The 230686-nt window shown below is 37.9% G+C and carries 207 protein-coding genes, 3 tRNA genes and 5 pseudogenes (2 of these 215 running past the window's edge); 119 read left to right on the top strand and 96 right to left on the bottom strand.

From position 1 onward, the window contains the following. Positions 1–260 carry the 5' end (the start) of a chemotaxis protein gene (locus AC07M3_RS05660; protein ID WP_494566799.1) on the bottom strand. Its footprint begins 1384 nt before the window's first position, so the window shows 260 of its 1644 coding nt (coding positions 1–260); its start codon is at positions 258–260; the stop codon falls past the left edge of the window. A 130-nt stretch (positions 261–390) separates the two neighbouring features. Next, positions 391–1767, bottom strand: a complete 1377-nt coding sequence (gene dnaQ, locus AC07M3_RS05655; RefSeq protein WP_494566798.1) for a DNA polymerase III subunit epsilon — start codon at positions 1765–1767, stop codon at positions 391–393. A gap of 232 nt (positions 1768–1999) precedes the next feature. On the opposite strand from dnaQ, the gene AC07M3_RS05650 reads away from it, so the two are divergent. The 6 genes from AC07M3_RS05650 (at position 2000) to AC07M3_RS05625 (ending at position 12157) form a co-directional block, all read left to right on the top strand. After that, complete coding sequence (locus AC07M3_RS05650; protein WP_494566797.1) at positions 2000–5212, top strand: LysM peptidoglycan-binding domain-containing protein; 3213 nt, start codon at positions 2000–2002, stop codon at positions 5210–5212. Between the two features lie 15 nt (positions 5213–5227). After that, entirely contained in the window at positions 5228–7063 is a 1836-nt protein-coding gene (locus AC07M3_RS05645) for an extracellular solute-binding protein (RefSeq protein ID WP_494566796.1), read from the top strand. Positions 7064–7094: 31 nt separating this feature from the next. Then, on the top strand, positions 7095–8147 hold the full coding sequence (locus tag AC07M3_RS05640; protein WP_494566795.1) for a microcin C ABC transporter permease YejB: 1053 nt from the start codon (positions 7095–7097) through the stop codon (positions 8145–8147). Next, positions 8147–9157: an ABC transporter permease gene (locus AC07M3_RS05635; RefSeq protein ID WP_494566794.1), complete on the top strand. Its 1011-nt coding sequence runs from the start codon at positions 8147–8149 to the stop codon at positions 9155–9157. The genes AC07M3_RS05640 and AC07M3_RS05635 overlap by 1 nt, the downstream gene beginning before the upstream one ends. Further along, positions 9132–10727, top strand: a complete 1596-nt coding sequence (locus AC07M3_RS05630; protein ID WP_494566793.1) for an ABC transporter ATP-binding protein — start codon at positions 9132–9134, stop codon at positions 10725–10727. Before AC07M3_RS05635 ends, AC07M3_RS05630 begins: the two co-directional genes overlap by 26 nt. A 185-nt stretch (positions 10728–10912) precedes the next feature. Continuing rightward, entirely contained in the window at positions 10913–12157 is a 1245-nt protein-coding gene (locus tag AC07M3_RS05625; RefSeq protein ID WP_494566792.1) for an NADH:flavin oxidoreductase/NADH oxidase family protein, read from the top strand. A gap of 5 nt (positions 12158–12162) precedes the next feature. Here AC07M3_RS05625 and AC07M3_RS05620 read toward each other — a convergent pair whose 3' ends face one another. The 5 genes and pseudogenes from AC07M3_RS05620 to pyrC form a co-directional block, all read right to left on the bottom strand. Next, on the bottom strand, positions 12163–12846 hold the full coding sequence (locus AC07M3_RS05620; protein WP_494566791.1) for a glutathione binding-like protein: 684 nt from the start codon (positions 12844–12846) through the stop codon (positions 12163–12165). Positions 12847–13060: 214 nt separating this feature from the next. Continuing rightward, positions 13061–13636 (bottom strand): annotated as a pseudogene (locus tag AC07M3_RS05615) (TonB-dependent receptor domain-containing protein); the annotation flags it as partial. Between the two features lie 166 nt (positions 13637–13802). Then, positions 13803–13878: transfer RNA gene (locus AC07M3_RS05610), tRNA-Glu, on the bottom strand. An 18-nt stretch (positions 13879–13896) separates the two neighbouring features. Next, complete coding sequence (rnt, locus tag AC07M3_RS05605) at positions 13897–14559, bottom strand: ribonuclease T (protein WP_494566790.1); 663 nt, start codon at positions 14557–14559, stop codon at positions 13897–13899. Then, a complete protein-coding gene (pyrC, locus tag AC07M3_RS05600; RefSeq protein WP_092707497.1) occupies positions 14544–15578 on the bottom strand; it encodes a dihydroorotase in 1035 nt (344 codons plus the stop codon). The genes rnt and pyrC overlap by 16 nt, the downstream gene beginning before the upstream one ends. A 149-nt stretch (positions 15579–15727) precedes the next feature. Here pyrC and AC07M3_RS05595 point away from each other — a divergent pair, with 149 nt between their 5' ends. Then, on the top strand, positions 15728–16990 hold the full coding sequence (locus AC07M3_RS05595) for a GGDEF domain-containing protein (protein ID WP_092707495.1): 1263 nt from the start codon (positions 15728–15730) through the stop codon (positions 16988–16990). A gap of 62 nt (positions 16991–17052) precedes the next feature. On the opposite strand, the gene argG is transcribed toward AC07M3_RS05595, so the two are convergent. Next, positions 17053–18411: an argininosuccinate synthase gene (gene argG / locus AC07M3_RS05590; protein ID WP_080595329.1), complete on the bottom strand. Its 1359-nt coding sequence runs from the start codon at positions 18409–18411 to the stop codon at positions 17053–17055. Positions 18412–18857: 446 nt separating this feature from the next. Between argG and AC07M3_RS05585 the strand changes: the two genes are divergently transcribed. The 5 genes from AC07M3_RS05585 to AC07M3_RS05565 all read left to right on the top strand — a co-directional run bounded on the left by AC07M3_RS05585 (position 18858) and on the right by AC07M3_RS05565 (position 23205). Continuing rightward, entirely contained in the window at positions 18858–20888 is a 2031-nt protein-coding gene (locus AC07M3_RS05585) for an oxidoreductase (RefSeq protein WP_494566789.1), read from the top strand. An 86-nt stretch (positions 20889–20974) separates the two neighbouring features. Beyond that, a tRNA-Ser gene (locus AC07M3_RS05580) sits at positions 20975–21064 on the top strand. Between the two features lie 377 nt (positions 21065–21441). Beyond that, complete coding sequence (locus AC07M3_RS05575; protein WP_494566788.1) at positions 21442–21567, top strand: hypothetical protein; 126 nt, start codon at positions 21442–21444, stop codon at positions 21565–21567. Positions 21568–21576: 9 nt separating this feature from the next. Further along, on the top strand, positions 21577–21783 hold the full coding sequence (locus AC07M3_RS05570) for a DUF2147 domain-containing protein (protein WP_494566917.1): 207 nt from the start codon (positions 21577–21579) through the stop codon (positions 21781–21783). Positions 21784–21969: 186 nt separating this feature from the next. After that, the gene (locus AC07M3_RS05565) at positions 21970–23205 is read left to right on the top strand and encodes a DUF445 domain-containing protein (RefSeq protein WP_494566787.1); all 1236 of its coding nucleotides are present in this window, start codon (positions 21970–21972) and stop codon (positions 23203–23205) included. 111 nt (positions 23206–23316) lie between these two features. Here the strand turns inward: AC07M3_RS05565 and AC07M3_RS05560 are convergent, their stop codons facing one another. From AC07M3_RS05560 to AC07M3_RS05550, 3 genes and pseudogenes are all read right to left on the bottom strand, one after another. Continuing rightward, complete coding sequence (locus AC07M3_RS05560; protein WP_494566916.1) at positions 23317–24537, bottom strand: OmpP1/FadL family transporter; 1221 nt, start codon at positions 24535–24537, stop codon at positions 23317–23319. Between the two features lie 132 nt (positions 24538–24669). Beyond that, positions 24670–25737 carry an amidohydrolase family protein gene (locus tag AC07M3_RS05555; RefSeq protein WP_494566786.1) on the bottom strand — a complete coding sequence of 356 codons (1068 nt, stop codon included), beginning with the start codon at positions 25735–25737 and terminating at the stop codon, positions 24670–24672. 12 nt (positions 25738–25749) lie between these two features. Continuing rightward, a pseudogene (locus AC07M3_RS05550) lies at positions 25750–26709 on the bottom strand (fumarylacetoacetate hydrolase family protein). Between the two features lie 154 nt (positions 26710–26863). On the opposite strand from AC07M3_RS05550, the gene AC07M3_RS05545 reads away from it, so the two are divergent. The 10 genes from AC07M3_RS05545 to AC07M3_RS05500 all read left to right on the top strand — a co-directional run bounded on the left by AC07M3_RS05545 (position 26864) and on the right by AC07M3_RS05500 (position 36534). Beyond that, positions 26864–27736, top strand: a complete 873-nt coding sequence (locus AC07M3_RS05545) for an alpha/beta fold hydrolase (protein WP_494566785.1) — start codon at positions 26864–26866, stop codon at positions 27734–27736. Between the two features lie 9 nt (positions 27737–27745). Beyond that, on the top strand, positions 27746–28744 hold the full coding sequence (locus AC07M3_RS05540) for a VOC family protein (protein ID WP_494566784.1): 999 nt from the start codon (positions 27746–27748) through the stop codon (positions 28742–28744). 109 nt (positions 28745–28853) lie between these two features. Further along, a complete protein-coding gene (mhpA, locus tag AC07M3_RS05535) occupies positions 28854–30638 on the top strand; it encodes a bifunctional 3-(3-hydroxy-phenyl)propionate/3-hydroxycinnamic acid hydroxylase MhpA (RefSeq protein WP_494566783.1) in 1785 nt (594 codons plus the stop codon). A gap of 10 nt (positions 30639–30648) precedes the next feature. Next, positions 30649–31440 (top strand): 2-keto-4-pentenoate hydratase, encoded by a 792-nt coding sequence (locus AC07M3_RS05530; protein WP_494566782.1) that lies wholly within the window; start codon positions 30649–30651, stop codon positions 31438–31440. Positions 31441–31443: 3 nt separating this feature from the next. Then, positions 31444–32208, top strand: coding sequence for a hypothetical protein (locus AC07M3_RS05525; protein WP_494566781.1), 765 nt, complete (start codon positions 31444–31446; stop codon positions 32206–32208). 12 nt (positions 32209–32220) lie between these two features. Next, positions 32221–33180: an acetaldehyde dehydrogenase (acetylating) gene (locus tag AC07M3_RS05520; protein WP_494566780.1), complete on the top strand. Its 960-nt coding sequence runs from the start codon at positions 32221–32223 to the stop codon at positions 33178–33180. After that, positions 33177–34205 carry a 4-hydroxy-2-oxovalerate aldolase gene (gene dmpG, locus AC07M3_RS05515; protein ID WP_494566779.1) on the top strand — a complete coding sequence of 343 codons (1029 nt, stop codon included), beginning with the start codon at positions 33177–33179 and terminating at the stop codon, positions 34203–34205. The genes AC07M3_RS05520 and dmpG overlap by 4 nt, the downstream gene beginning before the upstream one ends. Before the next feature lie 4 nt (positions 34206–34209). Next, complete coding sequence (locus AC07M3_RS05510; protein WP_494566778.1) at positions 34210–35058, top strand: SDR family oxidoreductase; 849 nt, start codon at positions 34210–34212, stop codon at positions 35056–35058. A 91-nt stretch (positions 35059–35149) separates the two neighbouring features. Continuing rightward, positions 35150–35764, top strand: a complete 615-nt coding sequence (locus AC07M3_RS05505) for a TetR/AcrR family transcriptional regulator (protein ID WP_494566777.1) — start codon at positions 35150–35152, stop codon at positions 35762–35764. 464 nt (positions 35765–36228) lie between these two features. Next, a complete protein-coding gene (locus tag AC07M3_RS05500) occupies positions 36229–36534 on the top strand; it encodes a hypothetical protein (RefSeq protein WP_494566776.1) in 306 nt (101 codons plus the stop codon). A gap of 304 nt (positions 36535–36838) precedes the next feature. Here AC07M3_RS05500 and AC07M3_RS05495 read toward each other — a convergent pair whose 3' ends face one another. The 7 genes from AC07M3_RS05495 to AC07M3_RS05465 form a co-directional block, all read right to left on the bottom strand. Continuing rightward, positions 36839–38545 (bottom strand): subtype B tannase, encoded by a 1707-nt coding sequence (locus AC07M3_RS05495; protein ID WP_494566775.1) that lies wholly within the window; start codon positions 38543–38545, stop codon positions 36839–36841. A 282-nt stretch (positions 38546–38827) separates the two neighbouring features. Next, on the bottom strand, positions 38828–40189 hold the full coding sequence (locus AC07M3_RS05490) for a carbohydrate porin (RefSeq protein ID WP_494566774.1): 1362 nt from the start codon (positions 40187–40189) through the stop codon (positions 38828–38830). Between the two features lie 118 nt (positions 40190–40307). Further along, positions 40308–41648, bottom strand: coding sequence for an MFS transporter (locus AC07M3_RS05485; protein WP_494566773.1), 1341 nt, complete (start codon positions 41646–41648; stop codon positions 40308–40310). A gap of 148 nt (positions 41649–41796) precedes the next feature. Next, the gene (locus tag AC07M3_RS05480; RefSeq protein WP_272292688.1) at positions 41797–42156 is read right to left on the bottom strand and encodes a protocatechuate 3,4-dioxygenase; all 360 of its coding nucleotides are present in this window, start codon (positions 42154–42156) and stop codon (positions 41797–41799) included. 23 nt (positions 42157–42179) lie between these two features. Next, positions 42180–43016, bottom strand: coding sequence for a gallate dioxygenase (locus tag AC07M3_RS05475; RefSeq protein WP_000101038.1), 837 nt, complete (start codon positions 43014–43016; stop codon positions 42180–42182). Positions 43017–43270: 254 nt separating this feature from the next. Continuing rightward, positions 43271–43984: an alpha/beta fold hydrolase gene (locus AC07M3_RS05470; protein WP_494566772.1), complete on the bottom strand. Its 714-nt coding sequence runs from the start codon at positions 43982–43984 to the stop codon at positions 43271–43273. Positions 43985–44125: 141 nt separating this feature from the next. Further along, positions 44126–45355 carry a LysR family transcriptional regulator gene (locus AC07M3_RS05465; RefSeq protein WP_494566771.1) on the bottom strand — a complete coding sequence of 410 codons (1230 nt, stop codon included), beginning with the start codon at positions 45353–45355 and terminating at the stop codon, positions 44126–44128. 105 nt (positions 45356–45460) lie between these two features. On the opposite strand from AC07M3_RS05465, the gene AC07M3_RS05460 reads away from it, so the two are divergent. From AC07M3_RS05460 to AC07M3_RS05445, 4 genes are all read left to right on the top strand, one after another. Further along, positions 45461–46201 carry a PIG-L deacetylase family protein gene (locus AC07M3_RS05460; RefSeq protein ID WP_000999451.1) on the top strand — a complete coding sequence of 247 codons (741 nt, stop codon included), beginning with the start codon at positions 45461–45463 and terminating at the stop codon, positions 46199–46201. Continuing rightward, positions 46198–46911 carry a 4-carboxy-4-hydroxy-2-oxoadipate aldolase/oxaloacetate decarboxylase gene (locus AC07M3_RS05455; protein WP_494566770.1) on the top strand — a complete coding sequence of 238 codons (714 nt, stop codon included), beginning with the start codon at positions 46198–46200 and terminating at the stop codon, positions 46909–46911. Before AC07M3_RS05460 ends, AC07M3_RS05455 begins: the two co-directional genes overlap by 4 nt. After that, positions 46895–47992 carry a 4-oxalomesaconate tautomerase gene (locus AC07M3_RS05450; RefSeq protein WP_494566769.1) on the top strand — a complete coding sequence of 366 codons (1098 nt, stop codon included), beginning with the start codon at positions 46895–46897 and terminating at the stop codon, positions 47990–47992. The genes AC07M3_RS05455 and AC07M3_RS05450 overlap by 17 nt, the downstream gene beginning before the upstream one ends. Before the next feature lie 332 nt (positions 47993–48324). Then, entirely contained in the window at positions 48325–48792 is a 468-nt protein-coding gene (locus tag AC07M3_RS05445; RefSeq protein ID WP_494566768.1) for a hypothetical protein, read from the top strand. Between the two features lie 489 nt (positions 48793–49281). Here the strand turns inward: AC07M3_RS05445 and AC07M3_RS05440 are convergent, their stop codons facing one another. Next, positions 49282–49785, bottom strand: coding sequence for a hypothetical protein (locus AC07M3_RS05440; RefSeq protein WP_494566767.1), 504 nt, complete (start codon positions 49783–49785; stop codon positions 49282–49284). A 195-nt stretch (positions 49786–49980) separates the two neighbouring features. Between AC07M3_RS05440 and AC07M3_RS05435 the strand changes: the two genes are divergently transcribed. The 4 genes from AC07M3_RS05435 (at position 49981) to AC07M3_RS05420 (ending at position 55073) form a co-directional block, all read left to right on the top strand. Next, positions 49981–52320 (top strand): hypothetical protein, encoded by a 2340-nt coding sequence (locus AC07M3_RS05435; protein ID WP_494566766.1) that lies wholly within the window; start codon positions 49981–49983, stop codon positions 52318–52320. Between the two features lie 425 nt (positions 52321–52745). Next, complete coding sequence (locus AC07M3_RS05430) at positions 52746–53666, top strand: rolling circle replication-associated protein (protein ID WP_494566765.1); 921 nt, start codon at positions 52746–52748, stop codon at positions 53664–53666. A gap of 155 nt (positions 53667–53821) precedes the next feature. Then, entirely contained in the window at positions 53822–54052 is a 231-nt protein-coding gene (locus tag AC07M3_RS05425) for a helix-turn-helix transcriptional regulator (RefSeq protein ID WP_494566764.1), read from the top strand. A gap of 97 nt (positions 54053–54149) precedes the next feature. Continuing rightward, the gene (locus AC07M3_RS05420; RefSeq protein WP_494566763.1) at positions 54150–55073 is read left to right on the top strand and encodes a hypothetical protein; all 924 of its coding nucleotides are present in this window, start codon (positions 54150–54152) and stop codon (positions 55071–55073) included. A 56-nt stretch (positions 55074–55129) separates the two neighbouring features. On the opposite strand, the gene AC07M3_RS05415 is transcribed toward AC07M3_RS05420, so the two are convergent. Next, positions 55130–55339, bottom strand: a complete 210-nt coding sequence (locus AC07M3_RS05415; RefSeq protein ID WP_494566762.1) for a hypothetical protein — start codon at positions 55337–55339, stop codon at positions 55130–55132. Between the two features lie 545 nt (positions 55340–55884). Between AC07M3_RS05415 and AC07M3_RS05410 the strand changes: the two genes are divergently transcribed. From AC07M3_RS05410 to AC07M3_RS05380, 7 genes are all read left to right on the top strand, one after another. Further along, entirely contained in the window at positions 55885–56145 is a 261-nt protein-coding gene (locus AC07M3_RS05410; RefSeq protein ID WP_272382387.1) for a hypothetical protein, read from the top strand. A 103-nt stretch (positions 56146–56248) separates the two neighbouring features. Then, positions 56249–56398, top strand: a complete 150-nt coding sequence (locus AC07M3_RS05405; RefSeq protein WP_494566761.1) for a hypothetical protein — start codon at positions 56249–56251, stop codon at positions 56396–56398. Positions 56399–56413: 15 nt separating this feature from the next. Further along, on the top strand, positions 56414–57484 hold the full coding sequence (locus AC07M3_RS05400) for a J domain-containing protein (RefSeq protein WP_494566760.1): 1071 nt from the start codon (positions 56414–56416) through the stop codon (positions 57482–57484). A gap of 3 nt (positions 57485–57487) precedes the next feature. Further along, complete coding sequence (locus AC07M3_RS05395; RefSeq protein ID WP_494566759.1) at positions 57488–57736, top strand: hypothetical protein; 249 nt, start codon at positions 57488–57490, stop codon at positions 57734–57736. A 103-nt stretch (positions 57737–57839) separates the two neighbouring features. Next, positions 57840–58961: a hypothetical protein gene (locus tag AC07M3_RS05390; RefSeq protein ID WP_494566758.1), complete on the top strand. Its 1122-nt coding sequence runs from the start codon at positions 57840–57842 to the stop codon at positions 58959–58961. A 94-nt stretch (positions 58962–59055) separates the two neighbouring features. After that, positions 59056–59349 carry a hypothetical protein gene (locus AC07M3_RS05385; RefSeq protein WP_494566757.1) on the top strand — a complete coding sequence of 98 codons (294 nt, stop codon included), beginning with the start codon at positions 59056–59058 and terminating at the stop codon, positions 59347–59349. Positions 59350–59404: 55 nt separating this feature from the next. Next, positions 59405–60442 (top strand): DUF932 domain-containing protein, encoded by a 1038-nt coding sequence (locus AC07M3_RS05380; protein ID WP_494566756.1) that lies wholly within the window; start codon positions 59405–59407, stop codon positions 60440–60442. 265 nt (positions 60443–60707) lie between these two features. On the opposite strand, the gene AC07M3_RS05375 is transcribed toward AC07M3_RS05380, so the two are convergent. The 4 genes from AC07M3_RS05375 to AC07M3_RS05360 all read right to left on the bottom strand — a co-directional run bounded on the left by AC07M3_RS05375 (position 60708) and on the right by AC07M3_RS05360 (position 66840). Beyond that, positions 60708–61955, bottom strand: a complete 1248-nt coding sequence (locus tag AC07M3_RS05375) for a serine hydrolase (RefSeq protein WP_494566755.1) — start codon at positions 61953–61955, stop codon at positions 60708–60710. A 119-nt stretch (positions 61956–62074) separates the two neighbouring features. Further along, positions 62075–63439 carry a TolC family protein gene (locus AC07M3_RS05370; protein WP_494566754.1) on the bottom strand — a complete coding sequence of 455 codons (1365 nt, stop codon included), beginning with the start codon at positions 63437–63439 and terminating at the stop codon, positions 62075–62077. Then, the gene (locus tag AC07M3_RS05365; protein ID WP_494566753.1) at positions 63436–65565 is read right to left on the bottom strand and encodes a peptidase domain-containing ABC transporter; all 2130 of its coding nucleotides are present in this window, start codon (positions 65563–65565) and stop codon (positions 63436–63438) included. Before AC07M3_RS05365 ends, AC07M3_RS05370 begins: the two co-directional genes overlap by 4 nt. A gap of 3 nt (positions 65566–65568) precedes the next feature. Continuing rightward, positions 65569–66840 (bottom strand): HlyD family secretion protein, encoded by a 1272-nt coding sequence (locus tag AC07M3_RS05360; RefSeq protein WP_494566752.1) that lies wholly within the window; start codon positions 66838–66840, stop codon positions 65569–65571. A gap of 137 nt (positions 66841–66977) precedes the next feature. On the opposite strand from AC07M3_RS05360, the gene AC07M3_RS05355 reads away from it, so the two are divergent. From AC07M3_RS05355 to AC07M3_RS05340, 4 genes are read left to right on the top strand one after another with little or no spacing between them, the layout of a single operon-like run. Then, entirely contained in the window at positions 66978–68417 is a 1440-nt protein-coding gene (locus tag AC07M3_RS05355) for a radical SAM family RiPP maturation amino acid epimerase (RefSeq protein ID WP_309953671.1), read from the top strand. A 21-nt stretch (positions 68418–68438) separates the two neighbouring features. Next, complete coding sequence (locus AC07M3_RS05350; protein ID WP_309953669.1) at positions 68439–69341, top strand: LIM domain-containing protein; 903 nt, start codon at positions 68439–68441, stop codon at positions 69339–69341. 15 nt (positions 69342–69356) lie between these two features. Further along, entirely contained in the window at positions 69357–70658 is a 1302-nt protein-coding gene (locus AC07M3_RS05345; RefSeq protein WP_494566751.1) for a radical SAM protein, read from the top strand. A gap of 9 nt (positions 70659–70667) precedes the next feature. Beyond that, entirely contained in the window at positions 70668–72095 is a 1428-nt protein-coding gene (locus AC07M3_RS05340) for a hypothetical protein (protein ID WP_494566750.1), read from the top strand. Between the two features lie 7 nt (positions 72096–72102). Here AC07M3_RS05340 and AC07M3_RS05335 read toward each other — a convergent pair whose 3' ends face one another. From AC07M3_RS05335 to AC07M3_RS05325, 3 genes are all read right to left on the bottom strand, one after another. After that, positions 72103–72507 (bottom strand): PH domain-containing protein, encoded by a 405-nt coding sequence (locus AC07M3_RS05335; RefSeq protein WP_494566749.1) that lies wholly within the window; start codon positions 72505–72507, stop codon positions 72103–72105. Position 72508: 1 nt separating this feature from the next. Further along, positions 72509–72928, bottom strand: coding sequence for a PH domain-containing protein (locus AC07M3_RS05330; RefSeq protein ID WP_309953664.1), 420 nt, complete (start codon positions 72926–72928; stop codon positions 72509–72511). A 394-nt stretch (positions 72929–73322) separates the two neighbouring features. Continuing rightward, on the bottom strand, positions 73323–73568 hold the full coding sequence (locus AC07M3_RS05325; protein ID WP_494566748.1) for a hypothetical protein: 246 nt from the start codon (positions 73566–73568) through the stop codon (positions 73323–73325). Between the two features lie 99 nt (positions 73569–73667). Here AC07M3_RS05325 and AC07M3_RS05320 point away from each other — a divergent pair, with 99 nt between their 5' ends. Beyond that, positions 73668–74132 (top strand): hypothetical protein, encoded by a 465-nt coding sequence (locus AC07M3_RS05320; RefSeq protein ID WP_494566747.1) that lies wholly within the window; start codon positions 73668–73670, stop codon positions 74130–74132. Here the strand turns inward: AC07M3_RS05320 and AC07M3_RS05315 are convergent. After that, on the bottom strand, positions 74118–76853 hold the full coding sequence (locus tag AC07M3_RS05315) for a UvrD-helicase domain-containing protein (RefSeq protein ID WP_494566746.1): 2736 nt from the start codon (positions 76851–76853) through the stop codon (positions 74118–74120). The genes AC07M3_RS05320 and AC07M3_RS05315 overlap by 15 nt on opposite strands. A gap of 659 nt (positions 76854–77512) precedes the next feature. Here AC07M3_RS05315 and AC07M3_RS05310 point away from each other — a divergent pair. The 8 genes and pseudogenes from AC07M3_RS05310 to AC07M3_RS05275 all read left to right on the top strand — a co-directional run bounded on the left by AC07M3_RS05310 (position 77513) and on the right by AC07M3_RS05275 (position 87132). Further along, a complete protein-coding gene (locus AC07M3_RS05310; RefSeq protein ID WP_494566745.1) occupies positions 77513–78565 on the top strand; it encodes a ComEC/Rec2 family competence protein in 1053 nt (350 codons plus the stop codon). A gap of 1 nt (position 78566) precedes the next feature. Then, positions 78567–79862: an ABC-three component system protein gene (locus AC07M3_RS05305; RefSeq protein ID WP_228138775.1), complete on the top strand. Its 1296-nt coding sequence runs from the start codon at positions 78567–78569 to the stop codon at positions 79860–79862. Beyond that, a complete protein-coding gene (locus AC07M3_RS05300) occupies positions 79846–80385 on the top strand; it encodes an ABC-three component system middle component 1 (RefSeq protein ID WP_031978655.1) in 540 nt (179 codons plus the stop codon). The genes AC07M3_RS05305 and AC07M3_RS05300 overlap by 17 nt, the downstream gene beginning before the upstream one ends. Then, positions 80375–83515: a sbcc family protein gene (locus tag AC07M3_RS05295; RefSeq protein WP_494566744.1), complete on the top strand. Its 3141-nt coding sequence runs from the start codon at positions 80375–80377 to the stop codon at positions 83513–83515. The genes AC07M3_RS05300 and AC07M3_RS05295 overlap by 11 nt, the downstream gene beginning before the upstream one ends. 68 nt (positions 83516–83583) lie before the next feature. Beyond that, positions 83584–83697, top strand: a pseudogene (locus tag AC07M3_RS05290) (PoNe immunity protein domain-containing protein); the annotation flags it as partial. Positions 83698–83762: 65 nt separating this feature from the next. After that, positions 83763–84890, top strand: coding sequence for an exodeoxyribonuclease VII large subunit (locus AC07M3_RS05285; RefSeq protein ID WP_494566743.1), 1128 nt, complete (start codon positions 83763–83765; stop codon positions 84888–84890). After that, positions 84887–85882: a hypothetical protein gene (locus tag AC07M3_RS05280; RefSeq protein WP_494566742.1), complete on the top strand. Its 996-nt coding sequence runs from the start codon at positions 84887–84889 to the stop codon at positions 85880–85882. The genes AC07M3_RS05285 and AC07M3_RS05280 overlap by 4 nt, the downstream gene beginning before the upstream one ends. After that, positions 85879–87132 (top strand): hypothetical protein, encoded by a 1254-nt coding sequence (locus AC07M3_RS05275; RefSeq protein WP_000138813.1) that lies wholly within the window; start codon positions 85879–85881, stop codon positions 87130–87132. Before AC07M3_RS05280 ends, AC07M3_RS05275 begins: the two co-directional genes overlap by 4 nt. Positions 87133–87274: 142 nt before the next feature. Here AC07M3_RS05275 and AC07M3_RS05270 read toward each other — a convergent pair whose 3' ends face one another. The 3 genes from AC07M3_RS05270 to AC07M3_RS05260 all read right to left on the bottom strand — a co-directional run bounded on the left by AC07M3_RS05270 (position 87275) and on the right by AC07M3_RS05260 (position 90181). Next, on the bottom strand, positions 87275–88552 hold the full coding sequence (locus AC07M3_RS05270; RefSeq protein ID WP_494566741.1) for a tyrosine-type recombinase/integrase: 1278 nt from the start codon (positions 88550–88552) through the stop codon (positions 87275–87277). Between the two features lie 584 nt (positions 88553–89136). Next, positions 89137–89325 carry a glutathione S-transferase N-terminal domain-containing protein gene (locus AC07M3_RS05265; protein WP_494566740.1) on the bottom strand — a complete coding sequence of 63 codons (189 nt, stop codon included), beginning with the start codon at positions 89323–89325 and terminating at the stop codon, positions 89137–89139. 109 nt (positions 89326–89434) lie between these two features. Continuing rightward, positions 89435–90181, bottom strand: a complete 747-nt coding sequence (locus tag AC07M3_RS05260) for an SDR family oxidoreductase (protein WP_209735341.1) — start codon at positions 90179–90181, stop codon at positions 89435–89437. Positions 90182–90320: 139 nt separating this feature from the next. Between AC07M3_RS05260 and AC07M3_RS05255 the strand changes: the two genes are divergently transcribed. Together AC07M3_RS05255 and AC07M3_RS05250 are read left to right on the top strand one after the other, a co-directional pair. Further along, positions 90321–91211, top strand: a complete 891-nt coding sequence (locus AC07M3_RS05255) for a LysR family transcriptional regulator (protein ID WP_494566739.1) — start codon at positions 90321–90323, stop codon at positions 91209–91211. Positions 91212–91515: 304 nt separating this feature from the next. Next, positions 91516–91839 (top strand): hypothetical protein, encoded by a 324-nt coding sequence (locus AC07M3_RS05250; RefSeq protein ID WP_080592363.1) that lies wholly within the window; start codon positions 91516–91518, stop codon positions 91837–91839. 118 nt (positions 91840–91957) lie between these two features. Here AC07M3_RS05250 and AC07M3_RS05245 read toward each other — a convergent pair whose 3' ends face one another. Next, complete coding sequence (locus tag AC07M3_RS05245) at positions 91958–92224, bottom strand: hypothetical protein (RefSeq protein ID WP_494566915.1); 267 nt, start codon at positions 92222–92224, stop codon at positions 91958–91960. A gap of 665 nt (positions 92225–92889) precedes the next feature. On the opposite strand from AC07M3_RS05245, the gene AC07M3_RS05240 reads away from it, so the two are divergent. Next, positions 92890–93444, top strand: coding sequence for a TetR/AcrR family transcriptional regulator (locus AC07M3_RS05240; RefSeq protein ID WP_494566738.1), 555 nt, complete (start codon positions 92890–92892; stop codon positions 93442–93444). Positions 93445–93539: 95 nt separating this feature from the next. On the opposite strand, the gene AC07M3_RS05235 is transcribed toward AC07M3_RS05240, so the two are convergent. The 9 genes from AC07M3_RS05235 to AC07M3_RS05195 form a co-directional block, all read right to left on the bottom strand. Next, entirely contained in the window at positions 93540–93899 is a 360-nt protein-coding gene (locus AC07M3_RS05235) for a C1 domain-containing protein (protein ID WP_004641933.1), read from the bottom strand. Between the two features lie 378 nt (positions 93900–94277). Next, positions 94278–95636, bottom strand: a complete 1359-nt coding sequence (locus AC07M3_RS05230; protein ID WP_494566737.1) for an amino acid permease — start codon at positions 95634–95636, stop codon at positions 94278–94280. Between the two features lie 146 nt (positions 95637–95782). After that, complete coding sequence (locus AC07M3_RS05225) at positions 95783–97228, bottom strand: NAD(P)/FAD-dependent oxidoreductase (protein ID WP_494566736.1); 1446 nt, start codon at positions 97226–97228, stop codon at positions 95783–95785. An 18-nt stretch (positions 97229–97246) separates the two neighbouring features. Continuing rightward, positions 97247–98578 carry an APC family permease gene (locus AC07M3_RS05220; RefSeq protein WP_494566735.1) on the bottom strand — a complete coding sequence of 444 codons (1332 nt, stop codon included), beginning with the start codon at positions 98576–98578 and terminating at the stop codon, positions 97247–97249. Between the two features lie 197 nt (positions 98579–98775). Next, positions 98776–99483 (bottom strand): cache domain-containing protein, encoded by a 708-nt coding sequence (locus AC07M3_RS05215; protein ID WP_494566734.1) that lies wholly within the window; start codon positions 99481–99483, stop codon positions 98776–98778. A 65-nt stretch (positions 99484–99548) separates the two neighbouring features. Then, positions 99549–100268 carry a FadR/GntR family transcriptional regulator gene (locus AC07M3_RS05210; protein WP_494566733.1) on the bottom strand — a complete coding sequence of 240 codons (720 nt, stop codon included), beginning with the start codon at positions 100266–100268 and terminating at the stop codon, positions 99549–99551. A gap of 55 nt (positions 100269–100323) precedes the next feature. Beyond that, positions 100324–101094 carry a nuclear transport factor 2 family protein gene (locus AC07M3_RS05205; protein ID WP_494566732.1) on the bottom strand — a complete coding sequence of 257 codons (771 nt, stop codon included), beginning with the start codon at positions 101092–101094 and terminating at the stop codon, positions 100324–100326. Between the two features lie 28 nt (positions 101095–101122). Further along, positions 101123–102553: a gamma-aminobutyraldehyde dehydrogenase gene (locus AC07M3_RS05200; protein ID WP_199990168.1), complete on the bottom strand. Its 1431-nt coding sequence runs from the start codon at positions 102551–102553 to the stop codon at positions 101123–101125. A 329-nt stretch (positions 102554–102882) separates the two neighbouring features. Continuing rightward, a complete protein-coding gene (locus AC07M3_RS05195; RefSeq protein ID WP_002120489.1) occupies positions 102883–103305 on the bottom strand; it encodes an Lrp/AsnC family transcriptional regulator in 423 nt (140 codons plus the stop codon). A 136-nt stretch (positions 103306–103441) separates the two neighbouring features. On the opposite strand from AC07M3_RS05195, the gene AC07M3_RS05190 reads away from it, so the two are divergent. From AC07M3_RS05190 to AC07M3_RS05175, 4 genes are all read left to right on the top strand, one after another. Then, positions 103442–104677, top strand: a complete 1236-nt coding sequence (locus tag AC07M3_RS05190) for an aspartate aminotransferase family protein (protein WP_494566731.1) — start codon at positions 103442–103444, stop codon at positions 104675–104677. Beyond that, positions 104674–105768: an arginine N-succinyltransferase gene (gene astA, locus AC07M3_RS05185; RefSeq protein ID WP_494566730.1), complete on the top strand. Its 1095-nt coding sequence runs from the start codon at positions 104674–104676 to the stop codon at positions 105766–105768. Before AC07M3_RS05190 ends, astA begins: the two co-directional genes overlap by 4 nt. Before the next feature lie 400 nt (positions 105769–106168). After that, complete coding sequence (locus AC07M3_RS05180; protein WP_004641952.1) at positions 106169–107632, top strand: amino acid permease; 1464 nt, start codon at positions 106169–106171, stop codon at positions 107630–107632. 243 nt (positions 107633–107875) lie between these two features. Beyond that, on the top strand, positions 107876–108244 hold the full coding sequence (locus AC07M3_RS05175; RefSeq protein WP_494566729.1) for a hypothetical protein: 369 nt from the start codon (positions 107876–107878) through the stop codon (positions 108242–108244). Between the two features lie 47 nt (positions 108245–108291). Here AC07M3_RS05175 and AC07M3_RS05170 read toward each other — a convergent pair whose 3' ends face one another. After that, positions 108292–109752, bottom strand: coding sequence for a coniferyl aldehyde dehydrogenase (locus AC07M3_RS05170; RefSeq protein ID WP_494566728.1), 1461 nt, complete (start codon positions 109750–109752; stop codon positions 108292–108294). Between the two features lie 130 nt (positions 109753–109882). Here AC07M3_RS05170 and AC07M3_RS05165 point away from each other — a divergent pair, with 130 nt between their 5' ends. Next, positions 109883–110953, top strand: a complete 1071-nt coding sequence (locus AC07M3_RS05165) for an AraC family transcriptional regulator (protein ID WP_494566727.1) — start codon at positions 109883–109885, stop codon at positions 110951–110953. A gap of 15 nt (positions 110954–110968) precedes the next feature. On the opposite strand, the gene AC07M3_RS05160 is transcribed toward AC07M3_RS05165, so the two are convergent. The 9 genes from AC07M3_RS05160 to AC07M3_RS05120 form a co-directional block, all read right to left on the bottom strand. After that, positions 110969–111865, bottom strand: coding sequence for a DMT family transporter (locus AC07M3_RS05160; protein ID WP_494566726.1), 897 nt, complete (start codon positions 111863–111865; stop codon positions 110969–110971). Positions 111866–112012: 147 nt separating this feature from the next. Next, on the bottom strand, positions 112013–113764 hold the full coding sequence (locus tag AC07M3_RS05155; RefSeq protein ID WP_494566725.1) for a tannase/feruloyl esterase family alpha/beta hydrolase: 1752 nt from the start codon (positions 113762–113764) through the stop codon (positions 112013–112015). 33 nt (positions 113765–113797) lie between these two features. Continuing rightward, positions 113798–114187 (bottom strand): PaaI family thioesterase, encoded by a 390-nt coding sequence (locus tag AC07M3_RS05150; RefSeq protein ID WP_000372406.1) that lies wholly within the window; start codon positions 114185–114187, stop codon positions 113798–113800. A gap of 40 nt (positions 114188–114227) precedes the next feature. After that, positions 114228–114764 carry a DUF3237 domain-containing protein gene (locus AC07M3_RS05145; RefSeq protein ID WP_494566724.1) on the bottom strand — a complete coding sequence of 179 codons (537 nt, stop codon included), beginning with the start codon at positions 114762–114764 and terminating at the stop codon, positions 114228–114230. 56 nt (positions 114765–114820) lie between these two features. Next, positions 114821–116071 (bottom strand): OprD family porin, encoded by a 1251-nt coding sequence (locus tag AC07M3_RS05140; protein WP_494566723.1) that lies wholly within the window; start codon positions 116069–116071, stop codon positions 114821–114823. Positions 116072–116152: 81 nt separating this feature from the next. Next, a complete protein-coding gene (locus AC07M3_RS05135) occupies positions 116153–117292 on the bottom strand; it encodes an acyl-CoA dehydrogenase family protein (RefSeq protein ID WP_494566722.1) in 1140 nt (379 codons plus the stop codon). Positions 117293–117368: 76 nt separating this feature from the next. Next, positions 117369–119255 carry a feruloyl-CoA synthase gene (locus AC07M3_RS05130; protein ID WP_494566721.1) on the bottom strand — a complete coding sequence of 629 codons (1887 nt, stop codon included), beginning with the start codon at positions 119253–119255 and terminating at the stop codon, positions 117369–117371. Between the two features lie 82 nt (positions 119256–119337). Continuing rightward, entirely contained in the window at positions 119338–120789 is a 1452-nt protein-coding gene (locus AC07M3_RS05125; protein ID WP_494566720.1) for an aldehyde dehydrogenase, read from the bottom strand. A 37-nt stretch (positions 120790–120826) separates the two neighbouring features. Next, positions 120827–121666 carry a p-hydroxycinnamoyl CoA hydratase/lyase gene (locus AC07M3_RS05120; protein ID WP_171056761.1) on the bottom strand — a complete coding sequence of 280 codons (840 nt, stop codon included), beginning with the start codon at positions 121664–121666 and terminating at the stop codon, positions 120827–120829. Between the two features lie 248 nt (positions 121667–121914). On the opposite strand from AC07M3_RS05120, the gene mhpT reads away from it, so the two are divergent. The 3 genes from mhpT (at position 121915) to AC07M3_RS05105 (ending at position 124475) form a co-directional block, all read left to right on the top strand. After that, a complete protein-coding gene (gene mhpT / locus AC07M3_RS05115) occupies positions 121915–123147 on the top strand; it encodes a 3-(3-hydroxy-phenyl)propionate transporter MhpT (RefSeq protein WP_419295808.1) in 1233 nt (410 codons plus the stop codon). A 69-nt stretch (positions 123148–123216) separates the two neighbouring features. Next, positions 123217–123672 (top strand): MarR family winged helix-turn-helix transcriptional regulator, encoded by a 456-nt coding sequence (locus tag AC07M3_RS05110; protein WP_494566719.1) that lies wholly within the window; start codon positions 123217–123219, stop codon positions 123670–123672. Between the two features lie 110 nt (positions 123673–123782). Then, the gene (locus AC07M3_RS05105; RefSeq protein WP_494566718.1) at positions 123783–124475 is read left to right on the top strand and encodes a GntR family transcriptional regulator; all 693 of its coding nucleotides are present in this window, start codon (positions 123783–123785) and stop codon (positions 124473–124475) included. Between the two features lie 44 nt (positions 124476–124519). On the opposite strand, the gene AC07M3_RS05100 is transcribed toward AC07M3_RS05105, so the two are convergent. After that, positions 124520–125464 carry a PDR/VanB family oxidoreductase gene (locus AC07M3_RS05100; protein ID WP_494566717.1) on the bottom strand — a complete coding sequence of 315 codons (945 nt, stop codon included), beginning with the start codon at positions 125462–125464 and terminating at the stop codon, positions 124520–124522. A gap of 12 nt (positions 125465–125476) precedes the next feature. Continuing rightward, positions 125477–126553, bottom strand: coding sequence for an aromatic ring-hydroxylating dioxygenase subunit alpha (locus AC07M3_RS05095; protein ID WP_494566716.1), 1077 nt, complete (start codon positions 126551–126553; stop codon positions 125477–125479). Between the two features lie 508 nt (positions 126554–127061). On the opposite strand from AC07M3_RS05095, the gene AC07M3_RS05090 reads away from it, so the two are divergent. From AC07M3_RS05090 to AC07M3_RS05080, 3 genes are all read left to right on the top strand, one after another. Beyond that, positions 127062–128408, top strand: a complete 1347-nt coding sequence (locus tag AC07M3_RS05090) for an MFS transporter (RefSeq protein WP_494566715.1) — start codon at positions 127062–127064, stop codon at positions 128406–128408. A gap of 31 nt (positions 128409–128439) precedes the next feature. Then, the gene (locus tag AC07M3_RS05085) at positions 128440–129720 is read left to right on the top strand and encodes an OprD family outer membrane porin (RefSeq protein ID WP_494566714.1); all 1281 of its coding nucleotides are present in this window, start codon (positions 128440–128442) and stop codon (positions 129718–129720) included. Positions 129721–129972: 252 nt separating this feature from the next. Further along, entirely contained in the window at positions 129973–132171 is a 2199-nt protein-coding gene (locus tag AC07M3_RS05080; protein ID WP_494566713.1) for an OsmC domain/YcaO domain-containing protein, read from the top strand. 65 nt (positions 132172–132236) lie between these two features. Here the strand turns inward: AC07M3_RS05080 and choxAB are convergent, their stop codons facing one another. The 4 genes from choxAB to AC07M3_RS05060 all read right to left on the bottom strand — a co-directional run bounded on the left by choxAB (position 132237) and on the right by AC07M3_RS05060 (position 137292). Further along, the gene (choxAB, locus tag AC07M3_RS05075; RefSeq protein WP_494566712.1) at positions 132237–133907 is read right to left on the bottom strand and encodes a cholesterol oxidase; all 1671 of its coding nucleotides are present in this window, start codon (positions 133905–133907) and stop codon (positions 132237–132239) included. 28 nt (positions 133908–133935) lie between these two features. After that, positions 133936–134829 (bottom strand): alpha/beta hydrolase, encoded by an 894-nt coding sequence (locus tag AC07M3_RS05070; protein ID WP_494566711.1) that lies wholly within the window; start codon positions 134827–134829, stop codon positions 133936–133938. A gap of 77 nt (positions 134830–134906) precedes the next feature. Beyond that, entirely contained in the window at positions 134907–135761 is an 855-nt protein-coding gene (locus AC07M3_RS05065) for an SDR family NAD(P)-dependent oxidoreductase (protein ID WP_494566710.1), read from the bottom strand. A 43-nt stretch (positions 135762–135804) separates the two neighbouring features. Then, entirely contained in the window at positions 135805–137292 is a 1488-nt protein-coding gene (locus AC07M3_RS05060; protein ID WP_494566709.1) for a flavin-containing monooxygenase, read from the bottom strand. A gap of 136 nt (positions 137293–137428) precedes the next feature. Here AC07M3_RS05060 and AC07M3_RS05055 point away from each other — a divergent pair, with 136 nt between their 5' ends. After that, positions 137429–138451, top strand: a complete 1023-nt coding sequence (locus AC07M3_RS05055) for an AraC family transcriptional regulator (RefSeq protein WP_494566708.1) — start codon at positions 137429–137431, stop codon at positions 138449–138451. Between the two features lie 2 nt (positions 138452–138453). On the opposite strand, the gene AC07M3_RS05050 is transcribed toward AC07M3_RS05055, so the two are convergent. The 4 genes from AC07M3_RS05050 to AC07M3_RS05035 all read right to left on the bottom strand — a co-directional run bounded on the left by AC07M3_RS05050 (position 138454) and on the right by AC07M3_RS05035 (position 142848). Further along, entirely contained in the window at positions 138454–139329 is an 876-nt protein-coding gene (locus AC07M3_RS05050) for a class I SAM-dependent methyltransferase (RefSeq protein WP_494566707.1), read from the bottom strand. A gap of 114 nt (positions 139330–139443) precedes the next feature. Further along, a complete protein-coding gene (locus AC07M3_RS05045) occupies positions 139444–140967 on the bottom strand; it encodes a flavin-containing monooxygenase (protein WP_494566706.1) in 1524 nt (507 codons plus the stop codon). Positions 140968–140989: 22 nt separating this feature from the next. After that, complete coding sequence (locus AC07M3_RS05040; RefSeq protein WP_307010673.1) at positions 140990–141823, bottom strand: SDR family NAD(P)-dependent oxidoreductase; 834 nt, start codon at positions 141821–141823, stop codon at positions 140990–140992. A gap of 65 nt (positions 141824–141888) precedes the next feature. Further along, positions 141889–142848, bottom strand: coding sequence for a metal-dependent hydrolase (locus tag AC07M3_RS05035; protein ID WP_092707835.1), 960 nt, complete (start codon positions 142846–142848; stop codon positions 141889–141891). Positions 142849–143372: 524 nt separating this feature from the next. Between AC07M3_RS05035 and AC07M3_RS05030 the strand changes: the two genes are divergently transcribed. Beyond that, positions 143373–143993, top strand: a complete 621-nt coding sequence (locus AC07M3_RS05030; protein ID WP_092707837.1) for a TetR/AcrR family transcriptional regulator — start codon at positions 143373–143375, stop codon at positions 143991–143993. Positions 143994–144070: 77 nt separating this feature from the next. On the opposite strand, the gene AC07M3_RS05025 is transcribed toward AC07M3_RS05030, so the two are convergent. Then, on the bottom strand, positions 144071–144793 hold the full coding sequence (locus AC07M3_RS05025; RefSeq protein WP_209830327.1) for a pirin family protein: 723 nt from the start codon (positions 144791–144793) through the stop codon (positions 144071–144073). 572 nt (positions 144794–145365) lie between these two features. Between AC07M3_RS05025 and AC07M3_RS05020 the strand changes: the two genes are divergently transcribed. The 3 genes from AC07M3_RS05020 (at position 145366) to AC07M3_RS05010 (ending at position 148349) form a co-directional block, all read left to right on the top strand. Further along, positions 145366–145593: a hypothetical protein gene (locus AC07M3_RS05020; RefSeq protein ID WP_494566705.1), complete on the top strand. Its 228-nt coding sequence runs from the start codon at positions 145366–145368 to the stop codon at positions 145591–145593. Positions 145594–145914: 321 nt separating this feature from the next. Next, positions 145915–147234 carry an NCS2 family permease gene (locus tag AC07M3_RS05015; RefSeq protein WP_003652707.1) on the top strand — a complete coding sequence of 440 codons (1320 nt, stop codon included), beginning with the start codon at positions 145915–145917 and terminating at the stop codon, positions 147232–147234. Between the two features lie 116 nt (positions 147235–147350). Next, positions 147351–148349 carry an adenosine deaminase gene (locus AC07M3_RS05010; protein ID WP_494566704.1) on the top strand — a complete coding sequence of 333 codons (999 nt, stop codon included), beginning with the start codon at positions 147351–147353 and terminating at the stop codon, positions 148347–148349. A 42-nt stretch (positions 148350–148391) separates the two neighbouring features. On the opposite strand, the gene AC07M3_RS05005 is transcribed toward AC07M3_RS05010, so the two are convergent. Continuing rightward, entirely contained in the window at positions 148392–148949 is a 558-nt protein-coding gene (locus AC07M3_RS05005) for a cytochrome b (protein WP_045434304.1), read from the bottom strand. A 238-nt stretch (positions 148950–149187) separates the two neighbouring features. Here AC07M3_RS05005 and AC07M3_RS05000 point away from each other — a divergent pair, with 238 nt between their 5' ends. Both AC07M3_RS05000 and rnhB read left to right on the top strand, forming a co-directional pair. Continuing rightward, complete coding sequence (locus tag AC07M3_RS05000) at positions 149188–149577, top strand: hypothetical protein (protein ID WP_494566914.1); 390 nt, start codon at positions 149188–149190, stop codon at positions 149575–149577. Between the two features lie 70 nt (positions 149578–149647). Continuing rightward, positions 149648–150214: a ribonuclease HII gene (gene rnhB, locus AC07M3_RS04995; protein ID WP_004641996.1), complete on the top strand. Its 567-nt coding sequence runs from the start codon at positions 149648–149650 to the stop codon at positions 150212–150214. Positions 150215–150281: 67 nt separating this feature from the next. On the opposite strand, the gene csrA is transcribed toward rnhB, so the two are convergent. From csrA to alaS, 3 genes are all read right to left on the bottom strand, one after another. Next, complete coding sequence (gene csrA, locus AC07M3_RS04990; protein ID WP_003652701.1) at positions 150282–150536, bottom strand: carbon storage regulator CsrA; 255 nt, start codon at positions 150534–150536, stop codon at positions 150282–150284. 245 nt (positions 150537–150781) lie between these two features. Further along, on the bottom strand, positions 150782–152062 hold the full coding sequence (locus AC07M3_RS04985; protein WP_003652700.1) for an aspartate kinase: 1281 nt from the start codon (positions 152060–152062) through the stop codon (positions 150782–150784). 65 nt (positions 152063–152127) lie between these two features. Beyond that, positions 152128–154764, bottom strand: coding sequence for an alanine--tRNA ligase (alaS, locus tag AC07M3_RS04980; RefSeq protein ID WP_494566913.1), 2637 nt, complete (start codon positions 154762–154764; stop codon positions 152128–152130). 270 nt (positions 154765–155034) lie between these two features. On the opposite strand from alaS, the gene AC07M3_RS04975 reads away from it, so the two are divergent. The 6 genes from AC07M3_RS04975 to AC07M3_RS04950 all read left to right on the top strand — a co-directional run bounded on the left by AC07M3_RS04975 (position 155035) and on the right by AC07M3_RS04950 (position 161398). Beyond that, positions 155035–156054, top strand: a complete 1020-nt coding sequence (locus tag AC07M3_RS04975; protein WP_056478705.1) for a type I glyceraldehyde-3-phosphate dehydrogenase — start codon at positions 155035–155037, stop codon at positions 156052–156054. A gap of 187 nt (positions 156055–156241) precedes the next feature. Then, a complete protein-coding gene (locus AC07M3_RS04970; RefSeq protein ID WP_494566703.1) occupies positions 156242–157330 on the top strand; it encodes a hypothetical protein in 1089 nt (362 codons plus the stop codon). 183 nt (positions 157331–157513) lie between these two features. Beyond that, a complete protein-coding gene (locus tag AC07M3_RS04965) occupies positions 157514–158680 on the top strand; it encodes an ATP phosphoribosyltransferase regulatory subunit (protein ID WP_003652693.1) in 1167 nt (388 codons plus the stop codon). Between the two features lie 63 nt (positions 158681–158743). Continuing rightward, complete coding sequence (locus tag AC07M3_RS04960) at positions 158744–160063, top strand: adenylosuccinate synthase (RefSeq protein WP_003652692.1); 1320 nt, start codon at positions 158744–158746, stop codon at positions 160061–160063. 121 nt (positions 160064–160184) lie between these two features. Further along, positions 160185–160502, top strand: coding sequence for a hypothetical protein (locus tag AC07M3_RS04955; RefSeq protein ID WP_494566702.1), 318 nt, complete (start codon positions 160185–160187; stop codon positions 160500–160502). A 116-nt stretch (positions 160503–160618) separates the two neighbouring features. Continuing rightward, positions 160619–161398 carry a M48 family metallopeptidase gene (locus AC07M3_RS04950; protein WP_133746482.1) on the top strand — a complete coding sequence of 260 codons (780 nt, stop codon included), beginning with the start codon at positions 160619–160621 and terminating at the stop codon, positions 161396–161398. Between the two features lie 55 nt (positions 161399–161453). Here the strand turns inward: AC07M3_RS04950 and AC07M3_RS04945 are convergent, their stop codons facing one another. Then, the gene (locus AC07M3_RS04945) at positions 161454–162503 is read right to left on the bottom strand and encodes an NADP(H)-dependent aldo-keto reductase (RefSeq protein WP_494566701.1); all 1050 of its coding nucleotides are present in this window, start codon (positions 162501–162503) and stop codon (positions 161454–161456) included. A gap of 159 nt (positions 162504–162662) precedes the next feature. Further along, the gene (gene crp, locus AC07M3_RS04940; RefSeq protein WP_005041938.1) at positions 162663–163370 is read right to left on the bottom strand and encodes a cAMP-activated global transcriptional regulator CRP; all 708 of its coding nucleotides are present in this window, start codon (positions 163368–163370) and stop codon (positions 162663–162665) included. Positions 163371–163611: 241 nt separating this feature from the next. Between crp and AC07M3_RS04935 the strand changes: the two are divergent. The 3 genes and pseudogenes from AC07M3_RS04935 to AC07M3_RS04925 form a co-directional block, all read left to right on the top strand. After that, positions 163612–163674, top strand: a pseudogene (locus AC07M3_RS04935) (hypothetical protein); the annotation flags it as partial. 135 nt (positions 163675–163809) lie between these two features. Further along, positions 163810–164232 carry an OsmC family protein gene (locus AC07M3_RS04930; protein WP_004642007.1) on the top strand — a complete coding sequence of 141 codons (423 nt, stop codon included), beginning with the start codon at positions 163810–163812 and terminating at the stop codon, positions 164230–164232. 91 nt (positions 164233–164323) lie between these two features. Then, the gene (locus tag AC07M3_RS04925) at positions 164324–164749 is read left to right on the top strand and encodes a GNAT family N-acetyltransferase (RefSeq protein WP_494566912.1); all 426 of its coding nucleotides are present in this window, start codon (positions 164324–164326) and stop codon (positions 164747–164749) included. Here AC07M3_RS04925 and AC07M3_RS04920 read toward each other — a convergent pair. Next, entirely contained in the window at positions 164746–165555 is an 810-nt protein-coding gene (locus tag AC07M3_RS04920) for a peptidoglycan DD-metalloendopeptidase family protein (protein ID WP_494566700.1), read from the bottom strand. The genes AC07M3_RS04925 and AC07M3_RS04920 overlap by 4 nt on opposite strands. Before the next feature lie 304 nt (positions 165556–165859). Here AC07M3_RS04920 and clpB point away from each other — a divergent pair, with 304 nt between their 5' ends. Beyond that, positions 165860–168439: an ATP-dependent chaperone ClpB gene (clpB, locus tag AC07M3_RS04915; protein WP_132072471.1), complete on the top strand. Its 2580-nt coding sequence runs from the start codon at positions 165860–165862 to the stop codon at positions 168437–168439. Positions 168440–168489: 50 nt separating this feature from the next. Here clpB and AC07M3_RS04910 read toward each other — a convergent pair whose 3' ends face one another. Further along, on the bottom strand, positions 168490–168984 hold the full coding sequence (locus AC07M3_RS04910) for a CinA family protein (protein WP_494566699.1): 495 nt from the start codon (positions 168982–168984) through the stop codon (positions 168490–168492). A 269-nt stretch (positions 168985–169253) separates the two neighbouring features. On the opposite strand from AC07M3_RS04910, the gene AC07M3_RS04905 reads away from it, so the two are divergent. Continuing rightward, entirely contained in the window at positions 169254–169670 is a 417-nt protein-coding gene (locus AC07M3_RS04905; RefSeq protein WP_494566698.1) for a hypothetical protein, read from the top strand. 18 nt (positions 169671–169688) lie between these two features. Here the strand turns inward: AC07M3_RS04905 and rlmKL are convergent, their stop codons facing one another. Beyond that, the gene (gene rlmKL / locus AC07M3_RS04900; RefSeq protein ID WP_045125169.1) at positions 169689–171899 is read right to left on the bottom strand and encodes a bifunctional 23S rRNA (guanine(2069)-N(7))-methyltransferase RlmK/23S rRNA (guanine(2445)-N(2))-methyltransferase RlmL; all 2211 of its coding nucleotides are present in this window, start codon (positions 171897–171899) and stop codon (positions 169689–169691) included. Between the two features lie 239 nt (positions 171900–172138). Between rlmKL and AC07M3_RS04895 the strand changes: the two genes are divergently transcribed. From AC07M3_RS04895 to AC07M3_RS04875, 5 genes are all read left to right on the top strand, one after another. Beyond that, a complete protein-coding gene (locus AC07M3_RS04895) occupies positions 172139–172483 on the top strand; it encodes a hypothetical protein (protein ID WP_270903829.1) in 345 nt (114 codons plus the stop codon). 124 nt (positions 172484–172607) lie between these two features. Next, positions 172608–173624 (top strand): aspartate carbamoyltransferase catalytic subunit, encoded by a 1017-nt coding sequence (locus tag AC07M3_RS04890; RefSeq protein WP_494566697.1) that lies wholly within the window; start codon positions 172608–172610, stop codon positions 173622–173624. A 12-nt stretch (positions 173625–173636) separates the two neighbouring features. Further along, the gene (locus AC07M3_RS04885; protein WP_307010642.1) at positions 173637–174872 is read left to right on the top strand and encodes a dihydroorotase; all 1236 of its coding nucleotides are present in this window, start codon (positions 173637–173639) and stop codon (positions 174870–174872) included. A gap of 213 nt (positions 174873–175085) precedes the next feature. Further along, positions 175086–176507, top strand: a complete 1422-nt coding sequence (locus AC07M3_RS04880; protein ID WP_494566696.1) for an OmpA family protein — start codon at positions 175086–175088, stop codon at positions 176505–176507. A gap of 103 nt (positions 176508–176610) precedes the next feature. Beyond that, the gene (locus tag AC07M3_RS04875; RefSeq protein WP_307010639.1) at positions 176611–177390 is read left to right on the top strand and encodes a Rossmann-like and DUF2520 domain-containing protein; all 780 of its coding nucleotides are present in this window, start codon (positions 176611–176613) and stop codon (positions 177388–177390) included. A gap of 14 nt (positions 177391–177404) precedes the next feature. Here the strand turns inward: AC07M3_RS04875 and AC07M3_RS04870 are convergent, their stop codons facing one another. Further along, positions 177405–178031, bottom strand: a complete 627-nt coding sequence (locus tag AC07M3_RS04870; RefSeq protein ID WP_307010637.1) for a glutathione S-transferase family protein — start codon at positions 178029–178031, stop codon at positions 177405–177407. 382 nt (positions 178032–178413) lie between these two features. On the opposite strand from AC07M3_RS04870, the gene AC07M3_RS04865 reads away from it, so the two are divergent. After that, on the top strand, positions 178414–179127 hold the full coding sequence (locus tag AC07M3_RS04865; RefSeq protein ID WP_307010635.1) for a hypothetical protein: 714 nt from the start codon (positions 178414–178416) through the stop codon (positions 179125–179127). A gap of 5 nt (positions 179128–179132) precedes the next feature. Next, positions 179133–179978 carry an ADP-ribosylglycohydrolase family protein gene (locus AC07M3_RS04860; RefSeq protein ID WP_494566695.1) on the top strand — a complete coding sequence of 282 codons (846 nt, stop codon included), beginning with the start codon at positions 179133–179135 and terminating at the stop codon, positions 179976–179978. Between the two features lie 60 nt (positions 179979–180038). Here AC07M3_RS04860 and trmB read toward each other — a convergent pair whose 3' ends face one another. Then, positions 180039–180755 (bottom strand): tRNA (guanosine(46)-N7)-methyltransferase TrmB, encoded by a 717-nt coding sequence (gene trmB, locus AC07M3_RS04855; RefSeq protein WP_004642023.1) that lies wholly within the window; start codon positions 180753–180755, stop codon positions 180039–180041. Between the two features lie 145 nt (positions 180756–180900). Here trmB and AC07M3_RS04850 point away from each other — a divergent pair, with 145 nt between their 5' ends. After that, positions 180901–183339 (top strand): ExeM/NucH family extracellular endonuclease, encoded by a 2439-nt coding sequence (locus tag AC07M3_RS04850; RefSeq protein ID WP_494566694.1) that lies wholly within the window; start codon positions 180901–180903, stop codon positions 183337–183339. Positions 183340–183546: 207 nt separating this feature from the next. Next, complete coding sequence (locus AC07M3_RS04845) at positions 183547–184158, top strand: glutathione binding-like protein (RefSeq protein WP_004642025.1); 612 nt, start codon at positions 183547–183549, stop codon at positions 184156–184158. A 58-nt stretch (positions 184159–184216) separates the two neighbouring features. Here the strand turns inward: AC07M3_RS04845 and AC07M3_RS04840 are convergent, their stop codons facing one another. Together AC07M3_RS04840 and ahpF are read right to left on the bottom strand one after the other, a co-directional pair. Continuing rightward, positions 184217–184561 carry a hypothetical protein gene (locus AC07M3_RS04840; RefSeq protein ID WP_092707889.1) on the bottom strand — a complete coding sequence of 115 codons (345 nt, stop codon included), beginning with the start codon at positions 184559–184561 and terminating at the stop codon, positions 184217–184219. Between the two features lie 174 nt (positions 184562–184735). Beyond that, positions 184736–186301: an alkyl hydroperoxide reductase subunit F gene (ahpF, locus tag AC07M3_RS04835; RefSeq protein WP_494566693.1), complete on the bottom strand. Its 1566-nt coding sequence runs from the start codon at positions 186299–186301 to the stop codon at positions 184736–184738. Between the two features lie 268 nt (positions 186302–186569). On the opposite strand from ahpF, the gene AC07M3_RS04830 reads away from it, so the two are divergent. Next, positions 186570–186788, top strand: coding sequence for a DUF1653 domain-containing protein (locus AC07M3_RS04830; RefSeq protein WP_003652655.1), 219 nt, complete (start codon positions 186570–186572; stop codon positions 186786–186788). Positions 186789–186833: 45 nt separating this feature from the next. After that, complete coding sequence (locus tag AC07M3_RS04825) at positions 186834–187421, top strand: O-methyltransferase (protein WP_494566692.1); 588 nt, start codon at positions 186834–186836, stop codon at positions 187419–187421. Here the strand turns inward: AC07M3_RS04825 and AC07M3_RS04820 are convergent. Continuing rightward, positions 187398–188447, bottom strand: a complete 1050-nt coding sequence (locus AC07M3_RS04820) for a helix-turn-helix domain-containing protein (protein WP_494566691.1) — start codon at positions 188445–188447, stop codon at positions 187398–187400. The genes AC07M3_RS04825 and AC07M3_RS04820 overlap by 24 nt on opposite strands. A 120-nt stretch (positions 188448–188567) precedes the next feature. On the opposite strand from AC07M3_RS04820, the gene AC07M3_RS04815 reads away from it, so the two are divergent. Then, entirely contained in the window at positions 188568–189761 is a 1194-nt protein-coding gene (locus AC07M3_RS04815; protein ID WP_494566690.1) for an alkane 1-monooxygenase, read from the top strand. 51 nt (positions 189762–189812) lie between these two features. On the opposite strand, the gene AC07M3_RS04810 is transcribed toward AC07M3_RS04815, so the two are convergent. Next, positions 189813–190022, bottom strand: coding sequence for a KTSC domain-containing protein (locus AC07M3_RS04810; RefSeq protein WP_003652651.1), 210 nt, complete (start codon positions 190020–190022; stop codon positions 189813–189815). 253 nt (positions 190023–190275) lie between these two features. Next, positions 190276–190839, bottom strand: a complete 564-nt coding sequence (gene ahpC / locus AC07M3_RS04805) for an alkyl hydroperoxide reductase subunit C (RefSeq protein ID WP_003652649.1) — start codon at positions 190837–190839, stop codon at positions 190276–190278. 352 nt (positions 190840–191191) lie between these two features. Between ahpC and hrpA the strand changes: the two genes are divergently transcribed. Beyond that, positions 191192–195049, top strand: a complete 3858-nt coding sequence (hrpA, locus tag AC07M3_RS04800; protein WP_005303603.1) for an ATP-dependent RNA helicase HrpA — start codon at positions 191192–191194, stop codon at positions 195047–195049. Positions 195050–195143: 94 nt separating this feature from the next. Continuing rightward, positions 195144–196250 (top strand): beta-ketoacyl-ACP synthase III, encoded by a 1107-nt coding sequence (locus tag AC07M3_RS04795; RefSeq protein ID WP_003652647.1) that lies wholly within the window; start codon positions 195144–195146, stop codon positions 196248–196250. 101 nt (positions 196251–196351) lie between these two features. Here the strand turns inward: AC07M3_RS04795 and AC07M3_RS04790 are convergent, their stop codons facing one another. From AC07M3_RS04790 to benA, 7 genes and pseudogenes are all read right to left on the bottom strand, one after another. After that, positions 196352–197608 (bottom strand): OprD family outer membrane porin, encoded by a 1257-nt coding sequence (locus AC07M3_RS04790; protein ID WP_494566689.1) that lies wholly within the window; start codon positions 197606–197608, stop codon positions 196352–196354. A 45-nt stretch (positions 197609–197653) separates the two neighbouring features. Further along, positions 197654–199012 carry an aromatic acid/H+ symport family MFS transporter gene (locus AC07M3_RS04785; RefSeq protein ID WP_494566688.1) on the bottom strand — a complete coding sequence of 453 codons (1359 nt, stop codon included), beginning with the start codon at positions 199010–199012 and terminating at the stop codon, positions 197654–197656. 478 nt (positions 199013–199490) lie between these two features. Then, positions 199491–200684 carry a benzoate/H(+) symporter BenE gene (gene benE, locus AC07M3_RS04780; RefSeq protein WP_494566687.1) on the bottom strand — a complete coding sequence of 398 codons (1194 nt, stop codon included), beginning with the start codon at positions 200682–200684 and terminating at the stop codon, positions 199491–199493. 57 nt (positions 200685–200741) lie between these two features. Further along, positions 200742–201527 (bottom strand): 1,6-dihydroxycyclohexa-2,4-diene-1-carboxylate dehydrogenase, encoded by a 786-nt coding sequence (locus AC07M3_RS04775; RefSeq protein ID WP_494566686.1) that lies wholly within the window; start codon positions 201525–201527, stop codon positions 200742–200744. 21 nt (positions 201528–201548) lie between these two features. Next, the gene (gene benC / locus AC07M3_RS04770) at positions 201549–202565 is read right to left on the bottom strand and encodes a benzoate 1,2-dioxygenase electron transfer component BenC (protein ID WP_494566685.1); all 1017 of its coding nucleotides are present in this window, start codon (positions 202563–202565) and stop codon (positions 201549–201551) included. 52 nt (positions 202566–202617) lie between these two features. Further along, positions 202618–203137, bottom strand: a pseudogene (benB, locus tag AC07M3_RS04765) (benzoate 1,2-dioxygenase small subunit). Beyond that, entirely contained in the window at positions 203134–204516 is a 1383-nt protein-coding gene (benA, locus tag AC07M3_RS04760) for a benzoate 1,2-dioxygenase large subunit (protein ID WP_494566684.1), read from the bottom strand. Before benA ends, benB begins: the two are co-directional and overlap by 4 nt. A gap of 106 nt (positions 204517–204622) precedes the next feature. Here benA and AC07M3_RS04755 point away from each other — a divergent pair, with 106 nt between their 5' ends. Beyond that, positions 204623–204751 carry a hypothetical protein gene (locus tag AC07M3_RS04755; RefSeq protein WP_080026603.1) on the top strand — a complete coding sequence of 43 codons (129 nt, stop codon included), beginning with the start codon at positions 204623–204625 and terminating at the stop codon, positions 204749–204751. A gap of 44 nt (positions 204752–204795) precedes the next feature. Continuing rightward, complete coding sequence (locus AC07M3_RS04750) at positions 204796–205755, top strand: LysR family transcriptional regulator (RefSeq protein ID WP_003652630.1); 960 nt, start codon at positions 204796–204798, stop codon at positions 205753–205755. Between the two features lie 51 nt (positions 205756–205806). On the opposite strand, the gene AC07M3_RS04745 is transcribed toward AC07M3_RS04750, so the two are convergent. Beyond that, on the bottom strand, positions 205807–206007 hold the full coding sequence (locus tag AC07M3_RS04745; RefSeq protein WP_092707914.1) for a heavy-metal-associated domain-containing protein: 201 nt from the start codon (positions 206005–206007) through the stop codon (positions 205807–205809). A gap of 165 nt (positions 206008–206172) precedes the next feature. On the opposite strand from AC07M3_RS04745, the gene AC07M3_RS04740 reads away from it, so the two are divergent. The 3 genes from AC07M3_RS04740 (at position 206173) to AC07M3_RS04730 (ending at position 209562) form a co-directional block, all read left to right on the top strand. Next, positions 206173–208644 (top strand): heavy metal translocating P-type ATPase, encoded by a 2472-nt coding sequence (locus AC07M3_RS04740; RefSeq protein WP_494566683.1) that lies wholly within the window; start codon positions 206173–206175, stop codon positions 208642–208644. A 75-nt stretch (positions 208645–208719) separates the two neighbouring features. After that, on the top strand, positions 208720–209121 hold the full coding sequence (cueR, locus tag AC07M3_RS04735; protein WP_092707921.1) for a Cu(I)-responsive transcriptional regulator: 402 nt from the start codon (positions 208720–208722) through the stop codon (positions 209119–209121). A 27-nt stretch (positions 209122–209148) separates the two neighbouring features. Continuing rightward, positions 209149–209562, top strand: a complete 414-nt coding sequence (locus AC07M3_RS04730; RefSeq protein ID WP_494566682.1) for a GFA family protein — start codon at positions 209149–209151, stop codon at positions 209560–209562. A 659-nt stretch (positions 209563–210221) separates the two neighbouring features. On the opposite strand, the gene AC07M3_RS04725 is transcribed toward AC07M3_RS04730, so the two are convergent. Beyond that, entirely contained in the window at positions 210222–210572 is a 351-nt protein-coding gene (locus tag AC07M3_RS04725) for a four-helix bundle copper-binding protein (protein WP_209830371.1), read from the bottom strand. A gap of 487 nt (positions 210573–211059) precedes the next feature. After that, positions 211060–211392 (bottom strand): hypothetical protein, encoded by a 333-nt coding sequence (locus AC07M3_RS04720; protein WP_494566681.1) that lies wholly within the window; start codon positions 211390–211392, stop codon positions 211060–211062. 443 nt (positions 211393–211835) lie between these two features. Between AC07M3_RS04720 and AC07M3_RS04715 the strand changes: the two genes are divergently transcribed. Both AC07M3_RS04715 and AC07M3_RS04710 read left to right on the top strand, forming a co-directional pair. Beyond that, positions 211836–212429, top strand: a complete 594-nt coding sequence (locus AC07M3_RS04715) for a LysE family translocator (protein WP_213031146.1) — start codon at positions 211836–211838, stop codon at positions 212427–212429. A gap of 48 nt (positions 212430–212477) precedes the next feature. Further along, the gene (locus AC07M3_RS04710) at positions 212478–212696 is read left to right on the top strand and encodes a hypothetical protein (RefSeq protein WP_003652616.1); all 219 of its coding nucleotides are present in this window, start codon (positions 212478–212480) and stop codon (positions 212694–212696) included. A gap of 259 nt (positions 212697–212955) precedes the next feature. Here AC07M3_RS04710 and xseB read toward each other — a convergent pair whose 3' ends face one another. Both xseB and xseA read right to left on the bottom strand, forming a co-directional pair. Continuing rightward, entirely contained in the window at positions 212956–213150 is a 195-nt protein-coding gene (gene xseB, locus AC07M3_RS04705) for an exodeoxyribonuclease VII small subunit (protein ID WP_003652614.1), read from the bottom strand. Beyond that, entirely contained in the window at positions 213140–214405 is a 1266-nt protein-coding gene (gene xseA / locus AC07M3_RS04700; RefSeq protein ID WP_494566680.1) for an exodeoxyribonuclease VII large subunit, read from the bottom strand. Before xseA ends, xseB begins: the two co-directional genes overlap by 11 nt. A 254-nt stretch (positions 214406–214659) precedes the next feature. On the opposite strand from xseA, the gene AC07M3_RS04695 reads away from it, so the two are divergent. Together AC07M3_RS04695 and AC07M3_RS04690 are read left to right on the top strand one after the other, a co-directional pair. Beyond that, positions 214660–214736: transfer RNA gene (locus AC07M3_RS04695), tRNA-Met, on the top strand. A gap of 173 nt (positions 214737–214909) precedes the next feature. Further along, on the top strand, positions 214910–215143 hold the full coding sequence (locus AC07M3_RS04690) for a hypothetical protein (RefSeq protein WP_017389051.1): 234 nt from the start codon (positions 214910–214912) through the stop codon (positions 215141–215143). 150 nt (positions 215144–215293) lie between these two features. On the opposite strand, the gene AC07M3_RS04685 is transcribed toward AC07M3_RS04690, so the two are convergent. Then, complete coding sequence (locus AC07M3_RS04685; protein ID WP_092707936.1) at positions 215294–215965, bottom strand: XRE family transcriptional regulator; 672 nt, start codon at positions 215963–215965, stop codon at positions 215294–215296. A 674-nt stretch (positions 215966–216639) separates the two neighbouring features. Here AC07M3_RS04685 and AC07M3_RS04680 point away from each other — a divergent pair. The 3 genes from AC07M3_RS04680 to AC07M3_RS04670 all read left to right on the top strand — a co-directional run bounded on the left by AC07M3_RS04680 (position 216640) and on the right by AC07M3_RS04670 (position 218070). After that, positions 216640–216894, top strand: coding sequence for a hypothetical protein (locus AC07M3_RS04680; RefSeq protein ID WP_017390244.1), 255 nt, complete (start codon positions 216640–216642; stop codon positions 216892–216894). A gap of 210 nt (positions 216895–217104) precedes the next feature. Beyond that, positions 217105–217494 carry a hypothetical protein gene (locus tag AC07M3_RS04675; protein ID WP_092707939.1) on the top strand — a complete coding sequence of 130 codons (390 nt, stop codon included), beginning with the start codon at positions 217105–217107 and terminating at the stop codon, positions 217492–217494. Between the two features lie 30 nt (positions 217495–217524). Next, positions 217525–218070: a glycoside hydrolase family 108 protein gene (locus tag AC07M3_RS04670; RefSeq protein ID WP_494566679.1), complete on the top strand. Its 546-nt coding sequence runs from the start codon at positions 217525–217527 to the stop codon at positions 218068–218070. A gap of 96 nt (positions 218071–218166) precedes the next feature. On the opposite strand, the gene AC07M3_RS04665 is transcribed toward AC07M3_RS04670, so the two are convergent. Further along, complete coding sequence (locus tag AC07M3_RS04665; protein WP_494566678.1) at positions 218167–218784, bottom strand: LysE family translocator; 618 nt, start codon at positions 218782–218784, stop codon at positions 218167–218169. A 257-nt stretch (positions 218785–219041) separates the two neighbouring features. On the opposite strand from AC07M3_RS04665, the gene AC07M3_RS04660 reads away from it, so the two are divergent. The 4 genes from AC07M3_RS04660 to AC07M3_RS04645 all read left to right on the top strand — a co-directional run bounded on the left by AC07M3_RS04660 (position 219042) and on the right by AC07M3_RS04645 (position 222191). After that, positions 219042–219974, top strand: coding sequence for an LpxL/LpxP family acyltransferase (locus AC07M3_RS04660; protein ID WP_092707948.1), 933 nt, complete (start codon positions 219042–219044; stop codon positions 219972–219974). Positions 219975–220318: 344 nt separating this feature from the next. Then, positions 220319–220534: a cold-shock protein gene (locus AC07M3_RS04655; RefSeq protein ID WP_003652601.1), complete on the top strand. Its 216-nt coding sequence runs from the start codon at positions 220319–220321 to the stop codon at positions 220532–220534. 219 nt (positions 220535–220753) lie between these two features. Next, positions 220754–220978: a hypothetical protein gene (locus AC07M3_RS04650; RefSeq protein WP_494566677.1), complete on the top strand. Its 225-nt coding sequence runs from the start codon at positions 220754–220756 to the stop codon at positions 220976–220978. 397 nt (positions 220979–221375) lie between these two features. Then, positions 221376–222191: a pyrroline-5-carboxylate reductase family protein gene (locus AC07M3_RS04645; protein ID WP_494566676.1), complete on the top strand. Its 816-nt coding sequence runs from the start codon at positions 221376–221378 to the stop codon at positions 222189–222191. 15 nt (positions 222192–222206) lie between these two features. Here AC07M3_RS04645 and AC07M3_RS04640 read toward each other — a convergent pair whose 3' ends face one another. Then, a complete protein-coding gene (locus AC07M3_RS04640) occupies positions 222207–222323 on the bottom strand; it encodes a hypothetical protein (RefSeq protein ID WP_004793556.1) in 117 nt (38 codons plus the stop codon). Between the two features lie 178 nt (positions 222324–222501). Continuing rightward, positions 222502–222987 carry an Lrp/AsnC family transcriptional regulator gene (locus AC07M3_RS04635; RefSeq protein ID WP_494566675.1) on the bottom strand — a complete coding sequence of 162 codons (486 nt, stop codon included), beginning with the start codon at positions 222985–222987 and terminating at the stop codon, positions 222502–222504. A 365-nt stretch (positions 222988–223352) separates the two neighbouring features. Here AC07M3_RS04635 and AC07M3_RS04630 point away from each other — a divergent pair, with 365 nt between their 5' ends. The 3 genes from AC07M3_RS04630 (at position 223353) to AC07M3_RS04620 (ending at position 226304) form a co-directional block, all read left to right on the top strand. Continuing rightward, positions 223353–224120 carry a class I SAM-dependent methyltransferase gene (locus tag AC07M3_RS04630; RefSeq protein WP_494566674.1) on the top strand — a complete coding sequence of 256 codons (768 nt, stop codon included), beginning with the start codon at positions 223353–223355 and terminating at the stop codon, positions 224118–224120. Positions 224121–224538: 418 nt separating this feature from the next. Then, on the top strand, positions 224539–224877 hold the full coding sequence (locus AC07M3_RS04625) for a hypothetical protein (RefSeq protein WP_494566673.1): 339 nt from the start codon (positions 224539–224541) through the stop codon (positions 224875–224877). 872 nt (positions 224878–225749) lie between these two features. Continuing rightward, the gene (locus AC07M3_RS04620; RefSeq protein WP_494566672.1) at positions 225750–226304 is read left to right on the top strand and encodes a TetR/AcrR family transcriptional regulator; all 555 of its coding nucleotides are present in this window, start codon (positions 225750–225752) and stop codon (positions 226302–226304) included. A gap of 67 nt (positions 226305–226371) precedes the next feature. Here the strand turns inward: AC07M3_RS04620 and AC07M3_RS04615 are convergent, their stop codons facing one another. After that, on the bottom strand, positions 226372–227319 hold the full coding sequence (locus AC07M3_RS04615) for a metal-dependent hydrolase (protein ID WP_494566671.1): 948 nt from the start codon (positions 227317–227319) through the stop codon (positions 226372–226374). 283 nt (positions 227320–227602) lie between these two features. Next, positions 227603–227836 (bottom strand): DUF2171 domain-containing protein, encoded by a 234-nt coding sequence (locus tag AC07M3_RS04610; protein WP_092707973.1) that lies wholly within the window; start codon positions 227834–227836, stop codon positions 227603–227605. A 249-nt stretch (positions 227837–228085) separates the two neighbouring features. On the opposite strand from AC07M3_RS04610, the gene AC07M3_RS04605 reads away from it, so the two are divergent. The 4 genes in view from AC07M3_RS04605 to AC07M3_RS04590 are tightly spaced (each overlapping or abutting the next) and all read left to right on the top strand, a layout consistent with a single transcriptional unit that may run on beyond the window. After that, a complete protein-coding gene (locus tag AC07M3_RS04605; protein ID WP_494566670.1) occupies positions 228086–229099 on the top strand; it encodes an acyl-CoA dehydrogenase in 1014 nt (337 codons plus the stop codon). Next, positions 229087–229881 carry a PIG-L deacetylase family protein gene (locus AC07M3_RS04600; RefSeq protein ID WP_494566669.1) on the top strand — a complete coding sequence of 265 codons (795 nt, stop codon included), beginning with the start codon at positions 229087–229089 and terminating at the stop codon, positions 229879–229881. Before AC07M3_RS04605 ends, AC07M3_RS04600 begins: the two co-directional genes overlap by 13 nt. After that, positions 229856–230455, top strand: a complete 600-nt coding sequence (locus tag AC07M3_RS04595; RefSeq protein WP_209733161.1) for a class I SAM-dependent methyltransferase — start codon at positions 229856–229858, stop codon at positions 230453–230455. Before AC07M3_RS04600 ends, AC07M3_RS04595 begins: the two co-directional genes overlap by 26 nt. Beyond that, positions 230452–230686, top strand: partial view of a glycosyltransferase family 2 protein gene (locus AC07M3_RS04590; protein ID WP_494566668.1) — the 5' portion only. 410 nt of this gene lie beyond the right edge of the window; only the first 235 of its 645 coding nucleotides appear in the window; the start codon lies at positions 230452–230454; its stop codon lies off the right edge, out of view. Before AC07M3_RS04595 ends, AC07M3_RS04590 begins: the two co-directional genes overlap by 4 nt.

The raw sequence follows: 230686 nt of genomic DNA, 5'->3' as shown, positions 1-230686 counted from the left end.
TGCGTTGGCTTCGCAATAATTTTTTGCATCAGCTCAGTTGAATATTGAGTGATTTTGGCAAGATAGGGGATATCAATTAAGCGGAGGACTTGAGTGCATTGCTTAAATTGTTCTAATGCATCATCAATACCGAAAGGGAGTGTTTGTTCTTCAATTAAAGTACTTACTGCGCCTTCAACCAGTTTTATTGAACGATCAATTTCATGTTTAATGATGAGTAAAGCTGTTGGATCGAAATGAATCGAAGTATGCTCAGACATAAACGTTCCCCTTTGCAAAAAAATCAATTGTTATATTCGTAGTGCTCAGTAATTTGAGCTAAAAATCTATGTGACTAATATAACTTAACTTACAAAGGGGAAAAGCTAAAAACGCTAAAGAATCAAAAATTTATTTTGCAAAAAGGCAAGGTTCTCCATGCTTTTTCTCAAATTCTTTGACCCAAGTCTCATGTGTATTTAGCTCTTCTTCGGAAGGAAGAATAACTGGTAGTTCAATTTGAACTCTGGTTTTATTTGCTGTGTTCAGGCTATTTTCACTTTGAGATAAGGCATCTATATCAAAAGAAACCTGCCCACCTGTCATTGCCAAGTAAACATCTGAAAGAATTTCAGCATCGAGTAATGCACCGTGGAAAGTACGGTCACGTGCTGGAATTTCATAACGTCTTACAAGGGCATCAAGCGAGTTTTTTTGTCCTGGATGTTTGCTTTTCGCTAAAGCTAAAGTATCTGTTACCTCACATACTTCAGAAAGCGCAGGAAGGCCTGCGCGTCTAAACTCCATATCAAGGAAGTTCATATCGAAGGTCGCGTTGTGGGCAATAATCTCTGCGCCTTTTAGATAATCAAAGAGCGTATCGGCAATATCTGCATAGAGCGGTTTATCTTTTAAGAAATTATCACTGATACCATGGATGTTTTCTGAGTCGCCTACTGGTTTTTGCGGGTTAATATAAATATGAATCGAGCTACCGGTGAGTTTCCGGTTAATCATTTCAATGGCGCCGACTTCAATAATGCGATCACCATCTTGGAAATAGAAACCAGTGGTTTCTGTATCAAGAATAAGTTGTCGAGGCCCTTGTAATTGTAATTTGGCTTCGGTCACAACAACTTGAGGGTGAATGTTATTGATTGGCTGCTTAATTTCTTGCTCAGCAGTTTCAACTTCAATAACTTCTTCTTCCACAATAATCATCTCAACTTCTTCGGGCTGTTCAAGATCAATATTATCTTCTTCGGTTACTTCTGCCATATCAAACCCAAAAGGGTCATCAAGCAACCAATCCTGTTCAGGCTTTTTTATATCTTGCAGGGCAGTCGCTTGAACTGTTTTTTTTTGCAGGGCAGTTTGATCAGCTCCGATATTTGCAAGCTCATCGGCCATTTCGTTGCCTGCATGTCCAGCATGGCCTTTAATCCAATGCCATTCAATATTTCGACCGGCACAGACAGCATCTAATTTTTGCCAAAGGTCAGGATTTTTTACATCCTTCCAGTTTTTCTTTTTCCAGCCATGAATCCATTCAGTAATCCCTTGCTTCACATAATTTGAATCTGTCCAGATAATTAAATGAGCATCGGTTGGGCAAAATGAAACGCCTTCAATAGCAGCAGTGAGCTCCATGCGGTTATTGGTTGTATCCGGTTCACCGCCAAATAATTTATGTTCACCCTGCTCGGTAATGACATATGCGCCCCAACCACCTAAACCTGGATTGCCACGACATGCACCATCAACATACAGTGTGATTGTTTGAGACATAAATCGAAACCTAAACTAAAAGAAAAAGAACTGAATATGGTGTATTGTATACGCAAAAAGTTCGGTTCCATCGTAACAAAGCAAGGTTTTTTTAATTTCTTGTAACATTTCCATGCAAATGACATCAAATTATTGCCTTGTCTATCTTGCACGCTTTAATACAATGGCATCGAAGACCTAGGGTTTGTGGCCAAACCCCAAAAAATATTACGCGAGTTGTTTGGAAGTTTTTATGTATAAACCAACCACATTTGTGTGGCAGCCATCTGCGGCATCATTGTTCAAAATTACCGTACTTAGCTCTGCTTTAGCTGCGTTGGGTATTACAACAGGCTGTTCATCGACTCCGCAATCTGCAAAAACCTCTAAATCGAAACAGGTCAGTGGTGCAGGTTATTTAGATGCGAGTAGTCTTGACTCTTTGGAAGACTTACTTTCAGCAACCGATATGCGCGCTGTAGAAGGTGATCGTCTACTTATTTTGAAGCATGGTGATGTCTGGAAGCGTATGTCCGTTGGTTTCAAAATGGACTTGAATCACTGGGATTCACGTATTGAAGCTCAGCGTAGTTGGTTTATTTCTCGTCAGCCTTACCTTGATCGTTTAAGTGCTCGTGCCAGCCGTTATTTGTATCATACCGTAAAAGAAGCTGAACGCCGCGGACTGCCAACTGAACTTGCATTATTACCGGTAATTGAAAGTTCTTATGACCCAGCTGCAACAAGTAGTGCAGCAGCAGCGGGGCTATGGCAGTTTATTCCAAGTACTGGTCGTATTTATGGCTTAAAGCAAACAGGTATGTATGATGGGCGTCGCGATGTGGTTGAGTCGACTCGCGCAGCTTATGAATTTTTAGGAAGCCTCTATAATCAATTTGGTTCTTGGGAACTTGCCCTGGCGGCCTATAATGCTGGCCCGGGACGTATTCAACAGGCGATTAACCGCAACCAAGCTGCGGGTTTACCGACTGACTATTGGTCATTAAAATTACCTCAAGAAACGATGAACTATGTTCCACGTTTCTTAGCTGTTGCTCAAATTATTAAAAATCCAAAGGCTTATGGTGTAGAACTACCGCCAATTGCAAATAGACCCCATTTCCGTGAAGTGACTTTATCAGCACCTTTAACATTAAATGAAATTGCTTCTACAGCAGGATTAAGCCGTGCAGAACTTTATGCATTGAACCCGGGATATCGTGGTGAAGCAGTAGACCCTGCGAGTCCAATGCGTATTTTGATTCCAGCAGATTTAAGTCCTTCAATTGATAATAAATTAAGAGGAACAAAATCGGGTGGTGGCTCAGGTTGGTGGGCAAATGTAACTTCACCGTCTACACCGACAACTGTTAGTCCTACTACTACGGTGACAACAAGAACAACACCAACAACACAAGTTCAGCCAGTTAAACCTTCTTCACAGGTGAAGAGTAGTTCAACTGCTTCAAAATCTACACCACGTGGTTCTGATGCGTTAGCTGCATTTGCAGCATCGGCAGATGTACCGAGTGCGCCGCGTATTCCTGTAGCTGTGACGAATGCAGCTAACATTAAGCAGCCTGTGAAGATGGAGCCACCAATTTCGGCTTCTGAACGTGAAAAGATTTTAGCTGCTGTTCGCGCTGAAGGTGCAAAAGAAACTGTAGATCAAGCTTTACAACCGCAAGCAACTCAAGCCGAGAAAGATCAAGTCGTTGCTGAGTTAAAAGCAATTGCGCCGCAAGGAACTGAAATTGTCGATCCTTATGATGGCAAAATTAGGTTAACCGCAATTCAGACGAGCCAGTCAGTTGCAGAGCAACAAGGTAAAGAGGTAAGTAGAGGTTTTGCTTATCCAAAAACTTTAGCTGAAGACGCGACTGTAGCTAACTCTGAAGATGGGCAACGTAATAAAGATAAACCTTATATCAGAACTGATACTGATGTCGTAGTTGTACAGCCTAAAGGTAAGCGTAGTACTTATACAATACAACCAGGTGATACTTTAGCCGTTATTGCGATGAAGAATGGTGTGAACTGGCGTGATGTTGCTAAGTGGAACCAGATTGATCCAGAAAAGACTTTGTTTGTAGGAACTAGTCTTTATCTTTATGATGCTAGACCACAAGAAACTCAAAGTACTTCGAAAAGTACGGCTAAACCAGATGTGTATGTGGTTCAAGCCAATGATAGCTTAAGCGGTGTCGCTAACCAGTTTAATTTGTCAGTAAAGCAATTAGCTGAATATAACGATTTATCAATAACGGATGGTTTATTTGTTGGACAAAAACTACAGCTAAAAGAGCCGAAGAATAGTCGCTCAAGTGCTAAAGCAGAGCCAAAAACAGTTCAAGCAAATGCGCGACGTATTGCAACTAAGAGCTATACCGTCAAACGCGGCGAATATCTTAAATTGATTGCAGACCGTTATGCGCTCTCTAATCAAGAGCTTGCTGAATTAACACCTGGTTTAACTGCTGGTAGTAACTTGATGGTGGGCCAAAAAATTAATGTGCCTACACAAGATATTTCGGTAGATGAAGTTGCTGAAACTAAGACTTCTAGTAAATCTGAGAAAGCGACGCTAAGTGTTTCTTATAAAACAGAAGGCTATAAAGTACAGCGCGGTGATACTTTATCGAGTATTGCAACTAAATCAAAAATTAGCCTAGCTGAGTTAGCTGAGTTAAATAACTTAAAAGCGAGTAGTCATGTACAGCTTGGTCAAACTTTAAAAGTACCAGCTGGTCTAAGTGTGCCTGAACAATATGTTGTACAGTCGGGTGATAGCTTAAATGCTATTGCTGGTAAATATAATTTACAAACAGGCTATTTGGCTGACTTAAATGGTTTGTCTCGTACAGCTGGTTTACGTGCTGGTCAACGTTTAAAACTAACAGGTAATGTTGAAGAAGCACCAAGTAAGCCTTCTAAAAATACTAAAGAAGAAACACCTGAGAACTACACAGTTAAATCTGGTGATAGCTTAGGTAATATTGCTAACCGTTACCACTTACAGTTGGATTATCTTGCTGCATTGAATGGTCTTTCACGTAACAGTAGTGTTCGTGTAGGGCAACGTTTAAAGCTAACAGGTGATGTGCCTACAGTAGAAACAGCTAAAGTTGATACTAAGCCGTCAACTAAAACAGTTGCGGCTGGTAAAAACACTGAAAGATATACTGTTAAATCTGGTGAGTCTTTAAATAGTATTGCGAGTCGTGCAGGTATTTCAGTGCGTGAACTTGCTGAAATGAATGCATTAAAAGCGAGTGCTAATTTACAGCGTGGTCAAAATATTGTGATTCCAAAAACTGTTGTGGAATACAAAGTGAAGCGTGGTGATACATTAATTGGCCTTGCCAGCAAATATGGTTTAGAAACCAATTTCTTGGCTGAGCTGAATAATTTGACACCTTCTACTCAGCTTCGCATTGGCGATGTCATTAAAGTGCCTAATTTATAAAATAATTAGTAACTTATGCATAAATCATATTTTCAACTGAGCCTACTAGTCGGGCTCAGTGTCGTTTCTCATGCTGTTTTTTCTGCACAGCAAACCACCTCATATATAGCGATTCACTCCAAGCCTAAATATTTAGGAATGCTGGCTATGCCATATGCAAATCCTAATGCACCTAAAGGTGGTTTGTTAAGTCAGGCGGCTCAAGGAACTTTTGATAACCTCAATAGTATGAATGGTAAGGGGAATGCTACAGAAGGCGTTAATTATCTTTTTGATACTTTAATGACCCAATCGCTAGATGAAGTCGGGGTTTTATATCCTCTTTTGGCAGAGAAAGTTACGTATGACCCAGAAAAAACGCAGTCTGTTACTTTCTATTTAAACCCTAATGCGCGTTTTAGTAATGGACAGCCAGTCACTGCGGCAGATGTTAAATTTAGTTTTGATGCATATCAGAGTAAGTCCAATTTAGGTTTGCAGATGTACCTTGCTGATTTGGCAAAAACAGAAGTAATAAATGCCCATCAAGTAAAGTTTAGTTTTAAGTCTACACATAATCCTAAAATGCCTTTTATTTTGGCAACCTTACCGATTTATGCAAAAACAGATTGGCAAAAAAGAGACTTTAGCCGAATTACTCTACAACCTATTGTTGGCTCGGGACCTTATGTGGTTGAACGAGTTGATGCAGGTAGAAGCATTAGTTATAAAAGAAATCCGAATTACTGGGCAAAAGATTTGCCTATTAATAAGGGGCGCTATAATTTTGACCGTTTAAAATATGTTTATTATCGAAATTGGGATATTGCTTTTGAAGGGTTTAAATCTGGGCAATACACCTTGCATGAAGAAACTAACCCCAAAAAATGGGTAACAGATTATCGTTTTCCGGCAGTAAAAACAGGGTTAGTTACTCAATATAAGTTCCGTCACCATAACCCAATTGCAACTGAAAGTTATGTCTTTAACACACGACGAAAACCCTTAAATGATATTCGTTTTAGACAAGCCTTAACCTATGCCTATGACTTTGAATGGCAGAATAAAGCTTTGTTTTATGGTCAATATCAACGTCTTCAAAGTTATTTTGAAAATAGCGAATTAGCAGCAACAGGTCGACCTTCAAAAACTGAATTGGCAATATTGAAACCATTGCTGCCTAAGTTATCTCCAATAATGCAAAAGGGTGTCTTAGCAGATTGGAAATACCCAGTGTCGGATGCGAGTGGATTTAACCGTCAAAATTTATTAATTGCACGACAATTGCTTATACAGGCTGGTTATAAAGTTAAAGATGAACAGTTGTTGACGCCTGAAGGTAAAAAAGTTCAGCTTGAGTTTTTAATTCAACAAGATGGCAAACAACGAACACTCATGCCTTTTGTCCGTAATCTTAAAAAACTCGGTGTTCAGGTTAATTTACGTCAAGTCGACGCTCCTCAATATTTAGAGCGCACCCGCCGTTACGACTTTGATATGACCACTATGAATTTGCCGCAATCTCTCAATCCGGGCAATGAGCAGACTCAGTTTTGGGGGAGCATCGCAGCAGCGCAGGATGGAAATTATAATTATGCGGGTATTCGCAACTCCGTAATAGATCAGGTCATTTTAAAATTAGTGGCAAGCAAAAATCGTGAACAACAGATTATTTATACTCGTATTCTCGATCGATTACTGAGGGCTGGTTATTATCAAATTCCGACCTATGGTAAAGGTGAAAACTGGTATGCTTATTGGAATATGTATCAACAACCTAAAATTAAACCAGCACTTTCGTCTGGAATAGATTATTGGTGGAGTGATGCAAACAAAGCCAAAAAAGTTGCTAAATATTTACATCAACAATAAAAAGCACCTGCCATAAAGGAAATCCTGTTATATGGGTTCATATATTCTCAAGCGACTTCTTTTAATGATTCCCACATTGTTTTTCATTTTATTGATTAACTTTGTGGTTGTGCAAATTGCGCCAGGTGGGCCAGTTGAGCAAGCAATACATCAAGCTGAAGGTGATTTGGGAATTGGACGTGCATTAAGTGCAGAGACTTATTATCAAGGTGCTCAAGGTTTAAGCCCTGAAATGGTTGAACAAATTAAGGCACAGTATGGTTTTGATCGATCTGCTCCGGAACGCTTTTTCCTCATGTTAAAAGGCTATTTAACTTTAGATTTTGGACAGAGTTTTTTTAAAGATAAACCAGTCGTGCAATTGTTGTGGGACAAAATGCCTGTTTCTATTTCGCTTGGGCTGGTAAGTACTTTTCTGATTTATTTAATTTCTATTCCGCTGGGAATTAAAAAGGCAAGACAGCAAGGTTCATGGTTTGATCGCTCCACTTCGTTAGTACTTGTGGTGGGATATGCCGTACCAAGTTTTGTATTCGCTATTTTGCTTGTAGTTTTTTTTGCAGGTGGCTCTTATTTTCAATGGTTTCCATTACAAAATCTTGTGTCAGATAATTTTCATCAACTCAGTCTTTGGGGCAAAGTTACCGACTATTTATGGCATATGACTTTGCCACTTATTACAATGGTATTAGGCGGTTTTGCCAGTTTAACGTATTTAACCAAATATTCGTTTTTAGAAGAGCTCAATAAACCCTATGTATTAGCTGCCTATGCAAAAGGATTGAATAGCCAGCAAGTCTTATATAAACACGTATTTCGTAATGCTATTTTAGTCGTGCTCGCAGGGTTGCCAGAAGTGTTAGCGGGTATTTTCTTTGTGGGAAATCTCTTTGTAGAAATTATTTTTCATTTAGATGGTGTGGGTTTATTGGGCTTTGAAGCCATTGTCCAGCGGGACTATCCAGTTATTTTTGGCGTCTTATTTTTCTTTACTTTATTTAGTCTAATCTTACGTCTCATTTGTGATGTGTTGTACCAATGGATTGATCCTCGGATTCACTTTGACGTACAAGGAGGCAAATAATGTCTTTGATTGTGCGTACACGGTTACAACGTTTTAGACAACATAAATTAGGTTGGGCCAGCTTTATTTTATTTAGTCTAATTTTGGTTTTGTCATTAGCTGCGGAGTTGATTGCTAACGATAAGCCCTTACTAGTGAAGTATGAGGATTCTTACTATTTGCCTGTGTTTAAGACATATCCAGAAACGACGTTTGGTGGCGTGTTTGAAACAGAAGCAGATTATAAAGATCCGGCTGTGCAAGAACTTATTCATGCTCAAGGATGGGCAGTCTGGCCTCTCATTCAATTTTCATATCAAACTCCCAATTTAGATTTAGCAGTTCCTGTACCATCACCACCCTCCAAGCAGAATTGGTTAGGAACTGATGATCAGGGAAGAGATGTTTTGGCCCGTATTCTTTATGGTTTAAGAGTATCTTTACTTTTTGGTTTGGCCTTAACCTTTTGTTCTGCTTTGTTTGGAATTACGGTAGGTGCCATTCAAGGTTACTATGGCGGTTGGGTAGATTTATTGGGGCAACGTTTGGTTGAAGTCTGGAATGGCTTGCCCATGCTTTTTATGGTCATGATTTTGGTCAGCATGTTTGTACCCAATGTATATTGGCTATTTTTCATTATGTTATTTTTTGGCTGGACAGTTTTAGTGGGAATTGTCAGAGCAGAGTTTTTGAAAGCTCGCCAGCTTGATTATGTTCGTGCAGCCCAAGTTTTGGGAGTGACTGATCGCGTTATTATTTTTAAGCATATTTTGCCGAATGCAATCAGTTCGAGCTTGTCCCAATTACCATTTATTTTAACAACTAATATTAGTGCCTTAACTGCTCTTGATTTTTTAGGCTATGGCTTACCACCCGATGCAGCATCGTTAGGGGAGTTATTGCTCCAAGGTAAAAATAATTTAGATGCACCATGGCTAGCGATTTCAGGTTTTTTTAGTCTGGCTATTGTTCTTTCACTTTTAATTTATATTGGGGAGGCTGCTCGTGATGCTTTTGACCCAAGAAAATAATACAAATGTTACTCCTGCATTGTTGAAGGTTGAACATCTTTCTATTCAAACGCTAGATCAAAAGATTTTGTTAGAAGACCTTAATTTTCAGCTTAGTGAAGGGGAAACACTGGCTATTGTTGGGGAAAGTGGCTCAGGTAAATCACTTAGCTGTTTAGCAATCATGGGGTTGCTACAAGAAAAATTAGAAATAACAGGTCGCGTTTGGATTGGTTCCCAAAATATTCTTGAGCTAGATGAGAAAGCTCAATCCAATGTGCGTGGCCGACAAATTGCCATGATTTTTCAAGAACCTGCCACAGCTTTAAATCCACTACACCAGGTTGAAAAGATTGTAGGTGAAAACCTTCTTTTATTCGGTTTGAGTAAACACGAAGTTCGAAAACAAGTCATTGAGTTACTCACAGATGTCGGAATTAGTAAGCCAGAACAGATTTTACAACGCTATCCACATGAGCTTTCTGGCGGTCAAAGGCAACGTGTCATGATTGCCATGACATTGGCACTGCAACCCAAAATTTTGATTGCTGATGAGCCGACTACAGCACTTGATGTAATTTTACAGATTCAGATTTTAGAACTCTTAAAATCTTTACAATCAAAATATGGAATGGCACTTATTTTAATTAGCCATGACTTAAATTTGGTACGTCAATATGCCGATGAACTGGTTGTATTGCAAAGTGGGCGTGTTGTAGAGCAAGGTGAGCTTAGCCAGATTTTTGCAAATCCTAAATCCACTTATACACAGCAATTATTAGAACATGATTTTGGAAATGCAGCATCTCTTGAAATAGAAAAGAATATACTGTCAGTTCAACAACTCAGCGTGCAATTCCCAATTAGAAAAGGTATTTTTAATCGCGTTCAGGGCTATGTGACTGCAATAGAAAGTTTGAGCTTTGATCTTGCTCAAGGTGAGTCACTTGGGGTCGTTGGGGAGAGTGGTGCTGGAAAGTCATCTTTGGCGCTGGCTTTAGTACGGCTCATTAAAAGTGAAGGGCGGATTAATTTTTTAGGACAAGATTTGAATCAGTTGGCTCCCAAAGCTTTACGTTTGGCGAGATCTGATTTTCAACTTGTATTCCAAGATCCGTTTGGTAGTTTGAACCCTCGAATGACGGTGGGGCAGATTATTGCTGAAGGTTTAAAAGTAAAAGAAGTATTGAACACCCAAATTCAAGAACAAGTTAAATCGGTTCTTAATAAGGTTGAACTGCCTGAAGATTTTCAACATCGTTACCCACATGAACTCTCAGGAGGACAGCGTCAACGTGTTGCTTTGGCAAGAGCTTTAGTGGTTCAGCCTAAACTTTTAATTTTGGATGAACCGACTTCTGCATTAGACCGAACTACACAAAAAGCCATTATTAAGCTTTTACGACAATTACAGAAAACTGAACATTTGAGCTATATTTTTATTAGCCATGATCTAAATATAGTCAAATCGTTGTGCCATAAAGTCATGGTATTGCGCCATGCACAAGTTGTTGAATATCAGAAAACTGAACTGTTGTTTTCTAAGCCTAAAACTGAATATACAAGACAATTAATTAAAGCAAACTTTTAAATTAAATCATTAATCAATTGTTTTTAAATGGAATAATTTATTTTTGATTTTTATGCAAAAAGTTGCATATTTTTATATTCTTTAAAATTGACATATGCTATTGTCAGTTATCGATTATGACTTGACATGCCCTATAATTCATCTAAATTAGAGTAATTGCTCTAAAAACTAAAAAGAGATTAACCATGAACCAGATTGCTCAACCCATCACAATTCGCAATACCACATTCAAAAACCGAATTATTAAAGGTGCAATGAGTGAGGCGCTTGCAAATTATGAAGGTCAACCAAATGACTTACATTTAGGCTTATATGGGGCATGGGCAAAAGGTGGGCTTGGCTGTGCAATCACAGGCAACGTCATGGTCAATATGGGCGCAAAAAATGAACCCGGTGTTGTTGTTATTGAAACCGAACGGGATTTAGAGCGCTTAAAAGAGTGGGTAGCATTAGGTAAAAAATATGGGATGGTGCAGTTAATCCAACTGTCTCATCCGGGGCGTCAGTGTCCAAAAGGATTAAATAAAGAGACTGTCGCACCATCAGCAGTACCATTTAGCCCAGCTTTAGCGACTATGTTTGGAACGCCACGTGAATTAACTCATGATGAAATTCTAGATATCATTAATCGATTTGCAACCGCTGCTCGTATTTGTGAAAAAGCAGGTTTTGAAGGGGTGCAATTACACGGTGCGCATGGGTATTTGATTAGTCAGTTCTTATCGCCTTTAACGAATAAGCGTACCGACCAATGGGGTGGTTCTGTTGAAAACCGTACTCGTTTTTTATTAGAAGTTTATAAAGCTGTACGTGAAGCAACTTCCGAGAATTTTATCATTTCAGTCAAACTGAACTCTGCTGATTTCCAACGTGGAGGAATTACTGAAGAAGATGTGATTTCAGTATTTAAAGCGATAGATGAAGCTGGCATTGATTTGATTGAGATTTCAGGTGGCACATATGAAGCACCTGCAATGGCTGGGGCTAAAGCTGACAAGCGCAAGACAAGTACAATTGCGCGTGAAGCTTATTTCTTAGATTTTGCTGAAAAGATCCGCCAACATGTTAAATGTAAACTCATGGTGACAGGTGGATTCCGTACTGTAGAAGGGATGAATGCAGCACTCGCAAGTGGGGCTTGTGATTTTATTGGTATTGCGCGTCCGCTTGCAGTTGAGACTAATTTAACAGACCGTTTAATTGCAGGGCAAGACGTGCGCTATGCAGTAAAACCAATTAAAACAGGCCTACCTTTTGTCGATAAAATGGCAATTATGGAAATTATTTGGTATGCCGCTCAATTTAAGACAATTGGTAAAGGCAAAAAGCCAAATCCAAAACTTTCACCACTAGTCGTCTTTTTTAATTATGCCAAAGGCAATATTAAAGCTGTGGTAAAAGGTCGCGTGAATTCACGTAAATCTGCGTAAATTAATTACCATGCAATAGTCCAGTAAGCGTTAAATGTAGAAGCAGACCATTGACCTTTAATTAAAGCATTCTTAAAGGCAGGTCTGTTTTCTATTTGGGCAAGATAACGTTGTATATGTTTAAACTGGCTGTAATTTTGTGAGCAAGCCAGTAAGGGAAACCACATCAAAATATCAGCAATAGTAAACTGATCTCCAGCAAACCATAAGTGATGCTCTAAATATTTATCAATCATGTTCATTTGTCGTTGTAATGATTGATTGAGATAGCCTTGATTAAATCCATATTTTAAAAGTTTAGGAATGAAACGGATTGGAAAAGGTGTACGTTGTACAATTTGGTGAAAGATTTGTTTGAGTACCAAATCGGGAATGAATGTCGCCTCACAATAATTTTTCCAATAATAAAAATTTTGGAGCTGTTGGTTTAATAAATTGTTCTGTCCCAATTGGGGATGTAAATGAGATAAGTAATCTAAGAGTGCTGAGGTTTCAGCTAAGATTGAAATCTCTCCTTGTTCAATGATTTCGATAGTAGGAAATTTTGATAATTGGTGGGGTGAGTTTTTATTTTCGTCTACGTCTGAATGATATTTAATAATGAGCTCATAATTGAGTCCTAATTCTTCTAAAAACCAAATAATGCGTTGAGAGCGTGAATTTTGTAGATGAAATAATCGAATTTGCATGTCATGTTCAAATTATAGTTTTGATCTACTCTTAGTATAGGACAGAAGATAACTTAAGTATAATAAAGTATTTATAAATCAAAAGATTATATTTTTATGAGAGAAGATCAATAAAAAGCCACTGCCTTAAAAATGCAGTGGCTTTTTAGAGTTTGACATCCTTATGGGATTAGAACTTGGGTTATCGCCGTGAAAGGATTTTTATATTTTCAAGTTAGAACGTATAGCTCATGCCAAACTGAACGGTACGTGGTTCGCCCGGATAAGCATATAAATTAAAGGCACTTTCATCATAAACTTTATCAAAAATATTCTTCAAATCTAAATTAAGACGAAGTTTTGGCGTTGCTTGATAGTAAGAAACTAAATCAGTAACTGCATAACCTTTCATAGTGTAAGTACTATTGGCTGTTTGTCCTGCGCGCTTATCAATATATTTTTGATTAACCCCTAGACCTAGACCTTGTAAAGCTCCACCCTGAAATTCATAAATATTTAAAAGGTTGAAACTATTCTTTGGAATATTGGCTAAAGCGGTTCCTTTTTGCAAAGTATTGTCTTTAGTCATTTCAGCATCTGTATAGGCGTATCCACCAATAATTTTCCAAGCAGGCGTAATTTGCCCTGCAATATTTAGCTCAATACCACGACTACGAACTTCACCAGCAGAAACCTTATAGGCTGAATCAATAGGATCGATAGTTAATACATTTTCTTTTTTTGCATAAAAAATAGCAGAGTCAACTGACAACATGTTGTCTAGCGCTTGCCATTTAAAACCTGTTTGATAATAAATATCAGTATAAAAATAAGAATTATTATAATGTAACTGCGTGTAAAAGGAATACAAAAGCAGTGATAAATCTAGACAAGTGTATTTTATTTGGAAATATGAGAGGTCAAAAAACAAATAGAATGTTAAGAAAATAAAAAGAAATTTTATAAGAATAGAATAATGGCGTCCCTACGGGGATTCGAACCCCGGTTACCGCCGTGAAAGGGCGATGTCCTAGGCCTCTAGACGATAGGGACGTTGAGGATGGCGGTATCTTAAGAAGCCGCCACCAAACTGTCAAGTAGGTAAGGAGACAGTTTGTTCAAAATATAGCAAAACAGTTCAGCAGTTTTCTGAGTATCGTATAAAGCAGAGTGTGCTTCTTTACCATCGAACTCAATTCCAGCTTGAATACAGGCTTTGGCAAGGACAGTTTGTCCAAACATAACAGCACTTAAAGTAACCGTATCCATGACTGAAAAACTATGAAATGGGTTCTGGTTTTTTGTGCTTGTACGAACAATCGCTGCTTGAACAAAACCAAGATCAAAATGGGCGTTATGACCAACCAACACTGCATGGGTACAATGTTGTTGTTTACGAACGTCATTGACTGATTTAAAAATACGGCGTAATGCAGTTCGTTCATCTTCAGCCATTGCCATACGCATTGGATTGAATGGATCAATACCAATAAAGTCTAGCGAACGGCGGTCGAGGTTAGCCCCTTCGAACGGGTTAATGTGTGCATGAAATGCTGGACCAGGGACAAATTGCCCCTGAGCATCATACACAATTGGAATGCACGCAATTTCTAGCAATGCATCTGTCTGGGCATTAAAACCTGCCGTTTCAACGTCAACAACAACAGGTAAGAAGCCACGAAAACGTTGGCCAATGACCGGGACAGAGGTTTCTTGTGTCACACTTTTCTCCATTGCAGCGTTTTCCCGGCATGCAGCGGGATAATTTTTTGATCATCTAAATAATCAAAAGATTCTGGTACAAGATTATCTTCTTTTACCAAGGTAATAGTAGAAGTATTACGTGGTAGACCGTAAAAGTCTGCGCCAAAATGGCTTGCAAAGCCTTCTAAGCGTTCTAATTTGCCTACTTGGTCAAATGCTTGAGCATAAAGTTCAATTGCATTTGGTGCACTATAACAGCCCGCACAGCCACACGCATTTTCTTTTGCATCTTGCGAGTGAGGCGCACTGTCTGTACCTAAGAAAAATTTAGGATTACCACTCGTTGCAACTTCAAGCAAAGTTGTTTGGTGTGTTTGGCGCTTTAAAATTGGTAAACAATAGAAATGCGGTTTAATACCACCGACCAGCATGTCGTTACGGTTAAATAATAAATGCTGAGGCGTGATTGTTGCAGCAACATTACGGTCATGTTCTAAAACAAAATGAGCCGCATCGCTTGTGGTAATGTGCTCAAGTACCACTTTAAGTTTTGGAAACTGTTTTAAAAGCGGGTTGAGTACTTCATCAAGGAAACGTTTTTCACGGTCAAAAATATCGACATGGTTATGAGTTACTTCACCATGAAGTAATAACGGAACTTGATGTTCTTCTAATTGCTCAATAACTGCATAAACCTTACGAATGTCACTTACACCGTTATCAGAGTTGGTGGTCGCGCCAGCTGGATAAAGTTTAATTGCATTTACATGTGCAGATTCTTTAATTTTACGAACTTCGTCTGGTGAGGTGAAGTCAGTAAAATAAAGCACCATACGTGGGTCAAAATTGAGACCCTCTGGAACATGAGCAAGAATACGTTCACGGTAAGCCAATGCTTCTTCCACAGTTTTTACTGGCGGAACAAGGTTTGGCATACAGATCGCACGAGCAAACTGTTTAGCCAAATCAGGTACGGTACGTTTTAATGCTAAACCATCACGTAAATGTGCATGCCAGTCATCTGGCTGGAGCAGGGTAATAGAGTCCAAGGCAGTTCAAACTTCGAAATAAAACAAATGATAATCGATAAAGTGTGAAAATGGTAACGAGAATTACGGACAAATGGCAAAATAAAGCGCAAGAGGCGTTAAAAAATAATGTTATATTTTGTTAGTGTGTAAGAGGCAGGAAACGGGTAGTGGTAAATAGGGGAAATGTACATGAATTACTTAAAGCAAAAGAAGAAATAGAATATCTGGTAACTTTACATACCCATCGTTATGCCAATACACCTTTGCCTCATCAATTAGAAAAAAAATTCTGGTGTTTAAATCTTGAGCGAACAAAACAAAATATCTCAAAATTTTTAGCAAGTGGTGTTCTAACCTATCTCATTTTTATTTTGCTTGCGCTACCTACAGACTATTTGGTGATAGGTGTACCTTACATAACTTGGGATTTTATTTACTGCATATTAAGTGCAATTAATATTGCGGGCGCGCTACTGTTATTTTGGGTTTTTGCCAAGTTTAAAAAACTCTCTGAATATTTTTATATTGCTGCGTGTGGGATTGTATTTTTTACCATTATTGTCAATGCAATGTTGCTTCTTAGTGTAGGAAATATCGCCCTTAAAAATCAGTCGATGTTACTACTTTCTTTTTTATATATGCTTGGCTTTATCTTGAGCGGTATAAAGCCTTTACATATGCTTTATGTCGGTTTGATCGCAGCCATTTGTGTTTTTTCTCTATTGATTTTATTGCAAGCAAATTGTGACTATATTGCTTTGGGAAGAGCACTGTTTGGGAGCTGTATTTTAGGTTTTTCAATTAGCACGATGCTCACATCTAGAGAAAGAAGCCTTTTTTTAAATAATCAGCTTGCTGAGCTTAACGAACAGATTTTACGTATTGAGGCATCTGAGTTGCTTCATTTAAGTCAGCAAGATGCGCTCACTAAAATTTCTAATCGACGCACTTTCGATGAGATGTTCGACTTTTTTTACTATCGGGCAAAGCAAGAACAACGTCCATTGGCAGTTTTATTTATTGATATCGATTTTTTTAAAAACTATAACGATTTTTATGGGCACCAGATGGGGGACAAAGTTATCTCATCTATTGCCTCTGCAATTAAAAATTCGATTCGGCATGTTGATTTTGTTGCCCGTTATGGCGGAGAGGAATTTGTCGTTCTTTTACCAAAAACACCGGCTCAAGGTGCATATGCTGTGGCTGCCAATATTTATAAAGCTATAGAACGTCAAGCGATTCCTCATGCTGCATCATTGGTTTCTAAGCATGTGACCATTAGTTTAGGTTTTACTGTTTATACGGAAGGCTTAAGAGTAACTCAGGAAAATTTAATTCATGCTGCCGATCAAGCTTTATATCGGGCAAAGGAGCTTGGACGTAATCAGATTTATTATCAGCCTTTGCAGTTACCAGAAATTGCTTAAGCTTAAACGTTTAAAATAAAAAAGCCACCTTTGTAGGTGGCTTTTTTATGAGCTAAGAAAAATTATTTTTTCTTGCTATCGAGTTGTGGCACCGCAGAACCTTGACCGATTGAAAGCAAACCAGCATCTGTATAGATCTCAAGTTTTGCACGTGTATCGGTAATGTCGAGGTTACGCATAGTCAACTGACCAATACGGTCCATAGGCGAGAACATTGAATCGCCTTTTTCCATTGTTAAACGTTCAGCTTCGTACGTTAAGTTTGGAGATTCAGTGTTCATGATGGTGTAGTCATTACCACGACGAAGTTCAAGCGTAACTTCACCAGTAACAGCTTTAGCAACCCAACGCTGTGCAGTTTCACGCAACATCAGTGCTTGAGAGTCGAACCAACGACCTTGGTAAAGTAAACGACCTAAACGTAAACCGTTAATGCGGTATTGTTCGATCGTATCTTCGTTGTGAATACCAGTAACCAAACGCTCATAAGCAATATGAAGAAGGGCCATACCCGGTGCTTCATAAATACCACGAGATTTTGCTTCGATAATACGGTTTTCGATTTGGTCAGACATACCTAAACCATGACGGCCACCAATACGGTTTGCTTCAAGAATAAGCTCAACTGGATTGTCAAAAGTTTGACCGTTCAATGCAACAGGTACACCTTCTTCAAAGCGTACAGTCACTTCTTCTGGTTTGATTTCAACTTCATCTTTCCAGAAAGCAACGCCCATAATTGGGTCAACGATTTTGATACCAGCATTTAGGTATTCAAGATCTTTTGCTTCGTGAGTTGCGCCCAACATGTTTGAGTCAGTTGAATACGCTTTTTCTTTTGACATTTTGTAGTCAAAACCGTTGTCGATCAGGAACTGTGACATTTCAGCACGGCCACCGAGTTCATCGATGAAGTTTTGATCTAACCAAGGCTTGTAAATTTTAAGATTCGGGTTGGTCAACAAACCATAACGATAGAAACGTTCAATATCGTTACCTTTATAAGTTGAGCCGTCACCCCAGATGTTAACGTCATCTTCTTTCATTGCAGTAACTAACATTGTACCTGTTACTGCACGACCCAATGGAGTCGTATTGAAATAAGGAACACCACCTGTACTGATATGGAATGCACCACACTGAATTGCAGCAATACCTTCGAGCGCAAGTTGTAAGCGGCAGTCAATTAAGCGAGCTTTTACAGCGCCGTATTGTTCTGCTTTCTTTGGAATTGCATCGTAGTCATCTTCATCAGGCTGGCCTAAGTTTGCAGTGTATGCATAAGGCTCTGCGCCTTTTTGTTTCATCCACAATAGAGCAGCTGAAGTGTCTAGGCCTCCGGAGAAGGCAATCCCAACTTTTTTGCCTACTGGTACATGCTGCAAGATAGTTGCATTATCAGTCATTGCTAATCCTAACATTTATAAAAAAGACCCCGTATAGGTGGTCTCGAGAATTCTGAATGGCGGCTATTGTAGCACTATTCATGGTGCTTTTTTTGGCAAAAAAAGCATTAATTCACTTGTTCTGATTTGAAGTTTTAATTTCATAAAAAATCTAAGCGTATTTATAGAATGATAAGAGATGAACGAAGTATTGTTGTCCAAATAAGAAAAGACTTTTAATGACTTAAAAAGAAAATAGGATGAATATGAAGTGTCATCATTCTTGGCGTGATTATGTAGTTTTTATTATATAAATTGGAGAAAGAACCAGATTTCATTAGTGTAATTAAATAAAACCAATAGGATTGGTTTTGATGGATTGACCATAAGCTCCGATAAATTTCTTTACTGGGTCATCCAAAAGCGGAAAAAAAGTATTAAAGTACTATGCAACAAGTTGCAAAAAATTATTGGGACGCAGCATGACAAGTTACGCCAATCTATTAAAACCATTACATTTAGGCTTTACCACCATTAAAAACCGTGTGGTGATGGGATCCATGCATACGGGCTTAGAAGATCGTTTCTATAATTACCCAAAACTAGCTGCTTATTTTGAAGAGCGTGCCAAAGGTGGGGTTGGCCTGATTGTGACTGGTGGTATTTCACCGAACCGTCAAGGATGGTTAGCACCTGCTGGTGGAACCATGAACAGTCTATTTGATGTTCCTCAGCACCGTCTGGTAACGCATGCTGTTCATAAACATGGCTCTAAAATCTTAATGCAAATCTTGCATGCGGGCAGATATGGTTACCAACCGTTTGTTGTGTCTTCAACCGCAATTAAATCTCCAATTTCGCCATTTAAACCACGCCAGCTTTCTGAAAAAAATATTCTCAGTACAATTGAAGATTACGCTCAGTGCGCTGACATTGCCAAAAAAGCAGGCTATGACGGTGTCGAAATTATGGGTTCTGAAGGTTATTTAATTAACCAGTTTTTAAGTAGCCACGTAAACCAACGTACTGATCGTTGGGGCGGTGACATTGAAAACCGTATGCGTTTTCCGGTCGAGATTGTTAAAGCGATTCGTGCCAAAGTCGGTGAGAAATTTATTATTTGTTTCCGCTTGTCTTTACTCGACTTAGTTCATGACGGTAACACCATGCAAGAAGTCGTGATTGTTGCCAAAGCTTTAGAAAAAGCGGGTGTAACTTTATTAAATACGGGCATTGGTTGGCATGAAGCGCGTGTTCCGACCATTGTAACGTCTGTACCTCGTGCTGCTTTTGTCGATTATACGGCTCATGTAAAACAACATATTTCTATTCCGATTATTGCGTCGAACCGTATTAACATGCCTGAAACTGCTGAAGAAATTTTGGCAAGTGGTAAAGCAGATATGGTTCAAATGGCACGTCCATTATTGGCCGATGCTTTTTGGGTAAATAAAACAGCGACTAACCGCGTTGATGAAATTAATACCTGTATTGCTTGTAACCAAGCGTGTTTAGACCATGCTTTTAAAAATAAGCGCGTGTCTTGTTTAGTGAACCCGCGTGCAGGTCATGAAACAGAACTGGTGTATTTAAAAACCAAGCAGCCTAAACGTATTGCTGTTGTCGGTGGCGGGGTTGCGGGTATGTCAGCAGCAACCGTTGCGGCAAGCCGTGGTCATGCGGTCACTTTATTTGAAGCGACTTCAGATGTGGGTGGTCAGTTCAACTTTGCTAAGGTGGTGCCGGGTAAAGAAGAGTTTCACGAAACGATTCGCTACTTTAAAGTCCAACTCGAAAAAACTGGGGTGGATGTACGTTTAAATACTCGCGTGAACCGTGAGCAGCTTGAACGTGAAGGTTTTGATGAAGTCATTGTTGCAACTGGTGTAATCCCTCGTGCACTAAAAATTGAAGGAAGCAATGCACCACAAGTCCTTTCTTATGCTCAGGTTTTAAAAGGCGCAGAAGTTGGACAAAAAGTTGCAGTGATTGGTGCTGGTGGTATTGGTTTTGATGTGTCTGAGTTTTTACTTAAACCTCCACATCAACCACAGCCTCAACCTTTAGCAGATTGGCAACGTGAATGGGGGATAGACCCAAATCCTGACTATATTTCTGAGGGAGGCATACAACCTGCTCAGATTGAAGCTCCAGTTCGCCAGATTTATTTACTGCAACGTAAGACTACGCCATTAGGAATTGGTCTTGGCAAGACTTCAGGTTGGGTACACCGTGCACAGCTTAAAAAGCATGGCGTGCGTATGCTCCGTGGTGTGCAATATAAAGCAGTCACTGATGAAGGTCTTTGGATTGAGCATAATGGTCAAGACCAGCTTTTACGTGTCGATACGATTGTGGTGTGTGCGGGTCAAGAGTCTGTAAAAGACTTGATGCCAAAAGAAGGTGAGTCGACTATAGCGAACTACTACATTATTGGTGGTGCAAAGCTCGCAGCGGAGCTAGATGCGAAGCGTGCGATCAAAGAAGGAGCAGAATTGGCTGCTCGATTGTAATATTTGATGAAACAATACGCACTTGAACACAAAGAGATGATATTTTTCTTGAATAAAATGAATAAGCTTTGTATTCTTACGCACATGGAAGCGTGGCAGAGCGGTTTAATGCACCGGTCTTGAAAACCGACGAGGGTGTGAGTCCTCCGTGAGTTCGAATCTCACCGCTTCCGCCAAAATTCTAAATAAGCCCTTGTTTTTACAAGGGCTTATTTTTTATCTATTATTTTACCCCTCAACTTACCCCACATTAAAACTTGGATTGGAATAGTCAAAATAAGAATAATTCAGATGGCATTGGATCGAGGTTTAGATTTCTTTAAACATTTTCTAACTTTATTTATTAATTTTCAAAACTTATATAAGTACTTGTAATACAACTATTCTTAATGGATGAGCTATATCAATTCTACTTTACAATCTTTAGTCTCTTTAGATGAATCTAGAATAAGCACTTGAGTTCTTTACAGATATTAAGACGTCATTTGATGACGTGCTTATCTATTAATTATAGTGAGGTTGATTAAAATCCTAAGAGAAGGAGGCCAGTCATATGAATAAGGTTGTAGTGCATTTTTATAAAAATACAGATGAAAGTTATGTTGGAAAAATTTACCCGCAGTTGGATGGTTTATTACCCTACACTGAAACTTGTTTAAAGTGTAAGGGGAAATTATAGGGTGCCCCAATAATTGGTATGCAAGTTCTTTCAGGATTTATACAAAACCCAAAAAATGATATTGAATATATTAATGGAAAAATTATTGATCCTGTTTCAGGAGATACATATAAGAGCAAAATTAAAATTGCCAAAAATTATAGAAGATTGAATCTACGAGGTTATATCGGCATTTCTCAACTAGGGCTGTCGCAGACATGGATTCGAGTTGAATAAATCGTAGTTTAAGTGATCAATGCATGAGTTATTTAAAAGAGCACTTTATCTGCTCTTTTAAATAACTGTAATATTTATTTTTCTTAATGAACGATGAGTCATTTAGTGTAATTCTTACTATAAAAATAATATGATTATATTTGAACAATTGTGTTTAAAAATAGTTAGTTTTGTTGAGTTGTTAAAATGACATTCGCAGAAGTTCTCCTAGATGTGCAAGAAAACTGGCTACTCTATTTGGCGATGCCAATAGTTGCTGCCGTGATAGGTTATATAACTAAGCTTATTGCAATTAAGATGATGTTTAGCCCAATAAACTTTATAGGAATAAAACCATATTTAGGTTGGCAAGGTATCGTGCCACGAAAAGCAGAATATATGGCTGGTATTGCATGTGATACTTTAACCAAAAGTCTTATTCAACCCAAAGAGATCTGGGAAAAAATAGATCATCAGATTCTGTTAAATGAGTTAGAGCAGCCTATAGGAAAGGTAGTTGAAATAATTACTCAAGAAATTATTTCGGATTATTATCCTACTTTATGGCAAGTTCTGCCTAAAGCTGCCAAAATTAAACTGGTTTGTAGTATTCAAATGCGAATTCCCGAGCTTAGCCAAAGAATTCTCTCAGATGTTGGGCAAAACTTGGATAAGGTTTTTGATCTCAAAGCCATGATTGTGCAAACTTTAACGACTGATAAACGTGTAATTATTAAAATTTTTAAAGAAACTGGTAAAGAAGAATTTGCTTTTATTCGTAGGTCGGGGATTTATTTTGGTTTCGTCATTGGACTGGTACAAGCGGTAACATGGGCATTGACTCATTCACCTTGGGTTATGCCATTATTTGGAGGTTTTGTGGGACTGTTTTCTGATTGGCTTGCTTTAAAAATGGTTTTTAGGCCATTGGAAGAAAGAAAGTTTTTGGGGTTAGGGTCATGGCAAGGACTATTCCTAAAACGCCGTTTAGAAGTAAGTGAAATCCATGCTAAATTAATAGCTGAGGAAGTATTTACCATTCCAAATCTGGTGAATGCTGCAATTTTTGGTCCAGCATCTGATCGGTTATATAGTTTAGTATATAGTCATATTCAAGATATGGTTGATGAACAAGTTGGATATATTCGTCCAGTTATTGTTTATAGCATGGGCAGTCAAAACTATATCAATATGAAAAAACAAATTACTCAAAAAATGATAGAACAATTGCCAGATATCAGCCGACATGTTGAGCCACAATTGACCAAGCAATTAGATATTAAGAATGTATTAGAAAGTAAAATGAAGTTAATGACACTGACCCAATTTGAAGGATTATTAAGGCCTGTATTCCAACAAGACGAAAAAATATTAATTTTACTTGGCGGGGCTTTAGGTTTCTTAGTAGGGGAGTTGCAGGTTTATCTCATGCTTCATTATTAACTCTTATCTATTTTTTAGATGTTTAAAGCAACTTATGTTTATCTAAATGTTATTACTGCTCTATATTTTGAAAGAGCATATTCATATTAGAATATGCTCTTTTTTTCTGCATTAGAACTTATAACCAATTTTTAACATATAACCCAAAGCATGATTATCTTCAAAGTCAGCAACTTTTGCATTTTCTGCATTTCCAGGAATAGAGTAGTCTCCTGAGTGTGCTGTTGCATCGCCTAACCAAAAGTATTTTAATCCGCCAGCAATGAAATATTGCTGTGTGGGATTATATTGAAAGCCCAAACCTGCTGCCCAATAACCTTGAATGGGGCCTAAAATTGAAACAGGATCACCAGCTCCACTATCCCAACCTGCATAAACAATCCCAGACCATTTATCTGTGATTTTTTGTCCTAAGCCTAAATTAATAGACCATTGATCATCTGCATAATCAACTAAATTAAGCCCTTCTGTATAACCGTACATATTTGAGGTCAATGCTGTTGTAATTTTCCCAAATTGATATGGACGAACGGCAAAGTCACTCCAGTTGACCCAACGCGCATTGGCAAATAATAAAGTACGCGGCGTTACACCAGTTTGAAAATCTAAATTAACGGATTGAGGTGTAGTTAAATTTGATTCGCCTGTTCCAACAAGGGGTAAAAAACTAGAAAGTGGCGTACTAAATTGCTCTTTCGCCTGCACTGTATGCTCAATTTCAGAGCGGTAGGTTATAGCAGCTTTTAAAGCAATTTCAGGAATTTGATAGGCGATGCCTGCGAGCCACCCAATAGCATGATCCTCTTTCATCGAAACTTTATATCCACTCAAAGCATTGTAAATCTGTCCGTGAATTTCCACATCACCTTTAACTGTTTGATAAACAGGTCCAGCATAGATGTTCCAATTTTGGTTGGGTTGGTAACCAAACATCAATGCTAGATTTTGTGTATTGACATCCGCTTGAGTATTGCCATTAGGTGTGCTAAGTGTGTTGTTGGGCTGAGTGGGGTATTCTGCTGCCGCACCAAAGGGCTGATCATAAATGAGTCCAAATGAAAAGTGTGGGTGAAGCTGTAATTTTAATGCGGCATTATAAAACTGATAATCCTTAGTCATTTCTCCTGTTTCTGAATTAGTGTTTGCTGAGGTATATTTATCACGTATTATTCCTGTAACGCTAGCGTCTAATACAGAAATCGATCCTTCAAAATAGTTCCCATTTTGTAAAAAGGGGGTAATCGATTGACCTGAGCGGTCTAATGCACCTGCGTGGATTGTTGTACTAAGCATACTGAAAGCTAGAGTTGTAAATAAGAATGTCCTATTCATAGATATTTTTTGCATGAGTGTTCCTTACTCTGTGTTGAATAATGATTAATTGATAAATTGCGTTACATCGCCAATATTAATTGTCGTTGTGTATTTTATTTTCCGTACAAAATAGTCTCCCTAAATTTTCTGCTAGCGCTTGCGCATTTTCTCTGCCATGTAGAGTATAGGTTTGGCCATACTTCGCTTAAATTGTGTTCCCATTGAGGCTGTTGAATACTTTTGTAATTCAGGAATGTTTTGTTCATCACTTACACGTAAATGAGGAAGGAGAGCCAGTGCATTTGGTCGAAGTAGATTTAATTTTTCTTCATCGCTAAAAACAGTGAGTTCATCTAGATTCTTTTTCTGCAAAATTGAAAGCTGTTTTGGAGCAAACGGAAAGTCGCTACCAAATAAAATATGCGAAGGTTCAACCAATTGCTTTAAGGCAGCCATGGCATAAGGAGAGGGTGACAAAGCTGTATCGTAATAAAAGCGTTGAATGTAATGTAAAAAGCCTTGGGGTGTTTTTTCTGCAAGTTCAGGCATCAAATTACAAAGCGAAACGCGCCATGCAACATACGGTAAAAAACCACCTGCATGCGCCAAAATCCAATTGATATTGGGGTATTTTTCTATTACACCTGTAGTAATTAAATTGACAGCCGCACGTGTGGTATCGCATAAAAATTCGAGAATGAACCCTGGTGTATTGAGATTGAGTTGCTCACTGGTTTGATGCATATTGGGGTGGACGAATACGGTTGCGTTTCGTTGATTAAGTACCTGCATGAGCTCATCTAAAGAAGTATCGCCTAAGAAAACACCTTGTGTACTCCCAAGTAAAACAATACCTTCAGCTTTTAAAATATCCAATGCATATTCAGCCTCACGACATGATTCGGCTGTAAAAGGCATGGGTAGCACTGCAAATGATCCAAAACGCCCAGCATATTTTTGTTTAATTTCAGCCGAAAATTCATTACAAGATCGTGCTAAGTCACAGGCTTCTGTTAAATCACCAAAGTAAACTCCCGGTGCTGATAGTGAAGTGATTGCGGTTTGAGTCCCAATCAAATCCATTGCTTCTAATGAACGTTCTGCATTCCATGGCGGTAAGGGGGCACCAGCAACTTCGGTAATATTGTATTTTTCCATGACTTTTAAAAAAGCGGGTGGAATGAGGTGATGATGTACATCAATACTATAATTTTGCATAACGATCTCTGCTTATAAATGTTCAATGTGATGGATTTGTCTGCCTAAATTGATTTTCTGGTCTGGGCTTTGAATAGTCAGCTCAAGTAAATCACCATGATTTAAATAGCGACCATTTCGTTTCTGACTTTGAATAAATAATTTCCATTTTTTCTTTTCTGGAAGTAGTGATGTCATTTTCACAGCCAATCGAGAAGGTAATGAAAGTGCACAACCTGATGGTGTACCTGTCATGATGATATCTCCTACATTAAAGATAACAATTTCAGATGGTTATGAAATGACCTCAGTAGGTTTGAATACCATATTGGCAGTACACTCTTGCTGTCGAATTTGATGATTCACTTGTAACTTGAGTTGAAACTCGTCTAGATAATGCATTTCATCAGCTTCAAGTAAACACAACACAGGTCCTAAAGGGCAAAAGGTGCGATAGCTTTTACCTTTAAAAAATTGTGTTTGTGGGATCTGAATATCACGTGCGGATATGTCATTTCCAATACATACTCCAGCAACATATTCATGCAAATGATGTTGCGTCACTTGTACTGTTTGCTTGATTTCTTTTTTAAGAATCAAGCACAATTCAATTTCATAGTCTAATAATTGTACATGTTTAGGCGACTGAATAATGCCGACTGGGTCATGGATTGATGCACTTGATTTAGTAAAAAACATATTAAATTTCTTAGCATTTGGGTTTATCCCAGAGTCAATCATATGCTGTCGATAATTCGCCCCCTGACACACAATTTTGGCATCTGATGTAATTGGGCTGAGTAGTTGGATGACTGTGAGTCTGAAGCGTGTTGAGTATCTCTTAGCATTTTTGATTTTCTCGATACCTAAGGAAACTAACTCTTTTGTTGTTGTACATGGATGTACAAGTTCTAGCTTTAGAACCTCATTATTTTCTAGGAGCCCCCAGAAAGTCTGATTATCTCGGGTAAAGCGTAGGATATGGATAGCCATGTCGAATCAGCATTTTTGAATTAATTGAACATTAATGTAAAAAATTAAAACAGATTGGTCAATTAAATCTATTAATAAATAATTAAAATAAATATTGCAAAATTGAACATAGTTGTTCAATATGTTTTTAGGTTGATCATTGATTGGAATGAGTATGAGTCAGCAAATAGAAATTGAAGGGTTAAAAAGTACTTTCATTGAGTTTGGTCAGTGCAAAATTTTTCTCAGTGAGGCAGGAGATGGTTTTCCTGTATTGCTTTTACATGGCGGTGGTGCAGGTGCGACGGGACTTTCGAATTATTCAAAGAACATTGATGCGCTTGCGAAGCACTTTCGTGTGCTTGTTCCAGATATGAAGGGTTATGGTCAATCAAGTAAAGGGGTAAAACGGAGCGATCCTTTTGGTGATTTGGCCGATGCCATGTTTGGGTTGCTCGATCAATTAAAGATTGCCAAAGTACATATCGTTGGGAACTCTTATGGCGGTGCGTGTGGGTTGCGTATGGCGCTTGACCATCCTGAACGTGTACAGAGCTTGGTATTGATGGGACCTGGTGGTGTGAATACGACACGTGGCTTACCGACTAAAGGTTTGAATCAACTTTTAAACTACTATTCAGGTGAAGGGCCGACACGAGAAAAGTTGCGGACTTTTATTCGTGAATATTTAGTTTACGACGCTAACCAAGTGGCTGAAGACTTAATCGAGCTTCGCTATCAAGCTAGTATTGATCCCGAAGTCATTGCATCTCCACCCTTACAACGTCCAAATAGCTTAAAAGCTGCGATGCGTATGGATTTTAGTCGTGACCCACGTTTAAAACGCTGCAATACGCCAACTTTAGTGATTTGGGGTGCAGATGACAAAGTCAATCGTCCAAGTGGTGCTGAAACTTTGCAAAAAACGATGAAAAACTGTGACGTGTATTTATTTGCACAAACTGGACATTGGGTACAGTGGGAGCGTGCGGCGCATTTTAATGCCGTGACTACAAGTTTTATGCAACAGCATACACCTGCACTGTGAGGCAATGAAATGGCTAATTTTCAATATCAGGATATTTTTGGTCAGGTGAAACTGAGTTATGTTATTGCCGAATCGAATCTCTTTGATGATTGGATTCGCTTTATGCAGAAATGTCTTGGTTTACATCTAGCGGAACAGACAGACCAGCAATTGAGTTTTCGCATTGATGATTATCAAAAGCGTTTTATTGTACAACGTGGTGATGCTGAGGATGTCACAAATATCGGCTTTCAAGTGGCAAATCAACAGGTTTTAGAGCAAATTCTAGGGCGTTTTGACAGCCGGGAAATCGAATATGCGCAAGGGACACATAGCGAGGCTTTACAACGGGGTATCCAAAACTTTTGGTATTTAAAGGGCCCAAAAGGTATCCAGCTTGAATTATTTATCGAAGCGATGAAAACGGATCAACCATTAAATATGCTGACGAGTGGTTTCTATACTGCCGATAGTGGAATGGGGCATGTCGCAATCACCTCTAGAAAACCAGAGAAAATGATTCGGTTTTGGCAAGAGTTTTTTGATGCACGTCTCACAGATACGATTGAACAAAAGATTAATGGCGTGACCTTGGATGTGACTTTTTTAAGATTGAATGAACGTCACCATTCGATTGCAGTTGCTGAAACACGTGGTGTTCATCTTGATCCCATTCGCACAGCCATTCAACATATGAATTTACAAGTATTAGATCTTGAAGATGTGACGATGGCGTATCAACGCTGTAAGGATAATGGCTTCCCTGTGGCGTGGGAGGTCGGGCAGCACACTAACGACCGTGAAGTATCTTTCTATGTACCGAGTCCATCAGGCTTCGAAATTGAGTTGGGTTGGGCGCCAATTAAAATCGATGAAACAACTTGGCAACCCGTCAAACACACGTCGATTAGTGTATGGGGACACCATCCAAAACCACCGACAAAAGTGCATAAATTCATTCATGAATTTGCTCAGTTCAGTCGAGGGATGCAATCCTTACGACATGATGAATATTCACCGATAGATTAGTTCAATCTGCTGTGATCAGCCCGCTAATTTATAGCTATTAAACATCAAATTTCAAAAAGTAATCGAAAGATTGCTTAGGGTGTTGCACCCTAACAAAGGATAAATGAAGATGAAAACGTCCAAACCACAATTGATAAAGCAGCAGAATGAACAACTACCAAAACAAGCAGATGTCGTGATTGCAGGGCTTGGTCCAACAGGACTAGTGCTTGCACATGTATTAGGACGACGAGGGCATCAAGTCGTTGTACTTGAGCGTGAGCCTATCTTTTATGGGAATGCCCGAGCAGTCTATACCGATGATGAATGTATGAGAATTTTTCAGTCCATCGATATAGCAGATGAATTACAAAAGGATATGTTGCTTGAAACACCTGTGCAACTGGCTTATCCCGATGGTCGTGTGATTGCACAATATAAACCGCTTAAACGTCCATTTGGTTGGCCAATTGTCAACTTCTTCTATCAGCCTTATCTTGAAACCTCACTGACTGAAGGGCTCACACGATATCCAAATGTCAGCATTTTACGTGGGCGTGAAGTGGTGAATTTTGAGCAAGATGCCAAGGGTGTCGTTATTCATCATCAAGTGACTCAAGTCTACCGTTTTAATGACTCAAATGATGCCAAAGTAGATGCAAATACAGACGCCAATGATCTCAATTTGCAAAGTATTCGTGGACAATATTTTGTCGGTGCAGATGGCGGGCGTAGTACCGTACGCGCCAAGCTGGGTATAGAAATGACAGGGAAAAATTTCCCAGAGCCTTGGTTAGTAGTCGATTTAAAGCAGAAAGATCCGAACAAAGGCTTACGTCATTTGCCTTATTTTAATTTTGTGGTTGATCCTGAATTACCAGTCGTGAGCTGTGTACAGCCTGATGGATTTCACCGCTTTGAATTTATGTTGAAAAAAGGTCAGAGCAAAGAATATATGGAGCAAGATGATACGGTTCGTATGTTGCTCTCAAAATATGTTGATCCTGACCAGTTCGAAGTAAAACGCAAACTCGTTTATACCTTTAATGCGTTGGTGGCAAATCAGTGGCGTGATCGTCGTGTGTTATTGGCAGGTGATGCAGCTCATATGACGCCGCAATTTATGGGGCAAGGGGCAAGTTCTGGTGTACGTGATGGCGCTAATTTAGGTTGGAAACTGAGTGCAGTACTTGAAGGTCGAGCAGGCGATAAAATTTTAGATAGCTATGAATCTGAGCGTCGTGATCATGCACATTCGATGATTAAAGGTTCAGTGTTGCTAAAAGATTTAGTTTCAATGACCAATCCAGTGGGCAGTAAAATTCGTGATGGTTTGATTAAAGGGATTCTTGCGACACCAAAGATCAAAGATTGGGCACAAGAAGGTGGCTTTAAACCACAGCCTATTTATACCAAAGGGCAATATCTTGGTTTGCCACGTAAACATCGTTTGAGTCCAGAAGGTAGTCTTTCACCTCAGCCGACTGTGCGTACGATTGCTGGTAAGCGTGTCTTACTTGATGAGTTGACAGGCCCAAACTATGCTTTAGTCGGACTGTCATGTGATCCATCCACACATTTATCATCGAGTAGTCATCAAATCTTAGCGCAGCTCGGCTGTCAATTTATCACACTCTATCCTTATGGCGAACGTCCACAAGGGGCTACCCAGCAAGATTTCAATCCAGCTTTGATTGAAGTTGAAGACATTGATGGGCATATGGTGGATTGGTTCCACAAAGCTTGCCATGTCAAACAACCAATCGCTTTACTTCGTCCTGATAAGTTTAGTTTTGCTGTCGTGCCAAATGATGAAGTGGATAGTGCAATTCAGCAGTTGAAATTGCAACTTGATTTGGCCAATGCAAAAGTGATGCCTAGAAACAACAGCATGATCAAATCTCCATCCATATGAGGAGCAGAAGATGTCACAGCAGAATCATGAACGATTACTTGCGGCAGCCACAGCACTTCGACAAGCACGAAAGCAATGCCAAACCATTGGAAAAGTCTCTGAGAGCTATGGTATCAAGGGTTTAGATGAGGCGTATGCAGTCGCACAGATCAATACCGATGCCAAATCCAAAGCAGGTCACCGTATTATCGGTAAAAAAGTCGGTTTAACCTCGAAAGCTGTACAACAGCAACTTGGCGTTGATCAGCCTGATTTCGGTATTTTATTTGAAGATATGTTGGTTTTGGAAGGTGATCATGTTGTCGTTAGTCAGTTGATACAACCCAAAGCTGAAGCCGAAGTGGCGTTTATTTTATCCAGTGATATCGTCGATGACGTCCCAACATGGGGCGAGTTTTTAACTAAAGTGGCTTATGCTTTGCCTGCATTAGAAATAGTGGATAGTGCCATTCATAACTGGAAAATCACATTAGAAGATACCATTGCTGATAACGCTTCTTGTGGCTTGTTTGTACTTGGGCAACAGCCCATAGCCATTGATCAGTTTGACTTTGCGAAACTGGCAATGTGCTTGCAAAAAAATGGTGAGGTCGTGTCGATTGGTACAGGATCGGCTTGTCTTGGTCATCCACTTCGAGCGGCGTGGTGGTTAGCAAAAACTATGGTTGAGCGGGGCATTCCACTTAAAGCAGGTGAAGTCATCCTATCAGGTGCACTTGGTCCAATGGTGAATGTGGAAGCTGGAGACATCATCTATGTTGATATTGGTGCATTAGGTACATTGAGTTGTGTGATGGAGTAAAACATGAAATGGAGACCCCAAAAAGTCAGCACAGCTTGCTATCCAGTATGGCTCCGTGCTGATTTATCTAAAGCTGATGCTCAGACATATTGGCGAGGAGCACATGGTCAAATCGCCAATAAAAATCCTGTGATTTATGAATATCTACAACATCACTTCACAAATACAGGACATGGCTTTTGGGATGTGCCTAAAGGTATTGGCGGTGGTATACCGCAAGATTGGCAAATGGATGGTGTCACAGAAGTACGTTTGAATAGTATGTTGACGGCGATCTTCGCACGCCTGTTCTTGATGAAAGCCAATGTCTTAGATGAGCAAAATGTATTTGATCGTACTTTGGCGAAAAACTCAGCACTCAATGGTAGTGTATGGTGGACTGGGGCTTATCAGGCGGATACTGGCTATCGCATTGCCGTATTTTTTAGAGCACGACATGGCGCAAAAGGGCGCTTTAAAAAGTTTCTAGAACAACTTTCAACTGCATTATTAGACGCAGGCGTAAAAGAATTACGTACACATATTTTCATGTCGATGACACGTTGGACGTGGTTGACACCCAATGTTTGCCATCAAGAGCCGACACATCGCCGTTATGACGCCATGTTATTAATTGGTACTGATGACAAACAGACCTTAGAGCAGATTCTTACCTCACCACGGCTCAAACAAACTCATTATGTACAAGCCGAACATTGCGTGGCGATACATGCCTATGCCATTGAACAAACCTATCCGATGACATTGAACAATACAGCACAAATTTAAAGAGAAATGATGATGAGTAAAATCAAAGCAGCCATTATTGGTAGTGGCAATATCGGCAGTGATCTAATGATAAAAATCATTCGTAATAGTCAACAGATTGAACTGGCCGTCATGGTTGGGATTGATGAGCATTCAGATGGGCTGGCACGTGCCAAGCGATTGAATGTTGCGACGACTCACCAAGGGGTTGAAGGCTTAGCGCTCATGCCTGAATTTGCAGATATTGACATTGTATTTGACGCAACCTCAGCAGCGGCACATGTACACAATGATGCATTGTTAAGACTTCAAAAACCAAATCTTCGGATGATTGATCTTACTCCTGCGGCGATTGGAACTTATTGTGTGCCCGTGGTCAATCTTGATCAGAATATCAATGCACTCAATGTCAACATGGTGACTTGTGGCGGTCAAGCAACGATTCCGATTGTGGCTGCGGTATCGCAAGTTGCACAAGTCCATTATGCCGAGATTGTCGCATCTATCAGTAGTAAATCGGCAGGACCAGGAACACGTGCCAATATTGATGAGTTTACAGAAACAACAGCGCAGGCGATTCAATCTGTTGGTGGCGCAGCAAAAGGTAAAGCGATGATTGTACTGAATCCAGCAGAACCGCCTTTGTTGATGAGAGATACCGTCTACGTGTTGTCAACACATGTGGATCAAGTCCAAGTAAAGCAATCTATAGAAAACATGGTTAATGCTGTAAACGCATATGTTCCAGGATATCGATTAAAACAAGATATTCAGTTTGAAGTGATCGCAGATGATGCACCTTTAACCATTCCAGGGGTTGGGCAATTTTCAGGGCTTAAAACCACCGTATTTTTAGAAGTTGAAGGCGCAGCACATTATTTACCAGCCTACGCAGGCAATTTGGACATCATGACTTCAGCAGCCTTGGCAACAGCTGAAAAAATCGTCCAAGCTTTGCAAAATCACGATTCTTCAATTGGAGCATCGATATGACAATAGCCAATAAGAAACTCTATATCTCTGATGTGACATTACGTGATGGTAGTCATGCTATACGTCATCAGTACTCCATCAAAAATGTACAAGATATTGCAAGAGCACTAGATCATGCCAAGGTTGATAGTATTGAGATTGCACATGGTGATGGCTTACAAGGTTCAAGTTTTAATTATGGTTTTGCTGCACATACAGATTTAGAGTGGATTGCTGCGGCTTCAGATGTGTTAACCCATTCTAAAATTGCCACTTTAATTTTACCTGGAATTGGCACCATTCATGATTTAAAAGAGGCTCATACAGCAGGTGCACGTGTGGTTCGTGTAGCGACGCATTGTACTGAAGCGGATATTTCCAAACAGCACATTGAATATGCACGTTCGCTCGGCATGGATACAGTTGGGTTTTTAATGATGAGCCACATGACTTCACCAGAAGCATTAGCGAAGCAAGGCAAGTTGATGGAGTCTTATGGCGCAGAATGTATCTATATTGTCGACTCAGGCGGTGCGATGACCATGCAAGATATTCGGGACCGATTCCGTGCCATGAAAGCCGTACTAAAACCTGAAACACAAACAGGTATTCATGCTCATCATAACCTAAGCCTTGGTGTCGCAAATTCAATTGCTGCCGTGGAAGAAGGTTGTGATCGAATTGATGCGAGCCTAACAGGTATGGGTGCAGGGGCAGGCAATGCACCAATGGAAGTCTTTGTTGCCGCTGCAAAACGTCTAGGCTGGAATCATGGTACGGATTTATTTGCTTTAATGAATGCCGCCGATGATTTGGTTCGACCATTACAAGATCGTCCTGTACGTGTAGATCGAGAAACTTTGGCACTCGGTTATGCAGGTGTCTATTCAAGCTTTTTACGTCATGCTGAAGCAGCAGCAAAACGATTTGGCCTTAATACAGTGGATATCTTGGTTGAACTTGGCAAGCGACGTATGGTGGGCGGTCAAGAGGACATGATTGTTGATGTCGCTTTAGATCTATTGAAACAGCAAAAGGCAGGATAACAGTATGACCCAATTTAAATTAAATGGCAAAGTGGTTTTAATCACAGGAGCAAACTCAGGGATTGGAGCAGTCACAGCAAGAGAGTTAGCATTACAAGGCTATCATGTGTTTTTGGCTTGTCGTGATCGGAAGAAGGCTGATCATGTGATACAGGCGATTTCTGCGGAAAGTCATGGTCAGGCACAAGTCGAGTCTCTTGAATTAGACTTGGCAAATTTAGATTCGGTACGATCTTGTACAAAGCAATTCTTAGACAGAAATTTACCTTTGCATCTACTGATTTGCAATGCAGGCTTAGCGGGGCAAAAAGGGATGACGACTTCAGGGTTTGAACTGACTTTTGGGGTGTGTCATATCGGACATTTTCTTTTAACAGATCTTCTAAAAGAAAAACTGATGGATTCCAAACCTGCACGTGTAGTAGTGGTTGCCAGTAAAGCACATCGACATGCAAAGGGAGTTGATTTTGATACTGTACTTCAGCCAACTCAGAGTTTCGGTGGGCTTAAAGAATATGCTGTAGCTAAACTTGCAAACGTACTTTTTGCAAAAGAGTTAGGTCGTAGGCTGTATGGTACAGGTGTTACGACGTATGCTGTACATCCTGGTGTCGTCTCTACCAATGTTTGGCGGAGTTTGCCAAAGCCTCTAGTGAAAGCATTATCTCTATGGATGATCAGTCCAGAACAAGGGGCAAGAACCACATTGTTCTGTGCCACAGCCCCTCATTTGAGTGCTGAAACAGGTATGTACTACGAAGACTGCAAAGTTAAAGCGTCATCGAGTGTAGCGCAAGATATTGCTTTGGCAGAACAGCTTTGGATGCAGAGTTCGAAATGGGTACAAATATAAAATAGGAATGAATGAACAATAAGAGAGAGTTTATGTTTAAATTTAGGTATTATTGTTCAAATATATTGAATTTGTACAAAAGGTTGGAATTGTGCGTTTATCATCATCACAAAAAAGAATTCATAAAGCAGCACTCAAACTTTTTGCTGAAAGAGGGTCAACGAATATCAGTGTGAGTGAACTGGCAGAAGCTTCAGGTGTAGCTCGAGGCACTATTTATAATAATCAACTTGATCCAGATACTTTATTTGAAGACATTGCATCTCAACTTGCAGTGGAAATGAATGCGCGGGTTATTAAAACATTAGACAATGAGCCCGACACTGCTGTTCGGATTGCTAAAGGTATACGTATGTATATTCGTCGAGCACATGAGGAGCCAGATTGGGGGCGATTTATTTGTCGATTTGCTTTTAGTTCAAAATCATTGATGGCACTCTGGACGGGTGATGATTCACCTTTACCAGATGTATTGTCAGGATTAGAAAGTAAGCGCTATACGTTTCGGGAAGATCAACTTATTTCAGTGATATCATTGATAGCGGGTTCGGTATTAACTTCGATTTTTTTAGTGCTTGATGGGCATAAGACATGGAGAGAAAGTGGCTCAGACGCCGCAGAATTAGTTCTTATTGCTTTAGGTCTACCACGTGATGTGGCTTATGAAATTTCACGATATGAATTACCTATATTGAAAGAGTTGTGATCTTAAGAGAGGAAAGGTGGTGACATGTGCTGAAAATAGGGTATGTATAGGATATCTATAAAAGATTACAGCAATCGGTGAAAGTTATTTTGAAAATAAAGTTGTATGTATTAAATACGCTATTTTCATGTTGAAGTACAATCTGTTTTTAAACAGGAAAATGGCTCTTATAAGTATACTAACACCTATAAGGGGGGAGTTGGAAGATAAAAAAACCACAAGCTGAAATTGATGAAATGAAAGGCATGAATCAAAAAACTCCTATTTTAGGTATTTGCTAAGGTCATCAATTACTTGCAGATACATTTGAAGGGAAGTAGAGAGCAGACAAGATGGAGTAGAAATCGACACAGTACTCATTACCCGAGGTTTAGCTTCACAAAATGATCCATTGTTTAAGCACTTACCTATTGCTTTCCCAGTTCATACAATGCATTGGCAATCCGTTTCAAAGTTGCCGCTAAATGCTTTTATTGGCTTCTTCTCAAATAAATAAACATCATGCCTTCAGGATTGAAGAAAGAATATGGGGTGTACAATTTCATCCCGAATTTTCTGAAGTAGAGATGAATCTTTATATTGATGAATATCAAAAAGTTATCCAGAAAGAAGGGAAAGATGTTTTATCTTTACTTAACAATATAACTTTTACTAGTAGTGCTAGAACTATTTTGAAAAGGTTTGGAGAGCTTTGTATAAGCTCTTCTACATCTTTTTTGCTAATCAATTCCGAAAACAAAGCTATAAATAACCAGATAAATGGCTATTAAAAATTTTTATTCAGATACATGTTTTTCTTATAAGTATGTCCAAGTAAATTTGCTTTACAGTGATTTATATAAAATAAGCCGTAAGCTATTTGCAGTAAGAGCTTTAGCTTTTTCTAAATTTTCATCTCGTAAAGCTACGTAAAGCAAAAATCAAGTTTTATTAGATAGTGGTTATCTTTGATTTGCCTGAAAACTATATAGAAAGATTTTGAGTAAGTTTTAAGGCCTTAAGTTTTCAAACTACATCAAACAAAAAAGATTTTCCTGCCAGAATATGACAGGAAAATAATATTAAAATTTCACTTTACTGTGCTGTATTTAACTTCTCATTTATCCATTTAAAAGCTTCCTGTACATCGTAGTTACCAGCATGGCCAGTAAGATACGGGAGTTTGAAGTTTGTATCTTTAACTTTAGGATCATTGGTAACCGCATAATACAAGATCATTTGCATTGCAAAAGACGTATCTCGATCAAGCATTCCATGACGGATATACCAGTATGGAGCCGTATCAGTTGTTGTGTTCAGATAAGCAATTGGATTAACCATTTTTAACTGGTCTTTTAACAGATTTGCAGTGCTTGAATTACTATTTAAATAACTTTCCCAGCTGAGCCTTGTATCATCTTGACCTGAACCATCAGCTGTTTTGCTGTTATGATCCCATGACCATTGCGTAAAATTGTTATATTCATTTTGGCTATCACCAAAAAGATTAGTTTCTCCACTAATTGCAGTGTTGCCATTAACGCCGACGGCATCAAATGCAACTACAGTTTTGAGTGCTTGATTCGCTGCCACATAATTTAGAAATTTTTGATAATCAATTTCGGTAACTTTACTGCCATCATGTTTGAGCCAATCATTAACGAGAGTTGCTTTGCTTGAGACAAAGTTCTCACCGAAATTAGGTACAGGTGTTCCTTTCGCAAGTTGGCGCTCAATTTCAGATTTAATTTGTTCCCTAATCTGATCTGGCATATTCTCAGCTGTCAACTGCTGTCCATTGGGGAGCTTTAAATTCAATGTTTGTAAATACATTGGAAATTTCTCAGCAATTTCTTTAGATGCGGTAAGTTGTGGTCCAGCAGAGTAACTAACACCATTTAAGGTGCCAGTATTACTATCATTGCGAGAAGCATTGTATTGCCATTCATAACCAAGATCAGCGTTCGCCAAATTGTTTATTGGACAATAAGCTACTACAGCAAAAACATTGTCTTTTACAGTACTTGTAAGAGATGTACCTGAACCATGAACACCTGCTGCACCAATTTCTGCTAAATAAGATAAGTAGTCAGGGCTATTTCCACTTGCAGCAACCGTTGATATGAGACCACCGCCTCCACTTGTACCTGTAATAATTATCTTTTCAGCAGAACCAGGTAGAAGGGTGTCGTTGAGACGTAAATAACGTATCGCAGCTTTAGCATCCACAATAACAGCTGGAGCTTTTCCTGCCCATGTACCCTCATAAGAACGAATACCTCGTCCTCGTGTGCCTACATCAACAACAATATAACCAGCTTTTAACGCTGCGCCATAGTTATCAGTATCATTGGTACTAACTAAATTTGCCCCTTCATTGATATTTGTTTTTACAGCGCTTGCCCACCATCCGCTATTGTTGAATTGAAGATACATTGCTGTTTTTTGATCATTCTCTTTCCCTTCAGGAATGGAAATAATTAAAGTTTGATAAGCATATGGATCTGAAATAGTAGTTGTTCCACCACCAAGCGTTGCTTGAGTAGAAGCCATTTTTACAGGTTTGGCTACATAAACGATTCGATATTGAGTCACCTTCATTGCTTGACCATCGACCGTTAAATTGACAGTGGTCACTTGAGATTTGGAAGCATCAAATTTTAAAGAACTATCTATACTACTTTCAGTAGTTTCTGTTGATGCTAAAGTACTGCTATTGCTTTCATTATTACAGGCTGTCAAACCCGAAGCACTAAAAGCCATAATTATTGAAAATACGATGTTGTTGTATTTAAATTTCACTATTAGAAACTCCTTTTTCACTTGAAAAGTTAAGTAGTAAATCTTCCTTTTGAACTTTATTGCAGAGTTCGAGATATTATTTATTCCTTTATTGGCTTTTTAATCCTAAGAAATTTGATTTGTTAAGCTCTAGGTTTTTAAAAGAATCTTCTAGAGCTTTTAGATAGTAGGTTGAAGGTATTTTTTTATAAAATTCATTCTATTGTGAAAGCTATGTTTTTTATTTATAGGTACACATAAAAAAGTGCCCTTAATTTTTATAGAATTAAGGGCAGCTAATATTTAGAAATTTAATTTAACGCTAAGTCCAGCAACCCAAGCATCATCTACTTCTTTAACACCGCCAGGTTGATATACATATTGAATATTCGGACGGAGCATAATGCTCGGAGACCATTGGTAACTATAATTTAGTTCCACATCTATCTCATCATTTTGTAAAGGCTTATAAGCTAGGTTTGAGTAATCTTCTGTAGTAAGCGAATTAATATTATTACTATAAATTCGAAGATCTTTAATTCGATCATTCACTGTATAACGAGCAAGTCCGAACCCAATAGAGTCATTAGGTCTATTGTCTAGTAAGCCTTTATACCAAAAGGCAACTTGTTGGCTGTCTTGAATACTATTCGTCGCTTTATCATTGAAAGTTAAATTAATAGTTCCATAAAGCCCTTGTGATGGATTGCTACCTTTTTGGGTTAATTGCTGTTGTGCATTAAACCAGAAGCTATGCTTGCTATTATGAATTGTACGATCAGTAGGACTTAGAGATATTTCTCCTTCATTATTGGTTTTTACATCAGTAGCATCAGCTGTTGAGTAAAATGCACCTAATTTATATTCTCCTGCTAAGTTATTAAAAAGATTAAGTTTAGGTTTCCAAGTTAATTCAATTGGAATAAGTGCTCCTTCAGTATCGTCCATAGAAAGATTAAAACCATGTTTCTCCAAGGCATTTTCTGGATTCACTTCGTAAACTCCAATGCCCATAGTCCATGTTGGAGAAAATTGATATTTTACATTCGCACCCCATACGCTAACTGGGGAGTTGTACCAAATACTGCCTACAGCTTTACCTATTTGTCCACCACAAAGAACTAAGTTCTGAAATTCACACTGGGAAGCATTAAAATCTTCAGACATACCCATTCGGCCAATTTTAAAAGTTAAAGTATTGTCAATAAAACCTTTCTTTAACCATGCCTGACTTAGACGCCATGATTGACCACGACCATAAATTTCTTGTACAGAGCTCAGTTGTGCTGCACGTGGATCCCCAATACGTTCACTTGCTAATGACTGACCATCTCTTTTTGTAATCATTAAACTTGCTTGGGTATTCTGCCAATTCAATATTTTTTCTAAATCAAAGTTTGCCCCAAGAGTTAATTGATAGGCATTTAATAATTCTTGATCATCGTTGTAGCCACCATCGAGATTAACTGCTGATTGATTCATTACTGAAAAGTTAAATTTATAACCCTTTTGTTCTAATTGTTGTCTGTTTCCATCCCAATCACCAAAAAGCCATTTTCTATCTGATGACCATGGGTCATTTGCTTGTGTTGTTCCATTAAATAGCGTCATTAATGCAACTAGTAAAAGTTTTTTTGGGTGTTGAGATATTAATAATTTATTCATTAAGCTGATCCTTTGCTTATTTAAGGCAACAAAAGGGATAGAGAGCAGTCGATATCCCTGTTTATTGCCAATGATCTTTTGTGTTTTAAGGAGAGGAATAAAAGAACCTGATTTTTCCTTAAGACAAGCTATTTACTTGTTTTAGGTCTTTTATATGTTTCTGTTTTTTAACAGTTAAGTACATAACAAAGATAACAATGCATCCAATTGCAAATAGAATCGCATCAATATTATATAGATGAAGAGGTTTAATACCGGCATCTAGTAAATAACCTGCACCTAATGGTGAAAGTATTCCTCCTAATCGACCCATTGTGATAGCAGAACCGACTCCTGTGGCACGAATTTCAGTGTCGTAAGTACTATTTGCAAGAGCATACATTCCAGCGACGCAACCGTTGTTAAATACACCAACCAGAACAGCAATCCACATTGAATATACATAGTTCCCTGAGTTAAGAACAAAGACTGTAATAAAAATTGCAGTCAATGCAAAGAAACTAGAAAGCACAAGATTGATTTGATAACGAACTGTCAGGAAGGCCATTAAAATGGCACCAAAAATACCGCCAAAGTTTAAAATAATCCCTAAACTTACCCCTTGTTCTGGAGTCATACCTGCCATAGTTAATAACTTTGGAGTCCAAGTTAAAATAAAGTATTGGCCCGCCATAACTGAAAAGAAGGCAATCCAGACAAAAATCGTGCGTGCTTTGAAATTACCTTTAAAAAGCGTTTTTATTGATACTTTTCCATGAGTAAGCTCTTTATACGCTGGAAAGCTATGAATTGCTTGAATATTAAATTTTGCCAATGTTTTATTTATACGTTCAATCGAGTTAGGTTGTCTTTTAATGAGTTGATATTCTACAGACTCAGGTAAAACAAAATAGACTAGAACTAAAACGGTAAGAGTGAAGATCCCACCACACATAAATACACTGCGCCAACCAACAGTCCCAATAAGTCGATAAGCAATCATACCGCCTACTACAGCACCAATAGCATAACCAGTAGATAGTAATGCTACCGACAAGTTTTTCCATTTAGTGGTTGAGAACTCATTAGCCATAACCGCACCATTTGTCAGCAAGCCGCCAATTCCAATGCCTGTAATGAATCTTAAAACTCCTAACTGATATGGGTTCATTACATGGCTACTGAATAGCATCGTTAAGCCAGACAGAAGAAGGCAAGATAAAATAATTGTACGGCGGCCAACTTTATCGGCTATAGGGGCAATGAAGAGGGAACCAAAGGCCATTCCCACTAGTCCTAAGCTAATCAGGATGCCCAATACTGAACCGGATAAAGCCCACTCTTTTGATACGGAAGCTGCGGTAAATGACATCACTTGTACATCATATCCATCTACGATATTGAGTAAGATGCACAAACCAACAAGTAGCCAGCGATAGCTATTCATTGGTCGAGTCTTTAATTCATTAAAAATATCCATATATTTTTTTCCATTCATTTTTCTTCATATGTTAGGGCAAAATCTCTCCATGACTCTATGCATGCCATCTTATAGATCATGAAGCTTATTGATTTAGTAAGAGTGAATTTAGTTAAAATTCTCTCTTACTGCATGTTTTAAAATAAAATCATGTTGCCCCAGGGACTTGACGAGTTTGCATAAACTCTTCGTATGTTTTGCCGCACATCAGGGCATAAACCTCTAGGTTGGTCTTTTTTACAACTCGTGCATATTTCTCTAATACAAAAAAGTTCACACCATGCTGAATCATTCCAATCCAGTCTTGATCTGTAACTAATTTCTGCTCATATTCAGTAAGATTGGCTTCCTGCATAAGTTGTGTTGGATTTTGATAAAAACGATCACGCCATTCAGCATTGATCATTTTCCAAAAAAATCTATTAATATTCAGTCTTTTGTTGCACACTCGAACATCAAAAATATACGTGCCTGATAATTTATCAATGCCTTCCAATTGAGGATTCATTTGCTAATCTCCTTTATTCAGGCCTATGCATTTTCATATAACACCGCTGTCATGGCGGTAGTTGTAGCAAGGTAATAATTTAAGTGCGTTTGTTTAATTGAGTCTCCCAATGCACCACGCATAGCTAGCCACATAATTTGCTCAACACTTTCTGCGCCGCCACGTTCAATAAAATCTTTATGCTTTAAATCGGTAAGCTTTTCAGGATCGTTTAGCAACAAATCTAAAAATTCATGATCCCATTCAGTATTGTTATATCCAACACGTTCACCATGTACTTGATGTGATAAGCCACCAGTGCCTACGACAACAACTTTAAGGTCTTCAGGATAGCTTTCAATAGCTCGTCTTATTGCTTGTCCTAAACGATAACAGCGTCGAGCAGTAGGTAATGGAAACTGCAAAACATTGATTTCAATTGGGACAATAACGCCTGGCCAGTCTGGTTCATGGGGCCAAAGTAGGGGTAAAGGAGACAAACATCCGTGGTCGAGTGGTTTGTCGTGAAAAATAGTTAGATCAAATTCATCATTGACTAGACTTTCAGCAATATGTGCTTGTAGCTCAATATTGCCACGAACTGGCGGTAAATTTCTTAGTCCCGCACCCTCATCCGCAATTGGAAATGCTTCACTGATGCCTAAAGCAAATGTTGGGTAGAAATCGAAGAAAAAAGAAGAGCAGTGGTCGTTATAGAACATAACCATAGCATCAGGTTTTTCCTTTTCTAACCATTGCGCAATCGGTTTATAACCATCGAACATTGGTTTCCATGATGGATCTTCTTGCTTACCCTTATCGTAAGCCACACCAATTGTTGGCACGTGGGAGGTTCCGATCCCACCAATAATTCTAGCCATGATATCTATTTCCCTTCACTACAATCCTTGATCTTTTGTATATCTATATTCACTTTAGATGAGTTTAAGATAGCAATAGATCAATACTTGATTACATTTTTATGTTTCTACTTAGGAAAAGATAATTCGTTTCACTATTATAGGTATGATTTTTATTTATACTTATATTTTCTCGAAATACTGGGCTTTATTTCCAATAAAAACATATCCATTTGATATAAATTTATATTTTGAAAACATCCATAATTTTGACTTCATAGTGTGTTCAACCATTTTATTAAAGAGATATTGACTTGATGGGGAGCTTCAACGGGGGACATATGCCCACTGCATTCATAAGTATGTAACTGTGCTAATGAATTAAGCTCACATATTTTTTGATGTTGCTCTAGCGTACTCCATTGATCTTGACGGCCAACACCAATATATAGAGGTACTTGTATTGAACTAAAAATGTTCTCTGCTTGAGGGCGATTTAGAAATGCATAAATCTGATTTTTAAAGCTATTAGCTGATTGTTTAAGGACCATCTTTTGCATTGGTTCAAATCGTTGAATATTATTAATATTCTTTTCATAAATCATTGTTTTTAGCCAATGTTCGATTAGATATGCCATACCATATTTATCTACTGCATTAACTAAATTTAAGCGCTTTTCAGTTTCACCAATTTTTTTCTCATGTATTCCGAAATCAAGTAAGGCAATTGCTGAGATGTTATGGCTTGATAGGCGATACAATTCAATTGCTACACGTGCTCCCATTGAATGCCCGACGATAATACTTCCTTCTTGAATATAAGGAAGCACATACTCGGCCATATCTATAATGGAATTAAAGTCAGGAAAAGAGAAAACATGAGGAATAAAAGAGCTAGGCAATGATTGTAGTTGAGCATTCCATATCGTCTCATCACATAAAAGGCCCGATAAGAAGTAGATATGTTTTTTTAAGTTCGTTTTCATCATACTCATTCATTATTGATATACGAATGAATCAGTTTGACTGGTTTAAATATTAAACAGATATGTATTTTTAGCCAAACCCTATGATTTAAATTTATAGAGATTAGGCCCGATAACCTAAATGAGTAAAAGGTAATTTATCTTTCAGACCCTTTCTTTACATATATTTTCTAAGCTTTGGATGAGTGCTTTTGTTACAGAAGATTGAATACTGTTTTTACGAAAAATAAGTCCAATTTGACGCGTAGTTTGTGGCAAATCAAAGGGTAATTTTTTTATGAAACCCTGATCTAATTCATATTTCATTTGTTGCTCTGATACGACTGCAATCATATTCGATTCTAAAAGTAATCCTCGACTAAGAGCTAAGTCACCTGTTTCAACTGTAGGTTCGGGAGGTATTAAATTTAGGCTTTTAAAGTTGTTTTCTAACAAAATACGGGCAGGGGAATTAGTACGCGGTAAAATCCATTGTTGATCCAATAAATCGGAGAGCTGGATTTTCTTACGTAGTAACGGATGCTTATTGCGTACAACCATAAACATATTTTCATCAAATAAAATCTGTGAATATAGATCTGAAGATTGTTCTTGGGGGCGTATAGCTCCCACAATAAAATCAATATCACCTGAACGTAGTTGTGCAACCAAGCTTTCATATGCACTTTCAAATGTTAAAAAGCGGATTCTAGGATATTGATTGGCTAGAGCAGCAATTGCTTTAGGTAAAAGAAATGTTCGAATAAGCGGTAAAGCTCCTATACGAACTGTACCTTGCATATTACCAATAAAATTAGCTATTTGATTAGGTAGATCATTTATTATGTTTAAACAACGTTTTATATTTTGCTGTAGAAGTTCGCATACTTCAGTTGCCCTAATACCATTAGGGGTTCGAATAAATAATTCTATATTTAATGACTCTTCTAATAATTTAATCGCAGAACTGACGGCGGGCTGAGTAATATTGAGTAAGGACGCAGTATTTTTCATTCCTTTAGTCAGATAAAGGGTAGAGAAGATTTCTAAACGGCGCGTATTGTATAAAAAAAATGGTTCATTAATGGGCTGTGATTGTTCACTATCAAGGTTTTTATATTTTTGAACAATAAGGGGAATCTGACGAAGTTCTTCAATTGCATTTTTGACTTGAATAAGAAGAGAACTTCCAATATCGGTTAGAATGACGCCGTTGTGGTGACGCTCAAATAGTTCAATTTGAAGTTGTTTTTCTAGATCACTGATTGCACGAGTAATAGCTGATTGGGTGCGAAATAAGTGTTCAGCCGCTTTAGATATATTTTGAAATTCGGCGACAACTAAAAAGAATTTTAGTTGCATCAAATTAATAGATAATTGTGTGTTCGATCCCATAAAAATCCTTTTCAAACTATAAATAAAACTCATATCACTACGGGATAAAGTCATTATCTTTTCCATTTTGTACATGTGAACATTTGTGTACAAAGGAGAAAACTTATGAATGACAATACTTCCAAGAAAGCAGGTTTAGTAATCAGTGCTCACTCAGCAGACTTTGTATGGCGTGCAGGTGGGGCAATTGCTTTACACCAAGAGCGTGGTTATGACATGCATATTGTCTGCCTATCTTACGGTGAGCGTGGTGAATCTGCGAAGTTATGGCGTCAAACAGGGATGACCGAAGACAAAGTAAAAGAAGTTCGTGAGCAAGAAGCTCGAGCAGCAGCTGAAGCTTTAGGAGCTAGCATCGAATTTCTTAATTTAGGAGATTATCCTTTACCGAGTACTAATGACATCATTTTTAGATTAGCCGATATCTATCGAGAATTACAACCAAGCTTTGTACTGAGCCATTCTTTACATGATCCTTATAATTATGATCATCCACGAGCGACACATTTAGCTCAAGAAGCTCGAATTATTGCGCAAGCTGAAGGACACAATCCTGGTCAACAAATTATTGGAGCACCTCCATTTTATTGTTTTGAACCTCATCAACCTGAACAATGTAATTGGAAACCAGATGTTCTACTAGATATTACAAGTGTTTGGGACAAAAAATACGCTGCAATTCAATGTATGCAAGGGCAAGAACATCTTTGGGAATATTACACTCGAGTAGCTTTACAGCGTGGTGTTCAAGCGAAACGTAATATTGGAATTACCAGCTCGAAGAATATTGTCTATGCCGAAGGCTATCAGAGCATCTTTCCGCGTGTGACGGAGGATCTTTCATGAGTCTTTTAGGAAGAAAAGGAGTAGTTGTTCGAAATATTAAGCGAGCAGATCCTGAAGATATTAAAAAACTAGCTACTTATGGCGTGGCTACAGTACATGAAGCTCAAGGGCGCAAGGGGTTATTAGCACCACGTATTCGTCCTATACAGCAAGGTGTTTCGATTGCTGGTTCGGCCGTGACATTATCGGTTGCGCCAGGTGATAACTGGATGTTTCATGTAGCAGTTGAGCAATGTCAGCCCGGAGATGTCGTTGTAGTTGCTCCAACATCGCCGTGTACGGACGGCTTTTTTGGAGATTTACTAGCTACTTCAATGAAAGCGCATGGCGTGATTGGTTTAGTTGGAGACATTGGTATTCGAGACAGTCATGTATTAAGAGAGATGGGCTTTCATGTCTGGTCGCGAGCAGTGTATTCACAAGGAACAGTAAAAGAAACTTTGGGTTCAGTAAATATACCTGTTGTTTGTGCTGACCAATTCGTAAACCCTGGTGATGTCATTGTGGCAGATGATGATGGTGTTGTCGTTGTACGTTACGATGAAGTGAGTAAAGTTCAAGAACTTAGTCAGAAACGTATGGATTTAGAAGAGTCTAAACGAATTCGTATGGCTCAAGGTGAACTTGGATTAGATATTTATAATATGCGTCCACGGCTTGAGGAAAAGGGATTAATTTACGTAGATAGTCTGGATGATTTGGAGGGGTAATATGCAAACTAAAATACCTTGCATGCTCATGAGAGGAGGAACCTCAAAAGGAGCATACTTTCTCGAATCTGATTTACCCCAAGATCCAATAAAACGCGATCAAGTACTATTGGCTGTAATGGGATCACCTGATCCTCGTCAAATTGATGGGTTGGGAGGAGGTGACTCATTAACTAGTAAAGTTGCGATTGTTAGTGTTTCAGAAAACTCTCAAGCTGATGTGAACTATTTATTTGCTCAGGTTAATGTTAATCAAGCAATTGTAGATTACGGACAAAATTGTGGAAACATTTTGTCTGGTGTTGCCATGTTTGCGTTAGAGCGAGGACTAGTTAAGGCTCAAGAGGGCACAACTTCTATACGGATTTTCATGCAAAATACTGAACAATTAGCAGAAGTATCTGTTTCGACCCCCAATGCTGAAATTGCTTATGACGGTTTTACTTCAATCGATGGTGTACCAAATACAGCTTCAGAAATAATTTTAAATTTCCAGAATATTGAAGGTTCCACCTGTGGAAGTTTACTTCCAACAGGTCAAGTCCAAGATATTATTAATAACATTCCTGTAACTTGTATTGATAATGGAATGCCTGTAGTGCTTATCCGCGCTTTGGATCTAGGTATTCAAGGAAACGAAAGCAAAGAGGAGCTTGGTGGCAACGAAGTATTAAAACAGCAATTAGAAGCTATTCGTTTAATTGCTGGTCCAAAAATGAATCTTGGTGATGTAAGCCAAAAAACTATTCCTAAGATGACAATTATTTCAAAACCAAGTGCAGGCGGAGCAATAAATACGAGAAGTTTTATACCTCATACCTGTCATTCGGCAATTGGTGTTTTTGGAGCTACAAGTGTTGCAACAGCATGCTTAATCAAGGGAACTGTTGCTAACGATATTGCTGTAACAACGGATGAGCTTCAGCAACGTCTAGATATTGAACATCCTTCGGGTCGCTTTACAGTATTGTTAGAGCGCAATTCACAATATCAATTTACTAAATGTGGTTTTATACGTACTGCTAGACCGATTATGGATGGATTAGTGATGATTCCATCAAGTGTTTGGCAAAAATATTAAAGTTACAGGCAAATAATAAAATCAGTAGTAATCAATGAAAATTAGGTTACTACTTGTCTATTGTCTCTTTTAAGAAGAAAGCTTACTTATGTTACGTTATTTATTTCTTAGTTTATTCTCAGTTATTTTTTTAAATACAGTAGTGACTGTAAATGCAAAAACCAACTCTTCTAAGAATAAGTTGAATCCTATTTCACAAGATGGTCCGACATTAGTACAAGCCTAATTAGTACCTAACTATAAAGATATCTCTTATAGAAATATCTCAGCTACTCAAAAAATAGATATATATCTGTCTAAAAATAAAAAGGAATCTATTCCTGTAGTCATTTATGCTCATTCAGGTGGTTTTATGTTTGGGGATAAAACTATGGCTAGCGCAAGCGTTGTCTAGGGAATTTTTGATAGTTTTTTTGCATGTGTTAGTGTTAATTATCGATTATCGCGTGAAACTATATTCCAAGCAGCCGTACAGGATTTCTTTACAGCCGTGGAATATATTAAAGAACAATAGAAATGAATATTTTTTAGATTCGAAGAATATTGTGTTTTATGGGGAATCATCAGGAGCAAATATTGTGGCTCTGAATGGTTTTGCTTATGACCAATATTTATTCCGTTCGAATCTTAAAAATCCTAATGCTAATATCAAAACTCTTGCGGTTATTGCTCTATATCCACCAGTTGATTTTAATAAAATTGACAAATTTTATAGTCAAAGGCGGGCTCAAATAGATCTAACAGATGTATCTGGCTTTTTAAAATATATGCGTAATATTATGGTTAAAAATGTTGTATGAGTCGGATGGATGTCTACTATTATTTGGATTGGAATAGTCAAAATAAGAATAATTCAGATGGCTTTGGGTAATAGAGAAATTGAGTTTAAGTTGTTTCATAGACTATAAATTCATATGTAATTGTACTGCACACTTATTTTTTGATCTTATTCTTAGTGTTCATAGTCATGATGTTTTTTTTATTGAGGTCATTTTGATCTGTATATTGATATAGTTGCTGCATTAGAAGACCACTCGTTGTTAAAACACATGCTTTCTAGATTGCGTACATTAGGATTTTTGGAACATCATAAAAGTATCTTGATGGTGATTTCTAAATGAGTGCTCGAACTGGTAAACCAGTTGTACAAAAAACAATAACTGAAAAAATGGATGTTAATAAGAGGTAAGCATAGGTCAACTAGTCATTATTTACATCCTCTTAGCTTTGACTGGTAGATATGAAAGGTTGTAACAGGACTTAATTATCTTGAGTAACTTATATGATTTTTACTCATTTGTTTGGTTGATAATAAAACGTTTGGCAATTTCTTTAGCCATATTTAAAGTTGACTCGTTTCTATCTTCTGCTGATTTAAGCGCCATTTCATTTACCTGACTGCTCTCTAAATGAGATGGAGTACCTGCTATAGGCTGCTCGCTAATTGAGCCTGCTTTTAAGACAGTTCTCTCGATTGAACTTAGTTTTTCATTTAAAACATTACGATAATAGGTAAGTTCATCATTCAAATTTTTTTCATCCTTTTTAGCTCTCTCTAACTGCTCTTGGAGAGAGATATTTTGTGAAATAAGTAAGTTTAAAATCTGTTTAAAATTAACTTCATTATCTTTATTTGTTTTTTTATCGAGTAACTCAATAATAGCTGGCATGGCATCATTTAAATCTATTTTTCCATTGATTATATTGATTTTATTATTTTTTTCTAAATAATAAATCTGTGTTCTGGAGAGCCCAGTTCGTTTGCTTAGCTGAAGTACAGTCAATTTTTCCATGTTTAAATCTGTTTAAAATTAGCACTTACGATGCGTGATTATACTCATAAAGCGATCCAACTTTTAGCTAAAAAATATAGAAAATGTGTTTTGAAAGGCAATTTTTATAATTATAGGTCTTGAAAAAGTATGCTATTTTTTATTTGTATATTTTGAGGGCCTTATATAACAGGGCTTTTGAGGGGGAATCTTACAATGAAAGTATCGGAGATAGAGGAGGCGCAACGTCTTCAAGAGTTCAGAACATTGTTAAGTTTTTACAGGACGCAAGTTAGACCTTCTAAAATGGAATCCGGATATGGGCAGGATGAGTTTACTACTCTGGTTGCTTATTTCAGAATTATGGACAGGTTTGAAAAATTAACCTTAAGACTAGTCTATAACGGAAAATTAGAATATGACGAAGAAAAGGAGTTGATCAGCTTATTAAAAGACATATATGAAGTCGGAGTGGGAATATTTGAGTCAAAAGGAGGTGGTATATTTGCTGGAAATCAGGATGGAACTGATCAGGTTATTCTACAATTAGTTGGTCAACTTAGTGGCTATTGTCAGGTGTTATTGAATCCAGATTTTACGCAGGCACTTTTTCAGCTCAGCAAGATCATAGTTAAAAATTCTGACTTTTTTTCCGTATATAGCGAAGACGTCAATCAGAATGTGCTTGAGAGAAGGGAAAAGGATCTTGTACAGCATAGTCTGGGTATTTTACAGTATTTTCATTTTGAGCATTGGCAAGCACGTGATCAACGTATAGAGAGATTGCGAACCATTTTTGACCAAATGTTGGGAACAAAAAACAGTGTTAAAGTACTATGTGTGAATTTATTCGTATCCATGTACCCTGGGGTAAGTTCCTTCCCATTCTTAAATCGGTCCTTTGAAAAATTCAGAAAAGAAATACGAGATTGCGAACATTATTTAGGAATGTTTTATAAACTTGAATATAGTATTGATGGGCAATTTTTTTACTTTTGTGTAGTCGTTTTTGAAAATTTAAAAAGTTTATCGATTGATGAATTACATAAAAACTTGGCTATTGTTTGGGACGAAATATGTACTGGGGGGCTTGAATCTTTAGATAATTCGGTAGACCTCCTCAATCTTAAGCTGTATCGTACCGGGACCTTACAAGCCGGAGTCATTTCTAGAAGCGGACCAAGTTATGCACAATTTGTGAGAACATCACTTGCTTATATTGCCAACATACCCTATCTCCTACAAATATTTTCTGGGCAAGTCTTCTGGGTTGAAAATGAGCCATATGATTTTGTCAAAAAGACTATAGAAATTCCTAAAAAAGCTGTTACTCCGAGAAAACCAAGAAAGTTGGAACATCATCAGAAAGACTCGTCTCTACTACAAGTATTAGATTTAAAAAATGTTCTAAAGCCTTTGCAAAAAGATATTAAGGATATTGGATTGTGTTATGAATACATTCCATATATTGACCAGCCATACAGCCAGAATGTCCGAGATTTTGCGCAGGCAATGATGCGAATGGAAATTGCGGTGACTTTAGCGCCTGTCTGGAAAAGAGATCCAGTGAGGATTGAGGGACGGGAAATCAACGAAAATGCTTGGGGTAGATTAATTCAGGACCACGCACAGGAACAAAAAAATATCGAAATTTTACTTGGGTATTCTGATTTTATTGGCCCACGAGTTCTATGTTTTATTGCCGCTTTTTTAATGGTTCAAAAGCAACAATTCAATGTCTATGCTTTTAACTTATATAAAAATGAATTGCATCAGAAGATACGGGAACTCATGACTTTACCTCTTAGAATGTTTCTGGAACAAATAAAAGGGTTGGTAGATAGGGATTTGATGCCCAATGGTGCCTTTACCAAATTAAGTACGCTGCTGACTAGCCAGCAGCCTGATATAGAATCATTACAAGACTGGATAAAGGTACAGGAGCGAGTCAAAAAAAGGTCATTTCTAGCGGTTGAAAGCTATGTTAAAAAAATTGAAAAAAAGCCAAACCTCCACCGTGATGTACAATTTACAATTACCGTTTTAACGTCTCAATCTTTAAAACCAATAGATACTCTTTTGAAAAACATCATTGATTATTTTAACCAAACTCATCAAGAACTCATGGGGTATATTGGATATTGGAGTTTTCAGCAGGTCGATGAGCAAAAGATTAAATACATCGCAACCATTACATTTTATCTGGATGAAAATTATATAGAATCAACGGGACCAGAAAGCTGGTTTGACGAGCTCATGCATCAGGTAGAATTGCGTCTGGATAAAAAGAAGGATGTTATGAAGATTGATGAAATCAAGGTTGAGCAAATTTCCTTTCAGGACGGAATTATTGATTTCGCTGAGTCTTTGGGAGCAGGACCATTTCAAAAGCTTAAAACGCATCATTCTCAACGTTATGCATCAAGTCATTTATTTGCCTTGGTTCATCGTAATTTATATTGGATGCATACAGCCGTACTTCAGAAACAAATGTTGATTCGCGGGCGAACTGGCTACAAAAAAAGAACCAGAAAAAAGACAAAAAAACAGGCGTAACTTCCGCTTGAGGCTTATCGATAAAAATTCACGGTATAGAAGGGTTTTTTATCGATAGGCTTCTCGTAAATACGATGAGATTTTTTAGCCGGTTTAGTGGGTAAAAGATATTATTAATATATATCTTTGTTTTTGTACTACTACAGACTTATATCTCTTCACTACGGCAATCACTATCTCTATTGCTACAGGCACTTCCATCTCTAGATCCACCAAGCTCATGATTCATATGATAGGTGCATTACCTTGAGAGAATCAATTGTCTCTCCTATCAAGTAGTGCCAAGGCTACTTGATAGTGTGTTTATTACAGCCAAATATAAAAAATAATTGAGCTGGCTTACCTATGAAGCTTAACTGAATAGGTAGACCAGCATGTTGAATGAAACAGAAATCCTCATGGCTATAGAACGCCTGATCATAGAGGTGAGTCAGGTATTAGAGAAAGGTGATCAAACGAAACGAAGTACTATACAAAAACTTCGGGCATATGCACGGCAAGGATGTGATTTGGTTCCTGCATTTAAACAAATGTTCACCCGTAATCTTCAACTGATGTTCCCAGTCAATCGATTTATTCGAGTCATTGAGGTCGTAGATCGTCTGAACCAGCAATATGGCTGGCCACACACTGAAATTCCATATACGGATGAATATATCCAAATTTGTAGAGCTTTGTATGTATCACAAGCAGCATGGTGTCGAGATCAGAATAATTTTTACAGACAAGAATATGACAATCGTTTCAAACTAGAACAATACCTTAGAAACATTATCCAAAAGCATCGTAAAACTTTATGGGTTCGAGAAGAACTTAAATACTATACAGAGTCTCTGGATGAGCTTTCTATTGCAGATGTTGAACGTCATTTGAAGACTTTACGGAAACGGATTTCAGATAAGGATACCTGCTTTAAAGATTTGGTTGGCTATGCATGGGCTTTAGAGCAGGGCGGTGAAACGGGAGCCTACCATATCCATTTACTCCTGATTTATAACGGCTCAATAAGAGAAGATGATTGGTGGCATGCGGACTTAGTCGGTGATTTATGGGAGAAAATTACGGGTGTTTTTGGGAAGGGGTTCAACAAGCATACTGCGAAGGAGAGAAAGTCTTACAAAGAAAAGGGTTTAGATGGATTGGGAATGGTGAAACGAAAAGATATAGCGAAAGTGAACAATGCGATTCGACTCGGTTTGTATCTCGCTGATCCGACTAAGTATGAACAACGGTTACGAGTAAAAGTGTTTGGGATGAAGACGTTTAGTCATGGCCAGTTTACACCGAGTTTGTACATGCTCCGTCAATCCAGAAAGATAGATGACGATATCAAATTACCATTTTGAAGTGTTGATGTATTCGTAGAGAAGAGAACTCAATGGCTCTCTTCTTTATTTGCTTGTTTAATTTTTTGGGTTTGTTTTTGTATGCCCTATTTATTTTTTATTGGGTTGGCCCATGGTATGTGCACAAACGCACGCATCATTTAAAAGGAAACCCCATGAATGCGTCTTTCACTCAAACTACCTTTGTGATGAATAAAATCATTAACATTCATCAGGTCATCGAATTTACAGGCTTAAGCCGTGCCACGATCTACAGTTTGTTAGACCCTAAATCAGAATACTATGACCCTACTTTCCCCAAACAGGTACGCCTCACCACAAAACGAGTCGGTTGGTCCGCCTTTGAAATTAATGAATGGATTGAGTTTAAACTGGCCCAACGTTAAAGGGCCAGAAGATGATTTTTGCAGTGGTTTAAAGATCAGCACAATAAAAAAATATTGATCAGTACTTCCTATGAAATTAAATACAGGAAGTCAAAACATGCACCCAATTACTCTAACTCGATATGAACATGAGGTTGCTCCGCGTTTGGAACAGGATATTCATAAACTCTATTTGAGTATCTGCTTTAAACGCGGTGGTGAGTATGATGCCCAGTTCTGGCGCTCTCATTTATTCGACTACTTTTTAGACTGGTCCCAGATTTGCCTGATGCCTACACTAGAATGTGGACACTGGATAAATTATTTCAGAATGTGCTTCCACGCGAGTCAAAGAGAGCTAAATCTGGTTGGTTTAAATCTCACTCTTAATCAGCAAGAAGCTGAGCAGTTAATCGATCTGATTTTAGTTAAATTACGAACAATATTTTCTGCCCCATCATTTCTGGAAATGATTGAAGATAAAAATGTAAAGCATGCCAAGAGAGTAGAGCATTACCAAAAGGCATATCAACAAGCAACTAAACATCATCATGAGTTAAACAAGGTTAATCTTTTTCTAGGGTACTTGCCGGGTTATACGTCTGTAACCTCTATTTTTAATGTGGCCAAAGATATACGTCAGTTTGAACTATTGTTGGGTCAATATGGCTATTTCCCCTTTGATTATCTCTTCCAGTATCAGCGCGTTGTTCAACTTGCTGAAAGCGGGGAGTACGGGATGCTATTCTCATTAACTCTTAATGGCTATATTTATCAGGAGAATTCTGCGCTATTGATGCAAATCGCCCGATTATGGAACTTTGTAACGAAGTACCGAGGGATGGTGGTGAACTTGAATGAAGCGATTACAGAGCAAAGCCATCCGTTTACTGAAATGTTTGCAGCATTTAATGATGTAAGTGATTTTGAGAGGCTCTTGCAACAGGACTTTTTTAATGTAGATGCAGACTCAATGAATGTCAGAATCTGGCCGCATGGTTTCAAACGATTCCATGGAAAAGGATCTCGTCAACCTTATTAGGCTTCATCTGGGAATAGGGCTGTTGATCAGCCCTAATCGCGGGCTTAACTACAAAGCTACTTTTTTAACTGCAAAGCAAGATTATGGGCGAATGCATGAGAAATTGACTCTGCTACAAAAAACTCTTGTGGTGGTGCAAAATCTAAAGTCTGTTTACGATAAAGCGTCTGTTTTCCTGTCTGTTTGTCTCTAAAAATAAACTCATCCTGTGCATGAGAATATTCTTGTCCATACAGGGGACCACCAAGACACTTTAACCGAAGCACTGAAACATCCTTAAATTTGCTTAATGGTTAGTTTAATAACTTAATCTATTAAAAAACAATAATAATCACTTGACGACTTAGTCGATAGATCATTGACACCTTAAATATTGCACATTATCCTTTGCTTGCTGGCCACATTGCCAGTATGGTTTTGACAGACCATTGTGTAAGACCGCATCAGATTATTCCTTCTGAGGAGTAATTTTATGTGTACCTCTCGTTCCCTCCCGTTGCGGTAGGACGGGAGAGGGACACCTATGGTGTGCTGGAGTCTTACCCAGTCTGTCAACCCTTTCTCGTTCTGCCACCATAATTCTAAATTAATGCTTTGGCAGAACTCCAAATATAAGGAGTTGGCTATGCATATTCTTTTTATACATCCCGATTAGTTTTAATCGAGTTCGATGAACTTCTGGTTTCTCAAACTTTAGTTTTTTTCGTCTAAAAATTTAACTTAATAAATATGTCATGTGAGATACATCGTGGCAGGGCTTCTTATTGCCTAAAAAAGCCTAAGCTCCATGACTATGTCACTGGATATAACGATGAAAAATAAAATTTTGATGGGTGTGGTGAGTGTCAGTGTTCTGATTCTAAATGGTTGTTCTTCCCAATTTGAAAAGGGCGTCAAGCAGGGCTGTTACAACATGGGTGGCAGTCGTAGTTACTGTTCATGTGTCTATGAGAAGGTTGAAGAACACTATGGTCGCAAGGTTATGCGCCAGATTGAGCGTATGAGCTATCTCCCAAATGACCTAGACCGTGTGATGTATCAGTCAGGTCAACAATGCGTGGACAAACTCTAACACCAGATATTTAAAGCCTTAAGTAAATCATTGAATCACTCATTTCCTGTTGCTGATGGGCAACGGGAAAGGGGTTATGCAACTCAATTTAGGAATATTGATCATGAAACATCCATTTTTTACCTTCTATTTTACGATTGTCATTGGTTACTGGCTGTATTGCATTTGGGAATATCCGGGTTATTACTCTGGTGCTTATTTACTTGGTCGTGCGCTGGTCTGGCCGGTTATCTTTATACGTTGGTTCTTCTAGGGGGGGGGAAGTATCATGTCGACACGTATAAATGACCTGCTCCAGAAGAGCCAATGGGTGCCCTTGTTGAGGAGCAGCGATAACATTTATTTTGCGCCAGTCATTCCTAATAAAAAGTTACAAGGTGCCATGAGTTATTTACCTCATGGTGTAAACCCCAATGATGTCTTGATACTGATTGATGATACGGTATTTGGCAGTGCCAAAGTTGGGATGTGTTTAACCGCAAAGGGCCTATTTTATAAAGCCAGTTTTGAAGATGAACAGGCTTATCTATTTGAACACATCCAGAAGGTAGAGGCTGATATTGGCATCATGACCAGTTCTGTTCTGATCAATGGTCATGATGAGCTGAGCTTTAGTCAACTCGATAAAGGTGTGGTTCGTGCTTTAGTGGCATTCCTAAATGAATGTTGTCAAGGCAAACAAGCAACCAAGCAAACGAATGTAAATATTGATCCTGAGATGCAGATCATGATTGATCTGTTTGCCTATTTCATTATCTTTAGTGTAGGGCAATGGAATATCCGATCGAAAGAAGCTGTATCCGATCATTTTACTAAATTGAATGATAAGGCAGTGCATCAGTATGTCAAAAAGCTACTGAATGAACAGACGCGATTTGATTATGAAGACTTATTGCATCGTCTGGCAGACCTGAAAGATAAGCTGGCCTATAACTTCCGTAGAGAGATGATTGAGCAACTGGTCTATGCCATGGCATTAGGACAAGTTGAGCAGAATCAAGCTGATCTGTTCATGACTCATTTATGCCGTGTAACCAATGTCTCTAGGGCTGTCTTTCCAGACCTCGTCAAAATCATTTATCAATGTATGGTAGGGGAAATGAACCAGAAAAAAGCTTCTGATCTGACCGAGCAACAACGACAGGCCTGCAAACTTCTTGAGATTCAGCCCAAAGTTCTTACCGAGCAAACCCTTCAAGCTGCCTACCGAAAAAAGATGGCAGATTTCCACCCAGATAAATACCAGACCTTACCCGAGTCAGTACAGCAGCTGATTGAACAACAGGCACAGCAGATCAATCAGGCCAGAGCTGTATTAAAAGCCTATCTGGGAGTGTAGCCGATGAAGATTAATATCAAACGGCTCAAACGGCGCTGGAAATGGTATGCCGCTTATATCGTGATTTTTATCCTGTCCTTTGCTTTGTTCTATGCCTACGACCATGCTCAGGATGAACAAACCGAGCAGATGTTGAAAGACATTAAAAGTCATTCAGTCACTGTTGATGATAGCGCCCTAACCACTATGCATAGTGAACAGGAAGTGCCTGCTTTGAATCAAGCTGACCTTAATCAGGAAAACCATAAATAAAAAAAATTCAATTACACATTACCCCTGTGAAGAAGGTACTGATCATGATGGAAATCTCCCGATCAGTCTTACCAATCACGTGAATAAATTCAGAGGACTTACCATGATGAAAAAACAATTACTTTGCTGCTGTATTGCCAGTGTTTTATTTTTAGGTGGCTGTTCAAAAAAAGAGGAGCCTCAAACGGCGCAGGATGAATATAGTGATGTCTCCGGTTCAGTTGAGAGCGAGGCTGAAACCGAAACTGGCGTACTTTCACCAGTCATTCTCTCTAAAACAGCAGTTCAACCTCTACCGTTAATCGATGGTGATATTCTGGGTAACTTCCCGGATGATGATTACCGATATGCGAGTCCAGCCAGATTTCCACTCAACATTGTTGAAAGACGGGATGATCAGGATACTCATTCATTTGACCAGATTGCTGCGATATTAAAACAAAACCTGAAATTACGTGACGATCAGATTTTAGTGATGGGACGTGAAAGCGGACCTATGGAAGGGTTGGATCAGGTACTGTTTGATTTAACCAATGATCAGCTCTACCAGTTTGCCAATAATCTGGCGATCAATTATGTCCGTATGTTAAAAACACCGATCATTAAACCCAAAGGTGAATTTGAAACCACGGAACAATACCAGTTACGTGTAGAGCAGACAAAGACAGAGTTAGAAGCTTATCAGGTTGATTATGATGTTAACCTATTGCAGAACGCATTGAATAAAGCCATGCGTCGGCTTTATATCAAACAGGGATTTGCAAATCCTGATTATCAGTACGATGCCGATAAAGGGATTCTGACTTTAAAACTTGAAGAGAGTGCCTCATCCCGAAGACTGGAAACCTTATTAACCTTACCTATGGCAGCAGCAGATGCACAGGAACTGGTCAAAGGTTCAGGCTGGGCCCGAGCTTATATCATGGACTTTAAACAAAACCACTTAAAAGTATCAGGGGTGTTGTTCTTTAAGTTCCGTTCTCATATCACCCAACAGCAACGGGTAGGTGGTGAATCGCTCATCTATACCCAAGTGTATAAACCACTTAAGTTTGAACAGAAATCAAGTGATACATGGGTAGAGCCGAACATTGATTTTGCAACATTACCATTTCAGGATGTATTGAACTCACCAGCGAACCAGTTTGAATTTGGCTTAAAGCATTATCTTTCAGCAGAGACTCATACCAAACAGTGGGAAGCAAAGCGTCAACAGGCTGAATAGTAGCTATTTCACTTGATTTAAAACTTACCCATAGCAGAGGACTTGCCGATCAGGCTGGTCCTTTTTTTATGCCGTTTATTTAAGGAGGAACTACATGCATCAGTGTCCTTACTGTCATTCATTACACATCACCTTACTGCGCCAGACTGAGCCATCTTCGGGCGTATTTACAAAACTTTCATCATTCTCGCCGATGTCTCTGGCAGCCGCTTGTATGCAGTTATCAAAACGTAGTCCCGTTCATCCTTTGGTGGGGGGGGGTGTGGGCTTGGTTATCGGTGGCATGTTTCTGCTCTACGTTCAGCACCAAGACAATATGGTGACGCTGTTTTACCAGTGTGAGCAATGTCTGGAACATTTTGAAATCCAGCAATCAGGCTTCGCTTAGTTCTCATCATTTACAACATTCAAATTATTGAAATCACTTAATAGGAAAAACAATCATGGCACATCAAATAGAAACAATGGCATTCGTTGGTCAAACCCCTTGGCATGGTCTGGGTAATCAACTCACTCAAAATCAACCAATAGAAGTGTGGGCACAACAAGCAGGTATGGACTGGCGAATAGAGTCATCTAATGTCAGTTATATGGCAAAGAATGAACGTGGGCAAAATATCCTGATGCCTTATGAAGATCAGCGAGTGCTTTATCGTTCAGATACTCATGAACCGCTCTCGGTTGTGAGTCAGCGTTATCAGGAAGTTCAGCCGATGGAGATTCTAGAGTTTTACCGAGACCTGACAGAGCAATCAGGTTTTGAACTGGAAACAGCGGGTGTCCTCAAAGGTGGACGTAAGTTCTGGGCATTGGCGAGAACAGGGCAATCGGCAGCATTAAAAAGCAAAGATGTCAGTAACGGCTACATTTTGTTGGCAACAGCATGTGATGGTACGTTAGCAACCACGGCGCAATTCACTAGTGTTCGAGTGGTATGTAATAACACTTTAAGTATTGCGATAAGAGGACAAAACAGTGGAGAAGGTGTAGTGAAAGTACCCCATAGCACCAAGTTCGATGCAGAGAAGATCAAGCAACAGTTGGGTATTTCTATTAAAAACTGGGATGAGCATATGTATGAAATGAAGCAATTGAGTCAAAGGAAAGTGACCCATCAAGAAGCGGAAGCTTATTTCGATGCAGTGTTTAATAACACGACGATGAGTACTATAGATCAGGAAGAAAGTATTATTCAGTATTACCTTAAAGCAGCATCCATGGACAAAAAATCAAACTCCAAATCTGAACCAAATGGTCGAGCCATGTCGAAGGCTATGGAAATGTTTAATGGACAGGGACGGGGAGCAGAGTTAAGTTCAGCGAAAGACACAGCTTATGGTTTACTTTGTAGTATTACCGAGTTTGTTGATCATGAGCGCCGTGCGATGAGCCGGGATCATCGATTAAATTCAGCATGGTTTGGGATGGGAGCGACAATTAAGCAGAGAGGATTGGAGCAAGCTCTTACAATGGTTGGGTAGAGTGGCTAAATTAGCCTAAGTAATAGCCGTATAGTATAGAGCCTGTTTTTTAAGCAGGCTCTATATTTTTTAACTTTAATTTATTATATTTGCTCTAAATACTTCTAAGCCTTATCTATGGTTAAGAGAAAATAAGTATGGATAATTATAATAACGATATTAAGAAGAATGCTCCGTATCGAGCCTTTAAAGATAAAGATATAGTCCTCAAAATAGTTCCAAGATTCAAGCCAAATGATCACGTCTTACAATTAAATAATTGAGCTCATTTTTCTACAGTACTTAATGTTTGGAGAAGTCCGATAAATTGTAACGCCAGTTTAGATTCTGGCTGTTTGTCATCTCCATTTGCAGTAAAGACAACACAAACATCTTTTCCTTGAAGAGTTTGGCCTATAAAAGAAAAATTGAGAACTCCATTTTCTGACCCACCTTTAAAACCAATTTTTTTCCAATTTAAGTTTTTAAAAAGAGGATTATGAATATTATTCAAAGCAGGAGCATCTTTAATACTTTCGAGAGTGGCGCAGATTTCATTAGTTGTCATATACCATTCAGCTTGTTGCCATGTTGCTGTTTTAGTAATGTCATCAATATCGGGTAATGGCAATTTGTCTAGTCCTAAAAGGATCTCATTTTTCCCTTTTTGATTACTAGTACTATATTTAGCCCTAAGCTCATCATTATTAGAAGAGATCAATTGGAAAAATTCTCTAGTAGTCAAAAGAGGAGAATTTCTAGGAGAAAAAATTTCAATATTAGATTTTTTAAGTAAATGTATAAGGTTATCAGTAGCTGTATTGTCACTTGATTGAATCATTAATTGAGCAAGTATTTCTAGATTTATAGGAGTTTTAGCTGGAAGCATTTGCAAAACCCCTGATGGCAATGAGCGACTATTTTCTTCAAGTAAAATAACATCATCACGTTTAATTTTTCCTGCCTTAATAGCTTCTTCATAAGCTTTGAGAACTAACAATTTAAAAGTGGACCCGACAGCCATAGGAGTTTTATTGTTATCAGCAAAAATTGGTTTTTTATCTATAGTGATTAAAAGAGACTTGCTACCGATGGCAGAGTCTTGTAAATTTTTAATTGCTTCATCTAATTTAACATTAATGAATTTTGGTGAACCGAACCAAAGTGTACTTATTTGATTGTTATCATCAAAGCCAATCGTAACAGGTACTTGAGCTTTTTCAAAATAAGCAAAGCCTTTACCATCTACTACATCTACCGATTTTAATACACCAAATGATAACTTTAGTTCAGCAATAATTTTTTTTAGTTGCGGTGCGGGAACTTGTTCTAAAAAAATAGGACTGAATAAAGATATGTTTAAAGGTTCTTCATTAAAAATTAGTAAAATTTTATTTGATGCTAAATTATTTGTTGATTGTGTTGCTGCTAAAGAGTTAGTGGCAACAATAGGGGAAACAGACATGACCATAACTCCTATAGCAAGAAATAATGCTCTAGTAGTATACATTTTTTTTAATATCTTTCTCTTCATTTCTAGTCTTCCCAATAAAAAGTTAAGTTTATCGTAACTTTACAATAAGAACAAAGTATCAAACAGGCTCTTAGAATATACTTCACAACAGTAAATCAAATTTACTTAATTTCAAATAACTAATAAATATCCTTAGTATCAAGCATACCGATAGAAGTAAGGAGCTTGTAGCGAGTTATTATAAAATTATTTAATGAATAGTTGTAATTCTCATTGGCCTCAATGAAAACATTTTGTGAATTTAATAGTTCAATAATATTCCCAACACCATTTTTATATCGACCGGATGTAATTTCTACGTTTGCAAACGCATTGGTTTTTAAGTTTTCAAGTATTTGTAAATTTTTTTCCTCATTTTTTAATTCATAATAATAATTAATAATCTCTAAAGATAAATCTTTTTCAGTAAGTTTTTTTTCATTGAATGTTTTTTCCAGTTGGTTTTCTGCTTCAATTTTTCTATAGTGATTCTTAAATCCATTAAATAATGGGGCAGAGATTTTTATACCAAAATCAATTGTATTATCAACACTTTCGAAAGGAACAGCTCCTAAACGATTGTTATTTAAAAAGTCAGAGGTAATATATACTTTTGGGTAGTTTTCTGACTTAATTACTTGTATGTTATGTTTGGCTGAGTCTATTTTATAATCTAAACTTATTAAATCTGGATGTTTTTCTTTTGCTATATTTATTAATTCATTAATTGGTTTTATTTCTAAGTATTTATTAATTTCAATTGGTTTGAGAGAAAATTCTTTTTCGATAGGAAATCCCATTAGAAAGCCAAGAGATCTCATATTTATTTCGATTTGACTCTGAGTTTCATTTCTTTTTGAAATTATTTTTAAAACATTATTATAAGAACTCAGAACATCAGATTTATTATTTGTACCAACATCATATCTAGTTTGCGAAATTAATAAATTTTTTTTTGCGATACTTTCACTTTGAATTATAGATTTTAAATTTTCATTTAATAATAAAATTTTGTAGTATCTTTCAATAACATCCATTGAAACTTTTTGAATGCTAGAGTTGTATTGAGCAAGGGAAATATTTAAAAGATCTGTTAATAATTTATTCTTGGAGTTTTTATATCCAAAATCGTAAACTAATAGGTTAGCTTGTAAGGATACTCCATATCTCTCTGAATCAGTTTTATAACTTAATTGAGGAGCATCCTTAACTTTATAGTTCGATTTCCCTATATTGTAATTACTTGACAAGTTTAATTGAGGATAATAATTAGATTTTTCAATATCTATTTGTAAAACCTTGTTTTTAACCTCAGTCCATTGAATCTTTAAGTAAGGGTCATTGCATAAAACATTCTCAATTGCCTGAGATAAGGCTATATCAATTTCTTCTTTAGATTGACAAAAAGTACTACTTTTCATGTCTTGAAAAATTTGAGGGATTGTCTCACCATGTGAAAATGATGAAGAAACTACAAAAAGAGAAATATAAAAATAACGCATCATTTATTTGAAATATCCTTAACTAAGATGTCACTGATAATTTCTCCGTTTGATAAAGTAATAACTCTATCATTGGAATATATAGTTTCTGGACGATGAGCTATTATAATTTTAGTAATATTTAGTGATTGAATATTATTATTAACTTCTGCCTCTTTAAAAATATCTAAATGACTTGTTGCTTCATCAAGAAACAAAATTTTTGGCTTTTTATAAAGTGCTCTTGCCAAAAGTATACGTTGCTTTTGACCCCCTGATAAAACACTTCCTAGTTCACCGATCAAAGTTTGATAGCCCATTGGCATACGTTTAATATCTTCATCTATAGCTGCAATTTTTGCACATTCTTCAATTAAATTTTGATTAGGATTGGAATCAAAAAAACTAATATTTTCAATAATTGATCCAGCAAATAAAATATCATCTTGAAGGACAACGCCTATTATTTCTCGAATAGGGGCGAGGCCTACAAGATCGCTTTGTTTATCAAATATTGATATATATCCAGAGTTTTTATTTAAGATACCTATTATTAAATGCATTAAAGTTGTTTTTCCACAACCAGATGCACCTGTCAACGCAACCGATTGACCTTCAGGAACTTCAAGATTTAAATTTTTAATAATATAGGGTTCGAAATCTGAATACTTAAAACTAAGATCATTAATACTTATAGCAATATTATTTTCTACAGAAGAAGAGTAGTCTTGTAAGTATAATTTTTCTGGTTCAGAAAAGACTATATCAGCTAATCGATCAACTTCAACTCTTAATGTTTTAATTTCAATATATTTTTCAATCAAGGAAGAAAATCGAGTGATAAATTGATTTTTATAAGCAATAAATGCCATAAAAATACCGACAGTAAAAATACTGTCTATAACTAAAGAGGCTCCAAGCCAAATAATTATAATATTCTCAAGCCCAAAAATAATACCATTACAAAATCTAAAGAAAATATGAAATTTTTGTGTTTGAAGGTTAGCATTAATTTGATTTACTAGTAAATTAAGCCATGAAGTTTTTCTGGACTCTTGATTTTGAAAAAGCTTAATAGGTTTTGTTCCACGTACAGTTTCCATGAAATGACTATTTTGCTTTGCAGCATGGATAACTTCAGATGCTAAGGCATTCTTCAAAGGTAAATACGATAAAAAACGTAATAAAGAGTATACTAAAATAGCAACTAAGGATACAAAAGTTAATAAAGGACTATATAGAAACATTAAAATTAATGTTAATGTTGCCATTAAGCCATCAAGGATTGCTTCAAAAAAAGTCGAAGTCAATGTTCTTTGAATATTATCAATAGAATTAAATCTTGAAACTGCATCTCCTAAACTTCTTTTCTCAAAATATGAAACGGGGAGATTGATCAGATGATTAAAAATATTAACACGCCATTGAATATTTATGTGTGTACTCATATGCAGCATAAACCATGCTCTGACTACTATTATTAATTGTTGTAGTATCAAAAGTAGAGAAAAGCCAATAATCAACGTAATTAAAAGACTTCTATCATCTGATAAGATTACATAATCGATTACCCATTGAAGTAAAAGGGGTGAAAGTAGTGTAAGCAGCTCTAAAGTAAGTGCTAAAAATATAATTTGAGAAAGTGACTTCCAAAGACCTTGAATATTACCAACTATGTCTTTAAGTTTTAATTTGCTTAAAAATTTATCTTTCTTAAAATCAGCATTTGGCCAAATTTCTAAAGCAATACCTGTAAAACTACGGGAAAAATCATCTAAAGAAATTATTCTTCTTCCAAATGCAGGATCTATAACAATAACTGTGCTATGTTGAACTTTTTCAAGAACGATAAAATGATTAAAATTCCAGTGAATTATGCAGGGAAGTTTTAATTGAGTTAATTTATGGAGTTCTAATCGTATTGGACGCGTTGTTAAGTTAAGATTATTTGAAATATGAATTAATTGATTCAGCGTACTTCCTTTTTGAGATATATTAAATTTTCTTCTTAAGGAGACCAAATCTGTGGTGTAACCATGATAAGCTGCAATAATTGTAATGCAAGCTAAACCGCATTCTGACGATTCAGTTTGTAAAATAATCGGTAAGCTTTTCCTAAAATTTAAACTTATGTAGTCGGTAATTTTCATAGTTTATATATTTTTCTCATAGATACTTAACAGTGGTAAGAATATCCACTCATATATATTACGAGTTTCTAAAAATATATCAGCGTCTAGTGTCATACCAACTTTCAACGGCGTTTTTGTCGCATAGGTACTCATACTTTGATTTTGTATTTCAACTTTTACAATGTAAACATTTGCTGTTTTTAATTTTTCTAAATTTATTTGATTGGAATTAGGTAATTCATTGATATTCATTGTACTTTTTGAGATAGAGGAAACTCTGCCTATTGCTTGACCAAATTTTTGATAAGGAAATGCGTCATATCTTAATTTAACGATCTGGTTGGTTTTAATAAAACCAATGTTTTGAGGAGGAACATATAAAATAGCTTCTAAAATAGAGTCTTTGGGAATAATAGCAGCTACTGGTTTATTAGTTGTTACTTGTTGCCCAACTTCAGTTGTTACAGAAGTAATTGCTCCATCAGCTGTAGCTTTAATAGTAAATTCTCTTTGTGATTGATTATCAATAATTTCCTGTTCAATGTTAGTCAGTTGTTTGTCAATATTTATTAAATTATTTTCATAATTAAGATGTATGGTCCTTAGAGTAGAAATTTTGTTGTTTAACTCCATATTCTTTGAAATTAATTCACTTTCAAAATTTTTTAAGTTTTGCTGCATTTGTAAAAAGATATCTTTTTTACTCTGAAATTCTTCTTTCGAGATATAATCCTTTTTAAATAAATTTTGATATCTTTCGTAGTTTTCTTTAGCTAAATAAACTCTATCTCTTTGTTCTTTTATATTGTTTTCTATTTTAAGTAATTGATTTTTAATAGACGAGATATCATTTTTAGTTAGTAAAATATCATTTTCCAGATTACTATTAAGTTTATTCTTTTCTTCGTTATTTAATAGTTTTCTTAATTCAATTTGCTTCAGTAGTGAATGATTCTTATCTTCATTTGAATAAAAGTTAAGAGTTGAAACAGTAAATAATTGGTCACCTTTGTTTACAGCCACATCTTCAACAATAAATTTTTTTTCGACATTCCCATTATTTTTTGGGTAAATGTAAATAAGGCCTTCCTTGGGTAATAATTGTCCATGCACAGTTGCTCTTTGAGTAAATTTTCCAAAAATAACAAAACATACGATAGCAATACTAATAGAGCTAAACGCTATAGTTAATGTCTTAAAAGATGCAGGGCGAGAAAGAATAACTTTACCTAACCATTGCGATTCTTGTGCTTTGATAGCTTCTTTTCTAAAAGAAATTTTGCGGTTGCTCATTTCTATAATAGGGATTAGATGATTCAAGTATTTGGAGAATATAATACTATAATTTTCATTATAATGACTATTTATGTAGATAAATTTAAAAATAAATGTAAGATATATATGTAATGTTAGTTCTTTTTGGATTTAGGATGATAGATTCTAGCGTCATGAAGCTTGAAAGCTCATACTCTAATTTTATTTGGTCTTTAGATGAAGATGATAAAAAAAAGTATTATTTAACAAAGCGTTTTTTAGAAATTTACACTGGAAATGACCAGCTGAGAAATATCATTAATATGGGAGTACCTTTAGAAACTCTTGATAATAATTTTAAAGATACAAATCTAACTTTATCAGACTTTTTACCTATATTTGATACCTCAATAGTACCTACTGATTTAGAAAAGACAGAGATAGAAAAAAAGTGGCCATATGCTAATATTTGGTGGCGATATGTTGATACAGTACAAGACTTTAGAAAAAAAATACTTGAAACAGGATCAACTAATGGTTTGAACAATCTCTTTGATGTCTGGCGTCAACGTCAAATAAATAGAACTGCTTTTGAATTAGGTCCCAAAGGTTCTGGAATAATTCATGCACCAATTGCCTTTGAATTATCTGATGGTTGTTCAGTCGGTTGTTGGTTTTGTGGTATTTCGGCTGAAAAATTTAAGGGGCATTATTCATTAAAAGAAGATAATGGCAAAGAATGGAAGGAAATACTTCATGCAACTAAAAAAATATTAGGTAGTGGGATGAGGTCTGGTTTTTGTTATTGGGGAACAGATCCTTTAGATAATCCTGAATATTTAGATATTTTAAAAATATATGATGAAATTGTTGGTGTAGTTCCACAAACTACTACTGCAATTCCTTTAAAAAATATTGAATTAACTAAGAGTGTGCTTGAATTTTGGAAAGTTAAAAAAAATTATCCAATAAGATTTTCAATATTGACAAAAGCTATTTTGCAGAAAGTTCATGACCAATTTACTGCTGAAGAATTATTCGGTGTGGAAATGGTTTTACAGAATACTGGAGCAATGCATGAAACAAAAACAGGAGCTGGACGGGCATATTCTGCTGAAAAGGAAAAAACATTTTTTAAAAGTACAAAATCCAAGAAATCGAAAAAAGTAATGTCAGATGCGACTATTGCATGTGTTTCAGGCTTTTTAATTAATATAGTAACAAAAAAGATTCGTTTAATAACACCGACCTTACCATCAGAGGAATGGAAAGATGGTTTTAAAGTTATTTCAGAAAATACCTATTCGGACCCAGAGAATCTACATGAAATAATGATTGAAATGATAAATACGCATATGTATTCTAAAATTAATCATTTAGGAAAAATAAAATTAAATAATACAATTAGAATTACAGAAGATGAAAATGTTTATTTTGAAAGTCCAAATGTAAAAATGCAATTTTCTTATTCAAAAAAAATTTTAGATTTAATTTTATCCGGTAAATATTCAGCTTTAGATCTAGTATGTAATTTGACTGAAGATGGAACAAATCCTTTAGAGACTTTTCATTTAATAGATTTCTTATGGATGAATGGTTTTATTGAAACAGAATGATAAATCTAATTTGGAGAATTTATGAGTATTAATAATTCTGAATCTGAAAAAACTTTAGCTCTTTATGATATTAAAGAACTGAAAAAAGTTTTAGAAGATGATTTTAGCCTAAATGCTATTTTGAATATGAGTAATCATAATTTTGGTACTAATTTTTCTAATGAAGAATTAATAAAGTATATTACGGCCGAGCTAAATAAAGCAATTACTGCGCAAAAATATGCAGTTAAAGGAAATGACGATTCATGGGTTGAGATTTCATTAGATGATCCAATTTTACAAGGGGTATCTGGTGGAGATGATGATTCTAACCTGATTAATATTAATACCACTACTAACGTAAACCAATCAGTTACTTTGAATATGATGGTTTTTGCTGTTTTAATCATTATCATGGTAGTGGCATTAGCACAAAATGATGGTGGATTTTGTTGTTTCCCTAGAAAAACTTCTGTAAGAAAAGTTGATGGGACTAAGACTTCGATTAAAGATATTAAAATTGGAGATAAATTAGCCGCTTTTGGTGGAGGACAAAATACAGTTATTGAAAAAATTATTTGTCATGTTAACCCTGGTGATAAAATTTATCAAATAAATGACCAGATAGAATGTACCTGGGAACAACTATTTTTAAGTGTTGAGGGGATCTGGTTAGCAGTAAATTTAGACGGGTACAAGTTATATCGTGAGTTAAAAAGAATATCAAACCCTGATTTTGGTCTTTCTGATGAAGATATTAAACAAATATCTGTGGGAGATCAGATATATTATATGGATGAATTAAAATATATTGAGAAATTTGATTATAGGATAGTAGATCAAAAAGAAACATTATATTCATTTGTAGTTGATGGTAATAAAACCTTTTATGCGAATGACTACTTAGTTGAAAGTCAGGTAAATAAAATACCTACTAATGTATAAGAGGAGCTTGTAGTAATGAAACCTATAGTTATAGAGCTCTTGGATATAGATGGTAGCAAAAAAAATCTTATTTACGATGTTCAGAGAAATTTACTTCTATGGGAGAGTGATAATTCTGAGGTTTCATTAAGTAGAGTTGGCCGGAAATATAAAATTCCTGACGAACCGTGGGAGCATTATACACAAAAAAAAATTAGCCCAATTTTACCAGGTTTGAAAAAGGGCCCCTTTAGATTAGTTAAAATTCAACTAGGTTTAAGTTGTAATTTTAAATGTGACTATTGTGCTCAATCTCCAAAAGAAAACTCTTTAGAGGTAAGGAGAGGGGCAAATAGAGAAGAAAGGGAAAATTTTGTAAATAATCTTTTAAATTATTTACAAGTCGATGAGCATGTCATATTTGAACTTTGGGGAGGAGAGCCTTTTCTTTATTGGGAAACTTTTAAAGAAATTTCTGAGAGTCTTTTAATAAGTTTTCCTTTTTGTAAAGTTAGAACTACTACTAATGGCTCTCTCATAAATCAGGAAATTTTTGATTGGATATTAAGAAGTGAAAGAGTTGAAATTATACTAAGTCATGATGGGCCTGGAACGCATCGTGATCAAGATGTTTTAGATAATCACTATATAAGAAAATTATATACTGAGTTATTTAAGCTTAATAGACATTTAAAATTTAATTGTGTATTAACTATTGATAATTTATCAGTAGAAGAAATAAGAAAATATATCGCAGATAAACTAAATACCTCATGTGAGTATATATTACTTTTAACAGAAGGTTTGGCTATGCCCATTAAGCAGGCAGTTTCATTGCCTTCTTTGCTTGACCTGACCGGACTATATAGAGAAATGATTGATGGGAATTCTTTGTTTATTTTTGGCAATGAACTTCAGGATTTTTTTGACATAATATCCCAGCGTAAACCAAACGTCTGTGTCGAGCAAAAATGTGGGTTAGACAGAGAAGATGTAATCGTAGTCAATGTTAAAACCCAAGATATTGTTACTTGTCAGAATACCTTGCCTGAAGGAAGACATAAATTAGGCAATCTTAAGGAAATCGAATCTGTCCAACTTAATACAGCTTATCATTGGAGGTCACGACCTAACTGCGAAAACTGCCCTGTGTTGAATTTTTGTAGAGGCTGTTGTTTGTATTTAGAAGGTGAGAGTTTCAATAGAGCTTGTTTATCACAGTTTTATTATAGATTGCCATTTTTTTCTGCCGCTTTATATTGGATAACAGGGTTAACGCCTATAAAAATGAAAAGTTTTATGGGTGAAATAGATTTGTCTGAAATGACCTTGAGTTAATGAAATTATATGAAAGAAATTGATATTTTTGTAGAACGTTCTGATGGGCGAATATGGCCTGTACCTGGTGTATATGCCTCTAAAAAGGATTTTGAAAATGAAGGGTTTAAAGCTAGTGTGCATGATACTTTTTTAAATATTCCTGATAAAGTGATAATTGAATATTTAAATAAATTTCAGAATAACTCTTATAAAAAAATTATTGTTTTTATTGGTGGATTTACATATGAAAAGGTTTCACCATTAACAAAACAATGGTTTAAACTAATTAATAATAAAATGAAAGATTTAAAGAATAAAATTGATCAAATAGAAATTTCAATTATTGGTTTTTTTGCAGATTTTATTGATGTTAAAGATTTTTTTGATCAAGCTGATTATGTATATATAAATGGTTATGATTCTTTCTTTAAATTTATGTCTGATAGGGTAAAATTAAAAACTACTTTAGATCCATTGAAACGGAAAAATGCAGATTATCTTCCTGCTAATGGATTTATTTGGCGCTCTAAAAATCTTATGATAGATATGCCCTCTTTAATTTGTCCAGTAGGCTTATGTGCAAATTGTATTTATGACTTTAAAACCTGTACGACTTTTAAAAAAGCAAAAGAATATGATTTAGAGAATGACTTTAACCACCTATATGAAGAAATTATTAGTACAGATTTACCTTTAAATTTAGCGCTCACAGGAAACTCTTTAACGCTTTCTAATGAGAAAATTATTCTTACATATCAAATGCTTGAGAAGGTATCGAGGAGAGGGGGTTTTGAATTACATCTTGATGTGAATTTCCCGCAATTTTTTTCTTTCGAACAAGCATGGAAACTTGTTGAAGATAATAATATAGGATCTTTAAGGCTGGTTATTCCTGCTTTAACTAGAAAGGGGTTACAGTTATATGGACATTCAAATTTTGATATAGAGTCATCATTATTAAAATTAAGAGAAATTGTAGGGCGTACTACATTTATAATGGTTGAACTAATTATAGGTCTCCCTGGTGATACTATTGATGTTATAGAAAGTAAAATATCTTATTTAGAAAGTTTTGTTGATATTATTAATATACAAGTTATTTCTATCCATAAAGACTCTAAATTAATGGATCATTCTGATTATATAAAGATTTCTGAAAATCTAGATATGTGGGGTAACTGTGAATGGGAGCTGCCCGATGTGTCAAGGAGTGAGCTTGCTATATGGTTAGATAATTACCAAAAAGAGAAATTAAATTCTATTATTAACTTTAATTACTCTTCATTTACTGAGGTTTTACATGCTAGTAATAATAGATTTTCATCATTTGAAATTAGAGAAAATCTTGATAAGTTAGAAAATAATAAGCCGAATTGGCTTACTTCTAAACTGTTTTTGGATCGAATAGAGCTGAATAAAGATTATGTTAATGCTTATCTTGAAATTCTTAAATAGTATTATTTTATCTTTTTGAATTTAAATGGCGGATAAACTCTTGTTTGTTGGTGGGTGAAATTACAATATTTTTTATCTGTTTTTTATTTTCATAAATTATTATGATTCTATCTAGAGATAATGCCGGTGATGATGCAAGAGTATTTGTTTCTTTAATACTTTTTATATTGTTTATTGGTATTCTCCAGCTGAAAATACTGCTCCTTACTAATAATATATTTTTGTCGATTTTATAGTGTGTGGTAAACAAAGGATGCCATATTAGTAAAGTAATAATAAGTAGCTTAAAATTATTTTTAATACTTTTGTTTTTTTTAAGATAATATGTTTTAAAAATGAAAAATAGATTTATGGTTGATAGTAGTATTATTAACCATAAATCTATTTTTGAATTAAATACAAGGGTATTCATTTTATTTTAAATTTTCTTTGTTTAATGTTTTAATAAATTCATCCTTTTCTTTGGGGGAGATCATTATTGTTTTTAAATATCCAGTATCATCAAGATATTTTATTTTTAAACGATCCAGTGATAGTGCTGGAGCTGATAACGGATTATACGTTTTTTCTACACTCTGTATGGATTGAATTTTAATTTTCCATTTAAGAACCGTACATTTTATAATAAGATAATTTTTATCTATGGTGTAATTGGTGTTAATGATGGGTGTCCAAATTAACCATAATAATATACTATAAATTATAATATCAAAAAAGTTATTTTTAATATTGTGAGTGGATTGTAATTTTAAAATATCATTAAGTATATATATAGTTACACCTAAAAATATAACTAAAATCCACCAGTCTACTTTTGATTTAAACTTGTTCATTGCTCAATGTTCATGTTTTTCCTTAAAATACCATTTTTTAGAGTTTTTAGTCCATTACTATTTTTTTAATTTTTGTAAAGAAAAGGTTTTTAATTGAAATTAAGGCATTAGATATATATTAATATATAAATTGTAAAATTTTAGTAATAATTTTTTTATATTGGTAATATATTATTTTCTCAAAAAATAATTTTCTGTGAAAAATGTTATTTTAAATATTTGATGGAATAATATGACATAGATTTACTATTTTTGAATGCTCTTAATTTGATTGGTTGCCTTTATTTGAAATCTATATGAAAATTATTATCTATCTTAAATACTCGACAAAAATACAGAGGATAATCAGTCTTGTAGGGGGAACTTAAAGTTTTGAATGTAAAGGAGTGAAATTCTAGTCATAGTCAATAATAAATTTTTCATTAGTTTTCGGATGAATAAAAGTTTTTTCACCGTATGAAAAATCTATAACCTCATTTTCATCATCGATACGTAATACATCTAAAGCCCAAATAGCTTTCTTTTTTAATTCTACTTCATCAGGTCTGTATTCTGAAAAAATAGTAATGTTCACAACTTTTCCAGTTGGTGAATAGGCTTTTAAATTAAGAATATATCTAGGCGAAAAGTTTTCTTGCATTAGTAAATAGCATTAAAAAGATCAAAATAATTTTACCTAATTGAATCATAATGCTCTAATAAGTTATTGTAAGAATATTTTTTATTTGAAAATAGATTTATGTCGATCGTTAACATAAAAAATGATGTCCTCGAATTTCTACATGGATTTTATAAAATTGACAAAGACGATTTTTATTTAGAAGTATTGTCTTTATTTCCTAGAGCATGTTGTGAGTATTCTTCAAGATTGTTGGCTCGATTTCTGATAGAGGTGAAAGGTTACGATATTACAGATATTTTAATGATAAAAGGGCAGTCTATCGTAGATGTAGGTCAATTACATTTATGGCTTAGCGTGAGTGGAGTTATTGTGGATCTAACTGCAGGGCAATTTAAGGTAGCTGAAAATCCGATAATAATTGATGCACCCAGCTCTTGGCATCATAGAACTTTCTATGAATTGGAAACATATAGTCCTTCATTAGACTTCAAAGATTATGTTGATGATTTTGGTGAACTAACCTTAGAAAAGGATTATTTAATGATAGTTCAACATACTTGTCAGAATTCAACGTTGCTTTAAACTCTTAGTATAATCGCAAGCTGGATAGCGATCACAGCCCAAAAAATTACCAAATTTTCCTGTCTTTTTCCATAAACGACCTTCTTCACATTTGGGACATAACCATTCAGGTGGTATATTTCTATTGATTGGTTTATGTTCATCCTGTGGTATATAGATAAATTCTTTAAAATTCTGCTCTTTAGTGATTTCCTCAAGGAATACTGAATTACGCTCACCTATGAGAAAGACTTTTTCTTTCGCTCGAGTCAGGGCAACATAAAACAGACGGCGTTCCTCAGCAAAAGCATGTGCCTCTGGTTGTGGCAATACTATATTTAATAATGGATCATCTTCTTTTTCTGAAGGGAAGGCACTGTTACCACTGTTTAATCCGACGAGAATGACATAGTCTGCCTGTAAGCCTTTGGAAGAGTGAATTGTTTTAAACTCAATGCGACAATTTTTAAGAAATGGCAAAAGGTTATCTAAATTCAGTTTATTGTGGTTATAGCGACCTAAAATATAAATAGATTTTTTACCTTCAGAGTTTGTATTAGCATTATTGATTGCTGTAAGTGTCTTAAATAGGTATTCATGAATCTCTTGTGTCTTCGTTAAAAAGCTTATCTCAATAACTTTATTACTTGTCTTATCAATGGCATTCACTACTTTTTGAAGTTGAGATTTATTTTTTTGGATAAAACCACTGGCTACATTGGCAATACCCTGATTTGAACGGAATGTTTGGGTCAGCTGTGTCTGCTTAGTAGGGCCAAAGACTTTTTCGAATTGAGTAAAAATACTGATATCTGAGCCTGCAAAACGATATATGGCTTGCCAGTCATCTCCAACACAAAACAATTTTGCTTCAGGCACCTGATTCAATAAGGAGAGAATGAGTCTAGCTCTAGCCTGTGAAGTATCTTGGAACTCATCCACGATAATCAGCTTAAAAGGACTTTTGTATTTGTTTTCATTTATTAGTTGAGCAGATTCAATCAGTAAGTCATCAAAGTCATATTCTGTATTAGTTTTTAATAACTGGTCGTATTGTTGATAAACTTTGGAAAATAGTTCTAAAAAAAGGCTTTCCCGTAGGCTGAGTAGAGGTCTGGCTAATAAATCAGCCATATTGGTTTGATTAGACTTATAATGGTTTAAAAAACTACCATAAAGCTCATTGCTCCCATATTCAAAGATGGACTGTGCTTTAGAATCGATCTCTGCAAGACTACGAGGTCTAAATTCTTGTCCTCGTGATTTAAGCTCTTGTTCCAATTTTTCAAAAATTGAACCTGTAATAAACTCATGGAAGGTTGTAGTGATTAAATCAGTTTTATATTGTTTATGGATTTCTGATTTCCATTTCATGTCATCTAGATACTTTTGCCCAAAGTGTGCAGGTGGCTTACCATGTTGATCTATAGCGTAGTGTTCAAGATATAGATTTATTTCAGGTAGGTAAAAATCGGGTTTATATTGGCGGTGGTTTTCATCAGCTGTATCATGTTCATAATTTTTTTCATAATGATAGGGAACTCCTTGACTGTATAACCAGTTTGCTATGGCTTTTTCACCATGTGACTTAACGATTTCTCCCTGATAGGTTTCGAAGCCATTCTTGAATCTATCAAATGATCGTTTTTGTGCTTTTTCCCAATCATTTCTGGTTTTAAAAGCGAAGGGGGATAACGGTGGTCTTAAATAAGCAGTTTTAAATAAAAGATACTTTTCTTGAAATTCTAGATCAGTTTCAGTCAAATTTTGAATAATTCTATTTAATAGTGGCTGAATCCTCACTGCATCTTCAGAAACTGAAGGGCTTTTACCTGTTGCTCTACCAATTACCTTAACACCAAATTTATGAAAATTAAGGGCTTCAACACCAGTATTAAATTGAGCGAGAATATCTTTTAATCTAAGGTTAATACGTTCATTGAGTTCTTCTCCTGCATTTTTATTGAATGCGAGGACTAGAATCTCCTCAGGTTTGTAGAGCCCTGTTAATAGCGCATAGCCCACTTTCCCAACAATCGTGGAGGTTTTTCCAGAACCTGCAGCTGCAACCAATAGATTGCGATCCTCAAAGATGATAGAGGAAATGCGCTGTTCATTAGTTAGAGGGGTACTTTCCACCTGATCAAAAAAACTTTTAAATGCTTTTAACTCGCTTTCAACTAAACATTTATTTTTAGCGTCAATGGCGTAGTTTGCTTTGATTGGCAATTCAATAAATTGTCGAAGTTGTTCAAACAGATTTTGTAGATCAGCCTCAAATGCAAAAGAGCTATCTCGTTCTATGAGATTGCTAAACTTTTCTACCAAAGATTTTACTCTCTCTGTTAAGTCTGATCTAAATAGACTACATAGGCGATGAGATAAGTAAATATTTTGTTGGATAAAATTTTGATACTCTTTTAAGTATGGCTTTAGTATTTCCTTAATCGTATCCGCGTTTTTCTTATTATTTAGAAACTCAATATCATCTAGTAGATTTGATTTTAGAACTTTAGCTTGTGAATTGAAAACACCTTTAAGTACATAATTTTGTTCTGAAGTAGATAGTGTGACAGATGACCAAATCCAACCACTTTGAATATTTATATCAAGTATTTCATCCAAGGTAAGGTGAGTGGTTTGTTTATTGAGATCTAGCTTTAATTTTGGAAATGTGTAGCTTAATTCCCAGTTGGCAGAACCCGTAAAAATATAGCTAAGTAGACTGGGTTTTAAATCCATAATTATCTTTTTCAGAATTTTTAACGTTAAAAAATAGAATATATTTTAGTATATTTTTATTAACATCTCTAAACAAAGTTTTTGGTTTAGACGAACAAAAGTTCAAACTCTAAAATTGGGGAAAATGATGAATAGAGTAAACAGTCCGGATTTTACCAAGAAGAATTGGATCAGATCACGTGACAAGGTTGTGCCAATTTGTTAGTTTAATTAAAAAAGGTTTTTAATTCATGATCATATTAATAAAAGAATCTTCATGATGGAAACTTGATGAACACTATATCCAGCCTTTCTTGTGATCTCAATCTCATTAGATTAATTTATCTTTTTTTGTAGATTATTATAAACAGTAGCCAGTTAAAGGGGTTGTTTTTGGAAGTTTTTTTATATAATTTAGATAAATAATGAGTAGCGTTTATATAATTGAATGAAAGTAAGATTTATAAATTTCTTAAACAGATGTTAGTTGAAGCTCTGCAAACTAACATGTTGTTCTGCGAAATAAGTATCTTGTTATTAAGTTAAAAGCTATTTAATTATAATAAAAAACCATGAATTTAGTATTGCTATCTAATAAAACTGAACATCATGTTTAGATGATAATTCTATCGGTAAATAACAATGAGCCGATGGCGTAGAATGTTTATACAGAGAGAATTATGGCTATTATTGTTCGTATCCTCAAAGCTAATCATGGGGACTGTATATTGGTTAGTCATGAGGGGTCCTTGAGTGCTTTCAACATATTGATTGATGGTGGACCTTCGATGGCCTTTAAGCATGGCCTCAGACAACGATATAAGGGAGCACTTTGCAAAGTGCTCGATGATCTGAAAGAAAAGGGGCAACATGTAGATCTGGTTATCTTAACTCATATTGATGACGACCATATCAAAGGACTGATCAATGCTTTTGAAGATTCTGAATATTTACCTCAACTAGTGAAAGCAATCTGGTTCAATTCGTCTCGATTGATTACACAGCATTTCAAAGTCCCTGAGATTTCGGAGAATAATATTCTATTGGCCGATGATTCTCCTCTAACAAGCGTGCAACAGGGAAAAGACCTTGAAAAATTGCTTGATGAAATCCAGTGCGTACGAGCACCGCCTATAATGGCTGGGCAAGTATATAATGTAGGCCCATTCACTTTGAAAGTGTTGTCACCTGAACGAAGTCAGCTCGAGCGACTTTTACACAAGTGGCCAACTGAGGTTGAATCAGGTACGACCTCATCGCATGACAATGATTATGGTCTTTCGTTAAGCGAGATATGGGCAGAGGATAAGTTTGTATCAGACCCATCTATTTATAATGGGAGCTCTATTGCATTTCTTCTTGAATCTGATGGTAGAAAAATGCTTTTCCTTGGAGATGCACATGATCAAGTTGTTGCAGGTAATATAAGAGCATTAGGTTACAGCGACACTAATAAGCTTAAACTTGATCTCGTGAAGATTTCACACCATGGTAGCCAGTACAATACGAGTAGCGAAACTCTTTCATTGCTAGATTCACCATGTTACGTCATTTCCACTGATGGAACAAAACATGGTCTTCCTAATAAGAGGACTATTGCGAGAATCATTAAAGCAACAAATGGTAAGATTTTTTTTAATTACAGTCATGTGATTCCACCGCTACTTTTACCCGATGAAGTTGAGAGTTTTTCTTCTCGTTTAGACGTGCTTGATGAGGAGATCAAATTTTAATATGACAGCATCCGAAATCATGCAGTCTTATTGCGTTAGGGTTAATGCTGGTAGTGGCGTACTTGTCAATGCTATGACGCAGGATTACTCCTATGTGCTGACCGCAGCCCACGCAATTGAGAATATCACTGACCATGTGGTAATTGATCATCTGGGTAATAATCTTCCTGTTTTAGCAGTGCTCAAGTATCCAGAATCGCAAAATGTGGAAGCGGTCCCTTATGATTGCGCAATTTTAAAAGTTGAATATCAGGCAAGAGTTGCACAAAGATGTATTCCTGCATCAAGCTTACCTCTACGTTCCGATCTTGTATTAGTTGGATTCCCAGGGACCGAGAGAAAAAGTTCGAATCCTATAAAGCATTATGATGGGCATTTGACTAGTGTAGCCAATGAGCTGGTCATTTTTACAGTTGAAGGTACTCCTGGAAAAGCGACGATCGACGGCATGTCAGGCGGAGGAGTTTACCACGTCCAAGGTGAAAGCCCATTTCTTATAGGTATTGAGTTCCAAATGGATGGTACTGGTCAAGATCAGCAATATGGTCGAGTGCAATGCTACAGCCTAATGAGATTTGAAGAAATCATAATGGCACATGCAAGTGCATTGATGATTCCTGCTCATTTGGAATGCTTTTCTAGAATGCGGGAGATGATATTTGCATTCAATGTGATTGACCAAAACAACGTCTATCATCTTAAAGCAGCGTTAGAGAGACTTGCCGATTCGCTAATTGCAAATGGGATGCCTCCACCTTATGAAGTCATGATGCAATATAATTTACAGCTGCTAGTTGATTCCAAACGCCCTGATGAGCTCAAAAATCAAGAATTATGGACAGCTTATTTAGAGTTTTTAGTAATCTGCGCATTGATGGATAATATTGGAGTCACAAATGTTGATTATATAAAAAGTTTAGAGCGAAAGCGCAGGTTGTTATATACCAGTGACGGCACGAATTGGATTAGTCGCTTGGAAGAGCTGCTTAAAATTGCGCGAAAACTTTTAGACAAAGATGGCACGCTTATTGTTGCATCACCAGATGCGGCAGCAAAACATCTACCTCCAAGTTTTGTGCTTGATAGAGTGATAAGTGATATTGCTGTTGTACCAAATCAAGGACCATTTTCTATTGATGCGGTTGAAAGCTCTATCTATACGAGTTTCAAACTAACTCATCTGGAAGGGCTTCGTAATACTTGTGTGATCGATAGCGAATTTGAATATAAAAGTCTGCCATCTGGCATGGCACAATTACAGCTTCTTAAGGACAAGCTTAATGAAATTATTAAGTGAGGAAGTCGATCTAGGTTTCTTATCTGCTCAGTACGAGAACATTAGGTTTTATATGTTTCGCTCGGATGACCCTTTTTCGTTCATCTCCTGCATAACATGTATATGTGAAACGTCAGCAGAAGTAGTAGAAAATTGGCAAGCTATCCAAAATATTATTTCTGTTCATCATCAGCCTGCGGGCAGTTTGGCAGCGTGGAATGTATATTTGGCTTTTGTCACAACTGAGCAAGTTTCTGTATGGGAAAAATATGAAATCGAAAATAATAAGTTTGTTGCTCGTAAGATCATAATTGATGGGCTCCAAGAAATACCTAGTCTTGAACAATTGGCTATTGAACTACAAAACCAGTTATTAGGTTCAGATTTAACGCTTGATACCCGAGTCAATAATCCAAAAGAGGCTTTGCTATCTTTAGAAAGGTATGTTCGTGGCACACCATTAGATTCAAAAACCGAGTCTAGAGAAAAGCGTGCCCAGATGATCAATAGCATAATGGAATTTTTGAACAATAATGAAAATTAAAAAAGTTGAGATTGAGGCATTTCGTGCTTACAAATCAAAGTCAGACGGAACTTTTGATTTTACGAATGAAGGCGATATTCCTTCGAACTTTGTTGCGATTTATGCGCCAAATGGTTTTGGTAAAAGCTCGTTTTACGATGCAGTTGAATGGGCTGTCACCAACCATTTAGAAAGGCTTGGAGGGGAATATAATAAATCTAACTTTGAAAGTGCGGCTAAGTGTACTAAGGCCCCTAATGAAGGTCAAAAGATTCTACGTAACAAATACGCTGCTAAACAATTGATTACAAAGGTCACTGTATCTACTACTAGACTGAAGCCTTTTGAGAATAAACTACCAAAACTTCGTTCGAATGGGCGGGACTTAAGTTTTGGCGATAAGCGTCAACGGAGAAATGAGTTTTTTCGACGTGTTGTTTTGAGTCAGGATGAGATTGATAGATTTCTCAGAGAAGCAAAGCCTCAAGAGCGATATGCTAAATTTATGGAAAGTTTTGGTGGAGATATCGAGATAGTGCGCAAGGAGTTGTCAGCGCTTATCAGTGATAATAATGCAGAGCTGAGTGTTCTTAATAAGCAACGTGAGTCGTTTATCGAAGAGTTGAAGCAACCAATTAACCTTTCTGTATTTGAGCATTTCAATTCAGTTGCGGCTGAACTTAATGCAGCGGGTGAGAATATTGTATTACCTGATGAAAAATTTTCATCTCAGAGTGAATATCAACTTAACGCTAGACTTGTATCGCGACAGCATGAACTGAATACGTTGCTCCAAGCGAAAATAAAAACATCAGAAGCGCTGGCGGATAGGTTGGCGAAAATACCTGAAATAGAGCGCCATATCAACTATCAGGTAGAGCAAAAACCTCAACTTTCTAGGCTATTGAAAGGGGTTGCCGATGCCGATAAGTATCAGATGCTATTCGACTCATACAACAAGTGTGTGGAGGATCAAAAACAAGCACATGTGCGTCTGACTCGCCTGATTGAAATCGCTGAGAACACAGAGACTTTTTTAATAACTGAGTTACGTCTTCTCGAATTATCAACACTCCAAAAGACACTGACCGAAGAACACTCCAAAAGTACTATCAACCTTTCGAGTCTTGAGCAGCAATTAAGTGAATTGAACAGTGAGCTTAAGATTGCTGATGATAGAGCTTTGCTATTAAGGAACTCTGTCGACAATGCTGGACCAGTGTATGCCTCACTTTCGAACCATCGAGCTCAGATTGGTATTTTAAGACAACAAATCACCGCTAAAGAAATTACTATTCAGGTAGACAAAATCCAGTTAGATGAATTGAATCGTGAGTTAAGAGAGGTCTCCGCATTAAATATTACTTCTAATTTATTATTAACTGGAAATGTAGGGGCTTTACTTTTTGATCAAGATAAAATTAAACAGTTGACGAGATGTCAAGCTGACCTTGATTTGATCGAGGTGCATAATCAGGCTCTCTCTGCTACTCAGAAAGCCTTAACTGAGCAGATGGAACAGCACGAGCAGTTAATTGCTATAGGCTTGGATTATCTTGCTGTGCAGCCTTCAAATATTTGTCCTTTATGTACAACTCATCATTCATCTGTAGAGAGTTTACTAGATAAGGTTAAGAGCCAAAATCTGATGTCTGAATTGAGTTTAGAGAATTCTAGAAAGCTTTCACTCTCATTCATGCGTCAAAAAGAACTTAGGGAGACAATACAGGCGATTACTCAGCAAGCAGTTGAAGCACAGGTTCAGCAGCTCGGTATTCTACATAAAAAGCTCACTGAAGTTAGCGAGAGGCATGCTCAAGCAGTGTTTGAAAAATCTACTCTAGAGGCAGAATACAATACCTTAGAAGTTGGAATAACTGAACTAGAAAAGTTAGTTTGGGGGCTTTCAAATGATGAACTAGTATCTCGAGTAGAGGCAGAGCTTAGCCAACTTGCGACAAAACGCTTAAATCTGCTTGCACGGCAAGCGGAATTGTCTACTCAAGTTCAATCAGTAACTACTTGGATCAAATCTAAAGATTCTGAGTTGTATGAGTTAATTTCTGAAAGTGAGAGAAAAAGTAGCGAACTTATCTACGTTACAATAAAGACATACCTAAATGAAAATGCTATTGCTGCTTCAGACCTCAAAAAATATTGTGAGGTGAAGAAAAACGAGCTTGACGCGGAAGTACTTAAATATAAAGTTACTAGTGAATCCCTAGCTGGTCAGTGTAAAGTTTTGCAGCAGGAAATGATGGCTGATGGTACATGGGTGGATTTTGCTAATTTAAAACTGCAGAAGAATGATTTAGAAGCAAATTTTGCTCGTTCTCAAACGGCTGTGAATGCTTTTTATGAGAGCTTATCTAATATTATTATCGTTCAGCCTGAAGATACTTTGGAGAGAGTCAAAGGGCTCATAACAGCGGCGGTTGAAGATTGTCAACTTCGTGTTCTAGATATCGATAAGCTGTTAAACAGCATTAAGTTACTTCTAGAGCTTATGGCTTCGTTTAAGCCTTATATTAAACGTATCTCTCTTCAAGAGGAGCTTACCAATGTAGAGTTGCAGCTGGGTCAACGTAATCGAGTCGATGTGGCTCTGAAAGCGGAAAGAGATAAAGTTGTGGACAACTTAAAAACGCTTATTAATAACTTTTTTTATGAAGATCTTATTAATTCCATTTACAGGAAAATAGATCCGCACCCTGCTTTTAAAAAAGTAGAATTTAAAGCAGACTTTGATTCCGATAAGCCCGGTCTAAATATCGTGGTTAGCGATGGGGCTGGAGGGTTGATATCTCCTATCCTTTATTTTAGTGCTGCTCAAACAAATATTCTTAGTTTGAGTGTATTTCTAGCGAGTGCGCTTCATGCGAAGGATGATGAGGGTAATCCCGTTAACGTTATTATGATTGATGATCCAATCCAATCAATGGACTCCATTAACATACTTTCTACGATTGACCTCCTGCGAAGTATTTGCTTGCAGTTTGACAAACAAGTCATTATTTCAACGCATGATGAAAACTTCTTTAAATTACTCCAACGCAAAATTCCAACACAAATTTTGGGGTCAAAATTCTTGCAATTGGAAAAGTTTGGTGTAGCCGTGTCAGTCGAACCATTCCTCAACTATGCTTTATAATAAGCAGTGGGGAGCCTATGGTCCAAGACAGGAGCACCGAACGCTGCACCCTTTAAAAGTATAGGGTATGGGTAATCTCTGCAAAACTTGATTCACGACAGTATTTTCACCAAGGTGTAATATTGCCGATCCTTTCAGAAACGGATTGGGGTGAAGTGTATTGGTACTGGGATGGTGAATAGCCTAAGTGCTTTATCCCGAGATAAAGCTTTAGGTTGACAGATGTATATAAATTTTAAGATGTGTTATGAACCAGAATTTATTACCCACTTTTATGATCAGTGACTTACATAACTTTTTAAATGATACATTAAAAGCTTATATTGATCAGCGGAGACAAGGACAACAACTTTTTTGTGTGCGTGGCATATTAAAAAATGTTGAGCAGGCAGTTGAAAACTCAAAATGGTCATTAGTCTATGATCTGATCATTCAAGATACCACTGGGGCGATTGAAGTTGAGATTCCAAAACATCTACTATCTAGTTTCAAAAATGGTAGTTATGTTGAAATACATGGAGTGCCAACATTTAACTTTTTTAGAGAGCAATGCACTAAAAGATTAAAGGGGTACACTATACAGGCGATTGAAGATGATAGTGCAATACAAGCATTCCAGTCGAAGCTGTCAACCTTAGATGATTTAAAAAAGCATAGACCAAAGAGCCATCCTTTCCCTAATCAATTTGATCTTTCAGTCGCTGTGATTTACTCCTCAGCAAGTAAAGTTGATATACAAAAAGACTTTTACAACTATCTTAATGAATATCGTGATGAGTTCAATTTTGATGAGAAGCCTGTTAGTTTGAGCAACGTTGAAGCATCATCACAAGTAATAAGTTCCTGTAGTGATCATGATGTTGTTGTGGTTATTCGAGGTGGGGGGAGTAGTGATGCATTTGATATCTTTAATGATGAAAAAGTATTAAATGCTTTTTCTAATTTGAATGGATATCGAATTGTAGGCTTGGGTCATAATTCCGATGTAACACTTTTAGACTACTTGGCGGATCATTCTGCAATCACTCCATCAGATGCTGGAATACATTTAAAAGGGCAGTTTGATGAATTGTTTTCTAGAAATGACATCTTAGAGCAACAGAAAATTAAAATTTTTAAGCTAGAGAATGACCTTAAGGTAAAAAGCGAAGATGTGATTGCCTTGTCTGCTAATTTAAAGCAACTGTCTGATCGAACAGATATACAGACATTGATGAATGAAAATAAGAGCTTGGTTGAACTGAATCATGAACTCAAACAACAAGTGAGTAATGGAAGGAAGGACGACGCAACCAACAAAAGCGGCTCCGTTGTGATGTTTATTATTGCCGTTGTTGCTGTTATAGCAGGGGCAGTATTAGGAAGACTAATGTGAACACAGTAGATAGAGCTAGGTTGGTGATAGATGCTTTGAAAGATAAGTCATCAGTACAGGAAGTCAAAAAGCAGCTTTGTAATGATGATAATGACTGGAAGATTGTCAGTAAAGAAGCCTATGAGTTATATCTCGAAGAAGCACGTCAACAGCGAAAAGTAGATGAACAAACCCGCGATGTAATTGTCACGCCATTAAAAGAGATTGAAGATCTGATTCAAAAATTAAATAATGAGCTTGTGAAATATGCATTAAGTTTGCCATCGACAGTCACGCTTACAGATGTAGTGAATGTTCAAAAGTTAATTTCTGATATGCCAGCAAATGAACATAGAATCATAGATGCCTTTGCAAATATTATCATGAATCCTGTAATGCGAGCGCGACAGAAAAAAGGTCGATTTGAGCATTTCCCCCCTTTTAAAAGCTTTATAAACATCATTGAATCTGCTGTGATTTCTTACTATCGAGGCAATTTTATTGGTTCTTATTTGACCTTGATTCCTGTTGTTGAGGGGGTGATGTTAAGGTGGCTTGGTTATTTCGGAACGGGTAAAAAGCCTACCTTTCCTGATCTAAAGACATTCTTTAGCAGCTCTTATCAGAGACAACCATGCCCGGGGAATGTTTTGTTTTATGATGTATTCTCAAAAGCATGTGACAAGTTACTTACAGAACATCTATTTAAAAATTCCCAAGATGGAGATGCCTATTCAAACTTTAATAGGCATCTAGCAGCTCATCTACTTAATGATTCGCAATTTGCTACAAGAGAAAATTGTGTAAGACTCTTTTTGTTATTGGATTTAATGTCAGAGCTTTACTTATACGAAGCTCATTGCGGTGGTGATCCAAGATTTAAATTGAGCGGTGAAGACATATCACTTGAATTTAATGAATATCTTAAACTAATGGGGCAGTTACATAGCCCTGAAAGAGTCCTTTTAAGTGTCACAATGGACACAAAACATACTCCATCAGGTGACCTATGACAGAACCTACAACATTTGAAGAGTTTAAGTCATCTTTAGCTGAGAGAGACTTAGATGGCATAGATTCGGAACATACTTGCTCGACACTTGCGTTGGTTAAGTCATTCAATGCCAGCGGTCCACACATGAACCGTTGGTGGGTAATGACCCCTGTGAACTGGTCTTGCCCTTGTTGTAAAAGGACTAAGGCAGAAATAGTAAGGTTAAATAAAAATAATTATCTAACCTGCCAATTACATGAACATCATGACCACATGAAAGATGTGGTCAAAGGGCTTTTTGAAAAGTATTCGATTCAAAAAGATCACGTTGTAGCTGATGAACTTTCTGAAAAATTTGCTATCAAGGCTGCATTCTCTTTATCTGCTTATGACAATACGGTTATTTGCTTTGATTGTAATAAAGCAGATGCAGAAGCCAAAAAGATAGTAAAAGCGCACAAGTATTTTTCATTCTCGCCACGTGAGATTGCAGAGTTCGTCAAACCTACACCAAATCAAGAGCATGAAATTGATCCACTACTTGCACAACAAGTGTGGGAAAGGGCTAAACCCATTTTTGAAATGAGAATGGAGTTTGCTGAAAGATTTGCAAAAATTGCGGCTGAAAATCAAGATTGGTATCAACCATCAGAAAGAACTGCTAAGCAAATTGAACGACTTGCTAAATGGCATTTTGAACGTCATGGATTACACCAACTTGATAGATATGAACCGGAGAGGCTGCTTTATAATCCAGTACCATTTAAAGGTGCGAACAGTTCATGGCGGTTAAAAGATAACCCTATAGTTAAAAAGAAGCCTTCAAACAATGAGCTTGCCCATCTTGTCGCTACACGAGGGAAGTATTGGAACAGATATGAAGGTGAGTGGTTCTGTCCTTGTTGTTTTAGAGATAAATATGATTGTGTGAGGCCTTCAAAGAAAAATTCATGGATATTTGAGGTCAAAACAGCTTCTCTATTTTCCACTAAAGATATGAATTTCGATTCCAACCCTGCTCCGATGTGTGTTGATTGTGTTGATATGGCATTAAATTTTGGGCGGGAAGTGTTGGAGTTAAGCGGAAAGCGTTCGATGATCCACTTTCCTAGTTCTGTTCTTACCTTAAAAGAGCTTCGAGAAATTGTAATTGCTAGACCACATTCTCAACACAAGTTTAAGAATGAAGTCATTGATCGTATTATTCCTGAGATTGTACAAAGGGTTATAAAGTTTTGTGATGAGGTGGTAGATCAGGGTAATGATTGATAAATACACAGAGCAAAGACAAAAATTTGCTACATACTGCTAATGATCCTAAACAGCTACACCCTCTAAGAATTATGTTCCACATCAATCGATAATTACTATGCTTCTGCCATCTAAGGCAGAAGCATTCGTTTTATGCTGTCTAGTTAAAGTGTGTACTACAGAATTCGGCCCAATCAGTCATTAATCCCTTACGCTTTTCTAGATAAGCTCCTCGTAAATAAGCTGCTTCAACTTCATCTGGTAGTTTATGCGCTAATACGTGCTCACAGACCTCACGAGGGTAATCAGTTTTATCTGCTGACCAATCACGGAAAGTAGAACGGAAACCATGTGTTGTGATCACTCGATTTTGCTTAGGATCAATATAGCCTAACGCATTTTCTTTAAGTTTTTGTTCATGCATTCGCTTAATCAAAGCTGTCAGTGACATATCAGAAAGCATGCCACCACTGCGAGGTGCAGGGAAGATAAAATCCTGAGGCTGGGTATACAGTTTAATGGATTCAAGCAATGAGAGGGCTTCGGGAGATAAAGGTACACGGTGTTCCTTTTCTGCTTTCATTCGCTCTTTCGGAATGATCCAAACTTTAGATTCAAAATCAATTTCCTGCCATGTGGCACCAAAGACTTCACCAGAACGACATGCCGTTAAAATTGCAAATTCTAAAGCTTTTGGAGAAATGCCATCTTTCTGTCGAAGGTGCTGGACAAACTCAGCCACTTGTTCATAAGGTAAGGATGGGTGAGGGCGTGATTCCTGTTTTAAGTTGCCTAAAATAGGTTCAAGATTACCTTTCCATTCAGCAGGATTATCACCCTCAAAATATCCTATAGCCTTGGCATAATCAAAAATGGTTTCTAGACGACCACGGATACGTTTAGCGGTTTCATTTTTCTCAATCCAGATAGGCTTAAGTACTTCAGCAATATCAACTTTGGTAATGCTGCTAATAGTGAGATCACCCAGCGTTGGGTAAATGTAGGTTTCCAAGGTTGATGACCATTGCCCAATATGTTTTTCATTTTTAAGTTCACGAGTTTTATTGGCAATCACAACTTTGGCACATTCACGGAAAGTTTTATTCTTTAACTGCTGGATGCGGAGCTTTTCGAGTTGTTCCTGTTTATGAGCAATTGGATCAATACCACTTCGTATTTGTAATCTTAGTTCAGTGGCTTTGGCACGAGCTTCAGCTAAAGAAACTTCAGGATAGGGACCAAGACCAATATCACGGCGATGCGGTTTTTGCTTACCATCCTTATCAAGACGTTTACCAACTACTGCACGTAAAATCCAGACACGTGAATTGCCTTCGACATTTAAGCAAAGGCCATCAACACCCCCTACAGAATGGCGACCAATCTCTTTGATTTTTGCTACACTGAGAGCAGATAGTTCTTTAGCTTTCTTTGGCATGATCTTTCATTTACCCCACAACTTACCCCTCTTAAAATACTGGAAATGGATAGATTAGACAAGACGTGGTTAGACTATTATTGTTTTAAGTTCTTGAAAAATATATTTTTATAATATTGATTTGGACGGTATGAGACAAGTGTTAGACGGACACCGCTTCCGCCAAATTCGAAAAGCCTCTGTGAAAGCAGGGGCTTTTTTTATGTGTATATTTTTTAGTACTTAGAAACTCATATAAAAATTTGGATTGGAATAGTCAAAATAAGAATAATTCAGATGGCTTTGGATAATAGATAAATTGAGTTTGAGTTGAGCTCTTACAGAACAAATCCTTGTGTAAATGTACTGTACACCTACTTTTTGATCTTGTTCTTATTGTTTATAGTCATGATCATCCTTTTGATTGAGATTATCTTGATCTGTCATTGGTTGTTTTGTAGGTGATGCTGCTTTTCGCCTATTTGAGCTTGCAGTAGTTTCCTGGCTATTCTTAATGAAGATATTCTGTATCTTTTAAAGTGTATGTTTCCTCAATATATTCACAGATTGCGACACTTTCCAAAATAATATTTTCTTTTTGATTGCTATCTAACTAATACTTTTAGTAATGGAACTTTTCCCGTTGAAGATATACTCAGAAACCAGTCTGGTTTATCTTGGAGGTTAACGTTAATGCTTTGAAATGTGATATTTTTTTCAAGAAAAATGATAGCAGCATGTTGTACAAAGAGACATAAATGATGACTAATTAAAGTCAACGATGAATTATTCATTTAAAGTAACTAATAAGATTCAGCCAAGCCACTACTAAGATGTAGGGACTTGGGAAAAGAAATAGTTTGTTATTTCAACAAATAATAAAATTTTTAATCAAGAATTTGATTAAAGAGAGCGACCACCATCGACAATAATTTCAGAACCAATTGTCCATCTAGATTCGTCTGACGCTAAATATAATACTGCACTCGCAACTTCTTGTGGTGTACCGAAACGACCAAATGGAATTGTTGCAATGATATCTTTATTCAATTGTTCACGATAAGCATCAGGAATACCAAGCTTATCGTATAATGGAGTATCCACTGGACCGGGGCTGACAGCATTAATTCGAATACCACGATTAATTAGTTCACTTGAAAGTGTTTTTGACATATTCAATAAAGCTGCTTTGGTTGCACCGTAAACTGATGAGTTGGGTGCACCGAGATGCGCGCTTACTGATGTATTAAGAATTACTGAAGCTGGATTGGCAAAGACTGGTAACAATGCTTGCATTAAAAAATATGGACCTTTGACATTGATATCAAAAGAACGATTAAACATTTCTTCTGTCCACTCTTGAATTGGAAGCCATACCGATATGCCTGCATTCAGAAAGGCGACATCTAACTTTCCATAATGATTTTGAATGGTTTGTGCTAATTCCCTCTGTGCGGTGATATTAGATGAATCTGCTTTTAAGACTAAAACTTCGCTTCCAAGCTCGGACTTTGCATTTTCGATTGATTCTGGGTTTATACCAGTAACGATTACTTGTGCACCTTCAGATAAAAAGTGTTTTGCTGTTTCAAGACCAATACCACTTGTACCGCCTGTAATGAGAGTGCGTTTTCCACTTAATCTAGACATATAGGTTTCCTTTAGATTTTTTAAGATAGGTTTATATGTTGACCGATCGAATACAAACTATATATTCATGTAAAAAACTTGATAAGATATAAAAATAGAATATATTTCATGCTTAAATTGCATGAATAAAGGATGATTTATGGATAGATTACTGCTTATGACTTGTTTTGTCCGTGCTGTTGAGACAGGAAGTTTTTCAGCTGCAGGGCGTGATTTAGATTTAGGTCAACCAAACGTTAGTCGTTATGTCGCAGCACTAGAAGAGTATTTAAATACTAGGTTGCTTCAACGAACTACTCGTAAACTTTCTCTTACTCCTGAAGGAGAAAGCTATTATCTTGAAGCCAGACGTATTCTTGACGCAGTGGAAGAATCAGAATCTTCATTTAAGGGTAATATTGTTCCTTCAGGAGTTTTACGTGTTGCATGTCCTACTGCGTTAGCACATACATTTTTAGTGCCACATTTATCTAAATTTTTAGAGCTCTATCCAGAACTAACATTAGATTTACAGTTTAATGATCGTTACGTAAATTTGGTTGATGAAGGAGTTGAGTTGGCGATAAGGATTGGGCATTTACAAGATAGTTCCATGCGTGCTCGGCATCTAGGATCATTTAAGCGAGTATGTGTTGCGAGTAATCAATATTTGGCTAAACATGGTATTCCTATAATACCTGCTGATTTGAGTAAACATGATTGTTTGGTTTATACATTATTGTCGACAGGTACAACATGGCAATTCCACGATAAGGATGTATCAGTTTCAGGTAGGCTTCGAGTAAATTCTCCTGAGGCTATTCGGGAGTGTGTTAATGCTGGATTAGGAATTGCTTATGGGCCAGAATGGCTATTTGAAGATGGTCTAAAAAGTGGCAATTTACAGTTAATATTAAATGACTACGCACCGCCCCTTGTTCCCATTCAAATAGTTTATTTAGCTGGTCGATTTCTTCCTAAAAGGGCTATTGCTTTCATGGATTTTGTAGCTGAAATATTTGAAAAAATTTCTGCATTTAATACTAGATAATAAAAACACTAATACAAAATATAGATATGATTTTGCACATAATGAAATTCAGTGAATGCTGAAATTATCTCATGAAACATGTGTTGTTATTGTCATACTTTTAAAATACATATTGTAGAATATTCCGATACTAATAATTTGCTCTTAAGGCAGTATTAGTATCAACCGCATTATAAAACTAACTCCTTTACTTAACTTGCAAAGTAAAATCGATCTTGGTATGTACTGAATTTAAATTAATAGATATGGATAATTCATGAATTTAATAAATCACTGTAGTAAGTTCTTTCTTGTAGTTTTTCTTATGATGAATCTTTCAAATACATATGCAGCAAAGATACAGGCTGTAGATGCTGAAGTGCAAGAGAGTGCTGTAGACGCAATGGAGGCAGCTGGAGCAGAAGCTGTAGAGGTTGGTGAAGAAGAGGCTGCATGCCGTGCTGACGAGGCTTGTGATGTTGCATCTGCTGTTTCTGAGGATGAAATGTATGGTGGTATTCAACAGGAATATGTCGTAAAAGGCTGTAAGGTAACAATCTACAATGATGGGCCTGTGAAAATGGTTAATATAAAGACGGATCAACCATGTGATGCTCCACTTCCTAAAGACCATAAATTTTCTAGATAGAGCCTGTTAAATTATTTTTCAAAGCTAAGTCACGGTTATCGGGCTTAGCTTTTTTATTTAGAATATTGTTTTAATTTAATCATCTTATAATTTTGGGGATAAATTTTCGCTAAAAAACTCATTGATTCCAATAAGTACTAAACATTTCTTTAATGCCAATTTCATCTTCCATATATTTGTCTGGAGATATTTTTAACCCAACACCACTTAAATATATTACTGCTTTCCATAGGAGTTCCTCTTTAATAGGAGGATCGAAAGTTAAGTCTTTATTATCCAGTGCATTCATTCTTTTTCTTGCCCATTCTTCAACATCGTCTCGGCTGATTTTATGGTTTAACAGATCATTGAATACTTGTTGTACATCTAATAAAGATATTTTCATTTCATTGTTTTCCATTTTTTATATTCTAATTTTACCTGTTGAAACTAATATATCTATATAAATTTCAATCCCGTTATAAACCCCTCTTTAACAATACCTCACCCATTATTTACCCTTACTTTTTAATGATCTATTTTAAAACAAATGTCATTTTGTGTGCTTGACTGCAATAGGGTAGAGCACTATCCTTTGCCTGCTGGCCACATTGCCAGTCGGTTGTCGCAGACCGGGAAAACAAAGTCGATATGCAAAACTTTTGTTTTGTGTGTCGGGAACTCGTTCGCCCCCTTTTTCTCTACGGTAGGGCGGAAGGGGGACACCTTCGGGTGTGCTGGTTCCTTTGTTTCCAGTCTGCGAACCCCCTTTCGTTCTGCCACCATAATTTTAATGTTTTGGCAGAACTCCCTATAAAAAGGAGTTGGCTTTGCATATTCATTATTTCTTGGCAGTCATTGCCAAAGTCTATATCGACACAACTTAAAAATTTAAAGAAGTTTGATTGCCACTAAGCTTTTCAAACTTTAAATCATCTCAACCAAAAGCTTAATCAACAATAAACTTGAGATGTGCTAAGCACAGTCTTTACGGCTTTGCTATGCCTTTTATTTGCTCAAAAAAGTATCTCATTTATACACAACAAAAATTTATTTTAAAACGGTAAAACTATGCCACATTCAGATCTCCCATTTCGTGCATTAAGTGTGCTTCATACATCCCGCTATCTTTTTAACAATTATGGCTTTCATAAAGTCGGCGTAGACCGAATTATTGAGTCAGCAAAAGTTCCCAAAGCCACTTTTTATAATTACTTTCACTCAAAAGAACGCCTTATTGAAATGAGTCTATCCTTTCAAAAAGATGGTCTAAAAGAAGAGGTGCTTTCAATCATCTACGTTCAGAAAGAATTAACTGTAATTGAAAAACTTAGGAAAATTTACTTTTTACATGCCGATTTAGACGGGCTTTATCATTTGCCTTTTAAAGCTATTTTTGAAATTGCGAAAACACATCCCAAGGCATATCAGGTAGTCGTTGGTTATCGAAACTGGTTCATAAATGAAATCTATAATTTGCTTTTAACAACCAATGCAAATGCTTCAAAACATGATGCTCACATGTTCTTGTTTGTGATTGATGGGGCAATGGTTCAGCTCTTAGATCCGAACAAACCAGATGAAAGAGAAAGGTTGTTGGATTATTTTTTAATTACTTTGGGGTAGATTTGGTGAGAACAGCGGTAAGGAAAGAGATCAAAAATTGCTTACTTTCCTTACTTTTAAAAATAAATTAAACCTGAGCTTAACTTAGATAAATATTACTTCTTTTGTTTAAAACGGTATTTGCATTTTAAGCAGCGGTAGTCCTGAAAAATATTTTTGTCGATCATGACACCCGCTTTTTTACCAAAAATATTACCCACCACACCGCCAGTGATTCCTGCACTAATTGCACCGACAAAAGTTCCTACAGTTCCGCCAACAATCACCCCTAAAGGGCCAGCAATTGTACCAATGGCTGCACCAACAGAAGCGCCAGTAGCAGCACCGCCTACAGTGCCTGCTGTTGTGCCAGCAGCTGTCAGTAAAACACCGCCAGTTGTTCTAAGTAATTTGTCATGGTCACGTGCTTCAACTTCAGTAGAACCACACTTAGGACATTGCAGAGTTTTTTCCATAAAATTTCCTGTCTTTCATCATTGAGTGACACAGTTGACGGCGCTAAATCAGTAAAGTGGGTAAAGAACCTGTCTTACGATGGAGTGTCTTTTGCCTATTGAGTGATTGCAACAATAAACTGGTCTGCTTTGATTTTAGCTGAACATGAGCGCAAGTATTTATAGATCATGTAAACACTTGTACTTTAATAATTATCTCATTAAATACCAATGTTTAGAATGACTCAGGGTTACAATCATTGTGTCGAGCAGAGAACCATTCAATAATGATGAATAGAATATGAATGGCTTTTTGAGTAGATTTTCTGAAGTTACTTAGGGTGACGAGCTGTTAAATGATAAAAGGCTTATCCTGTTTGAATAAGCCTTCTTTGAATATTAGAGTGCTTTTTTCCAACTTAAAAATTTATATAGCCCAAACATGAAAGTGATCCAGATCGGAAGTAAAATCACCGATTTCTCAAATCCTTGAGTCCACATGATATATAAAATCATGCCAATGAAAATCAAAACAATATAGTTACTCAAAGGTGAAAATAGCGCAGGAAATTTGGCAACTTTATCTTCAAGTTTCATCGCACGTTTAAACTTCAAATGGGTAAAGCTAATAATTGCCCAGTTTAAAACCAGTGCAGCTACTGCCATGTACATGAGATAGCTTAAAGCTTGTTCTGGTACGAAATAGTTAAGTAGTACACAACCAAAAATTAAAATAGAAGAGAAGATAACAGCGGCTTTAGGAACGCCTTGCTTACTCACTTGTGCAAAAATTTTGGGTGCATGACCTTGTATGGCAAGCCCATATAACATACGACTGTTTGCATACATGCCGCTGTTATAAACCGAAAGTGCAGCAGTCAAAATAATAAAGTTGAGTAAATGTGCCGCCCAACCAATACCCAGTTGGCTAAAAATCATGACAAATGGGCTTTTATCTAAACCACCGAGGTCAAGCTGATTCCACGGAATAAGTGACATGATGATAGCAAGTGAAGCAACATAAAAAATTAAGATTCGAAAGATGACTTGGTTAATGGCTTGAGGAATGCTTTTTTCTGGATTTTCAGCTTCAGCAGCAGTCATCCCAATCAGTTCAATGCCGCCAAAGGCGAACATTAAAAAGGCGAGCATATAAAACAGGCCCGAGAACCCGTGCGGGAAAAATCCACCATGCTGCCATAGGTTTGCAAAGCTAGCGATAGAGTCACTACCCGCAGTAAGCAGTAAATATAGACCAAACACAATCATTGAAATGACCGCAGCAACTTTAATAATGGCTAACCAAAATTCAGATTCACCATAGAATTTAACATTGCCCAAGTTTAAACATGTGACTAGAACAAAGAAAAATAAGGCTGATATCCATGCAGGAATGTGGGGCCACCAGTAATGCACATATTTAGCAACCGCTGTCAGCTCGGTCATTGCAACCAGAATATAAACAACCCAATAGTTCCAGCCTGATAAAAACCCAGGGAATCTTCCCCAATATTTTTGTGCAAAGTAACTAAAAGAGCCAACGACTGGTTCTTCTACAATCATTTCACCCATTTGGCGCATAATTAAAAATGCAACCAAACCGACGATGGCATAACCTAAAATAATGGAAGGACCAGCGGACTGGATGACTTGTGCAGAACCTAAAAATAGTCCTGTACCTACAGCGCCACCCATAGCGATTAACTGGATATGGCGATTTTTAAGTCCACGTTTTAATTGGGAAGATGAGTTGCTCAAAATATATGCGCTGAATTAAAAAGCTGGCGCTATTGTAATAGATTGGTTAGGGATAACCTAGTTTGAAAAGGATTTTACTCAGGTAAATAAAAGGATCCGTACAAAGCTATACGAATCCTTTTTTTAGAAAAAGAGATCTTTTAAGATTAGAAAGAAACCATTTTGCCGGGGTTTAACATTGCACCGATTCCATACATGCTTTTGGCGAGTGGAATGACAACGGGTGCAAGTGTGCGGCCAAACATAATATTTTGATGGTCAATTTTAGATAACATTTCAAAGTCATTAGATTGCCCAACAAAATCACTTGCGATGGCTTTACCAATACGAACAGTCTGCGCCACACCATGACCGCTCCAGCCATGAACAGCATAAATCGGGAATTTATTGCCAAACTTACGGCTATCAACTGCACCATTTACCGTTAAATCAGTCGTTCCACTCCAGACAAAATCCATCTCTAGATTTTTAATTTGAGGGAATACTGTATGAATTCGATGCTCTAGATAATTTAAAGTTTTCTCTGGTCCCCAACATGTTCCAGTACCTTGACCACCAAATAGTAAACGGTTGTTAAACACGGGACGGTAGTAATCGATCTGGAACTGAGTGTCATAAACCGGATGTCCAAAGGGAAGAAGCTCTTTTGTATCAAGCTCTAGCGGAGCGGTGGTTGCAACATAGGTATAAAATGGAATAGTGGTATTGTTTTGCTCTGATAAAAGTTTAAACGAAGCATGGTGTACTGCTAAAACCACAGACTTTTTAGCTTTCACGACTGCATTGGCTGTATGAACATAAATACCATCTGCTTTTTCTTCTATTGAGATGACTTCTGTTTGTTCATAAACAGTACCGCCATTTTGGCAAAAGCCATAAATTAAGCCACGGTTTAAAGAGAGTGGATGAATTTGTCCACCCAACTCATCAATTAAACCACCTGTATAATAATCAGACTTAATAAAGTCCATAAGTTCGTGTTTACCCACAATGCGGGTATGGTCTTCACCTAAATATTTTCGTGCATCGGCGCCTTGTGTTAAACCTACTAAATGTCCTTCATGAACGGCGGCAGTAATGTGACCGCATTTTCGGTCAAAGTTAAGCTGGTATTTTTCCGAGATGTCATCAATAAGTTGCATGGCTTCTGTAGAGGTAAAATGCCACAGTTTTTTTGCATCTTCATAACCTAGTCGATCGGCCATTTCTTGAGCTTCCCAGCGTGCCAAACCGGGGGTAAGTTGTCCGCCATTTCTGCCAGAGGCTGCACTACCAATACGATTTTTTTCTAATAAGACAGTATCTACACCTTGTTCAGCTAAATGTAAGGCTGTCGATGAACCTAGTAAACCGCCACCAATAACAACCACATCGCATTCTAAATCGACTTTTAAACTGTCAAATGTATGCCAGTCATTTAGTGAGCTTTCATAGTAGTTCGCTGGATTATCTACCGATGCGCTTTCAAGTGTTGTTTCATCAAATTTTGCATGTTTTGGATTTAACCAGCTCCATTCTTTACCCACTTGTAGAGATTTACTTGGTTTATATTCCACGTCTTTTAAAAACTGAGGTTTAGAAATAATATTCATGATGAAGTTCCTTAAAAATTAATAAGCATTACTAATTGCAATACTTTGTTTTTTAATCGTTTTATAGATAAATAAAAGAATGCCTAAAGATAACCAGAAACATCCGAAAGTCAGTGAAGAGGAGTCAAGGTTAAGCCAGAGGCAAATAATGCTGATGACTGATATAAGCGGTAAAAATAGATTTAAAAATTTATTTTTAAACCCTGAGCGCTGTTTATCTTTAATATAAAATTTCATAAAAACTGAGAAGTTTACGGCTGTAAAAGCGACCAGAGCACCAAAGCTGATGAGGCTTACGACCTGTGCTAAATCTAGAAAAACGGCCGACATTGAAATAAGACCAACAAATAAAACCGAGAAAAATGGTGTACCTAAGGAGATATGAATTGTTCCAAAATACTTTTTAGGAAAAATATTGTCAGTGCCCATTATATACAGTAAACGTGAAGCGCTGGCATGAGAGGCAAGACCTGAGGCAACAGTGTTCATAATTTGCCCGCATAAGAATACGGATTGGAAAAAAGCCCCGCCGACATAAAGCACAATTTCAGGAAGCGCTTCAGTAGGGTGCTGGAAGCGAAGATTGTTTGGAAAATAAAGCTGAATAAACCAAGCGGCAGTAAAGAAAATGAATCCACCAGCAAGAGTGGTTAACATGACTGCACGGGGGATATTTTTGGTGGGTTGTTTGGTTTCATTTGAAAGCGTAGTAACCGCATCAAAACCTAAAAATGAAAAGCACAAAACTGAGGCACCCGCAACGAGCGGTAGTAAAGATTGGTGCTCATTCCAGAGGGGAGCCAAGGTAAGCACATGCTCATAACCTTGAGTCGAGCCAATACCCCGAATCACTAAATACACAAAAATAACCATGAGTATGATGGGTGCAAACACAAACAACAGGCTTAAATTGGCAAGTAAGCGAATGCGGAAACAGTTCACTAAAGTGATTACGCCAGTCGAAACAATCACCCAAAACCAATAAGGTAGGCTTGGAATAAGGGCAGTGAGATAGATGGCGGCAAGTAAGACATTAATGAGGGGTAATAACAGATAGTCGAGTAGAGAACACCAGCCGACAAAAAAGCCACTTTTAGGGCCTAAACTTTCAGCTGTATAACTATATGCCGAGCCTGATTTTTCTGAAGTTTTACTGAATCTTGCATAGCTCCAAGCGGTGAGTAACATAGCACCAAGTGCGAGTAAATATGCAAGTGGCACGTGACCATTGGTAATTCCAGAGACAATACCGAACGTATCAAACACTGTCATTGGCGTCATGTAGGCAATACCAATAATTGTGACTTGCCAAAGAGACAGTTTTTTTAAGGAAGACGTTTTATTTTCCATGTCATTTCAACCTCAAATTTCGTTGTTTTGCTTTTCATCCGGAAAAGCGATGCTATTTTTGAGCCAAAACTTCCCCAAGACCTGAATGAGCAAGTCTGATTGAAGAAAGTTTGAACAAAAGCCAGAAGCTTTAGGTGCTGTTTCGCCTTGGTAATGTCCTAAAGTAAGGTCAAATATTTAGTATTTTTGACTTTGCTCTAGATAACGACCAATTGAAAAGATTGACACGGTCGTGAGAGAACATGCTCGGGGCTTTGTCCTCTAAATAATGTGCCTGTCCTGATGGTGACGTCATTTGAAGTAATGACTCGAGAAGAATCGTTAATCACGATTGCTTTTTGTTTAATGTTTTTAAGCTTCGGCATAAGAAGTTTTTCGAGTGCGGAAACTAAAATGTCGGTGGCAATTACACCGATAAATTGATCACGAATCATGACCGGATGAGCAAGGGTGATGGTATATGCACCATTGCAGATATAGTCGACGTAAGGCCCATGAATGCACGGACTTTTGTTTTGAGCAGGTTTATGGAACCATTCAAAAGAGCGAAAATCTAAAAATCGCTGAGCATTTTGATAGTTTTCAAGTTTGGCTTGCTGTAACTGATCTTCTTTTTTATACCACCATTCGAGTGTCCAATAATCTTGTTCTTCTTGCGTTGCAGGGCTATAACTTGCAAAGCCAATACCTTGACTATAATGGCTTTCTTGTAAAGCCTTTTTAATTTCTTTTTGCAAAGCTGAACGCTCTGAACCTGAAAGCTTAACGTCTTTTGTTTTTTCAGGTTCATGTTTTGAGAGAATTTTGCTCGCTTTAGCCGCCAGTTTTTCTGTAATGGCTGTCGTTTCTTCAACCACCGTCTTTAACAAATTTTGAAGCTCTTCTATATCTAAATGTTGGGTCATTCCTATAACTCCTAAAATTCCGTATTTCTCACTCGATATTTGATAAGCGCTCTGTTTTATTATTTTTATTCGATAGATAACTTATATCGAAGCATTTGGTCTGTTAGCATCGAAATAATTTTTCGTGCTTGAATAACAGCATCATCTTCATTGCCTTGAACAAAAGATGATAAAAGTTGGTGGTATTGCGCGACGACCAATTGATGAAAATGATCATCTTGATAAAGCACTGCGATGAGCGGAGCCCATTCGGCTTGTATGGTTAACTCTTGATTTGCTAGTCGAGCTGATTGGGCAAAAGAGGTGAGCGTCAGCAAGCAACGTAAATCAAGCTGGGCACGAGTGTCTGCGTCAACGGCTTGTTCAAATTGTTCAATAAGCTCTTTGATTTTGCTCAGTTCATATTCAGTGGTTCTTTGTGCTGCCAAATAGGCACCATGGCTTAAAATTGCACTATGAAATTCACCTAGATCAGCAAGATATTCATTTGAAGCTTGACGCAAAGGATGTTTGTTTAAGAGTAAGTCGGAAGGTAACTCACAAACAAAACTTCCGCCGTTTCGTCCGCGTCGTGTATCAATCAGACCTTTTACCCGTAAAGTATTTAACGCTTCACGAACGGTAATCGGTGACACTCCCATTAAGCGAGCTAAATCCGCCTCGTTAGGAAGTTGTTCATTGCTTTTGAGCAATCCAGAGATAATTGCATTTTCCAAGCGTTCAACAACTTGTTCCGAGCGAGTTGCCTGAGCGATAGGTGCAAAAATTATCGTATATGCTGACATGGCGAATTCTCTAAAAGCTAAGTCAGTAACTTAGCTTAATGAAACGGATAAATGATTAAAACACGCCATATTGATGGACTGCCTGTTCATCTTCAGGCACAGCTGGTATTGCATCCCAAAGTTCAACAATTTTGCCATTATCTACACGCCACAATTCAAAATAGGCATGTCGATTTCCAGCAATATTTCCTTCAGAATGTGTCAATACAAATTGACCATCAGCAATGGAGCGATGAGTTTTGGAGTATACCAAACCTTGCCCTTCATTACGGATATTGTTCAAAAAATCAATCACTGCCTTAACGCCATCCCCAATATCTGGGCTATGCTGAATGAACTGATCGCCGTGAGTGTATTCTTTAAATGCTTCGTAATTGCCATCAATTAATGACTTCTTAAAGAAAGAGGTCACAATCTCACGATTTTCCTCTGGGTCATGGTGAGTTACGATTTCGGTTGGACCATCTAATTGTGTTCTGCCACTTACATTTGGGGCTGCTTCTGCTACCAGTCCATCCCAATGTTCCACAATTTTGCCGTCTTTCACTCGGTAAATATCAAAGCCAACTAACGGGTTTTCATCTAATCCCTGAAAGCGCCCATGAATCGCAACCAAGTCGCCATCTGCCAATACACGCACAGCTTCATGTTGCATGTCGGGGCAGTCTTCTACCAGTTGACGCAATCCTGAAATACCGTTGGCAACCAGTGGGGAGTGCTCAATAAAGTCTTCCGAAAAATAACGGTCTAGTGCAGTGGTGTCATGTAAATTAAATAACTCGTGGTGCGCCTTACTTACAAAGTCTTTCATATCTTGTTTATTCATTTTGATCTCCTTTCAAATCTGATTTTTATTATTCATTTGAACTCATTACATGTTTCACTCGTGTATATTCTTCAAAACCGTAGCCTGATAAATCTTTACCATAACCTGATTTTTTGAAGCCGCCGTGTGGCATTTCTGCAGTTAAAGGAATATGGGTGTTAATCCAAACGGTTCCGAAATCAAGTTCACGAGACAGGCGAGTTGCGCGTGCATGGTCTTTAGTCCAGACACTTGAAGCCAAGCCATATTCAATATCGTTGGCTTTTTCAATGGCATCATTTTCATCTGTAAATTTTTGAACAGTAATCACTGGTCCAAAAATTTCATTTTGAATTGCTTCGTCGTGTTGTTTTAAACCACTAATCACAGTCGGTTCAAAATAGAAGCCTGGACGATCGGCTTGCTTGCCACCAGTTTCAACTTTGGCGTGAGCAGGTAAGTTGTCAATAAAGGCTTTAACATTCTTTAATTGATTAGCATTGTTGAGTGGACCATAAAGTGCGTCTTGATCATCGGGTTCACCAAAGCGTGTATTTTTTGCCGCTTCAATTAATTTACCTAAGAATTCATCGTGAACTGCTTCAGCAACAATCACGCGCGTTGCAGCAGTACAGTCTTGTCCTGCATTGAAGTAACCCGTTAAAGCAATCATTTCAACAGCTTTATCGATGTCGGCATCTTCAAAAACAACAACAGGTGCTTTACCACCAAGCTCAAGGTGGGCTTTGGCTAAATTTGCTGCCGCAGAAGCTGCAACTTGTAAGCCTGCACGAACCGAACCTGTAATAGAAACGAGCGCAGGTGTTTTATGCGATACAACTTTTGAACCCACTTGAGCTTGGCCTAACACCACGTTAAATGCACCTTTAGGAAAAAATGGTGCAGCAATTTCTGCCAGTAAAAGTGTACTTTCTGGTGTTGTGTCACTTGGTTTAAGTACCACAGTGTTACCAGCTGCTAAAGCAGGCGCAATTTTCCAAACAGCCATCATGAGTGGATAGTTCCAAGGTGTAACTTGGCCCACTACACCGACTGGTTCACGGCGAATAGAAGAGGTTAAACCTTCTAAATATTCACCTGAAGCTGTGCCATTGAGTAAGCGGGCAGCGCCTGCAAAGAAGCGAACCTGATCTGCCGATGCACCCACTTCTTCAGATGCAATTAAGTGTTTTAATTGACCCGTATTACGACTTTGCGCCTCAATTAAACGCTCTGCATTTGCTTCGATAGCATCTGCTAAATTCAATAATGCTTTTTGACGCGTTGAAGGTGTACTGCGTCCCCAAATTTTAAATGCTTCTTTTGCAGCAGCGTAAGCAGCATCCACTTCTGCCTCTGTTGCATTAGGCGATTGACCATAGACTTCGCCAGTCACCGGACTTACCAAGTCAAAATAGTCATTTCCTTTGCTAGCAACATATTCGCCGTTAATAAAGTGTTTTAGTTGAGTTTTAGCCATTTTTTATACCTTGTCCTTAGGTTTTAACATATAACATATAATACTATATGTATTATGTTTTAAATTTTCTGTCAAATGCTTTGATGAGGGGAGTGAGCGAAAAAAGTTGGAATTTAAATCAAATTAGATTTTAAGTTTTTGATTTGATTATTTAAAAAAATTTAAAAATTTATTGAAGTTTTTTAGAGCAAGTTCATTGTCGTAATAACTTTGTTGATTTGACGAAAGACAATAGAAGAATTTTTCTAATCAAGAGCAGCTTGATGAGCCAAACCTTATGCTTAGCTCATCAATTTTTCGTTCTTATTATTTGAAATTAAAGTGAGTTATCAGGTCTTATGACTCGCAAGCAGGATGCTGGTTTCACTGTTATAAATACCTGAAATGTTCCTGATTCTTTCTAAAACTTTGTCGAAGTTTTCTAAAGTGTCAGATCGTAGCTCGACCAAGATGTCCCATTTGCCATTGGTTTTATGCAAACATTCGACCGCACTTTCTAGGCGTAGTTCTTTAATCACAGACTGCGCTTTGGTCCCTTCGACCATAATGCTCATCCATGCACGAATGACATTCCGTTCTGCATTGGGTTTAAACCGTACCGTATATCCGGTAATGATGCCCGAAGACTCTAAATATTCGATTCTCTTTTTGACCGTTGCTCTTGAAACGTGAACTTTTTCGGCTAACTCGGTAACAGACATCCGTGCGTTATCTTTAAGCAAACCTAAAATAATTTGATCAATGTTATCCATATTGTAATTGTCAATTATCAGATTGGTAAAAAATAATTCATTTTTTACTGAATTACAAATTTTGTGAATCAATTTGATTTTGAATAATAGGGTCATCAACTAACCCTAATAATTTTAATTTAATGGACTAGATAAGATGAATAATTTTGCAGTTTCTCGTAGTGACTTTAACGAGTGGATGGTTCCAGTTTTTGCACCAGCAAATTTCATTCCTGTACGTGGTGAAGGTTCACGTATCTGGGATCAAGAAAATAAAGAATATATCGATTTTGCAGGCGGGATTGCAGTAAACGCATTAGGTCATGCGCATCCAGTGGCAGTAAATGCTTTAACAGAACAAGCTACAAAACTTTGGCATGTGGGCAATGGTTATACAAATGAACCTGTTCTACGCCTTGCAAAACAGCTCACTGAAAATACATTTGCAGACAAGGTATTCTTCTGTAACTCAGGTGCAGAAGCTAACGAAGCGGCACTAAAACTTGCGCGTAAAGTCGGTCTAGACAGCGGCGTTGCTGGCAAAAGCGGCATTTTGGCATTTAAAAATGCTTTCCATGGTCGTACCTTATTTACCGTTTCAGCAGGCGGTCAACCTAAATATTCACAAGACTTTGCACCACTACCAAACGGTATCAACCATGTTGCCTTTAATGATTTAGACGCAGCAAAAGCGGTAATTAATGAGCAAACATGTGCGGTTATTGTTGAGCCGATACAAGGTGAAGGCGGCGTTATTCCGGCTGACATCGAATTTTTAAAAGGCTTACGCGCACTATGCGATGAGTTTGGTGCCTTACTTATTTTTGATGAAGTGCAAACAGGCGTAGGCCGTACAGGTTCACTTTATGCCTACATGAACACTGGTGTTATTCCAGATGTTCTCACAACTGCAAAAGCACTAGGTGGTGGTTTCCCTGTCGGTGCAATGCTAACAACAGATAAATTTGCTCCGCATTTTTCAGTCGGTACGCACGGTACGACTTATGGCGGTAACCCGTTAGCAAGTGCGGTTGCGGGCGCAGTATTTGAGTTTATTAATACACCCGAAGTACTTAACGGGGTTAAAGCGCGTCATGATTACTATAAAAAAGCTTTAAATAAATTAAACGAAAAATATAAAATCTTTGAAATAATCCGTGGTCAAGGTTTACTGATTGGCTGTGTCTTAAAATCAGAGTTCGCTGGCAAAGCAAAAGATATTAACAACCTTGCGGGTGAAGAAGGATTACTTAGCCTTATTGCTGGTCCCAATGTTATACGTTTCACGCCATCTCTGATTATTCCGCTAGCTGATATTGATGAAGGTTTAAAAAGATTTGATCGTGCACTTGCTCGCTTCGTAGCAATTCAAAAGGATGAACAAGCAGCATGATGATTATTCGTTACATCGAACCTAAAGATGTTAACGACCTTTACCTGTTGGCGCAAAAAGCAGGTTTTGGTTTGACATCCTTACAGCCCAATATAGAAAAACTTGCTGCTCGTATTGAGCGGGCTTGTAGGACTGTGGCAGGTGAGTTGCCAAAGGCAGATCAGGTTTATTTATTTGTTCTCGAAGATACTGAACTCAACAAAGTAGTAGGTGTCTGTGGCATTGAAGTCGCACTCGGTTTAAAAGAGCCTTGGTACAACTTTCATGTGGGCACTCAAGTTCATGCATCGGAGCCGTTAAGTGTTTATAAAGCTTTGCCAACATTATATTTGAGTAATGACCATACCAACTGTAGTGAGCTTTGTACTTTATTTTTAGATCCGGACTATCGCTTAAATAAAAATGGCAAATTTTTATCTAAAGTCCGTTTCTTGTTTCTGTCGGCATTTCGCCAATATTTTGAAGAAACCATTGTGGCCGAGATGCGTGGTTATTCCGATGCAAATGGACAATCACCATTTTGGAATGCGGTAGGTCATAAGTTTTTTGATATTGAATTTACCAAAGCTGATTATTTAAGTGGAGTCGGGCAAAAAGCATTTATTGCAGAGCTGATGCCAAGACATCCACTCTATGTCGATATGTTGCCAGATGATGCTAAAGCAGCGATTGGTATTGTTCATCCAAATACTCGACCAGCCTACAATCTCTTGCTAGAAGAAGGGCTGCGCTATAAAGGATATGTCGATATTTTTGATGGTGGGGCGACATTGCAGGCCGATATCGAAAATTTACGAGCGATTAAAGAGAGCCAGTCTGTAACAGTTCAAATTGAACAACCTGAAAATATTGCGGTTGGGGATGAACCTTACATTGTGGCTAATGATGACTATAAAAATTATCGCTCGATTCTCGTGTATAGCAAACCGCACCAAAACATATTGCAGTTAACGAAAGAGCAAGCAAAACAATTGAATGCCGAAAATGGTTGTTTAGTTCGTGTGCTAAGTGTTCAAGCTAAACACGTTTCGAATCCAAAAGCGGTAAACAAACTCAAAGAGACTGATCATTTGCGAATGGCTGTTAATTAAGCAGAAATACTATACATTTCACCAAATTTAAGAGGGAATACTATATTATCGCTAACGCAAGATTGGTACATGGATAAACACAATCTTGCTTGCTGAGCTGGAATTCATTAGCCTGTCGCTATTTTATAAATGACAGACAATTAAAATATTTAATTAATTCATATATTTTAATTGTCTACCGAAATTATATTGATGGAGATCAGGCTAATATAATAATGAAGGAAAGGATTTATGATTAATTTTTATTGTTATAGTTAATAGCTTTTAAAAAGGAATTTATAAGGTTTTAAATGATTTAATAATATTTTTAACATGATTTAATGGACTAAATTGATAATCATATAATTTATTTATTATTAAAACATTTACAACGATTGCTATAAATTGGAGTAAATATTACATGAGTAAGAATAACGGAAAGCAATTCCTGGAAGGAGATCTTCTTGGTAGTCAACATATGACTGAGCAAGAAGAAGAGAAATTGCAACGCTCATTAACCAATCGTCATATTCAGATGATTGCGATTGGCGGTGCAATCGGGACTGGATTATTTATGGGTTCTGGTAAAACATTAAGCATTTCAGGAACTTCAATTGTTTTAACCTATTTAATTATTGGTTTCTTCTTTTTCTTCGTAATGCGAGCAATGGGTGAGCTGCTGCTGGCGAATACTAATTTTAAAACATTCGCCGATTTTGCAACGGCTTATTTAGGTCCATGGGCAGGTTTTTTTCTGGGCTGGTCCTACTGGTGTAACTGGATTATTACTGCTATTGCAGATGTGATTGTGATTGGAGGGTACATGCAGTTTTGGTATCCTGATTTACCCGTCTGGATTCCTGCATTTACTTCATTAGCAATTTTAACCATACTCAATTTTGTAGCGGTTCGGCTATTTGGTGAACTCGAATTTTGGTTTTCCCTCATCAAAATTACAGCAATTATTCTGTTTATTCTTGCGGGTATTTATTTAATTAGTACTGGATTTACTTCACCTAATGGTGTTAAGGCTTCAATGAGCCATTTGTTTGAAACAGAGTCGATGTTTCCTTATGGTGTAACAGGTTTCTTGGCAGGTTTCCAAATTGCCATATTTGCGTTTGTGGGTATTGAGCTAGTCGGCACAACTGCTGCTGAAACTAAAGACCCGCATAAGTCACTTCCAAAAGCGATTAACTCTATTCCTTTACGTATTTTATTGTTCTATGTGGGTGCATTGGTTTGTATTATTGCGGTCACATCTTGGGCAAAAGTTTCACCAGAAAAAAGCCCATTTGTAGAAATGTTTACATTGGTCGGGTTACCAATTGCAGCAGGTTTAATCAATTTTGTTGTAGCAACTTCTGCTCTATCTTCGGCAAATAGTGGAATTTTTGCGACCAGTCGTATGTTATATGGCCTAGCGTTAGACAATGATGCACCTAAAAGCTTTAGTAAGTTATCTAAAAGTAAGGTTCCAATTAGAGGACTCGTATTTTCGATGGCTTGTGTGACGGTGGGAACTTCTATTTTATTTATTGTTCCAAATGTCATGACTGCGTTTACAATTATTTCAGCGCTCACTTCAATTTTATGTATTTTTACATTCATGTTGATTGTGCTTTCTTATATTTCCTATCGTAAAAAATTCCCTGAATTACATATTCAATCCCAATATAAAATGCCGGGTGGATTATTTATGGCATGGTTTACGATGCTATTTTTAGTTTTCACTATTGTAATTTTAGCTTTAGATCATGATACCTTAATTGCGCTTGAATGCTCACCAATATGGTTTATTGGTTTGTTTATTGCCTATAGATATAAAAAGAAAAAGATGTTGCAGCTTGATATTTTAAAAGCTCAAAAGGTTGATTATATTTAAATTGAGTGTAGTAATCTTTATATCGAAGCTAGGGAGACCTAGCTTTTTTGTTTTTAAAATAATAATTTATAATTTTGTTTAAGATAATTTGTTCATGGTTACAAGATTTAATAGCAAACTTACTCAGAAAATTTTTATAAGGTCTGAAATGAATTTCAGGATTTTAAATATGGGCATAGATATTAAAAGGAATTAAATTGATTTTAAAACTAAAGATTACAAAGTAAAAGGAATAGTAAACCCATGATACTTAAGTGTAACGATAGTAATTTGTACGATTTTACTATTGGGAATAGATACATCTGTTTTGGGGTGCAATTTAATGAATATCGAAATGAAACAAAGGTATCTGTTCGCCGTGATTCGGATGGTACCCCTGTTATTGTAGAAATTTCTAAATTTGAAATAATTAATCCTAGTATACCTGAAGGTTGGGAAATTTCATTTTATAAACAGGAAGATACTATAACTACTGCTATTGAACCTAAAGAATTTCGTGGAGCATTTTGGGATGACTATCATAATGGAAATCCTAAAATGGAAAAGTTATTTGAAGATACTTATATAAAGATCTGTAAATTTCATAATTTTCTATTACATCCCATTGATTAAGTAAAACCCAATAAAAAAGCCTCATTACGAGGCTTTTTTATAATCTGTTATTTAATATTAGGATCGCCTTTTTTCAAGAAAAAGCGGATCGCTAATTTTTGTAGGAATGTTCCATAAGGAGGGTGGAAAAGCTGAGTCGGGAAAAACCGATGGCGTGTAAATACCGTTTTTGCATGAGAAAGTTCACGGAAACCTTCTTCACCATGATATGACCCCATGCCCGAGTTGCCGATACCACCGAAAGGAGCATCATGGTTAACTACATGCCAACCCCAATCATTGATGGTTACACCACCCGAATGAGTTTCACGTAAAATACGATCACGTTCTACCGAACTATGTGTAAAGCAATAAAGCGCTAAAGGTCGTTCGTCTGATTTCACATAGGTAATTGCATCATCTAAAGAATCATATGCAACCACAGGTAAAATAGGACCAAAGAGTTCTTCTTTCATAATGCGCATGTCGGGAGTGCAATTAAGCACAATCTGTACAGGCATTCTACGACCTTGTTGGTCAAAGCTGTAAGTGCCACAAGGAATAATCCGCGCACCTTTTTCTTGTGCATCGGTCAAAATATCTTGAATACGTTTTAAATGACGGTCATTCACAATAGATGTGTAGTTATCATTGTTTGTGATGTTTTGACCAAACATTTTTATAAAGCTTGATTTTGCAGCATCCACAAATTCATCAATACTTTCTTTTGGAACCAAAGCATAGTCAGGCGCTACACAGATTTGCCCACTGTTGGTAGCCTTACCATGCGTAATACGTTTTGCGGCATCGGTAATCGGGTAGTTACGGCTCACAATTGCTGGTGATTTACCACCTAACTCGAGTGTGACTGGTGTTAAGTTCTCAGCTGCTGCTCTCATTACGACTTTGCCAATAGCTGGAGAGCCAGTAAATACAATATGGTTAAAGGGTAAAGAGGTGAATCTTGCTGGGTCTGTAATTTCTTCACCAAAGACTGCGACTTCATCTTCATTAAAGACTTCGGCGAGCATACGTCTTAGCATTGCATTGGTATTAGGTGTAATTTCAGACAATTTAATCATGACTCGGTTGCCCGCAGCTAATGCGGCAATGAGCGGACCAAGCGCTAAATAAACTGGAAAGTTCCAAGGCACAATCACACCAACCACGCCCTTAGGTTGGTATTGCACACTTAATCGGTTTGATAAAAATAAAAGTTCAGTACGGCGTTTACTTGGGCGCATCCAGCGGCGTAAATGATGAATTGCATGATCAGCCTCTAACACAGAGCCAAGCAAGTCTAATAGTTTAGATTCATCCAGTGATCTTGAACTAAAGTCAGCATTAATCGCAGTAGCTAAAGCATCTTGATAACGAATAATTTGTTTTTTGAGTTGATGCAGTTTTGTTCGGCGTGTCTCAAGACTTGGGTAAGGGTCCGCTTCAAAATTGGCACGTTGTTTGGAAAAAATAAGTTCCATATGTTCAGTGGCAGAGCCGCTATATTCTTTTAAAGTGGAGTGTTCCATTTTTATTCCTTCCCATACTTTTGCTTATCATACTTTATGCTTGAAGCGTTGTATGGTCGATGTTAAATTGAGACAACAAGAGGTAGTTTAGTGCCATTATGCACGTCACTCTAGGGATGGTGTGAGTTAAATGCCTAATAATATTTATAAAAGTACAAATGTTGTTATCGAAGGAAATTATGATAATACATCTTTCGGTTCGAATACATATTTGCTGGGGTTGACCAGTTTATTTGATGAAATGGGCTTGCAAGGCCATTCAATGTCAGATGTTCTATCTGGTACAAATATTTCACCAGATGCGATGAATCAACCCTCTTTATATATTTCTCAACTTCAAAAAATCCAGTTATTTCAAAATATTCAACGTTTATCTCATGATCCCTTAATTGGCCTCCGTGCTGGGCAAAAGCAGCGGCTGTCAGATTTTGGGGTATATGGTTATGCACTATATTCTTCGCGTAATTTTAGGCAAGCGGTAGAGCTTGGCATTCGACACATTAAGCTTGCAGGGCCTATTTTAAAGAAGTCTTTTTATATTCGAGATGATGCTGCTGTTTTTGAAGGGCAGGACATTATTGCACTTGGTAAGCTTCTGCCTTTGGTGTGCGAGTTTTGGTTTAGCTCCATGCAAACCTTAATTGAACGTGTGCTTGAAGGGCCATTTCAAGCGAAGAAGCTTTTATTACCTTATCCAGCGCCTGACTATGCAGAAGAGTATGAAAAAGTTTTTCATTGTCCTGTTCAGTTTGATGCTGGCGTAATGCAATGGCACTTTGATTTAAAGTGGCTTGATGTACCTTGTCCAAATGCCAATCCGATTACCGCGGATATGTGTAAGTCGTTTTGTGAGCGGATGTTAGGTACAGCTGAACTTGAAGAGCCTGAGTTGGTGAAAACGATTCGTTTGATCTTGTTAGATGGAACAGGACTTTTCCCATCGGCTCAAGAAATGGCTGAGCAGTTGCATATTTCAAAGCGTACCTTACATCGGCGATTAGCGGGTTTTAATTTAACCTATCAAGAATTGTTAGATGAAACTCGGCGCCGTCTTGCTGATGAATATTTGCGAGAGACGACTTTATCTATAGATGAAATTGCTGAGAGAATTGGCTTTTCAGATACTTCTAATTTTAGAAAAGCCTATCGGCACTGGACAGGCATTTCACCAAATGAGTATCGAATACAGTACCTAAATTAGAATAAGATTTGCCTGCTACTTAAAGCAAGAGAATAACTTTTTTTGCAAAAATGGATTACAGAGCAAAATCGCAAATAAAATAATAAATATGCCGATGATGCTAAACAGATCCGGTAATTCATGCCAAAAAACAAATCCCCAAATTCCTGCAAAAATAATGGCAATGTAATTCATTGGGCCAATTTGTCCTGCTGGGGCTAGGCTGTAGGCATAAGACATAAAAAGTTGACTAATGTTTGCTAAAAGTCCTGCGGCAATCAGCAATGCGAGTTCATGCCAAGTGAAAATACGCCAATGCCAGAACATTGGAATTGATGAAATTAAGCTACCAAAAATACAAAAGTAAAAAACAATACGTTCAGGCGGTTCTGTACTGGTTAAAGCTCTTACAGTTACAAAAGCCATGGCTGATAAAAAGCATGCACCCAAGCCAATAAAGGATAATGCGTTAAATAGCCCTTGGTCGGGTTTAGCGACAAATAAAACTCCAATTAATCCAATAACGGCGGCAAAAATCATCGATTTTGTGATTTTTTCTTTTAAGAAAAGCCATGCAATGAGTGGTATAAAGATTGGAGATGAGTAGCTAAAAACCATCGCATTCGATAGTTTTAAGTTCGCAATGGCATAGAAAAAACCATACATTGCAGCAAGACCGACTAGACTTCGCCACGTGTGCATCCAGAGTTTATCAGTCTTAACAAAGTCTAAGCCTTGCTTTAAAAGCATAGGAATAAAAATAAATAAACCCACTGCATTTCTAAAAAACACGACGGTGGCATTGTCTACCGTTTCTGAAGCAAAACGAATGCATACCCCCATAATGGAAAATAATAATGCTGATGTCATAAGACAAAGCAGTGCTTTTCCAAGTTGATTCGAGGGTTGGGTTGAAGCAGTCTGATTTTGCATATCGAAATGAGTTTTTGGTTTTCGGTGTTATCTTAGCAGCGATGCAGGCATTGGATGAAATATCATTTGATAATGATTCAATAGTGATACTTAGCAAAATAAAAAAAGAGAGCCTACGTGAGCTCTCTTTTTAATTTTGAATACCTGTTATTTACAGCTAAAGTTTTCAGCTTTTTCACTATCACCCTGACCATTGTAACGGGTAATCAGTGGGTAAGGACAAAGTGGACGGGTACGGTCTGGTGCCCAGTCCTGTGGAAGTTCAGTATTCACTTGACCACTTGGGTTACCTGCGCCGCGAGCGGTTGCAATGATTTTGTCAGGCGCTTGCCCATATTCAACCCAGTTAACCAAAGCGGTTAGTGCATCAAATTGGTCGGTCGCAATGCCATCACGGGTATGGTTCATGCCCGGAACTCTAAAGAAACGTGCAAATTCAGGCGCTGTACCTTTTGCATCATTTTTATAGTGTTGCAGCAGTTGATCGTACCAATTCTGAGTGTCATCTACAGAGAAAACGCCGTCTGCTGTACCTTGTACCACAATCATTTTTCCACCATGATTACGGAGTTTATCCAGATTCAATTCATCGGGTGGCATCATAAATGATATAGAGCTTTCGGTGTATACATCATTGGTCGCCGATAGTTTTAGATAATCAGTATCAAAATTATAGTTAAAGGCAAACTGTCTAGAGTTTTGAGTCACAGTTGGGTCTGGTGGAACCTGAAAAAGAATACCGACTGCAACTGGGTCACGTGCTGTTCCCACCGAAGATTCGAATTTCCAGCTTGCCCAGTTACTGCCGACTAAACCGGGGTCGAAAGGCTGGGTTGCATAAAGTGCTTGTCCGGCAGAATTTACAGGGCCGCGGTAAATGTTGGCTAATACATCAATTTGATCAGTGCTTAAACAGGTGCCATCTCTTGTGCTTGAGCAAACGGGTACGTGCTGATGAATATCAAATGCAGTACGGCAAGCCTCAACATCTTGAACCAGTCCATCTGCAACACCGTCTAACGCATCGCATCGATCTAAAATCGCTTTTGCTAATACTTTACGCTCTGAAAGAGTGAGGGCGGTACTTAAGTCATTTTCGTCTGTTGCAACTCGACGAAGCTGTTGTGCTGTATAGAGTTGAGCTGCGGCTGCGCGAGGCAAATGAAAACCCGGTGTGCTTGCCAAAATTCCATCATATTGGTCGCCCAAACGGGTTGCCGCAATCATGGCGTGGCGTCCGCCATTTGAAGTGCCGCCTGCATAGGAGCGGTCTGGCAATTTACCATACGCTGTTTTAATTAGATTTTTTGCCATAGGCGTGAGTTTGGTAATCGCACCATAACCGTAGTTTATTCTGGCTTGAGGGTCTAAACCAAACATTGGATTTTGTGATGCATTATGTCCTGCATCGGAAGAAATAACAGCGAAACCATCATGTAGGGCATTGGTAAGTGGACCACCGCTGCCGACCTGACCCGTTGCAGGAATTAAATTACCATCGGTTCCACCATTGCCTTGATAGAGAAAACGGCCGTTCCAATCAACAGGTAAGCGCATTTCAAAACCAATTTGATAGGTTTGTCCATCGACAGGGCTTACACGTTGGTCCATATAACCTTTGATCAAACAATGAGCACCAATTGGTTTGTTGGCTACCGTCAATGTACCTGCCTCTTGAAGAGTGGCCGAGCTAATCACGGTATTGTTATATTGAAATCCGAGTAAGTCTGAACAACTTCCTGTCATTTTTACGCCCACAGCAGGAGACAACTGAGGTGGTTTCGTTGTTGAGGGCGTAGTTGTGTCATCACTGTCACTTCCACAGCCTACCAAAGAACCAAGCATGGCAAGTACTAAAGCGGAGTGGGTCAAAATTCGTTTATTGTTGGTGTAATTCATTTATTCATATCCTTATTGAATGAATGGTCGCAATTAATCTAAAACCAGAAAATTAGCTGTGCTTCGTGCAATCATTTTGTTGTTTTGCCAAGCTTCACTTTCGAGATTAAGTACGGTTTTGCCTTGTTTAATGAAACGGCATTTTGTAATGACTTCGCCCACAGCACAGGGCCTTAAAAAATCCATCGTTAAGTTGATGGTGGTGGCAGGTTTACGGTCATTGGCGAGATATGCAAAAAGTCCCATCACATCGTCAAGCATGGCGCAGATCATGCCGCCTTCAACGGTGCCGCGTGGATTGGTAAAGCTTTCTAGGGCCGTGTAGTGGATGGTGAGTTCAGTGTTTTTGTCATTCCAATGGATATTGTGTCCACCCAAATGGTGATGGATGGGCGGTAAATGTTCTAAAGTTTTTTGATCCATAATGAAGGCTCCATCCTTTTTGTAGGTGTTATAAAAATTATTATTTCAGCGTATAGGCATCATAAATAACCGCTTTGCCCAAGCGCATTGCACTACCTACTGCAACGGTTTGGTTAAGCCATGAGTATTTAGGTGAGCTGGTTTCAAACTGCATGGTAATTTTGAAATAGTAATTTTTCGGGTCGACATCTTTGCCTTGGGCAAGTTGTTTTAGCGTTTCTGCTGAGCCATGTCGGTAACCTTTGGTTTGAAGATAAATGAGTGCGCCGTCATCGGTTTCTAACAAATATCGTGTATCAATAATTGCCAGTCCTTTGCTGTCGACAATTTGCCAATCTGCGCCATTATTTAAAATGCGGCCCTTAAGTGATTTCCCTTCAAATGTTCCACCTGTAATAGCAATAATTCGGCGTTTACCTGCGTCACTGGTGGCACCTAACTCCCAAACAGGCGCATTCAGATCCACACTAAATTTTGCTAAAGGCTCAAGCTGAATGGGCGGTGGACTATATTGCGTTTCGGCATGGGTCAGAGCAATAAGACTAAATCCGCAGAGTAGTGTTAGAACTTTCTTCATGATTGATTTCCCAAAATAAAAAAGAGGTTCTATGCGCAACAGAACCTCTTTCTGATTTATTTAAATTTCCATGTGTAATCAATGTTGATACGGGTTTCATTTACAGGTTTGATGTTGGCTGTAGAAAGCATGTTGTTGTCATAAATGGCATAGCGCGCGCGTAAACCTAGATTTTTTAACCAGCCACTTTGAACGGTGTAGCCTAAATCAAAGTCTGTTTCGCGTTCTTTTAGATTGGTTCCACCTAAGTTAGGTGCATAAATGTTGTGACCTGTGGTGTAACGGGTCATAAAACGTAAACCCGGCACATAATTTTTAAAGTCATATTCATAGCGGAAGCTATAGGCTTTTTCTTTTGGGTTTAAAAACTCGCCCGGCCATGTATCAATGAGTAGGCCAGTTTCACCTCCGGTTAAATACGGAAATGCAGTGTCGCCGTGATGTTGGAAGGTTCCAAAAATAAATTTATGGTTTTGATGTTTGAGTTCGAAATGCGCATGATACAGATCATTATCGACTAAACCTGCTTTTGCTTGTCCGTCATCACGGCTGCGGTAGTAGCGTAACTGCGAGCTAAGATTAGTAGTGTCATTAATTTTATGTTGATGTAAGGCACCGACCATGGTCTGGTTATAAAGATCATCAACATCCATGTAAAAAGCTGTGAGCTTGATTGTTGGATCAAGCTGATAGTTCCCACCTAAATAATAGAGTCCGTCAGTTTCGGCACTTTTAAACCGTCCATTCACCCCTGAAATTTTAATTTTTTCATAGTTGGTTGAATCACGATGATTCACTTTATCGAGATAGGCTGCCTGTAAGTCGAAGTCTTTAATATCTTTGCTGGTCAGTGAAATTCCTCGATATGTTTGAGGAAGCAAACGAGCAGGCGAAGCTACTAAAACAGGGTTCATTGGCATTAACGTACCAATGCGAAGTTCGGTCTGGCTCATTTTAGCTTTAGCTGTGACACCAATTTCTCCATAAGAGTCGGTAGGCTCGTTGGTGCGCGTGTCTCTAGGTAAGTTTCCTGTACCTCCATGCTCGGCGTCGGCATCGAGTTTAAAGCCTGCCGTTGCAAGTACATCCAACCCAAAACCGACAGTCCCTTCGGTATAACCTGAATTGGCTTTGAGAATAAACCCTTGTGTCCAGTCCTTGGCAGCAGGGTAAGCAGATTGCTCTTGGTAGTCGCGGTCAAAATAGAAATTTCGTGTGGTGAGTTCTACTGAGCTGTTGTCAATAAAATTGCCAGCCCACACTGAACCAGAGAGTATAAGGGTAGAGTACATCCATAATTTCGACATAGCATTTCTTCCTGAAATATCATTTCTTGTTTTCAACAAGGCATGGTTGTTATGTCCGCCTCGTTTGGTTTTTAAATCGAATTATTTTCCGAGTAGTTCTCGGGCGACGATTTCTTTCATAATTTCATTGGTTCCCCCATAAATTTTTTGTACCCGCGCATCCACAAAAAAACGTGAAATCGGGTATTCCTGCATGTAACCGTAGCCGCCAAAAAGTTGAAGTAATTGATCAATCACTTCACATTGGGCATCTGTGATAAAGCATTTCAGTGCGGCAACTTGAGTGACGCTTAATTGGTGTTGTTGATACAGCGCTGCACATTGCTCTACAAAAGCTTGGGCGGCTTTGGCTTTGATTTGCGCGTTTGCGAGAACAAACCGTGTGTTTTGCATTTGGCTTAAAGGTTGCCCGAAAGCTTTACGTTCGAGTACATAGTCTTTAGTAATTTCGATGGCTCCTAAAATCGATCCCAAAGCCATCATGGAAATACTTAAACGTTCGCGAGGTAACTCTTGCATTAAGTAAGCAAAGCCTTGTCCTTCTTTGCCTAAACGCTGGGTTGCAGGCACACAAACATCATCAAAAAAAAGTTCGGCTGTATCTTGGGCATGTAGTCCGATTTTTTGTAAAGAGCGGCCTTTTTTAACGCCGTCTAAAGCAGCATCAACTAAAAGAATCGAAATACCTTTTGCTTTGGCTTGAGGGTTGGTTTTAGCTACCAGAACAATCAGGTCGGCATGCAAACCATTTGAAATAAAGGTTTTTGAACCATTTACACGATAGTGATCATTTTCTAAAACGGCTTGAGTCCGTATGGCTTGTAAGTCTGAACCAGCATTGGCCTCTGTCATGGCAATTGCGGTGACCACTTCACCTGTCACCATTTTGGGTAACCAATAACGTTTTTGCTCTTCAGTTCCAATATTTTGCAAGTAAGGAGAGACCAACTCATTTTGCCCACCAATGGCAACAGCCAAAGATGCAAAGCCAGCTTGAGCAGTTTCTTGAACCAGCATGAGAGAGTAATGAACAGGAGCGCCATAGCCGCCATATTCTTCGGGCACATCTACGCACAAAAAGCCATTTTCCCCAAGACGAAGCCATAGATCACGTGGGATCAGGCCATCGTGTTCCCACTGCTCGTAATACGGAGCGACCTGTTCTTTTAAGAACCTGCGGTAACTGTCTCTAAATAGTTCAAATTCTGTATCGTGTGGCATGTTGAACCTTTTTTTAGGCAAAAGTGAGGCTATTGCCCAAACCAAAGTTTGAGCTTCCTTTTTTTAATTCAATTGCTTATTGCTTTAAGGTGGGTACCCGAATAATGAGTGGGTTGTCGCCCTGTTTTTGATAAAGCTCATCAATTAAAGCTGCACGACGTTTCGTAATATTGCTTTGATTGAGATTGCCTTTATCGGTCACTTCTCCAGCATCGAGCTGAGGTGGTTCGGTCATTAAATAAAGCATTGAGACTGTATTTGAACTGCCAGTCGCATCTTTATTAAAGGTCGTTAAAAATTGACGGAACCATTGCTGGACTTTAGGGTGTTGTAATATCTCTGTTGCAGAATGCTCACCATGCTTAAGGCTTGCATATTGAACACAAGCTTCTAATTTTGGAAAAATCAGAAAACCAACAGCATTCAGGTTTGATCCTGTAATACAGACATCTTGAACTAGTAAATTACCTTGAATCAGTACTTTGTTGCGTAGTGTGCCCACATTAACAAAAGTACCAGTATTGAGTTTAAAGTCTTCGGCAATGCGTCCGTCGTACATCAGGCCTTTAGTCGGATCATTTACATCAACCAAACGAACGGCATCACCTGTGTGAAAAAAGCCTTCATCATCAAAAACAGTACTTTGTTGGTCTGCCCTTAAACGCCAATAGCCTTTCATGACATGTTTGCCACGAACACAAAACTCAAGTTTGTCACCACATGGAACCAGCTTAATTTCGCATCCCGGAGCAGGGTAACCAATAAAGCCAGCCATCACGCGTGGACCTGTTGTAAAAGCACAAGATGGTGCAGTTTCAGTCATGCCCAATCCGCTCATAATGCGAATTTTTTCTCCGCAATGTTGCTGAGCAATTTTATCTAATCTGTTCCAACCTGCTTCTGAAAGCGCTGCACCTGCAAAGAATAAAATTTTAACTTTGGCAAAAAAGCGATCTCTTAATTCCTCATCTTTTTCTAGGGCTTCGGTCAGTTCTTCCCAACCTTTTGGCACATTTAAATAAACTGTTGGAGAAATTTCTTTGAGATTATGAATGGTTTCGTCAAATTTGCCCTGAACAGGCTTGCCGTCATCAATGTATATCGTACCGCCGTTATAGAGCGCGATACCGACATTGTGACTGCCGCCAAACGTGTGGTGCCAAGACAACCAGTCAAGAAGAACAGGAGGAGTCTCTTCAAATTCAGGGAAAGTCTGCAATAACATTTGCTGATTAACACACAACATTAAATGCGTGGTCGGTACAGCTTTAGGGAGTTTGGTTGAACCTGACGTAAATAAGAATTTGGCAATCTGGTTTTCATCAAGGGTTTGATAAAACTCTTGAACATTTGAAACGGGCGTATCTAATAGCGACTGAAAAGACGTGCAGATCTGATTGCCCACAAGACCTTTGTTGGTCACCACTTCAATGTCAGGTGTCATACATGCCTGAATGGCTTTGGCGAAGGCTTGACCATCGCTGGCATAGACCAAGCCAGGTGTGAGCACTTCAAACACATGTTTGAGTTTGCCAAAGTCTTGAGAAATAAGAGAGTAGGCAGGGGAAATTGCTGAAAAAGGTACACCCGCCAGCATAGCCCCCATAGAGAGTGTTAAATGTTCAAGATCATTACCACTTAAAATGACGAGTGGTCTTTCTTGGTTTAAATTACGTTCATGCAAAGCCTGAGCAATATGCCATGCACGTTGTAAAACTTCTGCATAACTCAGTTTGACCCATTCACCTTGAGCATTGCGTTTTGCTGCAAAAATATGGTCTGGTTTGGTTTGTGCAAAATGAATTAACCGATCTGTCAGTTTTTGTGGATACGGTTTTAATTGCTCTTTTGGGCTGATATAGAGCGTGTCATCTTTATATTGATAATGAATATCATGTTGCCCTAATTTTACGAACCGTTCGCGGTCTTGTGATTGAGTGGCATTCATTTGCATTTCTTTCACTCCATGGAAAGCGCATCACTGCGCTTTATTTTTTTGCATCATGCAATTTTTATTTAATATGTCGTTGTTCACATTAACCCGACTAAATCGGGTAATGGCGTGATTGGGTTTGAATGGTAATCCAGCGTAAATCGGTAAATTCACCAATAGAGGCTTTACTACCAAATCGTCCGTAACCACTCGATTTTGTACCACCAAATGGCATTTGAGCTTCGTCATGCACGGTTGCACCGTTGATATGACAAATACCCGAATCAATCTGTTTAGCCACTTCCAATGCCTGCGAAATATTTTGGCTAAACACTGCCGAAGAAAGACCGAACTCGCTGTCATTTGCCAGTGCTACACCTTCTTCAACGTTTGAAAAACGCTGTACGGTGCAGACAGGCCCAAACGATTCTTCACGGTAAAGCAGCATGTCAGGCTTAATGTTGAGCACCAACGTCGGTTGCATGGTGGTGTCTTCAATATGAATGCCTAAAGGTAAGTCGGCACCTTTGTTTTGGGCATCTTCAAGTAAATGCTGAATACGGTTTGCGGCACGGCGACTTTCTAAAACGCCGAGTGCATTTTCTTTCGAGGTTGGGTTGCCCGCCTGAATGGAACGTGTTTTCTCAATCAGCTTTTCAATAAACTGGTCGGCAATATTGTCTTGAACCAAAACACGTTCGGTCGACATGCAAATTTGCCCCTGATTAAAGAACGCTCCAAAAGCGACGGCATTTACTGCTTCATTAATGTCGGCCTCGTTTAAAACCACGACAGGGGCTTTGCCACCAAGTTCGAGTAAAACTGGTTTTAAATATTTAGCAGCAGTCTCGGCAATAATTTTTCCGACTTTAGTTGAACCCGTAAAATTAATGCGCTTCACGGCTGGATGAGACACTAAGCGCTCCACGATTTGTGGTGCATCTTCGGCTGCATGGGTAATCACATTGACCACACCTTCACCTAGACCCGCTTCATGTAACACTTCACCAATGAGACGATGTGTTGCTGGGCAGGCTTCCGAGGCTTTTAACACTACCGTGTTACCACAAGCCAAAGGCATAGCAAGCGCACGTGTTGCCAAAATGACAGGTGCATTCCAAGGTGCTATTCCAACAATAACGCCACAAGGAACGCGTACACCAATGGCAAGATTACCCGGCACATCTGACGGAATCAGGCTTCCGTCAATTTGCGTGGTCATTGCTGCTGCTTCACGTAACATGTTGGCAGCAAGGTGAACGTTAAACCCATACCATGTGGCAGTTGAACCTGTTTCTTGCATTCCAGTTTGAATGAATTGCTCGGTCTTTTGGTCCATTAAATCGGCTGCTTTTAACAAACGTAAACGGCGTTCAGTAGGCGAGAGCTTCGACCATACCTTAAAAGCTTGTTGCGCCGATTCGATTGCACGATCAACATCTTCCAGTGTTGCAGCAGCGGCTTTGCTTGCCACTGATCCATCAATGGGGCTAATACGCTCAAAAGTTGCCTGATTTGATGCATCAACAGATTGACCGTGAATTAGTAACTGTACATTTTGCATGGGATGCGTCCTTACATTGCCATTAGAGAATCAAAAGTTAACCAGTACGTTTATAGCTCTGTAAACCCGGTTTAATTGATTTTTCATCTAAAAATTGTTTCAAACCTTCTTGGCGACCGTTTTCAGTATCACGATGGATACATTGATCGAGCTTGGCATATAAGTAGTCTTCGTTTTGGTCCCATGTGAGCTCACGGCAACGTTTAAACCCATTTTTAGCTGTACGAAGAACCACAGGGTTTTTCTCAAGTAAACAATTTGCAAGTTCAGTGACTTCTGCTTTTAGCTGTTCAAGCGGTACGCTCTTATTCACAAGTCCCATGGTCTCGGCTTCTTTACCACTAAAGGTTTTACCCGTCATGATGTAATACAAAGCTGCACGGTGACCTACGGTATCTGCCATTGCTTTGCTTACAAGGTTGCCTGGTGGGATACCCCAGTTAATTTCAGATAAACCAAAGGTTGCTTCATCTGCTGCAATCGCAAGATCACACGCCACTAATGGTGAGAAACCGCCTCCGAAACACCAGCCGTTAACCATTGCAATAGTTGGTTTTGAATACATACGAAGAAGTTGCCACTGCCAACGACATGAGTCACGGCGAATACGTTCTTGATAAATTTCAGGCTGAGTGTCGACTTCGCGGAAATATTCTTTCAAGTCCATGCCGGCTGTCCAAGAATCACCTGCACCAGTTAATACTAAAACACGCGCATTTTGATCAAGTTCTATGGCTTCAAGCACATCAATCATTTCACGATTGAGTGTAGGACTCATGGCATTTTTCTTTTCTGGGCGATTTAGTGTGACCCAAGCAATTCCATCTTCAACTTTAACATCTACGGTTTCCCAGCGATTTTCATAAGTCATCTTCATACTCCTTGAATGATTTTGTGATGTTCTGAGATTTAATTTAATATCAGTTAAACTTACATTCAAGTCTTTTTTTTAAAATTTAATAATTATTTTATAATTGTATGTATTTTAAATAAAAATTAATTTAATAAATAATTTTACATAAAAATATGTTGATTTTTTAGTAAGTTTAACTGATATTTTTGGTGTGTTTAAACAACAATACACAAAGGGCTAAATGGAACGACTAGTCAATAAAGGACAACACAATGGAAAAGATATTAGGACAGTCTGCAAGAGCAAAGATTACGTTACTACTTTGCTTTGCAATCGCAATTTTTGAAGGTTTTGATCTTCAATCAATGGGGGTAGCCGCTCCACGAATGCGGGCTGAGTTTATGTTGGACAATGGCCAGATGGCATGGGCATTTAGTGCTGCAATTTTGGGAACACTACCGGGTGCAATATTAGGTGGCAGATTTGCAGATATTATTGGGCGTAAGAAAATTCTGATTTTTAGTATTCTACTTTTTGGAATTATGTCTTTGCTAACAGCATATGCTGCTAACTTCAGTTTGCTGTTACTCATCCGTTTTTGTACCGGTTTAGGAATGGGTGGGGCACTTCCGATGATGATTACACTTGCCTCTGAAGCTGTGCCTGACCAGCACAAGGGCAAAGCGGTAAGTATCATGTATAGTGGCATTCCTTTTGGTGGATTATTGACTTCTGTCGTTGCCATGTCGTTGGCGGGTGATGCAGAGTGGCGTCATATTTTCTATATTGGTGGTATTGCGCCTATTTTGTTAATTCCACTCATCATGCGCTTTTTACCTGAGTCAAATGATTACCTGCAACGTAAAGTTCAAGCACAAAAAACGACTCCATTCTTTGAGGTTTTATTTGCCAAAGAACGCCGCATGTCGACTATTCAGCTTTGGGTAAGTTTCTTCTGTACCTTAGTGGTGTTGTACTTCTTGTTGAACTGGTTACCGTTACTCATGGGCGCGCAAGGCTTATCGAAACTTCAGGCAAATTATGTACAGATGGGCTACAACGTTGGTGGAATTTTAGGTTCAATCTTAATGGGTGTGTTGCTTGATAAATTACGCATGAGTTTTGTGATTAAGTTGATTTATCTAGGCATTTTATTCTCACTTTGCTGCTTGGCAATTTCTCCAACGGTGGCTTTATTGGCACTTTCGGCAGTGGGTTGTGGTTTATTCATTGTGGGTGGACAATCGGCATTGTACGGTTTAGCCGCAATGTATTATCCGACTGAAATGCGTGGAACCGGAGTTGGTGCGGCGGTTGCAATTGGACGTATTGGTTCTTTTGCTGGACCTTTAATGGCTGGTTTTTTACTCTCACTTGGACAAAGCTCGACAATTGTGATTGGCTCAAGCATTCCAGTGATTTTAATTGCAGCGATCTCTGCATTACTTCTTGTCAAAAAACCTAAACAGCCTGTACATTTAGTACAAAGCTCAGGTGCTCGCTAAGTTTTAACGAAAGTATGGGGTGACTGCCTCATACTTTCCTACAGATTTTCTTATGATGAATGAAAGGTTATGGTACGTTCAAATTTAGTTCAGAAAAAAATAGAAGATGAGCCTAAGTTAAGTTATATGATTGCTCGTGTTGACCGAATTATTAGTAAACATTTAACAGAACATTTAAAAGAGCTTGAAATTACCTTGCCACAATTTACTGCACTTTCTGTTTTAGCTTCAAAAAGTAATGTATCCAATGCCAAGCTTGCTGAGCGCTCTTTCATTAAGCCGCAATCGGCCAATAAAATTTTGCAAGATTTGTTGGTTAATGGTTGGATTGAAAAGAAACCAGACCCTACGCATGGCCGCCGTATTTTAATTACACTGACCGAAAGTGGTGTTGAAAAACTGAATAAATGCAATGAAGTTGTATTAAAAGTTGAAGAGAAAATGCTTGAAGGCATTGATATCAATCTGGCTTATTTAATTCGTAATAACCTCGATATCATGGTGAATAATCTTAAAAACCTTTAAATAAATGAGCTTTTGGGGGACGAGCTAAATTCCCAAGCACTGATTCACACAGAAAATTTATTTCATTTTGCAAATGAAGTTGTTAGCATCGAAGTGACGTTTTTGACAATATGTGGCAGCAAATGTCTTCAGGGCAACAAGTTTTACTTAAATTAAGAAAAATGATTATTTCAGGGGAACTTGAAGGTGGTGCCAGAATTGCTGAGATTCCCACTGCTGAGTTACTTGGGGTTTCGAGACAGCCTGTTCGTATTGCATTTCGGCTGCTCGAACAAGAAGGTCTTCTCATCAAGAACCCAACCCGTGGCTACACCGTCCGTGAAATTTCAGAACAACTGGTTCATGATGCGCTTGAAGTGCGGGGTGTGCTGGAAGGGTTGGCTGCAAAAACTTTGGCAGAACAAGGTTTAAGCGAAGAGCAGAAAAAGACACTGCAACATTGCATTCAAGAAACCGAAAAACTCTTTAATGAAAAAGACGAGTTTGGCGACGCTGAACTGGAACGTTATCATCATTTTAATGTCATTTTTCATGACACGATTATTGAGGGCGCGCAAAATGTAGCGCTCATACAAGCTTTAGCAAAAAACAATCAATTGCCGATGGCTTCTGCTCAAGCCATTACCTATGATGAGAAGCAAGCTTTGTCGGAATATCGTCGTTTGCACTATGCACATTTACAGCATTGTTCGATTTTCGATGCGTTGACACATCGACAGGCAGGGCGCGCTGAAACTTTAATGCGTGAGCACAGTAGTGTAGTGATTTTAGGTGAAACGCTAAGAAATGTTTTAAGCACCTAAGATGAAAATAAGTTCCTTTATTTTTGAATAAAGGAACTTGGGTGTTAAAGTTCAATCACAAGATTTTTAGTTTTTGCACGAGAACAGCAGGGCGTAAACTGGTCATTTAGTGCATGTTCATCTTCAGTCATAAACATATCACGATGATCTGGCGTGCCTTCTACAACGCGGGTAATACACGTACCGCAAATACCTTGTTCACATGAAACAGGAATATCAAAACCATTTGCAATTAATGCTTCAGTGGCGGTTTGTTCTGGCAATACTTCAATTCGACGACCCGTACCTTTAACTTCAATGGTAAAAGCTTCATTGTTGGAAATATCTGCTTTTTGAGCGACAAAATGCTCTTGATGTAATTGTTCACTATGCCAACCTGCTTGTTCGGCTGAGCTCATGACAAACTTCATAAATCCTGTAGGCCCACACACATATAAGTGTTTGTCAGGTGAACTCTCGCCTAAAACCTCTGCCATATTACATTCGGTGTCTGGCTGATCTTGAATATGAAAATGAACTTGATCACCGAAGTGCTTGGTCAAATTGCCATAGAAGGCAATCATTTCATGACTACGAACAAAGTAGTGTAATTCAAAAGGAATATTGGCTGACTTAAGCCGATATGCCATCGATAAAATAGGTGTAATACCAATACCACCAGCAAATAAAATTGCTTGTTTGGTTTGAGGGTGAATCTCAAATAAATTACGTGGTTCACCAATCTTTAAATGATCACCTTCACGATATTCAGTATGGATACAACGTGAACCACCGCGTGAGTTAGCATCATGTAAAACACCAATTACATAACGATGCTTTTCACTGCAACAATTAGAAAGTGAATATTGACGGGTTAGACCATTTTTAAGATGCACATCAATATGGGCACCTGCTTCAAAATTCGGTAGCTCTGTACCATTTGCTGCAATCAGTTCAAAGGCACGAATGGTCGGGGTGAGCTGGTGAATTTTTTGAATAATAACGTCCATGTTCATGCTCCTTTAAATAATCCGAATGTTTGGAAACTTTTGTGCGGATGTTTCCGGAGGTGTTTTATTTTCTTCAGCAAGGAGTCGCTCAATCACCTTACGGGACTGTACACCGCCCGCATCGATGTTAAGCATCAGTAACTTGCGATGGGGATTGTTTAAAATATTTTGTTGTTGTTGCTCCAGTATTTCTAAATCTTCAGTAAAGATTTTGCCTTGACCTTCACGAATTTGATCGGTGAGTTCAGCATTATCTGGTTGGAAGTTGCGCGCCATTCCCCAGAAATACCAGTGTGAAGTTTCAGTTTCTGGCGTAATAAAATCGACCACGATTGAGGAAACTTTTTTGTCATTTGATGCGTCATAACCACCATGCCCAGCATGTGCCACACCGACTTCAATATGCACATTACTTGGGGCAAAGAAGTGGCAACGTTGCCAACGGTCAACAGGTACATCATCTGCCAAGTGATTACCCCGAAGGGCCATTTGCCAAAATGGAGGTGCGATCACATTTTCCATATAACGTTCGGTAATGACATGGTCGCCATCTACTTTTGTCACTGGCAATGATTCATCAATCTCTTTTTGACCAATACTGCTTGAGTGAACATAGGTCTCGTGAGTTAAATCCATCAGGTTATCGACCATGAGGCGATAGTCACATTGAATGTGAAACAGACCTCCGCCATAGCTCCATTCAGGATGATCTGCCCATTCTAAAGTTGGGAGTTTTGATTCATCTGCTAATGCCTTTTCGCCTGGCCATATCCAAATAAAGCCGAATTTTTCAACAACTGCATATGCTTTGTTGCAAGGGAAACCATTTACACGTTGAGCTGGCATTGAAACAGTTTTTCCGTCACAGCCCATGACTAAACCATGATAACCACATACGAGGTTTCCATCTTCGACATAACCTAGTGAAAGTGGGGCACCACGATGCGGACAAAAATCTTCAACGGCTGCAACTTGATTTTCTTTACCACGATAAAAAACAATTTTTTCACCACAGATGGTGCGACCTAACGGTTTGTCTTGAATTTCTTCTGGGCGGCAGGCTACATACCATGCATTTTTAATAAACATTGTGACGACTCCTTATCACTTATTGGATCCAATTTATAATAAATAAAAATAATGGTCAATTGATAAGCAGTATATTTCTTAAAAAATATTGTTCTTTAGAGTTGGTGGTTTTGTATGTTTCTAATTGCTATTAAAGACTTTTGTATTTCTTTTTAGTTTTAGAAGCGAAATCTTTTATGGTTTTAATTTGGATCCATAATTCTTCAATCCCATACAGGATTTGGATAGCTCTTGAAATTACAAATTTAAAAATATTTTATGGATCCATATTTTTTATTGATTTAATTTAATATGAATTATAAGTATATTTTTCAATAATTTAATTTATTGCTAATTAAATTTTAAAAATATTGTTGATTTTTTGGATCCAAATATTCAGTATAGAAAAAGAGCAGGATGCTCAAAAAATAAATATTCCTCTAGGTCATTATGGATACGGATGTGCATAACTACCCAATTGCTTATATAGCAATGTCGTGTGTATGTCTTATCCAAGGGAGATACACAAATGGAAAGAGACGTTCTAAGTGAGATCAATCAAAACAATATGAGCCGCTACCAATGGTTTGTTATTTTGATTTGTATCTGTCTCAATATTATTGATGGCTTTGATGTGATGGTGATGGCATTTACCGCACCGTCCGTATCAGCAGAATGGTCACTTTCAGGGGCACAAATTGGCTTGTTGCTTAGTTCAGGCCTTTTTGGAATGGCTGCTGGTTCAATCTTTCTCGCACCTCTAGCCGATAAAATCGGTCGTCGTTTACTCATCTTAGTTTGTCTTGTGATTGCAGGTCTTAGTATGTTGGGCTGTGCTTTTGTACAAAGCCACGGCATGTTGGCAGCACTTCGGTTTATTACCGGAATTGGGGTGGGCGGTATTCTTGCCAGCAGTAATGTGCTAGCAAGTGAATATGCCAATGCTCGCTGGCGTAGTCTTGCGGTTAGTTTAATGTCTACAGGTTATGGAATTGGCGCCACACTAGGTGGGGTATTGTCACTGGCATTGATTGAGCATTTAGGTTGGCGTTCAATCTTTTTGGCTGGTGGGATCACAACCATTGCAATGCTGCTGATCAGTGCATGGTTATTACCTGAATCTTTAGATTATTTATTAGCGAAAAGACCCAAACAGGCATTGGAACGAATTAATGCAACTGTAAATCGTATGGGGCTAAACGAACTACCAGTTATGCCGCGTTATGAAAAAATCAGCACGCAAAATGGCAGTGAGCTGGGTAAATTATTTGCAGGGCAACTGGGATTTCAAACACTTTGCCTTTGGTTTGCATTCTTTTTAGTGATGTTTGGCTTTTACTTTGTCATGAGCTGGACACCAAAAATTCTTATTTCAATGGGAATGTCACCAGAGCAAGGGGTAAGTACAGGTATTTTAATTAGTATTGGCGGTATTTTCGGTGCAGCCATTATTGGTTTACTCGCATCACGCATAAAAATTTTCTATGCCTTAAGCCTATTTTTAGGGCTAACGTCTGCATGTGTTTTTCTATTTGTCGCAGTCTCGTCTCAAGTGAGTGTCGCACTCATGGTGGGGTTATTACTCGGCACACTTATTAATGGCTGTGTGGCAGGTCTATATTCTATTTCTCCAACAATTTATGACGCCGAAATCCGTAGTCGCGGTGTGGGTTATGCCATTGGTTTTGGTCGTATTGGGGCAATTTTATCGCCAACGATTGCAGGTGTTTTTCTGGATAAAGGCATCGCACCAGCAACGCTTTATGCCTATTACGGTGTGGTATTTATTTTGGCTATTTTCCTGATTTTAAGTCTGGGCAGTGCATTTTACCGAAGTAAGAAAGAGCAGAACTACTCGCTTAAAACAGCACCTTAATCCATTAAAAATTAAATAGTTGAGATAAAAAATGAAAAAGACACCATTGTGGGTGGGGGTATGCTTGTGCCCATTATTTAGTCAAGTTGTGCATGCGGAGTTTATTGCGGACAGTAAAGCTGAGCTAACACTGCGTAATTTTTACTTTGACCGAGACTATAAAAAAGATCCATATCCCTATACAGCTGCCAGGGATTGGGCGCAGGGTTTAATTTTTAAAGGACATTCGGGTTATACCGAAGGGACAGTTGGATTCGGTGTTGATGTACTGGCAATGGCGGGTTTTAACCTGATGGGAAGTCGCGCTGATGACTATGCACGTAGTGGCTTATTACCCGTCAATACTGATAACTCTCGTGACGATTATTATGGAAAAATTGGTATTACAGGGAAGGCTAAATTTAGAAAAAATGAGCTTTTTGTGGGGGATTTAGTTCCACAATTACCGACCATATTTTCATCGCCAGCCCGTTTGTTCCCCCAGACTTATCGCGGTATTCGCTTTGTTTCAAATGAAATTCCAAATCTTCAACTTGAAGGATTTTATGTTGACGAAGTGCGTCAACGCGACTCAATTCGCTTTACAGATGTTGGAACGGACAATATCAACCGTCGTTTTGACAAGGCAGCAACCACTGATTCTTTTTACACGCTGGGAGGAAGTTATCAGTTAAAGGACTACCGTTTACGCGCTTACCATGCCGAACTCAAAGACATTTACCAGCAACAATTTTTGGGTTTTAACGGAAAACAGCCTTTAAATGACCAGCTTAATTTTTTAAGTGACGTGCGTTTTTTTAATAGTGAAGAAACTGGAAGCAAAAAAATAGGAGAGGTCGATAACCGCCATATGAGTGGTTTATTTGGTTTGAACTATCAAAACCATACGGTTTCTTTGGGCTATATGCAGTCGTTTGGCTCGACTGGTTTGCCGTTTTTGTCGGGAACCGAAAGTCCAGTCGTGCTTGATTTTATGAGTTCTGACTACTCAAATAAAGACGAAAAAGTCTATTCGATTCGTTATGAATATGACTTTAAAAATGCACGATTAGGTGATGTTTCATTAAATGGACTGCGCTTTATGACCCGCTATGCAAAAGGCGAAGATATTGATTTGCTGCAATATGGTGATCAGCGTTTCAAGGAAGAGTCGATGGAATTTGATTTAGGTTATAAAATTCCTGAAGGGAAATTAAAAGGCCTAGGCATGCGAGCTCGTTTTTCTCACTATCGTAACGATATGCCAAGCACTATGACATTTCACTCGGCAAATGAAACACGGTTGAATGTTGATTACACCTTTAAATTTTAATGCTCAATATTTAAGTAAATTAAAGACAAGTTAAAGCATTGTGAGCATCAATGTTTTAACTTTAGTTATCAACTTCACAAAATCACTCTATAATACCGCCAATCTTATTAAAGCCAATTGAGTCGTTCATTAAACACATGGCTTTAATCTCTCATTTTTTTAAGTCAATTTCTTCGCTGTGATTCGGCTTATTTTTCAATATTTAGAATTTTATGTGTCTGTGCTGACACATAAAAATATTTAGGTGCCAGCATGGAAATCAAGGTTAATTATCTCGACAATCTTCGACAGGAAGCTAAGTTCGATGACTTTACGGTAATTGCCGATCAACCAATTCGCTACAAGGGTGACGGTTCGGCACCGGGCCCATTTGACTATTTTTTAGCATCTTCCGCATTGTGTGCAGCGTACTTTGTAAAAGTGTATTGTGCAGCTCGAGATATCCCAACCGATAATATTCGTTTATCACAAAATAATATTGTTGATCCTGAAAACCGCTACAAGCAAACCTTTAAAATTCAGATTGAATTACCAGCCGATATTTCAGATAAAGATCGCCAAGGGATTTTACGTTCAATCGACCGTTGTACTGTTAAAAAAGTTATTCAAACTGGTCCTGAATTTATTATCGAAGAAGTTGAAAGCATTGATGCAGATGCGCAAGCACTGTTATTGCCAAGCTTAACTTCAGAAAGCCATACCTATATTCAGGGTAAAGACCTGCCATTAGAAGAAACCATTGCCAATATGTCTGCCATTTTGGCAAATTTGGGCATGAAGATTGAAATCGCATCTTGGCGTAATATTGTTCCGAATGTATGGTCTTTACATATTCGTGATGCACAGTCTCCGATGTGTTTTACCAATGGTAAAGGTGCAACTAAAGAAAGCGCTTTGGCATCTGCATTAGGCGAGTTTATTGAGCGTTTAAACTGTAACTTCTTCTATAACGACCAGTTCTGGGGTGAAGATATTGCCAATGCTGAATTTGTGCATTATCCAGATGAAAAATGGTTTAAACCGGGTCCAAATGGTGAATTACCTAAAGAAATCTTAGATGAATATTGTCTTGAGATTTATAACCCAGATGATGAATTACTCGGTACACATTTATATGACACCAATTCAGGCAATGTAGAGCGCGGCATTTGCTCGCTACCTTTTGTGCGCCAGTCTGACGATGAAGTTGTCTATTTCCCATCAAATTTAATTGAAAACTTGTACTTAAGTAATGGTATGAGTGCAGGCAACACTTTGGCGGAAGCCCAAGTTCAATGCTTGTCAGAAATTTTTGAACGTGCTGTTAAACGTGAAATTTTAGAAGGTGAAATTGCACTTCCAGATGTTCCTGAAGACGTATTAGCAAAATACCCAAGTATTGTTGCTGGTATTAAAGGCTTAGAAGAGCAAGGCTTCCCTGTATTAGTTAAAGATGCATCATTAGGTGGTCAGTTCCCTGTAATGTGTGTGACTTTAATGAACCCGCGTACGGGTGGTGTTTTTGCATCGTTTGGTGCACATCCAAGTTTTGAAGTTGCGTTAGAGCGTAGTTTGACTGAGCTGCTTCAAGGTCGTAGTTTTGAAGGCTTAAATGATTTACCACAACCGACTTTCCAAAGTAATGCGGTGACTGAACCGAATAACTTTGTTGAGCATTTTATTGACTCAAGCGGTTTGGTATCTTGGCGTTTCTTTAGTTCTAAATCTGACTATGACTTTGTTGAGTGGGATTTTTCTGGAGAAGGCGAAGAGTCGAATGCAGACGAAGCTGCAACATTGTTCGGTATTCTCGAAGAGATGGGCAAAGAAGTTTATATGGCAGTATATGAGCACCTAGGTGCGACCGCTTGCCGTATTTTAGTGCCGGATTATTCAGAAATTTATCTCGTTGAAGATTTGATTTGGGACAATACCAATAAAGCACTTTCATTCCGTGAAGATATTTTAAATCTGCATCGTTTGGATGATGAACAACTTGAAGCATTGGTTGAGCGCTTAGAAGAATGTGAGTTAGACGATTACACCGAAATCACCACACTCATTGGCATTGAATTTGATGACAATACAGTTTGGGGACAGCTCACGATTTTAGAGTTGAAGTTGTTGATTTACGTTGCTTTGCAGCAATTTGAAGAAGCAAAAGAGCTTGTCGAAACTTACTTGCAATATAACACCAACACTGTTGAGCGAGGCTTGTTCTATCAGTGCATGAACGTGGTGCTTGAAGTGATGTTAGATGAAGAACTAGAGCTTGAAGACTACCTGACTAACTTCCGTCGTATGTTTGGTGACACACGAATGGAGGCAGTATTAGGTTCTGTCGATGGTAGCGTTCGTTTCTATGGTTTAACACCAACAAGCATGAAACTAGAAGGACTTGATCGCCATTTACGTCTGATCGAGAGCTATAAAAAATTGCATGCAGCTCGTGCTAAAGCCGTAACGATGTAATTTAAAAAGCGAAATAAAAAAAGCCTATTTTAAAATAGGCTTTTTTTATAAAACAAATTTCTATGTTAAGCAGAAGCTTTCGTGATCTCTACGGTTTCTGCATCTGCTGTATCGTCCTGATGTTCGCCCAAAGTGTGTTTAGCCGGAATATAAGACATTGCACGTTCTGCTAAAGCTGTAATGGTGAGACTTGGGTTAACACCCAAATTGGCACCTAACATTGAACCATCTACAACATATAAGTTTTTATAGTTAAAAACGTGATTTTGTCCATCCACCACGCCACGTTCTGGGCTTGAGGAAATTGCACAGCCGCCCATACAGTGTGCGGTAAAAGGCACATTGAATAAAATTTCGGTAATGGTTGTCATAGGGTGGCCATTAAACATTTTGGCAACTTTTTCGGTAAAGGTATTGGCCTGTGGAATATAAACCGGTAGCTTTTTACCTTCGCTAGATAAAACCTTGCCAAAAGGCCAAAACCAGTTACGCTTCAAGCGCATGTTAATTGAGGCATCGGCAGTTTGCATCACCAAGAAAATCAAGGTTTGACGTGCAAAACCAACCGGATTGCTCATGCGTAGAAAAATAAATGGATGGCAGATTAACGCCCATAACCAAAAGAAGATACGTGTCCAACCCGGTTTTCCTTTTGCCATGTAAGTACACATGAGACCCATTGCATCGGAACCGTTTTGGTAGCGAGTCGCCTCAATATGAGTGTCATGGTCGATGTAAATACTTGAACCAATGGCAACACCTTTGCTCATGTCGACATCTTTACCAAAGAAACGAACCCCTAAAATAGATTCGGCATTGGTACGAACCCGATTACCCAAGTCATCGGAAATATTTGGCAGAGAACCAGACTGCTTTAAGCGGAACAACATCTCTTGTGTACCCAAAGAAGATGCCGAGAAAATCACGTTGCGTACTCGCCATGTACGACGCTGTTTATTAAACCATGAGGTTGAGCATTCAGTGGTTACTTCATAGCCATCACTGCCATCTGCTTTACCATTGAGTGGTTTAACATCAACAACTTTGGTTTCTTCATAAACCTTGGCACCATTTTTTTCGGCAAAGTACAAATAGTTTTTATCCAAAGTGTTTTTTGCGTTGTGTTTACAACCTGTCATACAACCGCCACATGCGGTACACGTCGCACGGTCTGGACCTTCACCATTAAAATATGGGTCGGGGTATGTTTTTCCGCCTTGTTCACCTTCGGGTGGGAAGAAAGTCGCAACACGAGTCGGTTTAAAGGTGTGGCCCACGCCGATAGCTTCACCCATTTGTTTAAGCATATGGTCGGCAGGACCAAAAATTTTATTATCCGTCACCCCAAGCATACGTTCTGCTTCTGCATAGTGCTGGGGCATTTCATTTTTCCAGTCCGCAGCATCTGCCCATGTGCCTTCGTCCCAAATATGTTCAGGTGGAACGAGTAGGGTATTGGCATAGGTAATTGAACCTCCACCTACAGCATTCCCGCAAATAATGGTGACATGGCGAAAAAAGCGCATATTGAAATAGCCGAAAAGCTTCATGCCTGGACGCCAAATCCAGCGGCGGGAATTCCAGTTATTTTTCGCAAAATCTTCGGCTTTCCAGCGACGCCCCATTTCCATTACAGCAACTGAGTAACCTTTTTCGGTTAGACGGCAAGCAGAAACACTACCACCAAAGCCTGAACCAATAATGAGATAATCATAGTCATAATTGTTTGTTGTCATGCCGAGGCTCCTCTCTGGCGATTATTTTTTATATTGACTGTGTATGTTTATCAATGAATTGCCCAATGCGCTCAATCGAGTCATTAGATTCTTTTAGTATACCCGTGTGGAACTGAAAAACATGTCCGACTTGGTCATAAATCCTAAAGTTCGTCGGAATACCGTATTTTCCAGCTTGTTCAGCGAGACGTTTTGCATCATCTAATAAAACTTCTTCAGTGCCCACATGAATCAGAACAGGTGGTAATCCAGTTAAGTCTGCATAGAGTGGGGAACAGATTGGATCGGTCAGTGTTTTTTGCGCGCAATAGTTTTTTGCACACCAAGCTAACCAGTCTTCAGACAGCATTGCATCTTGAGCTGTACGAGTTTTCATACTGTTTCCAGAGAGGCTTAAATCAACCCACGGTGAAAGTAAAACCAATGCAGCTGGTAGTGGCAATCCTGCATCCCGAATAGCAATTGCAGTGCTTAAACTCAGCCCGCCACCCGCAGAATCTCCGACAAACACGAGTTTTTTCGGGTCTTGTCCTTGGGCAAGTAAAGCTTTGTAGACAGCAATTGCATCTTCAATAGCAGCGGGGCTTGAGTGTTCTGGAGCGAGGCGATATTCAGGTAACCAGACTTGTGCTTGAGCTGCGTGTCCAATTTGAGCGGCAAGCTTAGTGTGACTTTTTGAACTGCCAACAACATAGCCACCGCCATGTAAATACAAGATACCTAGCCCTGACTTAGTCGTTTTGGGCTGAATATGAACTGTTGGCACTTGAGCAATTTTTGGCTTTTTTGTTTTATAGCCACGTGGCCCAAGCACAATAACACTGGCTGCATCGCTACAAAAACGTTGTAACTTCACTGGAGTTTTGGGTGATAAAGCTGGACGTAGCGTGGTACGGATGGTCCATGCAAGAAGCTGCTTCATAATAAGAACTCATACTAGAGCTTGTTATTTATTAATCAGCATCTCCTAAATTTAGGATGATGCTGATCAGTGATTTTTTATTTTGCTGGTTTGTTGAGTAGGCGAGTTTGAAAAGCAGTCGCGGCTCCAAAAATCTTTTGGTAGCCTTGTGGAAGAATACGCTGAATCACATCAACGACTTTCGCATCGGCTCCAATCAGTAAGCGTCGACGGTTTTTACGAACAGCCTCTAAAATTTGTTGAGCAGCCTCGTCAGCAGGGGTGCGAAGTAATTTGTCGAAAGCATCCTGACTTTTTAGAGGGTCCATGCCTAAAGACTGGACACTATTATTCATGCGGGCAGCTTTGGCAATATTGGTACGAATACCACCCGGATGAACACAGGTCGCGCTAACCCCAGCATTTTGCATATCAAGTTCTTGACGCAGAGATTCAGTAAAGCCACGAACAGCAAATTTACTCGCGTTATAAGCACTTTGGGTCGGTTGAGCTGTTAAGCCAAACATACTAGAAATATTAATAATATGCCCATCACCACTTTGCTTTAAAAATGGCAAGAATTCTTTAGTGCCATAAACTACGCCCCAAAAGTTAATACCAATGAGCCATTCAAGATCTTCATAGCTTACACCTTCAGCTGTGCTACCTATTGCTACACCAGCATTATTAAAGATCAGGTTAACTTCGCCATGCTCATTTACAACAGCTTTCGCCCAATTTGCAACCTCATCACGCTTAGCAACATCAACTTTTTGCGTAGTTACTTTGACTGAGTAAGGCGTTAACAGCTCGACTGTTTTGGCTAAGCCCGCTTCACTGATATCGGAAAGTGCCAGATGGCAGCCTTGTTTTGCCAGTTCAATTGCAATTGCTTGTCCAATTCCGGAACCCGCACCTGTCACAGCAGCGACTTTGTTCTTAAATGTTTTCATAAAATACTCCGTTTATTTTTCTGATTTCCTATCGTGAAGCTGATTAAGAAAGAGCCGAGACTTGAGTGTAGTTTTCAATATCAAAGCGGCGAGTGCGTTGACGATACTCAAGGGTAAAACCTGGCCAGTTATTGGTATTCTTGCCATCAGCAGTTTGATACCAACTTGTACAACCTTGTGCCCATACGGTTTTCTTCATTTTTTCTTGAATATTTTGGTTGAACTCGTGTTGAACTTCTGCACGAACATTGGTGAATAACAACTTGTTTTTTATCAATGTTTGAATGGCATCTAAAATATAATTCACTTGACTTTCAATCATATAGACAATTGAATTATGTCCAAGATTGGTATTTGGACCATAAAGCATAAAGAAATTAGGGAAGCCGCTAACAGTTAAGCCAAGGTATGCTTCTGCACCATCTTTCCATGTATCTTTTAAGGTACGTCCGTCCAATCCAGTAATTTGCATTGGCGCCATAAATTCAGTTGCAGCAAAACCAGTACCATAAATAATGGTATCAACTTCACGCAGATTTCCGTCCGTATCTAAAATGCCATTTTCAGTAATTTCTTGAATGCCCGTATGAATAACATCTACATGGGGTTGAGTGAGCGTTTCATACCACTGGTTGGAAATCAAAATACGCTTACAACCAATTGGGTAGTCCGGCATTAAACGATGACGTAATTTGGAGTCTTTAACGACCTTACGAATATGACGTTGGAATAAATATTCCACCAAAGGCATTTCATTTAAAGAAGTTGTAAAGGCAAGCAGACGAATTTCGTGATGACCATATTGCAAGGCACGATCTAGACTCTGCAAAATCGGTAATTTGCGGAACGCTTTTTTCTCTAAAGGTTGATAAACCCGATCTGGTTTTGGAATGACATAAGGTGCCGAACGTTGATAAACATCAAGATGAGCAACCTCTTTAGCAATTTCAGGAACAAACTGAATGGCGCTCGCACCTGTACCAATTACAGCAACACGTTTACCATTTAAATCATAATCATGATCCCAACGAGCTGAGTGAAAAGCCTTACCTTTAAAGTTTTCAATGCCTTTAAGTTTTGGGTAGGCTGGGCGGTTTAATTGACCCACAGCACCCACTAAAAACTCAGCTTCAAAATGCTCACCAGTGGTACTTTGAATGTGCCATACACCTTGTAATGCATCAAATTCGGCACTGGCAATTTCTGTATTAAATTGAACGTGTGGGCGAATGTCATATTTATCAGCGCAATGGCGTAAATATTGGTAAATCTCTTGAGATGTGCCGTAACGGTTTTTCCAACCCAGCTCTTGCTCAAAAGAAAAAGAATAAAGATGTGACGGAACATCACACGCAGCACCCGGATAAGTATTGTCGCGCCAGACACCACCGACATCAGCGGCTTTTTCATACAGGGTAAATTGTTCAAAACCGGCTTGTTTGAGACGAATCGCAAGACCCAAACCACCAAAACCCGTGCCTATAATGGCGATGCGTACATTTTTATTTGAATTAGCTGACGAATTAAACATAGGCTGCTCTAAAATCCTTAAAAACAGTGGGCGAAAGAATCGCAATTTCCTGTATGCAGCATAGACGTTTATTTGCTTGATTTAGAGGATGGATGAGGACAAAATATTGTGATTCGAGGACATTCTGGATGGTACAGTGACGTACACTTGGGCATTTGAGCGTAGCATACACAGTGTTCGACTCATGGCTGATTTTGCGGTGGAATCAGGCATTTCTTATCAGGCCATTTTAGAAGAGACTGGAATCAGTCAACAGCAATTGCTTGATCCTAATATGGTGGTGACAGGTCAGCAAGAATTGCAGGTTATTCATAACTTGGTTGAGCAGCTTGGAGACAGGCCGACATTAGGCTTAGATGTAGGTACACGCTACCACTTCACAACATTTGGGCCTTTAGGCATGGCCCTCATGAGCAGTGCCAGCATTCGTGAAGCACTTGATTTAGCTTTAACCTATTTTTCACTTACTTTTGCCTTTACCCGATTTCTAGTTTCAGATACAGATGAAGGTATTCGGATTGAGATTGAAGATGAGGGCATTCCTCTTTCAGTTCGACAGTTTATTGTTGAACGGGATGCCGCGGCGCTCATTACGGTGCAGCGTGACCTAGTACAAGATAATTTTTGTCAATATATGGCTTTCACTTTCCAGCCTAAAGCTGAGGTACAACCTTATATTGATTTGTTTGGAATTCTGCCGGAGTTTGGGGCGGCTAAGAACTTTGTTTTACTCGATCCACATAAAGTAGATCAAAAACTACAAATGGCCAATGACCTGATTTTGCATACGGCTGAAGAACAATGTCGGCAAATTTTAGATAGGCGCCAAACACAAAAGAAATTTATTAATTTAGTGCAGCAGCAGTTAATGAGGGTACGAGGGGAAATGCCCTCTATGGACATGGTTGCCGATCGTTTGCACTTAAACGCGCGTACCTTACGCCGTCATCTCGCTCAAGAAGGTATGACCTTTATTCAAATACGTGAAGAAGTCAGACAGGTTTTAGCAGAACAATATCTGACTTTACCGAAAGCCTCTATTGAGCAAATTGCCGAATGGTTGGGATATGCCGAACCTACCAGTTTTATTCATGCTTATAAAAGATGGCACGGTAAGACACCGCATGCAGTAAGGTTAAGTGGTAAATCATCAAGCTGAGTTTATTTATTCAAGCGCAAATGCAATAAACGAGTCGCCGAAGTATGGCGAATCTCATCTACTCGTGCACTAAAATAACGCTCAGTAATAGCTTCACCTGACAGATCTTCAACGACTTCAAAGCCCATTTGTTCAACTGCGTGATGTAAATCAGTAGGTTTAAATTGACCTAATAATGGTTCTTTGAGCAAATGCGTAAACTGGGCAACACCCATGCTACCAATACGTTCGATACCAGTTAATTCCTGAAAATCGGTCGAATAGTCGAGTACAACTTCGCTAGCGTTTGCTGCAAATTCAGCAATGCTTTTTAAAGTCTGCAAAGTTGTTTGCGGGTTTAAATAATGAGTCGTTCCTAACCATGAAAAAAAAGCAGGAGCGGATCGCTCATAGAGACTTCTGGCTAAGGCTTCCGAAATAGACTCTTTTTCAAAGTTAATTGCGACAAACTCAACTGTTGAAGGAATATTTCCTAGCTTTTTTAGTTTGGCTTGTTTGGCAGCTTGAGTATCAGGATGATCAACTTCAAAGATTTTTAAAGTTGGGTAATGGTGAGACTCACGTAGTACAAATGAATCTAGACCTGCACCAACTAAAACATATTGTTGAGTGTTTTGTTGAACTGCCTGATCAAGTAAATCTTCGGCATAACGAGAGCGTCCGACCACTTGCCCAGTGAGTAAACCTAAAGTGCGGTTTAAAACCGCTGAATTCATTAATTTAACAAGGAGTGGGCTTGATAGAAGTTTTTTCCAGCTTCTACTGGTCAGCTCAAAAGCATAAGGGTCTGAAAATACAGGGCTGACCGTATTTTTAAAGTGATTTGCACGTAATGCAGCGGCGGCTTCGGCGGTACGACTTGATTGACCTTCTTTCATCTTTATCCTGTTTTTTTATTTCTTGAAGATATTCAACGAAGAAGGCAGTGTATTTTCATGAAAACCTAAAATACACTGCCTATTTCTTACAACGGATTTGATCAAAATTACAAATTAATGAGTCTTTGTCGTTTGATATGTCACTTCATAATCTTTCAAATCGACGTTTTTCAAACGTTGTTTCAGCTTTTTCAATGACCATGGCCATGCAGCGAAGTTACGGCCGTTGGCATCAAGGTAGTAACTCTTACAACCACCACTATTAAATACAGTTGTTTTTAAGTGTTTTTGCACCAGATCATTATGCTTTTTAATAACTTCGGGCTTAACGTTGAACTTGCTAATACCCTTGTTCTTAATTTTCAATAAGCCATCTACAATATAGTCTAGCTGTGCCTCAGCTAAGCCAATAAAAGAGTCATAAACCAAGACATTCGGTCCTAAAATTAAAAATGCATTCGGCACATTTTCAATGTTGGTACCTAAATAAGCCTCAGGTGAACTATCTTTCCATAAATCTTGTAAACATTGACCTTTTTCATTATGAACACGTTTACCAATTGGCGGGTGAGATACCTCAAAACCTGTACCCCAGATAATCACATCAACTTCATGGCGTTCACCGTTGGCAGCAACAACCGTATTGCCTTCAACTTTAACCAAGCCATGTGGAATAAGGGACGTGTTTGGTGCTTGTAGCGCAGGGTAGTAATTGTTAGCAAACAAAATACGCTTACAGCCAATATCAAAGTTTGGCGTTACATTTTTACGTAGCACAGGGTCATTAATCTGCAATTTAAGTAATTGCTTACCTAGTACATTGACCGGTTTAAGTGCAAGCGGGTTACGTAAACCAAAGTTAATTGCATTTAGGGTTAACGCTACACTTTTACGCCAGCTTGCCTGAATGGATGGATATTTAGCAATCACTGATTTACTAAATTCGCCCAAGTCTGTGTCTGGTTTTGGTAGTACCCAAGGTGCTGTACGTTGGAACACAAAAAGCTCTTTCGCTTTTGGTTGAATTTGGGGCACAAACTGAATGGCAGATGCACCAGTACCAATCACGGCAATGCGTTTACCTGTCAAATCATAATCATGGTTCCATTTTGCTGAATGGAACATCTCACCTTTAAACGTATCTAAACCTTCAAGACGTGGAACTTGTGCTTCAGTAATTGGACCTGTAGCGAAAATAACTGTTTTAGATAAATACTGACCAGTAGTGGTATCAAGTACCCACACATGGCGTGAGTCATCCCATGCAGCATTTAGCAATTCGTTGTTAAATTCGATTTTGGATGTGACATTAAACTCATTACTCACATCTTCCAGATAACTTAAAATTTCTGGTTGGCGAGCAAATAAATGGCTCCATTTTGCACTTGGTGCAAACGAGTAAGAATAAAGCGCAGATGGTACATCACAACCACAGCCCGGATAGGTATTTTCACGCCATGTGCCACCCACACGGCCAGCTTTTTCAATAATTTTATAATTGGTATAGCCGACCTGATCTAGGCGAATGGCAGTAGCTATACCTGAAATGCCGGCACCTACAATAAAGGTGTCGAAAATGTGGTTGGGTGAATTGACAGCTTTTTTTGCCGATGCATTTGTTTTCATTTGAGCAGTCATATGCGTACTACCTATAAATTTCTTATTTCAATAATTTGTAAGACGTGCCAAGGAACTTGTTATACAAGCTTGGTGATGCACGTTTCATGAGCCAGAATAACTTCGCATCAATTTGAGGAATGGTATAAAGCTCATTCTGATCAAGGCGGTTAAGTGTTAATTTGGCTACACTATCACTGGTGGTGAGTGCGTAGTTCATAAGTGCATGGTCTGCAAGCTTTGAATACCGTCCTGGAATCCGACCATTTTTGATAATATTGGTTGGAACCAAAGTAGGGCAAAGCACATTAACTTTAATATTGAACTTATGCAGCTCGGCAGAAAGCGTTTCTGAAAGCGCGCGTACACCTGCTTTAGTCACGTTATAGGCGGTCATTTCTGGTGCAGCCGTATACGATGCAGCGGAAGCAACATTAATAATCGCGCCGTAACCCAACTTTTTAAATTTTGGTACGAATGCATGACAACCGTGAATAACACCCCAAAGGTTGATATTCATGACCCAATTCCAGTCTTCGAGCGTCATTTCATCGAATTTTCCGCCCAAACCTACACCTGCATTATTAATGACAAGGGTTACAGGGTGCCCAAGTAAGATCTCAGCAGTTTCTGCTAGATCTGTAACCTGTTCGGAGTTACCGACATCGCAACGCACAGCGAAAGCTTTCGCGCCTTGTTGTTCAAGAAGTTTTACGGTTTCTTCAGCAGCTTCTAGATTAATGTCTGCACAAACCACACTGCCACCACGTTTTGCCAGTTCAATTGCAAAACTTCGACCAATTCCACTGCCTGCACCTGTCACCACGGCATAAGCTTTTTGGCTTGGTTTAACTTTCTTTTTGCCAAATAAAATCATGATTCATCCATAAATAACTTGAAGAGAAACTAGCTATCTACGAGATAGCTAGTCATAAAGGACGATTAAGACACGCGTACAGGTGGGGTAAATTCTTTAACAAAGTAAGGAGCAATTGCACCGCCTTCGTTCAGCAATTTCTTTTTGTAGTACTCAAGATATTCAGTCGTATCATGGTCATTTGGATGAAAGTCTGGACGTAAATAGTCAAGAATCTGACCAATCGTACTTCCGAAAACACCATCTTTCGGGCCAAAGATTAAACCAACGCCACGACGGGCATCTTTCCAGAATTTTAAGGTGAACATCTCTTGCGGTTTTCTTAAAACTGGTACAAATAAGGTCGTCGCAGGAATAAGCCCTAAAATGGTAATGAGAGCAAGGACGAAACCAGATGCTCTTAATGGATAGCTGCCATTTAAGATTTGGTAGACATCATAGGCAATATCTTTATGCTCAGATTCTTCAAGCATATGCCACATCCACAATGCACGGCTCTTCGCATCATCTGAATAATAGAAATTCTTTTCATGCTTCATCATGTATTCAGCAAGTACAGCAGTAAAATGCTCAATACCCGCCATCATCGATAATTTCAGTGGTTGTGGAAATTTTAAAAAGACATATTTAAAGAAGTTCGAGCCAAGGAAACGATAGAGTGCAACAGGATATTCAGCATCTTGAAGTGCATCGTTATATTCATTGTGCAATTTTGAGTGAATTGCTTCTTGACCAATGAGCGAAGTCACTCGCTGTTTTAATATTGGATCTTTAATAAAGTCACGGTGATGACGAGCAGTTTCGATCACCAGATCTTCACCATAAGTTAAAAAAACTGAAAGTGTTGCAAAAAACAAGGTGGCAAATTGATTGTTCATATAGAACTTGACATCAATTTCCTTACCATCAAAACCAATATTTAAATGACGGATTGGAATAGTGCTTTTACTGGCAAAATCCGGCAACTCAATTTCACGTTGAAATTTAAGTTTGTTAAATGATTTTTTTACTGTGGTCGAGATCATAGCGACACCTTGAGACAAATCAGTAGTAGTGCATTTTGATGAAAATCAATAAACTTAATGTTCAACAAGGCACTGTAAATTCCATTTTCAAAGCAGAGTGTTCTCTGGATTGACTACGGTGTTGTTGCTCCGTTATTTGTTTGATTATTTGGCTGAATAACGGAAAGAAGAGTTGAGACATACAGAATTTCTCAGTGACTCTTCTTTAATTTTTTCATATTAATCTGACTTTATGTTCGGATTCAATTCGGGTAAATTTTTAAATATATAAAAGTAATTTATGAATTTCTTTTATAAGAAAAACTTTAATAGAAATTTATTTATATTTTTGAAAAATAATGAATAATTTATTTTAATTAGGGTCGTTAGAGCAAATATAAGAATGTTTCGATATCCTTAATTGCATCTATTTGGGAAGCTTTTTTTGATCAAGTTTGACAACTATTCGGATTTTGTTTTTTTATTTCTACCGAGTCTGATTACATGCTAATCTGACTTTATGTTCGGATTATTGATTAGATCGTATGACCACGCGTAAACCTCGTCAAACTCGAGCCAAAGTTACTGTCGATACTATCATTGAAGCGGGTTTTATTGCAGTGGCGCTTCATGGACCAAGTGGCACCACAACACGTCATATTGCAGAAATTGCAGGGGTGAGTGTCGGATCTTTATACGAATATTTTAAAAATAAAGAAGAAATTTACGATGCGATGAATCACTATTTTGTTCGAGAAATTCTGGACATGATTACGGAACTTGCGCCAACTATTTTACAGCTGGAGTTAGAACCAGTCATTGAAATGATTTTTTATACTTTTAGTGATTTATTAAAGAAAAATAATGACCGTTATTTAACTGTTTTACGTTATGCAGGCGAGTTACAGTACGATAAATACATTCCAAAAATTGAGCAGGCTTTAGTGGAAGTCATCATGAAATATATGATGCATAATCCTAAATATTTAAAAATTAACAACGTCGCTGTGATTACGTATATTTGTATTAATAGTGGGATTTTTAATGTGGCTCGACATCTTATTTTGCCAAACCCTTATATCAGTTTTGATGAAATGGTGCAGGGGTTAACCACTATGATCATGAGCTATATCAATGCAGAGATGTCGCGCTCAGAAGAGCATTGATCACAGTCAGACTTTTTCAATTTGTATAAACGCTAAAAAAGCCCTCACATAAAGTTTTATGTGAGGGCTTAGCTTCATTATGGCATGGTTGGAACTTCTTCCGGACGCATATCAAAAATCAGAATTTCAGCATGATCACCATTGGTAAACGATAAGTTTCCACCATCACGGATACGTGCTGCATCGCCTGTGTTAAAGGTTTTACCATTTACATCAACGCGACCTTTGGCAACATGAAGGTAAACATATCGACCATCAGGAATCGTAAATTCGGCAGTTTCTTCACCATCAAAAAGACCTGAGTAAATATTAATGTCTTGTTTGATGGATAAAGTTTTTTCACCGCCTTTTGGTGAAATAATCAAATGCAATTTACCGCGTTTGTCTTCTTCATCAATATGAATTTGTTGATAACCTGGATCTGTATTTACTTCACTTGGAACGACCCAAATTTGTAAAAAATGTACGCCTTCTTGCGCAGAATGGTTAAATTCACTATGAGCCACTCCACGACCTGCACTCATTAACTGAATGTCGCCAGGTACAATCACAGAACCTGTACCCATCGAGTCTTTATGCTCTAATGCACCTTCAAGTACATAGGAAATAATTTCCATATTATTGTGAGGGTGAGTACCAAAGCCTTTAGACGGAGCAACATTATCATCATTAATTACAAGTAGATCTGAAAAACCGACTTGTTTCGGGTCCCAATAGTTAGCAAATGAAAAGCTATGTTTTGATTGTAACCAGCCGTGATGTGCTGCGCCACGTTCATGAGATAAACGCATATCAAACATGATCTACTCTCCTAATTTAATTTTTTCTCTGAGTGCAGTTTATCGTAGCGATTATTGTAATAAATCTCTAAAAATGGAAAGCTTGGTACGATTTATAGAACGATGAAATAGAAAGCTATTTCTTAAATAAGAAAAAGGACTCTTTTAGTTAAAATTGGAATTTTACTTTTAAAGCTAAAGATGAAAAAGGGAAATGGCTAGCTAACCAAACAATTTTAAAGATAACAATTGAAAGAAAAATCGATCTTTTTATCTTATTCAGTAGATAGAAAATTTAGAGATTTTTCATGCGATATACACATTTGTCTATAGTGTATATTTAAATGAACTTAATAATGGAAATGACTAAAAAGCTAATATTAAAAATAATTAAACACAGACTGTTTTAAAATAAAGTTACTTTTCAATGGAAATGTTTTGTATTTATCAATCATTGTAAGGATAAATTTAAAATCACCTTTTTTATCAATTATTTGGATGAATGTGTGTTATTGTAAATAAATGTGAAAATATTCACAAAGCTATATTTTTTTGTTAAGATCATTAACATTAAAAACATAGAGATAATAATAATGATCAATAAAGTATTAATCATGTTGTGTGTAAGTATTGTCTTTGTATTAGGGTATTGGGCTTATTTAGATACCCAAAATAAAAGACATCAGGAATTGATGCGAATCATTCAAGAAGCAGAACAAAATTTACAAAGTATCGAACGCAATCCTAATCATGCTCATCACAGCAATTTGGCTTCTTATAATTTGCAAGGATATATAAGCGAGAAAAAAATTATTTTCTAATAATATCGCGCTTTAAATTTCTGATTTTTTGCATCGTCATTGGTCATATCTTTTCATAAATTTTGATCATGTTTCGGTTGAATCTGTTAAACTTATTGAACGTATAGTAAAAAAGCTGCATAGGGGTTATGCAGCTTTTTTGTGTTTCAAGAGGGGCTGTGGTTATTTCCTATGGATGAACTAGAAATCAAATGAGTGGCATATTTGTTGCTTCTTAAATTTGAGATTCTTGTTGATAGGCCTGAACAGAAAAACAATATTGTTCAGCGACCTACATAGAAGTAAATATTCCACAGTTCAGATTTTGCATAGAGGCTACTTATGGCGGCGCCCAATTCTTCGGCAGGCTGGTTAGAGCGTTTATTTAAGTTAAGCGACAATAAAACCACTTTCCGGACTGAAGTTCTTGCTGGTGTAACTACATTTCTAACGATGTGTTACATCATTATTGTCAATCCACTCATTTTATCTGAAACCGGCATGGATCATGGCGCCGTATTTGTTGCGACCTGTTTGGCAGCAGCAATCGGCTGTTTAGTGATGGGGATCATTGCTAATTATCCAATCGCACTGGCCCCTGGTATGGGTTTAAATGCTTATTTTACCTATTCAGTTTGTATGGGTATGGGCGTGCCATGGCAAACAGCTTTAGCTGCTGTTTTTGTTTCAGGTCTTGTCTTCCTTGCAATTAGCTTCTTTAAAATTCGTGAAGCGATTGTAAATGCTATTCCAATGTCGCTGAAGTTTGCGATTGGTGGTGGTATTGGCTTATTCCTTGCACTTATTGCTTTAAAAAATGCTGGCATCATTGTTGATAATCAAGCGACATTAGTTGGCTTGGGTGATATCAAACAACCTACAGTATTATTAGCGTTATTTGGATTTTTAATGATTGTGGTTTTACACCAATTAAAAATCCGTGGCGCAATCATTATTAGTATTTTGGTTGTTACAGCAATTGCGACTGCCTTAGGTCTAAACGAATTTAAGGGCGTAGTTGGTCAAATTCCTTCAATTGCACCAACCTTTATGCAAATGGACTTTAAAGGTCTATTTACTGCAAGTATGGTTGGCGTAATCTTCGTATTCTTTATTGTCGACTTGTTTGATAGTACGGGTACTTTGGTTGGCGTTTCACACCGTGCTGGTCTTTTGCAAGATGGTAAATTACCTCGTTTGAAAAAAGCATTATTTGCAGACTCTACTGCAATTGTTGCTGGTGCCGCATTAGGTACATCTTCAACTACGCCATATATTGAGTCAGCTTCAGGGGTGGCAGCAGGTGGACGTACTGGTTTAACTGCTGTTGTCGTTGCAGTCTTATTTATTTGCTGTTTATTTTTAGCACCTCTTGCTCAATCTGTACCAGGTTTTGCAACAGCACCAGCTTTATTGTTCATTGGTGTGTTGATGATTCAAGGGATCACTCACATTGACTGGGATGATATTACAGAAGCTGTTCCAGCCTTTTTAACTATTGTATTTATGCCATTTACCTATTCAATTGCTGATGGTATTGCAATGGGCTTTATCAGCTATGCATTAGTTAAATTATTCACAGGTAAGGCAAAAACTGTACCGTACATGGTATGGATTATTGCTGCACTTTGGGTATTTAAATTTATCGCATTTGGCGGTTAATATGATTTTTTATAATTTTCTTCTTGAGCTGTCTTAGTCATAGTTTTTAATAAGAAGAAAATTATAGAAGGGTGTGATTTTTACCACACCCTTTTTTCTTTAGACGTGGAGTTAATATGAATCAAGTCGAGCTGATTCGCGCCTTACCAAAAGCCGAATTGCATGTACATATTGAAGGGACTTTTGAACCTGAATTAATGTTTGCAATTGCCCAGCGCAATCAGATTCAGATTCCTTACAAATCTGTTGAAGAAGTAAAGCAAGCTTATAACTTTCATAATCTTCAATCATTTTTAGATATTTACTATGCTGGTGCGAATGTTCTTGTACATGAACAAGACTTTTATGATCTAGCATGGGCTTATTTTGAGAAATGTGCAGAAGATCGTGTGGTTCACACAGAAATGTTCTTCGACCCGCAAACCCACACTGATCGTGGCGTTGCTTTCTCAACAGTGATTAACGGTTTAAAACGTGCTTGTACTGATGCCAAAGCTAAGTTTGGTATCAGCTCTCAGCTTATTATGTGTTTCTTACGCCATTTAAGCGAAGAGGCAGCTTTTGAGACCTTGGAGCAGGCTTTACCATTTAAGCAAGACATTATTGCTGTAGGGCTTGATTCAAGTGAAGTGGGGCACCCACCAGCTAAATTTGAACGTGTTTTTGCTAAGGCACGTGAAGAGGGCTTCTTAATCGTTGCTCACGCAGGTGAAGAAGGCCCACCTGAATATGTATGGGAAGCTTTAGACTTGCTCAAAGTGAACCGTATTGACCATGGTGTACGTTCTGAAGAAGACAAACAATTAATGGCACGTTTAATTAACGAAAAAATGCCTTTAACTGTTTGTCCTTTAAGCAACCTAAAGCTATGTGTTGTAAAGGATATGAAAGATCATAATATCCGTCGTTTGCTACAAAAAGACGTACACGTGACTGTAAATTCAGATGATCCATCATATTTCGGTGGATATATGAATGATAACTTCTTTGCAATTCAGCAAGCTTTAGATCTAACAAATGATGAGTTGAAAAAACTCGCAATCAACTCTTTTGAAGCCTCTTTCATCTCAGATGAAGAGAAACAGAAGTGGATTGCAGAAATCCAAAAAATCTAAATAAAAAAACCGCCTAAGATAGGCGGTTTTTTATATGTGCAATTACTTAGGTTGTTTGGTCATACTATTTAAAATATTGTCTTTATCAACAAAGTGATGTTTCAAAGCTGCAAGTACATGCCCAACAATAAGAAAGCCTGCAAACCAAGAAATATAAATATGTAATGGTTTAACAACAGCTAAAAGCTCTGGGTTATCTTGTACTAAACGCGGAATTTCAAATAAATATAAAACAGGGGCAGGGTGGCCAGCACTCCAGCTAAATAAACAACCAGTGACAGGTAACGCCACCAAAATCACATAAAGGAATAGATGACCAATATGTGCCAATGTTTTCATGGTTGGTGACATCGTATCTGGTAATTTTGGAGCTGGATGTGTATAGCGCCATAAAATCCGGATAATCACCAAAAAGATAATGGTTGTCGCAATATTCTTGTGCAACGTAATGACATCGCCTTTAAAGCTGCCATCAACGTCATAACTTAAAAAATTTCCACTATAGAAGCCAATAGCCCATGCTGCGATGAAAATGATTGCCATCACCCAATGCAGGACTTGTGCGGTACGGGTGTAATACTGAGATGAAACAGCAGGCATAAAAGACCCTATTTTTTTGTCGTTTTGATTTTTAATTTTATGGGAAAGCGCTGATTTTGAGAAATGTTTTAAATGTAACAGAGCGTGCTAAAAACAGAACGTTTAAGAAAAAATGCATTTGATGAGCTGAGTTTTGCAGGGGAGAATAGTTTGCATAAATGCATCAAATTATTTGTTTCTTATAAAGTTGAGTTTAGGCACAATACGCGCTGCCAACGTTCAATCAAAGGAAAAAATGATGAAAAAATTGATGCTCGCTCTAGCGCCAGTTGCTTTAGCTTTAACAGCGTGTGCAACGACTACAGGTACGGGTACGGGCGCTACTTCTGCACAAACTACAACTCAACAGTTGGGTGTTGCTGCATTAAAAGTTGCTGTAAATGCAAAATGTATTACAGAAATTAATAATGTTTCGGCTTGGAAAACAGCAACAAAGCTTATGACTGCTGAGCAACGTGACAGCATTCAAACCAATGTTTGTGGTTGTGTGAGCGAAAAGGCACCAAATAGTGTGACAGCAGTAGAATTGGCTGCGGCTGCATTTGATGTAAATGCACGTGCTACAATTGTAAACCAAGTGGTTTCAAAAACTGTAAATGAGTGTGTGGCAGAAGCTTTACAAAAGTAATTAATGATTTTTGTATTAAAGAAGGCTGATTACTATTGATCAGCCTCTTTTGTTTAAAGGTAGAGAGTTGATGTTTATTGCTGGTGTAGATGAGGCGGGACGAGGACCTTTGGTGGGTTCTGTTGTGGCAGCGGCTGTTATTTTAGATCCGAATAATCCAATTGTGGGATTAAATGATTCTAAAAAATTAACTGAAAAGAAACGTGAAAAGTTGTTTATTGAAATACAAGAAAAAGCCTTAGCTTGGTCAATTGCAGAAGCAACGCACGGTGAAATTGATGAATTAAATATTTTACAAGCGACTTTTTTGGCTATGCAACGTGCAGTTGATGGTTTGAAAACTCAACCACAAAAAGTGATTGTAGATGGTAATCAAATTCCAAAAGGAATCATTATTCCTTGTGAAGCTATTGTTGGGGGAGATGCGAGTCATGCTGAGATCAGTGCAGCGAGTATTCTGGCAAAAGTTACGCGTGATCGACAAATGCAAGAATTAGATCAACAATATCCATTATTTGGTTTTGCCAAACATAAAGGATATCCAACTAAAGCGCATTTTGAAGCGATTGCAGCGCATGGTGTAATTGATCAGCACCGCCGTAGTTACGCACCTGTTAAACGTGCTCTAGGCCTATAAATACAACTTCCTAAAAAATTTAAAGCGACTATAAAGTCGCTTTAATTAGGGAGAGAATAACTTCATGTTAACGATTGAAGTTTTTCTGTGCAAAATTATCATCTTCAAAAGAAACTTGATAATCTTGATCAAGATGTTGAAGGTGTTCATGCATTGCACGTTCATGTTGAATACGTTGATAAATTTCTTCGCGATGAACAGAAACCTCTTTTGGTGCATTCACACCAATACGAACCTGATTTCCTTTGACGCCAAGCACAGTAACACTGACTTGATCCCCAATCATTAATGTTTCCCCGACACGGCGGGTCAGAATCAGCATGTTTATCTCCTTGCTAAACGCTTAAAACTGCAATATTGGTACCCAAATAAAAGCTCAACCTCAGTTTTCAGTCAGATTCTAACAGAAATATGAGAACAAAGTCATATTTTGATAATCACTGCCAAAAAACTTTCCGTTTAATATAACAGAGCCGCTATAAAAAAAACTATAGCGGCTCTGTGTTTTCTTTAATTATTGTCGGACAAGTAAACATTTTTTAATGAATAATTGACCGTTTGGTAAAATTAAGCGCGGGCGCTGCTTTCACCATGTTCACGATCTAAACCAAAAGCGGTGTGTAGACAACGAACAGCAAGTTCCAAGTATTTCTCATCAATAATGACAGAAACTTTAATTTCAGATGTTGAAATCATAAGGATATTAATACCTTCGTCAGCAAGGGCAGTGAACATCTTGCTCGCTACACCTGCATGTGAACGCATACCTACGCCAACAATAGACACTTTAACGATGTCATCACGTGTTGAAACTTCACGTGCACCAATATTTTTGGCAGTTTCGTTTAAGATTTTTTCAGCTTTAGCTAAATCAACACGGTTTACAGTGAAAGTGAAATCTGTTGTGCCATCTTCTTCAACATTTTGCACTATCATATCGACTTCGATATTGGCATCACTTACTGGTGATAAAATTTTAGAAGCAATACCTGGTTCATCAGGTACACCTAAAATCGTTAATTTTGCTTCGTCACGGTTAAAAGCAATACCTGCAATAATTGGCTGTTCCATATTATCTTCCGCCTCAGTAGTAATGAGTGTACCTACATTTTCTTTAAATTCATCGTCAAACACGCCGTCGTTATCATTATCAAAACTTGATAATACACGCAAAGGAACTTGATATTTTCCGGCAAATTCTACTGAGCGAATTTGTAAAACTTTTGAACCTAATGAAGCCATTTCTAGCATTTCTTCAAAAGAAATACGGTCGATTTTTTTGGCTTTAGGAGCAACACGAGGGTCAGTGGTGTAAACGCCATCTACATCAGTGTAAATTTGGCATTCATCTGCTTTTAGAGCAGCAGCAAGAGCAACACCAGAAGTATCTGAACCGCCACGGCCTAGAGTTGTGATATTTCCATTTGCATCAAAGCCTTGGAAACCAGCAACAACGATAACACGCCCTGCATCAAGATCATTGGTCATGACATCTGTATCAATAGACTCAATACGCGCCTTGGTAAATGCACTGTCAGTTTTAATACCGACTTGACGTCCGGTATAGGATTTAGCTTCCACACCAATCGAATTAAGTGCCATAGCTAACATGGAAATCGTCACCTGTTCACCGGTTGAAACCATTTGGTCTAACTCGCGTGGGTCAGGTGTTTCGGTAATGGCTTTAGCGAGAGCAAGTAAGCGGTTTGTTTCACCACTCATAGCAGATACGACCACAACAACCTTGTGACCGTGATCATGCCAACGCTTCACACGACGAGCAACATTTAAAATGCGCTCGGGGGTACCCATAGAAGTACCGCCATATTTTTGAACGATTAGTGCCATAGTTTTTCCATATAAGCCATGACCCTGAGAGGCTTTTCAGGGTCAGTTACACAAAAAGTGAAGTCTTATTTTTGTTCAAGCCATGCAGGTAATGCAGCAATAACTTGTCCAAACTTCTCGTTAAGTGGCGCGCCACCTTGTGCTAAGTCAGGTTTACCACCACCTTTACCACCTAACTCGGTTGCTAGATGCTTGATGATGTCACCTGCTTTTAGATTTGCAGTGTATTGTGATGCAACTGAAGCAAGCAGGCTAACTTTGTCACCCTCTACGCCAGCTAACACAATGACTGCATTCTCTAATTTTGATTTAACACTGTCGTGCAAGTTGCGAAGTGATTTCGCATCTACACCTTGAACAGTGGTAATAAGCGTTTGACGACCAGCAATCGTTTGTACCTGATCAATCAATTCTGACGCTTGGAAGTTTGCCAATTTCTGATTGAGCTGTTCAATCTGCTTTTGTAATGTAGAAACAAGTTCTACATTGGCTTGTACACGCTCAACAGTTTGATCTTTCTGTGCTTTTAATAAACTATTAATGTGCTGGATATCTGAATCGGTTTTTTGTACCACATCTAAAGCTTTAGTACCTGTAACTGCTTCAATACGACGTACACCAGCAGCCACACCACCTTCAGAAGTGATCTTAAATAAACCAATATCGCCTGTACGCTTAACGTGAATACCACCACAAAGTTCGATTGAGAAGTTTTTCTCATCAATCACTGAACCCATAGCAAGAACACGAACTTCGTTACCGTATTTTTCACCGAACAACATCATTGCGCCTTTGGCTTTTGCCGCTTCGATGTCAAGTAGTTCAGTGGTTACTGCGGTATTTGCAATAATTTCTGCATTTACCAAACGCTCAACCTGTTGTAACTGCTCAAAAGTTACCGGTTGGTCATTAGCAAAGTCAAAACGTAAGATATCACTTGCAACTAACGAACCTTTTTGTTGTACGTGTGATCCTAAAATTTGACGAAGAGCAGCATGTAATAGGTGAGTTGCCGAGTGGTTACGAGCTGTTGCCTCACGAATATCAGCTTTAACAATCGCTTCAACGTTTTGATCAGCTTTAAGATTACCAACGGTCACAATACCTTGATGAACAAAGGCACCGCCTGATTTTTTCGTATCTTGAACTTCAAAAATACCAGTTTCATTTTTGAAGATACCTGTATCACCAATCTGACCACCACTTTCTGCATAGAAAGGAGTTTGGTTTAAAACGATAAGTGCTTCGTCGCCTTCAGAAACTTCATCAACTTGTACGCCGTCTTTATAGATCGCTACAATTTGGCCTTGACCAGTGGTGTTGATGTAACCGTCAAATTGGGTTTCGCCTTCAACTTGTACAATGCTGTTGTAATCAACTGCGAATTTACCAGCATCACGAGCACGTTGACGCTGTGCAGCCATTTCTACTTCAAAGCCAGCTTCGTCAATAATAAAGTCACGTTCACGTGCAATATCAGCTGTTAAGTCTGTTGGGAAGCCGTAAGTGTCGTAAAGTTTAAATACAGTCGCACCAGGAATCGTCTTATCTTTTAATTGAGCAAGCTCGCCTTCAAGTAGCTTTAAGCCTTGCTCGAGTGTTTTCGCAAACTGTTCTTCTTCACGAATTAAAGTTGCTTCAATCACATCTTTACGCGCTACAAGTTCTGGATATGCATCACCCATAACTTCAATTAAAGGTTGTAACATTTTGTAGAAGAACGTACCAGTTGCACCAAGTTTATTACCGTGACGCACAGCGCGGCGGATAATACGGCGTAGTACATAACCGCGGCCTTCGTTGCTGGGGTTTACACCATCAGCAATTAAGAAACAGCATGAACGAGCATGGTCTGCAACTACACGTAAAGAAGGCTGACCTTCGTCTTCGATACCAATAATGTTTGCAGCAGCTTTTAATAAGTGTTGGAACAAGTCAATGTCGTAGTTTGAATTAACATGTTGCAATACAGCAGAGATACGCTCTAAGCCCATACCTGTATCAACAGATGGAGCAGGGAGAGGGTGGAGTACGCCATCAGCAGTTCGGTTGAACTGCATGAAAACGTTGTTCCAGATTTCAATGAAACGGTCGCCATCTTCTTCAGGTGTGCCTGGTAAACCACCCCAAATATGATCACCGTGGTCAAAGAAAATTTCAGAACAAGGACCACATGGACCTGTGTCACCCATTGCCCAGAAGTTATCAGATGCGTATTTTTCGCCTTTATTATCACCAATACGGATAATACGTTCAGGCGCTAAACCAATTTCTTTATTCCAGATGTCATAAGCTTCATCATCGGTGTGATAAACGGTCGCATATAAACGGTCTTTAGGGAGAGCTAACCATTCATCGCTAGTCAAAAATTCCCAAGCGAATTTAAGTGCATCACGTTTGAAATAATCACCAAATGAGAAATTGCCTAACATTTCAAAGAATGTATGGTGACGAGCAGTGTAACCAACGTTATCTAAGTCATTGTGTTTACCACCAGCACGTACACATTTTTGTGATGTAGTTGCACGTACATAGTCACGTTTTTCAAGACCTAAGAAGCAGTCTTTAAACTGGTTCATCCCAGCATTTGTAAATAATAAAGTTGGGTCGTTGGCAGGAACAAGAGAACTCGACGCGACACGTGTATGCCCTTGCGTCTCAAAGTAGCGCAAAAATGCTTCACGAATTTCAGCAGATGTCATTAAACGAGTACTCACAACCAAGTCACTCCATATTTTCGAATTTGGCTAAATGTATCAATGCCTGTTTGTTTTATGTCAAACCTGAGCATTTGATACGGGGCTTATTTTTTAAAAACGCTAAATTGTAGCGGAAAAACCCCACCGAACCAACGATTTTAAAAGGAATATCTTACAAAACTGTGATTTGGCTAAAAATCTATATTCAATTGGGCGTGACGTGCTTTACTATATGCCTTCTTTAGCCTTTAGTTTTGTAGATAAGGATAGGTCATGCAACGTATCGCCATTAATGGGTTTGGGCGGATTGGACGTAATGTTTTACGTGCTTGGTTCGAGAGCTCAAAACAATTTCAATTTGAAATCGTGGCGATTAACGATATAGCAGATGTACAAACACTCGTACATTTATTTAAATATGATTCCACACATGGCCGTTTTAATGGAAATGTGGAAATATTTATTGAAAATGAAAAAGTTTTTTTGAACATTCAATCAAATCAAAGAACGCTAAAAGTTGAAGTTTTAAAACAGGAAAAACCTGAGCTTTTGCCATGGTCTAGTTTAGATATTGATGTCGTACTTGAGTGTACCGGACTGTTCCGTTCCCACGCTGATGCAACCCGCCATCTACAAGCTGGAGCAAAAAGGGTAATTATTGGTGCAGCACCTTTTGACCATGTCGATGCAGCAATTGTCTATGGTGTTAACCATGCAGATGTGAAAGCGACTGATCAGATCATATCAAGTGTGTCATGTACTACGCAGGCATTAGTACCCTTAGTTAAAATCATTGATGATGCGTTTGGAATTGAAACAGCGCTCATGACAGAAATTCATGCTGTTACAGCAGACCAGTCTGTACTTGATCACGCGCATCGTGATTTACGTCGTGCCAGAGCTTCTGGGCAAAATATTATACCAACTACGTCTAGTGCATTAGGTGCATTAAAACGGGTTATGCCTAAAATGGAAGATCGTATAGACGGTTATTCAATTCGGGTGCCGACTATTAATGTGGCTGCAATTGACTTAACTTTTATCGCTCAATCGCCAATTACTGTTCATCATATTAATGAAGTATTGATTAAAGCTTCTCAAACAGATTATGCAGAAATTATGGCTGTTACTGATGAACCATTAGTTTCAAGTGATTTCAACCATTCTCCTTATTCACTCATCGTTGATTTAACCCAGACAATGGTAGTGGGGCATCAAGCTAAAGTATTTGCTTGGTACGATAATGAATGGGGATATGCAAATCGATTATTAGATTTGTGTGATTCTTTCTAAACGTCAATTGAAATAATTTAAGGATGTTAAATTAACATCCTTTTTTATAATTAATAATTTATGATCTGAATAGTTGTAGAAAAAATTTAAAAGAAAATTTATTTTAAAATTCTAAATATTTATATTGTGAAAAACTATCTCTATTTGTATGATTCGTAAACATTAAAATTTTAATTATAGAGTTCATATGAAATTTAAATCAAAAAAAATAAGTGGTTTTTTAATTATTACATCTACTATTATTTTAACCGCTTGTGGTGGTGGAGGCTCAGATCAAAATACTAATGATCAAGCTGAAAATAATTTAGAAAAAGACGATGCGATTTACCAAGTTTATTATCAACCTTCTAATTTTTCTTCAGAGGTTTATAGTGATTTTTTTGAAATCACTCAATATCCAATTAAAAATAATGAAATATTTTTTTCAAAGTCACACAATCAACCATTAAAAAATGATTTTTTAACTGAACAGAAAATTTTAAATAAAGAGACATTGCAAACAAATATTGTAAAAAGGTTAACGCCTAGTAGTTGGACTTATGAGCTAACTCCTGATTTGAAACAAAATTTAAAGTTTGAAATTGTGAAGTTAGATGGTGAAAATATCTTTGATCGTGTATTGCCGGGCTATAAAGAAAATAAAAATTTAGAAACTGGTCTTCATAATCAGCTTGATAAAAATTTAATTGAATTTTACCAAAACTATAAGAATATTACGTTTCCAAAAAATAGTTATTGTTATCGTTTAAAAAAGACTCAATGGAATCAGTCTTATATTTCATATATATCTAGTTTTAATGCCAATCCCGCGTTTAGTGAAAAAAAGCAGTCAATCATCGAAAGATATAATAACTTAGGTCAAGATAAAAAGTATTTTAGGCTTCTAAACTCGCAGTGGTACGGCTATAACTTAACTGTTTTAGAAAACTTAGAAACTGGTGATATTGAAAGTGCACTGGGTAATAATAATGATCAGTTTGCTTCTATGGAATTTGTATCAAGCAGCTTATGGGATGCTGATAGAAGTTTGGCGTATGAGAAGTCTCACCTTTATTCTATAGAAGATAACCCGCTTAATAATGTGCACTCCTCAAATGCTTTGAAGCAGAAATTAAAAATTGCAAATCTTGAAAAAGGTTGCTTTGCTTTTAATACTCAAGCAGCTCAAGCTATTCAAAAGCTAAATTTAGTTAACTGGAAACCAGGTGGTAGTTCAGATATTGGCCCATTCTTTGGTCGAAGAACTTTTGACTATGATATGAGCAAAGCAAAGTAAGATATTGAATATTATTATTAATTGTTTAAATCTTCTTTTTGACTTTAGAGTTTATTCAGAAAGATTTATGCAAATTGTCAGGTGCATGGCACAAAGTATCATGCTACACTAAGAGAAATCGGGTGTGTTCCCGATTTTTTTATGTGGGGTCGTTCCACGTTGATCAGATTTTAGGCTTGAAATATGACCATTTCAGAGACATGGTTGCTGCCTGACGGGGTAGCCGATGTATTGCCGGAACAGGCACAAGTCATTGAAAAACTTCGCCGTGAAGCATTAGATTTCCTCGCGGTACGAGGTTATCAATTGGTATATACACCATTTATCGAATACATCGAATCGTTGTCTTCATTATCAGAATCAAATCAAGACTTAGATTTAGTAACTTTTAAGGTTATTGATCAGCTCTCAGGCCGTTTACTCGGTGTTCGTGCTGATATGACGCCACAAGTTGCACGTATTGATGCACATGTAAGACCAGTTGAAGGCGTTGCACGTTACTGTTATTCAGGGACTGTATTACATACTAAACCACAAAATTTCAATGCCACTCGTGCACCTTTACAATTAGGTGCAGAGTTATATGGCCACGATAGTATCGAAGCTGATGTCGAAATGGTCGATGTTATGCTGGGGTTGATTGAGAACATCTATACTTTGCAAGGCGCGCATTTAGATTTGGGCCATGTAGGGTTGTTCCGTAGTCTAGTCAAGTATGCTGGACTGTCAAAAAATGAAGAGCATGAACTGTCTGATCTTTATCAAAGAAAAGCATTGCCAGAGTTAGCAGAATTTACTCAAAGCCTGAATATGGGTTCTGATTTCTATGCGCTTGGTCGTTATTCTAGTGATCTAGAAGCATTGCAGACGAATTTAAGTGCCAATATTTTGCAAGATGCGGAATTTAAGTCAGCATTAGATGCACTTAAGACGACGCTTGAACAAATTAAAGGCCGTTGGCCAAATCTCAATATCGGTATCGATGTCGTAGAGCTACGTAGTTATCACTATCACACTGGTTTAATGTACGCAGTATATGCGCCGAACCGTGCTGCGCCGTTAGCGCAGGGTGGTCGTTATGATGGTATTGGTGAACACTTTGGTCGTGCACGTCCTGCTACTGGCTTTAGTTGTGATTTATATGCCTTAGGTGCAAATCAGTTCGCCGAAATAGAAACTGTTGTTGCTCCAAAAGGCTCAGAACAAGATTTACTTTCAGCAATTTCGAATGCACGCGCTCAAGGTTTACGTGTCGTTCAATTGTTAGGTAATGATGATTTAAGTTCTATTCCATACGCGACCCATCAACTCGTGGCGCAAAATGGTCAATGGAATATTGAAAAGATTTAAACGCCAACGGTAATTTTTTACTGGTGGTTTCCAATTTTAACAGCATGATGTAATGAGGCTATTATGGGCAAAAATGTTGTGGTACTTGGTACCCAATGGGGCGACGAAGGTAAAGGTAAAATCGTCGACCTGCTCACAGATCAGGCGGCTGCGGTAGTACGTTATCAAGGCGGACATAACGCAGGTCATACTCTTGTCGTAGGTGGTAAAAAAACTGTATTGCACCTCATTCCATCAGGTATTTTACGTGAAAACGTATTGTGCTTAATTGGTAATGGTGTAGTACTTTCACCAGCCGCGTTAATTGAAGAAATGGGAATTTTGGAAGCAGAAGGAGTTCCTGTTAAAGAACGCCTACGTATTTCTCCAAACTGTCCACTCATTTTGCCTAACCACATTGCACTTGATCAGGCACGTGAAAAGAAACGTGGTAATGCAAAAATCGGTACTACAGGTCGTGGTATTGGTCCTGCTTACGAAGATAAAGTGGCTCGCCGTGCAGTGCGTGTTGCTGACCTTGTTCGTGGTGGTGCAGCATTAGAAGAAAAACTGTCTGAGATGCTTGAGTTACATAACTTCCAGTTAACTCAGTTCTACGGTGTAGAAGCTGTTAAATTTGAAGATGTATTGGCTCTTTGCAATCAATGGCGTGAAGTTCTTGCTCCATTAGTGGTTGATGTTACTAAAGTGTTGCATGACTATCGCAAAGAAGGTAAGGCTGTAATGTTTGAGGGAGCTCAAGGCTCACTTCTAGATATTGACCACGGTACTTATCCATATGTTACAAGTTCAAATACAACTGCTGGTGGTGTAAGCTCTGGTTCAGGTATGGGACCTTTGCATCTTGATTATGTATTAGGTATTACTAAAGCTTATACAACTCGTGTAGGCGCTGGTCCATTCCCAACTGAATTGGTTTACGATGCAGCAGCTGATGCCGGTGATCCAGTTGGTAAACACTTGGGTACAGTCGGTCATGAGTTTGGTGCTTCTACTGGTCGTCAACGTCGTTGTGGTTGGTTCGATGCTGAAATCCTTCGCCGTTCTGTAGATGTAAACTCACTTTCTGGTATTTGCTTAACTAAACTTGACGTTTTAGATGGTTTAGAAGAAGTGAAAATCTGTGTGGGTTATGAAAATACAGATTCAGGCTGTGTAGGTTCTTCTGATGCGGTTTCTTTTGAATGCTTGAAACCAATCTACGAAACTATGCCAGGTTGGAGCGAGTCGACTGTTGGTTTAACTAGTATCGACCAATTGCCAGCAAATGCTTTGGCTTATGTGAAGCGCATTGAACAGTTAATCGAATGTCCGATTGATATCGTTTCAACTGGTCCAGACCGCGCAGAAACAATTGTTTTACGTCATCCATTCTCTGCTTAATTAGCAAAGATTAAAAAGCCTCCAGAAAGGGGGCTTTTTTTATACCCGACTAAAGTGCAGTTTTTGTTTTGTTAGATTCAGATTAAAACGTTATATATCGATAAGAAATGATGGGCTCAGGATGAAGCTGCAACCAACTATTTCAAAAACAATCTTTTATTCTTTTTTATTTGCTATTGGTGGTTCACCTACATTAGCGATGTTGGTCATTTATGGGCAAGAATATCATGAAGATTTTTTTATGACTGCTTTTATGAGCTTGTCAGTATTGTTCGCATGTGTGTTAATTCCTGTGGTATTCATACAAAATAGTTATTTACTCTGGAAAAGAGAAAGTCCTAATCTGGAAGAGAGGGTTAAGACCTTAAGTCATATCTATCTTGGCTTAAATATAATATGTTTGATTTTCTGGATTTATTTGATGACTTTATCTACTTGATCGTTACATAAATACTATGATCATGAAGAAATGAGACATTCAAAGCATAAGCGGGATTTCTTATAATAAGTGCAAAAGAATAAACAGCTTTTTTAACGATTTAGGTGATCCAATTGATGAATAAAAAACTTTTTTTAAGCTTATGTGCTGCGAGTGTTGTAACGATTTCTGGTTGTACAACAGTAGCTGACATGGCAGGTGCAGATACAGCAACTTTAAATGCTCAATCTGCTCAAGGTTTTAATAAAATGGTGCAGGAAGCACGCGGTAAGGGTGCGCTAGATACTAGTTCTAGCACATATAACCGCATTAATGCTGTATTCAACCGTTTGAAACCATATGCGAACCAGATGAACCAGACAGGTCAGCCATTTAGCTGGCAGTTGGCAGTGTTGAAGTCTGACACGATTAATGCCTATGTAGCACCAGGCGGTAAAGTTGTGTTCTATACCGGTATTGTCAATAAATTGAACCTCACTGATGCTGAAATTGCAGCGGTTATGGGGCATGAAATGACTCACGCTTTAGAAGAGCATGCAAAAAGTAAAATTGGCGCTCAGGCTCTAACCGATTTAGCTCTTGGTATTGGTTTAAGCTATGCTGGTAATAATGTCGGCCAACTTGGTACTGCTGCGGCTCAACTGGGTTCGCAAGTGGGTGTAGGCTTACCATATTCTCGTAGCTTGGAAAGTCGCGCTGACCAAGGTGGTTTAATGCTGATGGCGCGTGCAGGTTATAACCCAAATGCTGCGATTACACTGTGGGAAAAAATGAACAAGCTTGAAGGTGGTGGTGGTTCATCTTTCTTGTCTACTCACCCATCTAACTCTCAGCGTATTGGCGAAATGCGTAAAAACTTACCTGCAGCAATGGCAGTTTATAATACCCGTAAATAAGATATAAAATTTTTTATAGATAAAGAAAACGGATGCTTAAGCATCCGTTTTTTATTTAAGGTGCAGGGTTGGGCTGTTGAGTATGAATGGCCTCAATACCTTGTAAAACTTCAGCAGATAATTCAATTTCAAATGCCTGAATATTTTCTTTAAGTTGGTCTAGATTAGAGGCACCAATAATTGTGCTGGTCACAAAGAATTGTTGTTTGATAAATGCTAACGCCATTTGGGTTAAGCTTAACCCATGTTTCTCTGCAAGCTGTGCATATTGCTCAGTTGCCCATTCGCTTTGAGGGTTACTGTAGCGGCTAAAGCGCGGAAATAATGTGACTCTTGTATTAGCGGGGCGAGCGCCATTTCTAAACTTGCCAGAAAGATAGCCAAACGCAAGAGGAGAGTATGCCAGTAAGCCGACATCTTCATATTTAGCAATTTCAGACATACCTAGTTCATAAGTACGGTTGAGTAGACTATATGGATTTTGAACACTTACGAATTTACTGACACCTAATTTTTCAGCCAAATGTAAAAACTTCATAGTGCCCCACGGCGTTTCATTCGATAAACCAATATAGCGAATGCGTCCGCGGTTAATCTCTTCTTGTAGAGCAAGTAATGTTTCTTCTAGAGGTGTTGTGTCGTAATCATTTTGAGCTTGCTGGTTGCCATAAGCTAACGTACCAAAAAAGTTGGTATGACGTTCGGGCCAATGGAGTTGATAGAGGTCGATATAGTCGGTTTGGAGACGTTTGAGTGAACCATCTAGGGCTTTCGCAATATGATCGCTGTTGAAGCGCGTATGGCCTTCTCGGATGTGTGTTCCTCCAAAGCCAGGTCCAGCAATTTTAGAGGCGAGAAAGACTTTGTCACGTTGACCATTTTGGGCAAACCAATTGCCAATGATCGTTTCTGTTGCACCGTAAGTTTCAGGTTTTGGCGGAACCGAATACATCTCTGCCGTATCCCAAAAATATAAACCGTGTGCCAAAGCATAATTGAGTTGTTCAAATGCTTCTTGCTGGGAGTTTTGCTCACCAAATGTCATGGTGCCTAAACAAATTTCTGGAAGCTTGAGGCCTGTGCGACTAAGTGGGTTAAATTGCATACAGCGGAATCCTTGGAAATTTTGAGTTAGCCTAACGGAGAATATGTATTCAACTTAAATCATAAAATTAGAATAGTTTGTAAGTTTTGTGTATTAACTCATTGTTGCATATAAAAAAAGCAAACCGAAGTTTGCTTTTGATTAAAAATTTAATAAATATTATTCGTCATCATCATAGTCGTCATCAGAAACAGGTGCATCTTCTAATGAAACATCAAAAATAAGAATAGCTTTACCATCTGTTTGGATCATGCCTTGATCTTCTAAAGTTTTGAGCACACGGCCAACCATCTCACGTGAACATCCCACAATACGACCAATTTCTTGACGAGTAATACGAATTTGACGACCGTTTGGCAAAATCATTGCTTCTGGCTGTGAAGATAGGTCGATTAAACAACGTGCAATACGGCCAGATACATCGATAAATGCAAGATCTGTCATTTTACGGGTCGTATTTTTTAGACGGCGAACGAGTTGTGCAAAAACAGCATAACTTAAGTCTGGGTATTGTTTGCTAAGTTCGTGGAAGTTGTCATAAGAAATTTCTGCAATTTCACAGACATCACGAGTACGAACTTCAGCTGTACGTTGAGGGTTCGGTTCGAAAAGCCCCATTTCCCCAAAGAAGTCGCCCGGATTCAAATATGCAACAACAATTTCACGTTCATCATCTTCACGTAAAATAATTGAAACTGAGCCTTTTAAAATTAAATATAAAGATTTCGACTCTGTTCCGGCATCAACAATTGTGGTTCGTTTTGGATATCTGTTGATGTGAGCACGTTTTAACAATGCTTTAACGGATTCAGGTAGTTGCCCCGGGGATAAAGCATCTGTGCTGAGTTGTGAAAAATTTGAAGTCATGCTTAATATGTTCCGAATAGGGTAAACAATTCACACAAGCCCGAGATGAGCTATTACACAGAAGAGATGAAATTCCTTATCAACTCATTTTATGTTAGTGTACAAAACAAGGGTCTGTTGACATTTCACAGATGGTTGCGACATAAGACAATTCTTTTAGACGTTACCAAGCAAGAGCTATGAAATTTAGCCATTCTAAATAAATAGATCTTAACAACGGAACGTACAAAATAACATGGTCTTGCGCTATGCCTGCACTGCTTAAATTGCAGCTCAGATTATGGCTGAAATTTCACAAACTATATAACAAAACTGGACAAAGGATAGCCATTGTTTGGGTTTTGCGTCTTATTTGGATTAATTTTTAGCTCTAAAGCAATCCATAGATGAAATGTCAACAGACCCTGCTTAAATTTATAATTTTTTTTAGGTAGTTGCAATGCAAACAAGTGTACATTGGCTAGAGAATGTTGCTTTTGAAGCGAAATCAGATAGTGGGCATAGTGTCATCATGGATGGCTCACCTGAGTATGGTGGTGAAAACCGTGGTCCACGTCCTATGGAGTTGCTATTAATGGGACTTGGTGGGTGTGCTTCGTTTGATATTGTGACTATTTTAAAGAAATCTCGTCAAGATGTGACGAATGTTGTATGTAATTTAAAAGCTGAGCGCGCTGACGCAATTCCGGCTGTTTTTACTAAAATCCACTTACACTTCGTGGTAACAGGTAAAGCTGTGAAAGAAAAACAGGTTGCAAAAGCCGTTGAATTGTCTGCCGAAAAATATTGTTCAGCCAGTAAAATGCTTTCTGATGGTGGTGTTGAAATTACCCATGACTTCGAAATTATTGAAGCTGAATAAGGTGTTTTTTTGATAGGTAGAAAAAAAAGCTGACATTAGAGTTGGCTTTTTTATTGTCAAAAAATAACTAAAAATAAGAGGAGAAATGAAAGTGAATATTCGTGCTGCTAAATCAGAAGACACTCAGGAAATATGCGATTTACTTAAACAGATGGGGTACCCACAGCCACTAACTCTTATTCAAGAAAAATTTGAAATCTTACATAGTGACCCAAAAGCAGTAATTTTGATTGCTGAAGAGCATGACCAGATTTTCGGTTTTTTATCTCTTTATTTTATTCCACAAATAGCTTTAAAAGGCGACTTTGCCAAAGTGTGCTATTTGTGTGTTGATCAAAATGTGCGAAGTAAAGGTATTGGGCATTCGCTTTTACAACAGGCTGAGAAATTGGCAAGACAACGTGGTTGTGATCGAATGGAACTGCATTCAGGCGAACAACGGACATTGGCGCATCAATTTTACTTACGAGAAGGGTATGTAGATGCGCCAAAGTATTTTCGAAAAAAACTAAATTAGCGCGTTTTACCTAAGAATAACTGAGGGTCTACTCGTGCATTATTAAGGCTCATGCCCCAATGCAAGTGTGGACCTGTGACACGTCCAGTTTTACCTACTAAACCTAAAGTTTCTCCTTGGCGAATATGTTGGCCTTTCTCTACTTTAATTGCACTTAAATGGCAAAACATACTGATTAAGCCTTGACCGTGATCAATCAATACAGTTTGACCATTAAAAAAATAAGATCCGGTTTGAATTACAATACCATCTGCTGGAGCAACTACTTTTTGTCCTACTGGTGCAGGGATATCTAAACCTGAGTGCGGCGCGCGCTCTTCGCCATTAAAGAAGCGTTTTCGCCCAAAAGAGTTGGTAAATTTTCCTGAAGTAGGGCGTATAAATGTTGGTAGAGCTTGCCATGAGCTCTGTGTAAATGAGTTATACACGTCATTTTGTTCTTTAGCTTCTTGAGCGTAACGGTCTAGCTGACTTTGATTTGGATTTACATAGTCTTGGTTAGTAACTTTAATCCGTTGTTCAGCGTAAGGATAGGATTTAATTTCTATTTGAATTGGGGCTTTATTGGTATCAAGCTGTACAGTACCAAGAGGTATAGATAAAGGGATCCCGAACACAGCATAACGCTGATGACCTTCTTGACTGATTAAAACTGGTTTTTGCTGGAAGTTGACCTGAGTAATATCAGCAGTTAAAGGAATAACTGCGATTCCACCTGCTCTTCTAGAATCTTGTGGCAGCTCGGCCATTGCCAGAGTAGCTGTAAAAAGACAGGTTGTTGTTAATATAATTTGTTTGAAAAGCATAGCAAATATCAAAATTAATGAATGATTAGAAATATAGACTAAATCTTAATTGTAGAGTTCTCAATGAAGTCTCTGTGAATACTATAAGTTTAAAAAAGAATAGCTCAGCTCAAGTTTAAAGATATTTTATAAAATATAGCAGAAGTGTACTTGAAATATACAATAAACAAACCCATATTATAATGGAGTTTCACTCATTGTTATTTTAATAATATTATGAAAAATATATAAAAATTTATTTGAAATCCGAAAAAGTGTTCCCATTTATTAGACAAGTACAAATTTGTTGTGAGGAATAACAAGAATGCGTTTTGAAAAATTTACAAACCGCTTGCAGCAAGCCCTTTCAGATGCTCAATCTTTAGCGATGGGTAAAGACCATACCGCGATCGCAGGTATTCATATTTTATCTACCCTATTAGAAGAGCCATCAAATATTAGTTTGTTGCAACAAGCAGGTGCACGGTTACCTGAACTTAAACAAAAGCTTGAGCAAGCTATAAAAGATGCTCCGACCATTGCGAATCCGACTGGAGATGTCAATTTAAACCCTGAAGCCGTTAAAGCGCTTAATCTGGCAGATAGATATGCGCAAAAAGCTGGCGACGAATTTTTGTCAACTGACTGGGTTCTATTAGGGTTGGCAGAGACAGGCGAAACTAAAAATATTTTAAGTGCCGTAGGTGTAACTCCAGACAGCTTACGTAAAGTTATTGAACATATTCGAGGTAGTGACAAAGTCATGAGTAATAATCACGAAGATCAACGTGACTCACTTAATAAATATACGATTGATTTAACTGAACGTGCTTTAGCGGGAAAACTTGATCCGGTTATTGGGCGTGATGATGAAATCCGCCGTACTATTCAGGTCTTATCACGTCGTACAAAAAACAACCCTGTACTCATTGGTGAGCCGGGTGTTGGTAAAACCGCTATTGTTGAAGGTTTAGCGCAGCGTATTGTAAATGGTGAAGTACCAGAAGGCTTAAAAAGCAAACGAGTTTTATCATTAGATTTAGGTTCATTACTGGCTGGTGCTAAATATCGTGGCGAGTTTGAAGAACGTTTAAAAGCTGTTTTAAAAGATTTGGCTAAACATGAAGGCGAAATCATTCTGTTTATTGACGAGCTACATACGCTTGTAGGCGCAGGTAAGGGTGATGGCGCAATGGATGCAGGGAACATGTTAAAACCTGCATTGGCGCGCGGTGAGTTGCGCTGTGTGGGTGCAACAACCTTAGATGAGTATCGCCAATATATTGAAAAAGATGCAGCTTTAGAACGTCGCTTCCAAAAAGTATTGGTTGATGAGCCAAGTGTTGAAGATACCATTGCGATTTTGCGTGGTCTAAAAGAGAAATATGCCACTCACCATGGTGTGCAAATTTTAGACTCGGCGATTATTGCAGCGGCAAAAATGTCTCATCGCTATATTACAGATCGTCAATTACCAGATAAAGCAATTGACTTGATTGATGAAGCAGCTTCTCGTATTAAGATGGAAATTGACTCTAAACCAGAAGCGCTTGATAAGCTGGACCGCCGTTTAATCCAGTTGAAAATGCAATTGGAAGCTGTAAAAAAAGATGAAGATGTAGGCAGTAAAGCCGAAGTCACTCATCTTGAAAAACAGATTGCTGAAGTCGAGAAAGAATACAACGATCTTGAAGAAATCTGGAAATCTGAGAAGACTCTTGTAGAAGGTACTAAACAAGCTCAGGTTGAACTTGATAAAGCGCGTATTGCTTTTGAAAAGGCTCAGCGTGAGGGTGATTTAGCTGAAGCAGCACGTTTACAGTATGGTGTGATTCCAGAGCTTCAAAAACAACTTGAGCAAGATGAAGTTGCAGAAGAGAACGAAGAGCCAAAACTTATTCGTACTAAAGTAACTGAAAATGAAATTGCTGAGGTTGTTAGTGCTGCAACAGGAATTCCAGTTGCGAAAATGCTGCAAGGCGAGCGTGAAAAGCTACTCAATATGGAAGGCTTTTTACATGACCGCGTTGTAGGGCAAGATGAAGCCGTTGTTGCTGTATCGAATGCGGTTCGTCGTTCGCGTGCAGGGTTGTCTGATCCGAATCGTCCAAGTGGTTCATTCTTGTTCTTGGGTCCAACAGGTGTCGGTAAAACTGAGTTAACAAAAGCACTGGCGAACTTCTTGTTTGACAGTGACGATGCCATGATTCGTATCGACATGAGTGAATTCATGGAGAAACATTCGGTTAGCCGTTTGGTGGGTGCGCCTCCGGGTTATGTGGGTTATGAAGAAGGCGGTGTTTTAACCGAAGCTGTTCGCCGTAAACCATATAGTGTGGTGTTGTTTGATGAGGTTGAAAAAGCGCATCCTGATGTATTCAATATCTTGCTACAGGTGTTGGATGACGGACGCTTAACAGACTCACAAGGCCGAGTAGTCGACTTTAAAAACACGGTTATTGTGATGACATCGAACTTGGGTTCACAAGATGTACGTGAGCTAGGTGAGGGGGCAACTGACGATGAAGTGCGTACCATTGTAATGAATGCGGTAAGTCAGCATTTCCGTCCGGAATTTATTAACCGGATTGATGAGCTTGTGATTTTCCATTCACTCAAGAAAGCACAAATTCGTGGTATTGCCGATATTCAGTTGGATCGATTACGTTCACGTCTTGTTGATCGTGATATGAGTTTAACTGTAGATGATACTGCTTTTGATTTATTGATTGATGCTGGTTTCGACCCTGTATATGGCGCGCGCCCATTAAAACGTGCGATTCAACAACAGATTGAAAACACATTGGCTCAAAAAATCTTGTCGGGTGATTTTGTCGCAGGTGATACCATTTTAGTTAAAGGTGAAAATGGGCACTTAGTCTTCGATAAAATGAAACTCAGCTAAGCTTTTTCTGCTAAAACCGAAAAGAGAATATGGAAACATATTCTCTTTTTTTATGGTGAAGCTGTTTGTGTTGTTGATGTGAATAAAGCAACTAAGGCATCTGAAACTTTCTGAGTTAATGTTTTTAATTTTTGTTCAGGGTGGCCAGATAAAAAATAGTGGTAATGATAAATACGCTCTTGATAAGAAATGCAAATGAAAAAAGTACCTACAGGTTTTTCTGCGGTTTCACTTCCTCCAGATTTTAATAGACCAGTACAGCTTACAATAAGGTCCGCTTGTTGAAATAACGTGTGGCCTAGTTTGCACATTTCCTCAGTAACTTGTGGTGACTCTGCTGTGTAGGTTTCTATTAACTTTGGGTCGATATTTAAAATACTAACTTTAATGCTAGGGTCATAACTCACTAAACCACCAAGTAAAATGTCTGCACCGCTATTTTTATGAATGGAAAACTGGCTAGTTAAATAACCAGAACTGGCACTTTCAATAAAGGCAATTTTGAGTTGACGAGTTTCTAATATTTGGCAGCAGTGCTGAAGCATTATTTCACCTCGGATGGTGTTTATTTATAAATAAAATCAATTTACAGATAAATTATAAAATCACAGTAAGTGATTTAAGGGTGTGGTTCAAGTCTGAGATAGCAATCTATAAAACTACTGGAATATTCACAAAATGCTCGTGAAAAAAATCAGGTTTTAAAATGATCAATGTTAATTGTCGGGAAGTTTGTTTATAACATTGCGACATGCTTAAAAAATTGTTAATTTTGTTCGATATAACAAACAATAACAATTTTAGGATGAATGAAATGAACAATAAGCAAGGGTATATGCTGGGAATTTTGAGCGGTGTATCTGTATTGTTATCAAGTACATGGGCAGCACAACCAATGTCAGAAAGTGCGCTTGCAACTCAAACAGGAGCGATAACCACGTCTTTACCCGTCATTATTGCGAAAGCTCAGGATGATGCAAAAAAACCTGCGGTAGAACAACAACAAGTACGTCAGGCGTTAGGAGATAACTATTTACAGCAGGTTCGATGGGATGCGCTTAGAACTAGCGTACTTTCGCCTTATCAGGAACAAAAACAAAATAATGTTATTGATAGTAAAGAAAAGAAGAGGTTAGAAATGATTGCGCTACCGGAAAGAGCAGACCGATTTACCAAATATGATTTTGAGTCAAAAAATGTTCATGGAGAGGTTATTATTACCGTGAAGTAATAATAACCTCTAATTTCATTAATATTGATCTAGAGCAGGGTGCTGAATTTTCCACGCACGGTGGATTTTTTGATTACGTTTAAAATCAAGGCCAATTGTTTCAGAAGTGATTTCTTCAACCTGAAAAATAGCTTCAATTTCTTCGTCCATCTCAAAACCGCGATAGTTATTCGAGAAATAGAGCGTACCTTCACTGTGCAAACGGTTCATTGCACGTTTAATTAGTGAGATATGGTCACGTTGTACATCGAATGTACCATAGAATTTTTTCGAGTTTGAGAATGTCGGTGGGTCAATAAAAATAAGGTCGTATTGTTCATGACCTTCTTTCAACCACTCAAAACAATCGCTGGCAAAGAACATGTGTTGTTCATCTGCATGATCTACAGTTAAACCATTTAAAACGAAGTTTTCTTTTGACCAGTTTAAGTAAGTGTTAGATAAATCTACACTTGTCGTACTTGCAGCACCGCCAAGCGCAGCATGTAAGCTTGCAGTAGACGTGTAACTATATAAGTTCAAGAAGTGTTTACCACGTGCTTCTTGAGCAATACGTAAACGCATTTGACGGTGGTCAAGGAACAAACCTGTATCGAGATAATCAGTTAGGTTAACTAAAATTTTAGCTTTACCTTCTTGCACGATAAAACGTTTTGAAGCTGTACTTTGTTTCGTATATTGAGTTGTACCAGTTTGGCGTGCACGTGTCTTAATAAAGATGGCATCGCGGTTTAAACCAGTAACAGCACGAATTGCAGCAAGCGCTAAATTAAAACGTTTTTTAGCTTTTTCTGGGTCGATTGTTTTTGGTGGTGCGTATTCCTGAACGTGTAAACGGTCACCATATAAGTCAACAGCGACATTAAAGTCAGGTAAGTCGGCATCATACAAACGTAAGCAATAAATATTTTCTTTAGTTGCCCATTTTTTCAAGGCTGTCATATTTTTTTGCAAACGGTTAGCGAAGTCTTGTGCTTCTTCCATTTCAATAGGTTGGGCTTGCCAATTCGCTAAAAATGGTTGACTCACTTTTTCTGGTTTGATTACACCGAAACGAATATAAATTGGTAACTTACCATTCATTAAACGTAAAGTTTCAGGTGCTTCAAATGCTAAAACATCGGATTGTTCAATTTGAGCTGCAATGATTGCTGCATATTGATTTGGGAAATGCTTTTGTAAAAGCGCTGATAAACCTAGATATAGAGAACGGTTCGAAGCTTTTTCACCTAAACGTTCACCATAAGGTGGGTTAGTCACAATAAATGCAGTTTTACCTTCAGCAGCAAAATCTGGCCAGTCAGCTAAAGTACGCTCTTCGATCTGAATCTGACCTAATAAATTTTCAAAGCCTGCCGCAATAATATTTTCACGGGTTGCTTTAATTGCTTCCCAGTCTGCATCGTAGGCATAAAATTTAGGTAGAGGTAATTCAAGTGCCTTTTCGTGACGCTCTGCTGCTTCTGCTTTAAGTGAAAGCCAAAGGTCGCGGTCATGACCATGCCAGCCATTAAATCCAAAACGACGAACAAGCCCTGGTGCACGGTCAGTTAAAATCATCAATGCTTCAATGATAAATGTGCCTGAACCACACATTGGGTCGAGTATAATTTCTGGGTTACGCTGTTTGAGCTGAGCTTTTTGTAAAATTGCCGCAGCAAGGTTTTCTTTAATTGGTGCATCCGTCATAAAACGACGGTAGCCACGTTTATGTAGCGAGTCACCAGACAAGTCTAAACAATAGGTATGTTCAGTTTTACCTGCCAAAGCATATATCGTAATTTCTGGTTGTTTGGTGTCAATGCTAGGGCGGCGGCCTACAGCTTCCATAAATGAATCAACAACGCCATCTTTTACACGCAGAGTAGCAAATTGCGAATTGACCATGATTTCACGTTCAGCATGTAAGCGGATTGCGAAAGTACTTTGTGGTGCAAAAATAAGTGACCAGTCAAAGCTCATCGCGCCTTCATAGAGCTCTTCTGCTACATCACGTGCATCATGCGTAAATTCAAGTTCATAAGTATGAATAGGAAGTAAAACACGAGAAGCGAGACGCGACCACATACAAATGCGGTAAGCTTGTTCAAGCGTTCCTTCAATGATTAAACGTCCTGCTTTACGTTCTGTCACTTTGGTGCCAAGTTGTTCTATTTCTTCTTGTAAGAGGGGTTCTAAACCATCAGCACAAGTAATCCAATAGTGGTTTAAACGTAAAGAGGTATTCATAAACTCGATTGACCAAAACATATAAATATTAACGACGCAAAGTTTAACGTATTTTGATGTCTAAAGGTTTTTAAATTATTGCAACCTATCATTTAGCAACCAATAAACTGATTTTTAATGAGTAATATCTTGAAATTGGTATGTATTTTGCTAGACCAATACTATCGATGGTTATTTATTTAACAGACATAGTCGGTTTTTAACCATTTTTATAATTTTAATGGATGGGGGCGTTATAAATGAAAGACATGATTGGGAATGGTTTTATCACTAATGCAGATGCTTTCTCTGTGGCTACACAAATATATGTACGTATGCGTAGGGTGACTGGGCGGGTAATAGATGCAATGTACGTGATTCAAAATAAAGATTATGCAAAATATGTAATTACGGTAGCGTTAGAAACAGAGGATGACGAATTAAAACGATGCGTTGAACGATTAAGATCGTTGGTTGATGCAATACCCGAGTCTTCTCAAAAAGAAAAACTTGCTGATGTTAAAGTCGATGAAGGTTCAGAAATTACCGCCGAAGACATTTATCGAGCACAAGTTCCACACCATTATATAGGTGCATTAAGATAGTCCAGATCACGGTCCTAAATTTTCTGGTCAATTTAGGGCCTTATTCTGTAAAGTTCTTCTGCGAAAAGAGCGGAATTCAGCTACACTATGCACGTTTTCGCGATTCGACCCATAGGAATCCATTATGCATATTGCAGCGTTGCATCAACCGAGCCAGGTTCAGCTCAATCAAGACGGAAATTTAAAACATTTTTTAACGATTGAGGGACTTTCAAAAGAAAACCTCACTAAGATTTTAGATACCGCACAAAGCTTTTTAGATGATAATAATAATTTAATTAACCGTCCGCTCTTAGAGGGATTGACGGTTATGAATCTTTTCTTTGAAAATTCCACCCGTACCCGTACTACTTTTGAAGCAGCAGCAAAACGCTTGTCTGCCAATGTACTGAATATTGATATTGCACGTTCAAGTACATCAAAAGGTGAAACGCTACGAGATACGCTTTGGAACCTTGAAGCAATGGCTGCGGATATTTTTGTTGTACGCCATTCATCTTCGGGCGCTGCACATTTCATTGCTAAAGATGTGTGTCCAAAGGTCGCGATTATTAATGCAGGGGATGGACGTCATGCCCATCCAACGCAAGCGATGCTCGATATGCTTACCATTCGCCGTGAAACAAAAAAACCGTTTGAAGAGTTGAGTGTTGCCATTATTGGTGACATTAAACATTCTCGTGTAGCACGTTCGGATGTTGCAGCATTACAAACACTAGGATGTAAAGATATTCGTGTGATTGCACCGAATACATTATTACCAGTGGGCTTTTCCGAATATGGCGAACATGTCCGCTTGTTTAATAACATGGATGCAGGGATCGCAGATTGTGATGTGATTATTGCTCTACGTATTCAAAATGAGCGTATTGACTCTCCAGCATTATCTTCACAGTCTGAATTTTACAGAATGTATGGCTTAAACAAAGAACGTCTTGGTTTGGCTAAACCTGATTGTATCGTGATGCATCCGGGACCAATGAATCGTGGTGTAGAAATTGATTCAAGTGTGGCAGATGGAGACCAGTCGGTTATTCTGAAACAAGTAACCAACGGTATTGCAGTTCGTATGGCTGTGTTGGCGTTGTCAATGCAAGGCCAATTCCAAGAACAAGGCTTAATTGAAGCGATTACGTTGTAAGGAATGGATCACATGAGTATTGTAAAAATTGAAAATGTACGTGTGTTAAACCCAATCCAGAAAACAGACAACGTACAAACTGTATATATTCAAAATGGCAAGCTAGTTGCTCCCGTAGAACAAGTTGAACAGACACTTGATGGTCAAGGCAAATGGTTAATGCCAACCATGGTTGATTTGTGCGCGCGTTTGCGTGAACCTGGTCAACAGCAGCACGGGACGCTTAAATCTGAAGGGAAGGCGGCACGTGCTAATGGCATTTTGCATGTCATTACTCCACCTGACTCAAAGCCGATTGTACAAGACAACGGTGCCCTCATTCATGGCTTGATTGAAAAGGCATGGCTTGATGGTGGCATTCACATGCATATTATTGGTGCTCAAACTCAAGGCTTAAATGGTAAACAACCTGCAAATATGGCTGGCCTGAAAAAGGGCGGTTGTACTGCTGTTTCAAATGCCAACGCTGCTTTTGAAAATGATGATGTTGTTATTCGTACCTTAGAATATGCAGCAGGTCTTGGCTTAACGGTTGTGTTCTATGCTGAAGAACCGCAGATTGCTAAAGATGGATGTACACACGAAGGTTTTATTGCTTCTCGCCAAGGTCTGCCGATGATTCCGGCACTTGCTGAAACTGTAGCGATTGCAAAATATTTGCTTATGATTGAAGCAACTGGCGTAAAAGCTCACTTTGGTTTGTTGTCTTGTGGTGCATCGGTTGACCTAATTCGTGCTGCAAAAGCAAAAGGCTTACCTGTGACTGCCGATGTTGCAATGCACCAGTTACATTTAACTGAACACTTAACAGACGGTTTCAATTCACTTGCACACGTTCGCCCACCATTGCGTTCTGAGCAAGATAAAGAAATTTTACGTCAAGGCTTAAAAGAAGGCGTAATTGATGCAATTTGTACGCACCATGAGCCTTTAAGCAGTTCGGCAAAAATGGCGCCATTTGCTGAAACTCAGCCGGGCATTACAGCTTTTGATACCTACGTATCGTTAGGGATTCAACTCATTAATGAAGGTTTATTTGAACCTCTAGAATGGGTTGCTAAAGTAACCAGCGTGCCAGCGCAGGTTGCGAATATGACCGCGCGTTGGGAAAATGAAGCTGGATGGGTATTGATAGATCCTGCTTTTAGCTGGACAGTAAGCAAAGACACAATTTTATCGCAAGGGAAAAATACCCCATTACTGGGTCAAAACCTAACGGGTAAAGTGCTTCAAACTTTTGCTAACTGATAAAGTACTTAGTTAAAGTAAATTTAAAATATAAACAGGTAGATCAATAAGATCTACCTGTTTTGTAAATACTAGATGGAAAATTGTATATAAATTATATAAAAAACAATAAAAGATTCTAGGCAGATTAGAATAAAAAACTATCAGCAAAGAAGAACTATTTGAATAATCAAAAGTTGCTGGTTACGACGTATAAATTCGGGAGAATAACCAATGTCGATAAACCCTATAGAATTGCTTAAAGAAAAAGTATCTTCAATATTATTAGATGAACAGGATGGATACCTAGGCGAAAAATCAAATGCTTTATCTAAGTTTTATCCAATTTTACTTTCATTATTAGCTGCTAAACCTGATCTTATCGGACAATTGAAAAATAGTCTGGCTCCATCGTTATCCGATCTTTTTTCTCATAATGATCAAATCAAGAATACTGTGCTTACTCATTTAAGCGGCACAGCACCAAATAATGAAATTGAAAGTACACTCAACAGCGCGATTAAACCCAGCCTTAATGCAATTTCAGATGTTGCCGGAAATGACCAGCAAAGTATCGTGAATTATTTACGTCAACATGCAGAAACAATTCGTTCGTATTTACCTGCATGGGCAGTGGGTCTATTAGCACCTTTAGGTGTTGGTGCAGGCTTATCTTCGGTTACACATTCAACTTCAACAGCTCCACCATTAGCTGCAGCCAGTGAAAAAACAGGTAAGTCTCGTGGATTTTTGCCCATTATTGCTCTAATTATTCTGGGTCTTATTATTGCGTGGTTATGGCGTTCTTGCCAGCATAAAGAAGCTGTACCAGCACCAGAACAGTCGGCTGCAAGTGGTGTTGAAGCCGCTGCTGCACCTGCTAGTTTAACTTTAAGTACAGATGATAAAGGAGCAGTGAGTCAGTGTCAGGCTGGGATTGGCGACCAAGGCTTCTTGGCAACTCTACAAACAAACGTTAAAAAGGTTTTTTCGACAACTCAAGATTGTAATGTGGATACAAGCCAAACTTATGCGGCTTCATTTACAGACAAAGATGCACTTGCTGGTGTGCTTGGTGCATTAAAAGGCGTGCCAAATGCATCTTTAGAGTGGGTGGGTGATAAAATTACTTTGAAAGCGGGGGATGCGGCAGCATTAGAAGCTTTAACTGCAAAAGTAAAAGCATTGGTGCCACATACTGAAGTTGTAGCCGCAGCACCAGTAACAGCTGAACAATCTGTGAGCAATAGTTTGAGTGCATCACAAATTGCTCTAACAGCAATTGACCCGAACAATGTCGATGTAAATGCTTTGGTGAAAGCGCTTAACTTGCAAATTATTAATTTTGCGAGTGGTTCAAGTGACATCCCTGCGGATAACAAAGCTATTCTTGATCAAGCTGTAACACTTTTAAATAAAGTGTCTGGAGTGAAATTAAATGTTGGCGGCCATACAGACTCAACTGGTAATGCAGCTTCAAATAAAGCTTTGTCTCAACGCCGTGCTCAAGCCGTAGTAGATTATTTAACATCTAAAGGTGTAGATGCTTCTAAATTAGTTGCACAGGGTCATGGTTCTGATCAACCAGTTGCTGAAAATACAACTGATGAAGGACGTTTCAAAAACCGTCGCATCGAGTTCTCAGTAGCTCAATAATGAAATAATTTATGAAAAATTATTGATTTTATTCATTTTGATTTGAAAAAAGCTTCTCATTTTGAGAAGCTTTTTTTATAGAGATAAATATTGTTGGGTTAATATGAAAATCAGTTTGATAGGAAGTGGACGAGTTGCCTTTCATTTGGCACAGGCTTTATTGGCTCAAGGTCATAACATCGTACAAGTCTATGCACGTGATTTTGATAAAACCCAAAAATTTGCAGAGAAAATTCAAGCAAAAGCATGTCAGTCTTTACAGCAATTTCAATCGACCGACCTCATCATTCTAGCGGTTTCAGATAGTGCAATTGCTGAGCTTGTAAAACAGGTTCATGAATTATTCGCTGAAACTCTTATGGTTCACACCTCTGGTAGCACTAATATTGAAGTCATCAGTCATGTGCATGAAAAAGCAGGGGTGTTTTATCCATTACAAACATTTAGCCTTGAAAGAAATGTTGACTGGACTGCAACGCCGTTGTTTGTTGAAGCAGTAGCAGATGTCGATCAGAAACTACTTTCAGATTTAGCAAATAGCCTAAGTAATCGAGTATATCAATACACATCAAAGCAGCGTTTAACTTTGCATTTGGCGGCAGTGTTTGCCTGCAATTTTAGTAATTATTGTTTTGATATGGCAAAGCAGATTGTAGATAAAGAGCAGGTGGACTTTAGTTTGCTTTATCCTTTAATTATAGAAACAGCTAAAAAAGCCACTGAAAATGATCCGAAGCAAATGCAAACAGGGCCTGCAATGCGTGGTGATCAAAACATCTTGACCATGCATCAAAACCTATTAGCTCAAGGAGAACGAGATGATTTAAAAGAGGTCTATCAACTTTTAAGTGATGGCATCGTGAAGCGCCATCACTCGGCTTAAAGCTTATTTAAAAATTAAGGTTCGCCGTTATTTCCCCATTTTAAAAAGCCCGCACGTTGATTTAAAAGTTCAAAATATTGGTCGACATGCTTAAGCGTTGGATGGTCAAAAGGAGTGGCCTTCCAGCGTTGTACAGACAAACCAATTGGAATATCAGCTAAGCTAAATTGTGAACCTGCAACATAGGCTTGAGTTTTTGCAAGTTGTTGATCAAGAATCTGCATATGGCGATTCCAGTTATCAATACCTTCTTGTAATAAGTTTGGATCTTGATGATCTGGTGAATGTCTCAGCAGAGACATAATGGTATAAGTCCAACTGTTATTCAATTCGATCGCTTGCCAATCAAGCCACTGGTCTACAAAAAATCTTTCTTTCGCTGGAGTAGGGTAAAGCTGATGTTCTTTATCGTAAGCATTGGCGAGATAACGGATAATACTGTTGGATTGCCAAAGAACTAAATCGCCATCTATAACAACTGGAATTTGCCCATTTGGGTTTAATTGCAAATATTCAGGTGATTGCGCAGAGCGAAAGCCTCGACCCCAATCTTCTCTTTCATATTCAAAATTTAATTCTTCACAGAGCCATAAGACTTTCCGAACATTAATTGAGTTATCGCGCCCTAAAATTTTTAACATGTGTTGTCCTTAGCAATTTTTAGTGTGGCAAGTACCAATTTCTATAAATAGCTAGATTCGCTTAGATTGGCAATCATTAATTGGGTGGTAGTGTTTGTTTTTTTGGAAGTGAATGAGGATTCTGTCTTTTAACGAATAAGTTAGCATATAAAATTTTAGACAACTTAATACTTGGATTAATAAGGGACTGGAAATAAATTCTATAACACAGCTTTTTTATTTTATTTAATACGTAATTATTTGATATTGATATGGATTAAAATGTTTCTCAATATATTAATCAAACCCCTACAGCATCTGAGTTTGTTATGAGATCTAGTACGAAATATAAGGTATTAGATAATGATGGAGTAACAAAGTTGATTATTAAGGAGAAATAAATATGGCATTTTTAATTGAAGGATATAATTTAGATGATGAAATATCTTTGGATATGTTTTATCCAGAATCGTTCCGGTCTTTAGATGAACTAATTGTAATTCATGAGGAGAATTTGATTGTTATAAAGGAGAGTTGGAGTGGGAAAATGTGTGATACATTTTTTAATTTGCATACTTTAGAAAGAATTGATCCCTTTAAAAGATATAACCAAGAGAATGGAAAAGCAATTATAGAGAGAATTGATGATTTAACAGTGTTAACTACTGTAAGTATTGAGGCAGGAACAATGGCCGAATATTTATTCGGTGCTGTTTTTAGAAATGATCAACAAATATTCAAATCTTTTAATTTAAGATATTCTTCTTTACCAACACAATCCACATATGAAAAATATTTGAATGTTCAGTCCAACTTAAAAGTTATTCAGAAAAGTAGAGAAAATTTTTTTAAAGAATTTACTGATTCATCTTTTGAAGAAAAAGTCTCAAAATTAAGACAAATCTTTAGAACGAACTTTAGAGCGAATTGCGAGATAGGTTACTATCCACCTGAGTATTTTTTACCTCAGGAATTATTTGAATCGCTTGATAATGACAGTGAGTTTAGAACAGCACTTTTGGAAGTTTTAAGGCTTGAAGAAAGCGCAACAAATGAGCCAGCATCCATGGTTTTTGATAATTTAATAAAACACTATGTTTATTGTAAAGAGACTTAATTCTGATGTTGACTGAAATTGCTATTGCAGATGCTTATGGTGCAGGGTTTGAATTTTGCAGCGAAGATAAGATTATTTCACTTAATAATTTAGAATTATATAGCAAGCATGAGTTATACGATATTTTAGGCAAGTATACAGATGATACTCAAATGTCGATTGCGATAGTGGAGTTTATACTATCAGATCGAGAGTGGAATAAAGAAAATATAGCTTCAAAATTTATAGAATGCTTTAAAAGAGATGTGAGATTAGGGTATTCAGAAGGTTTCTTTAATTTATTAAGTAAAGTGGAGTCTAGCAAAGAGTTACTTGAATTAATAATACCAACAAGTGAAAGAAATGGGGCTGCGATGCGTTCAGTTCCTATTGGCTTTCTAAAAAATAAAGAAGATGTAATTGCTTTAGCAAAGTTACAAGCACAAGTTACGCATGATTCACCTATAGGAATTCAATCAAGTTGTGCTGTCGCGTTAGCTGCCTATTTTGGAACTCGCCAAAAAGGTTCTATTAATGATTTAGAGAGTTTTCTAGAGTCAGAGCAATATGGAAATTGGGATTATAATTGGAGAGATAGAGTATCTTTAAATGCATATGATACGGTCAGTGCTGCATTAACATATTTATTGAAACATAGTTCTTTAAGTGAGCTCCTAAAGTCATGTATTAATTTAGGAGGAGATACTGATAGCGTTGCAGCGATAGCTGTTGGTTTAGCTACATGTTTTATGGAATACAAAAAAGATTTACCTATTCAACTTTATAATAATTTAAATGAAGATAAATATGGAATATCTTTTTTATTAGATTTAGAGAGTAAGTTTTTGAAAAAATGCGATTTAGATAATTAATTATGACACTAAGTCATTAAAACTTAATGCCATAAATTTTAAGTAAAAATAATACGCTCTTTACTTAATCTTTTTAAAGATAAAGTCATTAATTTTATGACCAGACTCAATACCACGGCGTTCAAACTTAGTCACTGGGCGCCAATCTGGACGTGGGTAGCTGTTGCCTTTACCTGCCAAGTTTTCAAGGTCTGGACGATTATCTAATACATCTAGCATCCATTCAGCATAAGGTTCCCAATCTGTTGCAGCATGGAACGTACCACCAAGCTCAAGCTTTTGTTCAACCAATGGCATACGCTCATGAGCAACAAAACGGCGTTTGAAATGACGTTTTTTTTGCCAAGGGTCTGGGAAGTAAAGTTGTACGCAGTTAATGCTGTTGTCTGGCATTTCACGTAAAACCTGAATTGCATCTGCATCAAGTACACGTAAGTTTTTAACTTCTGCTATACCTGCTTCATACAAGCATTGAGCAATACCAGGCACATGGACTTCAATACCCACATAGTTGCGTTCAGGGTTTGCTTTTGCCATAAGTACTAACGAACGACCCATACCAAAACCGATTTCAACAGTTAATGGACGCTCTGGGTGTTCGAAGTGTTGACGTAAGTCGCCAACAGGATATTCCAAAATTAAATCGCGATGTTGTTCTAATGCCGTGCGTTGAGACGTATTAAGTGGTGCTGAACGACGCATAAACGTCACAATTTCACGGTGTTCAGGCAAATTGTCTAAGTCTGCAATTTGCGTTTCTAACTGATCGATCGACATAACCTTGGCAATATTGAAATTCAAATGCGGTATTTTAAGTCTTCGGGTGATCAAGTCAAATGTTTCGGTGTTTTTCTTCATGTAGATGTCATGATCAATATTTACTCTAAGAGACTAATTAAAACTCATATGAACACTTTTACTCATGAAAACTTTTCAATTAAGAACACTTTCGGTCTTTTTAAGTGCATTAGGTGCATTTTCATATAGCTCAGTTGCTCAGGCACAGCTCATGTTTAGTCAATATGTTGATGGCAGCAGCAATAAAAAAGGCTTGGAAATTTATAATCCAGATGGCACTACAGTTAATTTAGCCGATTATGAGATTCAACAATTTAATAATGGTGGAACAGCGAAGACAGTGGCTTTTCGTTTACAAGGCACACTCGCGAGCAAACAGAAGTTTTTAGTGGGCCGCTCTGAGTTGCAAACAGAGCTTGGAAGTAAAGTTAATCAGGTGGCAGCACTATCTTTTAATGGTGATGATGCAGTCGTACTTGTTTATAAAGGTACATCTGTAGACCGTTTTGGTCGTATTGGTGAACGCCCAGCAGCGGGATGGGGGACAGCAGTTTCAAGCTTAGGAAATAGTTTTAAGCGTATTGAAACAGAAAACCCAGCTTTAAGTATTGATGCAACCGCAGCATTTGATTTGGACCATTCATGGTCGATTTGGACAAACCGAAATGACTTTTCAAATTTATCAGGTTCTACAACTCAGCCTCCTGTTGAAACAGTCAGTTGTTCAAGTTCAGATACAGCGATTGCTGACTTGGAGGCAGCAACTCAAGACCAGACTTATACTGTACGTGGTGTGATTACAGCTGATTATCGTTATGCCAATGGATTCTCTGGTTTTTATGTTCAGACCCCAGACACGAAGGCTAGAGCAAATGTCAGCAATGCAATTTTTGTTTATATTCCAAATAGCAGTACTGTCAAAGGTGGGCAAGTTGGCGATGAAGTTATTTTACGTGGCCGTTTAACGTCTTATCAAAACCAGCTACAGATAGACCAATTACAACAAGATATTCAAACTTGTAATAGCAATATGGCAAATCAGGTTCAGCCGGTTAGCCTTGAACTTCCGTTTGCCAGCTTAACTGGTGGCTCGGCCAACTCTCCGCAGCGTTATCAAGGGATGTTGGTCAAATTACCTCAGACTTTAACGGTGAGTGAGAACTACAATTATGGTCGCTATGGTGAACTATCGTTAAGTTTAGGCCGTTTATATATTCCAACCAATTTATATCCAGCATTATCTCCAGAAGCTAAAGCTCTAGCTCAGAAAAACTTATTATCAAAAATTATTTTTGATGATGGTTATAACAACCAAAACCGTACGCCATGGTTACCAAACAATTTTAGTGCTGCCAATACGCTACGTTCGGGTTATCAACTTAAAAATGCTGAAGGTATTTTAGAATACCGTTTTAATGGTTGGCGTGTTCAACCTGTGCTTGGGCGCAATCAGCCTGAGGTTCTTACTCAACCAAATCCGCGTCAAAGTGTCCTTACCAAAAATGCCAATCACATTCGTGTAGCTTCATTTAATGTTTTGAACTATGACAATGGCGCAACAGGTTTTCCAACAGAGCGTGGTGCGACCACACAAGCTGAGTTTGACAAACAGCATCGTAAAATTGTGAGTGCACTCAAAGCGATTGATGCCGATGTATACGGTTTGATGGAAATTGCCAACAACGGTTATGGCCCAGACAGTGCTATTGCTCATTTGACCAAAGCTTTAGGTAGCGATTGGAAATATGTGGTTCCTGAAAATCTAGACCGTTTAGGTGGTGATGCAATTGCTGTGGCTATTATTTATAACAGTAAGCGTGTTAAGCCTTTAAACAAGCCTGTTGTACTTGATTTGGGCGATAAGAACCGAACAACATTGGCGCAAAGTTTCCAAGCGGTTCGCGGTAATAAAACGTTTACCGTTATTCCAAATCACTTGAAATCGAAAAGCTGTAGTGGGGTTGATGCTAGCTCTACTGACTCAGACCAAAAAGATGGTCAAGGCTGCTGGAATCCAACTCGTGTGAAAGCAGTTGATCAAATTGTGCAATGGTTAGCGAAAAATCCAACTCAAGTGCCTGAGCAAAATGCTTTACTTGTCGGGGACATGAACAGTTATGCAAAAGAAGAACCTATTTTGTCGTTTGAAAAAGCGAACTATAAAGTTTTGCTTAATGATGCCAAGGTAGGTCAGGGCACTCAGGCATATAGCTATGTTTTTGGTGTTGCGAGTGATGCCAATGGTAATGGTGGAGCAGGTAATTTAGACCATGCAATTGCTGATGCAGCTTTATATCCAAAAGTAGTCAGAACCTTTGCATGGCATATCAATGCAGATGAGCCAACGCTTTTAGACTACAACGAAGAATATAAAACGGATGAGCAAAAGGCATTGTTCTATGGTGAAGATGCCTATCGTTCTTCAGACCATGACCCTGTAATTGTCGATCTAGATTTAAATGGAAAAGACTCAAGTCACCCTGACGATGATAAGAAAAATGGTATTTTTGATTTCTTAACTGAATTAATGAATTGGCTTAGCCAGCTTTTTAAGCGTAATTAACGGAAAAATTGCGTGACGCAAATGTGTTTTATCATATTTTAAACAATCGTCACGCAAGACAACTTGCAAGGAATGACTTTTTCAAGAATATTAGATGGTGTAAGTATTTTATAAGTTTACGCTTTTTTACAATTAAAGAATTGTGCAAACCTTGCAGGTTTTCTAGAAGCAATTTAAAACGTTAATATGAGATAACAAGGATCAGATATGAAATTATATTATTCGCCAGGCGCATGTTCTTTAGCTGCACATATTATTTTAAATGAAATTAATGTTGATTTTGACTTAGAACGGGTAAATTTAAAAACTCATAAAACAGAAAAAGGTGCAGATTATTACGAAATTAATCCAAAAGGATATGTACCTGCTTTAGAAATTAATCCGGGTTTAATGTTAACTGAAAATGTGGCGATTTTACCGTTTCTTGCTCAGCATGACCCTAAGCAGGATTTAATTCCGCCATCTGGGATGGGCCGTGCGAAAGTATTAGAGTGGTTGGGGTATTTGAACTCTGAATTACATGATGCTTATGCAGTTTTCTTTGGGGCGCCATTAACAAATGATGAAAAAACCAAAGCTTATGCAGAAATTGATCGTCTTTTAAAATATATCGATAATTATTTGGCTGAATCTGATTATGATTATTTAGTAAATGATAATTTTGGCCCAGCAGATGCTTATCTATTTGTTTTAACAAATTGGTCAAATTCAATTGAGCATGATTTAACACCATATAAACACATTATTGCACTACGTAATAAAGTAGCAGAGCGTCAATCTGTACAAATTGCGATGCGTGATGAAGGCTTAATTTCATAAAAGATTTTAAAAGCCAAAAAAAGCCCCTAATAAATAGGGGCTTTTTTATTAAAGACAATTAGTGTTGAGCATCTTTTTTCACTTCAGCAGCGGTATTTTCAACAGCTTGAGCTGTATCAGCAGTTGCTTTACGAGCAGTCGCTTCAGTTTTTGCAGCAGCCTCAGCGGTAGCATCAGCAGCATGGTCAGTTGCAGCATCGATTTTTGCAGTAGCATTATCAGTTGCAGTAGCAATATCGTCTGCAGCTTTGTCACCAGCAGATTTGATATCTGCAGTTGCTTGTTGAGCTGCATTTTCTAAGTGTTCACCCGTTGTCGCACCTGTTTCTGGAGCTTTATCTTTATTACATCCAACAAGAGCAACGGTCGCAGCAAGACCTAAAGCAACAAGTAATTTATTCATTGTGTTTTTCCTTCTAATTTATGGCATCCAAAATTATGGATGTCTAAAATATAAACATAAACTAACTGATTAATAAAGATCGAAAATTGTTAAAGAGTTGTAACGCTAATATTAAAAAAGCCTAGCATTTTGTAATGCTAGGCTTGGGTTAAATCGTACTGGTTTGACTAAATTTTATTGCCCAGAACGGATAATGTAATCAAATGCAGAAAGCGATGCTTTAGCGCCTTCACCTGTAGCAATAATGATTTGTTTGTAAGGCACAGTGGTACAGTCACCCGCAGCAAACACACCTTTGACATTAGTCTCGTTGCGGTCATTTACAATGATCTCGCCACGATTGGTTAATTCAAGCTCACTGTCTTTCAAGAAGTCAGTGTTTGGCAATAAACCAATCTGGACAAAGATCCCTGCAAGCTCTACTACATGCTCTTGATCAGTCGCACGGTCTTTATATTTAAGACCTGTCACTTGTGAACCATCACCTAATACTTCAGTACTTAAGGCATTCATAATCACAGTGGTGTTTGGCAAGCTATGCAATTTGTTTTGCAAGACTTGGTCAGCACGTAGTTTGGTGTCGAACTCAACCAGAGTCACATGCTCAACAATTCCCGCAAGGTCAATTGCAGCTTCAACACCAGAGTTACCGCCACCAATCACGGCAACACGTTTGCCTTTGAACAACGGGCCATCACAGTGTGGGCAGTACGCGACACCACGGGTACGGTATTCTTGCTCACCCGGTACATTCATTTCTCTCCAACGTGCACCTGTTGAAAGGATCACTGTTTTCGATTCAAGCTTTGCACCATTTTCAAGTTCAACTTCAACCAGACCATTTGTGGTTTGATCTGCACCAACGATTTTGCTGACACGTTGCAAATTCATGATATCAACTTCGTATTCACGGACATGTGCTTCCATTTCAGCAGCAAATTTAGGACCTTGAGTCTTTTGCACAGAAGTGAAGTTTTCAATGTCCATGGTATCCATGACCTGACCACCAAAACGTTCAGCCACGATACCCGTGTTGATGCCTTTACGTGCTGCATAGATTGCAGCAGTTGCACCTGCAGGTCCGCCACCAATTACTAACACATCAAACGCATCTTTGGCATTAAGCGCCGCTGCATCTTTTTCAGCAGAGTTGGTGTCGAGTTTTGCCACAATCTCTTCAAGCGTCATACGACCTTGACCAATGTGTTCATTGTCTTGGAACACCATTGGAACCGCCATGATTTTGCGTTGTTCAACTTCGTCTTGGAAGAATGAACCATCGATCATGGTTGCAGTTGTGTTCGGATTATAAATCGCAATCAGGTTAAGCGCCTGTACTACGTCCGGACAGTTATGACAGCTTAGCGATACAAATACATCAAAATCAGCTTTGAGGTTTAAACCTTTAATCTGGTTAAGTACTTCATCAGACACTTTAGGAGCATAGCCAGACACCTGTAACAGTGCCAAGATCAAAGATGTAAACTCATGGCCCATCGGTAAACCAGCAAAGAACACACGAGGTTGTTCACCTGCTTTAGCCACACCAAAGCTTGGACGACGTGTATTGTTGCCATCAAAACGGGCAGTTACTTGGTCAGAAAGTTCAGCAATTTCGGTAACTAGTTCTTTAATTTGAGCAGCTTTATCTGATTCATCCAAAGCAGCAACTAATTCGATTGGACTTTCTAAACGTTCTAAATAAGCTTTTAATTGAGTTTTAATGTTTTGATCTAACATCTGTTTTTACTCCAATGCATCCAAATTCTTTCAATAGATGCATAGTACGTTAAAACATAAAATAGGTAAAACAGTATGTTTTTATAGATTTGATCGGTTTTTTGAATTTAGCGTGATACTCATAAACAATATCAATAATTTAAAGCGGTAATTTGTCTTTAAGTGTCCTTTATTACTCTTTTTTATCTTTTAAAGTGAAAGTATTTAAAAATTTATATATGTTATATGGCTGTAAAGATTTTATGTCATAACATTAAAAGGTACTTTCATGTCATTGCAACGCGGCATTTATCAGCATTATAAAGGTAATCTCTATCAAGTTTTTTCTGTGGCAAAACACAGTGAGACTGAAGAGGAGCTAGTCGTTTATCAGTGTCTTTATGGTGACTATTCGACTTGGGTGCGTCCACTAGATATGTTTACTGAAACGGTTCAAGTGGCTGATGGAAGTATCGTACCGCGGTTTAAGTTAATTCAAAGCACTTAACTCAAACGACTGTCATATAAAATAACGAGTTTAAAGGGTGAATATATGCCAAATACTTTTTTCTTACAAAGAGTTGCAGATTTATATGACACCTTTAAACGGCATGATGCCCAGCAGGCAGATCGCTTGCTGCGTTATCGCAATATTGAGGCTGAGTCTGCAAAACTACTGTCGCAATTTATTCGCATGCAGCAAGCCAAAGCTATTTTAGAAATTGGTACGTCAACGGGTTACTCAACTTTATGGCTAGCTGAAGCCGCTCAGGCAACTGGTGGGCAGGTGACTACAGTTGAAATTGATGCAAAGCGAAGTGCTGAGGCGAAATGCCATGTTGCTGAGTTAGAGCTGAGTGAAATCGTTCAATTTTGGGTAGGCGATGCAGCTGATTATTTAAAAGAAGCGCAGGAAACCTTTGATTTTATTTTATTAGATGCTGAGCGCAATGCTTACGAGAATTATTGGCCAGATTTAAAACGTCTGATCAAGCCAAAAGGTGGCGTACTCATTATTGATAACGTCATTTCACATGCTGCCGAAGTAAAATCATTTCTGGAACTGATTAAAAATGATCAAAACTTTATGAGCAGTATTTTGCCAGTAGGCGCTGGTTTATGTATGGTGGTTCTGAAGTAGGTTCACTTTCTTTAGATATTCTTGCCGATAAGCTTGTGGACTACAGCCCTGTACTTTATTAAATGCACGGGTGAAATTGGCAGGATTGGAATACCCCAGCTCATAGGCAATATGGGTAATGGTAAAGGTAGAATTCTCTAATAAATCAATGGCACGCTCAGTGCTGATCTGCTGCTTTAAAGCTTGAAATTCAACACCTTGTTGCTGTAAATAGCGTTGCAGGGTTTTGGTGGAAATGTTTAATACTTTGGCACACTCCATTAGGGTGGGGACTTGATTGGCTTGTCGCAACATCATGCTGACCCATTCCACAATTTCACCTTGATGATAGATCTTTTGGATTTGTTCCTGACAGCGTTGCTCAACTATTTTTAAACTATGCGCGTCAGCTAAAGGTAAGGGTAGTGCCAATTGTTGTTGATCAATTACCACGCGTATACCTGAAAGCCACGTATAGTTAAAGTGGAAATTGGCTTTCACTAAGGATACGTAACGTTCTTGATAGCTCGGCTCTGGAACACTTAAATACACTTGGTAGCGTTGTAATTGCTGACCTGCCAATTCTAACAGGCTGTAGTAAAACGCCACGGCAATCGCTTCAATATGAAAGGCCAAACATTGCTTATTCATCTGCAAAATCGGTTCGAATAATAGTTCAACCTTTTGCTGATTAGTCGGAAACTGAATACTGAGCTTAAAACTCGGCATAATCAGTCTAAAATATTGTGCAATCAGCCTAAGTGCATGTTCCAAATTAGGACTGGTCATTAGCGCATAGCCCACTAGACTATGTGAGCTGAGTTTTATATTTTTACCGAGTTCAAAGGCCAAGTCTTGGGTATTGGGCAGACTCAAACCCATCTCAATGAATTGTTCAATTTGTTGAATCGATAACAATTCTGTTTTTGCCAGTTCTTGCTGCAATGTCACCAACAAATCATTATTGTATTGATGCGTGTTGATTAAAATTTCAATCAACCGTAAATAATAACGTGATGGAATAACAGGGATCTGTTGCTTCTGCACAAGAAAAACTCAGTAAAGTCTTAAAATGATAATAGCAAGTCTTAAAATGATAATATAGAGGGGCTATGAAGGATCACAATCAATTCAAGAAAAACATTTTGTGTTTGATTGGAGTCTCTAATGAATATGCATACTCAACTGGATGTCGAGCAAGCGACAACAACATTTAAGGACAAAAAACGTCATTTATGGCTATTGGGTTTGGCTGTACCGACCATTGCAATGGGTGGCCTAGCGGGCTATCAATTTGGTCCTAAAAAAACTAAAAAGTTCTTCGCTTCATTTGGGCCATTATTTATTCATGGTGTTATTCCTGCATTGGATAAATTGATTGGTGAAGACACAGAAAATCCACCATTAGATGCAATCGCGGATTTAGAAGCTGATCCGTATTACGCTCGTATTGTTAAACTTTTTATTCCTTTGCAATATGCGACCAATATCTATGGGGCATATTTAGCCAGTCGTAAAAATACACCTCTTGCTGATCAGGTTTTACTGGGAACTTTGGTGGGAATGGTCAATGGAATTGCTATTAATACTGCCCATGAACTTAGCCACAAGAATGGACAGCTTGAACATTATTTATCGCATTTAGCTCTAGCGCCATCGGGTTATAACCATTTCCGAATTGAACACCCTTATGGACACCACCGTCGAGTTGCGACACCTGAAGACCCAGCATCTTCACAATTTGGTGAAACCTTTTGGAAGTTTTTACCACGTACCGTGATTGGCAGCTTTAAATCGGCGATCGAAATTGAAAAGAATCGTTTAGAACGTAAGAAATTGCCTTTTTTCTGTAAGGAAAATGAGCTGATTCATGGCTGGGCGATGTCTGCTGTGTACCATGCAGCCATGTTTACGAAATTTGGTACGCGTTCTCTCCCATTTCAAGTTACTCAAGCCGCTTATGCAGTAACTTTGTTTGAATCGGTGAATTATATTGAACATTATGGTTTAAAGCGTGCAAAGAAAGAAAATGGCCAATATGAACGTACTTTGCCAGAGCATAGCTGGAACAATAATAATGTGGTGACCAATCTGTTCTTGTATCAATTACAACGCCATTCAGATCATCATGCCAATCCAACTCGCAGCTTTCAGACCCTACGTCACTTTGAAGATGCGCCGCAATTACCAGCAGGTTATGGTGCAATGATTCTGCCTGCATTTATTCCATCTTGGTGGTCAAAAATTATGGATGATCGCGTTGTAGAGCACTATAAGGGCGACCTCAGTAAAATTAATATGCATGTGGATGTGAAGGATAAAATGTTAAAGAAATATATTGAGCAAAATGACGCGGCTTAAATAGTCGAAAGATATAAAACAGATCAGCCCAAGCGGGCTGATTTTTTATGATTAAGCAGAAATACAGAGCCTTTTAAAATGCAGATCAAACTCAAGATATTTGTGAACAAATGCGGTTTTATCATTTGTACGTAGCAAATTATTGTAGATAAACTCTGGAACGGGATGATAGAGCTCACCTGAGCCATTGCTATAGAAAATTTTTAAATAGCGTGAAGAAACATCGTATTTCCAAGAGGTTACAACAACAGATTTTTCCATATAACTACTCCTACTTTTATTTGATCTTTTAGTACATATATAAAAACTCTTTTGTTTCATCATTTGACAGTACTCTAAGTTAAGCAGACTGACAATTCATAAATGAATGTTGCTATAAATTTATAAGTATAAGAATTGTAAAAAATTAGCTATAAAATTTTGGTGTGGAGTAGGGCTTCGATTTATAAAAATAACCAATAAAAAAACCACCCTAAAAAGGGTGGTTTCAGACGTATTGGTCTAATCTAAAAAATTAGATTTTACCAACTAAGTCGATAGATGGAGCAAGAGTTGCTTCGCCTTCTTTCCATTTAGCTGGGCAAACTTCACCTGGGTGAGCGTGAACGTATTGAGCAGCTTTTACTTTACGAAGAAGTTCAGACGCATCACGGCCGATACCACCAGCGTTAAGTTCAACGATTTGGATTTTACCTTCTGGATCAATAACGAAAGTACCACGGTCAGCTAAACCTTCAGATTCGATAAGAACGTCGAAGTTTTTAGAAAGAGTCCAAGTTGGATCACCAACTAATGGATATTGAATTTTTTTGATTTCTTCAGAAGTGTCGTGCCAAGCTTTGTGCGTGAAGTGTGTATCAGTAGATACAGCATAAATTTCAACACCAAGTTTTTGGAATTCAGCGTAGTTGTCTGCTAAGTCACCAAGTTCAGTTGGACAAACGAAAGTGAAGTCAGCTGGATAGAAGAATACAACAGACCACTTACCTTTAAGGTTAGTTTCGTTAACTTCAACAAATTGGCCGTTGTGGTAAGCAGTTGCTTGGAATGGTTTAACTTCAGTATTAATCAAGCTCATCATTGTCTCCATGATTGAGGTTTATATTTAAACTTGTTTACGAGATGTAGAATAAATAAAAATTCTTTATTGGGGAAATAGTATTTTTACATGACTAAAATCGGAAAATTGAATAAGTGATAAATTTGCGATTTTTAAGTCCCCAAACACTGTACTCGATTTGACTGCAAAAACATGTAAATCAAATGACAGGTATAGTAAAAGAAACTTGCCTAACAACATGAAGTCTCGTTAGTGAGAATTCAAGGGTAAAATGTAAAAAAATTAAAAATATATCAAAAACCAATTGTTTTACCTTATGCACATTAAAGCGTAAAATAGTGGATTGTTGTATTTTCAGGAAAGTTTGTTTGTGCAGAATGGTTTAAATATAGATCAGTGGGTGATGGCAAGAGATCGTCACCGTTTAAATCGTTTACGTAAAGATAAAAAAGCCAATACAGCAGAGATTGAAAAATTATTTGAACAATCTAATGCCAAAGTAAGACAGCGCTTTGCACGTTTACCTGAAATTAAACTAAATCAGGAACTACCGGTTTCTCAATATGCTGACCGCCTAATTGATGCAATTCAAAAGCATCAGGTCATTATTGTGGCAGGTGAAACAGGTTCCGGTAAAACCACTCAGCTTCCCCAAATTGCAATGTTAGCCGGTCGTGGCTTAACAGGTATGATTGGTCATACACAGCCACGCCGTTTAGCAGCACGTAGTGTGTCGCAGCGTATTGCTGAGGAAGTCGGCGAAAAGCTTGGCGAGTCGATTGGTTTTAAAATCCGATTTAATGAACAAGGTTCGCAAGATTCGATTGTCCGGTTAATGACCGACGGTATTTTACTTGCCGAGTTAGGCAATGACCGTTTCTTGTCTAAATATGACACGATCATTATTGATGAGGCGCATGAACGCTCACTCAATATCGATTTTATTATGGGCTATTTAAAGCAGTTACTGCCAAAACGCCCAGACCTTAAAGTCATCGTGACTTCTGCAACTTTAGATGTAAATCGTTTTAGTAATTACTTTAATGACGCACCAATTTTTGAAGTTGAAGGGCGTAGTTATCCAGTTGAAGTGCTTTATCGTCCAATTTCAGAGATGAATATTGGCGGAAGTGACGACGATGAGTTTGATGATTTTGAAGAAAATCTACCACGTGCAGTGGTACAAGCGGTTGAAGAATGTTTTGCTGATGCGGAAGCAAAAGGTCACCCAGAACATGCCGATATTCTGATTTTCTCAAGCACAGAGCAAGAAATTCGTGAATTGCAGGAAACCTTGCAAAAGTACGGGCCAAGACATACGGAAATTTTACCGTTGTATGCGCGCTTAGCTGTTTCTGAACAACAAAAGATTTTCAGTCCAGGTGGTAAAGGCCGTCGTATTATTATTGCGACCAACGTGGCCGAAACTGCGCTTACTGTTCCAAATATTCGCTATGTGATCGATAGCGGTTTTGCTCGTATTTCTCGTTATAACTATCGATCACGGGTTCAACGCTTACCGATTGAAGCTATTTCCCAAGCCGCTGCCAATCAGCGTAAAGGGCGTTGCGGTCGTATTGCTGCTGGTGTCTGTATTCGTTTATACAGCGAAGAAGACTTTTTAAGCCGTCCAGAATTTACCGAACCGGAAATTAAACGAACTAACTTAGCTTCTGTTATTTTGCAAATGCAAAGTTTGGGCTTAGGTGAGTTAGAAAACTTCGATTTTATTGAACCGCCAGATTTCCGTCTTGTGAATGATGGTCGAAAGCTCTTGATTGAGTTAGGGGCAATGAATGAGAAGAAAAATGAGCTGACCAAAGTCGGGCAAATGATGGCACGTATGCCGATTGACCCACGTTTAGCGCGTATGATTATTGGTGGTGCGCATTTTGGTGTACTCAAAGAAATCTTGATTGTCGTGAGTGCTTTAGCGGTTCAAGATCCTCGTGAACGCCCAGCAGACAAACAAATGCAGGCTGACCAAAAGCATGCATTGTTCAAAGAAGCAGATTCAGATTTTCTGTTTTATTTGAAACTTTGGGATACTTTAAATCCTAAAGGTGAAGCAAGTATGTCTGAAAATAAACGACGTCAGTTTGCTAAGGAGAATTTTTTAAGTTGGTTGCGTTTACGTGAGTGGAAACAAACGCATCAGCAATTAGTTGAATTAGCAGAAGGTTTAAAACTCAGTTTTAATGAAAAAGATGCAAATTATGAAAATTTGCATCGTGCGTTGCTGACAGGGTTACTTTCTTTCATTGCCAATAAAACAGATGAACGCAATACCTTTATGGCAGTGCGTCAGCAAAAGGCAAAAGTTTTTCCAGCAAGTACTTTGCACAAAACCAATACCTCTTGGGTGATGGCTTTTGAGATGGTCGAAACATCGCAGGTATATTTACGTACTTTAGCCAAAATTGATCCTGAATGGATTTTGCTCGCTGCACGTGACTTGTTGAAATATCACTATTTTGAACCGCATTGGTCTAAGAAAGCGGGGATCGTAAATGCGTATGCGCAAATTTCCTTATTTGGTTTAATTATTGAACCAAAACGGTTAATTAATTTTGAAAAAGTTGACCAGCCTGCTGCACATGAGATTTTCTTACGTGATGCATTAACTACAGGTAATTTGGGTACAGTTCCACCATTTTTAAAACACAACTTACTTAAACTTGAAGAAGTGGAGCGAGTTGAAGATAAGTTGCGTCGCCGTGATTTGGTGGTTGATGAAGAAACAATTTATCAGTTCTATGCCTCTAAAATTCCCGAAGAAATTGCAAGCCGTCGTAGTTTTGAAGACTGGCGAGCGACGGTAGAAGCAAATAATCCGCGTTATTTATTCGTTGAGGATGATGCGCTTTGGCTCAATGATCGACCAACTACGCAGCAATTTCCAGATCATCTGCATAATGGGCAGCTACGTTTAGCGACGACATATCATTTTGACCCAAGCCATGACGAAGATGGCGCAACTGTTCAGATTCCTGTTCAGGCACTACCTCAAGTCGATGAAAATATTTGGTCATGGGGAATTCCGGGCTGGCGCCAAGACTTAATTGAGGCTTTACTCAAAGCGTTACCTAAAGACAAGCGTCGTAATGTAGTGCCTATTCCTGATACAGCTCGTAAGCTCATGCAGGGTATTGATGCAGTACATTTACGTGAACATATTTTTAGTTATTTAGCTTTTGCCTTACGTGGCGAGCAAATTACAGACAAAGATTTCTCGTTTGAACGCATTGATCCATATTTGGTGCCATTCATTAAAGTCATTGATGAAAAAGGTAAGTTGATTGCGAAAGGTCGTGATCTGCCAGAGCTAAAAGCACGTTGTCGTGTGGAAACGCATCGTCCAGTAAAACAGCAAAAAGGTGAGTTTAAAAACTTCCCTGACAACTTTACTTTTGAGGCTTCACACAAGGTCACAGGTGTTGTTGTGAAACAATATCAGGCTTTAGTGCCGACCAAAGCTTTTGCTGAAACTGATGCTAAAGATGATTCTGGTATTGTCATCCAGACTTTTAATGATCAGGCTGAAGCCATTAAACACCATCGTGAAGGTATTATCCGTCTGGTACACATGCAACTTGGTGACTTGGTTCGTCAGTTGAAAAAGCAGATTTCAAAACCGCTTGCTTTAGCTTACTCACCTTTGGGTGATAAAGCTAAACTTGAGCAGATGTTGGTCTATGCAACCTTGCAAATGGCAATTACGACTCTGCCAATTAATGCAGATGAATTTAATAAACTGCTCGAACAGGTCAAAAAGCAATTTTTGAGTTATGGTCAGCAGGCTCTTGAGCAATTGAGCGAGATTTATATTCAATGGCAGCAAATTCGCCGTCAGCTTTTGGTGCTTGATCCAGAGATATTTGGGCGAAGTATTGATGATATTGAAGATCAGCTAGATTTAATGTCACTTGGCAATTTTGTTTATTGCCAGCCTGTCGATCTTTGGCAGGAATACCCGCGTTATTTGAAAGCGCTGCTATTGCGTTTAGACCGATTGCCCAATAATCTACAGCGAGATCATGCAGCAATTGACGATGTCGATCCATGGATGGACAAGGTGTTTAAATTGAAGAATGATCCTAAAATCAAAGAATTGTATTTGATGTTGGAAGAGTTTCGCATTTCTTTATTTTCTCAACCGATGAAAACCAAGATGCCTATTTCACCAACTCGACTGCAAAAGTTATGGGATCGTTTGGGAATCAGTTAAAATAGATATGGGTCTGTTTATGTTGTTTTTAGCGAACAACGCAATTTATAAATGAAAGATTAACAGACCCTTTTCATTTTTTTAGGAGTTTTACATGGGCATTCGTATTACAGGTACTGGGCTATTTCATCCAACAGAAACCATTTCTAATGAAGAACTGGCCGTCAGTTTAAATGCTTATGTGGAACAATATAACCAAGACAATGCAGAGAAAATTGCATCTGGTGAACTTGAAGAGTTACGTGGTTCAAGTGCTGAATTTATTGAAAAAGCTTCTGGTATTAAAAGTCGTTACGTAATCGAAAAATCAGGAATTCTTGATCCGACTCGTTTACGCCCTCGTTTGTCTGAGCGTTCAAATGATGAGCTGTCTCTTCAGGCCGAATGGGGTGTTATTGCGGCTAAACAAGCAATGGAAAATGCAGGCGTGACCGCAGAAGATATTGATGTCGTAATTTTGGCATGTTCAAACATGCAGCGTGCTTATCCGGCAGTCGCGATTGAAATCCAGTCGGCGCTAGGTATTCAAGGTTATGCATATGACATGAATGTTGCATGTTCAGCTGCTACTTTTGGTTTGAAACAAGCGGCAGATGCAATTCGTTCAGGCGCTCGCCGTGTTTTATTGGTGAATGTTGAGATTACCTCTGGTCACCTAGATTATCGTAACCGTGATTGTCACTTCATTTTTGGTGATGTTGCAACTGCTTCTATTATTGAAGAGACTACCACTAAAACTGGTTTTGAAATTTTAGATATTCATCTATTTACTCAATTTTCAAATAACATTCGTAATAACTTCGGCTTCTTAAACCGTAGCGAAGATGCTGTAGTTGACGACAAATTATTCCGTCAAGATGGCCGCAAAGTATTTAAAGATGTTTGTCCATTGGTAGCAAAAATCATTAATGCGCAGTTGGAAAAAATGCAGTTAACTGCAAACGATATTAAACGTTTCTGGTTACACCAAGCCAATGCCAACATGAATGAATTAATCTTGAAATATGTTGCTGGTAAAGAGGCAGATTTAAGCCGCGCACCAATTATTTTAGATGAATTTGCCAATACCTCTTCAGCAGGCGTTATTATTGCTTTACACCGTACAGGCCACGAAGTGAATGATGGCGAGTATGGCGTGATTTCATCTTTTGGCGCAGGCTATTCAGTAGGTTCGATTGTTGTACAAAAGCACGTTGCTTAAGTTGCCAGATTAATTAAAAACGCTCGTAAGAGCGTTTTTTTATGAGTGAAATAATATAAAAAGCGAGCCAAAATAGCTCGCTTAGATTGAATCAAAAGTTATTAAAACTTTTTGGTGTAGTTTACAAACAATCGGTCTTCACCAAAGTCATTGCCATGTTTAACATTGTAATCAATACGAATATATTGCAGGGCAACGCCTTTTAAGAACGGCTGCTGAAACGCATAGTTTAAAATCACGTTCGACTCAGTTTCGTGGTTTTTCTCACCATTGGCTGCTTTAAAGTCATGGCCATACACATATTTTACCATCGCATTTAAACCCGGCACATAATCTTTAAAGTCGTAGCCATACATGACATGGTAAGACTTCTCGTCTTCTTTAAAGAAACCGGTGGCATTCCAGTTAATGAAATACGTTTCTGGTAAGAAACCATCTGGTAGGGGGTAAGCTGACTCACCCATAATTTGTTGGTATCCCAAACCAAAGGTATGGTTTTTTACTTTGAGCGTTTCTAGTACTCCAATGTTTTGTGCATCGATATCAAAAGTGTTGCCATCATCTTTTGCATTGAAGTATTTAAACTTAGAAGTAAGAGCGAAATTAGGTTGTTTCCAATTATGTTCAAGCCCAACATAGTGTTTGTTATAGAGGTCTTCTAAATTTCCAAAGTAGTACTCGCCCTTGAGTGACGGTGTAAATTGATAGCGCAGATCTATATAATTTAAGCCATCAGATTCTTTGGTAATTCCATTTGCCGTAAAAGAAAACTTTTTAAAGTCCTCTTCATTTCGTGGCGACACTTTTTCAACTCGACCAATTTCAGCATAAAGCTGATCTGAAAGTTGCGACTTTAAATTGGTTCCCCAATAAGAAGCGAGCAATTGTCGGCTGGCATCGACAGCGGTTACAGGTAAGTCTAACCAAAGTTCACCCACACTCAAAAGCGTTTTGTCATAACCTAATTTTAATGTCGCCCCGTATTTTAAAAAGTCTGATGCTTGTGACTGAGTGTCTTTATTAAAAGGCAAAACTGTATCTGCGACATGTTTGTCTGAACTTAAACGAACAGCGTATTGAACAGAAGCATCTGCACCAATCGTAATAGGTTTGTCTGCAATTTGCAGCGGAGTGTCATGCATTTTCGATTTATAAAATAATGATGCTGCCTGAGACCAGCTGCCAGCATCTTTGAGTGCATCATTATCAAAATTACGATTAATATAGGCATTCTTTAAAGTGAATTTCCATTCATCTTCAGCCTGCTGATTTGGATTTGCAGCGAATGAATTGCCACACATCAATACTAAGGTTGCAAAGGTTAAAGCATGTGGCTTAAAGCGATGTAATAATTCCATAATCCATTTCCGTGATAAATGCGCCAGTCCTAGGCGCATGTATGTTTACTGCTGGGTAAGCGTGTTTTGAGTGTTAAATGTTGATGGAGTCTGTGCAGCAACAGAGGCTTTAAGATTGACCATAAATATTGCAAGTGCAGCAATCACACCTGGAATCGCAATCGCTAAGAAATTCATTTGGTGAGGAAGCTCAAATGTGAGTAGGGCGCCAGTTAAAACTGGACCGATAATTGCACCAATACGACCAATTCCAGATGCCCAGCCCATGCCAGTTGAACGAAGTGCTGTCGGGTAGAACTGTGCAACAAACGTGTAGAGTAAGATTTGTGAACCAATTGTGGCAGCACCAGCAATGGCAATCAGGCTATATAAAATAAATTGTGGACTATTGATACCAAGTAAAATTAAAGCTGCTGACCCCACAATAAACATGATGGTAATGACTGGTTTTAAATGGAATCTATCTGCTAAAGCACCGCCACCAATAGCACCAACCATGCCACCGATGTTGAGTGCAAACAGGAACAACATGCTCGCACCTAGCGAATAACCAGCTTGCAGCATAAGTTTAGGTAACCAGCTTCCTAAGGCGTACACCATGAGTAAGCACATAAAGAAAGCAATCCAGAACATAAATGTGCTGAAGGTACGGCCTTGTTGGAAAAGCGCATGGACAGGTGCTTCAGTTGTTGTGCTTTCGTTTAACACCAGTTCTGTATTGGCATTTACCTGAGTTTGAGGCGCAATTTTGCTGACAATACTTTTTGCCTGTTCACTCTGATTAGATTTCACTAAAAATGCGAGAGACTCTGGTAAAAACTTCCAGATCAGTGGGAGTAATAGCAGTGGAATACCTGCAAGTAAAAACATGATTTGCCAGCCCATATCCTTAACGAGCCATGCACCGAGTAGGGCAGATGTCATGCCACCAATTGCGTAACCACTAAACATGATTGCGACCAATGTACTACGAATTTTTTTAGGCGCATATTCGGTCATGAGTGCGACCACGTTTGGCATCACGCCACCAATACCAAGGCCAGCAATAAAGCGCAAAATTGCAAATTCAGTTGGTCCTTTGGCAAAAGCACCGATAAAGGTAAATCCACTAAATAAAGTCACACAAATCAGGATGGTTTTTTTACGCCCGAGCTTGTCCGAAAGTGTGCCGAAAATCATGGCACCAAACATCATGCCAAATAGAGCCGCGCTTGCCAGCAAACCTGCTTCTACCGCAGTTAATGACCATTGTTGCATTAATAAAGGGAGTGCTACTCCATAAATGACTAAATCATATCCATCAAAAATAATAATAAGTAAGCACCAGATTAAAACTTTCCAATGAAAAGAAGTAAAACTGGCCTTGTCAATTAGCTCATTAATATTAACCTTGCTCGTATCCATTTTCTTCACCTCCAATTTGTGAAGTATCGCGTTATTTTTTAATAAACTATTTTGTTATTGAGTTAGAGTCAAAAACCTAATTGATATATCTTTATGTCTTTAAGGTATTGTGTTTTTATTAATTTAATTATTTGAAAAATATGAGTTTATTTTAGGTTTTGAGGTGGGCTTTATTATCTGTGTTAAATGATTGTAAATATTATATGGTGAGAATTTCAATGTTTTTATTGGTGTTTTATTCTTGATTTTCTTGCTAAGAATCACTGATAAAAATAGAGCTAAATTTATATTATTAATTGAAATGAAAATATTGAGATAAGAGACCAAATACTATTATTTAATTATTTTAGAAATTGACCTTTGAAAATGAAATTTAATTGATATTAAATAAAAATCGCCAAATCAGGATTAGCAAATTATTTGCATCCTGACTTGGCGCTTAAGGCTTTATTTTGGTTGGAGTGTTTAGATAAAAAACTTAATTTGTGGCTGAAGTTGATCGTGGTGTGAGAATGAAATGCGCGATTACACCAATGCAAATACCCCAAAAAACTGAGCTTAGTCCAAGAAAATGCATGCCTGATGTTGTTGCTAAAAAGGTAATAAGTGCAGCATCACGTTGACTATCATTTCTCATGGCGACAGAAATATTTGTGGCAATTGCACCAAGCAAAGCTAATCCTGCCAGTGCTGCAACCAACTCTTTAGGAAGTAAGCTAAATAGCATGACAATACTGCCAGCAAATAAGCCTCCTAAAATATAAAAAATTCCATTGGCGATTCCTGCGATATAGCGTTTTTCTTTCAGTTCATGTGCATCTTTGCCCATACATAAAGCAGCGGTAATTGAGGCAAGCACAATGGTAATACCGCCTACGCAAGCAACAGCTAAAGAAGCAATACTGGTAACGCTAATAATCGGTTTGGCTGGCGTGTCGTAACCGCTGAGTTTCATAATCGCCATACCCGGTAAAAATTGACCAGTTAAGCTGACTAAAATAAGAGGAACAGCGAGGTTCAGTGTTGAGTTCCATGTCCATTCTGGGCTAATCCACTGCGGGATAGCTAAACTAAAACTCACATCAACTGGATTCATTTTTCCTAAAATGAGGCTTAATAAAACTCCGGCTCCTAACACCCAAATCATGGTGTAGCGCGGCATTAAACGTTTGGCAATTAAAAAGACAATGAGCATGCAAAAAACAATAAAAGGCATGCTGTCAGACGCGGTAAATAGGCCAATACCAAACTGAAAAAGAATACCTGCCATCATACCCGCAGCGACATCTTGCGGAATCCACTTGAGTAATTTGTCGAAGTAACCTGTAATGCCAATTAAAAAAATAACAATGGCAGAAGTAATATAAGCAGCTACCGCTTCATTCAATGAAACATTGGGAAATAGCGTAACTAACAGGGCAGTGCCCGGTGCAGACCATGCGGTAATGACCGGAGTTTTATATTTAATTGAAAGATAAATGCCTGAAACGGCGGCTCCAATTGAAATTCCCCAAATCCATGAAATCATCATCTCAGTTGATACATGGGCACGCTGAGCAGCTTGAAAGAAAATAATCAGTGGGCCTGAGTAAGAAATTAAAACCGCAAGAAAGCCAGCAACTGTTGCTGATATGGACCAGTCATTTTTTAATGTCTTTAACAGGGTTGCCATGTGTGATTGCCTCCATGCAAATCATGTTATTTACCCAATCATATAAAAAGATCAGGGTTAACCCTGATCTCCTCCTCCGACCGAAATAACCGATCCAGTCATATACGATGCTTCGTCTGATGCAAGAAATAAAATTGCATTCACTTGTTCTTGAATTGTGCCATAACGGCCCATAAATGTTCGATCTATTGTTTGATCAACCACTTGCTGCATCCAGTCTTTTTCATTTTGACTTAATGGGTTGGCATTACGTGGTACTTTCCGAGGCGGTGCTTCGGTTCCACCCGTTGCAACTGCATTGACTCGGATCCCATCTTTGGCATGTTCAAAAGCAAGCGATGCCGTTAAAGCATTTACACCACCTTTAGATGCCGAGTAGGGAATACGATTAATGCCACGGGTTGCAATTGAAGATACATTTACAATAACACCCGATTGTTGCTTAATCATGGCGGGCAACACAGCTCGGCAGCACCATAACGTTGGAAATAATGAACGATTCACTTCCTTAATGATCTCTTCTTCGGAAAACTCCTCAAAAGGTTTCATCCAGATCGCACCACCTACATTATTAATCAGGATATCTACCCGACCATAATGTTCAATAGCTTTTGTAACAACCGCTTGTGCACCTGCATAAGTTTCAAGGTCAGCATTAATTGTGACGGCATCACCACCTGTGCTCTGAATTTCTTTAAGAACTTCTTCAATATATTCAGAGCGATCAGCCATGATGACTTGTCCGCCTTCAGCTGCGACTTGCAGGGCCACGCCACGACCAATACCTTGGGCGCTACCTGTAACAATCACGACTTTATCGGTAAATCTTTGACGGTTTGACATAGATAACTTCTCCACCCTAAGTTAATTCGCAGAGAATTTTTCAAACAAGAAATTAGCAGGTTTGATATTTTCAGCCTCTAACCAACCACGTACCGCTTCTACCATTGGTACTGGACCACATAGATAAACATCGACGTCGCCACCGTTTAACCATTCACTTTCAATATGACCAGTGACATAGCCTTTACGGTCATGAGTACTCTCAGGGCTTGCAACTACAGTTCGATATTCAAACCATGAGAACTTCGCCTGTAACTCATCAAGCTTTTCTAAAGCAACCAAATCAAAGTCATTGGTGACACCAAAAACTAAACGAACAGGCTGTTCTGAACCTTTCTCTTCAAGCACTTGTAACATCGACATAAATGGGGCAATGCCAGTACCGCCTGCGAGCATCAGCACAGGACGCGCTACATTACGTAAATAGAAGCTACCGAATGGACCCGTAAATGTCATTTTGTCACCAGCTTGAGCGTTCTTACTTAAGAATTCACTCATTTTGCCATTTGGTACGTTACGTACCACAAAGCCAGTTAAACGGTTGCCCGGTTTTGAACTAAATGAATATGAACGTGTTTCGCCAGTTTCTGGAATTGCAACATTCACATACTGACCTGCAAGGAAATGAATATCCGGCTGGCCTTCATCAAGTTGAATATCAAATGTGATGGTTGAGTCTGATAGGTTCTCAACGCGGGCTAATGTGCCTTGGAAGCTATGAATTTCTGTTTTGCAGACATCTGACGATGCTTGAATCTGGAATACGGCGTCTGAAGTTGGGCGGCATTGGCAAGCAAGAATATAACCTTGTTCAGCTTCTTCTGGTGTTAATGCATCTTCAATATAGGTTTCTTCTGGCATGTCATAATGACCTGACTCGCAAAATGCGCGGCAAGTTCCACATGCACCATCACGGCAATCCAAAGGAATATTAATTTTTTGTCGATAGGCTGCGTCAGATAAGGTTTCGCCTTGAGCTACGTTAATGAAACGTGTAACACCATCTTCAAATTGAAGTGCAACATTGTGGTTTGACATGGCATGTATCCTACAAAATATTTGAAACTTTTACCCTCAGCCAACAGTCCGTTTAACTGAGGGGGTATGTCTTAAAGGTGATAAATATCAATCACCTGATTGATGTAGTCATTTTTCAAAACGACATACTTGCTCAAGATTTTTGGTTGATCACCTGAAAAATCAATCATATAACGTGACATACCGAAATAGCTGTAATTTGTCTTGTAACGGAAACTCAAGGTATTCCAGTTAAAGCGAACAGTAACTTTATCTCCGTCGCGCTCTACAACTTCAACGTTGGCAATATTGTGGCTTGTGCGCGTGTCTGGCATGGTTGCAGACGAACGTTCAGTTTTAATACGGAACACACGATCTTCTAAACCTTGACGGTCTGGATAATAAATAAGTGAAATTTCAGATTGAGGATCTTCAGTTAATTTATCGTCATCATCCCAAGCTGGCATCCAGAAAGAGGCTTCCGGTGCATAGCATGCAAGCCAGTCATCCCATTGTTCATCATCTAAAAAGCGAGCTTCGCGATAGAGAAACTGAGCAATATTTTCTAAAGTTGCTTTGTCTTGAGTACTCATGCTGTTTCTCCCTGATCAGCAATTTCTTTCTCTGATGCAATCGCGTGTTTCATGGTTTCTAACCAATATTGATGTTGGGCAAGATAAAGACCTTCATCTTCAGTTTTGATACCACTTAACATTGGTTTTAAACCAATTTCGTTTGCTGCATCATCTGGTCCATAAATCCAGTGTTTTGAACCACGGCACATGTCATTCCATTCAAGTGCAATACCTGCGTAGCCTGCCTGACAAGCACGAAATTCTTCTAAGTCGTCTGGTGTTGCCATACCTGATGCATTAAAGAAATCTTCATATTGACGGATACGACGTGCACGAGCTTCAGGTGCTTCGCCTTTAGGCGCGATACAGTAAATGGTGACTTCGGTTCTATTGACAGAAAGTGGGCGAAGTACACGAATTTGCGAACCGAACTGATCCATTAAATAAACGTTTGGATAGAGACACAAGTTACGTGAGCGCTCAATCATCCATTTCGACATCGCTTCGCCGTATTTTTCGGTGTATTCGTCTGCTTTTGGGAAGTTCGGACGGTCTTCTGGGTTTGCCCATTGTGTCCAAAGCAACATGTGGCCATTTTCAAAGCCATACGAGCCACCGCCTTGTTTACCCCAAGAACCTGCACTCATCGCGCGGATGTTATCGGCAGCTTGAGTTTCTTTACGGTGTTGAGTCGTTGCTGCGTAGTTCCAGTGAACAGCAGAAACGTGGTAACCATCGGCACCATTTTCAGCAGTGAGTTTCCAGTTGCCTTCATAGGTATAGGTAGATGAACCACGTAAAACCTCAAGGCCATGTTCAGACTGATCAACAATCATGTCGATGATTTTGGTGGTTTCACCCAAGAATTCTTCAAGTGAAGGAACATCGGGATTTAAGCTGCCAAACAAGAAGCCTTTGTAGTTCTCAAAACGAGCCACTTTTTTAAGGTCGTGTGAGCCTTCTTGGTTAAAACAGTCAGAGTAGCCTGCTTCACTTGGATCTTTAACTTTAAGTAATTTACCTGAGTTATTAAACGTCCAACCATGGAAAGGGCAGGTATACGTTGCTTTGTTACCACGCTTGTGACGGCAAAGTTGTGCTCCGCGGTGTGAACACGCATTAATCATGGCATTCAATTCGCCGTTACGGTTGCGGGCAATAATGACCGGCTGACGACCAATGTGAGTGGTGTAGTAGTCATTATTATTTGGAATTTGGCTTTCGTGTGCTAAATAAACCCAATTACCTTCGAAGATGTATTTCATTTCAAGGTCAAATAGGGCTTCGTCAGTAAACACTGAGCGATGAAGTTTAAATTCACCTGTATCGATGTTATCGACAAGTAATTCATCAATACGGTCAAGATGGCTAGTATTGATTACAGGAATACGTGGCATGTCCGTTCTCCGACTTTCCAAAAGTGTGGAAGTCACCAAGGCCTTAGCTACGATCTACAAGGTCTTGATATCCTAATATTGTCAATGAAGCGCATGAGTGCGCTGGGTGTTTAACCGTGAATTGATGAAGATGAATCACTTAAATATTGGCAAGAAGGCTTTTCACAAAGCAATTCATCACTTCATCGGTTTGTTGCTTGTATATACCTTAAAAGAATGGTTAAACTGTGTCTAAGACTGAATTTGCATTTTTTTATATCTTAAAGGTATGGAAGCCTTATGGAACTAAGACATTTACGGTATTTTGTGGCTGTTGTTGAAGAGCAGAGCTTCACAAAGGCAGCCGAAAAACTATTTATTGCTCAACCACCTTTGAGCCGGCAGATCCAAAATCTGGAAAGTGAGCTTGGAATTCAACTGTTTGAGCGAGGAAGCCGTCCTTTACAGACAACCCCAGCTGGACATTTCTTTTATCAGCACGCCCTTAAACTTTTGTCGAATGCTGAAGAAATAAAAAGTATGACCAAGCGGATTGGTCTGATCGAAAGAAGCGTAACGATTGGTTTTGTGGGGTCTTTGCTCTATGGTTTACTGCCGCGAATCATCTATTTATTTAGGCAACAGCAACCCCATTTGAATATTCAACTGATGGAGTTAAGTACGACTGAGCAACTACAGGCATTAAAAGAAGGTCGGATTGATGTCGGGTTTGGGCGCTTAAGAATTAGTGACCCTGCCGTGAGACGGATTCTGTTGCGTAAAGAGCGATTGGTGGTTGCTGCTCATACGAGTCATCCCATTGCTCAGCGTACGGAAGGGGTATATCTAGCCGATCTAATTGATGAAAAAATGTTTATGTATCCCACTTCACCAAAACCTAATTTTTCGACCCAGCTTTTGAATATTTTTGCCGAGCATAGTTTGGTGCCAAAAAATATGCATGAGATACGGGAAATTCAGTTGGCTTTGGGCTTGGTCGCAGCGGGAGAAGGTTTATGTATTATTCCTGCCAGTGCCGATACCATTCGTTTTCCGCATCTAAACTACATACCAATTTTAGATAACGGTGCGGTTAGTCCAATTTTTATTACTGCACGCGCAATGGACAGAAGTGAAGACTTACAACTCTTATTTGATTGTATTTATCAGGTTTATGACTTAGAAGGGATTCCATATCAGCGTACTGTTTTTACACTTGATCAGAACCCGATAGATGATTCAAATGGTATCGATTTTTAAATAAGACGAATGCATAGCCTCAAAAGCTGAAGCTATGCGTTATCTAACTTCTTACTGGACTTGAGCTGGGAAACCATCTTCGTCCAGCGCTTCGGTAATTTTGTCGATACTTTCACTGGTTTCTACAGTTACGATTTTTGTCGCTAAGTCTACATCTACTTTTGCATTTGGGTCGACATCTTGAATAGTTGCTGTCACACCACGAGCACAGCCACCACACGTCATATTTTCAATAAGTAATTTCATATTCATACTCCATCAAGAACGAGATATTTGTTTGGATAACCCTAAGTCTAAACCTTGTCATGATTGTAAGGTCAAGACCAATTTTTTAAAAAATATGCTTGACCTTCCCATGATGGGAATCTGTATGCTCAATACAGAATATTAAATTTTGCACATTTGCAGAGGTGTTTGATGGACTCAAAAAACACAAAATTGCCAGCATATAGTGAAACACTACCAATCGAAGGTATGACCTGTGCCTCCTGTGTCGGACGTGTCGAAAAAGCGCTTAAGAAAGTTGAAAATATAGAAATTGCCAACGTTAATTTGGCAACAGAAAAAGCCGTTGTATATTCAAACCAACCAATTCAGCGTGAAGCATTAGTCAAAGCAGTTAAAAGGGCAGGTTATGATGTTCCAAAAGCGGCACCAGTGGAGTTGTCTATTGAGGGTATGACCTGCGCATCTTGTGTTGCACGTGTTGAAAAAGCGCTGAAAAAAGTAGACGGCGTTCAAGAAGCGACAGTTAACTTAGCCACAGAACAGGCTTGGGTTCAGGCAGATGCATCAGTCAATGTTGAAGACCTGATTCGTGCTGTTAAAAAAGCAGGTTACGAGGCGAAAGCATCTGAAAAAAATCAAGATGAGCAACTCGATAAAAAAGCTTCAGAGTTAGATCAGCTAAAAAAAGATTTGATCATTTCGATTGTGTTGGCTTTACCTGTGTTTATTTTGGAAATGGGTTCTCATCTAATTCCGGCTTTTCACATGTGGGTCATGCACACGATTGGTCAATACAATAGCTGGCTTTTACAGTTTGTTTTGACAACACTGGTCTTGGTTTTTCCTGGTCGCCGTTTTTACCAAAAAGGTATTCCAGCCTTATGGCGTTTAGCACCAGATATGAACTCGCTGGTGGCTGTTGGAACCTTGGCCGCCTACAGTTTCTCTGTCGTAGCAACCTTCATGCCGCATGTATTACCTCAAGGCACGGTCAATGTTTACTTTGAAGCGGCTGCCGTGATTGTCAGTTTAATTTTGCTTGGGCGATATTTCGAAGCCAAAGCCAAAGGACGTACTTCACAAGCCATTCAACATTTAGTCGGTATGCAACCGAAAACTGCCCGTATTCATCGTGATGGTCAAGTGGTGGAAGTTGCTGTTGCCGAAGTGGTCAGTGGAAGCATTGTAGAAATTCGTCCGGGTGAACGTGTGCCTGTCGATGGAGAAGTAGTTGAAGGACACAGCTATATTGATGAATCTATGATTACGGGTGAGCCTATTCCTGTTGAAAAGATAGTAGGACATCAGGTGGTTGGTGGCACGGTCAACCAAAACGGTACTCTAAACATTCGTGCAACCGCAGTGGGTAGCTCGTCTGTACTTTCACAAATTATCCGCATGGTTGAGCAAGCCCAAGGTTCTAAACTTCCGATTCAGGGTTTGGTCGATAAAGTCACGATGTGGTTTGTGCCAGCGGTAATGCTCATTGCTGCAATTACTTTCATGGTCTGGTTTATCTTTGGGCCAGAACCTGCGTTAACTTTTGGATTGGTCAACGCCGTTGCAGTACTGATTATTGCTTGCCCTTGTGCGATGGGACTTGCAACACCAACTTCTATTATGGTCGGTACTGGACGTGGTGCTGAGTTAGGTGTCTTGTTCCGTAAAGGTGAAGCTTTGCAGCTTTTACAAGAAGCGCAGGTGGTTGCTGTTGATAAAACTGGAACGCTCACAGAAGGCAAACCCACACTGACAGACTTTAATGTGCAACAAGATTTTGAACGTGATCAGGTACTTATTTTGGTTGCCTCTGTTGAAGCCAAATCTGAACATCCAATTGCTCTAGCCATTGTTCAAGCCGCAGAAAGTGAGGGGCTAACTTTATTACCAGTAACAGCATTTAACTCGATTACAGGTTCAGGTATTGAAGCTGAAGTGTCAGGTCAAAAAGTACAAATTGGTGCAGATCGTTATATGCACCAACTTGGTTTAGACACTGGCGCATTCCAAGCGATTGCTGCACAGTTGGGTGAAGAGGGTAAAACACCGCTTTATGTTGCTATCGACCAGCAACTTGCTGCAATTATTGCCGTTGCGGACCCAATTAAAGAAACAACCTATGCTGCGATTGAGGCCTTACATCAGTTAGGTCTAAAAGTTGCCATGATCACAGGAGACAACCGCCATACAGCGCAAGCGATTGCGAAAAAACTTAATATTGATGAAGTTGTGGCAGAGGTCTTACCTGAAGGTAAAGTGGACACCGTTCGCCAACTGCAAAAACAATATGGTCGCTTGGCTTTTGTAGGTGATGGCATTAACGATGCACCAGCCTTGGCGCAAGCAGATGTTGGCTTAGCCATTGGTACAGGAACAGATGTTGCGATTGAAGCTGCCGATGTTGTGCTGATGTCAGGTAGTTTAAAAGGCGTACCGAACGCAATTGCATTAAGTAAAGCCACCATGCGAAACATACGCCAAAACTTGTTCTGGGCATTTGTATATAACGTTGCACTTATTCCAATTGCGGCAGGTGCGTTATATCCAACATTTGGTGTGTTACTTTCACCTATGTTTGCAGCAGGAGCGATGGCACTTTCTTCAGTCTTTGTTTTAGGAAATGCATTACGCTTAAAACGTTTTCATGCGCCAGTACAGTAAGCGTGCTGAAAATCATATTTTGGTTTAAGATCAGAAACTCAGGTCTTAAACCAAATTTAATATTTGAGGTGTGAGATGAATATCGGTCAGGCATCTAAACAGTCTGGTATTTCAGCAAAAATGATTCGTTACTATGAAGAAATCGGTTTACTTGAAGCAGCTCAGCGCTCAGCTTCGGGCTATCGTATTTACTCAGAAACTGACCTGAAGACTTTAAACTTCTTAAAACATGCCAGAGAGTTGGGTTTTTCATCCGAACAAATGAAAGAACTGATTTCGCTTTGGAAAAATACCGATCGGCATAGTGCAGAGGTGAAAGCCTTAACCGTAAAACATATTGCTGAACTCAACCAAAAAATTGCACATTTACAAGAAATGGTTAATATTTTGCAGGCATCAGCCGATGATTGCTGTGGTAACCAACAAGCTTCTTGTGCCATTTTAGATCACATTGAAAAAGGTGTGGGTGTAAGCTAAAACTCATCAAAATAAAAAGGAAAAATCATGGCTTATACAGCTTCTTGTCTTTGTAATGGTATTCAACTCAGTATTAATGGTGAATTAGAACCCATCATGGTTTGTCATTGTACGCAATGCCAAAAAGCACAAGGCGCTGCTTTTGCTGCTATTACGCCAGTACAGAAACGTGATTTGAATATTGTGCAGGGAGAAAACCTGTTAGAGGCTTATTTTGCATCGCCTAATAAAAAGAGAGTGTTCTGTAAAACTTGTGGTTCTCCTATCTGGAGTGAACGTTTAGATAAACCCGACGTGGTGCGTTTAAGGGTGGGGCTCATTAATGAAGAAATATCTACCCAAGTTAGCTCTCATGCCTATGTCGCTTCAAAGGCCTCTTGGCATACTATTGGTGATCATGCTCAACAATACCTACAAGCAACAGATGGCGTCCAAAAATAGTCATTTAATCGGCTAGGGCTTGTTTGTAAAAAAACGTGAACAAGACTAGCCGTGAACAAAAAATGTGCTATATATGTACTTAAGGTAATCGTAATATCTCCTCGATCCACAGGGAAACTTGGGACAGGGCAAAAGATACGATAAGACCTTACATATAGCTAGCAAAGAGCATGTAAGAGATGGATAGACACAAATCTTAGATTGCTCACCGTTGCAGAAAAGCCCGTGAAACGGGCTTTTTTAATGCCTGTAAAAAGCTATTTATTGGATTATCACGCCATAAATAAAGTTTTTATGGATCTACTTTTGTCTGTTTCTTCTTTAGCAAATAAAACTCTGAAGAAATAATAAAATATTTTAAACATACAGACTATTCTGTATTGAAATTTAATTTATTTATAGGTACATTTACTTAACGGTTTAAAGTTCAAGTTTAATAATGGACTCATGGTCGTTGTGGGAGATCTAAGAGCCTGCATTCTTCCCCAAGATGCGGGTTTTTTTTATGCCTAAAGAAAAGTTATTATTAACCTCTCTTAAATAAAAAAGATAAATTATTAGTTTTTAATATCTTAAGTCATTAAGTTTTTTAGAAATTTTCTTACCATATATAGCCTGACTATAAATCAGCTATACAAACTTCTTTATGCATTACGCGACTATGCACGATAGGCTTGACACGCTTGAGCACAAGCTAGGCATGCTTTAGCACAAATTTGGCAGTGCTCATGTTCATGTTTGCCGCATTCTGCTGCACAAAGTTGACATGCATGGGCACATAATGGCATCGCTTGTTCAGCTAACTCAGAATGCCTTAACTCTAAAGAAGTACATAACTGACAGATTTCTACACAAGTCAGACAGTGTTTAATGCACTCACGCATCATATGTTCTTCTTGCAAACAGGCGGCTGCACAGGTCTTACAAGCAATCATACATTCTACACAGGCTTGAATTGAGCTAGAGGCTTGGCAAAATAATGAATTATTTGCTTCTTGATTGGTTTGCATATGAATTCTCCTATTCCAAAAGTCTTTATTAAAAAATGGAATATTGTTATGTTTTTCCATTTTATAGATCATTTTTTAAACAATGGGCATTTGAGATAAAAGGGGTACAAATACCCAATACATAATTAACCTCGTAGTAGAATGTTACATCCAGTTTTTAGCTTAAAAGCGCTTATTTGTTGATGATAAAAAGTGTCAATAAAATTTAAGGATTGTGTTAAATTTAATTGCATATAATACTTTTGGCTAATTTCTTATTGTGTGAATATTAGGCAAATTAGGAATGTGAACTTTGAAGGACACGAAATGGAAAACGTTAATCAATACGCTCACGGAGCTGAGCATGAAGTCCACATCCATTGCAAACGATCATTAAGCACATTAATACTGAGTATGTTCGTATTAATTACAACTGGTCGTTAAAAGAAAAAGCACCCGAGGGTGCTTTTTCTATATTTAAATCTAACATCGGGTTGAATGAAAGAGTTTATGAAGACCCTACAAACCCACGACGCTTTTTGTAGGCTTGGCGGTCATAAGAAGGAATATTGGATTGTTGCAGATCAATAGCTAACTGTTTTTTACGTTGAAACTGCACTTCACTTAAAAGCGCAGCATAGATTTTGGGGCGATCAGTTTTAAACTTGTCTACATCCAATGGAATCTTATCTTCATTCTTGACAATGTACAGCACAGAACCATTGCCATTCGTTTCATAAACCGTCCAACCGAGTCGCACAGCATAGAGGCCAGTTTTCTGATTTTTACCTAAGTAAGATTTAAAACCATAGGGATGAGGACGAACATAAGCATTCATCATGCATCCTCCATCATTTGATTTATTTGATGAAAGCGACAATCAATGAATTGATGGGGAGTCAGACATCATATTCAGTAAAATCACGATTTCTAATTGTTTATATATTGTTCAATTTTAAAATTTCAAGTGAGGCAAAAAGCTGCTATTTACTCAGTTATATAAGTTCAAAATATTAAAAAAACAGCAGGTTTTTTTGAGTAAAAAATTCTCAAGTTAATGTCGTAGAGGCTTGTAATAATAGCTCATTATTCTCTATTTCTGTGATCTATTTTGCATATCTGAAATTATTTAAATCGTAAGTGAATTTACAGTCGGTTTGAGTTAATTATTTGTTTTAAAATTAGATAATTTAATTTTAATATTTCTTGTTACAACCATTTTGTCGACAATAGATGCTCATTTTTGACATATTTCGCCTAGCATAATTAAAGAGTTCGTTGCCTATGGTGTCATTTCTGTTTATTGGACTAGTGGTCACCATTTTGTTGACTCCAGGCCCCACAAATACATTGTTAGCCTCGGCTGGAATACAGGCAGGGGTGAAGCAGTCTCTTAAACTTATTCCTGCTGAAGTGATGGGTTATCTCATTGCAATTACTTCATGGGGCGTTTTGCTTGAGTCAGTTTCACATTTAATCCCTTGGCTTCCTGCCTTATTAAAGTTAATAAGTGCAACTTTCATTCTCTACCTTGCATTTAAACTTTGGGTAACATCAACAAATGACATCAAATTAGACAACCCACTTATTACGCCTAAGGCTTTATTTGTCGCAACACTTTTGAATCCTAAAGCTTTACTCTTTGCTTCTGCTATTTTTCCACATGCAGCATGGGAAGTGCTTAACGTATATTTTATTCATATTGCTATTTTTTTATCATTAATTACACCCATTGCATTTTTATGGATTGCTTTTGGAACCGTATTAATTTCAAACAAGATAACTTGGTTAAACCAACGTAATTTACAACGTACGGCTGCATTTATTTTAACTTTTTTTGCTATGCCAATCGGCTATTCAGCGATTAGCTCATTTTAGATTTAACCCATTATTAGTATTAAAAATTTTAATTTTTAGGAGATTTTTATGAAAAGATTAAAAGTAATTATTAAGGACCAGTTTAACCAGGAAACGATTGCTTTGGCGAAAGTTAGACCCATGAACGACCACGCCCTTGAACTTCATAAAAGCGTTGAACATATTGAAATTGATGATGACATTATTTTACCCAATATGGATTTACTCTATGAAAATCCTAAAGACGGGAAAATTTATCAATTGATTGGGCCATTCAACGAGGAATAATTTTTAGATTCATTTTTGAAAATAACACCTAGAACACATTTGTATTTCATTACGATTTTAGTAAGAAAGTTTTTAGCTAGAATCTGGTGAAAATAAGAGCAAAATTAACCATTGAATACAATTAAAATATTGAATATCAGGAATTGTTGTGGGACCATGCTTTTTGTAAAAGTGTGACCTAATCCACACTTTTACATTTCAGGACTAAGTGGTTTTCACTAAGCCCATTCCTTCAATGAGAAGTAGGAATGGGCTTTTTTTATTCTTTAAATGTTTCATCTAAAGCTTGTTGAACTGCTTCTATGCGTGATTTACAAGCTTTATAGGCAGTGATCGATTCTTCAACAATTTTCATTAAATTATCAATATCTGGGCTTTCTTGAGATTCAAGTAATTCGGCATTTTTCTTCAAAATGTCATGGCCATCCTTAAATGTTAACTCTTTATTCTTCATTTGGAACTACCTGTGTAATGTTGGCTTCAATCACACCATCTTGCATTTCAATGGCAATGGCAGAGCTTGAAATTTGATGTATAGAACGAATTGCTTTTCCTTCTGATCTAACAATTGCATACCCTTTGGCTTGAACCTGTTTCGGGTTTTGCAAAAGGACTTCTTTCATTAAAGATTCGATTTGGGCTAATGAAAATTTAACTTGTTGCTGTGAACTAAACTGAATGCGTTCTTTCATCTGCTCAAGCAGGTGATGCCCCGAGTTAAGTTGACTTTGTGCTGAAGATTTAATGTGTTGAAGCAGTTGGTCATTCTTGCTTTGATAGGTAGTGATCTGATGCTGCGAAAGGAGCTTAATGGTTTGCAGACTATCTACCGCTTCTTGTACGCGTTCAACAATATGGTTACGAATACCAGCAATCACTTTACTTGGTGTGTCAAATGAACGATGGGCAATTTCATCAAGAATAGTACGGTCTTTTTCATGACCAATGCCGACCCAAATGGGTACAGTGCGTTTGCAGAGCAGAGCTGCAAGTTCATAATCATTCAAATACGCTAAATCATTAACAGATCCGCCGCCACGAATAATCACAATCAAGTCTGGCGGAAATGTACATGTGCTGGCCCATTGCCTTAAACCTGTACCTAAAGACTCTATTAAGCTAGTTGCAGCTGTATTTCCTTGAAAAGTAGCGGTGTGATATACAAAATGGCAAACACCATTTCTTTCTAGCGCGTCGGCATCTTTTTTAAAGTCACCTAAGCCCGCAGCATTTTGAGGAGCAATGACTAAAACATTTTGAATATCAAAAGGAGTCGGGAGGAGTTTGTTCTTATGAATTAAACCTTCTTGAGTGAGTCGTTCAATAATTTGCTGATAACGTTTAGCAATTTCGCCTAAGGTAAAACTTGAGTCAATCTCTTCAATATTGACTGAAAATCCATATTGAGGATCGAAACGTGCTCGAATTTTTATGAGAACATTTAAGTCACTTGAAATCTCAATACCAGTTTCACGTTCAAACTTTAAAACAATTTTACTTGCCGAAAATTTCCAGATTGTGGCCTTACAACTTGCAATGACCTTATCAGTCTCTGCATCTTTTTCTGCAAGCTCTAAATAGTAATGACCGCCTTTAATATTTAAATTTCGAATCTCTGCTTTTACCCAAACTGGTTCATCAAAAGCCAAACGTATGACTTCCTGAACTGTGCCGAGATATTCACTAAGGGAAAACTGAGGTTCAGACATACGAACTAAACATTAAAGGACCAACTTAGATAGTATAAAAGCCATCCAACCAAGGCAATTGCTGTCTGTGAATTTAGGGTTCTGTTTAAAATAAATACAACAATTCAAAAGATTAAATTTAAATTTAGGTTGTTCATCACTAATTAATTCAAAATATAAAATTAATTAAAAAAGATAAAACTGATGAATTACAACAGATTAAAAAATAAAGTTTGCTTTATGAAATATATGAGCGTATAAAGCTTACTTCCAATTGCGGGGTGGAGCAGTCTGGTAGCTCGTCGGGCTCATAACCCGAAGGTCGTTGGTTCAAATCCGACCCCCGCAACCAAAATATTATGCTCTGTGATGTACCACTTTTCATAATGCAAAAATTATGAAAAGCATTAGCTTATAAATAACCCTATATCAAGCTAAATATTAAATTCTAGACTGACTGTCCATACCTTAAATCTAGCGTTCTAATTAAATACCGTTAAATCACATGAGCTCAGTGATGAGTGAATGATTGTGAATATAGTAAATGAGTGGCAAATTGCCACAGCCGTAAATGGCAATGAAATTAATGTGAGAGTGGTTCCTCACGTACGTAAGCAAAACTCTCAAGATGGTTATCGTTGGGTCGAAGTTGGTAAGAAAATTCAACTTCAAACTGGTGAAGAAATCGAGTTGAACCAAGATGGTAAAAGCTTTTATGCTGCATTTAACCAGCTTTATCGTTTAAGTACGTATTGCTAATAAAATGTTTAGTACTAAAGCTAAAAAACCTATCCCTTTAATGGAGATAGGTTTTTTTATATCTATACGATTTATAAATAATTAAAGTTATAAAAAAGATAAGTATATAAAATCGATAGAATTATTCTTTTAATTATATTTATAACTCAATTAACCTGCTCGCCAGAATTGACGGCCCATGACTTTAAAGTTCTTTCCATTTTCTTCGGTAACACGTCGGTCTCTAAACTTTTCATTTAAACTGTGCAAAATTAAAGAACCATCTGCTTCTTTAAAAATTTGCTTAATCATTCCTTCCCCTGCAAAGTAAACCGCATAAATCTCGCCATCAATGACTTCAGTCTGAGAGATATCAATGCCGACTAAATCTCCATCTTTAATGTAATCGGTCATGCTATCGCCTTTAGCTTTAATAATACGCATGCACTCTTGAGCAACCCGTTTTTCTTTAAAAAATGAGGCTGGAAAAGGAATTTTTCCATTAATTGCATCGAAGTGAAACTCGATAGATTCACCTGTACCACAAGAAAAGCTAGCTTCTACGACTTCAATCCATGCATATTGATCGGTGGTTTCAGCACTCACAACGGTAGGGCTAAACACGTCACTTTCTCTAAAAGAATCTTCGGTATTTCCAGTCGTTAGCCAATAACCATCTACACCTAAAAATTGGGCAATTAATGGCAGAAACGCAGATTTCAAATTTTTACCTGACTCTAAAGCTTGATAGGCAGGCTGAGACATCTTGACTGCTTCTGCTACTTCAGCCTGAGTTTTTTTCGCTTTAAGCCTAGAGTCTTTTAAACGGTCTTTAAGAGCCATAATGGTCACACCAGCAAACTTATAACAAATATATAACTAAAGTTATATCGAGTAAAACAACTATAGTTATTGACTAATAATAACTATAGTTATAATATCAGTTATGTCTTAAGATGAATAGATAAAGTTTAAATAGTAATTCAGTGACTATTTATAGGCTTATCAAAGTATTGAGATGAAAGCTAAATTTATTTTGTTTTTATAGGAGGCAAAATAAAAGGGAGATAGCTCAATTATGATGTGCAGATAGGCTATCAAAACAAAAATTGGAATAAAAAAAAGCCCGATTCCGTGGATCAGGCTTAATGTTCGTCGATAAAGGGTATCAAGAACATGAAGAATTTAACAAAGATTGTGAGTCGTAACAAAAGTTTCCGATATACGGCAAAGCCTTATTTGAACTTTTTGGTCAAAAAATTAAAGTCCGAAAAAGGCTTAAACTTAAGAGCTTTAATACTTTTTTACAATTTCAAAAAAGGAAATATCTATTTTTAAATTAATGCTTTAAACGCATATTGTTTGGTTCTATATGTTTGTTGTACCAGTTGAAACGTTTCGAACATACATTTGTAGCCATAGCTTAGCTATATTGCTCAAAGAATGCGTCAAAACTTCAAGAATAACAAACGATAAAGATGCCTTATTGAAGAAGTAAGTTGAGTTGGAGATAGTGAATGACTACAGCAATGCAGAACAGAGCTAAACAACTTAAAAATGCAAAACGTGGAGGGTATGTCCCAACAATTGCAAAAGATATAAACAAACTTAAGGTACAAAAAATAAAAAGGGCACTTGAAGAGGCAAAGCAAATTGCAAGTGAGCTTGAAGATGAAGCGTTCGAATTTGACGATCAAGTCTCTATGCAAAAAGCGATAGGTGCAATCACCGTGATTGAGTTGATTGAACAAGCCTTAAACAGTGCACACTAAGCAGCTTTAGCACACAAACATTCCTTCTTGGGCCCTGAAATTAAGCGGGTCAAGGGTAAGTTCGTCTTGCAATTTAGCGCCGCTTTAAAGCGTTAGTGTTTTTTATTGACTGTAATAAAGAAAACTAAGGGAATTTATAAAACCTGAAAAACAACAAGCTGGTCATTGTGATGGATTTTCAAGTTTTACCCTTTAAAGCAGGACAAGATTATGAAAACAGTTCCAACAAGTGGATTAGCCACATTTTTAAATTTTTATAGCATCGCAATTATGGTGGCTTTAGCAGTCAGCTTAGTTGTCGCAGTCGTGTTAATGATGCGTTTCCCTCGCTCTCCGCAAGAATGGATTGTTGGCCTGATCTGTACAGTGGTTTCAAGCTTAACAGGTGGTTCATTTATTATCATGAAATGGAATTTACATGAATGGGTATCGGATATTTGGGGAATGATCACACTATGTGGATTCTTCTTCATATGCGGTTTGCCTGGTTGGGCTATTGTGAGATGGATATTTAACTTCATCAATAAACAAGAAGGTAAAACGATTGTGGAAGTCATGAAAGACTTAAAAAAAGCGAAAGATGATCTGCAAAATAGCTAAAAACAGTTTCAATCATATGGGTAAAATAAAATGAATATCGACCAGTACTTAGAAGTAATCATAAACAGAGAAGGTGGGTACGTTAACCATCCATCAGACCCGGGACATGCCACTAAATTTGGCATTACAGAAGCAGTTGCTCGATCACAAGGCTATCAAGGCAATATGCAAGATTTACCATTAGCTGTGGCCAAATCTATTTATAAGAAACAATATTGGTTTGAACCCCAATTTGACCAGATCAATGAGATTAGCCCGGTTATTGCAGAAGAGTTATTTGATACAGGCGTCAATTGTGGTGTCAATTTTGCAAGACCCTTGTTGCAGCGTGCTTTAAATTTGCTGAATAAGCACGGAAAAGAAGGCTGGTCAGATCTTGCTTTAGATGGTCAGTATGGGCCTCTCACTTTTCAAGCTCTTAGGAGTTATTTGAACAGACGTCATAAAGAAGGAGAAACAGTATTAGTACGTGTTTTAAATATTATGCAAGGGCAGCACTATATCGAAATTACAAAGAAGAACCCAAATTATGAAGACTTCTTTTATGGTTGGATTTTAAACAGGGTATCGTTTTAAAAACTGTAATTAGATAAAAATATGCTGAATCATCGAAATGCTTTAAAAGTCTAAAATGAGTTAAGACTTTTAAAGCATCATTCTTAAATTAATGATTTATTGTGCGATGAGTAAGATCGCAAGAAGAAAGAAAATAGCCCCACTGATTTTATTGAGTATCGAAAAATTATTTCCAGCCAACATCTTTTCTTTAAAAATTGAAGAGAAATTTGCATAGACCAAATGAATTAAAAAACCAATCAAACAAAAGGTTAAAGATAGAACTAAAAACTGATTTAAAATTTCTTTCTTTATATCGATAAATTGAGGGAAGAGAGCAATAAAAAATACGATTGTTTTTGGGTTAAGCAAAGATGCGAGTAAGCCTTGATAAAATAGTTTTGATTTACTTACATTTTTATCACTTTCCTGATCAGGGATTAAATCTTGCGATGGAGTTTTTTTACTTAAGTTTTTATATCCGAGATACATTAAATAAAATGCACCAATAAATTTTAAAGCCGTAAAAATAGTAGGGTTACTCGTAATAATAAGACCTACACCACTGGCGGAAATTACAGCAATTACAAACATACCAATAATTAAGCCGCTAATACCGAATAAAGCGGTTCTAACACCATAGTTGATTGAATTTGTGACAGTAAATAAAACACCGGGGCCGGGGCTTAATAGGGTAAGAAATGCAATTGTTATAAAAACTAAAAGACCGCTCACGCTGATATATCCTATTTATCAATTGAGACAAAATTATGCGATTACTTTAAATGAGAAAATAATTTATGTATACAGAAGGTTATGTATATTTAAAATAAATAAATTAAATATTAAAATTTGAAAGTTTCGAAATAAAATATGCATTTATATAAATAGATAATGTATTTAAAAGCATAGCAGTTATTGCAACATAAACATACAACCCCGACAAGTAGGCGTGTTAGTATGCTAAGTCTATACCTCAAGAAATATACAGTATGACGAAAAAAGAACGGCAGTTTAAATCTGGCGAATTTCGATTTTCCTTTTTATCGTTTAAATATTGGGGTCTATGGGTTTTAGCTTTTATTTTAATGTTATTTGCGATGTTACCTTGGGCTATTCAATGGCGTCTAGCCGATTTTCTTTCAAAAATAGCATGGAAATCTTTAGGTTCAAGAAGAAAAACAACACTACGTAATTTAGAAGCATGCTTTCCTGAAAAAACACCTATGCAAATTGAAGTGAAAGCCAAACAGGTTTTTGTTGATACTTTAACGGGTGTATTTGAGGCTTTAAATGCTTGGTATAGTCCAAACTGGTTTAAAAGCCGTGTTCATATAGATGGATTAGAGAATTTAACCAACAATCAGGAACACGGCGTACTTTTACTAGGCACTCATAGCACCCTTTTAGATGCAGGCGGAGCCGCTTGTACTTTATTTTTTAACATGGACGTGGTTTACCGACCTCAAAACAATCCCTTTTTAGATTTTCTGATTCATCGTAGCCGTGCAAGAGTGTATAAAAACCAGATTGCTCGAGACAACATGCGTGGACTTATCCAAAACCTTAAACATGGTCATGCCATATGGTATAGCCCAGATCAGGATTTTGGCTTAAAGCAAGGTGTAATGGCATCATTTTTCGGGGTACAAGCAGCCACTGTCACAGCTCACCGCAGGCTTATGGATATCTCAAAAGCAGCAGCAGTTCCTTTATACTTTTACAGAACTGGCAATATTAGAAATCCTCAATATCATGTTCTCGTTGAACCTAAATTAGAGAATTTTCCAAGTGGATGTGAAGTTAGTGATGCTGAAAGAGTAAATAAAATTATCGAGAATCAAATTCGCATCGCACCTACACAATACATGTGGTTCCATCGACGTTTTAAGACGCGCCCAGCGGGTGAAAAGAAGTTTTATTGATGGGCTTATGGGGAAAGAGCAGATGTACATCTTTCGATTAAAATGAAACAAAATTTGACTTTTAATTGAAAGGAATCCTAATTAAATCAATATGAAAGACGAAGGGTGAGAGGCATAGAATTTTTCTTGATTTAATTATTTTGAATATCGATTGCAAATGCTTCTGAAGCGTGTATTATCGAGCATAACTAACAAAATATTCTTGTCATCATAAATTTCTATTTGCGCAGTTTTATTTATAATCCTTCGGTTTTTGCAGATATTTAAATTTCGACGTCTATTTTTTAGTTAAATTGGTTTCCCCAATAATAAGTTATAATATTTTAAGATTTAGGATATAACATATGTCTACTACTACTGGTACAGTAAAATGGTTCAATGAAACTAAAGGTTTTGGTTTTATTGTGACTGATGAAGGTAAAGATATTTTTGCTCATTTTACCGATATTCAAACACCTGGTTTTAAAGTTCTCTTGGAAGGTCAACGTGTTGAGTTTACTGTAGTGCAGGGTAAAAAAGGCCCACAAGCTTCAAATATTGTGATTGTTCAAAACTCATAAATAAATAGAGTGTTTAATTGATTTGAATATATTATTTAAATAAAATATATTTGAGTCTAAAGCATTTTATTAGAGTTAAAAAAGCCCACTTTATATTTTGTGGGTTTTTTATAAGTTTTAATTCAACTTATATTGAAAAAAAGAAGTATAAAAATACTCTTATAAAAGGTTTTTTAAAGTTAATGTTATAATATAACTAATTAGGTGTATGGTATTAAAATGGACATTTGTATCGGCGGTATTTTTGACGGTCAAAAAATAGAAAACAATAATGATTTCTTTAAGGTTGAAGAGCATTATTCAGATCATAGTTCTAAATATATTAAACAGCACTTCCACTTGTTTGGAAAAATTTTTACTTTTTGGGTTTGTGAAGATATTGATTTAACACAAGCTATAAGCAAAGCTGAGAGAATTTTAAAGAAGAAAGAAGAAGCTAATTAGCTGCTTTTTTAATTAATAAATATGAGTATGAATGTTTTTGAATGATAAAAGCATTAGCAATTGTTTCATGGAAAAGTAGGGGCTTCTATTCCTCCATTTTTTGTTTAGAAAACCTAACAATTTCATACTCTTTATAAGCTATTAAAATGGTGTACAATTTTATAATGATAATTACAGACTTTAACAATTCCTGTGTGGAATTTGCTATAAATAGTTATACATTAGGCTTAAGCTAAAGTTGTTTTATTTATTGCGCAAATAAAACAAAACCCACTTTAATATAGTTTATTTGAGTGGGTTCTTTATTAAGATAGCCTTTCATTAACTCAATACTTATAATTAAATTATAGATAATATTAATTACTATAATACCCCCTAAGAAAGGAAAATATTTTAAATGTTAAATGAAGTACAACCTCATATTTGTTTTGTTGGTAGTAGTAATTTGGCGTTAGCATTAATAGGAGGCTTGGTTTTAAAAGGATTCAAAAAAGAAAAGATCCATCTTATCGAAGAGAAAAAAAATAACGATGAAAATATGTTAAAGCAAAAGGAAAAGGAAAATGGTTTAAAAAAAGCAGATATTGTTATTTTATTATTGGAGCCTAAAAACTTAAAAGAAACGCTTGAACCATTTAAAAAGTATTTATCACGTAAAGTTATTATTTCTATGATGGCTGGGATTGATATTGCAAAATTATCAACGATTACTGGCGCAAAAAAAGTTGTTCGCGTAATTTCAAATCCTCCTGTGCTTACGCATACGGGTACTCACGTACTCATTGCTTCTGAGCAAATGGACCAGCTCGATAAAGATGTCATCGAAATGCTGTACTCTGCAACGGGACAGACTTTCTGGGCAGCTTCGGAAACACAAACTGATGCAATTATTGCATTATCGGGTTCAGGGCCGGCTTACTTTTTTTATATTTTAGATAGCATGATTAAGACGGGCGTTTCATTAGGCCTCGACAAACAGTTTGCCTTAGATTTAGCACTTCAAGCCGCTACTGGTGCAGTTGAAATGATCCGTAAAACCAATGTTCCACCTGCGGATTTATGTGGAAAAGTTACTTTGGCGAACGGGATTACTGAATCTGCTTTACGCATGTTCGATTTAGGCAATGTCTCGGATGATATACGTTTAGCCATGAAGGCCGCATATCATCGTAGCAAAGAAATTACTTCAGAAATTATTTCTGAGATTGGTTAACTCTTCTTTAGCAAACTAGGCCTTTAAAAAGTATTCCCAAATAATGAAACCTAAGCCAAACCCAATAAAAGAGTAGAGAGTAATAATAAAGAATACAAAACTGGCCTTATTTTTTTTCTTCAAAATGTTCATGGCGATGCCTCCAATTCAGATTAATTTTATTATGGAGATGAGGAGGCTGTAATCATAGATACAGAATTTTTTAAAAAAAATATAACAGAGTCTAAATCTGTTATGGTCTAAGCCGCTTAAGTTAATAAAGATTTTAGAATCAATATTTTAAGTCGATGTGCTATAGACGCTACATCTTTTATTCAATTAACATTAAATCGGCTGTATTGGCAGACTTAAGCGGGCGTAGGGCAAAGGTTGAGCGTGTGTGTCGAATACCTTTAATTGAATAGAGCTTTTTCCGTAAAAAACGTTCGTAATGCTCCGCATCTTTTACGGCTACTTTCACCAAATAATCATAGTCACCTGTAACCAGATGAGCTTCCACAACTTCGGGTATATCTGCTAATGCTTCGCTGAAATTCTCTAACATTTCATCATCATGGCGCTCTAAAGTAATTTCAATAAAAAATACCTCATGAATGCCAATCGCTTTAGGGTTTACGTTTACCGTATAGCCTTCAATAATTTTTAAAGTTTCCAGACGTTTTAGCCGTGTCCAGCATGGCGAAGATGAAAGACCGACTTCTTCAGCTAATTGAGCAACGGTTAAACGACCATTGCCACGTAAGGCAGATAAAATTTTCCGATCTATATGATCTAGTGTGTATTCTGTTCTGTTCAAAATATAAACCAAAGAAGAATCTTCTGATAAAATTAAATATACTTCATTTTTATGCTGCCATCATTTAAAAAAACCAAAAAATACAGGAAACATTTTGAGCTAAAGGTACATACACTATTTCTATGCATTGAACCTTTCTGGATAGGGGTTGTGATGGAGCAAAGAGCACTGTTTCAGTAAGGGTGACTAAACAGTGCTCTTTGCGGATTTCTTATAAATTTTTAAATCTATTTTTATTAATCGTCATAGTGTATTAAAACAAATTAAATAATAACTTTTATTTATCAATTGAAGAAAAACTAATCATTATTTTTTATCTAACTTTTCCTTTATGGTGATTTCATTGCATAGAAGGAAGCAAGGTTATGATCACCCAGCATGATATAAATCAAAAACAATATCAAAATAAGTCCCTCGACTATTTGAATAGCCAAGCTCATTCTGAAGGAATTGAATTTAATAAATTTATTAATGAAATTCAGAAAATTGAAAAGGCTGTAGTTCTTGATTTAGGCTGTGGTGGTGGCCATGTCTCTTATAATGTTGCTCCGCATGCAGACCTTGTTTTTGCTTACGATTTATCTCATGAAATGTTAGACACTGTGTCTAAAGCTGCCAGCCAACGCAAATTAAAAAACATCTTTGTGCAGCAGGGCATTGCTGAAGATATGCCTTTTAGTGATCATCAATTTGATGTAGTGATTAGCCGATATTCAGCTCATCACTGGCAGCATGTTCCTAGCGCTATGAAAGAAGTAAACCGTGTTCTTAAGCCTGACGGCATTGTTATTTTTGTAGACATTATTAGTTCTAGCTCGCCTATATTAGACACGTTTTTACAGACGATCGAAACGATTCGAGACCCGAGTCATGTACGAAACTATAGTGTGAAAGAGTGGGTTTATTTTATCGAAGATGCTGGCTTTGATTTGGTTGGCTTAGACAAACAAACGCTCTTGTTAGACTTTGACAGTTGGGTACAGCGTATGAAAACCCCTGAAGATCAAATCAAAACTTTACGTTATTTGCAGGAAGGTTCATCTGACCTCGTTAAGAAGTATTTCAAAATTCAAAATGACGGTAGTTTTGAAAGCCATGTAGGTTATTTTGTCTTTAAGAAATTAGGGTTTTAAGGGAATATGTTTTTGATATTTAATGTGTTGTCAGTTTGATTATCACATTGACTCCTAACTTATCTCTTATTATTCTACTGTGGTAGGACGAAGGTGGGACGCTCTATGCGTACTGATTCTTTTGTATCAGTCTGTCAACTCGCCTTCGTTCTATTACCATGATTTAATGAATCGAATATATTTTAAAAAAAATTGTCTGGATGATGTTTATAGCTTTGATTAAAGATGGGCATAAAACAAATCTAATATCATTTATTTGATAAAACTTAATCACACAATTTTAATAAGGTGATTAAGTATTCAAAGAGAAGGAGATTTATTTAATTTCCTTTTTATTAATAGACACTTATAAATAATTATTATTTAATACGCCCGCAACATTACCACTAATACTTTTAATAACTTTGTCGGGGAAATAATGCGTAATATTTTAGTAACGGTTTTCACTTTATTGGTAGGAACATCAATTTATGCTGGTCAAGAACCTAAAAGTCTTGTAGGGCAAACACACTGCGAGAAAGCAGTAGAGCTACATGGTTTTTTAAGCCGTGCTCAACTTGATTGTAATTATCACTATGCTTCACAAGAATTAATTCATGAAGCAGAAAAATGTACTAAACATGAGTTGGGCGATAAATACGGTAAAGAAGTCATGAGATTAGGTATGGACCAATTTGAAGCACGCAAGAGAGGAGATATGAAAGGCCAATTATGTAGTACGGTTTTAAAAGAGTTTCCAAACTATATTAAAAAATAAAATAAGGTTTTAAAAACCTTTTCTAGCAAGCCGATAAGATGGATTTAATTATTCATTTTATCGGTGTATCACCACATATAATTTGCCAATTAAACCAGATAATAAACTTTAAGAATTCACCGAATATCACATTGACACTTAAAATCACTCTTATTATTCTTCGTTTCAGGATGAGAGAGGGACGCTTAATGCGTGCTGAGCTTTGGGCTATCAGTCTGTCAACCCTTTCTCGTTCTATTATTTTTACTAAATAATGAATTTCTAATGAAGTAATTAAATATTCTAATCCAATGAAAAATAATATTTATTCAATTATTTTCTATCCAATATCACATTGACACTCTAAACCCCTCCGATTATGCTTTGCGTGCTGGCCTACATCGCCAGTCGATTTTGACAGATCGATATAACACACAAGACATCAAAAAGTTCTCTTTTTGGTGGCGAACTCGTTCGTCCCCCTTCGTAGCGGTAGGGCGAGGGAGGGACGCCTTGTGCGTGCTGATTCTTGTGTGTCAGTCTGTCAACCTTCTCTCGTTCTACCACCATAATCATTTGACAGTGATCTGGTAGAACTCCTTTACACACAAGGAGTCCGCTCATGCGTACTATTTCTTCTCATTTATTGGCTTTTGCCAAACTCTCTCTATCTATACCGCCCAGCTGGTCTTTAAAACGGTTTAACCGACTTTAGGTTTTCTACGCCTTTAGAATCGTTACGACTAAAAAATCATAGCAACAATAAACCCGAGATAGGCGAGCACACCGTTTTTGTGTGGCTTCTCTATGCCTGTTTTTAGCACTCATTTTAAGAGTGAGGGCATTTCTATCTCATTTATATACAACAAAAAATTATTTTAAGCAGTATATTTATGCCAAATTTAGAATCTTCATTTAGAGCACTCAGAGTGCTTCACACAGCAAAAGACTTATTTAATCAATATGGCTTTCACAAGGTGGGTGTCGACCAAATTATTATTGAGGCTAAAGTTGCCAAGGCTACTTTTTATAATGACTTTCACTCAAAAGCACGACTCATCGAGATGTGTCTGACTTTTCAAAAAGACGCGCTAAAAGATAAGGTATTTTCAATTTCTAATTCTTACCGTGAACAAATGGTGCTTGATAAACTTAAGGAGATTTATTTTATACATGTCGACTTAAATGGTTTTTATCATTTACCCTTTAAAGCAATTTTTGAAATTGAAAAGCTCTATCCGGTCGCCTACAAAGTCGTGGTCGATTATAGAAACTGGTTTGTTGGTGAGATCTATAAATTGCTTTTAACCTTAAAATCTACGGCCTCAATCCAAGATGCTTACATGTTTTTATTTATGATTGATGGGGCAATGGTTCAGCTTTTAGGTAAAAATGGAGTAGATGAAAGCGTACGGCTGTTAGATTATTTCTTTTTAAACTTTGTCTAATTGCTAGAACTTAAATAGCAAAAAGCCTCCAATTAAGGAGGCTTTTCATTTGAAATAAAATAAGTGCTTAGCTTAATGTCGCAGGTTTTGCAGAATGCTGTGCCATTTGTTCAAAGTATTGAACCGCAGGTGAACGAGCCATATAAGCCAAAGCTTGTTCGGTGTCACCTTCATGGATTGGGTTAAATTTTGGAGAAACCCATCTTAATGTCGCTTTCCATAAATATTTAATGGTCGGTAGGTTGTCTGAGCGAGTAGCAGTTTTTTCAAACTCGCGAATGAAATTAAAGAAGCCACGACGCATCAATTTTTGAATGTTTTCGTGCTCTAAATCCTGCTTGCCCAGACTACGGGCAAAGTCAGCAAGAAAGTAAATAAAGAGTGGGAAAATAGCCGCCATAATGACTTGGCGCGACACATAAAAACCCAACTTGTTTGTTAATAGATGTTCAAATAAATCGTAAGCAACACAGCGGTGTTCAACTTCTTCGGCAAGGTGCCAACGGAATAAATCTGCCATTGCAGGGTCGGCTTTGTCCCAAGACTTGCTATCGAGTGTCCACTGACCAATAGTTCCCGTAAAGTGTTCAATTGCAGCAATCACACCTACTCGGAAAAGTAACCAATATTCTTCAAGTTTTTTACCTTTTACAAGCGGCAGACCAAAGGGTTTATCGCCCAATAAAATATTAAAAACAAAATGCGCACGGTTGAGTGGGTCTTGAATGTCGTAGCCATTTTCACGCAGAAAATCTTGAGCTTTTTCATGGGCACGTGCATGCGCCGCTTCTTGGCGGACAAAGCCTACTACTTCTTGTTTTAATTTTTCATCGGTGATGTAGGGAAGGGTTTTATTAAACACTCGGCAAAACCAAAATTCACCAGCGGGCAAAAGCATATTAATCCCATTGGCTACATGTGAGCATAGCGGATCATTCGGCATCCAACATACAGATGACTCCGTAAAATCAAAATATACTTTTCGAGCTTTAAGCTGATGATTCCCTGTGAGCATATACGTCACCCTATTCATAATTATTCATTTAATGCGAATGCACAATTTTTAGCATTAAGTAAAATAGATCACCATGTGCTTAAGGGACAAAAACATCTTACAAAAGGCTTATAGAGATAAAAAAGGTCTAGGTGAGAGATTTGATCAATAAAAAAAGGCCCCTTATTAAAAGGAGCCTTCATTTTTATAATCTAGGCTTTAAATTCTTTAAGCCTATTCATTTTTATAAGCTAAAACTTTTTATTATAAAGCTTACGGTCAGTAACTCGCCGTGCTTAAAAGCCTAGATCGCTTGCCATTGATCTTTAACTTCTTCTGAATTTTTATTGAGTATGACTTGGTTTTCTTTGACTTCCCCAATCCACGCAGTAGGAATGAGATGATGTTGACCACTTTCGTCTCGAGTCAGCTTTAATTGGTTTTCACCGTCGAGATGGTCAACTGTTCCTACTTTAGTACCGCAAGAAGCAATAACATCTGCGTGTTTTTGAATATCATTAATATTTAAAGTACTCATTTTAGACCTCTTCTTTGAAAATAGAAAAACGGTAGAAACTAAATTACTTTAAATAATGAGCTAAATGTTGAATTTTTAATAAACCTTACAGGATCAGTTTATAAACTCACTTAATGAATGTATTTGAGTAACAATGAAATAATTAGATATAAATCTAATAATAATTATCTTTTTATTACAATTAAGGTGTTTATTTAAACAGAAGTCTTTAGATATGTTTAACTCAAATCTTATAAATAATTTTTTGCAATGAATATTAAAATATCTATAAATATGACGATATTGAGTATGTTGAGTGAATTTGAATCTGCCTTAGCTGAAGATAAAAATAAGCTTCGTATAGATTTACTCTCTCAATTGGTAAATTTAGCCAAAAATTTACCTTATCCAGCTTCGGGCCAAACCTATCAACGGTGGCAACTTTTTGCTCAGATTGCTGGGTCAGATTTAAGTTTGGCTAAACTATTTGAGTCTCATTGTGATGCCTTAAGTATTTTAAATGAATTGGGGTATCAAGAAGAAATAGATGACCAGATTTGGGCTGTCTGGGCAGCAGACGGTGGACCAGCTCCATTGCAAATAAAAGATAATCTTTGTAGTGGCATAAAACCTTGGTGCACCGGTGCGGAGTTTATTCAAAAAGCTTTAATGAGTTATAAAGACCAGCAAGGCCAAGCACAGCTTTGTATTGTTAATTTAAATCACTCATCAATTACTACCGATTTGAGCCACTGGCATGCAGTAGGGATGCACGCCACACAAACAGCCAGAGTCATTTTTAAAAATACGCTTGTTAAGCTGATAGGTCAGCCAAACAGTTATTTAGAACGCCCAGGGTTTTGGCATGGTGCGGCTGGAGTTGCGGCTTGTTGGTACGGTGCCGCTGTGCGTTTAGTCAGCTTTTTGCAGGAAAGTTGTCAGGCAAATCCGAATTCCTTTAAGAAATTGTACTTAGGAGAGTTAGCTCAGCAATTAGCGATCACCAAGCAATATTTTCAATACGTTGCTGAATTGATTGACCATAAGCCACAGTTGAGTCATGAGCGAGAAATACGGATATTACGTGCCCAAACAGAACAATGTTGTCTGAGTGTGGTTGAGCGAGTAGGGAAAGCCTTAGGTGCTCGGCCTTTTTGTGAAGATGCAACTTTCGCTCAGCTCATGGCTGACTTGCCTGTGTTCATCCGACAAAGTCATGCCGCTTTTGACTATGAACAAATTGCAGAACTCTGTTTATCGGAGCAAAGCTTATGGGAACTTTAAAACATCCTTTGGTAGAAGATCGCATTATTTTTGGTGAGGGTACGGCCAAAGAGCAATGGTTAAAGGCATTTAAAGAACAACCTTTAGCACCTTTAGATCTTGAGTTATTTCGCTCTAAAAGGGTCATCATTGTCGCTCCACATCCTGATGATGAAGTGCTCGGTTGTGGCGGATTAATGCAACAACTCATCGCGCTGGATTGTAAGATCCTAATTTTAGCTGTGAGTAACGGTACTCAAAGCCATCCTAACTCTACAAAATATTCCCCAGATCAGCTCAATATTCTTCGTCCGCAAGAAAGCTTGGCTGCCTTAAATTGTTTAGGCGTGGCAGAGTCTGCTGAGTGCATTGCACTCGATTTACAGGATGGACAGATTCCTTTTCAAACCCATCAACTATGGCAGAATTTAGAAAAGAGTGTTCAAGCCAACGATATTGTCATTTGTAGTTATGCATTGGATGGTCACCCCGACCATGAAGCCGTAGGTAAAACTGTGCAAGCTTATGCAGACGCTAAGCAGATATTTTGTTTACACGTATTAATTTGGGCTTGGCATTGGGCTGAGCCTTTAGACCCACGAATTGATTGGCAGCGCGCAAAAGCGTACCACTTGACCGAAGAACAGTTAACTCAAAAACATCAAGCAATTTTGCAGTTTAAAACCCAACTTGAAGCAGATGAAACCACGGGGAATATGGCAGTTTTATCTCCCTCTACAATTAATCGTCTTTTAATGCCTTATGAGGTCTATTTGAGTGATTCATTCTCGCATGTACTTTGAAGATTTATATCGTCATAACAGTGATCCATGGGGCTATGACTCTCATTGGTATGAGGCGCGTAAAAGACAAATTTGTCTTGCGCTGCTCACAAGACCTCGCTACCCAAAAGTGTTAGAGGTGGGCTGTTCAAATGGACATTTAAGTATTCATTTAGCCCAAAGAGCTGAGCAATTGCTGTGTATAGACGTCTCTGAGTGCGCTGTTCAATTAGCTTCCGAGCGTTTACAAGAGTTTGAGCATGTTGTTGTTGAGAATAGAAAAATACCAGAGGACTATTCGATTCAAAAATTTGATCTGATTTTAATTAGTGAGATGGCCTATTACTTGTCGGCAGATGAATTGCATCATTTTATTGAAAAGTTAAAGCATAGTTTAAATGACGACGGCGAAATTCTATGTTGCCATTGGCGTCATGAAATTCAAGATTTTGAGTTAAATGCCGAGCAAGTCCATCAAAGTTTTCAGCAACATTTTCCATTTCATCATTATCTAAGCTTGAACGATCCAGATTTTATGATTGATCTTTGGACGGCGAACACTTCCTCTTTAGCACAGCAGGAAAAACTAAGATGAAAATAGGTATCGTCATTCCAGCACATAATGAAGAGCAATATCTATCAGCCTGTCTGCAATCGATTCAGGTTGCTATAGAGAATATTAGCGGTTATGACGTAGAAGTGATTGTTGTACTCGATAACTGTACAGACCAGTCGCGGCTGATTGTCCAAAGCCATCAGATTAATTGGATTGAGTGTCATTATGCATGTGTAGGAAAAGCACGAGATTTAGGTATTCGTCATTTAA

Source organism: Acinetobacter sp. GW821-FHT09D10 (assembly GCF_059416285.1).
Note: the sequence above shows the minus strand (reverse complement) of the source record. Positions and strands in the feature narration are given on the sequence as shown.

Excerpts from the sequence above, each read along its gene's own strand:
- benA (WP_494566684.1), bottom strand. The coding sequence starts at position 204,516 with ATGCCACGTATTCCTGTAATCAATACTAGCCATCTTGACCGTATTGAT.
- AC07M3_RS05200 (WP_199990168.1), bottom strand. The coding sequence starts at position 102,553 with ATGGCTAAAACTCAACTAAAACACTTTATTAACGGCGAATATGTTGCT.
- AC07M3_RS05395 (WP_494566759.1), top strand. The coding sequence starts at position 57,488 with ATGAAGATTAATATCAAACGGCTCAAACGGCGCTGGAAATGGTATGCC.
- AC07M3_RS05045 (WP_494566706.1), bottom strand. The coding sequence starts at position 140,967 with ATGACTGCTCAAATGAAAACAAATGCATCGGCAAAAAAAGCTGTCAAT.
- AC07M3_RS04670 (WP_494566679.1), top strand. The coding sequence starts at position 217,525 with ATGAATATCGACCAGTACTTAGAAGTAATCATAAACAGAGAAGGTGGG.
- AC07M3_RS05560 (WP_494566916.1), bottom strand. The coding sequence starts at position 24,537 with ATGAATAGGACATTCTTATTTACAACTCTAGCTTTCAGTATGCTTAGT.
- crp (WP_005041938.1), bottom strand. The coding sequence starts at position 163,370 with ATGACTTCAAATTTTTCACAACTCAGCACAGATGCTTTATCCCCGGGG.
- AC07M3_RS04885 (WP_307010642.1), top strand. The coding sequence starts at position 173,637 with ATGAGTATTGTAAAAATTGAAAATGTACGTGTGTTAAACCCAATCCAG.
- AC07M3_RS05320 (WP_494566747.1), top strand. The coding sequence starts at position 73,668 with ATGTCGATCGTTAACATAAAAAATGATGTCCTCGAATTTCTACATGGA.
- AC07M3_RS04675 (WP_092707939.1), top strand. The coding sequence starts at position 217,105 with ATGAAAACAGTTCCAACAAGTGGATTAGCCACATTTTTAAATTTTTAT.
- AC07M3_RS05585 (WP_494566789.1), top strand. The coding sequence starts at position 18,858 with ATGACAAGTTACGCCAATCTATTAAAACCATTACATTTAGGCTTTACC.
- AC07M3_RS05640 (WP_494566795.1), top strand. The coding sequence starts at position 7,095 with ATGGGTTCATATATTCTCAAGCGACTTCTTTTAATGATTCCCACATTG.
- AC07M3_RS04945 (WP_494566701.1), bottom strand. The coding sequence starts at position 162,503 with ATGCAATTTAACCCACTTAGTCGCACAGGCCTCAAGCTTCCAGAAATT.
- AC07M3_RS04655 (WP_003652601.1), top strand. The coding sequence starts at position 220,319 with ATGTCTACTACTACTGGTACAGTAAAATGGTTCAATGAAACTAAAGGT.
- AC07M3_RS05255 (WP_494566739.1), top strand. The coding sequence starts at position 90,321 with ATGGATAGATTACTGCTTATGACTTGTTTTGTCCGTGCTGTTGAGACA.
- AC07M3_RS04955 (WP_494566702.1), top strand. The coding sequence starts at position 160,185 with ATGAAGCTGCAACCAACTATTTCAAAAACAATCTTTTATTCTTTTTTA.
- AC07M3_RS05295 (WP_494566744.1), top strand. The coding sequence starts at position 80,375 with ATGAAAATTAAAAAAGTTGAGATTGAGGCATTTCGTGCTTACAAATCA.
- AC07M3_RS05070 (WP_494566711.1), bottom strand. The coding sequence starts at position 134,829 with ATGAAGCAGCTTCTTGCATGGACCATCCGTACCACGCTACGTCCAGCT.
- AC07M3_RS04845 (WP_004642025.1), top strand. The coding sequence starts at position 183,547 with ATGAAATTATATTATTCGCCAGGCGCATGTTCTTTAGCTGCACATATT.
- AC07M3_RS05405 (WP_494566761.1), top strand. The coding sequence starts at position 56,249 with ATGAAACATCCATTTTTTACCTTCTATTTTACGATTGTCATTGGTTAC.
- AC07M3_RS05375 (WP_494566755.1), bottom strand. The coding sequence starts at position 61,955 with ATGAAGAGAAAGATATTAAAAAAAATGTATACTACTAGAGCATTATTT.
- AC07M3_RS05285 (WP_494566743.1), top strand. The coding sequence starts at position 83,763 with ATGAACCAGAATTTATTACCCACTTTTATGATCAGTGACTTACATAAC.
- AC07M3_RS04930 (WP_004642007.1), top strand. The coding sequence starts at position 163,810 with ATGCAAACAAGTGTACATTGGCTAGAGAATGTTGCTTTTGAAGCGAAA.
- clpB (WP_132072471.1), top strand. The coding sequence starts at position 165,860 with ATGCGTTTTGAAAAATTTACAAACCGCTTGCAGCAAGCCCTTTCAGAT.
- AC07M3_RS04660 (WP_092707948.1), top strand. The coding sequence starts at position 219,042 with ATGACGAAAAAAGAACGGCAGTTTAAATCTGGCGAATTTCGATTTTCC.
- AC07M3_RS04600 (WP_494566669.1), top strand. The coding sequence starts at position 229,087 with ATGGGAACTTTAAAACATCCTTTGGTAGAAGATCGCATTATTTTTGGT.
- trmB (WP_004642023.1), bottom strand. The coding sequence starts at position 180,755 with ATGTCGATCGATCAGTTAGAAACGCAAATTGCAGACTTAGACAATTTG.
- csrA (WP_003652701.1), bottom strand. The coding sequence starts at position 150,536 with ATGCTGATTCTGACCCGCCGTGTCGGGGAAACATTAATGATTGGGGAT.
- AC07M3_RS04960 (WP_003652692.1), top strand. The coding sequence starts at position 158,744 with ATGGGCAAAAATGTTGTGGTACTTGGTACCCAATGGGGCGACGAAGGT.
- AC07M3_RS05455 (WP_494566770.1), top strand. The coding sequence starts at position 46,198 with ATGAGTCTTTTAGGAAGAAAAGGAGTAGTTGTTCGAAATATTAAGCGA.
- benC (WP_494566685.1), bottom strand. The coding sequence starts at position 202,565 with ATGTCAAACCACAATGTTGCACTTCAATTTGAAGATGGTGTTACACGT.
- AC07M3_RS05010 (WP_494566704.1), top strand. The coding sequence starts at position 147,351 with ATGAATCAAGTCGAGCTGATTCGCGCCTTACCAAAAGCCGAATTGCAT.
- AC07M3_RS04905 (WP_494566698.1), top strand. The coding sequence starts at position 169,254 with ATGAACAATAAGCAAGGGTATATGCTGGGAATTTTGAGCGGTGTATCT.
- AC07M3_RS05120 (WP_171056761.1), bottom strand. The coding sequence starts at position 121,666 with ATGAAGATGACTTATGAAAATCGCTGGGAAACCGTAGATGTTAAAGTT.
- AC07M3_RS05555 (WP_494566786.1), bottom strand. The coding sequence starts at position 25,737 with ATGCAAAATTATAGTATTGATGTACATCATCACCTCATTCCACCCGCT.
- AC07M3_RS05325 (WP_494566748.1), bottom strand. The coding sequence starts at position 73,568 with ATGCAAGAAAACTTTTCGCCTAGATATATTCTTAATTTAAAAGCCTAT.
- AC07M3_RS05175 (WP_494566729.1), top strand. The coding sequence starts at position 107,876 with ATGATACTTAAGTGTAACGATAGTAATTTGTACGATTTTACTATTGGG.
- AC07M3_RS05270 (WP_494566741.1), bottom strand. The coding sequence starts at position 88,552 with ATGCCAAAGAAAGCTAAAGAACTATCTGCTCTCAGTGTAGCAAAAATC.
- AC07M3_RS05035 (WP_092707835.1), bottom strand. The coding sequence starts at position 142,848 with ATGATCTCGACCACAGTAAAAAAATCATTTAACAAACTTAAATTTCAA.
- AC07M3_RS05020 (WP_494566705.1), top strand. The coding sequence starts at position 145,366 with ATGATCAATAAAGTATTAATCATGTTGTGTGTAAGTATTGTCTTTGTA.
- AC07M3_RS05085 (WP_494566714.1), top strand. The coding sequence starts at position 128,440 with ATGAAAAAGACACCATTGTGGGTGGGGGTATGCTTGTGCCCATTATTT.
- AC07M3_RS04775 (WP_494566686.1), bottom strand. The coding sequence starts at position 201,527 with ATGTCAAACCGTCAAAGATTTACCGATAAAGTCGTGATTGTTACAGGT.
- AC07M3_RS04860 (WP_494566695.1), top strand. The coding sequence starts at position 179,133 with ATGTTGACTGAAATTGCTATTGCAGATGCTTATGGTGCAGGGTTTGAA.
- AC07M3_RS04630 (WP_494566674.1), top strand. The coding sequence starts at position 223,353 with ATGATCACCCAGCATGATATAAATCAAAAACAATATCAAAATAAGTCC.
- AC07M3_RS05225 (WP_494566736.1), bottom strand. The coding sequence starts at position 97,228 with ATGAATATTATTTCTAAACCTCAGTTTTTAAAAGACGTGGAATATAAA.
- AC07M3_RS05155 (WP_494566725.1), bottom strand. The coding sequence starts at position 113,764 with ATGAATTACACCAACAATAAACGAATTTTGACCCACTCCGCTTTAGTA.
- AC07M3_RS05470 (WP_494566772.1), bottom strand. The coding sequence starts at position 43,984 with ATGATGAAAACGAACTTAAAAAAACATATCTACTTCTTATCGGGCCTT.
- AC07M3_RS05140 (WP_494566723.1), bottom strand. The coding sequence starts at position 116,071 with ATGTCGAAATTATGGATGTACTCTACCCTTATACTCTCTGGTTCAGTG.
- AC07M3_RS05150 (WP_000372406.1), bottom strand. The coding sequence starts at position 114,187 with ATGGATCAAAAAACTTTAGAACATTTACCGCCCATCCATCACCATTTG.
- AC07M3_RS05065 (WP_494566710.1), bottom strand. The coding sequence starts at position 135,761 with ATGAAAACATTTAAGAACAAAGTCGCTGCTGTGACAGGTGCGGGTTCC.
- AC07M3_RS04895 (WP_270903829.1), top strand. The coding sequence starts at position 172,139 with ATGAAAGACATGATTGGGAATGGTTTTATCACTAATGCAGATGCTTTC.
- AC07M3_RS05330 (WP_309953664.1), bottom strand. The coding sequence starts at position 72,928 with ATGAACAAGTTTAAATCAAAAGTAGACTGGTGGATTTTAGTTATATTT.
- AC07M3_RS04640 (WP_004793556.1), bottom strand. The coding sequence starts at position 222,323 with ATGAACATTTTGAAGAAAAAAAATAAGGCCAGTTTTGTATTCTTTATT.
- AC07M3_RS04690 (WP_017389051.1), top strand. The coding sequence starts at position 214,910 with ATGATTGTGAATATAGTAAATGAGTGGCAAATTGCCACAGCCGTAAAT.
- AC07M3_RS04825 (WP_494566692.1), top strand. The coding sequence starts at position 186,834 with ATGCCAAATACTTTTTTCTTACAAAGAGTTGCAGATTTATATGACACC.
- AC07M3_RS04965 (WP_003652693.1), top strand. The coding sequence starts at position 157,514 with ATGACCATTTCAGAGACATGGTTGCTGCCTGACGGGGTAGCCGATGTA.
- AC07M3_RS05355 (WP_309953671.1), top strand. The coding sequence starts at position 66,978 with ATGATAGATTCTAGCGTCATGAAGCTTGAAAGCTCATACTCTAATTTT.
- AC07M3_RS04910 (WP_494566699.1), bottom strand. The coding sequence starts at position 168,984 with ATGCTTCAGCACTGCTGCCAAATATTAGAAACTCGTCAACTCAAAATT.
- AC07M3_RS05645 (WP_494566796.1), top strand. The coding sequence starts at position 5,228 with ATGCATAAATCATATTTTCAACTGAGCCTACTAGTCGGGCTCAGTGTC.
- AC07M3_RS05390 (WP_494566758.1), top strand. The coding sequence starts at position 57,840 with ATGATGAAAAAACAATTACTTTGCTGCTGTATTGCCAGTGTTTTATTT.
- AC07M3_RS05445 (WP_494566768.1), top strand. The coding sequence starts at position 48,325 with ATGCTCATTCAGGTGGTTTTATGTTTGGGGATAAAACTATGGCTAGCG.
- AC07M3_RS05450 (WP_494566769.1), top strand. The coding sequence starts at position 46,895 with ATGATTTGGAGGGGTAATATGCAAACTAAAATACCTTGCATGCTCATG.
- AC07M3_RS05465 (WP_494566771.1), bottom strand. The coding sequence starts at position 45,355 with ATGGGATCGAACACACAATTATCTATTAATTTGATGCAACTAAAATTC.
- AC07M3_RS05170 (WP_494566728.1), bottom strand. The coding sequence starts at position 109,752 with ATGGAACACTCCACTTTAAAAGAATATAGCGGCTCTGCCACTGAACAT.
- AC07M3_RS05135 (WP_494566722.1), bottom strand. The coding sequence starts at position 117,292 with ATGCCACACGATACAGAATTTGAACTATTTAGAGACAGTTACCGCAGG.
- AC07M3_RS05380 (WP_494566756.1), top strand. The coding sequence starts at position 59,405 with ATGGCACATCAAATAGAAACAATGGCATTCGTTGGTCAAACCCCTTGG.
- AC07M3_RS05195 (WP_002120489.1), bottom strand. The coding sequence starts at position 103,305 with ATGGATAACATTGATCAAATTATTTTAGGTTTGCTTAAAGATAACGCA.
- AC07M3_RS04750 (WP_003652630.1), top strand. The coding sequence starts at position 204,796 with ATGGAACTAAGACATTTACGGTATTTTGTGGCTGTTGTTGAAGAGCAG.
- AC07M3_RS05350 (WP_309953669.1), top strand. The coding sequence starts at position 68,439 with ATGAGTATTAATAATTCTGAATCTGAAAAAACTTTAGCTCTTTATGAT.
- AC07M3_RS05240 (WP_494566738.1), top strand. The coding sequence starts at position 92,890 with ATGCCACATTCAGATCTCCCATTTCGTGCATTAAGTGTGCTTCATACA.
- AC07M3_RS05220 (WP_494566735.1), bottom strand. The coding sequence starts at position 98,578 with ATGGAAAATAAAACGTCTTCCTTAAAAAAACTGTCTCTTTGGCAAGTC.
- AC07M3_RS04865 (WP_307010635.1), top strand. The coding sequence starts at position 178,414 with ATGGCATTTTTAATTGAAGGATATAATTTAGATGATGAAATATCTTTG.
- AC07M3_RS04625 (WP_494566673.1), top strand. The coding sequence starts at position 224,539 with ATGCGTAATATTTTAGTAACGGTTTTCACTTTATTGGTAGGAACATCA.
- xseB (WP_003652614.1), bottom strand. The coding sequence starts at position 213,150 with ATGAAGAATAAAGAGTTAACATTTAAGGATGGCCATGACATTTTGAAG.
- AC07M3_RS05565 (WP_494566787.1), top strand. The coding sequence starts at position 21,970 with ATGACATTCGCAGAAGTTCTCCTAGATGTGCAAGAAAACTGGCTACTC.
- AC07M3_RS05460 (WP_000999451.1), top strand. The coding sequence starts at position 45,461 with ATGAATGACAATACTTCCAAGAAAGCAGGTTTAGTAATCAGTGCTCAC.
- AC07M3_RS05620 (WP_494566791.1), bottom strand. The coding sequence starts at position 12,846 with ATGCAAATTCGATTATTTCATCTACAAAATTCACGCTCTCAACGCATT.
- mhpT (WP_419295808.1), top strand. The coding sequence starts at position 121,915 with ATGGAAAAGATATTAGGACAGTCTGCAAGAGCAAAGATTACGTTACTA.
- AC07M3_RS04680 (WP_017390244.1), top strand. The coding sequence starts at position 216,640 with ATGACTACAGCAATGCAGAACAGAGCTAAACAACTTAAAAATGCAAAA.
- AC07M3_RS04975 (WP_056478705.1), top strand. The coding sequence starts at position 155,035 with ATGCAACGTATCGCCATTAATGGGTTTGGGCGGATTGGACGTAATGTT.
- AC07M3_RS04840 (WP_092707889.1), bottom strand. The coding sequence starts at position 184,561 with ATGAATAAATTACTTGTTGCTTTAGGTCTTGCTGCGACCGTTGCTCTT.
- AC07M3_RS05205 (WP_494566732.1), bottom strand. The coding sequence starts at position 101,094 with ATGAATAAACAAGATATGAAAGACTTTGTAAGTAAGGCGCACCACGAG.
- ahpF (WP_494566693.1), bottom strand. The coding sequence starts at position 186,301 with ATGTTAGATCAAAACATTAAAACTCAATTAAAAGCTTATTTAGAACGT.
- AC07M3_RS04790 (WP_494566689.1), bottom strand. The coding sequence starts at position 197,608 with ATGGAATTATTACATCGCTTTAAGCCACATGCTTTAACCTTTGCAACC.
- benE (WP_494566687.1), bottom strand. The coding sequence starts at position 200,684 with ATGGCAACCCTGTTAAAGACATTAAAAAATGACTGGTCCATATCAGCA.
- AC07M3_RS05015 (WP_003652707.1), top strand. The coding sequence starts at position 145,915 with ATGGCGGCGCCCAATTCTTCGGCAGGCTGGTTAGAGCGTTTATTTAAG.
- AC07M3_RS05110 (WP_494566719.1), top strand. The coding sequence starts at position 123,217 with ATGGTACGTTCAAATTTAGTTCAGAAAAAAATAGAAGATGAGCCTAAG.
- AC07M3_RS05545 (WP_494566785.1), top strand. The coding sequence starts at position 26,864 with ATGAGTCAGCAAATAGAAATTGAAGGGTTAAAAAGTACTTTCATTGAG.
- AC07M3_RS05060 (WP_494566709.1), bottom strand. The coding sequence starts at position 137,292 with ATGTTTAATTCGTCAGCTAATTCAAATAAAAATGTACGCATCGCCATT.
- rlmKL (WP_045125169.1), bottom strand. The coding sequence starts at position 171,899 with ATGAATACCTCTTTACGTTTAAACCACTATTGGATTACTTGTGCTGAT.
- AC07M3_RS05435 (WP_494566766.1), top strand. The coding sequence starts at position 49,981 with ATGAAAGTATCGGAGATAGAGGAGGCGCAACGTCTTCAAGAGTTCAGA.
- AC07M3_RS04620 (WP_494566672.1), top strand. The coding sequence starts at position 225,750 with ATGCCAAATTTAGAATCTTCATTTAGAGCACTCAGAGTGCTTCACACA.
- AC07M3_RS05530 (WP_494566782.1), top strand. The coding sequence starts at position 30,649 with ATGTCACAGCAGAATCATGAACGATTACTTGCGGCAGCCACAGCACTT.
- AC07M3_RS05625 (WP_494566792.1), top strand. The coding sequence starts at position 10,913 with ATGAACCAGATTGCTCAACCCATCACAATTCGCAATACCACATTCAAA.
- AC07M3_RS04610 (WP_092707973.1), bottom strand. The coding sequence starts at position 227,836 with ATGAGTACTTTAAATATTAATGATATTCAAAAACACGCAGATGTTATT.
- AC07M3_RS04920 (WP_494566700.1), bottom strand. The coding sequence starts at position 165,555 with ATGCTTTTCAAACAAATTATATTAACAACAACCTGTCTTTTTACAGCT.
- AC07M3_RS04830 (WP_003652655.1), top strand. The coding sequence starts at position 186,570 with ATGTCATTGCAACGCGGCATTTATCAGCATTATAAAGGTAATCTCTAT.
- AC07M3_RS04645 (WP_494566676.1), top strand. The coding sequence starts at position 221,376 with ATGTTAAATGAAGTACAACCTCATATTTGTTTTGTTGGTAGTAGTAAT.
- AC07M3_RS05105 (WP_494566718.1), top strand. The coding sequence starts at position 123,783 with ATGTGGCAGCAAATGTCTTCAGGGCAACAAGTTTTACTTAAATTAAGA.
- AC07M3_RS05635 (WP_494566794.1), top strand. The coding sequence starts at position 8,147 with ATGTCTTTGATTGTGCGTACACGGTTACAACGTTTTAGACAACATAAA.
- AC07M3_RS04810 (WP_003652651.1), bottom strand. The coding sequence starts at position 190,022 with ATGGAAAAATCTGTTGTTGTAACCTCTTGGAAATACGATGTTTCTTCA.
- AC07M3_RS05005 (WP_045434304.1), bottom strand. The coding sequence starts at position 148,949 with ATGCCTGCTGTTTCATCTCAGTATTACACCCGTACCGCACAAGTCCTG.
- AC07M3_RS05275 (WP_000138813.1), top strand. The coding sequence starts at position 85,879 with ATGACAGAACCTACAACATTTGAAGAGTTTAAGTCATCTTTAGCTGAG.
- AC07M3_RS05360 (WP_494566752.1), bottom strand. The coding sequence starts at position 66,840 with ATGAGCAACCGCAAAATTTCTTTTAGAAAAGAAGCTATCAAAGCACAA.
- argG (WP_080595329.1), bottom strand. The coding sequence starts at position 18,411 with ATGTTAGGATTAGCAATGACTGATAATGCAACTATCTTGCAGCATGTA.
- AC07M3_RS04615 (WP_494566671.1), bottom strand. The coding sequence starts at position 227,319 with ATGCTCACAGGGAATCATCAGCTTAAAGCTCGAAAAGTATATTTTGAT.
- AC07M3_RS04950 (WP_133746482.1), top strand. The coding sequence starts at position 160,619 with ATGAATAAAAAACTTTTTTTAAGCTTATGTGCTGCGAGTGTTGTAACG.
- AC07M3_RS05650 (WP_494566797.1), top strand. The coding sequence starts at position 2,000 with ATGTATAAACCAACCACATTTGTGTGGCAGCCATCTGCGGCATCATTG.
- AC07M3_RS05095 (WP_494566716.1), bottom strand. The coding sequence starts at position 126,553 with ATGTTTATTAAAAATGCATGGTATGTAGCCTGCCGCCCAGAAGAAATT.
- AC07M3_RS04740 (WP_494566683.1), top strand. The coding sequence starts at position 206,173 with ATGGACTCAAAAAACACAAAATTGCCAGCATATAGTGAAACACTACCA.
- AC07M3_RS05500 (WP_494566776.1), top strand. The coding sequence starts at position 36,229 with ATGCTTTTATTGGCTTCTTCTCAAATAAATAAACATCATGCCTTCAGG.
- astA (WP_494566730.1), top strand. The coding sequence starts at position 104,674 with ATGATGATTATTCGTTACATCGAACCTAAAGATGTTAACGACCTTTAC.
- ahpC (WP_003652649.1), bottom strand. The coding sequence starts at position 190,839 with ATGAGCTTGATTAATACTGAAGTTAAACCATTCCAAGCAACTGCTTAC.
- AC07M3_RS05480 (WP_272292688.1), bottom strand. The coding sequence starts at position 42,156 with ATGAATCCTCAATTGGAAGGCATTGATAAATTATCAGGCACGTATATT.
- xseA (WP_494566680.1), bottom strand. The coding sequence starts at position 214,405 with ATGTCTGAACCTCAGTTTTCCCTTAGTGAATATCTCGGCACAGTTCAG.
- AC07M3_RS04745 (WP_092707914.1), bottom strand. The coding sequence starts at position 206,007 with ATGAATATGAAATTACTTATTGAAAATATGACGTGTGGTGGCTGTGCT.
- AC07M3_RS04875 (WP_307010639.1), top strand. The coding sequence starts at position 176,611 with ATGAAAATCAGTTTGATAGGAAGTGGACGAGTTGCCTTTCATTTGGCA.
- AC07M3_RS05050 (WP_494566707.1), bottom strand. The coding sequence starts at position 139,329 with ATGAAAGAAGGTCAATCAAGTCGTACCGCCGAAGCCGCCGCTGCATTA.
- AC07M3_RS05420 (WP_494566763.1), top strand. The coding sequence starts at position 54,150 with ATGCACCCAATTACTCTAACTCGATATGAACATGAGGTTGCTCCGCGT.
- AC07M3_RS04650 (WP_494566677.1), top strand. The coding sequence starts at position 220,754 with ATGGACATTTGTATCGGCGGTATTTTTGACGGTCAAAAAATAGAAAAC.
- AC07M3_RS05340 (WP_494566750.1), top strand. The coding sequence starts at position 70,668 with ATGAAAGAAATTGATATTTTTGTAGAACGTTCTGATGGGCGAATATGG.
- mhpA (WP_494566783.1), top strand. The coding sequence starts at position 28,854 with ATGAAAACGTCCAAACCACAATTGATAAAGCAGCAGAATGAACAACTA.
- AC07M3_RS05475 (WP_000101038.1), bottom strand. The coding sequence starts at position 43,016 with ATGGCTAGAATTATTGGTGGGATCGGAACCTCCCACGTGCCAACAATT.
- AC07M3_RS05425 (WP_494566764.1), top strand. The coding sequence starts at position 53,822 with ATGAATGCGTCTTTCACTCAAACTACCTTTGTGATGAATAAAATCATT.
- AC07M3_RS05525 (WP_494566781.1), top strand. The coding sequence starts at position 31,444 with ATGAAATGGAGACCCCAAAAAGTCAGCACAGCTTGCTATCCAGTATGG.
- AC07M3_RS05210 (WP_494566733.1), bottom strand. The coding sequence starts at position 100,268 with ATGTCAGCATATACGATAATTTTTGCACCTATCGCTCAGGCAACTCGC.
- AC07M3_RS05365 (WP_494566753.1), bottom strand. The coding sequence starts at position 65,565 with ATGAAAATTACCGACTACATAAGTTTAAATTTTAGGAAAAGCTTACCG.
- rnhB (WP_004641996.1), top strand. The coding sequence starts at position 149,648 with ATGTTTATTGCTGGTGTAGATGAGGCGGGACGAGGACCTTTGGTGGGT.
- AC07M3_RS04715 (WP_213031146.1), top strand. The coding sequence starts at position 211,836 with ATGGTGTCATTTCTGTTTATTGGACTAGTGGTCACCATTTTGTTGACT.
- dnaQ (WP_494566798.1), bottom strand. The coding sequence starts at position 1,767 with ATGTCTCAAACAATCACACTGTATGTTGATGGTGCATGTCGTGGCAAT.
- AC07M3_RS04685 (WP_092707936.1), bottom strand. The coding sequence starts at position 215,965 with ATGGCTCTTAAAGACCGTTTAAAAGACTCTAGGCTTAAAGCGAAAAAA.
- AC07M3_RS05160 (WP_494566726.1), bottom strand. The coding sequence starts at position 111,865 with ATGCAAAATCAGACTGCTTCAACCCAACCCTCGAATCAACTTGGAAAA.
- AC07M3_RS05575 (WP_494566788.1), top strand. The coding sequence starts at position 21,442 with ATGAATAAGGTTGTAGTGCATTTTTATAAAAATACAGATGAAAGTTAT.
- AC07M3_RS04720 (WP_494566681.1), bottom strand. The coding sequence starts at position 211,392 with ATGATGAATGCTTATGTTCGTCCTCATCCCTATGGTTTTAAATCTTAC.
- AC07M3_RS05165 (WP_494566727.1), top strand. The coding sequence starts at position 109,883 with ATGCCTAATAATATTTATAAAAGTACAAATGTTGTTATCGAAGGAAAT.
- choxAB (WP_494566712.1), bottom strand. The coding sequence starts at position 133,907 with ATGACAACAAACAATTATGACTATGATTATCTCATTATTGGTTCAGGC.
- AC07M3_RS04815 (WP_494566690.1), top strand. The coding sequence starts at position 188,568 with ATGAATATGCATACTCAACTGGATGTCGAGCAAGCGACAACAACATTT.
- AC07M3_RS04785 (WP_494566688.1), bottom strand. The coding sequence starts at position 199,012 with ATGGATACGAGCAAGGTTAATATTAATGAGCTAATTGACAAGGCCAGT.
- AC07M3_RS04890 (WP_494566697.1), top strand. The coding sequence starts at position 172,608 with ATGCATATTGCAGCGTTGCATCAACCGAGCCAGGTTCAGCTCAATCAA.
- AC07M3_RS04710 (WP_003652616.1), top strand. The coding sequence starts at position 212,478 with ATGAAAAGATTAAAAGTAATTATTAAGGACCAGTTTAACCAGGAAACG.
- AC07M3_RS05370 (WP_494566754.1), bottom strand. The coding sequence starts at position 63,439 with ATGATGCGTTATTTTTATATTTCTCTTTTTGTAGTTTCTTCATCATTT.
- AC07M3_RS05145 (WP_494566724.1), bottom strand. The coding sequence starts at position 114,764 with ATGAAGAAAGTTCTAACACTACTCTGCGGATTTAGTCTTATTGCTCTG.
- AC07M3_RS05090 (WP_494566715.1), top strand. The coding sequence starts at position 127,062 with ATGGAAAGAGACGTTCTAAGTGAGATCAATCAAAACAATATGAGCCGC.
- AC07M3_RS05485 (WP_494566773.1), bottom strand. The coding sequence starts at position 41,648 with ATGGATATTTTTAATGAATTAAAGACTCGACCAATGAATAGCTATCGC.
- AC07M3_RS04880 (WP_494566696.1), top strand. The coding sequence starts at position 175,086 with ATGTCGATAAACCCTATAGAATTGCTTAAAGAAAAAGTATCTTCAATA.
- AC07M3_RS05000 (WP_494566914.1), top strand. The coding sequence starts at position 149,188 with ATGAAAAAATTGATGCTCGCTCTAGCGCCAGTTGCTTTAGCTTTAACA.
- AC07M3_RS05235 (WP_004641933.1), bottom strand. The coding sequence starts at position 93,899 with ATGGAAAAAACTCTGCAATGTCCTAAGTGTGGTTCTACTGAAGTTGAA.
- AC07M3_RS05540 (WP_494566784.1), top strand. The coding sequence starts at position 27,746 with ATGGCTAATTTTCAATATCAGGATATTTTTGGTCAGGTGAAACTGAGT.
- AC07M3_RS05245 (WP_494566915.1), bottom strand. The coding sequence starts at position 92,224 with ATGAAAATATCTTTATTAGATGTACAACAAGTATTCAATGATCTGTTA.
- AC07M3_RS05250 (WP_080592363.1), top strand. The coding sequence starts at position 91,516 with ATGATGAATCTTTCAAATACATATGCAGCAAAGATACAGGCTGTAGAT.
- AC07M3_RS05030 (WP_092707837.1), top strand. The coding sequence starts at position 143,373 with ATGACCACGCGTAAACCTCGTCAAACTCGAGCCAAAGTTACTGTCGAT.
- AC07M3_RS05305 (WP_228138775.1), top strand. The coding sequence starts at position 78,567 with ATGACAGCATCCGAAATCATGCAGTCTTATTGCGTTAGGGTTAATGCT.
- AC07M3_RS05040 (WP_307010673.1), bottom strand. The coding sequence starts at position 141,823 with ATGATTTTATTTGGCAAAAAGAAAGTTAAACCAAGCCAAAAAGCTTAT.
- AC07M3_RS05080 (WP_494566713.1), top strand. The coding sequence starts at position 129,973 with ATGGAAATCAAGGTTAATTATCTCGACAATCTTCGACAGGAAGCTAAG.
- AC07M3_RS05100 (WP_494566717.1), bottom strand. The coding sequence starts at position 125,464 with ATGGACGTTATTATTCAAAAAATTCACCAGCTCACCCCGACCATTCGT.
- AC07M3_RS04725 (WP_209830371.1), bottom strand. The coding sequence starts at position 210,572 with ATGCAAACCAATCAAGAAGCAAATAATTCATTATTTTGCCAAGCCTCT.
- AC07M3_RS04970 (WP_494566703.1), top strand. The coding sequence starts at position 156,242 with ATGAAATTTAAATCAAAAAAAATAAGTGGTTTTTTAATTATTACATCT.
- AC07M3_RS04605 (WP_494566670.1), top strand. The coding sequence starts at position 228,086 with ATGAATATTAAAATATCTATAAATATGACGATATTGAGTATGTTGAGT.
- AC07M3_RS05265 (WP_494566740.1), bottom strand. The coding sequence starts at position 89,325 with ATGAATAATTCATCGTTGACTTTAATTAGTCATCATTTATGTCTCTTT.
- AC07M3_RS05190 (WP_494566731.1), top strand. The coding sequence starts at position 103,442 with ATGAATAATTTTGCAGTTTCTCGTAGTGACTTTAACGAGTGGATGGTT.
- AC07M3_RS05410 (WP_272382387.1), top strand. The coding sequence starts at position 55,885 with ATGAAAAATAAAATTTTGATGGGTGTGGTGAGTGTCAGTGTTCTGATT.
- AC07M3_RS04850 (WP_494566694.1), top strand. The coding sequence starts at position 180,901 with ATGAAAACTTTTCAATTAAGAACACTTTCGGTCTTTTTAAGTGCATTA.
- AC07M3_RS05180 (WP_004641952.1), top strand. The coding sequence starts at position 106,169 with ATGAGTAAGAATAACGGAAAGCAATTCCTGGAAGGAGATCTTCTTGGT.
- AC07M3_RS05510 (WP_494566778.1), top strand. The coding sequence starts at position 34,210 with ATGACCCAATTTAAATTAAATGGCAAAGTGGTTTTAATCACAGGAGCA.
- AC07M3_RS05490 (WP_494566774.1), bottom strand. The coding sequence starts at position 40,189 with ATGAATAAATTATTAATATCTCAACACCCAAAAAAACTTTTACTAGTT.
- AC07M3_RS05125 (WP_494566720.1), bottom strand. The coding sequence starts at position 120,789 with ATGCAAAATGTACAGTTACTAATTCACGGTCAATCTGTTGATGCATCA.
- dmpG (WP_494566779.1), top strand. The coding sequence starts at position 33,177 with ATGACAATAGCCAATAAGAAACTCTATATCTCTGATGTGACATTACGT.
- AC07M3_RS05345 (WP_494566751.1), top strand. The coding sequence starts at position 69,357 with ATGAAACCTATAGTTATAGAGCTCTTGGATATAGATGGTAGCAAAAAA.
- cueR (WP_092707921.1), top strand. The coding sequence starts at position 208,720 with ATGAATATCGGTCAGGCATCTAAACAGTCTGGTATTTCAGCAAAAATG.
- AC07M3_RS05300 (WP_031978655.1), top strand. The coding sequence starts at position 79,846 with ATGAAATTATTAAGTGAGGAAGTCGATCTAGGTTTCTTATCTGCTCAG.
- AC07M3_RS05400 (WP_494566760.1), top strand. The coding sequence starts at position 56,414 with ATGTCGACACGTATAAATGACCTGCTCCAGAAGAGCCAATGGGTGCCC.
- AC07M3_RS05025 (WP_209830327.1), bottom strand. The coding sequence starts at position 144,793 with ATGTTTGATATGCGTTTATCTCATGAACGTGGCGCAGCACATCACGGC.
- AC07M3_RS05385 (WP_494566757.1), top strand. The coding sequence starts at position 59,056 with ATGCATCAGTGTCCTTACTGTCATTCATTACACATCACCTTACTGCGC.
- AC07M3_RS04795 (WP_003652647.1), top strand. The coding sequence starts at position 195,144 with ATGGGCATTCGTATTACAGGTACTGGGCTATTTCATCCAACAGAAACC.
- AC07M3_RS05315 (WP_494566746.1), bottom strand. The coding sequence starts at position 76,853 with ATGGATTTAAAACCCAGTCTACTTAGCTATATTTTTACGGGTTCTGCC.
- AC07M3_RS05440 (WP_494566767.1), bottom strand. The coding sequence starts at position 49,785 with ATGGAAAAATTGACTGTACTTCAGCTAAGCAAACGAACTGGGCTCTCC.
- AC07M3_RS04730 (WP_494566682.1), top strand. The coding sequence starts at position 209,149 with ATGGCTTATACAGCTTCTTGTCTTTGTAATGGTATTCAACTCAGTATT.
- rnt (WP_494566790.1), bottom strand. The coding sequence starts at position 14,559 with ATGGAGAAAAGTGTGACACAAGAAACCTCTGTCCCGGTCATTGGCCAA.
- AC07M3_RS05260 (WP_209735341.1), bottom strand. The coding sequence starts at position 90,181 with ATGTCTAGATTAAGTGGAAAACGCACTCTCATTACAGGCGGTACAAGT.
- AC07M3_RS05215 (WP_494566734.1), bottom strand. The coding sequence starts at position 99,483 with ATGACCCAACATTTAGATATAGAAGAGCTTCAAAATTTGTTAAAGACG.
- alaS (WP_494566913.1), bottom strand. The coding sequence starts at position 154,764 with ATGACATCTGCTGAAATTCGTGAAGCATTTTTGCGCTACTTTGAGACG.
- AC07M3_RS05310 (WP_494566745.1), top strand. The coding sequence starts at position 77,513 with ATGGCTATTATTGTTCGTATCCTCAAAGCTAATCATGGGGACTGTATA.
- AC07M3_RS05520 (WP_494566780.1), top strand. The coding sequence starts at position 32,221 with ATGAGTAAAATCAAAGCAGCCATTATTGGTAGTGGCAATATCGGCAGT.
- AC07M3_RS04985 (WP_003652700.1), bottom strand. The coding sequence starts at position 152,062 with ATGGCACTAATCGTTCAAAAATATGGCGGTACTTCTATGGGTACCCCC.
- AC07M3_RS04870 (WP_307010637.1), bottom strand. The coding sequence starts at position 178,031 with ATGTTAAAAATTTTAGGGCGCGATAACTCAATTAATGTTCGGAAAGTC.
- AC07M3_RS05335 (WP_494566749.1), bottom strand. The coding sequence starts at position 72,507 with ATGAATACCCTTGTATTTAATTCAAAAATAGATTTATGGTTAATAATA.